The sequence below is a fragment of the Macrococcus carouselicus genome (genome assembly GCF_004359515.1).
Classification (GTDB): Bacteria; Bacillota; Bacilli; order Staphylococcales; family Staphylococcaceae; genus Macrococcus; species Macrococcus carouselicus.
The window spans coordinates 978,656-1,168,712 of sequence record NZ_SCWD01000001.1; the positions used below are offsets into that span (position 1 = coordinate 978,656).

Annotated in this window: 191 protein-coding genes, 32 tRNA genes, 2 rRNA genes, 1 pseudogene and 3 riboswitches (1 of these 229 only partly in view); of the genes and pseudogenes, 51 read left to right on the top strand and 175 right to left on the bottom strand. The window is 44.7% G+C overall.

Annotated elements, in window-relative coordinates:
- The 5 genes from ERX40_RS04935 to ERX40_RS04955 all read right to left on the bottom strand — a co-directional run.
- Window positions 1-305, bottom strand: the start of a protein-coding gene (locus tag ERX40_RS04935) for an acetyl-CoA carboxylase carboxyltransferase subunit alpha (protein ID WP_133417382.1). It extends 622 nt beyond the left edge of the window; the window shows 305 of its 927 coding nt (coding positions 1-305); the start codon lies at window positions 303-305; its stop codon lies off the left edge, out of view.
- On the bottom strand, window positions 305-1,162 hold the full coding sequence (gene accD / locus ERX40_RS04940) for an acetyl-CoA carboxylase, carboxyltransferase subunit beta (RefSeq protein WP_133417383.1): 858 nt from the start codon (window positions 1,160-1,162) through the stop codon (window positions 305-307). Before accD ends, ERX40_RS04935 begins: the two co-directional genes overlap by 1 nt.
- Window positions 1,155-1,577, bottom strand: coding sequence for a FadR/GntR family transcriptional regulator (locus ERX40_RS04945; protein WP_133417384.1), 423 nt, complete (start codon window positions 1,575-1,577; stop codon window positions 1,155-1,157). Before ERX40_RS04945 ends, accD begins: the two co-directional genes overlap by 8 nt.
- Before the next feature lie 86 nt (window positions 1,578-1,663).
- Window positions 1,664-4,753 carry a DNA polymerase III subunit alpha gene (locus tag ERX40_RS04950; protein ID WP_133417385.1) on the bottom strand — a complete coding sequence of 1,030 codons (3,090 nt, stop codon included), beginning with the start codon at window positions 4,751-4,753 and terminating at the stop codon, window positions 1,664-1,666.
- Window positions 4,754-4,766: 13 nt separating this feature from the next.
- Complete coding sequence (locus ERX40_RS04955; protein ID WP_133417386.1) at window positions 4,767-5,708, bottom strand: DHH family phosphoesterase; 942 nt, start codon at window positions 5,706-5,708, stop codon at window positions 4,767-4,769.
- 55 nt (window positions 5,709-5,763) lie between these two features.
- Here ERX40_RS04955 and ERX40_RS04960 point away from each other — a divergent pair, with 55 nt between their 5' ends.
- The gene (locus ERX40_RS04960; protein ID WP_133417387.1) at window positions 5,764-6,114 is read left to right on the top strand and encodes a YtpI family protein; all 351 of its coding nucleotides are present in this window, start codon (window positions 5,764-5,766) and stop codon (window positions 6,112-6,114) included.
- 11 nt (window positions 6,115-6,125) lie between these two features.
- Here ERX40_RS04960 and ERX40_RS04965 read toward each other — a convergent pair whose 3' ends face one another.
- Together ERX40_RS04965 and ERX40_RS04970 are read right to left on the bottom strand one after the other, a co-directional pair.
- Window positions 6,126-7,418 (bottom strand): DRTGG domain-containing protein, encoded by a 1,293-nt coding sequence (locus ERX40_RS04965; RefSeq protein WP_133417388.1) that lies wholly within the window; start codon window positions 7,416-7,418, stop codon window positions 6,126-6,128.
- Between the two features lie 12 nt (window positions 7,419-7,430).
- On the bottom strand, window positions 7,431-8,114 hold the full coding sequence (locus ERX40_RS04970; protein WP_133417389.1) for a metal-dependent hydrolase: 684 nt from the start codon (window positions 8,112-8,114) through the stop codon (window positions 7,431-7,433).
- A gap of 90 nt (window positions 8,115-8,204) precedes the next feature.
- On the opposite strand from ERX40_RS04970, the gene ERX40_RS04975 reads away from it, so the two are divergent.
- The gene (locus ERX40_RS04975) at window positions 8,205-9,266 is read left to right on the top strand and encodes a M24 family metallopeptidase (protein WP_133417390.1); all 1,062 of its coding nucleotides are present in this window, start codon (window positions 8,205-8,207) and stop codon (window positions 9,264-9,266) included.
- A gap of 47 nt (window positions 9,267-9,313) precedes the next feature.
- On the opposite strand, the gene ald is transcribed toward ERX40_RS04975, so the two are convergent.
- Window positions 9,314-10,435, bottom strand: a complete 1,122-nt coding sequence (ald, locus tag ERX40_RS04980) for an alanine dehydrogenase (protein WP_133417391.1) — start codon at window positions 10,433-10,435, stop codon at window positions 9,314-9,316.
- Between the two features lie 119 nt (window positions 10,436-10,554).
- Here ald and ERX40_RS04985 point away from each other — a divergent pair, with 119 nt between their 5' ends.
- Window positions 10,555-11,052, top strand: a complete 498-nt coding sequence (locus ERX40_RS04985) for a universal stress protein (RefSeq protein WP_133417392.1) — start codon at window positions 10,555-10,557, stop codon at window positions 11,050-11,052.
- Between the two features lie 52 nt (window positions 11,053-11,104).
- Here the strand turns inward: ERX40_RS04985 and ERX40_RS04990 are convergent, their stop codons facing one another.
- From ERX40_RS04990 to ERX40_RS05030, 9 genes are all read right to left on the bottom strand, one after another.
- A complete protein-coding gene (locus tag ERX40_RS04990) occupies window positions 11,105-12,307 on the bottom strand; it encodes an acetate kinase (RefSeq protein ID WP_133417393.1) in 1,203 nt (400 codons plus the stop codon).
- 74 nt (window positions 12,308-12,381) lie between these two features.
- Window positions 12,382-13,320, bottom strand: coding sequence for a class I SAM-dependent methyltransferase (locus ERX40_RS04995; RefSeq protein WP_208001651.1), 939 nt, complete (start codon window positions 13,318-13,320; stop codon window positions 12,382-12,384).
- A gap of 48 nt (window positions 13,321-13,368) precedes the next feature.
- Window positions 13,369-13,866, bottom strand: a complete 498-nt coding sequence (gene tpx / locus ERX40_RS05000; protein ID WP_133417395.1) for a thiol peroxidase — start codon at window positions 13,864-13,866, stop codon at window positions 13,369-13,371.
- A 52-nt stretch (window positions 13,867-13,918) separates the two neighbouring features.
- A complete protein-coding gene (locus ERX40_RS05005; protein WP_133417396.1) occupies window positions 13,919-14,455 on the bottom strand; it encodes an RDD family protein in 537 nt (178 codons plus the stop codon).
- A 5-nt stretch (window positions 14,456-14,460) separates the two neighbouring features.
- The gene (gene sppA, locus ERX40_RS05010; RefSeq protein WP_133417397.1) at window positions 14,461-15,465 is read right to left on the bottom strand and encodes a signal peptide peptidase SppA; all 1,005 of its coding nucleotides are present in this window, start codon (window positions 15,463-15,465) and stop codon (window positions 14,461-14,463) included.
- 78 nt (window positions 15,466-15,543) lie between these two features.
- Window positions 15,544-16,311 (bottom strand): TSUP family transporter, encoded by a 768-nt coding sequence (locus ERX40_RS05015; RefSeq protein ID WP_133417398.1) that lies wholly within the window; start codon window positions 16,309-16,311, stop codon window positions 15,544-15,546.
- A gap of 112 nt (window positions 16,312-16,423) precedes the next feature.
- Window positions 16,424-17,632, bottom strand: coding sequence for a tRNA uracil 4-sulfurtransferase ThiI (gene thiI, locus ERX40_RS05020; protein WP_133417399.1), 1,209 nt, complete (start codon window positions 17,630-17,632; stop codon window positions 16,424-16,426).
- Complete coding sequence (locus ERX40_RS05025; RefSeq protein ID WP_133417400.1) at window positions 17,629-18,765, bottom strand: cysteine desulfurase family protein; 1,137 nt, start codon at window positions 18,763-18,765, stop codon at window positions 17,629-17,631. The genes thiI and ERX40_RS05025 overlap by 4 nt, the downstream gene beginning before the upstream one ends.
- A 60-nt stretch (window positions 18,766-18,825) precedes the next feature.
- A complete protein-coding gene (locus tag ERX40_RS05030) occupies window positions 18,826-20,523 on the bottom strand; it encodes a septation ring formation regulator EzrA (RefSeq protein WP_133417401.1) in 1,698 nt (565 codons plus the stop codon).
- A 139-nt stretch (window positions 20,524-20,662) separates the two neighbouring features.
- On the opposite strand from ERX40_RS05030, the gene ERX40_RS05035 reads away from it, so the two are divergent.
- The 3 genes from ERX40_RS05035 (at window position 20,663) to ERX40_RS05045 (ending at window position 22,485) form a co-directional block, all read left to right on the top strand.
- Window positions 20,663-21,139, top strand: coding sequence for a GAF domain-containing protein (locus ERX40_RS05035; protein WP_133417402.1), 477 nt, complete (start codon window positions 20,663-20,665; stop codon window positions 21,137-21,139).
- Window positions 21,140-21,363: 224 nt separating this feature from the next.
- Window positions 21,364-21,966 (top strand): 30S ribosomal protein S4, encoded by a 603-nt coding sequence (gene rpsD, locus ERX40_RS05040; protein ID WP_133417403.1) that lies wholly within the window; start codon window positions 21,364-21,366, stop codon window positions 21,964-21,966.
- 81 nt (window positions 21,967-22,047) lie between these two features.
- A complete protein-coding gene (locus ERX40_RS05045) occupies window positions 22,048-22,485 on the top strand; it encodes an OsmC family protein (RefSeq protein WP_133417404.1) in 438 nt (145 codons plus the stop codon).
- Between the two features lie 34 nt (window positions 22,486-22,519).
- On the opposite strand, the gene hutH is transcribed toward ERX40_RS05045, so the two are convergent.
- On the bottom strand, window positions 22,520-24,019 hold the full coding sequence (gene hutH / locus ERX40_RS05050) for a histidine ammonia-lyase (protein WP_133417405.1): 1,500 nt from the start codon (window positions 24,017-24,019) through the stop codon (window positions 22,520-22,522).
- A gap of 259 nt (window positions 24,020-24,278) precedes the next feature.
- Here hutH and ERX40_RS05055 point away from each other — a divergent pair, with 259 nt between their 5' ends.
- The 3 genes from ERX40_RS05055 (at window position 24,279) to ERX40_RS05065 (ending at window position 26,199) form a co-directional block, all read left to right on the top strand.
- Window positions 24,279-25,562, top strand: coding sequence for a cation:dicarboxylate symporter family transporter (locus ERX40_RS05055; protein WP_424960722.1), 1,284 nt, complete (start codon window positions 24,279-24,281; stop codon window positions 25,560-25,562).
- A gap of 96 nt (window positions 25,563-25,658) precedes the next feature.
- Entirely contained in the window at window positions 25,659-25,865 is a 207-nt protein-coding gene (locus ERX40_RS05060) for a hypothetical protein (protein WP_133417407.1), read from the top strand.
- 115 nt (window positions 25,866-25,980) lie between these two features.
- Entirely contained in the window at window positions 25,981-26,199 is a 219-nt protein-coding gene (locus ERX40_RS05065; protein WP_133417408.1) for a hypothetical protein, read from the top strand.
- A gap of 30 nt (window positions 26,200-26,229) precedes the next feature.
- On the opposite strand, the gene ERX40_RS05070 is transcribed toward ERX40_RS05065, so the two are convergent.
- Complete coding sequence (locus ERX40_RS05070; RefSeq protein WP_133417409.1) at window positions 26,230-26,841, bottom strand: lysophospholipid acyltransferase family protein; 612 nt, start codon at window positions 26,839-26,841, stop codon at window positions 26,230-26,232.
- A 75-nt stretch (window positions 26,842-26,916) separates the two neighbouring features.
- On the opposite strand from ERX40_RS05070, the gene ERX40_RS05075 reads away from it, so the two are divergent.
- The 3 genes from ERX40_RS05075 (at window position 26,917) to sdaAA (ending at window position 29,980) form a co-directional block, all read left to right on the top strand.
- The gene (locus tag ERX40_RS05075) at window positions 26,917-28,092 is read left to right on the top strand and encodes a S1C family serine protease (RefSeq protein WP_133417410.1); all 1,176 of its coding nucleotides are present in this window, start codon (window positions 26,917-26,919) and stop codon (window positions 28,090-28,092) included.
- 298 nt (window positions 28,093-28,390) lie between these two features.
- Window positions 28,391-29,068, top strand: coding sequence for an L-serine ammonia-lyase, iron-sulfur-dependent subunit beta (sdaAB, locus tag ERX40_RS05080; protein ID WP_133417411.1), 678 nt, complete (start codon window positions 28,391-28,393; stop codon window positions 29,066-29,068).
- A gap of 21 nt (window positions 29,069-29,089) precedes the next feature.
- On the top strand, window positions 29,090-29,980 hold the full coding sequence (gene sdaAA / locus ERX40_RS05085; RefSeq protein ID WP_133417412.1) for an L-serine ammonia-lyase, iron-sulfur-dependent, subunit alpha: 891 nt from the start codon (window positions 29,090-29,092) through the stop codon (window positions 29,978-29,980).
- Between the two features lie 82 nt (window positions 29,981-30,062).
- Here sdaAA and ERX40_RS11555 read toward each other — a convergent pair whose 3' ends face one another.
- From ERX40_RS11555 to tyrS, 3 genes are all read right to left on the bottom strand, one after another.
- Window positions 30,063-30,938, bottom strand: coding sequence for a TPM domain-containing protein (locus ERX40_RS11555; RefSeq protein ID WP_133417413.1), 876 nt, complete (start codon window positions 30,936-30,938; stop codon window positions 30,063-30,065).
- Window positions 30,938-31,528, bottom strand: coding sequence for a LemA family protein (locus ERX40_RS05095; RefSeq protein WP_133417414.1), 591 nt, complete (start codon window positions 31,526-31,528; stop codon window positions 30,938-30,940). Before ERX40_RS05095 ends, ERX40_RS11555 begins: the two co-directional genes overlap by 1 nt.
- A gap of 70 nt (window positions 31,529-31,598) precedes the next feature.
- On the bottom strand, window positions 31,599-32,858 hold the full coding sequence (gene tyrS, locus ERX40_RS05100; protein ID WP_133417415.1) for a tyrosine--tRNA ligase: 1,260 nt from the start codon (window positions 32,856-32,858) through the stop codon (window positions 31,599-31,601).
- A gap of 315 nt (window positions 32,859-33,173) precedes the next feature.
- On the opposite strand from tyrS, the gene ERX40_RS05105 reads away from it, so the two are divergent.
- The gene (locus tag ERX40_RS05105; protein ID WP_133417416.1) at window positions 33,174-35,603 is read left to right on the top strand and encodes a transglycosylase domain-containing protein; all 2,430 of its coding nucleotides are present in this window, start codon (window positions 33,174-33,176) and stop codon (window positions 35,601-35,603) included.
- An 85-nt stretch (window positions 35,604-35,688) separates the two neighbouring features.
- On the opposite strand, the gene ERX40_RS05110 is transcribed toward ERX40_RS05105, so the two are convergent.
- The 14 genes and pseudogenes from ERX40_RS05110 to ERX40_RS05175 form a co-directional block, all read right to left on the bottom strand.
- Complete coding sequence (locus ERX40_RS05110; protein WP_133417417.1) at window positions 35,689-37,356, bottom strand: formate--tetrahydrofolate ligase; 1,668 nt, start codon at window positions 37,354-37,356, stop codon at window positions 35,689-35,691.
- 113 nt (window positions 37,357-37,469) lie between these two features.
- Window positions 37,470-38,459, bottom strand: a complete 990-nt coding sequence (ccpA, locus tag ERX40_RS05115; protein WP_133417418.1) for a catabolite control protein A — start codon at window positions 38,457-38,459, stop codon at window positions 37,470-37,472.
- A gap of 58 nt (window positions 38,460-38,517) precedes the next feature.
- Window positions 38,518-39,591, bottom strand: coding sequence for a bifunctional 3-deoxy-7-phosphoheptulonate synthase/chorismate mutase (locus tag ERX40_RS05120; protein ID WP_424960718.1), 1,074 nt, complete (start codon window positions 39,589-39,591; stop codon window positions 38,518-38,520).
- Window positions 39,592-39,680: 89 nt separating this feature from the next.
- Window positions 39,681-40,868, bottom strand: coding sequence for a YtxH domain-containing protein (locus ERX40_RS05125; RefSeq protein ID WP_133417420.1), 1,188 nt, complete (start codon window positions 40,866-40,868; stop codon window positions 39,681-39,683).
- Window positions 40,869-40,951: 83 nt separating this feature from the next.
- Entirely contained in the window at window positions 40,952-41,491 is a 540-nt protein-coding gene (locus ERX40_RS05130) for a DUF948 domain-containing protein (protein ID WP_133417421.1), read from the bottom strand.
- A gap of 84 nt (window positions 41,492-41,575) precedes the next feature.
- Complete coding sequence (gene murC / locus ERX40_RS05135; protein WP_133417422.1) at window positions 41,576-42,871, bottom strand: UDP-N-acetylmuramate--L-alanine ligase; 1,296 nt, start codon at window positions 42,869-42,871, stop codon at window positions 41,576-41,578.
- A 10-nt stretch (window positions 42,872-42,881) separates the two neighbouring features.
- A pseudogene (locus ERX40_RS05140) lies at window positions 42,882-44,273 on the bottom strand (DNA translocase FtsK); the annotation flags it as partial.
- Between the two features lie 1,250 nt (window positions 44,274-45,523).
- Window positions 45,524-46,117, bottom strand: a complete 594-nt coding sequence (ytpR, locus tag ERX40_RS05145) for a YtpR family tRNA-binding protein (protein WP_133417424.1) — start codon at window positions 46,115-46,117, stop codon at window positions 45,524-45,526.
- A gap of 5 nt (window positions 46,118-46,122) precedes the next feature.
- On the bottom strand, window positions 46,123-46,980 hold the full coding sequence (locus tag ERX40_RS05150) for a DUF1444 domain-containing protein (RefSeq protein ID WP_133417425.1): 858 nt from the start codon (window positions 46,978-46,980) through the stop codon (window positions 46,123-46,125).
- 77 nt (window positions 46,981-47,057) lie between these two features.
- Entirely contained in the window at window positions 47,058-47,366 is a 309-nt protein-coding gene (locus ERX40_RS05155) for a thioredoxin family protein (protein ID WP_133417426.1), read from the bottom strand.
- Entirely contained in the window at window positions 47,363-48,367 is a 1,005-nt protein-coding gene (locus ERX40_RS05160; RefSeq protein ID WP_133417427.1) for a PTS sugar transporter subunit IIC, read from the bottom strand. The genes ERX40_RS05155 and ERX40_RS05160 overlap by 4 nt, the downstream gene beginning before the upstream one ends.
- A gap of 75 nt (window positions 48,368-48,442) precedes the next feature.
- The gene (locus tag ERX40_RS05165) at window positions 48,443-49,174 is read right to left on the bottom strand and encodes an amino acid ABC transporter ATP-binding protein (protein ID WP_133417428.1); all 732 of its coding nucleotides are present in this window, start codon (window positions 49,172-49,174) and stop codon (window positions 48,443-48,445) included.
- On the bottom strand, window positions 49,171-49,890 hold the full coding sequence (locus ERX40_RS05170; protein ID WP_133417602.1) for an amino acid ABC transporter permease: 720 nt from the start codon (window positions 49,888-49,890) through the stop codon (window positions 49,171-49,173). The genes ERX40_RS05165 and ERX40_RS05170 overlap by 4 nt, the downstream gene beginning before the upstream one ends.
- The gene (locus ERX40_RS05175) at window positions 49,874-50,650 is read right to left on the bottom strand and encodes an amino acid ABC transporter substrate-binding protein (RefSeq protein ID WP_133417429.1); all 777 of its coding nucleotides are present in this window, start codon (window positions 50,648-50,650) and stop codon (window positions 49,874-49,876) included. The genes ERX40_RS05170 and ERX40_RS05175 overlap by 17 nt, the downstream gene beginning before the upstream one ends.
- Window positions 50,651-50,795: 145 nt before the next feature.
- On the opposite strand from ERX40_RS05175, the gene ERX40_RS05180 reads away from it, so the two are divergent.
- The gene (locus ERX40_RS05180) at window positions 50,796-51,092 is read left to right on the top strand and encodes a hypothetical protein (RefSeq protein ID WP_133417430.1); all 297 of its coding nucleotides are present in this window, start codon (window positions 50,796-50,798) and stop codon (window positions 51,090-51,092) included.
- A gap of 60 nt (window positions 51,093-51,152) precedes the next feature.
- On the opposite strand, the gene ERX40_RS05185 is transcribed toward ERX40_RS05180, so the two are convergent.
- The 8 genes from ERX40_RS05185 to ERX40_RS05220 form a co-directional block, all read right to left on the bottom strand.
- Window positions 51,153-52,337, bottom strand: a complete 1,185-nt coding sequence (locus ERX40_RS05185) for a MalY/PatB family protein (protein WP_165980665.1) — start codon at window positions 52,335-52,337, stop codon at window positions 51,153-51,155.
- Between the two features lie 57 nt (window positions 52,338-52,394).
- A complete protein-coding gene (trmB, locus tag ERX40_RS05190) occupies window positions 52,395-53,036 on the bottom strand; it encodes a tRNA (guanosine(46)-N7)-methyltransferase TrmB (protein WP_133417432.1) in 642 nt (213 codons plus the stop codon).
- A gap of 11 nt (window positions 53,037-53,047) precedes the next feature.
- Window positions 53,048-53,839, bottom strand: a complete 792-nt coding sequence (locus ERX40_RS05195) for a phosphotransferase family protein (protein WP_133417603.1) — start codon at window positions 53,837-53,839, stop codon at window positions 53,048-53,050.
- Between the two features lie 164 nt (window positions 53,840-54,003).
- Window positions 54,004-54,831 carry a D-amino-acid transaminase gene (gene dat, locus ERX40_RS05200; protein WP_133417433.1) on the bottom strand — a complete coding sequence of 276 codons (828 nt, stop codon included), beginning with the start codon at window positions 54,829-54,831 and terminating at the stop codon, window positions 54,004-54,006.
- Window positions 54,832-54,833: 2 nt separating this feature from the next.
- Entirely contained in the window at window positions 54,834-56,237 is a 1,404-nt protein-coding gene (gene pepV / locus ERX40_RS05205) for a dipeptidase PepV (RefSeq protein WP_133417434.1), read from the bottom strand.
- 99 nt (window positions 56,238-56,336) lie between these two features.
- Entirely contained in the window at window positions 56,337-56,780 is a 444-nt protein-coding gene (locus tag ERX40_RS05210) for a YtxH domain-containing protein (RefSeq protein ID WP_133417435.1), read from the bottom strand.
- A gap of 56 nt (window positions 56,781-56,836) precedes the next feature.
- Window positions 56,837-57,535 carry a pseudouridine synthase gene (locus ERX40_RS05215; RefSeq protein ID WP_133417436.1) on the bottom strand — a complete coding sequence of 233 codons (699 nt, stop codon included), beginning with the start codon at window positions 57,533-57,535 and terminating at the stop codon, window positions 56,837-56,839.
- Window positions 57,532-59,163 carry a putative polysaccharide biosynthesis protein gene (locus tag ERX40_RS05220; protein WP_133417437.1) on the bottom strand — a complete coding sequence of 544 codons (1,632 nt, stop codon included), beginning with the start codon at window positions 59,161-59,163 and terminating at the stop codon, window positions 57,532-57,534. The genes ERX40_RS05215 and ERX40_RS05220 overlap by 4 nt, the downstream gene beginning before the upstream one ends.
- A gap of 115 nt (window positions 59,164-59,278) precedes the next feature.
- Here ERX40_RS05220 and ERX40_RS05225 point away from each other — a divergent pair, with 115 nt between their 5' ends.
- Window positions 59,279-60,535: a BaiN/RdsA family NAD(P)/FAD-dependent oxidoreductase gene (locus ERX40_RS05225; RefSeq protein ID WP_133417438.1), complete on the top strand. Its 1,257-nt coding sequence runs from the start codon at window positions 59,279-59,281 to the stop codon at window positions 60,533-60,535.
- 16 nt (window positions 60,536-60,551) lie between these two features.
- On the opposite strand, the gene ERX40_RS05230 is transcribed toward ERX40_RS05225, so the two are convergent.
- From ERX40_RS05230 to ERX40_RS05240, 3 genes are all read right to left on the bottom strand, one after another.
- On the bottom strand, window positions 60,552-60,836 hold the full coding sequence (locus ERX40_RS05230) for a rhodanese-like domain-containing protein (protein WP_208001652.1): 285 nt from the start codon (window positions 60,834-60,836) through the stop codon (window positions 60,552-60,554).
- Window positions 60,837-60,845: 9 nt separating this feature from the next.
- On the bottom strand, window positions 60,846-63,260 hold the full coding sequence (gene leuS / locus ERX40_RS05235) for a leucine--tRNA ligase (RefSeq protein ID WP_133417439.1): 2,415 nt from the start codon (window positions 63,258-63,260) through the stop codon (window positions 60,846-60,848).
- Between the two features lie 548 nt (window positions 63,261-63,808).
- A complete protein-coding gene (locus tag ERX40_RS05240) occupies window positions 63,809-64,972 on the bottom strand; it encodes an MDR family MFS transporter (protein ID WP_133417440.1) in 1,164 nt (387 codons plus the stop codon).
- 90 nt (window positions 64,973-65,062) lie between these two features.
- Here ERX40_RS05240 and mnmL point away from each other — a divergent pair, with 90 nt between their 5' ends.
- Window positions 65,063-66,019: a tRNA modification radical SAM protein MnmL/YtqA gene (gene mnmL / locus ERX40_RS05245; RefSeq protein WP_133417441.1), complete on the top strand. Its 957-nt coding sequence runs from the start codon at window positions 65,063-65,065 to the stop codon at window positions 66,017-66,019.
- Window positions 66,009-66,560: a tRNA 5-(aminomethyl)-2-thiouridylate-methyltransferase MnmM gene (gene mnmM / locus ERX40_RS05250; protein WP_133417442.1), complete on the top strand. Its 552-nt coding sequence runs from the start codon at window positions 66,009-66,011 to the stop codon at window positions 66,558-66,560. The genes mnmL and mnmM overlap by 11 nt, the downstream gene beginning before the upstream one ends.
- A 127-nt stretch (window positions 66,561-66,687) precedes the next feature.
- Here mnmM and ERX40_RS05255 read toward each other — a convergent pair whose 3' ends face one another.
- The gene (locus ERX40_RS05255; RefSeq protein ID WP_133417443.1) at window positions 66,688-67,485 is read right to left on the bottom strand and encodes an alpha/beta fold hydrolase; all 798 of its coding nucleotides are present in this window, start codon (window positions 67,483-67,485) and stop codon (window positions 66,688-66,690) included.
- Between the two features lie 66 nt (window positions 67,486-67,551).
- Here ERX40_RS05255 and ERX40_RS05260 point away from each other — a divergent pair, with 66 nt between their 5' ends.
- Window positions 67,552-68,064 carry a gamma carbonic anhydrase gene (locus ERX40_RS05260; RefSeq protein ID WP_133417444.1) on the top strand — a complete coding sequence of 171 codons (513 nt, stop codon included), beginning with the start codon at window positions 67,552-67,554 and terminating at the stop codon, window positions 68,062-68,064.
- Between the two features lie 14 nt (window positions 68,065-68,078).
- On the opposite strand, the gene ERX40_RS05265 is transcribed toward ERX40_RS05260, so the two are convergent.
- From ERX40_RS05265 to ERX40_RS05275, 3 genes are all read right to left on the bottom strand, one after another.
- Window positions 68,079-68,414 (bottom strand): hypothetical protein, encoded by a 336-nt coding sequence (locus ERX40_RS05265; protein ID WP_133417445.1) that lies wholly within the window; start codon window positions 68,412-68,414, stop codon window positions 68,079-68,081.
- A 108-nt stretch (window positions 68,415-68,522) separates the two neighbouring features.
- A complete protein-coding gene (pnuC, locus tag ERX40_RS05270; protein WP_133417446.1) occupies window positions 68,523-69,272 on the bottom strand; it encodes a nicotinamide riboside transporter PnuC in 750 nt (249 codons plus the stop codon).
- Entirely contained in the window at window positions 69,272-70,351 is a 1,080-nt protein-coding gene (locus ERX40_RS05275; RefSeq protein ID WP_133417447.1) for an AAA family ATPase, read from the bottom strand. Before ERX40_RS05275 ends, pnuC begins: the two co-directional genes overlap by 1 nt.
- A 154-nt stretch (window positions 70,352-70,505) precedes the next feature.
- Between ERX40_RS05275 and ERX40_RS11560 the strand changes: the two genes are divergently transcribed.
- Window positions 70,506-70,634 (top strand): hypothetical protein, encoded by a 129-nt coding sequence (locus ERX40_RS11560; protein WP_279488133.1) that lies wholly within the window; start codon window positions 70,506-70,508, stop codon window positions 70,632-70,634.
- Between the two features lie 137 nt (window positions 70,635-70,771).
- Window positions 70,772-71,770: a proline dehydrogenase family protein gene (locus ERX40_RS05280; RefSeq protein ID WP_133417448.1), complete on the top strand. Its 999-nt coding sequence runs from the start codon at window positions 70,772-70,774 to the stop codon at window positions 71,768-71,770.
- A gap of 40 nt (window positions 71,771-71,810) precedes the next feature.
- Here the strand turns inward: ERX40_RS05280 and ribH are convergent, their stop codons facing one another.
- The 6 genes from ribH to hutU form a co-directional block, all read right to left on the bottom strand.
- The gene (ribH, locus tag ERX40_RS05285) at window positions 71,811-72,272 is read right to left on the bottom strand and encodes a 6,7-dimethyl-8-ribityllumazine synthase (protein ID WP_133417449.1); all 462 of its coding nucleotides are present in this window, start codon (window positions 72,270-72,272) and stop codon (window positions 71,811-71,813) included.
- On the bottom strand, window positions 72,269-73,453 hold the full coding sequence (gene ribA, locus ERX40_RS05290; RefSeq protein WP_133417605.1) for a GTP cyclohydrolase II: 1,185 nt from the start codon (window positions 73,451-73,453) through the stop codon (window positions 72,269-72,271). Before ribA ends, ribH begins: the two co-directional genes overlap by 4 nt.
- Entirely contained in the window at window positions 73,453-74,040 is a 588-nt protein-coding gene (locus ERX40_RS05295) for a riboflavin synthase (RefSeq protein ID WP_133417450.1), read from the bottom strand. Before ERX40_RS05295 ends, ribA begins: the two co-directional genes overlap by 1 nt.
- Window positions 74,021-75,049: a bifunctional diaminohydroxyphosphoribosylaminopyrimidine deaminase/5-amino-6-(5-phosphoribosylamino)uracil reductase RibD gene (ribD, locus tag ERX40_RS05300; protein WP_133417451.1), complete on the bottom strand. Its 1,029-nt coding sequence runs from the start codon at window positions 75,047-75,049 to the stop codon at window positions 74,021-74,023. The genes ERX40_RS05295 and ribD overlap by 20 nt, the downstream gene beginning before the upstream one ends.
- A 120-nt stretch (window positions 75,050-75,169) precedes the next feature.
- A riboswitch (FMN riboswitch) is annotated at window positions 75,170-75,299 on the bottom strand.
- Window positions 75,300-75,421: 122 nt separating this feature from the next.
- Window positions 75,422-76,657 carry an imidazolonepropionase gene (gene hutI, locus ERX40_RS05305; protein WP_133417452.1) on the bottom strand — a complete coding sequence of 412 codons (1,236 nt, stop codon included), beginning with the start codon at window positions 76,655-76,657 and terminating at the stop codon, window positions 75,422-75,424.
- Window positions 76,654-78,315 carry a urocanate hydratase gene (gene hutU, locus ERX40_RS05310; RefSeq protein ID WP_133417453.1) on the bottom strand — a complete coding sequence of 554 codons (1,662 nt, stop codon included), beginning with the start codon at window positions 78,313-78,315 and terminating at the stop codon, window positions 76,654-76,656. Before hutU ends, hutI begins: the two co-directional genes overlap by 4 nt.
- A gap of 141 nt (window positions 78,316-78,456) precedes the next feature.
- Here hutU and ERX40_RS05315 point away from each other — a divergent pair, with 141 nt between their 5' ends.
- Window positions 78,457-79,326 carry a LysR family transcriptional regulator gene (locus tag ERX40_RS05315; protein WP_133417454.1) on the top strand — a complete coding sequence of 290 codons (870 nt, stop codon included), beginning with the start codon at window positions 78,457-78,459 and terminating at the stop codon, window positions 79,324-79,326.
- Here ERX40_RS05315 and hutG read toward each other — a convergent pair.
- Together hutG and ERX40_RS05325 are read right to left on the bottom strand one after the other, a co-directional pair.
- Window positions 79,308-80,204: a formimidoylglutamase gene (gene hutG / locus ERX40_RS05320; RefSeq protein WP_133417455.1), complete on the bottom strand. Its 897-nt coding sequence runs from the start codon at window positions 80,202-80,204 to the stop codon at window positions 79,308-79,310. The two genes, ERX40_RS05315 and hutG, sit on opposite strands and share 19 nt — an antisense overlap.
- Before the next feature lie 12 nt (window positions 80,205-80,216).
- Window positions 80,217-81,674: an FAD/NAD(P)-binding protein gene (locus ERX40_RS05325; RefSeq protein ID WP_165980666.1), complete on the bottom strand. Its 1,458-nt coding sequence runs from the start codon at window positions 81,672-81,674 to the stop codon at window positions 80,217-80,219.
- A gap of 106 nt (window positions 81,675-81,780) precedes the next feature.
- Between ERX40_RS05325 and ERX40_RS05330 the strand changes: the two genes are divergently transcribed.
- The gene (locus ERX40_RS05330; RefSeq protein WP_133417457.1) at window positions 81,781-82,494 is read left to right on the top strand and encodes a hypothetical protein; all 714 of its coding nucleotides are present in this window, start codon (window positions 81,781-81,783) and stop codon (window positions 82,492-82,494) included.
- Window positions 82,495-82,515: 21 nt separating this feature from the next.
- On the opposite strand, the gene ERX40_RS05335 is transcribed toward ERX40_RS05330, so the two are convergent.
- The 3 genes from ERX40_RS05335 to ERX40_RS05345 all read right to left on the bottom strand — a co-directional run bounded on the left by ERX40_RS05335 (window position 82,516) and on the right by ERX40_RS05345 (window position 86,286).
- Complete coding sequence (locus ERX40_RS05335) at window positions 82,516-83,931, bottom strand: MDR family MFS transporter (protein ID WP_243712916.1); 1,416 nt, start codon at window positions 83,929-83,931, stop codon at window positions 82,516-82,518.
- A gap of 308 nt (window positions 83,932-84,239) precedes the next feature.
- Entirely contained in the window at window positions 84,240-84,590 is a 351-nt protein-coding gene (locus ERX40_RS05340; RefSeq protein WP_133417459.1) for a hypothetical protein, read from the bottom strand.
- A 259-nt stretch (window positions 84,591-84,849) separates the two neighbouring features.
- Window positions 84,850-86,286 carry a 6-phospho-beta-glucosidase gene (locus tag ERX40_RS05345; protein WP_133417460.1) on the bottom strand — a complete coding sequence of 479 codons (1,437 nt, stop codon included), beginning with the start codon at window positions 86,284-86,286 and terminating at the stop codon, window positions 84,850-84,852.
- A 124-nt stretch (window positions 86,287-86,410) separates the two neighbouring features.
- Here ERX40_RS05345 and ERX40_RS05350 point away from each other — a divergent pair, with 124 nt between their 5' ends.
- Window positions 86,411-87,115 carry a GntR family transcriptional regulator gene (locus ERX40_RS05350; protein WP_133417461.1) on the top strand — a complete coding sequence of 235 codons (705 nt, stop codon included), beginning with the start codon at window positions 86,411-86,413 and terminating at the stop codon, window positions 87,113-87,115.
- A 64-nt stretch (window positions 87,116-87,179) separates the two neighbouring features.
- On the opposite strand, the gene ERX40_RS05355 is transcribed toward ERX40_RS05350, so the two are convergent.
- The 7 genes from ERX40_RS05355 to ERX40_RS05385 all read right to left on the bottom strand — a co-directional run bounded on the left by ERX40_RS05355 (window position 87,180) and on the right by ERX40_RS05385 (window position 91,734).
- Entirely contained in the window at window positions 87,180-87,584 is a 405-nt protein-coding gene (locus ERX40_RS05355) for a hypothetical protein (RefSeq protein ID WP_165980667.1), read from the bottom strand.
- 429 nt (window positions 87,585-88,013) lie between these two features.
- Window positions 88,014-89,156 (bottom strand): hypothetical protein, encoded by a 1,143-nt coding sequence (locus tag ERX40_RS05360; RefSeq protein WP_133417463.1) that lies wholly within the window; start codon window positions 89,154-89,156, stop codon window positions 88,014-88,016.
- A 19-nt stretch (window positions 89,157-89,175) separates the two neighbouring features.
- The gene (locus tag ERX40_RS05365; protein WP_133417464.1) at window positions 89,176-89,364 is read right to left on the bottom strand and encodes a DUF6366 family protein; all 189 of its coding nucleotides are present in this window, start codon (window positions 89,362-89,364) and stop codon (window positions 89,176-89,178) included.
- Window positions 89,365-89,493: 129 nt separating this feature from the next.
- Window positions 89,494-90,009, bottom strand: coding sequence for a hypothetical protein (locus tag ERX40_RS05370; RefSeq protein ID WP_133417465.1), 516 nt, complete (start codon window positions 90,007-90,009; stop codon window positions 89,494-89,496).
- A 67-nt stretch (window positions 90,010-90,076) separates the two neighbouring features.
- Window positions 90,077-90,451 (bottom strand): PH domain-containing protein, encoded by a 375-nt coding sequence (locus tag ERX40_RS05375; protein WP_133417466.1) that lies wholly within the window; start codon window positions 90,449-90,451, stop codon window positions 90,077-90,079.
- A gap of 86 nt (window positions 90,452-90,537) precedes the next feature.
- The gene (locus ERX40_RS05380; protein WP_133417467.1) at window positions 90,538-91,113 is read right to left on the bottom strand and encodes a stage II sporulation protein M; all 576 of its coding nucleotides are present in this window, start codon (window positions 91,111-91,113) and stop codon (window positions 90,538-90,540) included.
- Between the two features lie 399 nt (window positions 91,114-91,512).
- The gene (locus ERX40_RS05385; RefSeq protein WP_133417468.1) at window positions 91,513-91,734 is read right to left on the bottom strand and encodes a helix-turn-helix transcriptional regulator; all 222 of its coding nucleotides are present in this window, start codon (window positions 91,732-91,734) and stop codon (window positions 91,513-91,515) included.
- A gap of 143 nt (window positions 91,735-91,877) precedes the next feature.
- Here ERX40_RS05385 and ERX40_RS05390 point away from each other — a divergent pair, with 143 nt between their 5' ends.
- On the top strand, window positions 91,878-92,270 hold the full coding sequence (locus ERX40_RS05390; RefSeq protein ID WP_133417469.1) for a (deoxy)nucleoside triphosphate pyrophosphohydrolase: 393 nt from the start codon (window positions 91,878-91,880) through the stop codon (window positions 92,268-92,270).
- A gap of 9 nt (window positions 92,271-92,279) precedes the next feature.
- On the opposite strand, the gene ERX40_RS05395 is transcribed toward ERX40_RS05390, so the two are convergent.
- From ERX40_RS05395 to ERX40_RS05405, 3 genes are all read right to left on the bottom strand, one after another.
- Window positions 92,280-95,420: a DUF3427 domain-containing protein gene (locus ERX40_RS05395; RefSeq protein WP_133417470.1), complete on the bottom strand. Its 3,141-nt coding sequence runs from the start codon at window positions 95,418-95,420 to the stop codon at window positions 92,280-92,282.
- A gap of 95 nt (window positions 95,421-95,515) precedes the next feature.
- Entirely contained in the window at window positions 95,516-95,734 is a 219-nt protein-coding gene (locus tag ERX40_RS05400) for a hypothetical protein (protein WP_133417471.1), read from the bottom strand.
- 137 nt (window positions 95,735-95,871) lie between these two features.
- Entirely contained in the window at window positions 95,872-96,966 is a 1,095-nt protein-coding gene (locus tag ERX40_RS05405) for a thermonuclease family protein (protein WP_243712918.1), read from the bottom strand.
- A 188-nt stretch (window positions 96,967-97,154) separates the two neighbouring features.
- Between ERX40_RS05405 and ERX40_RS05410 the strand changes: the two genes are divergently transcribed.
- Window positions 97,155-97,361 carry a VraH family peptide resistance protein gene (locus ERX40_RS05410; RefSeq protein ID WP_133417472.1) on the top strand — a complete coding sequence of 69 codons (207 nt, stop codon included), beginning with the start codon at window positions 97,155-97,157 and terminating at the stop codon, window positions 97,359-97,361.
- A 262-nt stretch (window positions 97,362-97,623) separates the two neighbouring features.
- Here the strand turns inward: ERX40_RS05410 and ERX40_RS05415 are convergent, their stop codons facing one another.
- The 7 genes from ERX40_RS05415 to ERX40_RS05440 form a co-directional block, all read right to left on the bottom strand.
- The gene (locus ERX40_RS05415) at window positions 97,624-98,178 is read right to left on the bottom strand and encodes a DUF805 domain-containing protein (protein ID WP_165980668.1); all 555 of its coding nucleotides are present in this window, start codon (window positions 98,176-98,178) and stop codon (window positions 97,624-97,626) included.
- A 1-nt stretch (window position 98,179) separates the two neighbouring features.
- Window positions 98,180-98,722 carry a DUF805 domain-containing protein gene (locus ERX40_RS05420; RefSeq protein ID WP_133417474.1) on the bottom strand — a complete coding sequence of 181 codons (543 nt, stop codon included), beginning with the start codon at window positions 98,720-98,722 and terminating at the stop codon, window positions 98,180-98,182.
- Between the two features lie 115 nt (window positions 98,723-98,837).
- Window positions 98,838-99,185, bottom strand: coding sequence for a TIGR04104 family putative zinc finger protein (locus ERX40_RS05425; protein WP_133417475.1), 348 nt, complete (start codon window positions 99,183-99,185; stop codon window positions 98,838-98,840).
- Window positions 99,186-99,345: 160 nt separating this feature from the next.
- On the bottom strand, window positions 99,346-100,203 hold the full coding sequence (locus ERX40_RS05430) for an N-acetylglucosaminidase (protein WP_133417476.1): 858 nt from the start codon (window positions 100,201-100,203) through the stop codon (window positions 99,346-99,348).
- A gap of 99 nt (window positions 100,204-100,302) precedes the next feature.
- Window positions 100,303-100,431: a hypothetical protein gene (locus ERX40_RS11565; protein ID WP_279488145.1), complete on the bottom strand. Its 129-nt coding sequence runs from the start codon at window positions 100,429-100,431 to the stop codon at window positions 100,303-100,305.
- 13 nt (window positions 100,432-100,444) lie between these two features.
- Window positions 100,445-101,296, bottom strand: a complete 852-nt coding sequence (locus ERX40_RS05435) for a helix-turn-helix domain-containing protein (RefSeq protein ID WP_165980669.1) — start codon at window positions 101,294-101,296, stop codon at window positions 100,445-100,447.
- A 140-nt stretch (window positions 101,297-101,436) separates the two neighbouring features.
- Window positions 101,437-102,147 carry a transaldolase gene (locus tag ERX40_RS05440; RefSeq protein WP_133417607.1) on the bottom strand — a complete coding sequence of 237 codons (711 nt, stop codon included), beginning with the start codon at window positions 102,145-102,147 and terminating at the stop codon, window positions 101,437-101,439.
- 116 nt (window positions 102,148-102,263) lie between these two features.
- Here ERX40_RS05440 and ERX40_RS05445 point away from each other — a divergent pair, with 116 nt between their 5' ends.
- Genes ERX40_RS05445 through ERX40_RS05455 form a run of 3 tightly spaced genes read left to right on the top strand, consistent with a single transcriptional unit; the run spans window position 102,264 to window position 103,255 of the window.
- Window positions 102,264-102,557: a hypothetical protein gene (locus ERX40_RS05445; RefSeq protein ID WP_133417478.1), complete on the top strand. Its 294-nt coding sequence runs from the start codon at window positions 102,264-102,266 to the stop codon at window positions 102,555-102,557.
- A 42-nt stretch (window positions 102,558-102,599) separates the two neighbouring features.
- Window positions 102,600-102,947, top strand: coding sequence for a fluoride efflux transporter FluC (locus ERX40_RS05450; protein ID WP_133417479.1), 348 nt, complete (start codon window positions 102,600-102,602; stop codon window positions 102,945-102,947).
- A complete protein-coding gene (locus tag ERX40_RS05455) occupies window positions 102,941-103,255 on the top strand; it encodes a fluoride efflux transporter FluC (RefSeq protein WP_133417480.1) in 315 nt (104 codons plus the stop codon). The genes ERX40_RS05450 and ERX40_RS05455 overlap by 7 nt, the downstream gene beginning before the upstream one ends.
- A 246-nt stretch (window positions 103,256-103,501) precedes the next feature.
- Here the strand turns inward: ERX40_RS05455 and ERX40_RS05460 are convergent, their stop codons facing one another.
- A complete protein-coding gene (locus ERX40_RS05460) occupies window positions 103,502-104,737 on the bottom strand; it encodes an aminoacyltransferase (protein ID WP_133417481.1) in 1,236 nt (411 codons plus the stop codon).
- Window positions 104,738-104,904: 167 nt separating this feature from the next.
- On the opposite strand from ERX40_RS05460, the gene ERX40_RS11230 reads away from it, so the two are divergent.
- Entirely contained in the window at window positions 104,905-105,075 is a 171-nt protein-coding gene (locus tag ERX40_RS11230) for a hypothetical protein (RefSeq protein ID WP_165980670.1), read from the top strand.
- Between the two features lie 140 nt (window positions 105,076-105,215).
- On the opposite strand, the gene ERX40_RS05465 is transcribed toward ERX40_RS11230, so the two are convergent.
- Both ERX40_RS05465 and ERX40_RS05470 read right to left on the bottom strand, forming a co-directional pair.
- Window positions 105,216-106,055 carry an aldo/keto reductase gene (locus ERX40_RS05465; RefSeq protein WP_133417482.1) on the bottom strand — a complete coding sequence of 280 codons (840 nt, stop codon included), beginning with the start codon at window positions 106,053-106,055 and terminating at the stop codon, window positions 105,216-105,218.
- A gap of 107 nt (window positions 106,056-106,162) precedes the next feature.
- Window positions 106,163-107,080: a nuclease-related domain-containing protein gene (locus ERX40_RS05470; RefSeq protein ID WP_133417483.1), complete on the bottom strand. Its 918-nt coding sequence runs from the start codon at window positions 107,078-107,080 to the stop codon at window positions 106,163-106,165.
- Between the two features lie 191 nt (window positions 107,081-107,271).
- On the opposite strand from ERX40_RS05470, the gene ERX40_RS05475 reads away from it, so the two are divergent.
- Entirely contained in the window at window positions 107,272-107,466 is a 195-nt protein-coding gene (locus tag ERX40_RS05475; protein WP_133417484.1) for a hypothetical protein, read from the top strand.
- Between the two features lie 13 nt (window positions 107,467-107,479).
- The gene (locus ERX40_RS05480; RefSeq protein WP_133417485.1) at window positions 107,480-107,674 is read left to right on the top strand and encodes a hypothetical protein; all 195 of its coding nucleotides are present in this window, start codon (window positions 107,480-107,482) and stop codon (window positions 107,672-107,674) included.
- A gap of 119 nt (window positions 107,675-107,793) precedes the next feature.
- Here the strand turns inward: ERX40_RS05480 and metK are convergent, their stop codons facing one another.
- Window positions 107,794-108,987 carry a methionine adenosyltransferase gene (gene metK, locus ERX40_RS05485; RefSeq protein WP_133417486.1) on the bottom strand — a complete coding sequence of 398 codons (1,194 nt, stop codon included), beginning with the start codon at window positions 108,985-108,987 and terminating at the stop codon, window positions 107,794-107,796.
- A gap of 101 nt (window positions 108,988-109,088) precedes the next feature.
- A riboswitch (SAM riboswitch) is annotated at window positions 109,089-109,189 on the bottom strand.
- A gap of 189 nt (window positions 109,190-109,378) precedes the next feature.
- Between metK and pckA the strand changes: the two genes are divergently transcribed.
- On the top strand, window positions 109,379-110,962 hold the full coding sequence (pckA, locus tag ERX40_RS05490) for a phosphoenolpyruvate carboxykinase (ATP) (RefSeq protein ID WP_133417487.1): 1,584 nt from the start codon (window positions 109,379-109,381) through the stop codon (window positions 110,960-110,962).
- 91 nt (window positions 110,963-111,053) lie between these two features.
- Here the strand turns inward: pckA and ERX40_RS05495 are convergent, their stop codons facing one another.
- Both ERX40_RS05495 and ERX40_RS05500 read right to left on the bottom strand, forming a co-directional pair.
- A complete protein-coding gene (locus ERX40_RS05495) occupies window positions 111,054-111,821 on the bottom strand; it encodes an alpha/beta hydrolase family protein (protein WP_133417488.1) in 768 nt (255 codons plus the stop codon).
- Window positions 111,797-112,252 carry an NUDIX domain-containing protein gene (locus ERX40_RS05500; protein ID WP_133417489.1) on the bottom strand — a complete coding sequence of 152 codons (456 nt, stop codon included), beginning with the start codon at window positions 112,250-112,252 and terminating at the stop codon, window positions 111,797-111,799. Before ERX40_RS05500 ends, ERX40_RS05495 begins: the two co-directional genes overlap by 25 nt.
- Before the next feature lie 111 nt (window positions 112,253-112,363).
- Here ERX40_RS05500 and yidD point away from each other — a divergent pair, with 111 nt between their 5' ends.
- Entirely contained in the window at window positions 112,364-112,594 is a 231-nt protein-coding gene (gene yidD, locus ERX40_RS05505) for a membrane protein insertion efficiency factor YidD (protein WP_133417490.1), read from the top strand.
- Window positions 112,595-112,632: 38 nt separating this feature from the next.
- Here yidD and ERX40_RS05510 read toward each other — a convergent pair whose 3' ends face one another.
- Genes ERX40_RS05510 through ERX40_RS05535 form a run of 6 tightly spaced genes read right to left on the bottom strand, consistent with a single transcriptional unit; the run spans window position 112,633 to window position 119,486 of the window.
- A complete protein-coding gene (locus tag ERX40_RS05510) occupies window positions 112,633-113,595 on the bottom strand; it encodes an enolase C-terminal domain-like protein (RefSeq protein WP_165980671.1) in 963 nt (320 codons plus the stop codon).
- Window positions 113,582-114,970, bottom strand: a complete 1,389-nt coding sequence (menE, locus tag ERX40_RS05515) for an o-succinylbenzoate--CoA ligase (RefSeq protein ID WP_165980672.1) — start codon at window positions 114,968-114,970, stop codon at window positions 113,582-113,584. Before menE ends, ERX40_RS05510 begins: the two co-directional genes overlap by 14 nt.
- Window positions 114,971-115,030: 60 nt before the next feature.
- Window positions 115,031-115,852, bottom strand: coding sequence for a 1,4-dihydroxy-2-naphthoyl-CoA synthase (gene menB / locus ERX40_RS05520; RefSeq protein ID WP_208001662.1), 822 nt, complete (start codon window positions 115,850-115,852; stop codon window positions 115,031-115,033).
- Window positions 115,842-116,618, bottom strand: coding sequence for a 2-succinyl-6-hydroxy-2,4-cyclohexadiene-1-carboxylate synthase (menH, locus tag ERX40_RS05525; RefSeq protein WP_133417494.1), 777 nt, complete (start codon window positions 116,616-116,618; stop codon window positions 115,842-115,844). Before menH ends, menB begins: the two co-directional genes overlap by 11 nt.
- Window positions 116,599-118,257 carry a 2-succinyl-5-enolpyruvyl-6-hydroxy-3-cyclohexene-1-carboxylic-acid synthase gene (gene menD, locus ERX40_RS05530; protein ID WP_133417495.1) on the bottom strand — a complete coding sequence of 553 codons (1,659 nt, stop codon included), beginning with the start codon at window positions 118,255-118,257 and terminating at the stop codon, window positions 116,599-116,601. Before menD ends, menH begins: the two co-directional genes overlap by 20 nt.
- Complete coding sequence (locus tag ERX40_RS05535) at window positions 118,254-119,486, bottom strand: isochorismate synthase (protein ID WP_133417496.1); 1,233 nt, start codon at window positions 119,484-119,486, stop codon at window positions 118,254-118,256. The genes menD and ERX40_RS05535 overlap by 4 nt, the downstream gene beginning before the upstream one ends.
- Window positions 119,487-119,627: 141 nt before the next feature.
- On the opposite strand from ERX40_RS05535, the gene ERX40_RS05540 reads away from it, so the two are divergent.
- Window positions 119,628-120,548, top strand: a complete 921-nt coding sequence (locus ERX40_RS05540) for a 1,4-dihydroxy-2-naphthoate polyprenyltransferase (protein ID WP_133417497.1) — start codon at window positions 119,628-119,630, stop codon at window positions 120,546-120,548.
- Between the two features lie 35 nt (window positions 120,549-120,583).
- Here ERX40_RS05540 and ERX40_RS05545 read toward each other — a convergent pair whose 3' ends face one another.
- The 13 genes from ERX40_RS05545 to ERX40_RS05605 form a co-directional block, all read right to left on the bottom strand.
- A complete protein-coding gene (locus ERX40_RS05545; protein ID WP_133417498.1) occupies window positions 120,584-120,859 on the bottom strand; it encodes a hypothetical protein in 276 nt (91 codons plus the stop codon).
- A 16-nt stretch (window positions 120,860-120,875) separates the two neighbouring features.
- Window positions 120,876-121,340, bottom strand: a complete 465-nt coding sequence (locus ERX40_RS05550) for a PH domain-containing protein (RefSeq protein WP_165980673.1) — start codon at window positions 121,338-121,340, stop codon at window positions 120,876-120,878.
- Window positions 121,341-121,464: 124 nt separating this feature from the next.
- A tRNA-Ser gene (locus tag ERX40_RS05555) sits at window positions 121,465-121,553 on the bottom strand.
- Between the two features lie 42 nt (window positions 121,554-121,595).
- A tRNA-Glu gene (locus ERX40_RS05560) sits at window positions 121,596-121,667 on the bottom strand.
- A tRNA-Asn gene (locus ERX40_RS05565) sits at window positions 121,668-121,742 on the bottom strand.
- Between the two features lie 7 nt (window positions 121,743-121,749).
- Window positions 121,750-121,823 (bottom strand) — tRNA-Gly (locus ERX40_RS05570).
- Between the two features lie 8 nt (window positions 121,824-121,831).
- Window positions 121,832-121,904 (bottom strand) — tRNA-His (locus ERX40_RS05575).
- A 7-nt stretch (window positions 121,905-121,911) separates the two neighbouring features.
- A tRNA-Phe gene (locus ERX40_RS05580) sits at window positions 121,912-121,987 on the bottom strand.
- Window positions 121,988-121,992: 5 nt separating this feature from the next.
- Window positions 121,993-122,068, bottom strand: a tRNA-Asp gene (locus ERX40_RS05585).
- A gap of 4 nt (window positions 122,069-122,072) precedes the next feature.
- Window positions 122,073-122,146, bottom strand: a tRNA-Met gene (locus ERX40_RS05590).
- Window positions 122,147-122,358: 212 nt separating this feature from the next.
- Window positions 122,359-122,446 (bottom strand) — tRNA-Ser (locus ERX40_RS05595).
- A 1-nt stretch (window position 122,447) separates the two neighbouring features.
- Window positions 122,448-122,522, bottom strand: a tRNA-Asn gene (locus ERX40_RS05600).
- Between the two features lie 79 nt (window positions 122,523-122,601).
- On the bottom strand, window positions 122,602-123,162 hold the full coding sequence (locus tag ERX40_RS05605; RefSeq protein ID WP_133417500.1) for a competence protein ComK: 561 nt from the start codon (window positions 123,160-123,162) through the stop codon (window positions 122,602-122,604).
- A 195-nt stretch (window positions 123,163-123,357) separates the two neighbouring features.
- Here ERX40_RS05605 and ERX40_RS05610 point away from each other — a divergent pair, with 195 nt between their 5' ends.
- Window positions 123,358-123,558: an IDEAL domain-containing protein gene (locus ERX40_RS05610; protein ID WP_133417501.1), complete on the top strand. Its 201-nt coding sequence runs from the start codon at window positions 123,358-123,360 to the stop codon at window positions 123,556-123,558.
- 66 nt (window positions 123,559-123,624) lie between these two features.
- Here ERX40_RS05610 and lplA read toward each other — a convergent pair whose 3' ends face one another.
- From lplA to hemE, 4 genes are all read right to left on the bottom strand, one after another.
- The gene (gene lplA / locus ERX40_RS05615; protein ID WP_133417502.1) at window positions 123,625-124,605 is read right to left on the bottom strand and encodes a lipoate--protein ligase; all 981 of its coding nucleotides are present in this window, start codon (window positions 124,603-124,605) and stop codon (window positions 123,625-123,627) included.
- 70 nt (window positions 124,606-124,675) lie between these two features.
- Window positions 124,676-126,043, bottom strand: coding sequence for a protoporphyrinogen oxidase (hemY, locus tag ERX40_RS05620; RefSeq protein ID WP_133417503.1), 1,368 nt, complete (start codon window positions 126,041-126,043; stop codon window positions 124,676-124,678).
- A gap of 15 nt (window positions 126,044-126,058) precedes the next feature.
- A complete protein-coding gene (gene hemH, locus ERX40_RS05625; protein ID WP_208001663.1) occupies window positions 126,059-126,982 on the bottom strand; it encodes a ferrochelatase in 924 nt (307 codons plus the stop codon).
- Window positions 126,983-126,991: 9 nt separating this feature from the next.
- A complete protein-coding gene (gene hemE / locus ERX40_RS05630) occupies window positions 126,992-128,029 on the bottom strand; it encodes a uroporphyrinogen decarboxylase (RefSeq protein WP_133417505.1) in 1,038 nt (345 codons plus the stop codon).
- Window positions 128,030-128,168: 139 nt separating this feature from the next.
- Here hemE and ERX40_RS05635 point away from each other — a divergent pair, with 139 nt between their 5' ends.
- Window positions 128,169-128,681, top strand: a complete 513-nt coding sequence (locus ERX40_RS05635) for an antibiotic biosynthesis monooxygenase (protein WP_133417506.1) — start codon at window positions 128,169-128,171, stop codon at window positions 128,679-128,681.
- A 56-nt stretch (window positions 128,682-128,737) separates the two neighbouring features.
- On the opposite strand, the gene ERX40_RS05640 is transcribed toward ERX40_RS05635, so the two are convergent.
- Both ERX40_RS05640 and ERX40_RS05645 read right to left on the bottom strand, forming a co-directional pair.
- Window positions 128,738-129,949 (bottom strand): ABC transporter permease, encoded by a 1,212-nt coding sequence (locus tag ERX40_RS05640; protein WP_133417507.1) that lies wholly within the window; start codon window positions 129,947-129,949, stop codon window positions 128,738-128,740.
- Window positions 129,942-130,679: an ABC transporter ATP-binding protein gene (locus ERX40_RS05645; RefSeq protein ID WP_165980674.1), complete on the bottom strand. Its 738-nt coding sequence runs from the start codon at window positions 130,677-130,679 to the stop codon at window positions 129,942-129,944. Before ERX40_RS05645 ends, ERX40_RS05640 begins: the two co-directional genes overlap by 8 nt.
- Before the next feature lie 106 nt (window positions 130,680-130,785).
- On the opposite strand from ERX40_RS05645, the gene ERX40_RS05650 reads away from it, so the two are divergent.
- The 5 genes from ERX40_RS05650 (at window position 130,786) to ERX40_RS05670 (ending at window position 133,824) form a co-directional block, all read left to right on the top strand.
- Entirely contained in the window at window positions 130,786-131,205 is a 420-nt protein-coding gene (locus ERX40_RS05650) for an HIT family protein (protein ID WP_133417509.1), read from the top strand.
- A gap of 53 nt (window positions 131,206-131,258) precedes the next feature.
- On the top strand, window positions 131,259-131,615 hold the full coding sequence (locus tag ERX40_RS05655; RefSeq protein ID WP_133417510.1) for a YtxH domain-containing protein: 357 nt from the start codon (window positions 131,259-131,261) through the stop codon (window positions 131,613-131,615).
- Window positions 131,616-131,702: 87 nt separating this feature from the next.
- On the top strand, window positions 131,703-132,248 hold the full coding sequence (locus ERX40_RS05660; protein WP_133417511.1) for an HTH-type transcriptional regulator Hpr: 546 nt from the start codon (window positions 131,703-131,705) through the stop codon (window positions 132,246-132,248).
- Window positions 132,249-132,284: 36 nt separating this feature from the next.
- Window positions 132,285-132,830, top strand: a complete 546-nt coding sequence (locus tag ERX40_RS05665) for a DUF3267 domain-containing protein (protein WP_133417512.1) — start codon at window positions 132,285-132,287, stop codon at window positions 132,828-132,830.
- Window positions 132,831-132,891: 61 nt separating this feature from the next.
- Window positions 132,892-133,824, top strand: coding sequence for a peptidylprolyl isomerase (locus tag ERX40_RS05670; protein WP_133417513.1), 933 nt, complete (start codon window positions 132,892-132,894; stop codon window positions 133,822-133,824).
- Between the two features lie 63 nt (window positions 133,825-133,887).
- On the opposite strand, the gene yhaM is transcribed toward ERX40_RS05670, so the two are convergent.
- From yhaM to ERX40_RS05710, 8 genes are all read right to left on the bottom strand, one after another.
- The gene (yhaM, locus tag ERX40_RS05675; RefSeq protein ID WP_133417514.1) at window positions 133,888-134,829 is read right to left on the bottom strand and encodes a 3'-5' exoribonuclease YhaM; all 942 of its coding nucleotides are present in this window, start codon (window positions 134,827-134,829) and stop codon (window positions 133,888-133,890) included.
- A complete protein-coding gene (locus ERX40_RS05680) occupies window positions 134,829-137,735 on the bottom strand; it encodes an AAA family ATPase (protein WP_133417515.1) in 2,907 nt (968 codons plus the stop codon). Before ERX40_RS05680 ends, yhaM begins: the two co-directional genes overlap by 1 nt.
- Window positions 137,725-138,861 (bottom strand): metallophosphoesterase family protein, encoded by a 1,137-nt coding sequence (locus ERX40_RS05685; protein WP_133417516.1) that lies wholly within the window; start codon window positions 138,859-138,861, stop codon window positions 137,725-137,727. Before ERX40_RS05685 ends, ERX40_RS05680 begins: the two co-directional genes overlap by 11 nt.
- 82 nt (window positions 138,862-138,943) lie before the next feature.
- Window positions 138,944-140,410 carry a coproporphyrinogen III oxidase gene (locus ERX40_RS05690; protein ID WP_133417517.1) on the bottom strand — a complete coding sequence of 489 codons (1,467 nt, stop codon included), beginning with the start codon at window positions 140,408-140,410 and terminating at the stop codon, window positions 138,944-138,946.
- Window positions 140,411-140,468: 58 nt separating this feature from the next.
- Complete coding sequence (locus ERX40_RS05695; protein WP_133417518.1) at window positions 140,469-140,822, bottom strand: YlbF/YmcA family competence regulator; 354 nt, start codon at window positions 140,820-140,822, stop codon at window positions 140,469-140,471.
- 70 nt (window positions 140,823-140,892) lie between these two features.
- A complete protein-coding gene (locus ERX40_RS05700) occupies window positions 140,893-142,014 on the bottom strand; it encodes a DUF445 domain-containing protein (protein ID WP_133417519.1) in 1,122 nt (373 codons plus the stop codon).
- 45 nt (window positions 142,015-142,059) lie between these two features.
- On the bottom strand, window positions 142,060-142,524 hold the full coding sequence (xdrA, locus tag ERX40_RS05705; RefSeq protein ID WP_133417520.1) for an XRE family transcriptional regulator XdrA: 465 nt from the start codon (window positions 142,522-142,524) through the stop codon (window positions 142,060-142,062).
- Between the two features lie 171 nt (window positions 142,525-142,695).
- A complete protein-coding gene (locus ERX40_RS05710; RefSeq protein WP_133417521.1) occupies window positions 142,696-143,985 on the bottom strand; it encodes a dicarboxylate/amino acid:cation symporter in 1,290 nt (429 codons plus the stop codon).
- Between the two features lie 141 nt (window positions 143,986-144,126).
- Between ERX40_RS05710 and ERX40_RS05715 the strand changes: the two genes are divergently transcribed.
- Entirely contained in the window at window positions 144,127-145,017 is an 891-nt protein-coding gene (locus ERX40_RS05715) for a cation diffusion facilitator family transporter (RefSeq protein WP_133417522.1), read from the top strand.
- A 42-nt stretch (window positions 145,018-145,059) separates the two neighbouring features.
- On the opposite strand, the gene ERX40_RS05720 is transcribed toward ERX40_RS05715, so the two are convergent.
- Genes ERX40_RS05720 through ERX40_RS05730 form a run of 3 tightly spaced genes read right to left on the bottom strand, consistent with a single transcriptional unit; the run spans window position 145,060 to window position 148,330 of the window.
- Window positions 145,060-145,689: a response regulator transcription factor gene (locus ERX40_RS05720; protein ID WP_133417523.1), complete on the bottom strand. Its 630-nt coding sequence runs from the start codon at window positions 145,687-145,689 to the stop codon at window positions 145,060-145,062.
- 4 nt (window positions 145,690-145,693) lie between these two features.
- Window positions 145,694-146,782 (bottom strand): GAF domain-containing sensor histidine kinase, encoded by a 1,089-nt coding sequence (locus ERX40_RS05725; RefSeq protein WP_243712920.1) that lies wholly within the window; start codon window positions 146,780-146,782, stop codon window positions 145,694-145,696.
- A 9-nt stretch (window positions 146,783-146,791) separates the two neighbouring features.
- Window positions 146,792-148,330 (bottom strand): bifunctional GNAT family N-acetyltransferase/carbon-nitrogen hydrolase family protein, encoded by a 1,539-nt coding sequence (locus tag ERX40_RS05730; protein ID WP_133417524.1) that lies wholly within the window; start codon window positions 148,328-148,330, stop codon window positions 146,792-146,794.
- Window positions 148,331-148,408: 78 nt separating this feature from the next.
- Between ERX40_RS05730 and ERX40_RS05735 the strand changes: the two genes are divergently transcribed.
- Window positions 148,409-149,230, top strand: a complete 822-nt coding sequence (locus ERX40_RS05735; RefSeq protein WP_133417525.1) for an RluA family pseudouridine synthase — start codon at window positions 148,409-148,411, stop codon at window positions 149,228-149,230.
- Between the two features lie 55 nt (window positions 149,231-149,285).
- On the top strand, window positions 149,286-149,891 hold the full coding sequence (locus ERX40_RS05740; protein WP_243712922.1) for a nitroreductase family protein: 606 nt from the start codon (window positions 149,286-149,288) through the stop codon (window positions 149,889-149,891).
- 43 nt (window positions 149,892-149,934) lie between these two features.
- Here the strand turns inward: ERX40_RS05740 and ERX40_RS05745 are convergent, their stop codons facing one another.
- The 12 genes from ERX40_RS05745 to ERX40_RS05795 all read right to left on the bottom strand — a co-directional run bounded on the left by ERX40_RS05745 (window position 149,935) and on the right by ERX40_RS05795 (window position 163,129).
- Complete coding sequence (locus tag ERX40_RS05745; protein ID WP_133417527.1) at window positions 149,935-152,097, bottom strand: RNA degradosome polyphosphate kinase; 2,163 nt, start codon at window positions 152,095-152,097, stop codon at window positions 149,935-149,937.
- A 52-nt stretch (window positions 152,098-152,149) separates the two neighbouring features.
- Window positions 152,150-153,682: a Ppx/GppA family phosphatase gene (locus tag ERX40_RS05750; RefSeq protein WP_133417528.1), complete on the bottom strand. Its 1,533-nt coding sequence runs from the start codon at window positions 153,680-153,682 to the stop codon at window positions 152,150-152,152.
- A 24-nt stretch (window positions 153,683-153,706) separates the two neighbouring features.
- Window positions 153,707-155,092 (bottom strand): class II fumarate hydratase, encoded by a 1,386-nt coding sequence (gene fumC, locus ERX40_RS05755; RefSeq protein WP_133417529.1) that lies wholly within the window; start codon window positions 155,090-155,092, stop codon window positions 153,707-153,709.
- 80 nt (window positions 155,093-155,172) lie between these two features.
- The gene (locus ERX40_RS11235; protein ID WP_165980675.1) at window positions 155,173-155,322 is read right to left on the bottom strand and encodes an SAS053 family DNA gyrase inhibitor; all 150 of its coding nucleotides are present in this window, start codon (window positions 155,320-155,322) and stop codon (window positions 155,173-155,175) included.
- Between the two features lie 298 nt (window positions 155,323-155,620).
- Window positions 155,621-156,238 (bottom strand): 6-phosphogluconolactonase, encoded by a 618-nt coding sequence (locus ERX40_RS05760; protein WP_133417530.1) that lies wholly within the window; start codon window positions 156,236-156,238, stop codon window positions 155,621-155,623.
- Window positions 156,239-156,516: 278 nt separating this feature from the next.
- Window positions 156,517-157,257 (bottom strand): oxygen-insensitive NADPH nitroreductase, encoded by a 741-nt coding sequence (gene nfsA, locus ERX40_RS05765; RefSeq protein ID WP_133417531.1) that lies wholly within the window; start codon window positions 157,255-157,257, stop codon window positions 156,517-156,519.
- A 12-nt stretch (window positions 157,258-157,269) separates the two neighbouring features.
- Window positions 157,270-157,743: a tRNA (uridine(34)/cytosine(34)/5-carboxymethylaminomethyluridine(34)-2'-O)-methyltransferase TrmL gene (gene trmL, locus ERX40_RS05770; RefSeq protein ID WP_133417532.1), complete on the bottom strand. Its 474-nt coding sequence runs from the start codon at window positions 157,741-157,743 to the stop codon at window positions 157,270-157,272.
- On the bottom strand, window positions 157,733-158,866 hold the full coding sequence (gene queG / locus ERX40_RS05775; protein WP_133417533.1) for a tRNA epoxyqueuosine(34) reductase QueG: 1,134 nt from the start codon (window positions 158,864-158,866) through the stop codon (window positions 157,733-157,735). Before queG ends, trmL begins: the two co-directional genes overlap by 11 nt.
- Before the next feature lie 70 nt (window positions 158,867-158,936).
- Window positions 158,937-159,659 carry an amino acid ABC transporter ATP-binding protein gene (locus tag ERX40_RS05780; RefSeq protein ID WP_133417534.1) on the bottom strand — a complete coding sequence of 241 codons (723 nt, stop codon included), beginning with the start codon at window positions 159,657-159,659 and terminating at the stop codon, window positions 158,937-158,939.
- Window positions 159,652-161,127 (bottom strand): ABC transporter substrate-binding protein/permease, encoded by a 1,476-nt coding sequence (locus tag ERX40_RS05785; RefSeq protein ID WP_133417609.1) that lies wholly within the window; start codon window positions 161,125-161,127, stop codon window positions 159,652-159,654. Before ERX40_RS05785 ends, ERX40_RS05780 begins: the two co-directional genes overlap by 8 nt.
- A 90-nt stretch (window positions 161,128-161,217) precedes the next feature.
- The gene (locus ERX40_RS05790) at window positions 161,218-162,252 is read right to left on the bottom strand and encodes a PTS sugar transporter subunit IIC (RefSeq protein WP_279488168.1); all 1,035 of its coding nucleotides are present in this window, start codon (window positions 162,250-162,252) and stop codon (window positions 161,218-161,220) included.
- 67 nt (window positions 162,253-162,319) lie between these two features.
- Window positions 162,320-163,129 carry an alpha/beta fold hydrolase gene (locus ERX40_RS05795; RefSeq protein ID WP_133417535.1) on the bottom strand — a complete coding sequence of 270 codons (810 nt, stop codon included), beginning with the start codon at window positions 163,127-163,129 and terminating at the stop codon, window positions 162,320-162,322.
- Window positions 163,130-163,588: 459 nt separating this feature from the next.
- Here ERX40_RS05795 and ERX40_RS05800 point away from each other — a divergent pair, with 459 nt between their 5' ends.
- From ERX40_RS05800 to ERX40_RS05810, 3 genes are read left to right on the top strand one after another with little or no spacing between them, the layout of a single operon-like run.
- Entirely contained in the window at window positions 163,589-163,921 is a 333-nt protein-coding gene (locus ERX40_RS05800) for a PadR family transcriptional regulator (protein WP_133417536.1), read from the top strand.
- A 9-nt stretch (window positions 163,922-163,930) separates the two neighbouring features.
- Window positions 163,931-164,602, top strand: coding sequence for a DUF1129 family protein (locus ERX40_RS05805; protein ID WP_133417537.1), 672 nt, complete (start codon window positions 163,931-163,933; stop codon window positions 164,600-164,602).
- Window positions 164,603-164,612: 10 nt separating this feature from the next.
- Complete coding sequence (locus ERX40_RS05810) at window positions 164,613-165,290, top strand: DUF1129 family protein (protein WP_133417538.1); 678 nt, start codon at window positions 164,613-164,615, stop codon at window positions 165,288-165,290.
- A 91-nt stretch (window positions 165,291-165,381) separates the two neighbouring features.
- On the opposite strand, the gene ERX40_RS05815 is transcribed toward ERX40_RS05810, so the two are convergent.
- Window positions 165,382-165,936, bottom strand: a complete 555-nt coding sequence (locus ERX40_RS05815) for a hypothetical protein (protein WP_133417539.1) — start codon at window positions 165,934-165,936, stop codon at window positions 165,382-165,384.
- Window positions 165,937-166,112: 176 nt separating this feature from the next.
- On the opposite strand from ERX40_RS05815, the gene ERX40_RS05820 reads away from it, so the two are divergent.
- Window positions 166,113-166,535 (top strand): hypothetical protein, encoded by a 423-nt coding sequence (locus ERX40_RS05820; protein ID WP_133417540.1) that lies wholly within the window; start codon window positions 166,113-166,115, stop codon window positions 166,533-166,535.
- Window positions 166,536-166,728: 193 nt separating this feature from the next.
- A complete protein-coding gene (locus tag ERX40_RS05825) occupies window positions 166,729-167,097 on the top strand; it encodes a hypothetical protein (protein WP_133417541.1) in 369 nt (122 codons plus the stop codon).
- Window positions 167,098-167,315: 218 nt separating this feature from the next.
- Here ERX40_RS05825 and ERX40_RS05830 read toward each other — a convergent pair whose 3' ends face one another.
- Both ERX40_RS05830 and ERX40_RS05835 read right to left on the bottom strand, forming a co-directional pair.
- On the bottom strand, window positions 167,316-168,326 hold the full coding sequence (locus ERX40_RS05830) for a hypothetical protein (protein WP_133417542.1): 1,011 nt from the start codon (window positions 168,324-168,326) through the stop codon (window positions 167,316-167,318).
- Complete coding sequence (locus ERX40_RS05835; RefSeq protein WP_133417543.1) at window positions 168,327-168,527, bottom strand: hypothetical protein; 201 nt, start codon at window positions 168,525-168,527, stop codon at window positions 168,327-168,329.
- Between the two features lie 147 nt (window positions 168,528-168,674).
- Between ERX40_RS05835 and ERX40_RS05840 the strand changes: the two genes are divergently transcribed.
- A complete protein-coding gene (locus tag ERX40_RS05840; protein WP_133417544.1) occupies window positions 168,675-168,869 on the top strand; it encodes a hypothetical protein in 195 nt (64 codons plus the stop codon).
- A 76-nt stretch (window positions 168,870-168,945) separates the two neighbouring features.
- Here the strand turns inward: ERX40_RS05840 and ERX40_RS05845 are convergent, their stop codons facing one another.
- Window positions 168,946-169,530 (bottom strand): SMI1/KNR4 family protein, encoded by a 585-nt coding sequence (locus ERX40_RS05845; RefSeq protein WP_133417545.1) that lies wholly within the window; start codon window positions 169,528-169,530, stop codon window positions 168,946-168,948.
- Window positions 169,531-169,643: 113 nt separating this feature from the next.
- Here ERX40_RS05845 and ERX40_RS05850 point away from each other — a divergent pair, with 113 nt between their 5' ends.
- On the top strand, window positions 169,644-170,084 hold the full coding sequence (locus tag ERX40_RS05850) for a hypothetical protein (RefSeq protein WP_133417546.1): 441 nt from the start codon (window positions 169,644-169,646) through the stop codon (window positions 170,082-170,084).
- 9 nt (window positions 170,085-170,093) lie between these two features.
- On the opposite strand, the gene ERX40_RS11240 is transcribed toward ERX40_RS05850, so the two are convergent.
- The 38 genes from ERX40_RS11240 to ERX40_RS06030 form a co-directional block, all read right to left on the bottom strand.
- On the bottom strand, window positions 170,094-170,237 hold the full coding sequence (locus tag ERX40_RS11240; RefSeq protein ID WP_165980676.1) for a hypothetical protein: 144 nt from the start codon (window positions 170,235-170,237) through the stop codon (window positions 170,094-170,096).
- Between the two features lie 133 nt (window positions 170,238-170,370).
- Entirely contained in the window at window positions 170,371-171,330 is a 960-nt protein-coding gene (locus ERX40_RS05855) for a 5-methylcytosine restriction system specificity protein McrC (protein WP_208001653.1), read from the bottom strand.
- Window positions 171,331-171,334: 4 nt separating this feature from the next.
- Complete coding sequence (locus ERX40_RS11380) at window positions 171,335-171,655, bottom strand: 5-methylcytosine restriction system specificity protein McrC (protein WP_208001654.1); 321 nt, start codon at window positions 171,653-171,655, stop codon at window positions 171,335-171,337.
- Complete coding sequence (locus ERX40_RS05860) at window positions 171,648-173,183, bottom strand: McrB family protein (RefSeq protein WP_133417547.1); 1,536 nt, start codon at window positions 173,181-173,183, stop codon at window positions 171,648-171,650. Before ERX40_RS05860 ends, ERX40_RS11380 begins: the two co-directional genes overlap by 8 nt.
- A gap of 483 nt (window positions 173,184-173,666) precedes the next feature.
- Window positions 173,667-174,008, bottom strand: a complete 342-nt coding sequence (locus ERX40_RS05865; RefSeq protein WP_133417548.1) for a hypothetical protein — start codon at window positions 174,006-174,008, stop codon at window positions 173,667-173,669.
- A gap of 106 nt (window positions 174,009-174,114) precedes the next feature.
- Window positions 174,115-177,387, bottom strand: a complete 3,273-nt coding sequence (locus ERX40_RS05870) for a DEAD/DEAH box helicase family protein (RefSeq protein WP_133417549.1) — start codon at window positions 177,385-177,387, stop codon at window positions 174,115-174,117.
- Window positions 177,387-179,285 (bottom strand): Eco57I restriction-modification methylase domain-containing protein, encoded by a 1,899-nt coding sequence (locus tag ERX40_RS11435; RefSeq protein ID WP_133417550.1) that lies wholly within the window; start codon window positions 179,283-179,285, stop codon window positions 177,387-177,389. Before ERX40_RS11435 ends, ERX40_RS05870 begins: the two co-directional genes overlap by 1 nt.
- Window positions 179,286-179,360: 75 nt before the next feature.
- Complete coding sequence (locus tag ERX40_RS05880; protein WP_133417551.1) at window positions 179,361-180,320, bottom strand: IS30 family transposase; 960 nt, start codon at window positions 180,318-180,320, stop codon at window positions 179,361-179,363.
- A 99-nt stretch (window positions 180,321-180,419) separates the two neighbouring features.
- A complete protein-coding gene (locus ERX40_RS05885; protein ID WP_133417552.1) occupies window positions 180,420-181,619 on the bottom strand; it encodes a hypothetical protein in 1,200 nt (399 codons plus the stop codon).
- Between the two features lie 28 nt (window positions 181,620-181,647).
- Window positions 181,648-182,538, bottom strand: coding sequence for a hypothetical protein (locus ERX40_RS05890; RefSeq protein WP_133417553.1), 891 nt, complete (start codon window positions 182,536-182,538; stop codon window positions 181,648-181,650).
- A complete protein-coding gene (locus ERX40_RS05895; protein WP_133417554.1) occupies window positions 182,519-183,652 on the bottom strand; it encodes a hypothetical protein in 1,134 nt (377 codons plus the stop codon). The genes ERX40_RS05890 and ERX40_RS05895 overlap by 20 nt, the downstream gene beginning before the upstream one ends.
- Before the next feature lie 128 nt (window positions 183,653-183,780).
- Window positions 183,781-184,671, bottom strand: coding sequence for a homocysteine S-methyltransferase (mmuM, locus tag ERX40_RS05900; RefSeq protein ID WP_133417555.1), 891 nt, complete (start codon window positions 184,669-184,671; stop codon window positions 183,781-183,783).
- Window positions 184,655-185,998 (bottom strand): amino acid permease, encoded by a 1,344-nt coding sequence (locus tag ERX40_RS05905; protein WP_133417556.1) that lies wholly within the window; start codon window positions 185,996-185,998, stop codon window positions 184,655-184,657. Before ERX40_RS05905 ends, mmuM begins: the two co-directional genes overlap by 17 nt.
- A gap of 56 nt (window positions 185,999-186,054) precedes the next feature.
- Window positions 186,055-186,153, bottom strand: a riboswitch (SAM riboswitch).
- A 285-nt stretch (window positions 186,154-186,438) separates the two neighbouring features.
- Window positions 186,439-186,520: transfer RNA gene (locus ERX40_RS05910), tRNA-Leu, on the bottom strand.
- Window positions 186,521-186,615: 95 nt separating this feature from the next.
- Complete coding sequence (locus ERX40_RS05915) at window positions 186,616-187,644, bottom strand: hypothetical protein (RefSeq protein WP_133417557.1); 1,029 nt, start codon at window positions 187,642-187,644, stop codon at window positions 186,616-186,618.
- Window positions 187,645-187,827: 183 nt separating this feature from the next.
- Window positions 187,828-187,901 (bottom strand) — tRNA-Cys (locus tag ERX40_RS05920).
- A gap of 10 nt (window positions 187,902-187,911) precedes the next feature.
- Window positions 187,912-187,983 (bottom strand) — tRNA-Gln (locus ERX40_RS05925).
- Window positions 187,984-187,992: 9 nt separating this feature from the next.
- Window positions 187,993-188,065: transfer RNA gene (locus tag ERX40_RS05930), tRNA-His, on the bottom strand.
- Window positions 188,066-188,067: 2 nt separating this feature from the next.
- Window positions 188,068-188,141 (bottom strand) — tRNA-Trp (locus tag ERX40_RS05935).
- Between the two features lie 4 nt (window positions 188,142-188,145).
- A tRNA-Tyr gene (locus ERX40_RS05940) sits at window positions 188,146-188,229 on the bottom strand.
- 5 nt (window positions 188,230-188,234) lie between these two features.
- Window positions 188,235-188,310 (bottom strand) — tRNA-Thr (locus tag ERX40_RS05945).
- A 17-nt stretch (window positions 188,311-188,327) separates the two neighbouring features.
- A tRNA-Phe gene (locus ERX40_RS05950) sits at window positions 188,328-188,400 on the bottom strand.
- A gap of 5 nt (window positions 188,401-188,405) precedes the next feature.
- Window positions 188,406-188,481 (bottom strand) — tRNA-Asp (locus ERX40_RS05955).
- A gap of 4 nt (window positions 188,482-188,485) precedes the next feature.
- Window positions 188,486-188,559, bottom strand: a tRNA-Met gene (locus ERX40_RS05960).
- Window positions 188,560-188,609: 50 nt separating this feature from the next.
- Window positions 188,610-188,702 (bottom strand) — tRNA-Ser (locus ERX40_RS05965).
- A 10-nt stretch (window positions 188,703-188,712) separates the two neighbouring features.
- Window positions 188,713-188,786, bottom strand: a tRNA-Ile gene (locus tag ERX40_RS05970).
- Between the two features lie 33 nt (window positions 188,787-188,819).
- Window positions 188,820-188,893, bottom strand: a tRNA-Met gene (locus ERX40_RS05975).
- Between the two features lie 20 nt (window positions 188,894-188,913).
- A tRNA-Ala gene (locus ERX40_RS05980) sits at window positions 188,914-188,989 on the bottom strand.
- Between the two features lie 23 nt (window positions 188,990-189,012).
- Window positions 189,013-189,086 (bottom strand) — tRNA-Pro (locus ERX40_RS05985).
- Window positions 189,087-189,096: 10 nt separating this feature from the next.
- A tRNA-Arg gene (locus ERX40_RS05990) sits at window positions 189,097-189,173 on the bottom strand.
- Between the two features lie 5 nt (window positions 189,174-189,178).
- Window positions 189,179-189,267 (bottom strand) — tRNA-Leu (locus tag ERX40_RS05995).
- A 38-nt stretch (window positions 189,268-189,305) separates the two neighbouring features.
- Window positions 189,306-189,380, bottom strand: a tRNA-Gly gene (locus ERX40_RS06000).
- Between the two features lie 5 nt (window positions 189,381-189,385).
- A tRNA-Leu gene (locus tag ERX40_RS06005) sits at window positions 189,386-189,469 on the bottom strand.
- A gap of 19 nt (window positions 189,470-189,488) precedes the next feature.
- Window positions 189,489-189,564 (bottom strand) — tRNA-Lys (locus ERX40_RS06010).
- Between the two features lie 4 nt (window positions 189,565-189,568).
- Window positions 189,569-189,644 (bottom strand) — tRNA-Thr (locus tag ERX40_RS06015).
- Between the two features lie 10 nt (window positions 189,645-189,654).
- Window positions 189,655-189,730: transfer RNA gene (locus ERX40_RS06020), tRNA-Val, on the bottom strand.
- A gap of 11 nt (window positions 189,731-189,741) precedes the next feature.
- Window positions 189,742-189,856, bottom strand: a 5S ribosomal RNA gene (rrf, locus tag ERX40_RS06025).
- Window positions 189,857-189,932: 76 nt separating this feature from the next.
- Window positions 189,933-190,057 (bottom strand): 23S ribosomal RNA (locus ERX40_RS06030); the annotation flags it as partial.

Below are 190,057 nucleotides of genomic sequence, written 5' to 3' on the forward strand. Positions count from 1 at the left end.
GTCACCGGCTGACCTTTCAGCATTGCAAGTCCACCGATCATTGCTGCATCATCCCCGTATGTACGGTCACCATGCAGTTCAATGAAGTCATCAAAGATCGCATAGATATAATCAAGTGTCGTCGGACGTTCTCCCATTCTGGCAATCTGGACACGGTCCCACGGCTCAAGTGCACGATAGATCTCTTCATATAAATTCTGACGTTCTTCCTTCAGCTTCAGAAGTTCTTCGTCCTTATGTTTTTTCTCCAGTTCCTTGATTCGTTCGTCAAGCGCTGCAAGTGGTTTCTCAAATTCCAGTTTCATCAGTTTCTACCTCCGTGCATTAAGATCAGATTACTGAGCGTTGAACGCATATCCTTGCGATGAACCACTTTATCAAGCTGACCGTGTTCCAGCAGGAACTCGGCAGTCTGAAAGTCATCCGGCAGTTTCTCATTGATGGTCTGTTCGATAATGCGTCGTCCGGCGAAACCGATCAGACTCTCCGGCTCTGCAAGGTTGATGTCGCCGACAGATGCGAAACTCGCACTGACTCCACCTGTCGTCGGATGCGTCATATAGGCGATATAGAGCTGGCCGGCATCGCTATGGCGTTTAATTGCTACGCTCGTCTTTGCCATCTGCATGAGTGAAATAATGCCTTCCTGCATGCGCGCACCTCCACTGGCTGTAAAGATAACAAATGGCATCTTCTGCTCCGTACAGTGATCGATGACACGGCAGATTTTCTCACCAACAACAGCGCCCATCGAGCCCATGCGGAATCTTGAATCCATGACACAGATACCCAGCGGCATCCCGTCGATCTTGATGGTACCTGTCACCACTGCTTCATTAAGACCGGTTTTCTTTCTGTCTTTTTCTACTTTCGGTATATAGTCAGGAAAGTCGAGTATATTCTCAGAGATCATGTCACTGTCGAACTCGACGAAGCTGTCCTTATCTGCCAGATGATTGATCCGCTCATGCGCAGTCATCGTCAGGTGAAAATTGCACTCCACACAGACGTTCAGATTTTTATTGAGTTCTTTCGTGTACATGATTTTGCCGCATTTCGGACATTTCACCATAATGCCTTCCGGTACATCTGTTGCTTTTATTTTAGGGACTGCCACATATTTCTTATTTTTATTGTTGCGTTTGAAAATATCTTTAAACATCCTTTTTCTCCTTCCCGCTGAACACTCTCTCATAATGAGTGATCAGTCTATAGACACGGAATATAATGCGGTTGCTGTCACCTTTTCGATCGATAAACTGTTCCAGCAGTTCCTTGAATTCCGTTATTTCTTTTTTCTGCTTGTCTGAATAGATCAGAAATCGGCCGATTATCTCAAAAAGCTGATGGTCATCCACGTTCGAGAGGAATGTCCCTTCTCCCCTTTTAGTGGTGATGATGCCGATCAGCTCCATCGCTCTTAACGCCTCACGGATGCTTGAACGGCTGAGATTCATTTTCTCACTCAGATCCCGTTCGGAAGGAAGCTTATCACCTGCTGCTAGATCATGCTCAATCATATAAGTCTCCAGTTCTTTAACGACAGAAATAAAACCTTTTTGCTTTATGCTGTTCATTGAATGACTCCTATTAATAAATTAAAAAACCGAAGTGGTCTGACCACTACGGTTTAATATATCATAATCAATCACCTTTATAAAGATTAAATCAGTCGGATGAGCTCAGGCGGATAATGCTCAAGAAGCGTTGTCATTGTCTGTCTGCTGACTGACCCCTTCTTCACTGAGTCACCCGTTGTATAGTTGAACAGATAAAGCGCAATCGGCCCTGACTCCAGTTCAACTGCCGGTTCCTTCAGAATATAGATCTCCTTGACCCGGTTCATAAACTCATCTTTAAAGGCAGAGAAACTCTGCATCTCGGTCAGGATAATCTTACCACCGGTGTCCTTTTTCCCTTTGATCACCACTTCTTTTCCACCAAGCAGTGACTCCACCTTGCTGAATACATCGGGGAAGATAACCAGCTCTATTTCAGTGGCGCCATCAGTCGCTGTCGCAAACGCCATGGGCTGTCCTTTTTTGGTACGGATTTTTCTGACCGCAGTCAGACCAACGAGCAGCCAGCTGCTCTCAGTCATACCTTTTACCTTAAAGAGCGGCAGGTAAAGGTGTGCATTGAAGAGCTCTTCTACCGGGTGAGGGGACAGATAAAAACCGAGGTACTCAGCTTCATAGGCGGTCAGTTTCTCAGCAGGCATCTCTTCTTTCTCCTGATAACTTTTCTTCAGACTGAGGCCCAGCTCCTCAAGAAAATGATCACCTTCCTGGGCCTTCTCCATATCCATGATGCTGTCCATCGAAGCGAGAAGTGTGGCCCTGTTCCGGCCGAACTCATCAAACACACCGGTGACAATCATGGCTTCCAGTGCGGCCTTGTTCACGGACCGCTTCGGCAGACGCTGCATAAAGTCATAGATATCGTCGAACGGTCTTTTTTTTCGCTCCTCTATAATATCCATGACCGTTCTGTAACCCACACCTTTGATCATGCCGAGTGACAGAATCACTTTGTGTCCGTCCGCTCTGAAGAACCAGTGAGACTGGTTGATTGCAGGCGGTACAAATGGAATCTGCTTCGCCTTCATCTCACTGATCAGTTCAGAGAGTTTCTCTTCGCTGCCAATCACATTACTCATTGTCGCCGCGTAGAAGTAAGTGGGATAGTGAACCTTCAGATAGAGCATCATATAGGCGATCTGTGCATAGGCGACGGCATGTGCTCTAGGAAACCCATAGTCCGCGAACTTCATGATCAGTTCATATATCGCTTCAGCTGTCTGCCCGTCATAGCCCTTCTGCCTGCTGCCTTCAATGAAATGCTGTCGCTCTGCTTCCAGTACATCCCGTTTCTTCTTACTCATCGCACGGCGCAGATTATCAGCTTCACCGAGTGAGAAGCCAGCAAACTGACTGGCGATCTGCATGATCTGTTCCTGATAGATGATAACGCCGTAAGTTGACTTCAGAATCCGCTCGAGGTCCGGATGAAGATATTCAAAAGGCTGGCCATGGCGTCTTTCAATATAGACAGGTATCTGTTCCATGGGACCGGGTCTGTACAGACTGAGAACGGCGACAATATCTTCGAAGTGCTGGGGCTGCAGCTGGCGGAGTACCTGTCTGATTCCAGAGGACTCGAGCTGGAATATTCCCGTTGTATCAGCCCGACTGAACGCCTCAAAGACCGCAGGGTCATGATAGTCAATCGTTTTGGTCGTAAAATTCTGCCTGATCTGATTGAGAACCCGCTGAATGGTCGTCAGATTGCGGAGTCCTAGAAAATCGATCTTGAGCAGACCAAGATGCTCGACTTCTGTCATCGTCCATTGTGTCAGATTAAGGGCATCCCCTTTGATCAGTGGTACATAATCAGTCAGGAGCTGGTCATGAATGATTATTCCTGCGGCATGGGTGGACGTATGGCGTGGTAATCCTTCAAGTCTCGTTGCGATTTCAAACCATTGCCGGTGTCGTGCGTCTTTATCGACAAAGGTCCTGAATTCATCCACCGCATAAGCACTGTTCAGTGTGATGCCTAATTTACGTGGAATCAAGTGAGAGATCAGTTTGAGGTCTGCATCTGAGAACTGCAGTACCCGACCGACATCCCGCATAACAGCCCGTGCCGTCAGATGACCGAATGTCACGATACCGCTGACATTGAACGGCCCGTATTTATCGACACAGTAATCAATCACTTCATGGCGCCTCGTATCCTCAAAATCGATATCGATGTCCGGCATGGTGACGCGTTCCGGATTCAGAAAACGTTCGAACAGCAGATGATGTTCAAGCGGGTCGATCATCGTGATATCGAGCAGATAACTGATCAGAGAACCGCCTGAAGAGCCCCGTCCCGGTCCGACAAGAATTCCTCTACTTTTTGCATAGCGGACAAGATCGCTGACAATCAGGAAATAATCACTGAATTCCATCCGTCTGATGATATCGTATTCCCTTGTCAGCCGTTCCTGATAATCCTCTCCGTAGTCTCGTGCCGCTTCCTCCAGCAGTTGCCATAAATAATCATCACTGGATTCCCCGTTCGGCGTCTCGAACTTCGGCAGATGCTTGAGACGTGGGATCTCAACCTCGCACATAGCTGCCAGTCGCTCAGTCGCTTCAATATATGCAGGCTCAACATGTTCAAATTCTGATTTTCTCCGGAAGTAATCCTCCCCTGTGACGCGCTGCAGAGACAGTCTGGTATTGCTGTCGATGGCCTGCAGCACATTCAGGTCAGTAAGTCCGGATGGCTCCAGATATTTCACACTTGAGAGATAGACCTTTCTCTCCTCAGCAACAGCTGACAGATGACAGCCATAACTGCCCTCAAACTTTGATAAAAGGCTCTCAGAAGCCTGCTTGAATATAAGAATCAGCCCCTTGGAATACTGTGCCAGCATACTTTCAGAAACGACTGTCAGCTCCTTCAGATGAATGCGTGAAGACAGGCGCATCAGATTATGATAGCCCTCAAGATCCTTTGCAAGCAGGACCGTCTCTGTCTTATCAATCCCATTCGTCAGATAGACCGTCATACCGATGATCGGTTTCAGCCCTGCCGCCAGACATTGGGAGTAGAAGGTCTGTACACCGTACATAACGTTCGTGTCTGTGATGGCGAGTGCTGTCTGGCCGTCCTCTTTAGCCCGACTGATCAGTTCATCGATTCTCACGGTAGAAGCCAGCAGGTCATAAGCTGTATGGATATTTAAATGAACAACCATCACACTCACCTCATTATTTTACGATTGATTTCAGTTCCTCTATCAGCTGATCCAGTTCCTCTGGACTATAGACCGTCGCTCCGCTTGCCAGCGGATGACCTCCACCATTGTAACGTGCCGCCAGCTCATTGATTGTGACACGCTTACTTCTGATGCGGACACGGATCTGATCACCTTCATCCACAGCGAATACCCATGCCTCTATTCCCTCCACATCACTCATGCTGTTGACGAAAAGTGAGGCTTCATTGGCACTGATGTCAAACTGCTCCAACAGCTCAGGCGTGATGAAGATAGAGCCGACATGGTCCTCATAGTTGAAGTTCTGCAGCACATAGCCCTGAAAATGTATGCTCTTCAGTGAACGTTGCTGCATCTGATTGATCATCGCCGTATGGTCAAAATCATATTCACGCAGCAGACCCGCAATCTGCATGGTCCTGACCGTTGTATTATTGAAGAGAAAACGCCCCGTATCTCCGACAATGCCGATGTAGAGACATCTGGCGATAGCCTTGTTCAGATAGTCCTTACCGTAACCGAAGTTCATCACCAGTTCAGCGATGATCTCACTCGTTGAGGACGCTTTTATATCCACGAGATTGATATCTCCGTAGTCATCTACAGGGGGATGATGATCGATTTTGACCAGCTTCTCCCCTGATCTGAAGCGTTGATCATCAATACGCGGCGCATTCGCTGTATCAAGCACGATGACCAGTGCACCGTTATAGTCGCTGTCCGAAACATGATCCATCTCTCCTATAAAAGCGAGATTATCAACCGTTTCCCCTGCCGCCAGTATCTTCTTGCTGGGATACATCTTCTTCAGCAGCATCTTCAGTCCGAGCTGTGAGCCGAGCGCATCAGGGTCGGGTCTGACATGACGGTGCAGGATAATAGTCTCATAAGTGTTAAGCCAGTTCAGCAATAATTTGATACTGTTTTTAGTCATAGTTTCTCCTTTTAGCTGTTCACCTCTGCTATAATGCAGTTGGAGGTTGTTCATTATGTGGAATACAATATTACCTTATATCGTGTCACTCACAGTGGCCATCATGATCTTCTCGCTTGTTCTGACGTTATACCAGATTGCGCGCTACTTCAGAACAAACCGTGAAGTGCGTAAAGCCTGGTACCGTGCGCGCGGTAGAATGATGTTCGGCATCTTCCTTATCGCGTTCGCTTTCAATCAGATCCTGCTGTTCACGACACTCGTGGCCTATCTGATCTGCGCCGTACTGATCGTCTTTGCGGTTGCGAATATCAGTTACGGCGTCCGTGCGGGCCGTTATTTTGAGCAGTATTTCGATGAAGAGGACCGTGCGTGGGCTGAACTCGAGAACGACAAGAAAGCTTAGGCTTTCTTTTTTTATGCCTCAATCAGCTGACACATCATCATCGCTTTAGAGACGATCTCCTGCTCCGAATAAATAGTGACTTCCATCTTGGCGAATTTACGACCAAGGTCCAGCATATCGAATGAAATAGTGAGCACTGAATCAATCGGCACGGTCTTCAGGAAGTAGATGTTCATGCTCTCAATCAGTGCTTCTCCCCGACGTTCACGTTTCAGCAGGTGTTTCGTCGCCTCTTCTATCATAGCAATGAACACTGATTTACTCATCGTACCGAGCTGATTGGACATCTGCGGTGTAACCCGGACCGTGACCTTGTCATCAAAACGCATCTGTTTCAGCACCTGGTCGTTCAGCGTATGGCCGATCTGCGGCTGTCTCTCGATTGACTGCATCGCACGAAGGACATCTTCCCTTGTGACAATACCGATCAGGCGATGATGCTTATTGACAACGGGCAGGAGTTCAATCCCTTCCCAGATCATCACATGGGCACACGTCGCTATCGTCGAACTGATATTGACGGTAATCGGATTTTTAGTCATCACTTTCTTGATCTTCGTACTGTTATCAAGATCGATAACATCTTTGTTCGTGACAATCCCGTATGCGCGCCTCTGTTCATCCAGCACCGGGAATCGGGTATGCCCGGAACTGTGCGACAGCTGTTTCCAGTCACCGACCGTATCATTTTCATACAGTACAGAAGTGACATCTGCCGGAATCAGAATCTCAGCAACCGTCAGCACTTCCTGCTTGATAAGCTGGTCATAGAGTGCACGGTTGATGATATTCGCCACTGCAAACGTATCATGGCTCGTCGACAGAATAGGGAGTCCTTTCTGATCCGCCAGCTGTCTGACTGAATCACTGATAGAGAAGCCGCCTGTCACGAGCACCGCACTGCCTTTTTCCAGGGCCAGCTGCTGAATATCCTGTCTGTTACCGACAATCAGCAGCGTGTTATCGCCGAGATATTTGACGACATCCTCTTTCTCCATCGCACCGATTGCAAAACGTGACAGTGATTTATGCAGGCCGGTGCGTCCGCCGAGCATCTGACCGTCAATAATCTTGACGATTTCAGCAAATGTCAGATTTTCAATCGCTTCACGTGTCTTCTTCTCGATACGAATCGTACCGATACGTTCCATCGTTGAGACGATGCCCCGGTTTTCCGCATCCTTGATTGCGCGGTATGCCGTTCCCTCAGAAACAGACAGATCCTTTGCGATCTGTCTGACTGAAATCTTACTGCCTACCTTCAGGCTTTCTATATGGTTGATTATCTGTTCATGTTTCGTCATGCTGCACCTCAATTATAGTGTGATGGATTCTCCCGGCTGAATGATTTCGACCCTGCCGTCCACCTTACTTCTGAACTCTTCTGGATCCTGCTTGATAATGTCGAATGTATTGTAATGAATCGGCACTGCAATCTTCGGCTTGATGAAGGTGTTGACTGCATAGCTCGCATCGTCAATACCCATTGTGAAGTTGTCGCCGATCGGAATGAAACAGAGGTCGACCGGGTGTCTTTCTGCAATCAGCTGCATATCAGAGAACAGGCCCGTGTCGCCGGTATGATAGATGACCTTTCCTTCAATCGTGAAGATGAGACCGCAGGGCATGCCGAGATAAATGATTCTACCCTCTTCTTCCGTGAAGGAACTGCTGTGGAAAGCCTGCACGAATTTCACTTTACCGAAACCGAATTCGACATTGCCGCCGATATTCATCGGATGACCATTTTCCACCCCTTTTGCCGACAGATAATCTATCGTCTCAGGCAGCGCGATCACCATCGCACCTGTCCGTTCTGCGATTGCTACGGTATCACCTAGATGATCGCCGTGTCCATGCGATAAAATGATAAAATCAGCTTCCACCTCATCTGCTGACAGGTCAGTCAGCGGATTACCTGAAATAAAGGGATCAACGATGACCTTTTTGCCGTTCGCTTCAAAAGAAATACAGGATTGTCCGTGAAAAGTTACTTCCATCTGTCTTCACTCCTTATTATTTGTATACTGTTATTATACCTCATCAATCCGTCTTTTGATATGATAGGACATATGAAGGAGTGAAGAGAAATGAACAACCAAAAGCTAGAAACGCTTAAGCAGCTCATCGCCTCAGCAGAGCTGAATGGCATCTGGATTTCTAATCCAGAGAACATCAACTATCTGACAGGTTTCCTGTCCAATCCGCATGAACGTCTGCTTGCTTTACTGGTGACTGAAGATGAATGTACGCTCTTCGTACCTAAAATGGAAGTGGCAGCAGCGAAGGCAGTATTCAAGGGCACGATCATCGGCTATCTGGATACGGACAACCCTTACCTGCTCAGAGAATTCGGACTCAGCCGGCTCGGTATCGAAAGCGGGCACCTGACAGTTGCCCGTCTGGAACAGCTCAAGCAGTATTTCTCAGTCAAGGAAACCATCGCTATCGACCAGTCCATCAAAGATATGCGTAATATCAAGACTGCAGAGGAAATCAGTATACTGAAGGAAGCCGCGCGATATGCCGATGAAGCGGTCAGACTGGGTGCCGCCAACTTGAGAGCAGGCATCAGTGAAATCGAGGTTGTCAGAAGCATCGAGAACAAGATGCTTGCAATCGATGGAATCACTGCGATGAGCTTCGATACGATGGTCCTATTCGGTGATCATGCAGCAAGTCCGCATGGCACCCCCGGCAGCCGTACACTGAAGGAAGGTGACTACGTTCTCTTTGATTTAGGTGTCGTCTACAAAGGCTACTGCTCGGATATCACAAGAACCCTCGCATTCGGCGAGACAAGTGAACTGCATAATCAGGTTCACGCGATTGTGACAGAAGCAAACCGACGGGCAATCGAACTTGTGAAACCGGGCGTCAGAATCGCTGATATCGATGCAGCTGCCCGTGACTATATCAAAGAACAGGGATACGGTGAGGAATTCCCGCATCGCCTCGGTCATGGTCTCGGTATCAGTGTCCATGAGTTTCCCGATATCTCATCAGCGAATGAGGACGTGCTGAAAGAAGGCATGGTTTTCACGATTGAACCAGGTGTCTATGTAGCTGGAGAAGTCGGTGTGCGCGTTGAAGATGATATTTTAGTGACCAAAGAGGGTTATGAAGTACTGACTCACTATCCAAAATCATGACAAAATAAAAAGAAGACATGAAACATTTCATGTCTTCTTTTTGATTCTTACATTTCAGCAAGTAATTCACTTGCATCTTTATATTCCAGTCCTTGATCATCAGCAACAGCTTTGAATGTCACATAACCGTTTAAAGTATTGATACCTTTATGAAGTGCTTTATTATTTTTCACAGCTTCAACATAACCTTTGTTAGCGATTTGTAATGCATAAGGGATCGTCGCATTGTTCAAGGCCATTGTAGAAGTACGCGGAACTGCTCCCGGCATATTCGCTACTGCATAGTGAACGATATCATGTTTAACATAAGTTGGATCATCATGTGTAGTGATGCGGTCAGTCGTTTCGAAGATACCGCCTTGATCGATCGCGATATCGATGACCACTGAACCCGGATTCATGGATTTGATCATTTCCTCAGTCACAAGTTTAGGCGCTTTTGCACCCGGAATGAGGACTGCACCGATAACTAGATCACTGTTTTTAACGCTCTCAGCGATATTGAATGGTGTAGACATCAATGTCTGCACTTTGCTGCCGAACAGATCGTCAAGTTGGGCAAGACGAGCGGGATTTAAATCGAGGATAGTCACGTCAGCGCCAAGTCCTACTGCCATTTTTGCTGCGTTTGTGCCGGCCTGTCCACCACCGATGATTGTTACCTTACCTTTTTCAACCCCTGGTACACCCGCAAGTAAGATACCTTTACCGCCGCCTGTACGTTGTAAGTACTGGGCACCGATCTGAGTAGCCATACGTCCAGCTACTTCACTCATCGGTGACAGAAGCGGTAATGAACCATTGTCAGCCTGCACTGTTTCGTAAGCGATACCGACTACTTTGTTGTCAAGCAATGCTTGAGTCAGTTCTGGTTCAGGAGCTAAATGAAGATAAGTGAAAAGAATCAGATCTTCTCTGAAATACTGATATTCTGCTGCGAGTGGTTCTTTGACTTTCATCACCATCTCAGCCTGCCATGCTTCTGCAGCTGAAGGGACAATTTTACCGCCCGCTTCTGTGTAATCTTCATCCGTGAAGTATGAACCTTCTCCAGCAGTTGTTTCTACAAGAACTTCGTGGCCGAACTGAACCAATGAATAGACGCCCGCTGGTGTCAGAGCGACACGGTTTTCATTGTTTTTAATCTCCTTAGGTACACCGATAATCATTTAAAATTCCTCCCTATAATTGATTGCGTTTTCAGTTTAACACTTTAAAATGAAAACGCAAACATTTCCTGCTCAAAAGTGGTATAATAAGGGTGTAAAAAATAATGGGAGGGATTTGTATGTTGTTCTATCAAAATATTCTGATTGCTGTCGATGGTTCAAGTGAAGCGGAGTGGGCTTTCAATAAAGCGGTCGAAGTTGCGAAACGTAATGACGCAACGCTTTCTATCGTCAATGTCATCGATACCAGAAGCTATGCCAGTGTTGAAGCCTATGATCGTTCGATATCCGAACGCGCTGCACACTATAGCAGCAAGCTGCTTGAAGGTTACAAAGAAGCAGCGATCAACCGCGGTGTAAGCCATGTAGAAGTCTACACTGAATACGGTTCCCCTAAAACAATCATCCCGAGAAAACTTGCCGCTAAGCTGAACGTGGATCTCATCATGTGCGGTTCTACAGGTCTGAACGCAGTGGAACGATTCATCATCGGTTCTGTCTCAGAAGCGATTGTCCGTCATGCAGAATGTGACGTCCTCGTTGTCCGCACTGAAACACTGCCAGAAAGCTTCGAGCCTGAGGTCGCGACTGAACAGTTCAAACAGGATCACCAGTAAAAGAGAAGAAGCCCGAAGTCACAGCTGTGACTTCGGGCTTCTTTTCATTGCATTATGCTTCAATGTGACCAAAGACCATTGTGTCACGAGCAATCATGACTTCTTCTTCAGTAGGGATGACCATTACTTTTACTTTAGAATCTTCTGTATTGATGAATGCTTCTTTACCGCGTAAGCCGTTGTTGAGCTCCGGTGAATATTCAACACCTAAGAATTTGAAGTCTTCCAGGATTCTAGCGCGGATAACGTCAGAGTTCTCACCCACACCTGCTGTGAAGACAATCGCATCTAATCCTTGAAGAACTGTTGTATAGGCACCGATATATTTCTGGATGCGGTCAACATAGATATCCAACGCAAGTTGTGCACGCTCGTTGCCTTCTTCTGCTGCAATTTCAACGTCACGCAGGTCACTTGAAATACCTGTGATCCCTAAAATACCGGACTGTTTATTGAAGACATTCAGAATAATCTCTTCAGCTGATTTGCCTGTTTTCTCCATCGCAAAAGGAACGACTGCAGGATCGATGTCACCTGTACGTGTCCCCATCGTTACACCGGCAAGTGGCGTGAAGCCCATAGAAGTATCGACTGATCTACCACCGTCCACAGCAGTGATAGAAGCACCATTACCGATATGACAAGTGATGATCTTAAGCTCTTCTGCTGGACGATCCATTAATTCAGCTGCACGCTGTGATACATATTTGTGGCTTGTACCGTGTGCGCCGTATTTACGGATACCATATTCTGTATAGTATTCATAAGGAGTACTATATAAGAATGCGGATTCAGGCATCGTTGAATGGAATGACGTATCGAACACGGCAACGTGAGGAATATTCGGTAACATCTTACGGAATGCACGAATACCCATCAGGTTCGGACCGTTATGAAGCGGCGCCAGCTCAATCAGGTCTTCAATCTGTTTTTCTACTTCTTCAGTGACGAGCGCTGAAGTCGGGAACAGGTCGCCCCCTTGAACAACACGGTGGCCAGTGCCATCAAGATCATTGATGTCGTTGATGATACCGTGTTTTTTCATTTCATCCAGCATCATGTTGACCGCTTGTTCATGGCCTTTGATGTCCAGAGTCTGTGTTACTTTTTCGCCGTTCACTGTTATAGTGAAGATAGAATCTTTCATGCCGATTCTTTCCACAAGACCTTTAGTCAGTACTTTTTCTTCCGGCATTTCGAATAACTGGAATTTTAATGAAGAACTACCGGCGTTGATCGCCATAATCTTTTTCATAAATATCCTCCTAGTAAATGATATACATATGCTATTTAACCATTATTACAGCAATTAATCAATGAATATAACAGTTATTTATTTTTTCTGTTTATTTGATACCATTCATTGAATTCATCTAGGAATTTCTTCATGGCTGTGCCATCTTTGAAGTCCGGTATATTTGCGAGTAAAACTTCTACAGGCGCTACTTTCTGTTCAGGTTTTTTCTGCAGAACTAAGATAGATTTCTGAGCACTTTCTGTCTTGAAGAGACTTTTAGGCAGATTAAGAAATGCCTGCATAATCGATTCTGTAGCAATGAAATGCTGCAGCTGTTCCACTCTATCATGCTCGAATAACTGGCTCGGCACGACAAGAAAGCTGAATCCACCAGGCTTAAGTGCCTTGATGCTCTGTTCAATCATCAGATGATGGGAGAAGCTGTGGCCTTCAGTGAAACCTAGCTTCATGTCATGACTGCGTTCATCGACAGGATAATAGCCGACCGGCAGATCACCGACAACAATATCAGCCTCTTCTACAGCAAGCGGCATAATCGCATCCTGCGGGTAAATATCAAACGGCACTTCCAGAAAGTTAGCCAGATGAACACTGACACGTGCGAGCACCGGGTCCACTTCCACTAATGAATGCTGGAACATTTTTTCAGGATTCTGTTCATTGATAGTGGCTGACAGGTGCCCTGTGCCACTGCCGATATCCACTACTGATAGGTTCTGCTGTTCTTCTGTGAACATCTTCACCATATAGCTCACAAAATAACCGATGCTGTCGGGTGTGATCTGGTGGTTCGGCTGTATCATCTCTTCTTTCAGCATGCTTAAATAGGCAAACTGAAAGGCCTTTCTTCTATCTGAGAGTGTACTGCGCTCTAACAGCTCACGGTCATGCATGTAGATAGCTTCAAGACTCAGGCCTAAGTTCTCAATATAACTATGACCATTCTCCTGCTGAAGTTCCTTCGCTTTCCCATCTAGCTTCTTGAATAATGTCTCAATCATCGTTTCCATATTATTTCCTTTCAAATAAAAACTGCCCATTAAGGGCAGTTCAGATTGTTAAAGTGATTTTAAAGCTTCAACTGCTTTGTCGTAGTCCGGATGATCTGTTCCTTCTGGTACGATTTCCATATAAACGACTTTATTATCCGTATCCAGTACGAATACTGAACGTGCGAGTAATCTCAATTCCTCCATTACAACACCGTAGCCTGAACCGAAAGATAATTCTTTATGGTCGCTGAGTGTTACAACATTGTCAAGCCCATTAGCTGCACACCACTTAGACTGGGCAAATGGCAGGTCACATGAAATGGTGATAACAACTGCATTGTCAACGCCAGATGCCTCTTCGTTGAAACGGCGTGTCTGCTGGCTGCACACACCTGTATCGATCGATGGTACCACGCTGATCAGTTTCTTCTTGCCTTCAAAGTCAGCTAAAGTACGAACGCTTAAATCGTTGGCAAGCACTGAGAAGTCAGGTGCTACTGTACCTTCTTTAACTTGTTCGCCAAGTAAAGTAACAGGTGAATTTTTAAATGTAACTTGTGTCATTGATAATTCCTCCTTATGAATAAGTTCCTCTTTAATTTATCACGAATTGAAGTTAAAGCGAATTATTTTGTTTCATACCGGATTCCAGTCTGTCGCGCAGTCGTTCCTGTCTCTCATGAATAACGACCGTGTCGCTGAGCATATCATGTATGCCCTGCTTTTTCGGGTTGAACAGGACAACCAGGTATAGCAGGCTCCACAGAAAGCCGCTGATATAACGTCCGAACCACTCACGTGTCAGCACCTGCAGAAATGTCAGCTTCGCACCAGTAGTCGATACGACTTTAAGTCCCATCAGCATCTTGCCGAGTGTGGCACGGAAGAACCAGGTCATCAGTATGAAATACAGGAAGTAAATCAGTGCGGTCGCCATATTACCGATGCTGAAAATCGGTGCGAGAAAATACTGGCTGAGATCCCAGTTGAATAGGTTTGCCAGCGGATTTAACAGAATGTTCTTCAAGCTGCCGATCACGATGCCATCCACTAAATAAGCGACAAGTCTGGAACCGAAACCTGCATGCGTACTGTTGATGACATCTCGCTCATAACCTTCTAACGACGGGTATATCACTCTTTCATTCATCATCACACCTACTCTCCGTACAGGTACATTGGTGTTGTACCCTGACGTTTAGCTAAAAGCTCCTGAATAGCTGTCAAGTCATCATTCCCCATCATTTTCTGTACGAATGACTGCGCTGCAAATGGATTAGTACTGAAAATAGAATCAGCCGGCGCAAACTCAATGACTTCTGCGTTTTCTGCTTTGATTGCTTTCTTCAGTGCTTTCAGCGCGTCTTCTTCAAGTCCCAGTTCATCAACAAGACCATTTTTCTGTGCCTGTAAGCCTGAATACACACGTCCGTCTGCCAGTTTTCTCACTTTAGCTTCCGGCATATTACGCCCTTCTGAAATCACGTTGACGAACGCATTATAACTCTCATCAACAAGTGACTGCAGAATCCTGCGTTCCTCTGCATCCATCTCTTTTGTCGGACTCATGATATCTTTATGGGCACCACTTTTGATTGTATTGAACTTGACACCGTATTTATCCGCCAGTTCCTTGTAGTTCATGGACTGCATGATGACACCCAGCGAACCTGTCAGCGTTTCTCTTGAGGCGAAGATTTTATCTGCCGGCGCTGAGATATAGTAACCGCCTGACGCCGCAACATTCTTCATATCCACATAGACTTTCTTGCCTGACTTTTTAATCTCTTCTATTTTGTCATGGATCTCTGCACTTTCATAGACGCCACCGCCAGGAGAGTTGACGACCATCAGCATACCTTTGATTGATTGGTCTGCCTTGATCTCTTCAAGTTCCCTCATCATACGTTCATGATTATAAGTCTCGGCCGCGAACATGGTTGGACTGCCAGTATCCTGGATAACCCCATCCACTTCGACACGGGCAATGCGGTTGCTGGCATCGCTGCCTTCAATCGTATTCTGCGAAAGCCTATCCATGTTCATCTGTCCTTCAAGTTCCTTCGTGAAGCTCTCAGTGACATTCGATGTAAATAGAGACGAAGCAACTCCGAGGATCAGCAGTGCAGCTGCAACTAATAAAGCAATAATACGTTTACTCATCTAATCTCCCTTTCCAACATTTAGTATTCTCTTATAATATACCAGAAATGGCGCCCAAGGATAAGCAATAACAGAAGATTATATGAAATGCGTCATGATATAGTCATAGGCATTCTTGCCGATCAGTAGAATCGTCACCGTCATAAAGAGCAGCCTGACATATGATACACCTTTTTTCAGCGCGAACTGACTGCCGGCATAACTCCCTGCTATCATCGATAGTCCCATGACTATACCGACGAAGTAATCCACCTTCCCCATATACATGAAAAGCAGTAAGGCACCGATATTCGAAGCAAAGTTCAGAAACTTCGCATTGCCGGCTGCGCGGAGAAAATCAAAACCGACGAACAATAGGGTAAATAAGAGGAAGCTGCCTGTGCCCCCGCCGATAAAGCCATCATAGAAACCGATCAGCACGAGTATCGTACAGAAGAAGAACATGTGGACGGGTGATAGTTTCTTATATGTCGTCTCTGTTCCCCAGTCTTTTTTTACGAGCGTATAAATCAGCACCACCGATAAGGCAATAATGATGATGGGTTTTAAGAGGGCAGGTGGCAGCACTGTCGCTGTCAGTGCCCCGAATATGGAGGCGATGAAAGACAGTGGAAAGAGCTTGCCCACTATGTTGAAATCAACCTTACCTGAACGGATGAACGAGATTGTTGAGGTGAGCGAGCCGAAGGAGCTTGCGAGCTTATTCGTACCAAGCGCAATCGCCGGATGCATGCCCGTCGCTAGAAGAGCAGGTGTCGAAATCAATCCGCCTCCTCCTACCACTGCATCAATAAAAGCGGCCAGAAAACCGAAGAAGATGATTATCATCAGCATTTGTATATCCATCGCTATCCCCCTTTTCTTCAACTATAGTGGAAGACAAATCAACTGTCTATCATCCTCAGGCATTTAAGTATAACAAAACGAGATGAAATATCATTTCATCCCGCTTAATTTCTTAGAGCAGCTCGCTGAAGCCCTGTACCGCTTCCCGTTCTTTTGTGAGGGTCATAACCTCTGTATTTGCTATCGCTTCCTGGATCATCGTATCGAAATTGTACTTGCTTTCAAATTTCTCCACTTTCTCTAACTTAGGATTGGTCTTCGGATTCTTAGGTGTGAAGATGGTACAGCAATCTTCAAACGGCTTGATCGAGGTCTCAAATGTACCGATGTCTTTCGCCTTCAGGATGATTTCGTCTTTATCCAGTGTCAGGAGGGGTCTGAGGATTGGCATGGATGTCACCGCATTGATGGCATGCATACTGCCGAGCGTCTGACTTGCGACCTGACCGAGGTTCTCGCCGTTGACAATCGCCTGTGCACCGATCTGGTTCGCCACTTGCTCTGCTATTGCCAGCATCATACGCCGTGTTGATGTCATCGTCATATTTTCAGGAATCACTTTGTGGATGGTCTTCTGGATATCAGTGAACGGCACAAGATGAAGTTTGATCTCGCCTGCTGTCTCCGCCATGATACGGGTCAGATCAATCACTTTCTGTTTCGCTTCATCGCTTGTAAAGGGCGGTGAATGAAAATGAATCGCTTCAATCGTCACACCGCGCTTCATCACTTCAATGCCCGCGACCGGTGAATCAATACCCCCTGACAGCATAAGGAGTGTCTTGCCGCCAGTGCCGACAGGAAGCCCCCCTGCCCCTTTAATGACGCGGGAGTAAAGATAGGCGGCATCCCTTCTGATCTCCACCTGGATTCTGTAGTCCGGCTGTCTGACATTGACCTTAAGATGGTCGATGCCGTTCAGTACAGCTCCACCGAGGACCTGCTGCAGTTCAAACGTCTCCATTGGATAGCTCTTATCGGAACGCTTGACATCAATCTTGAATGTCTTTCCTTCTTCGTCTACATCTTGTGCGACGACCACTGCAGCTTCTCTCACTGTCTCGATTTCTTTATCGACACGCATAACCGGGCTGACCGAATGGACACCGAATACCCTGGATACGCGTCTGATCACTTCTTCCACATCAATCTCGTCACTCAGATGGATATACATCCGGTCGCGGTTCGCATGCACCTCATAGCCGATAAGCGGGATGAGCGCATGTTTGATGTTTCCTTTCAGTTTATTCACAAATGTATGACGGTTGCCACTTTTTAACGTCAGTTCACCGTATCTGACTAATAACTGATCATATCTCATTTTTCCAGTAGCTCCTCTACTTCTTCATATATTTCTCTGAATACTTCGTTGAATCTATGAACTTCTTCCGCTGTATTATGTTTTGACAATGAAATTCTGATGCTGCCTGTTATCGCCTTGTCCGGTACATGCAGCGCAGTCAATGTCTCGTTCAATTTCGCACGCTTTGATGAGCAGGCACTCGTTGTAGAGACCATGATATCACGTTTGGAGAATGCGTTGACAATGACTTCACCTTTGACGCCTGTGAATGACAGATTGACGATATGCGGAGCACCGTCATGGTGAGAATTCAGCCGGATGCCCGGAAACTGTTTGACGTAGCGCTCGATCTCTCCTTTCATCTGGTAGAGTCGCGCGCGCTGCATCTCGTAGTCATCAAGCGTCAGACGCATCGCCCGGCTCAAAGCGACGTCTGACGGCACATTGACTGTACCGCTTCTGAAGCCATACTCCTGTCCGCCGCCGAAGACCGTATGCGTAATTGTCTTCAGCTGACTGAAGACGAGAAGGCCCTGTCCTTTCAGGCCGTTGAATTTATGACCGCTTAAACTGAAGCTGTGGACCCCTTCTGTCTGAAGCGGGACTTTACCGAACGACTGCACACAGTCGACATGGAAATGAATCTTCGGATAACCTGCTATTCTCTCTGCCACTTCTGCGACAGGCAGTATCGCGCCCATCACATTATTGACATGCATCATGGCAATAAGAATGACATCAGACGTCAGCAGGCCTTCCAGATGTTCCATATCGAGCTTGCCGTCGTCCTTGAAGCGCATGTACTGTATGATAAAGCCTTCGCCCTCAAGTGCACGCACTGTCTCAAGCACAGAAGGATGTTCAAGTTTTGTCGTGATGATCGTGCGGCCGAACTGTTTTTTGGCACGCGCCATACCTGTCAGAATCAGATTGTTTGATTCTGTCGCACCGCTCGTAAAGACAACGGACTGTTTCTCAAGCTTCAGCAGTTTCCTGATCTGCTCGCGCGCGGATTCCAGCAGTTTGTCTGCTTCAATTCCTTTAGCATGCGGACTCGCTGGGTTGAAGAAATAATTCTCGCTTACTTTATTAAAGGTCTCAAGGACTTCCTTATCAGGCTTTGTTGTTGCGCTGTTATCAAAATAAATCATTATTTCACCTCTCTAAGTCATAAAAAAGAAAAAAGACTTCATAAAGTCTTTTCTCCGGCCTTAATTCATCTGGTTCATTCTTTTTTCAATCTGAGCTGGCGCACCCGGGCTGACCCGTTCAATAGCTGCCTCAGCAATTTCCACGGCACGTTTGTAACGGTTGTTGCTGAAAAGACGTTCTGCTTCGTTCAGATCTTTATTCAGTTCAGCATGATCTTTACGGTAACGGTTGCCGTACTGAATCAGAGCTTCAGCATAAGCCGCCTGGTCAAGCATTGTCAATGCTTCCTGCTCGAAATTATTCATCATTGACAGCACTTTTCTCACTTTATCTCTGACGTGCTCCACATGCATCGGACGCTTATTGAAGAGCTCATGTGCCTCGCGTGTCTCAATATCGATTTCATTCTTCATAATGATGAAGCGTTCAGGGATGCTCGAGAGGTTGGATGCCATCAGCTTACGGAAGACCTCTTCCTTACGGCTCTGAATCTTCAGTGTGTGTGACTGAGCCTCACGCTCATAATCACGCAGCGATGTCAGATGGTGCTGAATCTTCTCCTGATTCATATTGATGACACTGACGTGATCTTTGATATAAGTGAGATTATCCTCAACTTCAGAATATCGTACAGCCGACTTCGACATCTCGCTTAAAATCTCATCATAGACCGCTATCAGACTCTGAATCTCATTGTCATACTGACGGACATTCTGGATGTCCTCTTCATCGATATAATAGTTCTCACGCACATATTCAATCTCAGTACGGAGCGTGTAGTTCATATCCTTCGCATAGAAGAGTTCATCTGTGATCAGTTCCTTCGACTTCTCGACATTGTTCTTCGCTCTGACTTCGATCTCGACCAGTTCAAGCATCTCGTCAAGTGTTCCGTTGATACTGCCGATGATCTCTTCAGCTTCGTCCAGCTGCAGTCTCGCAATCAATGGTTCTACGAGGTTGAGCTTTCCTTTTAGTGTCTGGAGATTGCTGTCGACCTTCACATGGTCCAGATTATAGCCTTCCACTTTTAAATCACGGCAGCCGAAACGGATCTCCTGGAACTGACCTGGCAGCTCCTTCTGGACATCACGAATCAGCAGCGGAATCTCGTCCATATCTGATTTAAGACGCGTCATCTGCTCGTGCACCTCGTTGACTTTATAGTGCGCAGATTCATAGTTTCCCTCACGCGTGAACTGTTCATATTCCTGCAGAGCCGGAAGGAAGCGTTCAATATTCTCTTCAAGCGGACGGGCCGCATCGCCGTACTGATGACGGTTAGCCAGCACATCCCGTTTAGCTTCGCGGTAGATGGTGCGGCATTCCTCGTACTTCACGCGGTCATCCTTCGCCCGTCTGACGTAGTCATCAATCTGAGCCGACAGCTGCTGGTACCTGCTCTCAGCATCATCAAGTACGTGATGACTCTGATCAATATGTTCGCTGCTTTCCTTGAACCTGAAGCGGTCCAGTGCCTCGTCCGCTTCATTGATATGGACCTCACTCGTCTCCAGGTCCTCCTTCAGGATTTTCTGCCAGCTGTATCTCCAGTCCTCAAACTTCATCTTTGCTTCACCTTTAAGCTGGAGATCCTTCACTTTAACAAGTTCATCCTGAAAAGGCAGTGCTTTGATTTCATCTTTCCGTAGTTCCACTTGCTCAACAGCCGTACGTCTTTGATTTCTTAAATAGAACATGACGCCGACAGCTATCAGAATCAATACGATTATTAATACGGTCACATATATTATCAACGTTATTCCCTCCAACTTATTCTTTAATAGTATAACGTAAAAAAGGAGGGTAAAAAACTATTTTATTGTGAAAACTTGAGCGAATGCTTAAAATATAGTACAGTACTTATTTTCAGATAATACGATATGAGGTGATCCTATGTTTCAACCTGGACAGATAAAAGATTACAATGCCCTGAATACAGCGCTTGACCACCTGCTTGCAGGCGAGAACGACCGTATCAGCCACCTGGCTAACGCTTCAAGTCTACTGAACTACTTCCTGGACGACGTCAACTGGGTGGGATTCTATACAATGAAGAACGACCAGTTACAGCTCGGCCCCTTTCAGGGACTGCCGGCATGTGTCACTATACCAGTCGGACGCGGCGTCTGCGGGACTGCGGTCAGCGAGAATAAGACCATGGTTGTTGCTGATGTCCATGCCTTTCCGGGGCATATTGCGTGCGATGCCAACTCAAAATCTGAAATAGTCGTCCCCCTCACGGTGAACGGTGAGATCTACGGTGTACTGGATATCGACGCTCCGATCACAGAACGTTTCAATACCGATGACCAGGCTGGCCTGGAAGCATTTGCTGCGATTCTGGAGAAACATCTGGAGATGGCTGAGTAAGTTGTTCGAAAAACGTTGACATCGTGATTTATTCTCTATATAATGAATGAATGTGAATAAACGAGAGTAGCAGATAAATATTAAGGTGCTCTATGGTATCCCCTTAGTTGGCGTGCTGTGTAACCAAAGCTAACAGGCGAAGGCACGGAAAGATACTATATCTCACTTAAGCATTTATCATATTTTTGTTTTTCGCGAAAAAAACAAAAAGGAGGAGTCAACTTATGGCTCGATTTACAGGTTCAACTTGGAAAAAATCTCGTCGTTTAGGTATCTCATTAAGCGGCACTGGTAAGGAACTCGAAAGACGTCCTTACGCACCAGGACAACACGGTCCTAACCAACGTAAAAAAATGTCTGAATACGGTCTTCAGTTACAGGAGAAACAAAAATTACGTTACATGTACGGTATCAACGAACGTCAGTTCCGTACTACATTTGACCGCGCAGCAAAAATCAAAGGTATCCACGGTGCTAACTTTATGGCACTCCTTGCATCACGTTTAGATGCAGTTGTTTACCAATTAGGTTTAGCTCGTACACGTCGTCAAGCACGTCAGTTAGTTAACCACGGACATATCTTAGTAGACGGTAAACGTGTAGATATCCCTTCATACTCTTTAAAAGCAGGTCAAGTGATTTCAGTGCGTGAAAAATCACAGAAATTAGATATCATCGCTGAATCAGTTGAATTATCTAACCACGTACCAGAATACTTGACATTCGATGCCGACAAATTAGAAGGTACATTCGTACGTACACCAGAACGTTCAGAATTATCTGCTGAAATCAATGAACAGTTAATCGTTGAGTATTACTCAAGATAACAATATTGACAACCTTAAGTGCGCTTAAGGTTGTTTTTTTATGCCACTTTTGTTTTGATTAGAGAATAGGGAGTGATCAATATGAAACATCATTTTACAGGTGAAGCTTCGTTCAAAGGCGGCTACGGAGATTTCGGCACCTTAAGAACCCAAAATATGCAGACAGATATTTCTATCCCTGCTTCCATGGGGGGCGTTGAAATGGGGACGAATCCGGATGAGATGCTACTCGGTGCCGCGACGACCTGTTTTATCATCTCACTGTCAGTGTTATGTGAGCGAAGCGGCATTCCGCTGACTGACCTGAAAGTGAATTCCAGCGCGATTGTCGACAGAACGGACGGCATCCTGACCTACGAGGCGATTGACTATATCGTCCATATTCAGACCGATGCCCCAGATAGTAAGCATAAGCTCATTAACCGTCTTGTCCATAAGGCTGAAGAGAGCTGTATGATCACACGTGCATTAAAAGGCAATGTGACTGTCGTAGTCAAAGAGGTTCATATCAATGAATAGAAAGAAGCCCATATCTCATGATACGGGCTTCTTTCTATTGATACGCCTGCTCTTTTAAGTAGTCAGCGACGTTCTTGATATCGATATGGAACTGTCTGTCCTCGGTGATTGAAGGAACGATCTGTCGCAGTTCGTCATATTTCTCCCTTGTCTTCGGCGATAGTTTGTCTATACCTTTATATTCAGCTGCCTGCAGCGCGATGACCGCTTCTATTGCGATGACGTTACGTACATTCTCGAGTATCTGGTAACCGTGTCTTGATGCGATGGTGCCCATTGAGACATGGTCTTCCTGGTTGGCTGATGACGGGATGGAATCCACACTCGCCGGATGCGCGAGTGTCTTGTTCTCAGATACAAGACTCGCTGCAGCATACTGCATGATCATCGCCCCGCTCTGGAGTCCCGGTTCCGGACTCAGGAAGGGTGGCAGATCACCGTTCAGCTGCGGGTTCACGAGGCGTTCTATGCGTCGTTCCGCAACGTTCGCCAGTTCGCTCATCCCGATCTTCAGGAAATCGAGTGCAAAGGCAATCGGCTGTCCGTGGAAGTTCCCCCCTGAGATGACGAGTGTCTCGTCCCCTTCCTCGAAGATCAGCGGATTATCGGTCGCTGCATTCATCTCGAACTCAAGCTTTTCACGCACATAGTTGAAGACCTGGAAGCTCGCGCCGTGTATCTGCGGGATACAGCGCAGCGAATACGCATCCTGGACACGAATCTCACCCTGTCTCGTCGTCAGCTGCGAGCCATCCAGCCAGTCAAGCATACGTGCTGCGACTTCCACCTGCTCCTTGAAGTTACGCGCTTCGTGCACGTGACGGTCATAAGCATCCGTGATTCCGTTCAGTGACTGATGCGTGAGTGCTGCGACCCATTCCGCGGCGTAGCCGATACTCTCCGCTTCGATATAGCTGATGATCCCCTGTGCTGTCATCGGCTGTGTACCATTGATCAGTGCCAGTCCTTCTTTCGCCTGCAGCTGCACAGCCGGACGGTTCAGTTCCTTAAGGACATCCTGACTGTCCCGTTCCTCGTCCTTATAGTATACACGTCCTTCTCCGATCAATGCGAGTGCCAGATGTGATAACGGTGCGAGGTCTCCTGATGCGCCGAGTGACCCCTGGGACGGTACGACCGGTATAATGCGTTCATTGATGAAGAACTCAAGCTGCCTTACCAGTTCTTCTGTGGCCCCGGAATGGCCTTTCAGCAGTGTATTCAGTCTTAAGATCATCATCACTAAAGCCACATTCTGCTCAAAAGGTCTTCCCATACCACATGCATGCGAACGGATCAGATTGACCTGCAGCTGATTATACTGATTCTTCTCGATCAGCACATCGCTGAAAAGACCGAACCCGGTCGTAATCCCATAGACTGTCTCCTGATTACTGATGATACGCTCGACGATAGCCCGACTTTTCCTCACACGCACCATCGCTTCTTCAGCTATCTCCACTTCCCCTTGCTGCGCTAAGAAATATTTAATATCCTCAATCGTCAGTTGCTGACCCGTCAGTAAAATTTTCATTGATTATTTCCCCTTTTTATTCTTATTCTATAAAAAGTATACGCTTTCATCTTTATTTTAACAATGAATTATCAGAAAATTCTATCCTATTATCAGTGTAATTCATTAACGGATTGCAGTATTCTTTTAATCTGTTTCTTCCTATTTAAAGAGAAGCATATCAGTTATAATGACAGCGTTCTATTATTCCATTGACTTTAAAGCATAAAAGCACTAAAATTTATTAATATTATTGAAATGAGGGATTCACTTGGAACCTATCAAGAAAAAGAGAATAGGCATCAGCCTGCCTACACAGATTCTACTGGCACTAGTGCTGGGTATCATCGTTGGTGTTCTTCTCTATGGTCATGATGATTTAAAGAACTATATACAGCCTTTCGGTGATGTCTTCCTGCACTTGATCAAGATGATCGTTGTGCCCATTGTCTTCTGTTCACTCGCTATCTCTATCGCTGGTGCCGGCGATATGAAGACGGTGGGTCGATATGGCTGGAAAACATTGCTTTACTTCGAAATCATCACAACGATTGCCATCGGACTCGGCATTATTTTTGCCAACGTGTTCAAACCGGGTACAGGTATTGATCCTACTAGACTGCCGAAAGGTGATGTGTCGAAATATACGACAAATGCTGAAGCAGCAACGCATTCTACTTACGGTAACCATATGATCGATACCATCGTCGGCATTATTCCAACGAACATCATTGATTCTATGGCGCAAGGTCAGCTGCTGCCCGTCATCTTCTTCTCCGTCTTCTTCGGACTCGGGATTGCAGCAGTCGGCAAACGTGCAGAACCTGTTAAGCTTGTGCTGGAAGGTGTACTGGATGTCATCTTCTGGATGACGAACCAGATCATGAAATATGCGCCGATCGGTGTATTCGCTTTTATGGCTGTCACTGTCATGACCTTTGGTGTCAGCGCCCTCGTGCCTCTGCTTAAACTGGCGCTGGTCGTCATCGGCTCCATGATCTTCTTTATCCTGGTTGTTTTAGGCGGCGTTGCAGCTATCTGTAAGATCAATATCTTCCATCTGCTACGCATCCTGAAAGATGAATTAGTGCTTGCATTCTCTACTTCAAGTTCAGAGACCGTTCTACCGGTCATCATGGATAAAATGGAGAAATTCGGTGCACCGAAGGAAATCGTCTCATTTGTCGTTCCGACGGGCTATACGTTCAACCTCGATGGTTCAGCACTCTATCAGTCTATCGCTGCCCTGTTCATCGCACAGATGTATGGTGTTCATCTTTCGCTGACCGAGCAGCTGATTCTGCTGGTCACACTGATGCTGACGTCCAAAGGGATGGCAGCAGTACCTGGTACTTCAATCGTCGTACTGATCACGACCCTCTCAGCAATGGGTCTTCATCCTGAAGGTCTCGCACTTATCATTGGTATCGACCGTATCCTTGATATGTCCCGTACAGTCGTCAACGTGGTCGGCAATGCTTTATCCACGCTTGTCATAGCCAGATGGGAAAACCGCCTTGATTACGACAAGGGACGCCGATATTATGAGTCATATGTAAAATAAAAATTGACAAAAACATCGATGTTAACAAATAATAGTATATTTTATCCCTTATATGCTATATAATGAACTTACTATATTAATTAAGGGTGATAAAATTTGAGACACCTTCATAATCTATTCAACGGCAAGTTAACTGCATATCAGATTGCCACTGCCACTGATATCGATATTCATCATATAGAATCAGTTATGGAGGGTTCGATGGCATTGGATGCTATGGCTGAAGAAGACTTCAGAAAACTCGCAGAGCTTGAAGAAGATCTGTTCACATCGATAGCAAATAAAAATGAGACAAGCGCTTAGGCGCTTGTCTTATTTTTTTAACTGTATGTTAATATATTCACGAAAAAGGTTTATTGTTAACTTATAACGGCTATAATAAATTACCATCAAAATTACGGATAAGGAGGTCCTTCTGATGCCAGCCATACTACTGAAAGCATCATTGCCTACTTTGTTGAATCAGAGTATCCAATTTCAACTTTTACAAGATGAATCGGAAAAAGAAACGTTCATCGCTCACTATAGAACACATTCAAAAAAAGCAGCCAAACAGACCAATCGTCCGCACGTGTGTACCTTGGAATTTATTTATCCGGATGAATATACTGAAACGATCGTCATGAAAGCAGAATAAAACGACGGATGAGCGCACTCATTCGCCGTTTTATTTTTCTGTTATTTTCTTTTCCAGCGCTTCACTCATCATTTTCATTCTCGCATCGACATCGCGTGTAATAGCGGCAATCGCCTCTGCTTTTGACATGTCGTAATCGTTCGGGTCAATGGAGGGACTGAACTGAATAACGGCCTTCTCTTTCCCGAAGAGAAGGGAGCTGAAGGACAGAGGACCCTGATAGACTGCCGGTACAATCTGTTTCTTACTCAGTACCGCGATCGTGGCAGCGCCTTTCTTGATCGGTGCGCCTTCGTTGCGGGAACCGGAAGGAAACATTCCTACCGTTTTATTCTCCTTCAGAAGTTTGACTGGCGTTTTTAACGTAGAAGGTCCAGGATTCTCACGATTGACAGGAAAAGCACCGACACTTGAAAAGAACCCGTTCATAAATTTATTCTTGAACAACTCTTTCTTGGCCATATAGTTAACTTCCTGCGGATAAACTGCCAGTGCCAGAATAACGATCTCAACCATACTTCTATGTGTACACGTCAGTATATACCCTGGCTCCTTCGGCAGATATTTTTTATCAATCACTTTCAGCTTTCTTCTGATAACGACGATAATTAAATAGAGCAGTGAAGCAAAAAATTTATACATTGAAATCTCCCTTTTTCATGAAATTTTCATTATTATCTGTTATTAATATATAATAACATAATTCAGGAGGCTACTATGAATCCCCATACAGAAAATCATACCGACAATCATAGAGAAGACAGATACATTGTACATGAGAAACCAAAGTTCCTGCCTCTTCTGCTGGCAGGTGTCCTCGGTTCTGCGCTGACTCTGGGCGCTGACTATTTCATCGATTCAAATAATGATGTGAAACCAGTCCCCGATAATACACAGACTACTAACAGTACACCAGAAGCAGTTGAAACGAATAATCTGCCGGATATGCTGGAGCAGGTCTCCCCTGCTATTGTAGGCGTCGTCAATATGCAGAAGACAAAAGGCATCTTTCCGGATATAACTAACGCTGAAGAAGCTGCAGGTACCGGTTCAGGCGTCATCTATCAGGCTGACGACCAGGCTTCATACATCGTGACGAACAACCATGTCGTTGAAGGCGCAAATGATATCACAGTGCAGCTATCCACAGGCAAGAAAGTGGAGGCTGAACTGCTCGGTACAGATGCCCTGACTGATATTGCCGTGCTAAAAATTAAAGGCGACTTCAATATTGAACCCCTTAAATTCGCTGATTCCAATCAAGTACGAACGGGAGATGCCGTCTATGCAATCGGGAATCCCCTCGGCCTTGATCTGTCGAACAGTGTGACGAAGGGGATTGTCAGCGCCAAAGAACGGACGATGACCGTCTCGACCTCAGCCGGTCAGTCATCTGTCAAAGCAATCCAGACAGATGCTGCCATCAATCCAGGTAATTCCGGTGGCGCGCTCATCAATACGGCCGGTCAGCTGATTGGTATCAACTCGATGAAAATCGCAGCAGCGGAAGTGGAAGGTATCGGCTTTGCGATTCCTGCTAACGATGCTGAGACCGTGATTTCAGAGATTGTCAAGCACGGCAAAGTGATTCGTCCTTATATGGGCCTTGCTATCGTGTCCTATGATTCAATTCCTCCTCAGTACAGAGATGAACTGAACGCTGATCGGCCAGGCGTTGTAGTGGTCCAGACGGATGAATATGCAGGAAAGACTATCAGAAAAGGCGATTTGATCACAGCTGTCGATGGTAAAAAAATCACCTCTGACAGCGAACTGAAAAGTTATCTCTACCGCAATAAAAAAGCAGGAGATACATTGAAATTCACTATTATCCGCGATAAGAAAGAGATGGAAGTCTCACTTATACTGCGCGACGATGAAAATATGAGATAATATGAAATGGCTCTCTGAAGTGCACAGAGAGCTTTTTTATTTGAAAGTTTCAATTGACCGAATAATAAGTTTACATTCATTGTTTATTAACAATTTTTATTTTGACTTAAGTGTTTATTTAAAATATGCTTAGGTCATATTAAATATGTGAATTCGCTTACAAAGTCTTATCATGCATGTTAAAGTTATGTTATCATCATATAGGTCGCATGATAAGCAGACTAGTTAGTATTAATCTATTTACTTAGTATAATTAAAGAATATTCATAGACATTAAAAACTACCGGAGGTTAACATTATGGCAAGAACTGCAGACTATAGAAGTGCATTCGACGTTATCGGACCAATCATGGTGGGTCCATCAAGTTCACATACAGCGGGTGCTGTAAGAATCGGTTCAGCTGCCCGTACAGTACTAGGAGCAGAACCAGAAAAAATTCATATTTCATACTATGAATCATTTGCAGAGACTCATCTCGGTCATGGGACAGACCTTGCGATTATCGCAGGTTTACTCGATTTCGAAACTGAAGATCCACGCATCAAAAATTCTATCGAGATCGCTAAAGAAAAAGGGATTGAGATTGAATTCGTCGAAGAAACGGGTACGAGTATCGGAGATCACCCTAACACAGCACTCGTCAAACTGGACGCTGGCAGCAAACATGTAGAAGTACTCGGCAACTCGATTGGTGGCGGAACCATTAAATTACGCAGTATTCACATCAACGGCGCTTGTGTGGTGATGAACCACACACTTCCTTTACTTGTTCTATATGGTAACAGCGAAATGTCTGAATTCAATGACTGTATTGCCAGAATGTATGATCTGGGTGTTAAAATCAATGAAGAGATCAAATCCAGTCTGAATGATTATCATATTATTGCTATACAGCTTTATAAACCTATCAAGAACGAAGCATACGAGACAATCAGAAACGAATACCCGAATATCGAATTTTCGAATATAGTCTAGAATAATCAGGAGGATATATCAATGTTTAAATCGATTAAAGAAGTAGTCAATCACGCCAGCGAAACCAATCAGTCGTTAGCTGAGATTATGATTACAATGGAAATGGAAACCTCTGACATGACACGTGAAGAGGTCCGTACCAAAATGCTTAAAAACCTCCAGGTCATGAAGGATGCTGTTAAACGCGGTTCTACTGGTGAAGGCGTTAAATCTGTTACAGGCTTAACAGGTCAGGATGCGATCAGAATGCAGAAATACCGTGAAAAAGGTCAGTCATTATCAGGCGATGCCGTTGCACTTGCAGTTCAGGGGGCAATCGCAACGAATGAAGTCAATGCAGCGATGGGTCTGATCTGTGCAACACCGACAGCTGGCTCTTCAGGCACTATTCCCGGCGTACTGACTTCATTGGAAGATAAATTCAATCTGACAGATGACCAGCAGGTTGATTTCCTATTCGCAGCAGCACTGTGCGGTCTTGTTATTGCCAATAATGCCAGCGTATCAGGCGCTATGGGGGGTTGCCAGGCTGAGGTAGGTAGTGCCTCTGCTATCGCTGCTGCTGCTGCTGTATCTGTCTTCGGTGGTAAACCGGAACAATCAGCTCATGCCATCGCATTTGCTCTAGGCAACTTGCTCGGTCTGGTCTGTGATCCTGTTGCCGGGCTTGTGGAGATTCCATGTGTCATGCGTAACACTGTCGGCGCAGGTAATGCACTGATCGCAGCTGACCTCGCGCTTGCAGGAATTGAATGTAAAATCCCTGCGGACGAAGTCATTGAAGCGATGGATAAAGTAGGTCGCAACTTACCGCGTGAACTTCGTGAGACAGGGCTTGGCGGTATTGCCGGTACGCCTACAGGTGAAGCGATCAAAGCAAAAATCTTCGGCTCACAGCACGCTTTCGGCTAGAAAGAGTGATGAACATAAAAAACACGCTCAGCTTCTCTTAATAGAAGCTGAGCGTGTTTTTTATCGTGTGACTGTCTATTTCTTAGAATCCCCGGTCAGCGCCACCGCCGCCGAAGCCGCCGCCACCGAAGCCGCCGCCGAAACCGCCATCACCACCAAAGCCACCGCCTGATGAGAAGCCACCGCCGAAGCCGCCGCCAGTCGGAAAGAAGATGACCGGACCAATACCGCCTCTACGTCGTCGGCCACCAGGACCGCCGCCTCGTCCACCCCCACCAAAGAACATGGAGAAAATGAGGTAGAGGAAAAATAAGGTTAACAGAACATCAAAGACACTGAATCCTCCAGTGCTCTGTTCCTGTGCTACCGGCTGATCACGTGTAAACTTGCTGCCGTCATAGCCATAGGAGTCAGCGATGACATTCCAGACAGCCTTATAGAGCTTTGTCATACCGGAAGCATAGAGCTGTTTGGCCTGAGAATCCTGACCTGTTGGATCAATCGCTACCGCCCTCTGAATATCAGGCATAGCATACTGATCAATCAGTGCCCCTACTTTAGCATCGTTCAGCACCCCTTCCAGTCCATAACCGACCTGAACCGTGATGCCTCTGTTTCTGAACTCGTTGCCATTATCAAGGTTAAGCAGGATGACGATGCCGTTATCCTTATCCTTCTGACCGACACCGTACTCACGTCCTGCACGAAGTGCATAATCCGTTCTCGGCTCCTGACCGATGGAAGGCATGGTCATCATCAGAATTTCGGCTGTCGTACCTTGTTCCAGACGATTACCCAGCTCGTTCAGTTCACTCACTTGGTTCTGGTTAAAGATATCCAGATGATCCTGTGTATAAACCGGCTTTTCGAGCTGAGGTATAGGCTGAGCTGCGTTCGCCACATAGAATGGACAAAGTAAGACAAAAATCGCGAAAAGAAACGCGATTTTTTGGGTCATTATTGATTATCCTCATTGTTGAAGTCTACTTTTGGAGCATCTTTTGCAGCACTCTCTGCTTTAAAATATTCTTTCTCATGTTTGCCGACAAGACCCGCAAATAAATTCATCGGGAAGCTCTTGACCACTTTGTTGTAATCCGTGACTTTCTCGTTATAGTCACGACGTGCAACTGCGATACGATTTTCTGTACCTGCCAGTTCGTCACGTAAACCTGTAAACTGTGCATCAGCCTTCAGTTCCGGATAAGCTTCGCTGATAGCGATTAAGCGACCTAATGCTGAAGTCATCTCAGCATTGGCTTCAGCTTTTTCTCCCGCTGTGCCGTTTTCAGTAGCACCTGCCAGTTTAGAACGGGCATCCGCTACAGATTTAAAGACATCAGATTCATGTTTCGCATAACCTTTGACTGTTTCAACTAAGTTGGGAATTAAATCAAGACGACGTTGAAGCTGTGTATCAATATTTGATTCTTCTCTATTGACATCCTGTTCAAGTGAAACCAGTCTGTTATAGGGACCCATCACCATACTGCCTAATATAGCAAGCACTGCAAGGATCGCAATAATTGGAATTAATAATTTTTTCATGTCATTTCTCCTTTTTCATATGCTATCAGTTTTATACCCTGAAAAGACTGGTATTAATCAGTCTTTCTGACTATTTATAGTTGACCATAAAGTATCTCTTCTTCCCTCTTCTGATGATAGTGAATTCATCATCAATCTTGTCAGAACCCTGAATTTCATAGGCTGTATCCGTCACTTTGAGACCGTTGATGGAGATAGCGCCGTTCGCGATATCTTCACGCGACTGACGCTTACTAGGTGATACACCCGCTTCTACCAGATAATCTACCAGGTTGGTCGCTTCCGTCACTGTACTCTGTGGTACATCCTTGAAGCCTTCTCTGATTTCATCAGCAGACAACGCTGACAGGTCCCCTTTAAAGAGTGCATCAGTGATACGTATCGCATCTTCAAGCGACTCTTCGTCATGGACAAGTTTCGTCACTTCAGCCGCAAGCGCCTTCTGGGCTTTTCTTAAATGAGGTTCCGTTTCCAGAGACTGTTCCAGACTGTCAATCTCTTCCTTGGAGAGGAATGTAAAATATTTCAGGAATTTGATCGCATCGGCATCCGGTGTGTTGATCCAGAACTGATAGAACTCGTAAGGTGAAGTCTTCGTACGGTCAAGCCAGATGGCACCGGATTCTGATTTGCCGAATTTCTTGCCGTCTGCCTTTGTGACAAGCGGTACTGTGATACCGAACGCCTCCACTTCACCGTACATACGACGCATCAGGTCAAGTCCTGACGTGATATTGCCCCACTGGTCTGAACCGCCGAGCTGAATCTTGACGTTATGTTCTCTGTTCAAGTGTCCGAAGTCAATCGCCTGAAGAATCGTGTAGGTAAATTCTGTATATGAGATTCCTGTTTCCAGTCGAGTCTGTATGCTGTCTTTACCGAGCATGTAATTGACACCGACATGCTTACCGTAGTCGCGCAGGAACGTCAGGAGGTCGATCTGACCGAGCCAGTCCTTGTTGTCGACACGAATGGCTCCGTTATCACCACTGAAGTCAAAGAGCTGTTCCATCTGCTTCTTGATGCCGTCGACATTATGCTGCACCATCTCCGGCGTCTGCAGAACGCGCTCGTCTGTACGACCGGACGGGTCGCCGATCATACCTGTCGCACCGCCGATCAGGACGACCGGACGATGACCATGTGCCTGAAAACGTCGAAGCGTCAGAAATGGCAGCAGATGACCGATATGCAGACTGTCCGCTGTCGGGTCTGCGCCGCAGTAGATGCTGACACTTTCCTTATTCAGCAGCGCTTCAATCTCCTCTGGATGCGTCTCCTGGTAGATCAGTCCACGCCATTTTAAATCATTCAATAATTCGTTTGTCATTCTAAACCCTCCTTATTAAAATAAAAAAAGCACCCCTACAGAATGTAAGGGTGCTTGTATACACGGTACCACCATACTTATGATTACTCATCACTTAACCGGTGAAAAGGACACCGGAACCGCCAGATCATTCTTAAGGTGTATTCATAAATATCATTTCACCAGTTCACAGCACCACTGGCTCTCTTCTAGAAATTCATATTTATTACTTGTCCTTCAATCTGTATTATGTAATTATGTTACTAGTTTAATGAATGAATGCTTCTAAGTCAAGTCGTTACTATGCTATACTGAATATAATTCAGGAGGTCAAAAATGTCTAAATCCCATTCAAATTCTTCTCGCCGGAAGAAACAGTCAAACAACTATTTAACACGTCTGAAGTCCGTGCAGTGGACACCGTATGTCATTTTTCATTCTCTTTACAAAGTACTGGCGAATCTCGCAATTATTACGCTCATTTCAGGCTTACTCCTCTTTACATTACTCGGTGGCTTCGGCGTCGGCTACTTCGCAGCTCTCGTCAAAGATGAACCTGTTCCGTCTGAAAAAGAGCTGAAAAGTATCCTCTACTCCATGAACCAGAGTTCAACTGTCTATTTTGCGACGGGCGAATCACTGGGAAGCTTAAATGCCGATACACAGCGGACGGTCGTCAAATTCAATCAGGTGTCACCGCATGTCGTAGACGCACTGGTGTCAACAGAAGATGAAAACTTCTATCAGCATAACGGTATTGTACCGAAAGCCTTTCTGAGAGCCAGTGCGCAGGAATTTCTGGGCAGCGCCTCAAGTTCAGGTGGTAGTACACTGACTCAGCAGCTTGTCAAAAATCAGCTCCTATCAAACGAAACTTCATTTGAACGTAAAGCAAAGGAAATGCTTCTTTCGTTCCGAGTTGAAAAAACACTGACGAAGCAGCAGATTCTCGAAGCTTACCTGAATGTTGTCAGCTTCGGTCGTAATACAAACGGCCAGAATATCGCCGGGATTGAAGCAGCAGCTGAAGGGGTCTTCGGTGTAAAAGCGAAAGACCTTAATATCGCGCAGAGTGCTTATCTAGCCGGTATGCCGCAGAATCCTTATACATACACCCCATTTCTGATTACGGGGCAGGTCAAAGATGACAAGGCACTGCAATATGGTTTTGAACGTCAGAAATATGTACTTCAGCGCATGAAAGATGAAAAGAAGATCACAGATAAAGAATATCAGGAAGCCCTGAAGTTCGATCTGAAAAAATCTTTTGCAGATAGCGTCAATGTGCCTGCTAAAGAATATCCTTTCCTCACTAAGGAAATTGAAAAGCGTGCTATTGATATTCTAAAGTATGAATTAGCGAAGAAAGATAAGCTTTCTAAGCAGCAACTAGATGAAACACCGATTCTGAATGAAAAGTATAACGCGATGGCAGATGAAGAAATCAGAAATAACGGTTATTCCATTCAGACCACTATCAATAAACCGATATACGATAAGATGAATGAAATTAAGTCAAATGACAATTACTACTCATACGCCCGACCTGCTGAAGTGGATGGCAAGACTGTCAATCTGCAGCAGGAAGTCGGTGTTGTCCTGAAGGAAAATCAATCCGGCAAAATCATTGCGTTTGTAGGGGGCCGTGATTACGAGGAATCTCAGAACAACCACGTGACTCAGACCAGACGTTCACCCGGTTCAACCATGAAACCACTGGTTGCATATGCACCTGCCATTGAATACGGCATAACAACACCTGAAACGATGCTCCTCGACAGACGTTTCAAGGTCGGAGAATATTCACCAGAGAACTACGCCCGTGCAGAGTTCGGCAATGTGACGACTCGTATCGCGCTCATGAACTCATTCAACCTGAGTACGCTCCGGCTTTACTCAGATATCCAGGACAGAAGACCTTGGGAGTTCCTTGAGAAGATGCATATCAATATTCCGGAAAGTCAGCAGCCTAACCTGTCACTTCCACTCGGTGCGACAGATATGACTCTCGAGGATAATGTCAACGGCTTCTCTACTTTCGCCAATAAAGGGAAGTATCAGGAAAGCTATATGATTGAAAGCATCAAAAATAACAAAGGGAAAGTCATCTACAAACACAAAGCCGCTGCAGAACCTGTATTCAGCGAAGCAACATCTTATATTATGACTGACATGCTTCGCGGCGTCCTCGATACGGGTAGTGCCTATGAACTGAAAGGCACATTCCAGTTTAATCAGGACTGGGCCGGTAAAACAGGTACTGCTGAAAACGGTACTGACAGTCTCTTTGTGGCTTACAACCCTAAAGTCACACTTGGTATCTGGATGGGCTATGATAAACTGATTCCATTCGACGAAGAGAATCATTACCAGCTGAAACTATGGCGTGATATCAATAACAGTATCACAGCTATCGATCCGGAGCAGATGGGTGTCAATCAGACATTCAGCCAGCCGGCCAGTGTCCAGAAAACGAAGATCTGCCAGATCACGAACAGCCCAAGTGATTCATGCAGTAAAGGTGAACCGACTAAAGACAGTCTTGTCTGGAAAAACACTGACCTCTCCAATAAGACGCTGGATGATCCGAAAGTGCTGGGTCGCCTTGGAATCAAACTCGATGATAAGACGCGTTCCAAGATTAATCCTAAAGAAACAATCGCGGATGAGTACGCTAAACTGAGAGAACAGAATAAAAAGACGAAAGAACAGCTGAAAGCTGAGAAAGAAGCGTTAGAAGCAGCTCAGCAGCCTTTCGCTCAATAAAATAAAGAGCCCTTGCCATTTAAATGGCAAGGGCTCTTTCATCGAAAAAAAAGATGCATCCAGCTGGATGCACCTTTTTGATTGTTTAGAATAAGCCTACAGCATTACCGTTTTCATCGATGTCCATGTTCAGAGCTGCTGGCTGTTTCGGTAAACCAGGCATTGTCATGATATCACCTGTCAAGGCAACAATAAAGCCTGCACCTGTTTTAGGGATTAATTCACGGATTGTGATTTCGAAACCAGCTGGACGGCCTAATTTTTTAGGGTCATCAGTGAATGAATACTGAGTTTTAGCCATACATACCGGATAGTTATCCCAACCGTTGTCTTTGATCGTTTTAAGTTGTTTTTTCGCGCTGTCAGCGAATACAACATCATCACCGCCGTAGATATCCTGTACAATTTTACGGATTTTCTCTTCGACCGGTAACTCAAGTTCGTATAAAGGTTTGAAGTTCTGTTCTGTTTCCATCACTTCTTTAACGAGATTAGCAAGCTCTACGCCGCCTTCTCCGCCTTTTTCCCATACTTCTGTCAGCGCGATTTTGATGTTGCGGTCTGCACACCATTCTTTGACGAAATTCACTTCTTCTTCAGTATCAGTCACGAATGCGTTTAACGCAACAACCGGCTCTACACCAAATTGTTTTAAGTTCTCTAAGTGTTTCTCTAAGTTCACGATCCCTTTTTTAACAGCTTCAACGTTTTCAGCTTTCAGTTCATCCTTCGCTACGCCACCATGCATTTTCATCGCACGGATTGTCGCCACGACTACGATAGCACTTGGCTCAAGTCCTGCACGACGTGCTTTGATATCCATAAATTTCTCTGCACCTAAGTCAGAACCGAAGCCTGATTCAGTGACCACTATATCTGCCAGCTGACGAGCTGTGTTTGTTGCGATGATTGAGTTACAGCCATGCGCGATGTTAGCGAATGGACCACCATGGATTAAAGCAGGTGTCCCTTCGATTGTCTGTACTAAGTTAGGTTTGATAGCATCTTTCAGAATCAGTGCTAATGCACCTTGAACACCTAAATCACCGACCATAACCGGTTTGCGGTCATAAGTGAAACCGATTGTGATCTTAGCAATGTTCTCTTTTAACTCGTGAACGTCACGTGATAAGCAGAACACAGCCATGATTTCACTTGCTACTGTAATATCAAAACCATCTTCACGAGGTACGCCTTTGAAAGGTCCACCAAGTCCCACTACGACTTGCCGTAAAGTTCGGTCGTTCATATCAAGTACACGTTTCCATGAAATACGACGAGGGTCGATATTCAACTGGTTGCCTTGATAGATATGGTTATCGATAAATGCAGCTAATGCATTGTTTGCAGTCGTGATGGCGTGTAAGTCACCATTGAAGTGTAAGTTGATCTCCTCCATCGGTAATACTTGAGCGTAGCCACCACCTGTTGCGCCACCTTTCATACCAAATACAGGTCCAAGAGATGGTTCACGAAGAGCGACCATAACGTTTTCACCGATTTTTTTGAATGCATCACTTAAGCCGACCGTCACAGTAGATTTACCTTCACCAGCTGGTGTCGGACTCATCGCAGTAACCAATACCACTTTACCATTAACAGGTCTGTCGATTAACTGTGTATTGATTTTTGCTTTGTAAAAACCATAAGGTTCTACTGCTTCTGTTGGAATACCCGCTGCTTCAGCGATTTCCTGAATCGGACGAATCTCAGAGCGATTTGCAATTTCTAAATCTGATAAATATTCAGCCATTATAATATGTCTCTCCCTTAATTGATTTTACCGCCTCTTTAATCATAAGATAAAGCGGTTACAATGTCGACCTATTTGACCCAAAAAATAAAGAATCAACTCAAGTTGATTCTTTATCTTGTCGTCCCTCTATAATCGATTTTATAAGGCAGTACCACGTTCTTTTCTTCAATATTTTCATCATTCATATATTTGGTCAATAGACGCATACCGACTGCTCCGATATCATACAGCGGCTGCATGACACTGGAGAGCTTCGGACGAACCATCTGTACAAGACGCGTGTTATTGAAGCTGATGATCTGCAGGTCCTCTGGTACCTGTAACCCGGCATCCTGTGCGGCATGTACAATACCGATCGCCTGCTCATCACTGATGCAGAGAATTGCTTCAGGCTTCTGTTCCTTCAGATGACTGAATGCTTTTTCGCCGTCCCGGTATTGTTCATCACCGATATAGATAGCATGGTCACTGAGAGTAAGGTCGTTCGCTTTAAGTACCGCTTTCATACCTGCCTGTACATCTTTAAGTGCTTTCGCAGAGTAGCCGCCGCCGACAAACGCAAACCTTCTGAGACCTTGCTTGACAAGACGTTCTGTAATCTCAGAACTCGCTTTATAATAGTCGATATTCACTGCAGGCAATGTCTCATTCACATCATTTGTTCCTGAAACTACAACAGGGACAGGTGCTGATTCAATCAGCTTCAAAGTTTCACCTGATAATGTGCCACCGAGAAAAATGATCCCATCGACCTGTTTACTGAGCAGATTATTAAAGATTTCGTGCTCTTTAACCGGATCGTTGTCAGAGTTTGAGATAATCGTCTGATATTTATACATCTTTGCGACATCCTCAAGTCCACGGGCAAGCTCTGAGTAATAAATATTGGAAATGTCCGGAATAATAACACCGACTGTCGTCGTTTTTTTACTGGCAAGTCCTCTTGCTACTGCATTAGGTCGGTAATTGAGACGCTGAATCACTTCATTGACTCTGTCTCTCGTAGCAGACTTTACATTAGGGTTGCCATTAACAACCCTTGACACTGTGGCCATAGACACTTTGGCTTCACGCGCGACATCATAGATAGTAATTGTCATGATGACCTCCTGTAATCGTTTTCTTCTCCATTATATCACGCTTTTTGACAATGTTATATTATAAATATAACTGACGTGCTTTGTCAATTTCATGAAAAAAGGCATCGAATTCGACAAGGTCCATCTGCTGACCAGCATCACTGAGTGCTACAGCAGGATCAGGATGAACTTCAGCCATCACTCCATCCGCACCTACAGCAAGAGCAGCTTTAGCAACAGGCAGCATGATATCTTTACGTCCTGTTGAGTGAGTGACATCGACCAGCACAGGCAGATGTGTACCCTGCTTCAGAATAGGGACTGCAGAGATATCCAGTGTATTGCGCGTTGCTTTTTCGTAAGTTCTTATACCACGTTCACAGAGTATGATCTGACTATTACCATTTGAGTGAATATATTCAGCAGCATAAATAAATTCCTCTATAGTAGCAGATAGACCGCGTTTGAGCAGTATAGGCTTGTTGGATTTTCCTGCTTCTTTCAGCAGCTCAAAGTTCTGCATATTACGTGCACCAATCTGGAAGACATCTACATACTGGTCTGCCATCTCAAAATGATCGGGATGCACAATTTCAGATACGATATTCAAACCATATTTTTTATTCATCTCTTTGAGGATTTTAAGACCTTCCTCACCTAGTCCCTGGAAATCATAGGGAGAAGTACGAGGTTTAAAAGCGCCCCCCCGCATAAACTTCTGACCTTTAGCAGCCAGCTCTTTTGCTATAGCCTCTACCTGGTCATAAGATTCAACAGAGCAAGGACCGAAGACGAAAATCTTCTCCGTAGTCCCAATCTGAGCGCCATTACCAAAGGATACAATTGTATCTTCAGGTTTCAGTTTTCTTGAGACAAGCAGATGCTTCTCATTTTGAGCCTGCTGCAGCTCTGTCGATGCTTTAAAGATTTCCTTGAACAACTGTTTAATCACGTTATCATCATAAGGCCCATTATTACTCTCAAGCAGTTGATTCAGCATTTCTTTTTCGCGCATCGGATCATATATATCAGTGCCGGATTTCACTTTCTCCTGGCCAATTTTTTTAGCGATATGGCCTCGTTCAGAAAGCAGTTCCAATATGGCAAAATTGATTTCCTCAATTCTATTTCTTAAGTTAGCTAGTTCAGACATCAGTAGTACACCTCTTAATTTATAAATTAAAAAAATAGCAGGGCTGGAATCACCCTACTATTCTATCACAGGATTTAAGTAATCTCTTACTATTTGTTCTTACCCTGTCTGTTATTATTATTCTTTTTATTACTCTGATTTTTGTTATTTTTATTAACGTTACCGCTTACATTGTCGTTATTCTTTTTATAGTTCTCGATAGTGCTGTCTGTATTTTTATCAACGACTGCTAATGGTTCTGTTAACGAATCATCGTTTACTTCTTCTTTGATGGCACGACGTTGAGCGGCTAATGCCTCTTCATCTGCTGAATTATCCTTTAACTGAGTATCAGTTTTGACATCTGTATTATTTTTAGCTCTGTCATCCACTTCTACAACTTTGACTGTAGCATGCGGTTGAGTCGTCTGACTTTTATTTTCTTCTTTTTTCTCTTCGGCTTTTTCTTTAACTTCTTCGGCTTTTTGAGCAGCCTGATCTTTAACTTCGCCTGCTTTCTGTGCAAGCTGTTCTTTGACTTCAGGTGCTTTCTCTGCTACTTTGTTCTGAACTTCGCCCGCTTTCTGTGCAAGCTGTTCTTTGACTTCAGGTGCTTTCTCTGCTACTTTGTTCTGAACTTCGCCCGCTTTCTGTGCAAGCTGTTCTTTGACTTCAGGTGCTTTCTCTGCTACTTTTTCCTGCACGACTGCTGCTGTCTGTACAACCTGTTCCTGCACAACGCCCGCTTTCTGGGCGATCTGATCTTTTACTGCCGGCGCTTTTTCTGCAATTTTCTCCTGAACTTCTCCCGCTTTCTGAACAACCTGATCTTTGATTTCTATTGCTTTATCTTTAACTCCGCTCACTTTTTCAGTGACTTTGTTTTTGATTTCATCAGTTTTTGAAGGCTCGTCTGAATGATTATCTGTAGAATTTGCTGCACCCTCTTTTAAAGTAACGACTTTTCTGTTGATATCATTCTTAAGATCGCGTCCAGGTTTCGGAGCAAGAAGTAAACCGGCTAATGTACCAAGCGCGATCCCTGCAGTTAAGCCAAATGTGAAGTCACGGGCTATTGTATTTTTGCATTGTACTTCATATTCCTTAACTGAATGTGTATGTAAATCTCGGTTATAAGTATTGTTATTTCTGTCTTTGTAGCTGACGTTATCTTGTAAGTTTTTTACGCCTTGATAATTTCTACCGTCATTTTGAACTTGACCGCCGTTTGACTTGTATACCGTTACCGTTTCATTGTTTTTACCATTTTTAAGTTCTCTGTTGTAAGTGTTGACCATGTTAATTCTCCTCCTTAAGGTATAAAAAATAGGAATATACTTATTTAGCTAGTATATTCCCATTATTGAGTTGTTTAAACTTATTATTTGTTTAAGCCTGCATTAATTCTGTCTTCATCTACGTTTTCATAGTGCGCAGTATCTTTGCTGAAGACTTCACGGTTTGTGTTGTCTGTTACCACCTGGTTTGAGAAGTCATACGCATTGCGGCGTTCTTTTCTCATTTTCCATTTGTCCGCTACTTCCATAGCGACGTTTGACCACTGAACAACCTGTGCGATCTGATCTTTGTTGTTTGCGATGTTGTGTGTGATAGATGTTGTAACACGGTCTACTGAGCTGTTTAAATTGTTAACAGTTCCGCCGATGCCTTGTACAGCATCAACTACTGTATTTAAACGTGCTGATTTATCCTGAACATCCTCAGCCAGTCTGTTTGTTTTGTGTAATAAGTCAGTTGATTCACGTGTGATACCTTGAATCTGACCTTCAACACCGTCCAGCGTTTTTGCAACGTGGTCTAAGTTTTTCTTAACTGAAAGTAAAACGATAACGATACCGATACACAGAATCAAAAATGCGATTGCAGCGATAATACCGGCAATGGGTAAAATCCATTCCATAGTAAGTCCCTCCTAAGTGTGATTATCCTTAATTTACTCTTTAATAATACCCCTGTTAAAGGGCTTAAAACATGCTAATTATCATTATAACAAATTTTCATAGGCCTGCTGAAACTTTTGAATATCCCCTGCGCCCATAAAAAGAAGTACGGCGTTCTGATGAGCTTTAAGTTCTTGCATGTTGTCCTCTGAGATCACTGCAGCATTCGGAATCAGCTCGGCCAGATCCTGAATCGTCAGATTACCGCTTTTTTCACGTGCTGAACCAAAGATTTCACATAGATAAACCTGGTCCGCTTCTTTCAGACTATCCGCGAACGCCTGCAGGAACTTCTCCGTTCTTGAAAACGTATGAGGCTGGAAGATAGCGACCACTTTTTTATCAGGATATTTCTTGTTCGCTGACTCTATCGTCGCTTTGATTTCAGCAGGATGGTGCGCATAGTCGTCAATCAGAATCTGATCGCCTGCTTTCTTCTCACTGAAGCGACGTTTGACACCTCCGAAAAGCTCCAGAGCCTCTCTGATATTATCCATATCCAGTTTTTCCAGGTGACAGATCGTGATGACTGCAAGCGCATTAAGCACCTGATGATCACCGAACATCGGTGTTCTGAAGGTTCCATAAAATTCATTGTCAATCAGCACATCAAAAGAAGTCCCGTCAGCTGAATGCCTGATATGCTCTGCTCTGACTCTATTATCTGCATTTAATCCATAATAATAGACCGGAATATCCACCTTGAGATCATGCAGGATTCTATCATCTCCGCATGCAATAATGGCTTTCTTCACTTTAACAGCCATTTCCTGAAAGGCATCAAATACGTCGTCTAAACTTTTGAAGTAATCTGGATGGTCGAAGTCAATATTAGTGATGATGGCATAGTCCGGCGTATAGCTGAGGAAGTGTCTTCTGTATTCGCAGGCTTCAAAAGCAAAATATTCGCTCTCAAGCTGCCCCATGCCTGTGCCGTCACCGATCAGATAAGAAGTCTTCTTATCGCCGTTCATCACGTGTGACAGCAGGCCTGTCGTTGAAGTCTTACCATGTGCACCTGTTACAGCGATTGACGTATACTGGCTCATAAACTCTCCGAGGAAGTCATGATAGCGGTAATATTCAACGCCTGCTTCTTTAGCGCGTACAATCTCAGGATGTTCATCGCCGAATGCATTGCCGGCGATCACGGTCATCCCTTCTTTGATGTTCGCTGCGTCAAACGGCAGAATGTTGATTCCCTTATCTCTTAAGGCATCTTCGGTAAAAAAATGTTTGGCGATATCGGATCCCTGCACATCGTTGTCCATATCAAAAAGAATATGAGCCAGCGCACTCATCCCCGAACCTTTAATGCCGATAAAATGATATAAAGTCATAATTCCACTCCTATAATTGATTTTCATTTACTAATACCGTTCTTGGCTTAGAACCATTCGCTCCACTAATATATCCCATCGTTTCCAAACTGTCGATGATTCGAGCCGCACGGTTGTAACCGATCTGGAATCGCCTTTGCAGTTGAGAAGTTGAGATATGTCCTTCTTCCAGCATGAACTGTAACACTTCATCGAACAGTTCATCTTGCGGCACTTCATTCACTTTATCAAGTAATTCTTTCTCCTGGAAGAGATAGTCCGGTTCTGTCTGGTCCTTGATAGAGGCAACGACATCATCGATTTCTTCATCGGAAACGTAGCAGCCCTGAATACGGATCGGTTTATTCATACCGTTACCCTGATAAAGCATATCGCCGTTACCGAGCAGCTTTTCGGCACCTCCATTATCGAGAATCGTTCTTGAATCGATTGATGAAGATACCATGAAGGCGATACGGGTCGGTACATTCGCCTTGATCAGACCTGTAATGACATTGACAGACGGACGCTGCGTCGCAAGAATCATATGAATACCTGCAGCGCGGGCTTTCTGTGCGATACGGGCGATCGAATGTTCGACGTCCTGCGGTGCCATCATCATCAGATCCGCAAGTTCATCAATGACGATGACGATTTTCGGCAGGCGCTTATCATAAGGAGATTTCTGATTATATGCTGTAATATTGCGGACATGTAGATCTGAGAACACTTTGTAACGACGTTCCATCTCCTCAACCACCCATTTCAGACTCTCAGTCGCCGCCTTCACGTCTGTAATAACAGGGGCTATCAGATGAGGCAGATCATTATAGGGTGCAAGCTCAACCATCTTCGGATCAATCAGCAGCAACTTAAGTTCACTCGGATTGTTGCGGTAGAGCAGCGATAGCAATATTGCATTGATGCTCACCGACTTACCGGAGCCGGTCGCACCGGCAATCAGAGCATGCGGCATCTTCGCAATATCCATCAGCATCGGTTCATTGTTGATCTTAGCACCCAGCGCCACCATCAGTTTGGATTCAGCGAACTTGAAACGCTTGCTGAAGATGACCTCACTTAGGTTCACTTTACGGGTGTTGACATTCGGGACTTCCACCCCGACGCGTGATGTACCCGGGATAGGTGCTTCAATACGAATTTCCTTTGCGGCAAGCGCCATCTTGATATCATCCTGCAGGTTAGTGATACGGCTTACTTTAACCCCTTTTTCTACAGAGAGTTCATAACGCGTGACGGACGGACCGATCACAACCTCCTCCACTTTAGCGGGTACATTGAAATGATAGAATGCATCATCCAGCTGCTGTCTCTGTTCTGCCACCCAGTCCACATCTTCATGAGATTTTTCTTCGGGTGACAGAAGGCTGACAGGCGGCAGCAGATACTTCGGTCCTTTACGTTTCACTTTTTCAGATTCGGGTGTTTCTGCTGACTGAACCGGCTCAGTGTGAACTGATGCGGAGGATTCAGCACGGTTCATCAGCCGCTTCTTGTCAGACGGTGTCATGAGTACATTGAAGGGTGATGTTTTTCTCTTTTCCTGAGGAACGGGCTGTTCTGTTACTTCATTCTGCTGTATTTGCTGAACGTCTTCAACGACAGGCTTCGCTTCGACTGTGTCAATAACCCATTCCGGTTCTGCTTCTATTACTTCGGCAGGTTCTATTTTCTTTTGTTCAGGCTCAGTTACTTCAGCCACAGATTCAACCTGTTCAGCTTCAGCACTCTCTTCTGCTGTGCCAGCTGTGAACACCACTTTTTCAACGACTAACTGCTCCGGTTCTGATTCTGGTTCAGTCTCTATCGATCCGCCCAGTTCTTCCTGCTGTACAGTGGCCTCTTCTGTAGCAACCGTTACTTTTTCAATTGTTTCATACGGCTCGGTTGATGTTTCATTGACAATCTCTTCTACTTCGAGCGGCATATAACTTTCTTCACGATGCCCGATCGTCTCCACTTCAAGTTCTGCCGGTCCAGTTTCAGATGTCAGTTTTTTAACCAGGTTTTCCTGTTCCTTCTGCTGACGTCTTGCTTCTTCGAATGCTTTTTTAGCATACAGTTTTTTTTCGCGTTCTTTGCGTATCTCTGCCACTATCTGTGAGGCATAGATATTCTCAACGTTGACTACATTATCTTGCTGACGGTGTGTCGGAACTTCCGGTTTCTTCTGCTCAGACTTCTTACCTGTCAGTGGTGTGATGACAACTTTGGCATCACTTGGCTGCAGATTTCTGCGGCTGCCGAATATCGCTGACGGCACTTCACTTGCAGTGAAATGACTCCTTTTCTCCGGAATTCCTGGCGGCAGGTTCTCCTTATAGGGACGTTCAGGTTCTCTCTTCACTGCCTTCTCAGACTCCACCCGTCCTTTTCGTGCTCGTCGTCTTGCAAAATATTCATCGTTCACAAACTGCTGGCTGAGTCGATGATCTTCAATGTGCGACTCAGGCTCATTGTATATTTTGCTTTCTTTAGGAGCTGTCTGTCTGTCATCTCCAAGATCGATCGGAAAACGGAATTTTCCCCGAGGCCGTCTGTATATATCGATATGCTGACTTTCGGTCAGTTCTGAGACATCTGGCTGTTGTTCTGTCGGTTTACTGTCCTTTCCAAATATTTTATCGAACCAGCTCATTTTCAATCACACCTCTATACTTGTTTAAAGAAATCTGCACCTGGTGTCATCGATTCGTCCAGAACGAGTATCCCTTTTTTCTCCTCAGAGTCAGTCAGACCGAGTTCGCGTTCTGAACAGATCATCCCGCTTGACGGTACGCCGCGGAGTTCTGCATCCTTAATGATCATGCCACCCGGCATAACAGCACCGACTTTAGCGACTACTACATTCTGTCCGGCAGCAACGTTTTTAGCACCGCAGACAATCTGCAGCACTTCATCTCCTACATCAACCTGACAGACATTCAGTTTATCGGCGTCCGGGTGTTTCTCCATCGTGTCAACATGACCGACTACAAACTTAGGCGACAGATCCACCTCAAGGGGTTCAAGTCCTTTTGTTGCAAGGAAAGCATTGATTTCTTTCATGCGCGCATCGTCAAGTTCCACCTGACCGTCAGTCGCAATATTCAGTTCAGTGACGTTGAAGACATTATAGCCGACAATCTCATCGTCCTTCCTGATTGTAACGACATCACCTGATTTCTCATAAGTAAAAGGTTCATCTGCCTGGTTGAGAGTGATAAGAAGTACATCACCGATTTTCTTGTTATAAAAAATATTCATTTTGTCTACTCCTTTTTATCTTGTTCGAATTTCTTACGGTTTGCTTCAATTCTTTTGATGGCTTCAGTATCGCGTTTTGCATTATTCTTACCCAGAATAAAGACGGGTGTCAGTTTGCCGTCATCATACTGGAATGACAGTGAGGTCACAGGTACCAGGCCGTTGCTGAAGAACTGCATCATCATCTGTGCCATAACGTCATACCCGGTCTCATTGCGGATATCAGCGATGATCAGCACATCGGCATGCGGAGTTGCAACGAGCAGCTCTCCTTCTTTGTCAGCATCAAACTGAGCAAGCAGACTTTCGTTCAGCACACGACTCGCATCGTAGCCGTCATTTGAGTTGAAGAAATAGAACACGTTACCGGCCACTGTATCCGTTTTGTAAGGATTATCAAGCTTGCGCACGTTGAACAGCGCCTGTTCTCTGATATGCGCCTGTGACAGCTTCATATCTTCAAGCAGAGCCTCGTCTATTAACCGGTATGTTGTACCAAGGTCAAGCGCGTAATATATGTTGGTCTCTGCGGTATGTTCAGTGATGATGAATGATTTGCCGCCTGATTCTTTCGGGAAACTTGTCGACCGGATGACAGGCATGATCTTGATATCTTCCACTGCTCTGTCACTCTCATCTTTCATCGCTTTGATGGTTTCATCAATATAATACAGAACTTCATCAATGATTTGATCGCCTTGCGCCTTATATTTGGCAACTAAAGGTGCGAGTTTAATCGACAGTCCTTTCTGATTGTCGATGCGTTCCACTCTGAGTGTCTCTTCTTTTCTGTCGAAGTGGACATTCACCTGAGACTGATCCAGCTTTTCTTTTATCGCGTCACGTATTTCAAAGACGTTCATCTCTATACACTCCTAAGTTCATGTACTCTTCATTGTACAATAAAACCACGATGAACGGTAGCCATCGTGGTCTATGATTAAAGTGCGGCTATAAAGTCATTGATCTCTTCTTCTGTCTTGCGGTCCTTAGAGACAAAGCGGCCGATCTCTTTGCCCTCCTTGAAAGCCAAAAAGCTCGGAATGCCCATCACGTCATATTCAACTGCAAGATCCATCAGTTCATCGCGGTCAACAGACACGAACTGATAATCAGGATGTGCCGCTTCAATTTCAGGCAGTGCCGGCTTGATGTAATGACAATCCGGACACCAGCCCGCTGTAAACATTGCGATTGTCGGTGCGTCAATCATTTCCTTGAAATTCTCTATACTTGTTATGATTTTCATATTCTCTCCCCCGTCATGATCTGCTGGTCTCCCGGCTTGATGATATGCGCATTCTTCATCAGCCTATATACAATATAACTGATTACAGCTGGCAGCATAAAATGAAACACTAATATCTGAAGCCATGTCTCTACGGAACCACCCATCGTTCTGAGCGTCATAATCTGGCCGACAAAACCGCTTGTGCCCATCCCGGCACCGGCAGCCACATTCTTCATCGGCCAGAACATCGTCATGATGGGCGCGGTTATGATACTCGCAATAACCGACGGCACCAGTATGAATGGATTACGCAGATAATTCGGAATCTGAATCTTGCTCGTGCCGATACCATTAGCGATGATACCCTGGATTCCGTTATCTCCGTAACTCGTCACGGCAAAACCGATCATATGACAGCAGCAGCCGATTGTCGCAGCAGCGGCGGCCGTTCCTTCGATACCGAGCATCAGTGCAAGCGCCGCACTCGAAATCGGACTGGACAGTGTCATGCCGAATATAAGTGACACTAAAATGCCCATCAAGAGCGGCTGCTGGTCTGTGGAGAATGTAATGAAATCTCCGAGCCCTGTCATCAGCTTCGCGATAAACGGGCCGATCAGTTTAGCGATCACTGCTCCGATAATCAGTGTCAGCAGCGGTGTCAGCAGGATGTCAATCTTCGTCCGGCCGCTATATAGACGTCCGATTTCTGTTGTGACAAGCGCCACTATATAGGTACCCGCAGCACCCCCGAGCTCGTAACCGTACATACCCGTTACTGCACTTGAGAAGATGACAAGCGGTGATGCACCGAGCCCGTATGCGACACTGACACCGACTGCAGCCCCCGCATAAGTCTTCGCCATCTGACCGATTGTTATCAGTAAAGATGTGTCAAAATAAGGTTTTAACTGTGTACCGATTGTTTCGATGATAAGACCGATAATTAACGAACTGAATAATCCGAGTGCCAGATAGCTCATCCCATCTATGAACCATCGCTTCAAATGTGTTTTCATCCCCTCACCTCTTCGTTCAGTATATAATAAAATTTTCAGGATGTGTACGCAAAAAAAGACAGATAAGCATCTGCCTTAGTGTGTTTCAATTACGTTTAAGAAGCGTTTCAACGGTTCAGTCTGCGGCGACCCGAATATCTCATCAGGCGTCCCCATTTCAGCGATCTGTCCCTCATGGATAAATGCAATTCTGTTCGCCACTTTCTTCGCAAAGTTCATCTCATGCGTCACGATGACCATCGTCATGCCTTCTTTTGCCAGCTCATTCATGACGTTCAGCACATCGTTGACAAGCTCAGGGTCAAGTGCTGAAGTCGGTTCATCAAAGAGCATGACCTTAGGATTCATCGCCAGCGCGCGTGCAATACCGACCCGCTGCTGCTGGCCGCCGGATAATCCTGCTGGATACTGGTGCTGCACGTTCTGAAGCCCTACTTTCATCAGGAGGTCCTCTGCAATTCGGCGCGCTTCCTCTTTGGACATCTTTTTGACGATTGTCAGACCTTCCATCACATTCTCAAGCGCCGTCTTGTGCGGGAAGAGCTGATAGTTCTGAAACACCATGCCGGATTTCTGACGGACAGCGATCTGACTTCTCTTATTGCTACTGGAATACGTCAGACCGTCAACCGTGACAGTACCTGACGTCGGCAGCTCAAGTGCATTCATCATGCGCAGAAGTGTTGTCTTACCGGACCCGCTGCGCCCAATAAGCACCACGACTTCTCCGTCCCGCACCTCTAAATCGACACCTTTGATGACTGCCTTGTCACCGAAGCTCTTATGGATATCTCTCATTTCTATCATGCGCTATACTTCCTTTCAATACGGCGTTCGTAAATACCCTGTACAAGAGAGATCAGGAAACAGACGACCCAGTACATCAAAGCGACAAGTGTATAGATAGACAGAAACTCATAGCTGGTCGCTGCCACTTCCTGTGCTTTACGGAACATCTCAGCCACAAGGATAAAGCCAAGAAGAGACGTATCCTTGATGAGACTGAGGAATGTATTGCCGAGAGCTGGAATCGAAATGCGCAGTGCCTGCGGCAGCACAATCCGCCGCATCGTCATCCATTCTGTCATACCAATGGAATAGGCCGCTTCCCGCTGCCCTTTCGGAACCGAGATGATGCCACCGCGGATAATCTCAGAGGCGTAAGCGCCGACGTTCAGGCTGAGGCCGATGATGGCAGCCGTGACCGGCGCCAGTGTCAGCTGCTGATCCGGATTCCCTGACATCAGACGGCCGATTTCAGGAATACCGTAGAAGATAATGAAAAGCTGGACAATCATCGGTGTCCCGCGGATGATTGAGACATAGATTCTGGCAATCGTGCTCAAAAAACGGTTGTCAGAGATTCTGCTGAGAGCGGTCGCAAGCGCGATGATCAGACCTAGAATAAAGGTCACGATAGTAATAGGGATCGACCAAGTGATCAATCCCTGTAGCATAGGTCTAAACGCCTGCGTCGCTGCGTCCAGTGCATGCTGCTGTTCTGCATTAAGGCTGAGTGACATCTTCGCCAAACCATTTTTCACTGATTTTTTTGAGCTCGCCGTCTTTTTGCAGTTCATCCAATGCTTTGTTCACTTTATCAATCATTACTTTATCTGTCTTCTTAGTAAAGACAAATGCTGATTCACTTTTCTCTGCATCGCCTTCAATCACTTTGACATCTGCATTTTTCTTCTGCTTCATATAATCAAGCACTGATAATTTTTCATTGAAAGTCCCTTCAACACGGTTGGAGAGAACAAGCTCCATCGACTGATTAAAACCTTCAACCTGTGTGATGTCGGCCCCTTTATCTTTTGCCAGTTTCCCGTAGTTGGAAGTCAGCGTCTGTGCCAGCTTTTTGCCTTTTACATCATCAAATGAACTGATATCACTGTTTTTGCGCGTTACAAGAACAGCGCTTGTATAAGTGTAAGGTTCAGAGAACTGATATTTTGCTTGACGTTCGTCGTTGATACCTACCTGATTGGCTATAGTATCGAATCGACCGGCGTTCAGACCTGCAAACATTGAATCCCACTGCGTCTCAACGAACTTTGCCTCGTAACCCATTTTTTCAGCGACTGCCCGCGCGATTTCCACGTCAAACCCTGTTAATTTACCAGTCTTGTCATGGAACGTAAAGGGTGCGTAAGTACCCTCCGTACCGATTGTCAGGACTTTATCGGCAGCTTTCTTGCTTTCTGTCTTGCTGTCATCTGACTGCCCGCATGCTGCAAGAAATATGACAACTACCAGCATCATCATTAAAAACTTTCTCATTTTATTCTCTCCTATTCTTATTAAATTACTCGGAATAGCTTCATTGTAGTGGAATGGGTGCATAAGTCAACTAAAAGATTCTGAAGTCAGTGATAAACTTGTAATTTCCTCTTGAATGATGATAATAGACTTAAGGAGGATGAAAATGAAAAATAAATCCATTATCGCCGTTCTGTCTCTTTTACTGCTTGCAGGTTATTTCTTCGCTTTACGCTACCAGCTTAAAAGTCCCAATAAAGTTCTGACAGCCATAAAGGCACATTTCAATCATGTTGAAGCTGCTTTTATTGACTATACCCCGGAAAACTATAAAAAACTCGGTCTTGAGACGATGATCTATAGAGGGGGGATCACGACTGCTGACGGTGAATTTGAATTCATTGCCGACGCTTACTCCGGAGAACTGCTGGATACGACAGAAATCACTACAGCCTGGCTGTAGTGATTTCTGTTTTGTGATGGTTCGTACATATTGTACTCTGAGAACCGTTTTTCTAAAAATCTACCGTTCCTTCAGCCAGTCAAAGGCTGTCCTGATCCGTTTCATTCCTTCTTCCAGCCGTGCGTGGTCACACGCCACGTTCAGCCGGAAATGTGTGCTGTCCTCAACTGTATAGGTGCTGCCGATACCGAGCGCCACTTTGCCGACCTTCTGCAGAGCATGCTGCACATCGTCCTCACTGTAGCCGCTTTTGCTGAAATCTATCCATAATAAGAACGTCGCATCCGGTACATGAACAGTCAGAACGTCATTAAGATATGTTTTCACGTACGCTTCTACAAATCTCATATTCTGCAGTATGAAGTCATTGACTGCATCCACCCAGTCGGCACCGTGCATATAGCCCGCTTCAATAGCACTGAGCGCTAGAACGCTCGGATTACCGACACCTGCCGCCATCATCTGACGGGTCAGCTCCATTTTCATAAAGCGGTTCTTCGTCACATAGAATGCATGCGGAATACCTGAAATATTAAAAGTCTTGCCGAGACAGGTTGTCACCAGAATCTTGCTGTCCGGTTTCATCCAGTTGATAAGTGACTGATGGCCCTGCTCATTTCTGACAAAATCCATATGTATCTCATCCGCAATAATAAAGACATCATGCGCCCGGCATATATCGACCATTTCATCCAGTTCTTCTGCTGTAAAGACTTTGCCTGTCGGATTATGTGGATTACACAGCAGAAAGACTTTCATATCAGCACGCTGGCACAGCGATTCAAAAGCATCGAAGTCCATCTTATAGTCATCGCCGTCAAATACAAAAGGAGATGGAACAACAACACGTCTGTTGGCCTCAATCAGCGTCAGAAAAGCATTGTAGCTCGGAATATTAACAAGAACACCTTCACCTTCCCGGGTCAAAGCGCGTATAGCTTCTGTGATGGTATACAGTACAGTCGGCGAGTACATCAGGTCATTGTTTATGACCCGCGTGTTGAAGCGCGTCTTGTACCAGTGTTTGACCGGTTCATAAAAGGCATCGTTCTTCCATGTCGTATAGCCGAGAATCGGATGTTCCAGACGCTGACGCAGGGCGTCCAGAATCGGCTGCGGCGTCGCGAGATCCATATCTGCAATCCAGAATGGCATCATATCGGTTGTGTCGTACATGAAATCCATACCCTCATATTTGATGCTGTTCGTGTGACGACGGTCAATCGACGCATTGAAGTTATGCATGTAATCATCCCCTTTTTCTATCATTTTAGCATGTTATCACAAAAAAGACTGCTGTAATCAGCAGTCTTGGAAGGTGGCTTCCAGTCGGTTGATGCGAAAGCCTTTATTAGAGAATTTATCCTCATATTCAGTTCTGATATTATCCTGCGGTTCCTCAGTGTGAAGGTCCAGATTGATGTTTTTCAGTTTCATACCGTACTGGCTCATACTCTCAAGCGAGAATTCAAAGAGGTGCTGGTTATCCGTCTTGAAGTGGACTTCGCCGTCCTCTTTCAGGATAATCTCATAAAGTTTCAGGAAATTCTCATGTGTCAGACGTCTCTTCGCATGGCGCGTCTTTGGCCATGGATCAGAGAAGTTGAGGTAGACACGGTCGACTTCGCCTGGTGAGAAATAATCAGCCAGATGTTCTGCGTCCAGTGTCAGCAGCCGTAAGTTGCTGATCTGCTGCTCAACTGCTTTCTCGACGATGCGGATCATCACATTCTTATCACGTTCGATGCCGATATAGTTGATATCGGGATGGGCCTTAGCCATCTCAGTGATGAAGCGGCCCATTCCACTGCCTACTTCTATATGAATAGGACGGTCATTATTGAACCACTCCCGCATCTGTCCTTTTCTTGCTTCGTCAATACTGACGATTTCAGCATGAGCCAGCAGGAAGTCCTCTGCCCATGGTTTGTTTCTCATTCTCATGTCGTTTCTCCTTATATAAAACGATTTCTCGTCAGCACTTCATCCAGAAAGACGAGCCAGTGATTCATATCCTGGTAACGGTTCTTCTCTTCGTACCACTCCACCATCGCAATCGCCTGAATGATGGTATACCATTTCATGCGCTTACGGAGCGCCAGTGAATCATCAATCCCGTATAGACTGAGCCAGTTCTCCCATTCCTCAGGCTTGATATAAGTATAGAGGATCATGCCGATGTCAATGGCCGGGTCAGCAATCATCGCACCTTCCCAGTCAACGAGAAAGAGCTCATCCTGTTCAGACAGCAGCCAGTTGTTATGATTCACATCGCCGTGACAGACGGTATAGAATGCTTTGTCCAGTACCGGCATATGTTCCTCAAGATATATGAGTGCTCTACGCACGACGCTATGAGACAACACCTGCCGTGATAATGAGGAATTGATCTTAGCTAACAGCATGGAAGGGTACATCGGTTTCATCTCAAGCTTCTTCAGCATATTGAGCAGCTGTTTTGAACCGTGTATCTTCCGGAGCAGAAGTGCAACACGCCGGGCTTTCATTTCTTCCTGTTCAAGCGCTCTACCGTTCTTCCAGTGCTGTGCAGTGACCACTTCACCTGTTTCGATACGTTTCGTCCAGACCAGTTTCGGCACGATTCCTTCAGCAGACAATGCCGCGAGAAATGGACTTGAATTTCTTTTGAGGAACAGCTTATGTCCATCCTGCTCAGCCATATAGGCTTCACCTGATGCACCACCAGCAGAGTCGAGCGTCCAGCCCAGTTGATAGAAATGTTCCAACATGTTCACCTCCATTCGGAAAAAAGAAAAGGCTCGAGATAGAATCAAGAGCCTTATCCAAGTAATCAACGTCCAAAAAAGCGACTTGCTTAAATTCTATATCCTTTGAGGTATTAATTCAAGAGGAAAATAATCGTTATGTCGTCAACCGGCTTCATAACGGTCTACAGGCTGCTGATTTTTTCTTCAAAGGCAGCCTGAAGCTGACGTGTGACGGGACCGACATTAAAAGTCCGGTCATCAATCTGGATGACAGGTGTCACTTCAATGGACACGCTGGACATCAAGACTTCATCAGCCGCCAGCAGTTCATCCATGCCGAATGTTTTCTCGACAAAAGGGATGTGGTTTTCTTCTGCGCATTGCTTAATCACCTGCCGCGTAATCCCGTTCAGTATCAGGTTATCTGTCGGATGGGTATAAATCGCCCCATCCTTCACGATATACGCATTGCTTGATGCACCTTCTGTGACGATGCCGTCACGTATCTGGATTGCTTCAGCAGCACCCGCTTCATGTGCTTTCTGTTTATTCAGTACATTGCCGAGCAGATTAAGACTTTTGATATCACAGCGGAGCCAGCGGATATCGTCCGCTGTGATAACTTTGATCCCTTCTCTCATACCCTGTACCGGACGTTCTGAACCATAAGAATAGATGAACGTCACCGGTTCAGATGATTCAGGAAAAATATGATTACGGACTGCATTGCCCCGTGTGACCTGGACGTATATATTCCCAGTCTCCACTTGATTTTCTTTAACCAGCCGCTCACAGATGGCGATATAGTCTGCCACTGTCAATTTAAGTTCAATCTTTATTTCTTCAGCACTTCTCAGTAAGCGTTCAAAATGTTCCTTTGCTGTGAAAAGTTTGCCGTTATAGACGCGAATGACTTCATAAATACCGTCACCAAACTGATAGCCGCGGTCATCCGGACTGATGGTTATCTGATCTTCGACATATTCTCCGTTGAAATAGATCATATTCATTTCTATTCCTCCACGCAGACGGCGTGAATCGCCTCCAGATAGATCGCTGTCGCATCGAACAGCTGCTTCTTCGTGATATATTCATTCTTCTGGTGCATTAAATCGACTGAATCCTTGAACATGGCACCGAATGCGACCCCTTTCTCGAGGTTACGGGCATAAGTACCCCCACCGATTGTGTAAGGCTCAGTCATATCGCCTGTCTGATTGCGGTATGCAGTCAGGAGCTTCTGTACGAAAGGATCATTTTTGTCGACATAGTGAGGAACCTGATGTGTGTTGACGTCGATATCAAAATCCGCTTTGATGCGCTCTGTGAAGTCTGCAATCTGCTGATTGAAATCAAAGCCTGTAGGATAACGCAGGTTAATCCCGTAGTGACCCCCATCAACATCTGTATAGCTGATGACACCGATGTTCGTTGTCAGACGGCCCATCTCTTCAGTTTCGTAAGCCATACCCAGTTTTTCACCGAAGTGAGATTCAAACAGGTAAGTGTCACCCAGTTCAACAAACTTAGCTGCTTTCGCATCCAGATCCAGGGTGTTCAGAAAATGAACGAGGTGAAGACCGGCATTGACACCAATTGAAGGATCCATACCGTGCACAGATTTCCCTTCGACCTGAAGCAGCAGGCTGCCGTTATCCACTGAAGACTGGCCTGTCAGATGATGTTCTGTCAGGAAGTTCTCAAATGACTGGATGATATAGTCCATTTTCTCTCTCACAACGAGTTTCGCTTCTGCAAAGTCAGGGACCATATTATAGCGGGCACCTGCGTTCAGTGCTTTCAGTTCAACTTCCGGTGTCTCGCCTTCTGGTGAGGATGTCTGGATGATATCGAACGTTGTGATGCCTTTTTCGCCGTGAATCAGCGGGAAGTCGGCATCTGGTGCGATACCAAGGTCCGGCATCTCTTCAGTCTGGAAGTAACGGTCTGTGCACATCCAGCCGGACTCCTCGTCCGTCCCGATGATCATATGAATACGTTTCTTGAAGTCAACACCCATATCATTCAGAATTTTAACAGCATAGTAGGCTGCGATTGTCGGCCCCTTATCATCTAATGTGCCGCGTGCAATCACACGGTCCTCAGTGACAACCGGCTCAAACGGTTCAGTGTCCCAGCCGCTGCCTGCAGGCACCACATCAACATGACAGAGGATGCCGAATAAATCGTCGCCCTTACCCATCTCGATACGGCCTGCAACGTGATCGATATCAACTGCTTTAAAGCCGTCACGTTCAGCGATTCTGTACATATATTCAAGCGCTTCTCTTGGACCAGGGCCTACGGGCGTCTCTTTAGACATCAGACTGTCATCACGTACACTCTCGATTGCCAGTAAACCTTTCAAGTCTTCAATCATCTGATCTTCATACTGCGCTACTTTTTCTCTCCACATAGTTCATTCCTCCTCTTCATACTTTTATCTTACATGAAAAAAGTTAAAAACTGAAATAACAAAAAGCCGTCCATGAAAGGACGGCCTGGAAAGCTGCTATTATTTTAAGTTGTTTCTGTCAACAGCAGTCGGGTTGTCAGTCGTTGCATGACTGTAGTCAGTCACGATATGGATATTGCTTGTGCCACCTTCATCATCAAAAGTAGTCACCTGCTCTTTGTAATCAGCCTGATTTTTAGGGAAGTCGCCTTCTTTGCCTTTTGCTTTATCTACAACTGGAGCTGCTTTTTCTTTAACTCTATCAGTTAAGTTTGCTTTGTACGCATTTGGATCTTCTTTCGCTTTTGCTACCTCTTCTTTCGCAACCTGAGTTAAGTTAGTCGCTTTTTCAGTCAGATTCGCTTTGTAAGCGTTTGGATCCTGCTTCGCCTTGTTGATTTCATTCATCAGCATGTCACGGTTCTCTTTTTTAGAAAGAATGGCTGCGACTGCCGTACCGCCAAGCACTAATGCTGTACGTAATAAGCTCGGTTTGTTATTCATATTCATCCACCTCTATGGTCATATTTGTACTGTAAATATACCCGGCGGCTCTACTGCTAAACCTGTTGTACCAAATTAATTTCTTTCTCAGACATTTTGCGGTATTGCCCGGTCTCAAGGTCATCAGGCAGTTCAAGGCTCCCCATTCTGATGCGTTTCAGATAGACGACCGTGCGGCCGACCGCCTGGAACATCCGCTTCACCTGATGGAACTTGCCTTCCTGAATCGTCACTTCGATCTCGCCAGATCCTAAGATGCGTAAATCCGCGGGCTTACACTTGTAATCGTCGTCCAGCGTGATGCCTTCTTTAAACTGCTGGATGGCAGCAGGCGTGACCTCACCATCCAGTCTGGCAAAATAGGTCTTGTTGACATGCTTCTTCGGACTGAGGACATTGTGGCTGAACTGACCGTCTGTCGTCAGAATGAGCAGCCCTTCCGTATCCTTGTCCAGCCTGCCGACCGGATGCAGATCAAAGTGGCTGTATTCCGGCATCAGGTCAACGACAGTCGTATGCATGTTGTCCTCTGTCGCACTGATGACGCCCGCCGGCTTATTGAGAATGATATAGAGTGCCTTTTCATAGCGAATGACGTCGCCGTCAGACGCGATGACGTCACTCTCCTCTGCTATTTGATGCTCAGGTTTTTTGATGATGACATCATTTACCGTGATATTGCCTTTTTTGATCAGCTGCTTGACTTCTGTCCGGGTACCGAGACCGTGATTCGCTAAGAATTTATCCAGCCTCATGACAGATGCAGCTTTCTCGCAAGACCGCCGACACGTTTGCCGAGATAACGTTCTGCATGGCCTGTCTTCAGCGTGATCAATCCATAGACGAGACCACCGACAAGTCCGCAGATGATGACAATAATGAGCGCCTGTGCCTTCACTTCCACGCTCAGAAACTGTGTCAGAATCCAGTAGACAAAGCCGGTAGCCATGAGCATGATGGCTGTAAAAGTGGCAATCTGGACGGTTTCCTTCAGCGTTGAACGCAGCGGAAAATGTGCATATTTACGGATAACGATCATATTGCAGATGATGGCGAAAAGCAGTGCAATGGCCGTCGCGAATACAGCGCCATTGGTCTTGAAGAGAATGATCAGCGGCAGATTGAGTACGGCCTTCAGGACGATGGAGCCGAGTACAATCCATACCGTAAGCGACTGCTTATCGATTCCCTGCAGGATGGCTGCTGTCACTGACATAAGAGATAACAGGATGCCGACAGGTGCATAGAACATCAGGATATGGGTGGCTGTAGTGTCATAGCTGTAGAACACGGTATAAAGCGGCGCGGCGAGCAGCAGAATACCGAGCGAGGCCGGTACTGTCAGATACATCAGCACACCGAGTGCTGTTCGGATCTGCTGATGCATCTCACGTATGCGACCGGAAGCAAATGTTCTGGTGATTGATGGCACCACGCTGATGGCGAACCCCCCCGCCAGTGAAGTCGGAATCATCACCAGTTTATTGGTGGTCAGGTTCAGCATCGTCAGCAGCTGGTCATGCTGTGCTGCCGGTACGCCTGCGATAGCGAGTCCTTTATTATGCGTGAACTGGTCGATCATAATATAGAGCGGAACACAGAGACTGACAATGACGAACGGTATGCTGTAGAGGAGAATCTCCTTATACATCGAACGATAACCGACATCAATACCGGTCGCATCCGAATCAATCATCTGATCGATGAACGGTTTCCGTTTACGCCAGTAGTACCAGAGCGTAAGCAGCGCAAAAACAGCACCGATCGCCGCGGCGAATGTCGCCACTTCATTTGCGAGCAGCAGACCTTTATCAAAGACATGGAGGACGAGATAGGCACCGACCAGCAGAAAGATGATGCGTGCTATCTGTTCGATGACTGTTGACACGGCAGTCGGTCCCATGGAATCATAGCCCTGGAAGATACCGCGCCACGTGGCAAGGAAAGGTATGAAGATGACGGCAAAGGAGATGACGCGCATAATATGCGTGATATCATCGACGCTCCAGGCACCCTGGTGGCCGTCTCCTGCAAGTGTCGCCTCTGCTATCATCGGTGACAGCAGATATAATATAATGAAACCGAGCAGCCCCGACAGACTCATGACGAGCAGACTGGACTTGTAGAGTTTCTCACTGACCCTGTAAGCCCCGAGTGCATTATACTTCGAGACATATTTTGCAACGGCAAGTGGCACGCCCGCCCCTGCAATGGTCAGCATGACGACATACGGCTGATAGGCATACGTATAAGGCGCAAGATTGCTCTCACCCCCGATAATGGCGTAAAATGGTATGACGTAAAGGATGCCGAGTATTTTTGTAATGAAAATACTCGCCGTTAATATAAAGGTACTTCTGACTAATGAACTGCTTTCTGACATATCTTCATCCCTAACTCTCAAGTTTTAAACTATCCATATATTATCATCTTTATTTAAGGTTAACTACTTTTAAATTAATTCTCATCGTAATATCAAACAAAAAAGGAGGATACGTATGTATCAGACAATCGTCATCGGCGGCGGCCCGAGCGGACTCATGGCCGCTATCAGCGCAAGCGAACAAGGCGGCAGAGTACTGCTGATTGATAAGAAGGACCAGCTCGGCCGCAAGCTGCAGATCTCGGGCGGCGGCAGATGCAATGTCACAAACCGCCTGCCGTACGAGGAGATCATCAAACATATCCCTGGTAACGGCAAGTTTTTATATAGTGCATTCAATACGTTCGACAATGAAAGCATCATTTCATACTTCGAAGGAAAAGGTGTGAAACTGAAGGAAGAGGATAACGGACGGATGTTTCCTGTGTCAAACAACGCCAAGGACGTCGTGCAGACACTGCTCAGTCATCTGCGTGACAATCAGGTCGACATCAAGACGAATCTTAAGGTGAATCAGCTTGTGATGGAAGCGGGCAGAATTACAGGCGTTGAAACTGACCGCGGAACATTCGTATGTCGCTCTGTCATCATTGCTACGGGAGGCAAAAGCGTGCCACAGACCGGTTCAACGGGTGACGGTTACGAATTTGCGATGCAGGCAGGCCATACCATCACGGACCTCTTTCCGACGGAAGTGCCGATCACTTCGAATGAACCCTTCATCAGATCGAAAGTGCTCCAGGGCCTAAGTCTGCAGAATGTTGCTTTAAGTGTTCTCAGAAAGAACGGCAAGCCCGCTATCACCCATCAGATGGATATGCTCTTCACCCACTTCGGCATCTCGGGTCCTGCAGCGCTCAGGTGCTCGCAGTTCGTCTACAAGGAACAGCAGCGCCAGAAGAAACAGGCTATCCAAATGACCATAGACTGTTTTCCGGATGAGTCACTGCATGCACTCACTCAGCGCGTGACGAAGATACTGAAGGACAATCCGGATAAAGCTATCAAGAACAGCTTAAGAGGCCTCGTGCATGAACGATTCCTGCTTTTTTTACTGGAGCGGACCGGCATAGACGAGACGACGAACTATCATCATCTGAAGCGTGAGGACCTGACCACTTTTCTGAACAGCCTGAAGCAATTCACGTTGACAGTTAACGGCACACTGCCTATAGACAAGGCATTTGTCACAGGCGGCGGTGTCAGCATCAAGGAGATTCAGCCGGCAACGATGCAGTCGAAGCTGCATGATAATCTATTTTTCTGCGGCGAAGTACTTGATATCCATGGCTATACAGGCGGCTACAATATCACCAGTGCCCTCGTCACAGGTTACGTGGCAGGGCTGAACGCACAGAAGGCGGCTCTCTGAATGAGAACCGCCTTTTTTAGAATGCTGCCATGCCGCCTGTCACGTTATAGGCTTCAAAGTCATGGTCGCGCAGATATCCAGTTACTTTCTCGCTTCTGACGCCGTGTGCACAGATGATGTAATAAGGCTCATTCTGTCTGAACGTATGCATGTGGTCGGGAATCGTCTGCATCGGAATATGTTCAGCACCTTTCAGCATGCCTGTCTGCACTTCGTAGTCCTCGCGTATATCGATGATATGCATCGACTCATCGCTCTCCATCTTCTGCATCAGTGATTGAGGTGTAATGTCGTAAGTCATAATGCCCCCCTAATTCGCCACGATGTTGACGAGTTTATTAGGTACTGCGATGACTTTACGGACCGTCTTACCTTCCAGCGCTGTCTTGATTTCCTCTTCAGCGAGTGCAAAGGCTTCAAGTTCTTCTTTCGGCATGTCTTTAGCGATCAACGCTTTCTTCTTCAGTTTACCATTGACCTGAATAACGACCTCAATCTCGTCGTCAACGAGTTTGGATGCGTCGAATGTCGGCCAGGCTTCGTAAGTGAGGGTATCCGTATGACCGAGTTTCTGCCACAGTTCCTCAGCGATATGCGGTGCGATCGGTGACAGCATCTTCACGAAACCTTCCACGTAGGATTTGCTGATTTTATCCTGTTTATAGCCCTCGTTGATGAAGACCATCATCTGCGAGATCGCTGTATTGAAGCCTAACGCTTCGTAGTCCTCTGTCACTTTCTTCACAGTCTGATTGTAGACTTTATCAAGGGCAGGCGTTGCGTCAGTCGTCACTTTTTCAGTGAGCGTGCCCTGCTCCGTGATGAAGAGGCGGTAGATGCGGTCGAGGAAGCGACGTGCACCGTCAAGACCATTCGTGCTCCAGGCGATCGATGCCTCAAGCGGTCCCATGAACATCTCGTAAAGACGGAGAGTATCAGCCCCGTGGGATTCAACGATATCGTCAGGATTGACGACGTTCCCTTTAGACTTACTCATCTTCTCGTTACCTTCACCGAGAATCATCCCCTGGTTCAGGAGTTTCTGGAATGGTTCCTTCGTCGGCACTACACCGATATCATACAGCACCTTGTGCCAGAACCGCGCATACAGCAGGTGAAGAACAGCATGCTCGGCACCGCCGATATAGAGGTCGACCGGTAACCATTCTTTTAATTTCTCAGGGTCAGCAAGTGCTTCGTCGTTATGTGGATCGATATAGCGCAGGTAATACCAGCAGCTGCCTGCCCATTGCGGCATCGTATTTGTCTCGCGGCGTCCTTTCAAACCAGTGACAGGATCCGTGACATTGACGAAATCCTCGATATTCGCGAGCGGTGATTCACCTGTCCCGGATGGTTTAATGTGTTCAGTCTTCGGCAGCATGAGCGGCAGTTCTTCTTCAGGAACCGTCGTCATCGTCCCGTCCTCCCATGTGATGACTGGGATCGGCTCACCCCAGTAGCGCTGACGGGAGAACAGCCAGTCGCGGAGCTTGTAGCTGACCTTCTTCCGACCGATGTTCTTCGCCTCCAGCATCTCGATGGCTTTTTTGATGCCGTCCTCTTTGTTCAGGCCGTCAAGCTCACCGGAGTTGATGTGAACGCCGTCACCGGTGAAGGCTTCCTGTGTGACATCGCCGCCTTCCAGCACCGGAACAACCGGTAAGTCGAACTGCTTCGCGAACTCATGGTCCCGCTCATCATGTGCAGGCACTGCCATAATCGCACCTGTACCGTAAGATGCGAGCACGTAGTCAGAGAGCCAGATCTGTATCGGCTCATTCGTGAACGGATTGATCGCATAGGCACCCGTGAAGACCCCTGACTTATCCTTCGCAAGATCGGTACGTTCAAGGTCAGACTTACGCGCAGCCTGCGCCTGATAATCTTTGACAGCCTGACGCTGCTCGTCTGTCGTGATCATATCAACGAGCGTATGCTCAGGTGACAGTACGGCATAAGTCGCACCGTAAATCGTATCCGGCCGCGTCGTGAAGACATCAAACGTATGGTCAGTATCCTGAATGGTGAAGGTCACCTCAGCCCCTTCAGAGCGTCCGATCCAGTTCCGCTGCATATCTTTCAGGGATTCCGGCCAGTCGAGTTCATCGAGATCAGTTAACAGCCGGTCTGCATATTCAGTGATTTTGAGGACCCACTGACGCATCGGTTTACGGATAACGGGATGGCCGCCACGCTCTGACTTGCCGTCGATGACCTCTTCATTCGACAGGACGGTTCCAAGTGCAGGGCACCAGTTGACAGCCACTTCATCCACATAGGCCAGTCCCTTGTTGTAGAGCTGAATGAAGATCCACTGCGTCCATTTATAGTAGGCTGGATCTGTCGTATTGACTTCGCGGTCCCAGTCATAGCTGAAGCCGAGTTCCTGAATCTGCCGTTTGAACGTCTGAATGTTTTTCAGCGTGAATTCCGCGGGATCGTTCCCCGTGTCAATCGCATACTGCTCAGCCGGCAGACCGAAGGCATCCCAGCCCATCGGATGAAGGACATTATACCCCTGCATGCGGCGGAAACGTGACATGATATCAGTCGCCGTGTAACCTTCCGGGTGACCGACGTGAAGACCGGCACCTGATGGATAAGGGAACATATCCAGTGCGTAGAATTTCGGTTTCTCTGAATGTTCCTCAGTTTTGAATGTTTTGTTGTCAGCCCAGTACTGCTGCCATTTCTTCTCAATTTCCTGATGATTGAAGTTCATGGTAATTCCTCCTTAAAAAATAAAGACAGCCATCCCTATAAGAGGGACGACTGTCTACTATAGACAACCGCGGTACCACCCGCAATTCACCGTTAAGTGCAGCTTAATGTTTGAAATTATGAACGCCGGCAAGTTCACCTCTACTCATTATCAGTTCGCACCACCACTGACTCTCTACAGAAATGATTGAAGGTTACTACTCCAGTTAATATCTACTATAAAATGATTCAGAAAATTGTGCAAGGAGTTTTTACAGGTTAAATTATTTATCAGTTATGACAGGAAGAAGAGGGGACATAAGGCGCTTCAGATTGACCGCTTAATGAAGCAATTCCGGTTCTGGATGTGCAGAAGGATAGCTCATGTCATCTTTTTTCAATATTTTTAAACGAACAGAAATGAGATAAGGTGTTTTATGTGAATGCGAACCATTTTTTCTCCAGGAAAAAGACAATACAGTTTCTGTTACCTGACTGTGTACTTTCTTAAGACTCATACTCTTCCCCAACAAAAAAGCCCGCCTCTCTCCTCCGGCGGACTTCCCTCAACTATTCTTCTGCTAAATTACGGTCATACACTTTCAGGAAGACGAAACTCAGCAATAACAAAGCGATCATCGCGTAGAACATGGTCTGCATATCATACAGGTCAACGATAATACCGCCCGCTACGGGTCCGATTGCCCGTCCTAAAGTCGCCGTCGAGTTGACGATGCCCTGATACGTCCCGACGCGGCCTTCCGGTGCCAGTATGTTGGCAATGGTCGGTACGGCCGGCCAGACGAACATCTCACCAATCGTCAGAATCACCATGCCGACAACGAACATCATGAAACTCTCGGCAAAGCTTGTCACTACAAATGACACGATGAATATCCCGATGCCGACTGCTATCTGCGTCTTGATCTTATCTTCAATCAGCCGTACAAATGGACGGATGAGCGGCTGGCCGACGACAATCAGCACACCGTTCAGCGCCCACAGCAGACTGTACTGCTGGAGACTGATGCCGATGTTCTGCGTGTAACTGGAAATCGTTGTCTGCCACTGCACATAGCCGACCCAGCAGAGACAATACGCCGCACAGACAAGCAGCAGCGCATGAAAACGGCTTTTATCGACGATTTCCTTGACCTCTTCGACTTTACGGCCCCTGTGAATATTACCCGCTTCACGGTAACCGAATAGCGCGATGAAAAAGAAGACGATGAACAGCACTAAATTCGCTATAAAGATGATATTGAAACTGATATCCGCCATAAATCCCCCTAATGCGGCACCGATCGCCACGCCTAAGTTCTGTGCCAGATAAATGGCATTGAACGTCCGACGTCCGCCTTCCGGCCATGCGACACCTGCCATCGCATAGATGGAAGGAAAGACAATCCCCGACCCGAAACCGATCAGTATCAGCCAGATCGGATACCAGGGCCATGTGTGAATGATCACCATGCCGACCAGACTCACTAAGGCAATCAGTATGCCACTCATCACTGAGATATATCCGCCTAAACGATCAAACATTTTCCCGCCGAGCAGGTTGCCGACAACAGAGGCGCCCGAATTCAGCATAAGCACAAAACCGGCCATGCTCAGACTCTTCCCTAACTCATTATGTATATAAATCGTATTCAGCGGCCATATAAAGCTGGCACCTGTCACATTGACCGCCATACCGATGACCAGCAGCCAGACTAAACGCGGCATCTTCATTTTTTCACCCCTTCCTCAATAGACTAACTTTTTTTACGACACAAGACAACGTTTTGTGTTAAAATCCTACAATAAGAAAGGTGAGTAAAAATGGAACAATTCAAATATGCACTCGATAATAAACGTTATCATACATGGAACTACCATCTGCGCCAGAAATTCGGTCAGAAGATTTTCAAGGTCGCGCTTGAAGGCGGCTTTGACTGCCCGAACCGTGACGGCACGGTGGCACACGGCGGCTGTACATTCTGTTCAGTCGCAGGTTCAGGTGACTTCGCCGGTGAGCGGGTCGACCCGATTCCGGTGCAGTTCGAGAAGATCAAGAACCGGACGCACGAAAAATGGAAGGACGGCCAGTATATCGCCTACTTCCAGGCCTATACCAATACACACGCTCCGCTTCACGTTCTGAAGGAAAAATATGAGGCGGCCCTCGCACAGGAAGGCGTTGTCGGCCTGTCCATTGCGACTCGTCCTGACTGTCTGCCGGATGATGTCGTCGAGTATCTTGCTGAACTGAACGAACGCACCTATCTCTGGGTGGAACTCGGTCTGCAGACCGTCCATCAGGAGACGTCAGACCTCATCAACCGTGCGCACGATATGCAGTGCTATTACGACGGCATTGCGAAACTCCGCAAGCACAACATCAATATCTGTTCGCATATCATCAACGGTCTTCCGGGAGAGGACTACGCAATGATGATGGAGACGGCACAGGCTGTCGCTGATATGGACGTCCAGGGCATCAAGATTCACCTGCTCCACTTACTGAAAGGCACACCGATGATCAAGCAGTACGAAAAAGGAAAGCTTGAATTCATGACGAAAGAGGATTACGTCAGTCTTGTTGCAGACCAGCTCGAAATCCTGCCGCCTGAGATGATCATTCACCGCATCACAGGTGACGGTCCGATCGAACTCATGATCGGACCGATGTGGAGTGTCAACAAATGGGAAGTCCTGAACGCCATCGACCAGGAGCTGATCCGTCGCGACAGCTGGCAGGGTAAACACTACAAGAAGGCTGTCACTGATGAAGCTTAAAGGTATACTGCCGTTCTCAAAACACTTGATTGATGAGTTCGTCGCACCAGGTGACCATGTCGTCGATGCCACCTGCGGCAACGGCAACGATACCCTTTATCTCGCTGAAAAGGTGACAGATGCCGGCCACGTCTTTGCTTTTGATATTCAGGAGACGGCCATACAGCACGCAAAGGTGAAGACGGCTGCTCACTCAAATATCACCTATATCCATGACGGCCATCAGAACGCGGCACAGTATCTCTCAGAAGCCATCAGCTGCGCTATCTTCAACCTCGGCTACCTGCCGCGTGGTGATAAGTCCATCGTGACATTACCTGAAACAACCATTCAGGCCATCAATGAACTTTTCGACCTCCTGAAAGCAGGCGGTGTCATCATTCTCGTCATCTACCCCGGGCACGCTGAAGGTCAGATTGAAAAAGAAGCAGTACTCAAATTTCTGCAGCATTACGATCAGGACAAAGCACATATCCTGAAATATGAATTCATCAACCAGAGAAACAATCCCCCCTTTATCTGTGCAATAGAAAAACGGTAAGCCGTCAGGCTTACCGTTTTTTAATAGTATCAATCTCTTCAGTTCATTTAGTGTGACCCTATCACTTATTTCATGTTGATTACGGGACATGCGGCTACCCCCTCACCATGATGTTTCTTGTACCTTCTTATTCCACTATCAACCCTATACGTCGGATTCTTTCATCCATGAAGTCCACTATTCTCCCTAAAACTTCATCGTTTTCAGGCTCCTGATGGAGTTCATGATAGTAACCCTGCCATTTATGTACTTCACAGGCCATCTCACGCTCAAATAATTTCAGCTGACTCACATCGATCAGATGATCCTCAGTCCCGTAATGCAGCTGAATCGCAACCGGATCAATCCGGTCTAAGTTCTCCATCGTTTCTTTCATCGTCTCGATAATGGAACGGTACCAGTGATAGCTGACCTGTTTCACCATGAGCGGATCGCTTTTCGCTTCATCAACAGCATCCGCGTCTCTTGTAAGCTCTCCGTAGTCAATCTTCATATCAAATTTCGCATCTTTAGACGTACCTCCGAAGCTTGAGGCGAAGAAATTCTTGCGCGTTGCTGTCGTATGCTGGAATCCGAAGAGCGGTGACAATAAAATAACGCCTTCCAGTTTCAGTGTCACATGTTCAAGCAGATTCGTGATGATCAGTCCGCCCAGCCCTGACCCGATGACGAAGACCGGCAGATAATATTCTTCCGCCACATCAATCCAGTCCAGTACTGTTTCATGGTAGTCAGCGAATGAGTTGATATGACCTTTACTGACACGGGATGTCTGCCCCTGCCCCGGCAGGTCTCCCATCACTACATGATAGCCGTGCCGTCTGAGCTGTGTGATAAGCCAGGCATAGCGACCATGATGCTCCAATATACTGTGTACAATCACAACGACGCCTTTTGCTGTTTTATCTGTTTCCCACTTCCACATATGTCTGCCTACTTTCATCATTCATGATATGATTAATTATAGCAAAAAAAGAAAGGGAGATTCATTATGCTTGTGAACTATCAAGGTCAACTGCCAGAGATTCATGATACTGCCTTTATCGCACCAAATGCTGTTGTTACAGGAGATGTCAGAATCGATGCAGGCGCGTCTGTCTGGTACGGCGCCGTCATCCGGGGTGACGTCAGCCCCGTCATCATCGGTAAGGAGAGCAATATACAGGACCTCTGCTGCCTGCATCAGTCGCCGGACAAGCCGCTCGTTATCGAGGACCGCGTCACCATCGGCCACCGTGTGACACTCCATTCCGCCACAATCAGAAATCATGCACTTGTCGGCATGGACTCAACAGTACTGGACGGTGCGGAAATCGGTGAATACGCATTTATAGGTGCAGGCTCACTGGTGACGCCCGGCACTCAAATACCACCCCGCAAGCTTGCATTCGGCCGCCCTGCCCGAGTTGTCCGCGATCTGACTGACGAAGATTACAAGGATATGGAACGCATCGTTCAGGAATACGCAGATAAAGCGCAAAGCTATAAGAAAGAGCACCAGTAAAAAAACGGTATCGCCTAAGCGATACCGAATTTTTTATGCATAACTGGCAGACCCGCAAGTAAGAAGCTGAATACGAATTCATAGAACATGGAGAAGAAGTTCGAGAAGAAGTATGCGATATTCTGAGTGACGATCGTACCGATCCCCTGATCTCCGAATAAGAAATTCACATCGATTGCATTATCGATAATATTAAGCAGAAGGATCACAAGTGCCATTGTCCATGCTTTTTTAGTGATCATTGCCACCAGGACGGCAATAATGGTAATAATAATCGGTTCAAAAATAAAAAGCTGGAAGAATGGGTCAATTTCTTGCCCGAAAATATAGTACGCCATATCTCTAAACATAGATACACCTCTTTAAATTATTCATCAATATAGCTTTATTCTATCATCCTGCTTCCTGAATAATTATTAAGATTATTTAAAGAATAGCCTTCGTACCTTTACATTAACTTAATATTTCCCCTTTGGCTGCACATGCTGCAGTTTCTTCCAGTAATAATAGCCATAGACACTGTTGATGAGGAAGACGACCCACATAGTAATAGATGATACGCCTTCAGCTGTTAGTTCCCCATTAATGATCATCAGCCTGGTCCAGAGAAAGATAGAAACTGCGTTAATCACCATCCAGAAAAACCACTGTTCCTTATATCTCAGCGTCATCAGTGTCTGGCCTACTAAACTTAGACCAACAGCAATAGCATCAACAAATGGCTGCTTAGCATCAGTATATGAATGAAGGTAGTTACCGGCCAAGAAATAAATCATGACAGCTGCCAATAACGTAAAAATCCACCCCGTCATGGTCAGACCACGGGAATCAACCTCTTGTACGGCCTCATCATCAGTCAGTTGGTCGCTATGCATATTTTTAATCCATGTATATGCCCCTATAAACTGAAAGATACCAAAGACAATCTGCAGGCCCACCTCACCATAAAGAAAACTTTTATAGCTGACATATCCATAAGTTATAACTTGTATCAGGCCATATACAAATGTGCTCAATCGCCCTTTAGCAGACATCACAACACAGGCAACACCCGCAATGCTTGAGATGGCAGATATCAAACTAATCACCGTGAAGTTTCCACCTATCGTCCAGAAATAGACGAGAATGGCCAGCTGTGCAATTAAGATAAAGCCGAACATCGCTTTTTCATAGTTCGTGAACCCCTTGAAATCCTTGATCAAGAACATCAGTTATCTTTCCCCTCTGCGAGAAGTTCATCGACCAGTCGATGTGCCTCCTCATATTTTTCCTGGAAGCTTTCACCCTGCAGCACAACCGTACGCTCCATGAGTCCCTTCTGTTCCAGTTCATCCAGGAACATCTGATGCATCTTATTACGTGAGTCCGTGTCGGCCTGTGCCATATCTCGGAAGCCGTCATCCACGTAATTCGTTGTCGGTGGCAGCAGCAGAATCAGCGCCCACGTCTGCTGGGAGATATAGAAGTCGAACACCGGTGCTATTTTTGCGTAATCCTCGTCAGACAGATAGATTCTGGCATACAGCTTTGTTGTCATCACATCTGTATCAGCGAAGAAGACTTTCCGCGTACCTGGTGAGTGAATGTGCTGACGGTTCACTTCGTACTGTCCGATACCGATGGCCTGCAGGTCCTTGATATCAAGTTCGTCATCCTTGACCTGACGCTCCGTCTGATATTCACGTGAATATTCGAGGGAGTAGGAAGTGGAATAACGGCGCGCAAGGTCGCGCGTCAGTGTCGTCTTCCCGGTACTCGCCGTACCGATGATCAGTACATTCTGCACGAAGAACCGACGGAATGGACGTGTGACATAATCCCAGTTATAGATAGGATTCTCCCTGATAGAAGTGCCGCTGATTCCTGTGATTCTGCGGTCTACGCGCACTATTCTGACGTCCTGCTCCGGCCACTTCACATCGAAATAAGTCTGCAGCGGTTCGATATATTCATCCTCTCCGACATAGAAAGTGACAGTGCTGAAGTCCACGATCTCCTCAATATGTGACTGCAGCAGCTCAAGCCAGGGCTGCCAGCCGGCCGGATACTTCGGAATAGAAGTCTCGTCCAGCTTCATCACAGTGACATTATCATCATCACGCAGGAGCTCCCGCATCGCTTTCGTCCGGTTGACCAGACTCATGCCTGCAAGGTCACCCCGGTCACCGTCATACCCAGACACAATGACCAGTGCGCGCTTGTTCTCACGTTTCGCTCTCACAATCTGTTCAAAGTGACCGACATGGCACGGGGCAAAGGTTCCAAAATAAACGCCTAAATCTCTCATCCTGATTCTCCTTATTCGTTTTCATCATTATACATGATAAAAACGCTTACTCTATTACTTACATTGAAAAAGTAAATAATTAATTTACATTCCCTTAAACTTTCCTTCATATTAAATGGTTAAACTATGGCTAAGAGATCTCAAGGGGGATATTATGCGCCTGCTTAAAAAGGTAGTCATCGTTCTATGTCTATTCACTGCTGTACCTCAGCTGATCGAAATCAGTGCTCAACCGTTATCAAGTGAAATCATCGCAGACAGAAGCGTCCAATCAGAAGATTAGGCGCTTTTTTATTGCTCACACTCCGATAATATAATATTACACAAAATTAAACCTCCATCCGGAAAGAAAACGCTTAACTTTTAGCATATTTATAGTAAAATATATTAGGTTATATGAAAACATTAGGAGGTTTCACCATGGGTTTAACAAGAGATTTCTTCATTATGTTAAGTGAGAATCAGACACTGAACGCAGCAGCAAAAAGATATGGTCTGGCACTTGGCGCAAATAAAGTGGTGGCAGGGGTAGATATTCCCTCTACGATTGAAGCCATCAAAGAACTGAACCGTAAGGGCATTTCAGCGACTGTCGATAATCTAGGAGAATTTGTCTTCTCAAAAGAAGAAGCGACAAAGGCTAAGGAAGAGATTATCGCCATGATTGAAGCGATTGACCATTCAGGCGTCAAGGCGCATATGTCAGTTAAATTAACACAGATCGGTCTCGATGTGGACCAAGAGTTCTGCTATGAGAATATCCGCGAAATCTTACTTGCAGCTCATAAGCACGGTAATATGCATATCAACATGGATACAGAGGACTACAACCATACAGTCCAGACATTCGAGATTCTCGACCGCTTAAAAGGAGAGTTCAAAAATGTGGGAACAGTCATCCAGGCTTACCTGTTCCGTGCGACAGATGAAATCGAGAAATATAAAGATGTCCGTCTTCGTCTAGTAAAAGGGGCTTACAAGGAAAGTCCTGAAGTGGCTTATCAGACGAAAGAAGATATCGATGAGAACTACATCAGATTAATCGAACAGCGTCTGCTTTCTGCTAAAGCGATGACTTCAATTGCAACGCATGACCATAACATCATTGACCACGTCAAGAAATTCATCAATCAGCACAACCTGAACAAAGATCTGATTGAATTCCAGATGCTGTACGGCTTCCGTACGGAGCTTCAGGAAGAGATTGCGAAGCAGGGCTATCAGTTCTGTGTTTACGTGCCGTTCGGTCAGGACTGGTACGGTTACTTCGTCCGTCGACTTGCAGAGCGTCCGCAGAATCTGCAGCTCGTCACTAAATCCATCTTCACCCCACAAGTGAACAGAAATATTGCTGTCGGTGCAGGGGCTCTTGCAGCTGTTACAGCAGTCGCAGCGTTTGCATCCAAGCGTCGTAAATAAGCAAAAAATAATCCTTTCTCATATGAGAAAGGATTATTTTTTATGCATCCAGCATTTTATTGAGATTTGCCATTTCAATCGCCGCTACTGCCACTTCGCCGCCCTTATTGCCTGCTTTCGTACCGGCACGTTCAATCGCCTGCTCGATTGATTCAGTTGTCAGTACACCGAAGATAACCGGTATTCCGAACTCATTGGCTTTAGACACGCCTTTTGCGACTTCGTTACAGACATAATCATAATGTGTCGTCGCCCCCCGGATGACGCATCCGAGTGTGATGATGGCATCATACTTGCCTTGCTTGGCGAGCTTCTGCGCGGCAAACGGGATTTCAAATGCCCCGGGCACGAGCAGCTGATCGATATCTGCTTCCTCGACACCATGACGGATCAGTGTGTCTAACGCACCCTCATTCAAACGGTCTGTAATAAAGTGATTAAAACGTGAAGACACAATCGCAATCTTAAGTCCTTGTCCTGTTACTTTCGCATCAAATTTCATATTAAATTCTCCTCCAGTAGATGTCCTAATTTGTCTTTTTTCGTTGATAAGTAATGACTGTTATCCGGGTTGCTCGAAAACTGATGGGGAATGCGCAGTCGTACATCGATGCCGTATTTCTTAAGTCCATCGATCTTACGCGGGTTGTTCGTGATCAGATTCACTGACGGGATATCGAGGTCACGCAGAATAGCTGCTGCGACGCCGTAATCTCTGAGATCTGCATCAAAGCCGAGCGCTTCGTTCGCCTCCACTGTATCCAGCCCCTGTTCAATTTTCTCGTAGGCTTTCAGCTTATTGATCAGCCCGATACCGCGGCCTTCCTGTCTGAGATAGATCAGCAGTCCGCCGTGTTCATCGATATGACGCAGTCCGTTCTCAAGCTGTTCGCCGCAGTCGCAGCGCTTGCTGTGGAAGACGTCACCCGTCAGACACTCTGAATGCAGGCGGATATCAGGGATTCCTTCATAAGGTTTCATATAGACGACATGTTCCTTGTCGCTATATAACTCCTGATAACCGTAGACTGTGAAATGACCGTAAGATGTCGGCATATCGACAACAGCCGCACGTTCAACAAGCGGCTCATGCGCCTTACGGTATTGGATGAGCGCTTCTATTGTGATCAGTTTAAGGTCATGCTGTTCCTTGAACTCAATCAGATCATCACGGCGTGCCATCGTACCGTCCGCCTTGATGATTTCACATATCACACCTGTCGGCTCTGCACCCGTTAACCTGGCTAAATCGATGCAGGCTTCTGTATGGCCTTGTCGCTCCAGAACACCGCCACCGCGTGCAATCAGCGGAAAGATATGGCCCGGTGAATTAAAGCAGGCAGTATCTTCATCTAAGAAGGCCCGAACAGTATCATATCGTTCATTCACGCTGATACCTGTCGTTGAATTCACATGGTCAATACTTGCCGTGAAGGCTGTACCGTGTGGATCATTGTTGCAGACCGTCATCGGTGCAAGACCGAACTTATCTGCAAGTTCCGGAGATACCGGCGCACAGACCAGACCGCGCGCCTCTGTGATCATCATGTTCAGGACCTCAGGCGGCATGAATTCTGTCACAGCGATCAGGTCACCTTCATTCTCTCTGTCTTCTGAATCGACGACGATGATAGGTTTACCGGCCTTCAGGTCAAGCAATGCTTCTTCAATGCTGTCAAACATCATGATAATGCCTCCTGTCTGACGATATATTTACCGAGCATATCGAACTCGAGATGAACGGTATCTCCTGGTTTCAGAGACAGCAGTTTCGTTTTCTCCTGTGTCTCCGGAATCAGCTGTATCTCGAAGTAATTCGCATTCAAGTCAAATATCGTCAGCGATGTCCCGTCGACTGCGATTGAACCTTTTGGGATGACATACTTCAGGTCGCTGCGTTCCAGGCTGATGTGATAGACAACTGCATTCCCTTTTGTCAGTCTGCGCAGCACTTTTCCCGTGTTATCGACATGTCCTGATACGAAGTGACCGCCCATACGCGTCGTAGGCAATAACGCCCGCTCAAGATTGACTTGATAGCCGGCTGAGAGCGATCTGAATTTCGTCCGGTCTGACGTGCCGATAATAATATCGACATCAAATGAATCTGCAGTGAAGGACGTCACCGTCAGGCAGGTGCCATCCACAGCGATGGAATCACCGATTTTCATATCGTCAAGAATCCTGCTGCAGCCGATGGTCATCTTCAATGCCCCCTGCTGCTTGATCTGTTTAATAGTACCAATTTCTTCAATAAGTCCTGTGAACATCTGTCTGCCCCTTTCGGTAGGTCAGCCGCAGATCATCATCAAATCGTCTGACATCAGTCAGTCTGAGGTTGATCATGCGACTTTCCACTGTATGATAAAAGCGATTGTTAAGCGTTCCGCCAAGTAATTTCGGGGCATAATATATGACGATCTCATCAAAACAATCCTGTTCTATAAATTCACTGATGACTGCCGAGCCGCCTTCAATCATCAGCCGGCCGATGCCGGCCTGATGCAGCAGCTCGAGCAGACGCGCCGGCCGGAAGTCATCGGTCAGAATGGTCTCTGCGTATTCAACCGGTGTCGGACTCAGCACGATGATTCTCTGGTCAGTCTCCTGATCCTGGCCATGAATCTTCAGCTGTCCTGTTTTTGTGATGATGACCTTCGCCGGCACTTTATCGCTGACGTGACGCGCATCGAGCTTCGGCTGATCGATGTCATAAGTCGCGCGACCGACAAGCACTGCGTCATAGGTGTGTCTCAGTGCATGAACATCGCGTCGCGACTTGTCATGGGTCAGCCATCTGCTGCTGTTATGGTCATCGGCCAGCTTGCCGTCAAGTGTCGATGCAAGCTTAAGCGTGACGAAAGGCCGCTTCTCTTCTTTTGAGATGAAGAACGCCTGATAGAAGTCACTGACTTCGTCACTTGGCTCATGCACCACTGCGATGCCATGCGACTCCATATAACGGACGCCTGTATCATCAAGACTTCTGTCACGTTCAGCGAAGACGACCTTCTTAACACCGGCCTGAATGATGGCTTCCGTACACGGCGGCGTCTTACCGGTGTGATTACAAGGTTCCAGTGTGCAGTACAGTGTTGCACCACGTGCGTCACCTGCCATGCGGATGGCCTGGACCTCAGCATGGGCAGTTCCTTCTTTTAAGTGCGCACCGAAACCGATGATCGCACCGTCCTTTACAATGATACAGCCGACTGCCGGATTACGTCCGGTCTGGCCCGCTGTCATCTTCACTAATTGAAATGCCTGGTCAATATACATTTGTGCCTCCTCAATATAAAAAGGCGCTCCCTGAGACAGGGGCGCCTTAAATTTAAGTATCACAAATAAGACCTTATATAAAAGGATTCATCGCTAAATAAACCATTTTACAACGGTGTCTTATTCTTTCTCCCATCCAGACTTTAACTGTCGGCTCCAGAGTTTCACTGAATCAGCCTCCATCAAAAACGACAGAGGGTCGCGGGCTATCACCGCCGGTTGGGAATTACACCCTGCCCCGAAAGAATATCATATTGAATTTTGTTAGTTTCCTAACGGTCTTATGGTACAGAACATTCACGAAAAATGCAAATATAAGAAGACGGCTATCAGTCTGAATCTATTCAGCGTCAGTTTCTGGGGCCATTAGCTTTAAACTTCAATCGACAGGTCTCTGTCCACGATGACCTTGCCGTCCTTGATCACTTTCTCAGCGTGATTGATCCCGTAGTGATACGGAATATACTCGTGGTTCGGTGCATGCCAGATAACAAGATTCGCTTTGTCACCGGCGTCAATCGTACCGGCCTCCAGACCGATCGCTTTAGCAGCGTTCACTGTCACCGCATTCCAGATTTCGTTCGGTGTCAGCTTCAGTTTAAGCGCCGCGATGGCCATGACCATCTGCAGATTATTCGTCACACAGCTGCCCGGATTGAAGTCTGTCGCGACAGCGATGGCACCATTATTGTCAAGCATACCCCGCGCATCTGCATAGTCGTTCTTACCGAGATAGAAGGTTGTGCCCGGTAATAATACCGCAACGGTATCGCTGTTCTTCAGCATCTCTTTTCCTCTGTCGCTTGCCGCCACCAAATGGTCCGCAGAAATCGCGTCTTCCTCGATGGCAAGCTCCAGTCCGCCGAGGGGATCAATTTCGTCTGCATGAATCTTGACCCGGAAGCCCGCTTCCTTGGCTTTTTGCATATAATATCTTGATTCATCAATCGTGAAGACACCTGTCTCACAGAAAATATCAGCGAAATCAGCATATTCCTTCACATCAGGCAGAATGGCAATCATTTCCTCCAGAAATGCATGGCCTTCTCGCCCTTTCGGCACCGCATGCGGCCCTAAAAATGTATGCTTCATATCCAGCTTATATTTATCTGCCAGTGCATGTGATACTCTCAGCTGCTTCAGTTCATTCTCTTTGTCGAGGCCGTAGCCGCTCTTGCTTTCAACTGCGAGCACGCCGTGGTGCATCATCGTCAGCAGATGGTACTCCGACTTTCTGAAGAGCTCCTCCTCACTTGCTTCACGCGTCGCTCTGACCGTTGAATGAATGCCGCCGCCCTGCTCCAGGATCTCAAGATAACTCGCTCCCTGGCGCTTCAATGACATCTCGTGCTCACGCGAACCCCCGTGTACAAGGTGGGTATGCGCATCGACTAAGGACGGTGACACGACCTTACCGGTCGCATCAATCGTCTGACGCGCCTCGTAGTCTTCAGTGAACGGGCCGGCATAGATAATTCTGCCGTCTTTCACCACGACAGTGCCGTCCTCAATGATCTTCAGTTCGTCAAGCTCTTTCCCTTTCAGCGGTCTGTCCGTCTTCTTCGGCAGAAGCAGCTGACCGATATGCTGAATCAGTAAATCATTCATACCTTATCACTCCCCGTAATCATCGGAATATGGATGCCGCGTTCCTTGGCAACATCTACAGCAATATCATAACCCGCATCCGCATGACGGACAACACCCATGCCCGGGTCAGTCGTCAGCACGCGCTCCAGTCTGCGGTCCGCACGTTCTGAGCCGTCAGCGACGATCACCATTCCGGCATGCAGCGAGTACCCCATCCCCACACCGCCGCCGTGATGGAATGAGATCCATGAGCCGCCCGCTGCTGTATTGATGAGCGCGTTCAGGACTGCCCAGTCACCCACTGCATCACTGCCGTCCTTCATGGACTCTGTCTCGCGGTTCGGACTTGCGACAGACCCTGAATCGAGATGGTCACGGCCGATGACAATCGGCGCGGAGATCTCACCTTCACGCACGAGACGGTTCAGCGCGAGACCCATCTTGACACGTTCACCGTAACCGAGCCATGCGATACGTGCCGGTAAGCCCTGGTATGCGATTTTTTCCTGTGCCAGATCCAGCCAGCGCAGCAGTTTCCCGTTATCCGGGAAGAGCTTTCTCATCTCTTCATCCGCACGTTCGATATCTTTCGGATCCCCGCTGAGCGCCGCAAAACGGAACGGTCCTTTACCCTCACAGAAGAGTGGTCGGATATAGGCAGGGACGAAGCCCGGAAAATCAAAGGCATTCTCGACTCCATTGTTGAACGCGACCTGACGGATGTTGTTACCGTAGTCAAATGCCACAGCTCCGTTCTGCTGGAACTGGAGCATATATTCAACGTGCCTGGCCATCGATGCTTCAGCTAACTCGACATATTTCTTCGGATCATCTTCACGTAGCTTCGCTGCTTCCTCAAGTGAATAGCCCTGCGGCACATAACCGTTCAGCGGGTCGTGAGCGCTTGTCTGGTCCGTGATGACATCAATCCTGAAGCCTTTGTCCAGTATCGCCTTATGCGTATCAACCGCGTTGCCGACAAGACCGATAGAGAGTGCCTCGCCCTTCTCGCGTGCTGCCTCAGCGAGACGCAGCGCCTCGTCCAGATCACGTGTCTTGACGTCTGTATAGCGCGTTTCAATCCGTTTATCGATACGGCTTTCGTCAACGTCGACACCGATGACGACACCGCCGTTCATCGTCACGGCAAGCGGCTGTGCACCTCCCATACCGCCGAGACCGGCAGTCAGTGTCACAGTCCCTTTCAGGCTGCCACCGAAGTGCTGGTTCGCCAGCTCAGCAAATGTCTCGTAAGTCCCCTGGACAATCCCTTGAGACCCGATATAGATCCAGCTTCCTGCTGTCATCTGGCCGTACATCATCAGGCCTTTCTTATCCAGCTCGTGGAAATGCTCCCAGTTGGCCCATTTAGGCACCAGTACTGAGTTTGACAGCAGTACGCGCGGTGCCTCGTCATGCGTCTTGAAGACCGCGACCGGTTTTCCTGACTGAATCAGCAGGGTCTCATCCGCCTCCAGATTTCTCAGCGTCTCGACAATCGCATCGAAGCTCTCCCAGTTACGCGCCGCCTTGCCGATACCCCCGTAGACCACCAGACTCTCCGGATGCTCTGCCACTTCAGGATCCAGATTGTTATAGAGCATACGGAGAACCGCTTCCTGCTCCCATCCTTTACATTCGATTTCAAGACCTTTTTTCGCCCGGATATTTCTCATCTCAAACGCCCCTTTTATTATCAGAATTTTCTTTGCACCTTTATTATAGATCCTTTATTCATAGATAACTAATATCAAAATTTTATTTATTGATAGTTAAAAGCTATAATTAAAATAAAAAGAATAGTACGGAGGCCCGTCATGAAAATCATACAGCTTGAATATTTCATCAAGGTCGTTGAGCTGAACAGCTTCACAAAAGCGGCCCAGGTGCTCCATATCAGCCAGCCGTCTCTTACGGCCGCCATCAAGAAGCTGGAAAATGAGCTCGACTACCCGCTGCTGAACCGGACGACTAAAGAAATCAAGATCACGGAAAAAGGTATTCTCTTCTATCAGTATGCTGCGGAACTTGTAAGTCACTATCAACAGACGGCAGAGAAGATGTATGACTTAAAGCGGAGCGCTGAACCGAAGATCAAGCTTTCCATTCTCGAATCCACAGCGCAGTGGATTTCATCTGTCACCCAGCAGCATCACCGGGAGTACCCCGATCAGAGCTATCAGATCACCGAAATGATGGATCATTCGCAGATCATACAGCGTCTCATCAGTTATGATGACCAGCTTGCCCTCTCCAACGAAGCCATCCATCATGCGGATATTGAATCAATCCAGCTCTATGAAGAAGACTATCTGCTCCTTGTGCCGCCGGAAGAATTCGAGGACGACGCGATTTCACTGCAAGGTCTGCCGCTCATTCTGCCGAACAAGCAGTATCAGGTCCGCAAACATCTGGATGACTATTTCACACGCCTTAACTATCGTATGAACATCGTCATGGAGGTTGACCGTTTCGAGGCGGCGACCTATTTCGTCAGAAACGGCATGGGTTACGCCGTCATTCCGCGCGTCTACTATCAGTCACTGAATGCTGATTATCTGTCAGTCATTCCGATATCACCCAGTCTCAGCCGTTCCATCTATATCAATTACGCCAAAAAAAGAAAGCACTCAGAACGAGTGCTTTCCCTGGTACGACTCTGCCAGAATTACTGGGCGATCCGGTAGAGCAGGTGGGCAGCGAGTTTCGCTGTCCGGTTATCAGCATCATATGCCGGGTTCACTTCTGCAATGCTGACTGATGGAACTTTACCCGACTGCATCACAATCTGACTCAGACGCGCCACCACCTGCGGCGTCAGACCGAAGACAGCTGAAGCGCTGACACCCGGTGCATAGGCACTGTCAATAACGTCCATACAGATGGTGAAGAGAATGACGTCATGTGCACGGATAAATTCATGCAGCTGACGTTCCACGTCCTCACTGACGTGCTCAAGGTGATCCGCCAGCACATAAGACGTTCTGTTCGCTGCCGCATAATCAAAGAGTGCCTGTGTATTGCCCGCCTCCTGGATGCCGAGCACGAAATAACGGAGCGCATCATCTTCCTCCAGCATATATCTGAAGCTCGTCCCGGATGTAGGTGACACTTCCTCACGGTTATCGAAATGCGCATCGATATTGATGACGCCAATCTTCTGCTTCTTATATACCTGCTTCATCGCCATGTACTGTGCATACGCGATATCATGGCCGCCACCGACAAGAAGGGTCAGCCGGCTGTCCTTCATCAGGCCAGCAGCTATCTCCGCATACTCCCTCTGCGTCTCAATCAAAGTGTCATGGTCATGCACGACATTGCCGTAATCACTTACATCGACACGGGCCGGAAGCCCGGCGAATGCCCGGCGGATGGCATCCGGCCCTGCTGCTGCACCCATGCGGCCTTTGTTCAGCCTGACCCCTTCATCAATAGCGTAGCCGAGCCACGCAACATCTGCCTGCCTGCTGAACTTCACCGTCTGAAACTGTCTGAAATGTGCCGGCACGTCTTCACTATCGAGACGCCCCGTCCATAATGTCTGATCTGCTTCCTGATGCATACTGATTCCCCCTTATTTAATACGCGAATAAAATGCTTTGACGACCCTTCTTGCTTCCAGCAGCAGTTCATGTACACCGTTGTTCTTAAAATTGACGCCGCCCGTCATCTGACCGAGCGCTACAAAGTTATCCAGTACGCCGTATTTCGGACTGATGATCCTGCTGTCCTCGGGCAGCACCTGGATACCACCGTCATGATGCGGTGCAATCAGCCCGTCATTCAGCAGTCCTTCTATCATGGCATCCGGCTCTGTCTGACTGAGATGTCTCGCCGGCCCTGTTGCATTGATGACGTAATGGACGCGGTCTTCCGTGCCATCCTCGTAGTGAAGTCTGAACTTGCGGTATTTATATTCAACAGCTTTCAGTCCTGCCTTGATGACCACTTCGTTATTCTCAAGCTGGTCAGTCAGCTCCTCGGCGCTCGGCTCAGGCATCGGATTGGAATAGTGGTCGATGAACGGTGCATATTCCTGCTGATACCGTTCTTTGTCCTCAAGTGTCATATACGGCCAGATCAGCGGTGCCTCCCACATCATCTGATAGATGGCTGACTGCAGGGCGCCGATTGCCGTGTGATTTTTCAGGTCAAACTGCATAGCGTTCAGCGGATTTCTGCGGGACACGCCGTAGAACCTGCTGATGTCAATCCCCTGATGCTCGCATTCCTGCTTGAACAGCTCAACTATTTTTTCAAGCGGGATGAAGTCATTGTTCTTCTTACGGACCTTACGGAACGCAGCGCCCGTGAAGTACTTGAACTTATAAGTCACCATCTTCCCCCGGACAGACTGCACTTCACCAGAATGCGAGGCAACGATCACCTGACGCGCGCCTTCCTGATGCAGATAGCGGATGCAGTCGAGTCCGCTGAGCCCGGCACCTATGATGGCATAATCCTTATCAGGTTCAACGTCAAGCGTGTAGAGCGGATATGGCCAGGCGATATAGTTCTCTGTCCCCTCAAGTTGATACGGATCTTTCGGGTACAGCTGACCGCTCGTCATAAAGACGTAATCGAACTTGTAGCTATCTTCCTGAGTGTGCAGCGTATAGCCGTCCCCTTCTTTCTTCACCGCTCTGATATGATTCGTCACAACCGTCACTTTACCTTTTCTGACGTGTCCCTCAAACTGATCCTTCATATAATGACCGAACAGCTGCCGCGAGAAGTAGATATTACCTTCCGCATTAGTGTTGTCACCTTCACGGTTCTGAATCTCTTCAAGCGAGCGGTTCTTCTCCACCCATTTGAGGAAATCATCCGGGCTGCTCCGTTTCATGGACAGCTGGTTGGCGGGATAATTCAGCAGCAGCTCCACATCCTCATACTGGAATGCGCGTCCCTTCCCCATATATTTCTGGTCGTCAAAGACCGTGATATCCATCTTCCTGCTGAGTTTGTCGTTCATTAGATATTTGAGGACATGCGTCCCAGCTACGCCGCCACCGATAATTGCGAGTTTCATTTCATTCTTCCTTTCGCATGCATTTAGTTCCATCATACCGCACTTCAGTTGCGGATGAACCGTTATTATCATTATACTAAAGACAGATGAAATTCGGAGGCCGATTATGTACAGAAAATTAACAGCTGGATTACTGGCAACAGCCCTTCTTGCCGGCTGCCAGTCAGATAAGGAAATCAAAGTGACAGACACCCCTTCTCAGATCAAGGCGGCGCAGGAGGCGAAAAAGGATGTGAAATCCTATTCCTCGTCCTATAGGAACAAGGTGCTGGAAAACGGCACAGAATCAAATACTTATCTCAGCCTGAAGAAAGACACAGATGACAACCAGGAAGTGACGGTCAGGAATCAGGAGGAGAACGGCAAGTTCTACGTCTATGACAACAAAGCAATTCTGCAGCAGAACGGTGAATGGATAGATGCGACGAAACTGGGCGGTTCGCAGCTGCTGACGATGACGGCACCGCTCCTCTACAACGAGCAGTTCAAGCTGCTGAATAAGCTGCAGGATGCGAAATATTCTGAAGGCACACTGACGGAGACCCTCTCAAGCTATGAACAGTACCTGAAAGTGTTCGGTCAGGAGAAGAATGACAGGAAGGCCATCCAGGACCTGCAGAAGCAGTTCCCGGAGATCCATAATAAGATCACCGTCAGCTTCAACAAGAACAATCAGATAGAGAAAATCACCAATGAACTGACGCTGAAGAACAGCAAGACAACCATCCAGAATGATGCCGTCACGACGTTCACTGATATCAATAACATCAAACTTGATATCCCGAACGAGGTGAAGCAGGCAGAAACCGTCGGAAAATAAAGAAAAGCTGAAGCGATTGCTTCAGCTCTTCTGCTCTTCCGGCGGAACACTGCGTGTGATGAAGAAAGACATGACCAGACCGGTAACGACCAGGAATGTCGCAAACCAGTACGAATGATGGACACCGGTTGTCAGCGCGTTATTGAGCTGGCCTGTGGTCGGCTGACTGATTCCTTTCAGCGCCTGGTTCTGCCCATGCGTCATGATACTGATGAAGATGGAGACGCCCATCGCACCCGCTAGCGGCTGCATCATATTGCTGATGGCCGTGCCGTGCGGATAGAGATGTTTCGGCAGCTGGTTCAGTGCGTTCGTGCTGCTCGGCATCATGATCATCGAGATGCTCACCATAAGGAAGATATAAGCAATGATAAAGACATACATCGGGATACCTGGATGGATCAATGAATAGAAGAGCATCACCAAGGAAAGCACCGTCAGTCCCGGAATGATCATCTTGCGCGGCCCGGTCCTGTCAAAGATCCGGCCCATGACAGGGGACAGGAGACCGTTCAGCAGAGCACCCGGCAGCAAGATCATGCCGACGACCTTCGCTGAGAATTCCATCGGCCCCTGCAGATAGATGGGCATCACAATGTTCGATGCGAACATAGCCATGACGACGACAGCAAAGATAAACATACCCCGGCTGTAGTTCGCGTACTTGAAGACAGAGAGGTCAAGCATCGGATCGGCGAGCTTCCGCTGACGCAGACCGAACGCAATAAGCGCGGCTGTCCCGAGAATAATCGTCGTAAGGACAACAGGATTCAGAAATCCGCCTGCGCTTGTACTGACAGAGCTGAAATCATAGATGACACTCGCAACACCGAGCGATGACAGGACGCCGGACAGCAGATCGATCTTCGGCTTCGTCACCTCAGTGACATTCTCAAGGTAACGGTAGGCGAGCAGGATCGATCCGATGACGAACGGCGCGACAAAGAAGAAGAGCCAGCGCCAGCCGAAGAAGTCGACGATGATACCGGATAATGTCGGACCGATAGCCGGTGCGAACATCATGACCAGTCCGAAGTTTCCCATCGCCTTCCCCCGCTCATGCGGTTCAAAGAGCAGAAGCATCGCCGTCATGATTGTCGGTATGAGCAGCCCCGTCCCAGCCGCCTGGATCATCCGACCTAAGAGCAGCATCTGGAAGTTGACCGCGAAGCCGGCAATCAGCGTACCCATGAGAAAGACCGTCATCAGACCCATGAACATTCTCCGGGTCGAAAACCACTGCACAAGAGAAGCGGACAGCGGCATCAGCATCCCCATCACCAGCATGAAGCCGGTCGCAAGCCACTGGACTGTCGGTGCATCCACCTTGAAGTAATGCATCAGCTCAGTCAGCGCAATATTGAGGAGCGTTTCGTTCAGAAATGTGAAGAACGCCCCTGTCATAAAGATATACATGATCATATAGGATTTTTTCATTGCGTTTCCTTTCATTTTTAGAGACGTCTCAATCACAGACCGAGTTTTCGTTATTATCCACTTTAACATAGTAACGAATGAATGGACCTTAAAAAAGTTCATCGTACCGTCATAAAAACCAACAGCCGTGACGCAAATATAAGAACACAGCAAAGACAGTCAGCAGGAGCTCTATGTGATCTGTCAGTCAGGCATGCGCAGCATATCAGCGAACAGCCTGATTTAATGAGGAGATCAGACACAGGAATCCCTGCCCATCATCCTGCTGACTAAAAAGAAGCGTGAGACCTCGGTCTTACGCTTCTCTCTTATTCCAGTTCCTCAGTGTAGAAACTGACTAGCTTATACGATTTTCCAGAGCGGTGGAACGTCATAAACCAGACGACCTTTTCTTTCCTGTCGCTCTCTTCAATCTCCCGGCTCACTTCAATGAACGCCAGAATCCTTTCCTGAGCATTTGTCTTATAGACAATATCGAAATCCCAGTTACAGGTCTCCATCACTTTATTCTCAATGACATGGAGCAGCGCTGGACGGTCCAGGTTACGCCGGGTGCCGTCTGATTCCACTACTGAACTGTAAATCTCATCGGCCATGATCTGATCAATAGCTGATATGTCTTTTTTCTTTACTGCAATTAAAAATTCAAAATATGGCATAACTCTCTCCTCTAGTTAATCAATACGTGCGTGACATTTACTACTGAAATATCAAGATAGACCTGCATTCTGACAGCCATTATTGATTTCTATTTTATGGTTTCATATTATTATAGCAGCATTTCAGAGAAGATATCACTTAATTTTTTATGCCATCTCAAATAATTAATTCTGCTTATTGCATACATAACGCATATAAGTGTACATCTTGTTTTCCCCTGAGAAATCATCACTTGATTCCCGGATTTCTCTTTTTGAACTAAAGCGCTTGCCCGTTCGTCTCAATCACCTTTCTGTACCAGTCAAATGAATCTTTCTTCAGCCGTTTCAGCGTCCCGTCACCGTCATTATCACGGTCCACATAAATCATCCCGTAGCGTTTCTTCATCTCACCTGTCGTGAACGATACCACATCAATGATGCCCCAGGGCGTGTAACCTAATAAATCCACCCCATCTTCAAGCACAGCTGACTTGACTGCTTCGATATGACTTCTGAAATAATCGATACGTGCATGATCATGGATGGCCCCGTCCACTACTTCATCCACTGCACCGAAACCATTTTCAACTATAAAGAGCGGCAGCTGATAACGGTTATATAAGGTATTCAGCACATATCTGAGCCCATCAGGATCAATCGTCCATCCCCAGTCCGATGCCTCAAGATAAGGGTTATCCACACCATTATCAAGACCGCCGTTGATAATGCTGTCACTGCCGGCATTCACCGCATCATGTTTGACAGCGGTTGACATGTAGTAGCTGAACGCCAGGTAATCAACTGTTCCTTCAGCGAGAATCTTCTCGTCACCCTCTTCAATCGGCAGACTGACGCCGATTCTCTCCAGCTCCTTCAGTGCGTAAGCGGGGTACTTTCCTCTGACCTGAACATCCGGGAAGAAGAAGCGTTCACGGTTCGCAATCTCTGCTGCCATAATGTCTTCAGGATGACATGAGAATGGATAGACCGGCACATGCGAGACCATCGCGCCGATCTTGAAGTCCGGATTGATTTTGTGACCGAGCTGCACGGCTCTTGCACTTGCCAGCAGCTGATGATGGGCAGACTGATACATGACAGCACGGGCGTCTTCCCCTTCCTCCACCTGAATACCGGCATTCGTCCATAAGAAGAGCGGATTACTGACATCCATCTGATTGTTGATCTCGTTGAATGTCATCCAGTATTCGACTTTATCCTTATAGCGGTTAAACACCACTTCAGCAAAACGCACGAAGAAATCAACGACTTTACGACTGCGGAAACCGCCATACTCCCGCGCCAGATGAAGCGGAATCTCGAAATGACTGAGCGTAATAACCGGCTTGATGCCATGCTTCAAGAGCTCGTCAAAGACATCATCATAGAACTGCAGACCCTCTTCGTTCGGTTCCGCTTCGTCACCCTTCGGAAAGATACGTGTCCAGCCGATTGATGTACGCAGCACTTTAAGTCCCATTTCAGCGAATAATGCAATATCTTCTTTATAATGCGTATAAAAATCAATCGCCTCATGATTCGGATAGAATTCATCCGGTTCAACCTTAGCAGTAATACGACGCGGCACACCATGCGCGCCTGCCGTCAGCACATCCACAACAGACGGCCCTTTTCCCCCTTTATTCCAGCCGCCTTCGAACTGATGAGCAGCCAGTGCGCCGCCCCATAGAAAATCCTGTGGTAATTGAGTCATATTCGTTCCTCCTTCAAAAAAATTATACATTTATATTATAATTATACCGGTATAATTAATCAAATCATGACCTGATATTTCATGTATAATAAAATCATGACAATGAGATGAGGATTTGCTTGCTATGAAGAAATATGAACAGATTGCTGAAGATATAGAACAGCACATACATGAAAATGAACTCGAACAGGGGACACGTCTCTCCAGTGTGGAAGCCTATGCCGCACACTACCAAGTCAGTAAAAGTACCATCATTAAGGCAATGGATATCCTGGAGAAAAAAGGGGCTATCTTTCAGCAGCGCGGCAGCGGTGTCTTTGTCAGACGCCAGAGAAGAAAAGGCTACGTCAGCTTATTGACGAACAGAGGATTCACTGAGGAGCTGAAAGACTTTGCCGTCACGACACAGCTGCTTAAATTAGAACTGATGAAACCGACAGAGGAAGTCATGCTGAACCTGAAACTCAGCGAGGAGGATGAAGTCTATTATGTAGAACGATTGAGAAATATTGATGGTAATCGTTTATGTATAGAAGAATCCTACTTCCCTAAAAAGATCGTCACCTATCTGAACAGTGAAATAGCGGAAGGCTCCATCTTCAAGTATCTAGCAGAAGGACTTAAGCTCAATATCAGTTTTGCCGATATCTATCTCCATGTGGATACATTAAATGAAGAGCAGGGAGAGAAACTGCAGCTACAGGCAGGGGCTCCCGCCCTCTTTGTCGATCAGGTGGTTTATCTCGGAACCGGCGAACCCTTTGACTATTCCAAACTGACCTACCATTATCAGCACTCCAGATTCTTCGTCCAGGCGATCAACTTCTAAGTACGTAAAGACCTGAATCAAAAAACAAGATCTCTGTCTCTGACAGAAATCTTGTTTTTTTTACTTATATCAATTCTTCCGCATACAGCCGTACAAGCTTGTATCCGTCGCCTCGCTTATAAAACGTCATAAACCAGACCACTTTCTCACGTTTCCCGCCTTTGCCGTCCTTCTCACGGTGCACTTCGATAAAGGCAATTATTCGGTCACGTACATTGGTCTTGTAGACGATATCGAAATCCCAGTGATCGGTGATATTGATTTTATTCTCAATTAAATCCAGAACAGCTGCTCTATCCAGATTACGACGTCCACCTTCCACGCTGACAATCGAACTATGAAGTTCTGTATCCAGAATTTCATCAATCATTTTCATATCTTTCTTTTTGAATGCAATTAAAAATTCAAAATACGGCATATCCGTTCCCCTATCATTGTAATGATACTCATCTCTATCTGTACTTCTCATCTGTCCGTATGAGTGAGATTATTATATCAAGAACATGATTCATTCTATATTATATTTGTGTGACAGAAAGGGTAATAGCATATTGTCTTTTGCATTTATATCGCATATAAAAAGGTGCAGGTCTATCGTTACTTGAATCACTAAATCTTTTTTCACAATTTATTATGATAAAATATTATATCAATAAAATTTTAATCAGAAATTCTGATGTCAGCCTTACCACTGTCCTCACGACACTCGTTGCGCGATTCATGGCATTAAAATGATTCAACTACACCTCCTATCATAGATGATTAATTTCATAGTCTTGACCATGAATGATGATAGATTGAACATCATCATTAACTCCAGTGGAAAGAATCTCTACATGATAACCATTCGTTTTATCCATATCATAGACAGTGTAGTCACCATCCTCACTATCAATAATTAGGCAAAATCTTCACTTAAAATAGTTTCCTTACTCAAAATGTCATTATCGGGCTGTCCCACCTCAGGGCCTTGATAATTTTCGCCAATTATGGCTATAGAATCAATGCCACCAACTGGTCCCATGTCAGGATTGACTTCTACATAAAATCCATTGGTCTTATTACCATCGAAACGTGCTAGTTCACTCTGTGTATCCTCAGATGTCACTTGCCAGATAGATTGGAGATCTGGATCAAGCGGTTCTTCTTTAACATTTAATAAATATCGGTAGATTCTGTCGTCTTTAACTGTCACTGCAAAGTTATCATACTGATAAGTAGTACCGAGATCGTCATCAAAAGTTTTATCAGGTTGTCCTAATTTACTGATTAAGTCACCTACAGGGTCTCCAGCATGAAAGCCGTAGATGTTGAATGAATTCGTCAATATTACTTGTCCATACTCATAAGTATCAATCTTAGGATATATGAGATGTGTTTTCCCATTATTAAATCTGACTTCTGCTGATTCGTTTTTTCCATTAGTAATTTTCTGAATATCATGTTTCGTCACCATAATGACTTGGCCGTTAGCGACCATTGCATTGATGCGTTTTCCATCAACATCATAGTAATTAATCGAAGCTACACCACTTGGCGGAAGACTCGCATAATCGCTTTTTTCTCCCCAGACTTCAGAAAATACAGCTAAGTCCTTCTGTTGATCCGGCGTAATGTAAACATATTCAACCTTAGAACGATCAGTGAGTTCATTTTCAGTTGTCACTCCATCAAATATAAGTGCGTAACTACCAAAATTAAAATTCAGACCTCCTGCGAAATCGTTAGTACCGTTATATTGACCGAGTTTATTTTTAACTTCAGCATATGTCAGACCCGGTTCGATACCTTGGTAGCCTTCACCGGATGCCTGAACGAAGCTGTTTTTAAAGGCTGCTGAATTGATATCAATCGTTTTTTCGATACTTTTTAAATCTTCTGTCATCGGTTTTTCAGTCGTTATTTCCGTTGTCAGCCTTTCCTTTTCAGCTTTATCGGATACCTTTACATCACTCTCATTTTTCTTTGACTCAGTGTCATCACTATTGCATGCACTGAGTAATAATCCAGTTGCAATGATAAATCCTAGTTGTCTTTTCATCCCCATTCCCCTTATCACCTTATTTAAAAATAAGCCAACCTGTCAGTATGATAATAAGCAGCAATAAAATAACGATTCCCAGCTGCCCGGTATTCATACCACCCGTCAGCTGATGCAGCTGATTATCCTCCACACCATTCCGCAGACTGTTACCTGCATTGAGCTCTTTCTGCACTAAACGTTCTCTTTCATCCTCAGGTTTAACCATATTCATCCCCCTTATTATCATCATCCCTTTAATTGTAATATAACAATATTGGTTTAGCTATAAAATAATGGAAAAATACAAACCCATACTTCTCGCAAGAAGTGCGGATTGGATAAGCAGCCTGTGTCCTCACTTCAGCCATTCTTCCTCAGATATGACAGGGAGACCATCAAATTCAGTGACTCTCTGAGCAAAGCAATGTTTAAGTTCATCAATAAGATCAATATCATCAGAAATAATATCCAGATAGATAGGACTCAGTCTCATGACAGTCTGATCATTATAAAAGTACATGAGAAGCGGCATAGACCTCTTCCGTCTATATGCCTTGAATAGCTGTATGATGTCCTCTCTATCAATATGCTGCACCTTCACAAAATAAAGCCGGTCAATTGCACAAGGCAGTACCTGCCAGTTAGAGATTTTGATATAACGATGTAAATAAAACGTCTTCATCGGACCATAAGATTCCAGCTTTTTTGTAAAGACGAGCGTCGATAAATCTGAAGATAATTGCTCAAGTAACGCCTTAAAAGCACCTATAGAAAGTGTCTCAATTCTGAATCTGATCCGGTGCCTATCCTCAACTTGAACAAAGGGTGACAGCTTAGTGTTCAGAAAATCAATACCTGCAATATAAGACATCTCATAAACTCCTTTCACTCAACATACTAAAAAACGACAGATGCGAAGATCTGTCGTGAAATAACACTTACAGCACATGTCTAGAAATCAGCTGCTGCAGTGCAGTGATATCTGTCTTACTGTCAAATAATTTAACAAGCGGTGCCGGCATCCCTGCAACGTAGAGCTTGAGCTCGGCATTAATATCGAATCTGCCTGCATTCTCCACGCTGAATGCACGGATGAACTTATAAGGCACCGTGATGAATTCAATCTTCTTACCCGATAATCCTTGCTTATCCACAATCAGAATACGTTTGTTCGTAAAGACAAATAGATCACGGATCAGAACGAAACTTGCCTCCACCACTTCATCAGGCAGCAAATAACCTTCAAACTCGTTCTGTACATCCTGTGGATTCTGTTCGCTGGAATTTCCCATTAACTGATCAAATAAACCCATTGACAACGCCTCCTTATACTTACAATTATTGTATCTAAAATAAATGGATGAGTAAAATGATAACCTGAAAAATACTGATGCTCTTTCTAATGCAACAGTCTATAGATGGAATCAGACACATACTCTTCTGTGAAGGCAGCAGTGATGATTAGAGGCAGTACCAGCAGGAAGTAATTTTTAAACAGATTCATCAGTTCTTCCTTAAAGCAGTACTCGGGCTGACGCTTCAATAACTTCTGCCAGCAGAACTGACAGATACTTGTATTCAGACGATACAGTAAGCTCGCGAATAGACATAAGCCGCTGAGTTCCAGAACAGCATGAGGTAACGAAGAAGCGATGATAGCAAAGGCTTCATGACTATCATATCTGAGGATCAGTCCGAATAGAACACCCGGCAGAGCAGCAGTGGCTGTAATCTGGATTATATAGAGAAATGGAACTGGGATACAGGCGAAGAGCAGCATCTGGAGAGGCACTACGAAACCATTATTGATTACATACTCGCGAACCTTGACGAGACCCGTGACGTCTTCCAGCCGTTCGCTTCTTCTAGCAGAGACCCCGTCCAGTACAGATTTCAAGTCCGGATTAATCAAATAAGTGATGGTCGTCGCAAGAATCAATACTGTCAAAGCATAAAGTACGAACCGTTTCGTCATTATTATTCATCCCCCTCATCGCTCTCATACTATTATTATAGAGTGAACAACTGCACATTTCAGGAAAATGAGGAACTTTTAAGAAAACTTTAAGGTGAAATATCCATCGTAGCGGGTATAACAACATGAATATCTGAGAAAGAACCCATGTTATCTATCATCGAATTCGTATCATTTGCTATAGGAGAAGACCAATGTATAGAGCAGGCATTCAAATCATAAGCTGACGGGGCGTGTCATGAGTGGCACTATGATGATTATCGGACTGAGCGTCATTCCACTCATAATAGTATTCAGCAATACTGACTTCAACAACAAGCATAAGTGATAAGAGCACCCAGGTGGATTGACCTGGGTGCTCTTCACGTCACTGTCACACTTAGAGCAGAGACAACGGACTTATCGATTCTTCTTCGACGGGATACGAATCAGTTCATCAACCTTCATACCGAATAGATGGGCAATCTTTACAGCCTCTACCAGGGTGATATACTGATGCCCATTTTCGAGTCTTGAATATTTAGAAACATCATAACCTATCGCTGTTGCTACTTCAGTTGATGAGAAACCTAAATTCTCCCGATGATATTTAATAGCAGCCATCATTTCCTCATTATTCATTACAATAACCTCGCTTTTTATTTGCGAGATTATCAATTGCTAAAACAAAAAAGAGAATTCCTGCAAAGTCTGCAAGAATTCTCATAAAGTAATAAAATTATATTATAATAAATAGTTAAGAAACTTTATTAAAGGGTGTTATTATGAAAAAGTATATTAAAGTCGTTGGAGCTATTATATTAAAAAATGATAAAATTCTTTGTGCACAGCGTAGCGAATCTATGTCTTTACCTCTGTTATGGGAATTCCCGGGTGGGAAGATAGAGTTAGATGAATCACCTGAAGATGCTCTAGTGCGAGAGTTAAAAGAAGAAATGAATTGTGATATAGAGGTATTAGATAAAGTAGTAACAACAGTTCATGAATACGACTTTGCTACCATTGAACTTACTACCTTTTATTCAAGGCTTATTTCAGACAGTATTAACTTAGCAGAACACAAACAAATTAAATGGTTGTCTGCTCATGAATTACATTTATTAGAATGGGCGCCTGCAGACATCCCTGCTGTCAAAAAAATTATGGAGAATGCTTAGCATTCTCCTTTATTGATCCAAATATTCTTCAAGTACAAATTTTGATACTGGTTCCTTCAGGTTCCATATGACATTTATCGGTTGATCCCCTAATACAGAATCAACTGTTACTTCTCCGTGATATTTATAAGGCTGTGTAAAAAGGTCTTTAGCACTTTTTCTAACTAGTAAATGAAAGTGATCATTCACATTTCCTTTTTGAAGTAACTTTTTAACTTTGTTTGTTTCACTTGCACTACTTGATGACTCCCAGTGAAATTTATGATTATTAATAAAATAATCATGGTAGTCGTGATTAACCTTTTTCTTTGATTCATCTTTATTAATCGTCACTAATATAAAATGATGGTTCCCTTTTGATTCAAATCCTCTCATCCATGGCCCACTTGCTGAATTTTCTCGCATCATATCAGCAAGATCTAATGTTGAATATTCTTTACCTAATTCAAATGGTATGTCTTTTTTAAGATATTCAATATGCATTGTTTTTCGATATTGATTAAGGCCAAATGTTTGATACATGATTAGTTCGTTTCTGACCGCTTCTTCAAATTTATAGATTGATACTAAACTATCATTGTTTATTTTTATTAATTTGTCGTATTTCTTGCCTACTCTTAGTAATGACAATTTAAGTTTGTTTTTAGCCGTTTCATTTAACTTAATATCAAAATGTTTTTCAATAAAGTTAGTTTGATTTTCTAAAGTAGCTACACCTTCAATGAATGTATTGGTTATAACAATAAAATCAAATAGGCGTCTTAATGGTAAGAAATAACTGAGTGCAGTAAAAATATATGATAAATATTCTTTACTATTTATAAGTCGATCAACTTCTCTTTCCATTTTGATCATACGATTGATTTGTGACATATTAGAAAAACCTTTAATTTTAGAAATATAATTCAAGTTAGGCGCATCTTCATTTTCAAAATCAAGTATATTTAGTTTCCTTTCAGCGTCATTTTCTTTAATATCTTGATAATACTCTAATATCTCTCTAATAATATTCTTTTTAGCAAAGGGTTTGAATGATTCTAATGATTTAAGGATTTTTTCTTTTGACTTTCTATCTAGTTCAATATGCATGTGTTTGGATAAATCTTTTAGATTGCGTTTAATATGTGTCTTTATTTCGTTTTTATTCTTAAAGTTCTTTTCTCCTATAAGTGCTATTGGGATCATATAGTTATTAGTATCATTAATGACAAAGTCCAGTACTACTAAAACTTCTTTTTGTGGATGTTTACGTAGTCCTCTTCCTAATTGTTGCGTAAATATAATTGGAGATTTAGTGGGTCGTAGAAATAAGATTAAATTAATGTCTGGTATATCGACACCCTCATTAAACAAATCTACCGTAAAAATAATTTCGAGTTTATCTTCATCATTTTGTAATCTCTTTATAGCTGCTGTACGTTCAGCAGAATTGTTACTGCCTGTTAATACGGTAGTGACAAAACCATTTTGATTAAATTCTTTTGACATCAATTTAGCATGTTCAATACTTTGACAGAAACCAATACACTTTCGTTTACCTTCAACGGCATACTTCATTATATTAGCAATAATAAAATCTACACGTTCATTATTGTGTTTTACGAGTGCTTTTAGAATCTCTTCTTCTGAATAATGTTTATTTTCTAGTTCTACAAAATCATCATTGATTCCGTAGTATTGAAACGGTACAAGTAATTCATGTTCTAAGGCCTCTCTTAATCTTATGTTTATAATGACGTTATTATCTACAAGGTTATAGATATTATTACCATCCGTGCGTTCTGGTGTCGCTGTAAGGCCAAGTAAAAACTTAGGTTGAAAATACTTCGTTATCTTTGTATAAGTGGGTGAAGCAGCATGATGAAATTCATCAATAATCACCAGATCATACTCTTTTTTGTCAAACTGTTGCCAATGATTATTAAGGGTTTGTATTGAAGCAAAGGTAAAGGGTTTATTTTCTTTTATCCTACCTATGAATTTCCCAAAATTATTTTCATTAAGTTCATTAAATACTTTTTTAAAAGTTTTTAATGCACCATTTAGTAATTCCTCTTGATGCGCTATAAACAATACTTTTTCCGGTTGTAATTGTTTTGCACACCATGCTGCAAGAAAAGTTTTTCCTGTTCCTGTTGCAGCTATAGCAAGTGCTTTATTTTCACCTGATTGAACTAATAGCTCTAAGTTTTTTAGCGCTTCTTTTTGCATCGAATTAGGAACTAAAAATTCACCATTTTGATTTGAAGTTTTATTTTGAGAATTAAACGTATAGAAATATGGTCTATAGATATTTTTATCTTTTATGAATTTCTCATATTGTGTGATATAGCTATCAGTAACTTGATGCGTTTGTTCATTATTCCATACTTCTTCAAATCTTTGACAAGTTGCATTAAAAATATTATCACTTTGTCGTTTATACGTTCGTATATTCCATTCTTCAGCAGTCTTAAGGGCTACTGCTGATATATTAGATGATCCAATAATCACTGAACTCAAGTCATCTTGAATACTTCCATTGGTTTGATGACGATGAAAGATATATCCTTTTGTATGGAAGCTGTCTGATTGATTTGAACTTTCATAAATTTTTACTTCTAGATTATCATACTTAATTAGATTACGAAGAGCTGCTGGATCAGTAACACTCATATATGTAGTTGCAATAATACGTCCCTTAATTCCCCGTCTGTTCAACTGTTCTAAAGTACTGACCAAAATGTTTAAACCAGAATTTTTTATAAAGCTTACTATAATATCAAAACTATCACATGTATTAAGTTCTGATATTAGGTGATCTAATAAATTTTCTGATGTATCAAAATTATTGGTTATAAGTTTACTTTCTAACAACTGAAAATCTTGATCTACTTCAATATCTTGATTACCAATTAATTTAATATTAAAAGGAATTTCATTCAAATGTGTTGACTGCTCTTGATTAATATAATTCAATATATCTTCATAATTATTCTTCATGAGTAATTCTTTAGCTATTTTAAATTCATTATTATTAATAAAATATTTGATCGTTTTTTCAATATCTAAAGATTTTTGATTTAACTGAAATTCGCCATTATGAACTTGATATGGACCATAAGTTTCAAAAACATAAGATTCCTTCTCATTATGATTAAAATTATTCATTTAATCCCTCATCACTCATCAACAAAATATTTTATTTACACTTTCAGTATACAAAAAAACTGATGCCCTTTGATACCAGTTTAACTGCAAAATACTTATTCGGCTTTTCCCCTCAGATCATCCTTCCACACTGTCTCACTAATTGACAGCACATTTCCTCGCCACAGATGAAACTGATAATAATACCCCTTATCCACCAGATGCGTGACTTTCATCTTGATCTGCTTATTGAAATACAGCTGGTAATGCTTCTCCAGATAACGTTCTATCTCTCTATGTATCGACATATTCATCTCCGTTTTTAAATCGAACATAGCAGATAAACCCCCTTTTAAATTTTTTATTTCAAAATTAGCAATAATTCACTTTTAACCATTAAAATACACTATAATTAATAATTACGGCATTAACTTACAAAGAAACAGCACCCTCTCAGATGCTGTTCTATAATTTATCTACTTGGTTCACACGCATAGCCATCATGATCACGGTCCATCTTATCCTGATAAGCTGGATGCCCTTGTGATACGCCACCCGGATAGACTGCTTTCAGTTCAGTACAGTTCGCAAATACTTCTGCTGCACCTTGCGCCGGTGGTGTTGTGAAGTTCTGCGGCTCTTGTACTGTGGGCTCTTCTGTGATGACAGGTGATTCTGTTACGACAGGTGCTTCTGTTGTCGCTTCGTCAAATGGTATGGCCAGTGACCAGATACCGATTTGTTCTGCTTTCGCCTGGTTCTCCGCTTCTTTCAGCTGACTCAGGTGACGGGTATTCGGTGGATAGACGTAGTTCACCTGTGCCAGTCCTTCTCTTACCAGAATCTTATTCAGCATCTGTCCATCGACGTAGACATAGACGAGCTGGCGGCCGTAGTGGTCTGCTTTCTCCCCTATATCATATTCCACTTCAATGTTTGATGCATTGGCCAGCAGTTCATGTGTACGCTGCGATGCTTCTGGTCCGAATGGCTGTACGCCTGTTCTTGGATGCTTCGTTTCTGGTGTGTCGATCAGCAGGAATCTGAACTTCTTCTCCTCACCGTCGATATTGAAATAAGCCGTATCTCCGTCAACATGTTTGGCGAAAGTGACCGGGATATGATCAGTTGTCCCTTTTTTGATTGGTGCTTCTGTCGTCGGTTTCTCCGTCGTCAGCTTTTCCGTCGTCGGCTTCTCCGTCGTCGGCTTTTCCGTTGTCGGTTTCTCCGTCGTCGGCTTTTCCGTCGTCGGTTTCTCTGTCGTCGGTTTCTCCGTTGTCGGCTTTTCCGTTGTCGGTTTCTCTGTTGTCGGCTTTTCCGTTGTCGGTTTTTCCTTTACCGGTACCGTTGCGACTTCCGCTTTTTCGTCTTTAGATCCCGCTTCACTGCTTGCACTATCCACAGGCAATGCTGATCCTAATACGAAGAATAACACGATTGAACCGAGCAGACTGAGACTGAGTCTTTTAACCGGTTTCCTTTTTATCAAACTGACCATTATTGCGATGATTAAGCCGAGGCTGACTGGAATCAGTAGAAGTAACAATAAGCTCATCAATATTTCCAAGATATTTCCCCCTTGTGCATAAATATGTTATTTACATGGTTATATACAAGTTTATATTAATTTATAAACGGATTCAATGCTTATAAGGAAAATATTCTCAAATCTTTTCAAAAAAAATTAATTACTTTATTAAGTTCAAGATATCCGGGTATAGTTCTCTATATCATAAATAAAAGGAGATGAATCCATTGAATATCCAGATGATTATTGACTACCTGAAAGAAAAGCATTGGAGAACAAACGATATTGTCTACGTCGGATCGTACATGTTGATCGCCAGTATATTCACGACCCCTGTCCTAGGTATACCGATTGGTCTTGCCGCTTTCCTGTACTTCAATGACAAAGAGAATCTTGATGCCTATAAACGCGAATATAACCGCCATAACAAATAAACCGGCCGCTCATGAAGAGCAGCCGGTTTTATAAGTTATAGTAGATATTTGCGTCCTCTTGCCAAGCATCGAATCCATTCTAATTTCAGTCAGTTCATGGACTTTGATTGTCTCTTTACTTGTTGTGACGCAGGACTTTCACTACCCAGTCCGTCTGGAAAGGATATCGGTTATCATGTTCCAGTCCTTCATATGATCGCCGTATTCAGAGAGTGCAAGTGGTAATTCAAAAGCAGCTGATAGATATAGATCATAATCAGGCTTAGTAAGTATCATGGTAGTAGTAACGCTCATCCCTCTTCGGGTCGTCACCATATTTATTCGGTCTTGGATTGCCATCCAGAACAGTGAAGACAAAGAAAATGATCCAAATCAGTGCAAGAGCTAATAAGCCAAGTATAAGAATCATACCGAGCGTTCCAAAATCCCCTGACGCAAGTGAAAAAACCAGCGCTATAATGATCCCTAAAGCGATAATAGTTCCACCCAGATGCGATACAAGTGCCCACCAGCCATTGATGTTGATGTCCTGCAGTCTTCTCGCCAATACCGTGAAACTTGGAATCAGGATGATGAGTGACCAGATGTAGCTTGCAATGTCTGAAGGTTTCATGAGATCCGGTACTGCTGCAGGGTCTGCTGTGAATACATCTGACTTGTAGCCCATTGCACTGTCTACGAAAGAGAAGACGATGGCAATGGCGAATGCGATCAAGACATTGAACAGTACAGGCGCCCAGTATTCCTTCCTCCTTGCACGTCCTTTCATCACAAATGCTTTCTTCCAGAATCGTTTGTATGCTTCCATAAATGTCATGTTAAATGCCTCCTCTATAATAGTAACGTTCGTCTTGCTTCGGGTCTTCTCCGTACTTGTTCGGTCTTGGATTGCTGTCCAGCACAAATAAAATGAAGAAGACGATAGCATTCAGCACATTGAGAATACTGCCAAATGTAGCAACAATCGTTAGCTCATCCCCGTTGTGATTCTCAAGCAGTCCGGTTTTGTCCGCTAACAGAATAAAGAGTAAAATACCTAAAATAAGGAGCAGCCAGCCAAAGTTCGGCAGGATCGCCCACCAGCCGTTGATGTTGATATCCTGCAGTCTTCTCGCCGCAACGGTAAATGACGGTATCAGTATGATAAACAGCCATACAACTGAAGCCGTGTCTGATAACAGCCATTCTTCCGTATCAGGTAAGTAGCTCTGCTGACCATCAATGATATCAAATATGATTCTGATTATAAGACCGATGGTTGCGTTGATTAAATGTGGAATCCAGTATTCCTTCCGTCTCGCTCGCCCTTTCATCACAAAGGCTTTACGCCAGAAATTGAGATAGGCTTCTTTAATTGTCATCTTCAACCTCCTTATTACTATCTTATCACACTGAAATTTCCATTTACCTTAAAGTTTCCTTAAAAATGGACATATAAAAAGTGACCGAGTGGTAAGTTCCTCAGCCCCTTCATCCTTATTTCTTAGTGTTCTTTTCCATCTCTCTGAACTGCCGGTCGAGGAGACCATCGGGTTCTTCTACCATTTTCATAGTCAGTGGCATTAAAAATACAATTAAGCCAAGTATCAGCAGGAGAACAATAAAAAATTCAGCCATCCCATAATCGAATAGGTTGGCAGTCAACATTAAGAAGAATTCCAGCATCAACAGAAGTCCATATGTGAGGCCCATTCTTTTACTTGAAAAGTAATAAGTCTTACCACAATTTGGACAATAAATCTTATGATTGAAGTTCGGGCGCCAGGTCATTTTGAATTTATCCTGTACTGTGAAATGATGGCCGCAATTATTACAGTTCTTCATCTCATCTCTCCTCTGACTTTTAATATTATTATAACACTTATGGATAAATTAACCACATAATCAAATATTTCACCTTAGTAAAGCTATGGCTTCCGTCGTATAAAGAGGATTTATATGACTTCTTTCAACCAAACAAAAAAAGCACAGAATAACCTGTGCCCTACTTCTTATAATGATGACGGGTATAGAACTTTCCTTCAATCCCCATCTGCTTGTAATACTTTGCCATGGTTCTTGCATTATGATGGGCCCATCTGACATCAGTCGCATACTGATGCTTACCAGGATTCGCCGGATTGAAGCGCATCGTATATAATGTATATTGATTTTTACGCAACAGATACTCCTTCGCTATAAACGCAGCGCCTCCGCGGATCGCTTTCTCAGGGCTATCCCACTTGTGCTGCTGAGCGAACCTGGCCCCCTCACCTAATGCATCCGCATCAAAGGCACCAACACCGAAGAAGTTGTAGTAAGTCTTTCCTTTCGGATCCAGCTGTCCTTTATCATTGACTTTGACGCCTTTAGCAAGCTGACTGCGTCCTTTACCCGTTTCAAGGAACGCATGGCTGATCAGATAGATCTCATTGATATCAGATTCTCCAGCTGCTCTATGGAAAGCGACACCCTGACCTTCCAGTATCCCCTTGCCCTTCAATATCTCGTTCAGTTTCTTCGCACTGATCCCCTGTGATTTCCGCAGATTCAGGAACTGATATTTCTGCTCCGAATGATGATAGAACGGCTCCGGTCTCAGATAACGTTCAATCTCAGCCTGCGAGGCCTCATGCCACTGCCTGCCATCAGACGCAACCGCATCCGCGTTCAACTGACGATTCAACGCTTCTTTATATGTATAGCTGACAGTAACCGACTGATCTTTCAGCTTCTCATCCTTAGCAGCTTCCGACATCTGAAACAGCAGATAAATCGCAAAACCGATGAGCAGAAGAATCCCCGTCAAAATCAGTTTATTACGCATTTCAAGCTTTTGAATCGAAGTTCTTTTAGTCGCCAAAGTAATCCTCCCAAAATTGAGTCCTTCCTATCATACCCAAAAAAGAGAATAAAAAAAACCGGACCCTCGTTAAAGAGTCCGGTTGGGGCAATAAATTAATTAGTGAACGTCTATATCAACCTTAATTGCATGTAATGGTTCTCCACCATTATAAGATACTCCACCAAAACCTAGAAGCATTGCAAGTGTTGAGAAAGTTAAAATAGCTTTAGTAAAATTTTTCTTCATGATTTTCCTCCATTTATGTTAATTGATATTCTTTTAATTCCTGTTCATATAAATCAATTAAAACAGTATTATTTTTCATTTTTGCAAGACCATATCCGACACAACATAATTCATGGTCTTTCTGAGAAATCATATCTAACTCCTGCTTAGAACCACAAGCAAGATAAATTAGATTATCCAGCAAGAATAGAATGTTGTGTTTAATGCAGATATCAATTCCTTCGTTTGAAAGATCTAAACAGTCTTCATACTTTTCTTCTGTCATAAGAAAGGTTGCATACTGATAATAAATCTTCGCTGCAGTTTCGTTAAACAAGTGATTCTCATTAATAATATGTCTTGCTTTACGAATTTGCTGCTCTGCTTTTTCAGATTCTCTTGATTTTCTATAGAAGATAGAAAGTGAACTATGAATACTCGCCTCCAGCTCATAATCCTGATGTTTAATCGGATTTTCAAGTAGGGCTTCCAATGTTTTGATTGCAATTCTGAGGTCTGGTTTCGTGTATCCTGAACAGACTGCCTTGACCCATGTCAGGTAGCGGTGTTCATATTCCGTCAGAACGGTCTGGAGCTGGGCGTCCACAAAGACTTCCAGTGTTTCGAATTCCTTGGATTCCAGATAATCCTCACATATTTTCTTGCCTCGTATCGTATGGTTGACAGGTTCGACGCCAAAGAAATAATCCATGCTGACGTTCAGACGACATGCTATCTGATAGAGTGTGTCCGAGCTGGGCATAATTTCATTTTTCTCGATTCTACTGACCTGACTTTGTGTACAGATATTTTTGGCAAGATCGGCTTGTGTCATTTTAAGTTCTTTTCTTCTGCCGAGAACTTTGTCCCCGATCTTTGATGCCACAAGACTCCCCCTTCCCCTTTTTTCCATTACTGTCATTAATATAACGCACTCATAAACAATATGCAATACTTCATAATCAGAAAATTAAATTTTTTCAAAAAAAATTCCTCATTTCTGAGGAAGTCCAAAATTTTATTGAATTACAGAATAGCAAGTCCACTTGATTGGATATCTTTAGCGAAGCCCTTGACTGTGTTTACTGATAATTCGTTGATGTCGCGTCCGATGTTCGGCAGCTTCTTCACGACGTCGCCCGGGCATGTGATGATATCACAGCCGATTTCGTCTGCCTGAATCACGTTGTAGAGTTCACGGCAGCTGGCCCATAATAACTTCACGCCTTCTTTGCTGTGGCACACGTCCACTGCTTCTCTCATCAGCGGCATCGGGTCAACACCTGTGTCAGCGATACGTCCTGCGAATACGGATACGTAAGTCGGCACGCCTTCTTTCACTGCGTCCACGATTTCTTTCACTTGTTCAATTGTATACACAGCTGTCACGTTCAACTGAACGTTTTCAGCTGATAGTTCCTTGATAAGCGGGATAAGTGATTCGCCTTTAGTATTCACTACCGGAATCTTGACGAAGACATTCTTGCCGTAGTTCATCAGAATTTCTGCTTCTTTACGCATCGTATCCATATCATCTGCGAATACTTCGAATGAGATCGATGCGTCCGGTATCGCTTTAACCGCATCTTCAGCGAACTGCTTGTAGTCCTTGATGCCGGCTTTCGCCATCAGTGAAGGGTTCGTCGTGAAGCCGTCCACTTCTTTATTGTTATAAGCTGATTTCATCTGTTCGATATCTGCACCATCAGCAAATACTTCTACGTTTAAGTCTTTCATCATTTGTTTCCTCCTAAGTGAGTGATATTCAATCTCACTATATCGGTTAGCAAATACAAATACAAGTAAGATGCTGTGTGATAGAATAGCTTTATACTATGACTCTGGAGGATTTCATGAATCAATCACGTCGCTATTTCTTTATCTCAGTTATCCTTGTTGTTCTCAGCATGCTGCTCAGTGTGCGGAATCCGCTGCTCAGTCAGATGTTCGGTTCTGTGACTTCTATTATTCTGTTCTCAGGTCTTGTCAATGCTGTTCTCTTGATCATCAGCGTGCTGATGCTCGACCGCTCGATGAACGATCGGGATGGTGAGTTTTATAGTGCAGCCAGACTGTGGCAGTTCGTCATCCTGGCCGTTATTATCTATCATCTGATTTCAGGTATGCGTTTATTCGGTATTCTTTAGGATTGTACAGCGGTACAGTCTTTTTTATATGGAGGTTCTAGGATGAAGTATTTATCTGTCTGTCTGTTTGCATTTATCGGTGGGATCCTGCGCTATAGCGTCAGTTTGATGACAGGCGATCTGTCATTCATCGGGACATTCGCAGTCAATCTGATCGGTGCTTTCGTGCTGGGTTTCTTATCTACGGTCAGTTTTAAGAATGCTGACCTGAAGGCAGGTCTGACATCGGGTCTTGTCGGCAGCTTCACGACTTTCTCGACGTTCAGCATGGACAGCATCCATCTGCTTGAGACGAGTCCGGTGGTCGGCGTCTCCTATATTGCCGGGACGATGATAGTCGGGCTTATGCTTAGCTACATGGGTATCCAGGCAGGTGAACGCTTATGCTGATGGTGGGATTGGGTGCGATGATCGGTGCCTGCGTGCGGGTCTTCTTAAGTCAGTTCAACGGTAAGTTTCCATGGATGACGCTTCTGATCAACATGGCAGGCTCGTTCTTACTCGGCGTCTTCAGTCATCTTGAATCAGGCCTCCTCTTCTTCGGCACCGGCATGATGGGCGGCTTCACGACTTTTTCGACATTCGCACTTGAGAGTGTGACGTTGTTCAGTCAGGATAAACGGATGTCGCTGCTCTATATCGCGCTGTCCATCGTCCTGCCGATACTCGCTTTTCTGACGGGTATGTTGATTTTGTAAAGTTTATTTGTTTTTTCTCATATGCCTTAATTTCAGAGTGCTTTTGCTTTATGATTAAGTAGTTATTAATCAGGAGGACTTATTTGTGAAAAGACTGAACCAGGCCGTGTCATCGGTACGGGAACGTCATGCAAGATGAGTTTCCTTGACGAAGTCAGCGACTGCTAAACTGAAGAAAGTCAGATGAACACTGAAGAATTTGCACAAGACAAACGCAGATAAACAATTTGTTTATCTGCGTTTTTATTATTTTTTCATTTTATAAAGTCTATAGAACAACGGACGCAGCGGTTTTTCAAAATCTCCTACATATTCCTCAACTACCGCGTTGAAGCCTTTTTTAAATTTAAGGACCCCGTAATCTTCTGCATCTTCCGTGAACACACCACTCACGCCGTAAAAATTATAAGTCTTCAGATTTAAGGATTTCGCATATTTGATCATTTCCCACATCATATTGTAGGGACCCATAAACTGGTTATACTTCGGGTTGGAGCCGCTTGATAAATAGTAAAGCTCATGTTCATTATGGATATAAAGTGCGCTCGCAAGTTCCAGAATTTCGCCGTCTGTCTCTTTCAGCTGCTTAGCGTCGTCAATCTTCTTCTGAACTGAACTTACCGCTTTTTCCAGCTCCTGTGTCTTGTTCTTCAGTTTTCGGTAATCCGGGTTCTCAGCCAGTTTATCCCTGGACGCCTGAAGTTCCGCAGCCTTTACTCGATGCTCTTCTTCCAACCTTCCGATGTAATCGTTCAGGTCAATGTAGCTGAGTACGAGTCTGCACTGATCACCGTAAGTCTTCTGCATTCTCACGAAATAATCGTAATCTCTGAAAGTGAAGCCATGTTTATCTTCAGCCATCTGAAATAATCTGAAGAACTTGTCGGTCTCTTCAATAGAAAGATCTCTCACTTTAACGCCCATCTCTTCTGTCTTCTTGATGTTTCTGCGGGTCTTATACTCCATTTCCTTCAGCAGCTGGTCCTCAGTTTTGCCGTCTATATGCAGTACTGACAGCCATCTCGCCTGTGAAGACATAGAATAACCGACCGTGAAACCTTTATGATGATAGCCCAGACGGTCCATCTGAGCGATCAAAGGCTCGAGATTATTTGATTGAATGACCTCGCCCTCATGATTACGGTAATTGACGATGATATGCGGATCGACTAAGACAAACAGACCTTTTCTTTTTCTCAGATAACGCGACAGCTCTGTGAAGAAGAAATCTACGAGCGCCCGATTATCATAATCCATGACAGGACCACGATGCGAATAGAAGTAATTGAACATTTTGAATGCCCGTGCACTTGTCAGCAAGCAGGAGGCAATGACTCTGCCATTCTCTTTCACCCCTAATAAGTAGACAGGTTCGTGATGACTTCTCTTATAGTTATAGTGAACACGTGATTGCGTATAGTGACTGAAATTTTCATTTACATGTTGCTCGAATTCCTCCGCTGTTAACTCACAGAATAACATTAACCCTACCCCTTATCCCTTTATTTTACTTTCTATTATGCTTTTCCCTTTAATGCTAATACTTAATTGATATGATTGCAAACAGAATATCATTTGTCACGTGATACTGCGTCTAGAAGTCAGCGATAAGGGGTAGAGAATACAAATAAGCTGAAAGGATGAGTAAAATGACTGAAGATCGCAAAGAACAGACATTACGTGAACTTGATGAACATATCAAGACAGAAGGTATTGAGTATCAGGAGGGTTTCAAGCTGACGAAGCAAGCACCTGAAAATGTCGTGCAGGATGGTCAGGACAGCATCAAGCAGGAACCGCCTGTCGACGGCAATAAATAAATCAAAAGCGAGATATCCATCAGGCTATCTCGCTTTTGATTTGTATCGCTGGAATCGAGCGTCACGCTAACCGGGTTTCCTTGACGAAAGTCTTCTCAGAAATCAGTCCGGATTGTCTGCCATGACTTCCCCTTCCAAATTTAGTGTCCGTTATATTCAGCCGGGTCCGGGCCGACGCGGCGGTCTTCGTTCAGCTGGTCGAGTTCGTAGTGGTCCTCTTGTGTGAGTTCGAAGTCATAGACGTCCAGATTTTCTTCAATACGGCTTGGCGTCACTGATTTCGGAATGATCACGACATCATTCTCGATGTTCCAGCGGACGATGATCTGTGCCGGTGACTTGCCATGTTTCTCTGCGATGTTCATCACGACTTCGTTCGTCAGGATTTCACCGTTCATCAGAGGTGACCATGATTCTGCGATAATGAATTTATCTGCCATATAGTCACGCAGTTCTTTCTGATTCAGGTAAGGTGTGAATTCCACCTGGTTGATGACCGGCTTGACCGATGCCACCTGCAGCAGACGCTCGAAGTGCTGGATAGCGAAGTTACTGACCCCGATATTGCGGACTTTGCCGTCATTGTATAACTTCTCTAAAGCCTGCCAGCTATCAAGATATAACTGTTCGTCCTGTCCTGGCCAGTGCAGCAGATATAAATCCACATAGTCAAGTCCAAGTCTGTCAAGCGATGCCTGGTATGCTTCAAGTGCTGAGTCATAGCCGAAATCGTCCAGCCAGAGTTTAGTCGTAATGAATAACTCACTGCGGTCGATGCCTGCCGCTTCTATCCCCTGACGAATCCCTTCACCGACTGACTGCTCGTTGTCATAGATACGCGCTGTATCGATGCTTCTGTATCCTGAGACAATTGCATGTTTGACCGCCTGTACAAGTTCTTCTCCCTCAGGACATCTGAAAGTCCCTAAACCGACTTTCGGCATTGTATTACCATTATGAAATGTGACTTGCTGTTCCATTTCTCATCACTCCTTCTGTTAGATAATTCAATTATACCCTTTCTGACGTTATATATGATTCCAATAAGGTCATTAAAAAAAGGAAGGTCCTCATGACCTTCCTCTTCTTATGGATTTAAATGTTCAATTTCATCCAGCATTGTCGCCAGCTCTTCCACTGAATACTGGAAGCGGCCATGGAACACGTATTTCTCGAAGAATGTTTCAAGTTCTTCTTCTCCGACGATCACTTTGACGTTCTTATCACGTGAGTAGTTATCCATTGTGCCGGCATCATGACCTTCTTTGTTGAAGTACATGATCGGTGTCACTGGATACTGCAGGTGCAGTTTCTCCTGCAGGAGCTCCGCACGACGTTTCAGATCCTCAATATTATGCTTCAGTGATCTGAAGTAGACAATATCGCGTTCTTCATCACGTTCCATTGCAATCGTCTGTTCGATATACTGATCGAGCGCCAGCAGGCTGAAGACATGTTCAAACATCGGGTCAACTGAGAACTGGGTCTGATCCACACCGTGGTAGATATGCCCTTTCCAGTAATGTGATTCAAGCAGATAGACACCTGTCCGTGTCATCACCAAATGCGCGAGACGTTCCGTGCGTTTCAGGTCACGGCCTGGCAGGAAGATGTTCGCTAACACATGCATATCCTCCGGACGGATGCGTTCATTGCGGACTAAGCGGTCTTTCAGCTGAATCAGCGTGAAGTCAGTCAGGTATTCCCCGCCGTCTTTTGACAATAGCTTCAGACTGTCAATCTGTGTGGAACGGTCTGCAATCTCATTATTCAGGGCCTGACGTTCCTTGGAGAACTGTTCAGCCTGTGCGCGCCGTTCCTGCTCCGCCTTCTCTTCCAGCGTTGTCGTCAATGACTGACGGTCCGACTCATGGCGCGCAAGCAGCTCTTCCTGTTCGCGTCTGCGCTTAGAAGCTGACAGCAGCCAGAGAATGAGAAACAGCAGTGCCAGTGCAGTTAAGGCAATCAAGCCGTAATGAAGTGGTGTGAGTTGTGAAAAATCCATATGTATTCTCCTTCTTAAGTGTCTTATCCATATTATAAAGAAGTTTAGACGGAACTTCAGTAAATTTTATAAATTTTGTTCTGTAATACCTTCTTAATAATGATTGACAAGCTTTTAAGTTTACTTTTACACGTCCAGGGAATAAGTATTTTAACCTCATTCCGAGGAATTGAATGAAAGGAGTCAATTATATGACAAACTTCAAGAAATTCTTATTAACAGGTGCATTCGCTTCCGTATTATTACTGGGTGCATGCGATAATGCAGCAGAAGAGAACGCAGAGCAGACTGAAGATTCAGCTGAAGAAGTCGAAGATAACACTGAAAATGATTCAATAGAAGATTCAGCAGAATCAGTAGAAGATGCAGCTGACGAACAGGAATAAAAAGGAGCATAATATGACTCAATATAAAAAGTGTTTATTAACAGGTGCATTCGCTTCTACTTTACTCCTGGGTGCTTGTGATCACTCAGAACATGATGAGCCGAAATCAGCCGAAGAAGTTCAGAATAACACTGAAAGCGAATCAATCGAAGATTCAGCAGAAGAGGCACAGGAAAATACAGAGGATGATTCCACTGAAGAAGAATAAAAAAGAGGCGGGTCCTCCTTTTTGATTTGAGCTATGATCTGTGCCAGGTGTTTTGACCGGGCTTGATTTTTCTGATGAAACAAAATAAGACAGGGAGCAGAAGCTCTCTGTCTTGTTCTTTATTTATTAAGTGCCGCTTTGAGGGCGTCTGCTTTATCAACCTGTTCCCAAGGCAGCTGGACGTCTGTACGACCGAAGTGACCGTATGCCGCTGTCTGTTTGTAGATCGGACGACGCAGGTCAAGCATCTTGATGATACCTGCTGGACGTAAGTCGAATGTGTTACGGACTGCTTCCACAAGTTCTACTTCTGTGTAGTCGCTGGTACCGAACGTATCAACTGAGATGGATACCGGGTGCGCCACACCGATTGCGTAGGCAAGCTGTACTTCTGCTTTATCAGCAAGACCCGCTGCTACGATGTTTTTCGCCACGTAACGTGCTGCATAAGCGCCTGAACGGTCAACTTTTGTCGCATCTTTACCCGAGAACGCACCACCACCGTGGCGTGCGTAGCCGCCGTAAGTGTCAACGATGATCTTACGACCTGTTAAGCCTGCATCACCTTGAGGTCCGCCGATTACGAAGCGGCCTGTCGGGTTGATGAAGTATTTTGTTTCGTCGTCAATCAGAATTTCAGGTACGACCGGTTTAATGACATGTTCTTTGATGTCAGCCTGAATCTGCTCGAGTTCAATTTTCTCGTGGTGCTGAGATGAGATAACAATTGTGTCGACACGTTTAGGAATATTATTCTCATCATACTCAATCGTCACCTGCGTTTTACCATCAGGGCGTAAGTAGTCAAGTGTACCATTTTTACGAACTTCAGTCAGACGACGTGCAAGCTCATGTGCAAGTGAGATCGGCAGCGGCATAAGGCTTTCAGTTTCGTTACAAGCATAACCGAACATCAGTCCCTGGTCCCCTGCACCGATTGATTCGATATCAGAATCTGATAAGTCTTCACGGTCCTCAAGCGCACGGTCAACACCTTGCGCGATATCAGGTGACTGCTCGTCAATTGCTGTTAAGACTGCCATAGTCTGATAGTCATAACCGAATTTCGCACGTGTATAGCCGATTTCCTTAACCGTCTCACGAACTACTTTAGGGATATCCACATAAGTAGAAGTCGTGATCTCCCCGGCGATTAACGCCATCCCTGTTGTGACAGATGTCTCACAGGCAACACGTGCTTTCGGGTCTCCTGTAAGAATTGCGTCTAAAATTGCGTCAGAGATCTGGTCTGCAATCTTATCCGGATGCCCTTCTGTTACTGATTCAGAGGTAAATAATTTACGATCTGCCATTGTTTATTCTCCTTTATTGATATGAAATTACGGTTCAATCCATAGAAAAAAGCCTTTCCCTGCAATTAAGAGAGAAAGGCTCGTTAAACCAAGTCCATTCACTCTTATCGTTCAGAATCACATCTGCAAACGGTTTGGCACCTTACTTAAAAGGTTGCTGGGCTTCAAAGGGTCCATGTCCCTCCACCACTCTGGATAAGAGAATCCGCAAGTAAGATAATACTAAACTTTATGTAAGACGTCAACATGTTGAACTTAAATATGATAAGAAAAATTTTTATGAATTTTCTAACATTATATATGTGTGATGGCATCTTATTTTCATTGTGCTATACTAGTTAGTGAAAATGCTTACACAAGCATCAATCATCATTAAATGGGGGATTATTTCATGAGTGAAAATTACACGGAGCAAGTCGATCAGCTGTTAGAAAAACCTTCGACACTGAAGCAGTTATCTCGTACTCAGCTGATCAGTGAAATTCTTAACAACGGCGAAGGGGAGTTGACTGAATCAGGGGCAGTCCGTACTGAAACAGGCAAATACACAGGTCGTTCACCTCAAGACCGCTTCATCGTCCGTGAGGCAGACACCGCAGACAGAATTGACTGGGGTAAGATCAACCAGCCGATTGAAGAGGAAGTCTTCTTAAAATTAACAGATAAAGTGCTGAACTACTTGAATGATAAAGAGAAAGTCTATGTCTTCAATGGTTATGCCGGTGCCAGCAAAGCATCACAGTTGAAACTACGTGTGATCAATGAACTTGCATGGCATAATATGTTCGCGCATACCATGTTCATTCGTCCAGAAACGAAAGAAGAAGGACTGGCGATTGACCCTGAGTTCACCATCATCTCTGCCCCTCACTTCAAAGCAGACCCTGCTGTGGACGGCACTAAATCAGAAACATTCATCATCACAAGCTTCAAACATAAGATCATCCTGATCGGTGGTACGGAATATGCCGGTGAAATGAAAAAAGGTATCTTCGGTGTGATGAACTACTACTTACCTGTACAAGGCATCATGAGCATGCACTGTTCAGCGAACGTAGGTGAAAATAAGGACGTCGCGTTATTCTTCGGCCTATCAGGCACAGGTAAAACGACATTATCAGCAGACCCGCAGCGTAAACTGATCGGTGACGATGAGCACGGCTGGAACGATGACGGTGTCTTTAATATCGAAGGCGGCTGCTACGCTAAGACGATTGACTTAACACGTGAGAAAGAACCTCAGATCTATGATGCTATCCGTTACGGTGCTATCCTGGAAAACGTCAAGATCGAAGAAGACGGTACACCTGATTACTCTGACAAATCACTCACAGAGAACACACGTGCAGCGTATCCGATTGAAAATATCGACAACATCGTCTTACCGTCATACGCAGGACATGCAAAAACAATCATCTTCTTAACAGCAGATGCATTCGGTGTACTTCCTCCGATCTCTAAACTGACAAAAGACCAGGCGATGTATCACTTCTTAAGCGGCTTCACTTCAAAGCTCGCCGGAACAGAACGCGGCGTCACAAGCCCGCAGCCTGTCTTCTCTACATGCTTCGGCTCACCATTTCTGCCGATGCATGCGACAGTCTATTCGAACATGCTCGGTGAACTGATCGACAAGCACGGCGTCAAAGTATTCTTGGTGAATACTGGCTGGACAGGCGGCGAATACGGCGTCGGCAGCCGTATGAACTTAAAATACACACGCTCAATGGTCCGCCGTGCCATCAGCGGCGCTTTAGAAGAGGTTGAATATGTACAGGACGATGTCTTCGGTCTGAACATCCCGACATCAGTACCGGGCGTACCGGCAGAACTCCTGATGCCACGTAACACATGGGTATCAGACGATGCCTACGACGAAACAGCGCATCAATTAGCCTTGATGTTCCAGGAAAACTTCAAACAGTTCGACGCACCAGAACTAGAAGCAAAAGGCGGCTTCAAATACCGCGGATAATAGAGAGAACGCCCCTGCCACTCAAGTGGCAGGGGCGTTCTGGTATGCGATAAGCACGGATTGCCTCATCTTGACGTGCGACTTGAGGCAATCATCTAAATTCCCTTGCTTCCACCTGATTCATCCACTGCTGAATCTTCTCAAGCACCTCGCGCTCTTTCGGCGGCGTGAAGACATGTCCTTCGCCCTCATATATATGGACTTCATAGGGTACATCTAATTCTTGCAGACGTTTCTCAAGTATCTCAGCATGCCGAAGTCCTACCTGCACATCGTCAGTGCCATGAATGATCATCACAGGCGGACTGTCAGCCGTCACATGCATATAGCCATTTCTTCTATCGTATTCCGAATCGTCCACACCCGGCTTGCCGATCAGCCGCTTCAGCATGCCGCGTAAGTCTGCTCGTTCTTCGTACATATAATAAATATCACTCACGCCGCCCCATATGATAAACGAAGCCGCACCGACATCCTGATAAGTGAGGAGTCCCTGAATACCGCCCCGTGAAAAGCCGACTAGATGAATGGGCAGCTTACCATAATGTCCTCTCAGCTCCCGTACGAGTGCACGGACATCTTCCAGGTCAGCCCCGCCGAATTCATCATGACCATTGCCATTTGTACCGCGGTAATAAGGTCCCACAACTAGCGTATCTGCATTCGCAAACTGCATCAGTCTGACCGGTCTCACCATGCCGACGCCGCCTTTACCGCCGCGTAGATAGATGACCATCCGCTTCGGGTCAGGGGTATCTAAGAGCATCGCCTTCACTTCCAGCTCATCCGACTTGTACGTCACCTCGTAGAACTCATGGTCAAAATAATCCGCTGCTATCCGTGTTTTACTGAGCCACATTCAATCATCTCCCGTACGATATAGCGAATACAGTCATCCTGCAGTAACCTGCTTCGCTTACTCTGTTCCACCTCATCCAGCTCACCGACAATCACCGGCCCAGCTGTCTCATGGTAATGTGACTGCTCTGAGATTTCTGTAATCTCTGCCTTGAATACATCCTTTGTGAAAGGCGTCTCAGTCATCACTGTATAGCTGGTCACGTACTCGAGATCACCTGTCGCACCCGTCTCTTCAAACAGTTCACGAGCGGCCGCTTCAAAAGCCGTCTCCCCTTGTTCACGCTTGCCGCCAGGGAACTCCGTACCTCGGACTTTGTGTTGTGTCAGCAGATACTGCCCGGCAATAAACGGGATGATCAGCACATGATGATGAACCGGTTTGTCTGTCTTCAGTATCACTCTATTACCTTCAACATCTCTGAATTCCATACGCTACCTCACTCTATGTCTTTCTATTAGTTTATCATAACTAGGCATCAGAACTGAAAAGTCTCTTCAACTGCACTATAATAGATGCAATACCATTTGAAGGAGCCTGACATGACAACAATCTTACTCTCAATCATCCGATTCTACCGGAATTATCTATCGCCGATGACACCGCCGACATGCAGATTCCATCCGACATGCTCGCAGTACGGCATGGAAGCCATTGAAACACATGGTGCACTGAAAGGCAGCTACCTGACCACTGTCCGCATCCTAAAATGCCATCCCTTCCATTCAGGCGGCTTCGATCCCGTGCCACCGAAACATGAACATAAACACTAAAAAGCCTCAATCTTTTCATTGATTGAGGCTTTCTCCTTTTAATTCAGCTCTTGCAGTCTGCTTATATCCACTTCCGGGAATGTCATCGTGAGCTTGCCGTCTACGATCTTCTCATCGTAACTCGCATAATCTTCCTCAAAGTACGTCCCGCGCGGCGTTACGTCAGGTATCGTTCCGCATTCACCCGCAAGTGCCGCCGTGAAGTATTTGCTGAGACCATATTCATACATCCCGCCGGCAATGATTCGCAAGTCCGGTATCGCTTCTTTGATGGCCAAGAGAGGATAGCCGCCGCCGAGTCGTGCATACTTAGCGATGACAGTCTTCACCCCTGCTCCGTAATACTTGATGATGTTATCGATGCTCGATGCCGATTCATCGATGGCGAGCGGCAGATGACGATTCTCTGAGTACAGCTTGAAATCACTGAACGGCTCCTCAAAGTAGTCGACTCCATACTCCATGCAGTCTTCAAGGAGAGGTATGTCCTGTGCTGTCAGACTGCCGTTCGCATCGACCGCTATTCTGATAGCCGGATACTGCTCTCTGACTTCCTTTACCCGTGCCACGATATCATCAGACCACTTGAGCTTGACCCTGTTCTGAGGCACGACTTCCTGTCCGGGATGTAGTGTAAATCCGAGCGGCACTGTGACCGGACCCCGCCTGTTCAGACTCTGCCAGCCGATATAATCAAAAAGTGCCATCGCATGCGGCATGCTGCGGTACGGGGCAAGTACGGCGCCTAAAGTGGCATAGTCCTCCCATGCTGCTGACTGAATCTTATCGAATAGCCGCTGCACGGATTCATGCACGGATTCTATCGTCTCGTAGTGATACCAGTCTGTCTCAAAGGCATTGGACTCAGCGAAGAAGGTGCTGCCGTCGACATCCAGTGACACCACAAGGACTTTCCGCTCAATCATCTCTGTCTTCACTGTTCTGACAGGTGTCTTGAAGTCAGCCGTAAATGTATAAAACTTCAGATTACTGAATTTCATCGAGCAGCCATTCCCTGACGCGATGTCGTGAGATCTTACCATTACGAGTCCGCTGCAGTTCAGCTATACGCTTATAAAGTACGGGGCGTTTATACTTCGCCATCACCTTAAGTGTCTCGTCAATTTTATCATCCAGCTCACTGTCACTCTCGTAGACAAGAGCGGGTACTTCGCCCCATTTATCGTCCGGCAGACCGACAACTGAACACGCACTGATGTCCGGGATGCTGAGAATAAGTTGTTCGATCTCACTCGGATAGATATTTTCACCGCCTGAGATGATCAGGTCTTTTCGACGGTCAAGTACGTAGAGGTAGCCGTTCTTAATCATCCCGACGTCTCCTGTCATAAAGAAATCCTCACTGAAAGCACTTCGGTTCGCCTCTTCAGGATAGAGATAACCGCTCATCACATTAGCTCCCCGTACCAGGATTTCACCCGCTCCGTTCAGCGGTGCTGCAACCTTGATATCGTCTGTCACGGGTCCGACTGAGTTCGGATGGTTGACCATATCCAGAGGTGAAGCTGTGATGAACTGGGACGTTGTCTCGGTCATACCGAATGACGTATAGACCGGCAGCTGTCTCTTCTGACATTCCTCAAGTGTACGGGCATCCAGTCTCGCCCCGCCGATCAAGAGACCCTGCAGCTGGTGACGCTTGAGACCCGCATCAAGCAGCCATTCAAGCGTCTGCGGTACAAGTGAGATATGCGTCACGCCTTCTTCTGCAATCGCTCTGACAATAGCTTCTCGATCAAACTTATCGAACAGAATGACGGTGAACCCTACCATCACACTTCTTACCAGGACGCTGAGACCTGAGATATGATAGAGCGGCAGCACCAGCAGCCACTTCGTCTGTTCGTCAAACGGGAAACTCTCTTTGCAGCGTTCGGCACTTGCGACGTGATTTTCGAATGTATGCGGCACTGCTTTTTGCACGCCGGTCGTTCCTGAGGTGAACATAATGGAAAGAATGTCTTCCGGGTTGTAAGTCGTTATTGCCGTTCTGTCAGCTGTTCCGGTGAACAGCGTCTCCGGCATGATGCAGCTGAGAGCTGTATAGTGATTCTCCGTGATGATGAGGGAGACGCCGATCGAGTTCAGCTGACGGCTCACTTCACTCTCAGTCAGATGTGCATTCACCATCACCATCTCGATATGCGCAAGTATCAGGCCATGAATGATAATCACATACTTCAGCTCATTAGCAGGCTGAACTGCGATTCTCGGCGGCAGCTCCATCTCGAGCAGCTGGTCTCTGACGGCACTCGCCCGGTCATATAGTTCGGCAAAGGTCAGCGTGCTGTCTTTATATTTCACGGCAATATCATGTGGACGTTTCTCTGCCTGCACGGCTAAATTATGTTGCACTGACCTCTCTCCTTTGATTTAAAATACGCGTATGCTTATCAAGCAGACGCGTATTTTTTCTTATGGGAATTTAGGGAACTGATCGAAATCCGGCTGGCGTTTTTCTTTGAACGCGTCACGGCCTTCTTTCGCTTCGTCTGATGTGTAGTAAAGTAACGTCGCGTCACCCGCAAACTGCTGCAGACCTGCTAAGCCGTCTGTATCTGCGTTCATCGCAGCTTTCAGGAAGCGCAGTGCAGTCGGTGAGTGCTGAAGAATCTCTTTACACCATTTCACTGTCTCATCTTCAATATCAGCGAGCGGCACCACTGTGTTGACTAAGCCCATATCCAGTGCTTCCTGTGCGTTATACTGACGGCATAAGTACCAGATTTCACGCGCTTTTTTATGGCCGACGATACGTGCCAGGTAACCTGAACCGTAACCTGCATCGAATGAGCCGACTTTAGGACCCGTCTGACCGAAACGCGCGTTGTCAGCAGCAATTGTCAGGTCACAGACAACGTGCAGGACGTGTCCACCGCCGATTGCATAACCGCGGACCATCGCGATGACCGGTTTAGGGATGACACGGATTAAACGTTGTAAATCAAGTACATTTAAACGTGGAATGTTATCATCACCGACATAACCGCCGTGGCCACGGACTTTCTGGTCACCACCTGAACAGAATGCCATATCGCCTTCACCTGTTAAGATGATCACGCCGATACGCTGATCGTCACGTGCACGAGAGAAAGCATCGATCATTTCCATTACAGTGTTCGGTGTGAATGCATTACGAACATGTGGACGGTTGATCGTGATTTTACCGATTCCTTCAAAATATTCGTATTTTATCTCTTTATATTCTTTGACTGTTTCCCAGACTCTAGACATGATATGCCTCCTTAATGAATTCTAATACTATTGTATCAAATATTTCAGGATGTTCCACATGAATTGAATGGCCGGCTGAAACTTCGATATGCCGGCTGTGTCTGATGGACTGAGCCATCCGCTGATTGATCATCTTGAATTTATAGTCCTGTGTACCTGTCAGCAGCAGGACAGGCGCATCCAGTTCTTTTAATCGCGGCCAGAGATTCGGCTGACTGCCCGTCCCGTAATCCCGTAATGCTTTGGCAAGTCGTGACGGCCGCTGACTTGAGCGCATCTGGTGCTGACACTCAGCGGCAGCAGATGATAAAGGTGCTGCCGGTGTGAAGAGCGGCAGACGTTCCCAGCGAGAAACAAATGCTTCATAATCCTGGACGAGTGCGTCACCGCGTTCAGTATCGACCTGCTGCCTCGCCTGACGTTCCTCCGCCGATTCAAGCCCTGGAGAAGCGCTCTCCAGAATCAGTGCGTCGACCGTGTAATGAAGGGCATAATAAAGTGCGACACGGCCGCCCATCGAGTAACCGTACAGTGCGATATGCTGATAAGATCCCTTTAAGCCAGTGATAATGACGGCCAGCTGCTGGATAAGCCAGTCGAAGGACCAGTCGGTGTCCATGTCGCTCTCGTCCTGGCCATGTCCTGGTAGATCGATGCGTAGTATATCCATTTCGTCTGTCAGTCGCGTGAATGCCCGGCTGTCACCCATAAAACCATGGAGCATGACAAGGACATCATCACGACCGTTCTTAGTCCAGTGACAGTGCATCGAGTGCTGCCTGCGCTTTCTGTATAAGGTCCTGATGCGCCCGATAGTTCTCTTCCCGGTCCGTGATCACCTCGTACAGCGCATGTATGCTGGCAGGCAGCGTGATATTCTCATGATCACTGGTCGAATAATCCAGGTCATAGAGGGCCGCCGCATGCCTGAAGTCGAGACCGAGCGGTGTACCATAGAGCCGTTCGAACAATGCCGCCTCTTTTCTCTGCGGCAGATAGCTGAAGATACCGCCGCCGTCGTTGTTCAGGACGATAAAGCGGATATTGAACCGCTCCAGCTTATGCATGATCAGTCCGTTCATATCATGGAACATCGAGATATCACCGATAAAGAGATTGACCGTCTTGTGCGCTGCCATGCCGAGTGCGGTCGACACAACACCATCAATGCCGTTCGCGCCGCGGTTACAGTAAGCGAGTGCACCGCTATGAACCATAAAGGTATCGCCATCACGGATCGGCATACTGTTGCCGAAGAAGATGACTTCGTCCTCCGGAATCTGCTCGAGCAGTTTTGCGACGGCAGTTCCTTCGTCGTTCACTGTCTTCACGTGGTCATCAATCACCTGAACGAGACAGCTGTCGAACTGACGGAAGCGTTCCACCTGACCGGACTCGACTCTGACCGGTAAATTCTGCATAGAACTGAAGAAGGCATCCGGTGTCATATTGAAGTGATAATCCGGTACGGAGGGAAATGTATCGGGCTCACTTTTCTCCTGGACCAGAATCTGTGTGCAGGTCTGTCGGGTCAGCCATTGGTTCAGCTGCTTCGAGACGACCGGCTTACCGACCCGGATGATAAAGTCGGCGGTGATAGCCGTCTGACATTTGAAGAGTGTATCTGCCGTTCTGATGATATGCGGATGGTCATGCTGTCTCAGGTGGCTCAGTACGTCCGCAATAACAGGCAGCTGGTACTGTTCTGCGACGTCCAGTACCGGACCGAGCTGCTCATGCTGGCAGTCTCCGACAACCATCACACCGTTCCCACGCTCAAACAAGGGCTGCAGTGCTGACAGGTCGACCGTTTCAGTGATATTGAACGTCACGACTGGATCAGGTGTCAGCAGTTCCAGTGCCGTCAGGTCCGGTACAAGTGGTTCACGGAACGGCACATTGAAATGAACAGGCCCGCGGTCCGCACCTGTAAAATAATGACTCGCCTGCAGCAGCGTCGCTTCAATCAAGTCATGCGGTGACTCATAAAGGTCCGCCAGCGGAAAGTCTGTCTCATACTTCACAAAGTTCGTAAACATTCTCACCTGGTCGATGGCCTGCGGAGCGCCGACATTTCTCAGTTCATGCGGACGGTCGCCTGTCAGTACGACGAGCGGCAGCTGACTGATGAATGCCTCTGATATAGCAGGCGTAAAGTTGCTGGCCGCCGTCCCTGACGTGCAGATAAGAGCGACCGGGCGACCACCCGCTTTGATCAGACCCAGCGCAAAGAACGCCGCCCCGCGCTCATCGGGATGGACATAGGTCTTCAGTTCAGGATGGACTTCGCAGGCCATGGCAAGCGGCGTGGAGCGTGAGCCTGGTGCAATGACTACTTCCCTCACACCGTAATCGTAGAGTCTTCTGACCAGGTGAAAAACTTGTTTCGTTAATGCCTCATTTTTCATTGTGTCACTCCTAACAGCTGCAGCATCGGCTTGAATTTGATTTCTGTCTCAAAGAGCTCAGACTCCGGCACACTGTCCTTCACAACGCCGCAGCCAGCGAACAGGACAGCTGTCTCCCGGTGAATGAGCATCGAGCGGATTGCGACGATAAATTCACCGTCAAAGTCAGGCGTGATATAACCTATAGGAGCGCCGTAGAATCCCCGGTCGCCTTCAACTTCCTTGATAAACCGAGCCGCTTTCTCTTTAGGAAAACCGCCTAAAGCAGGCGTTGGATGCAGGGCATGACTGACCGCCAGTATATCACCTTCACTGATTCTTGCTTCTATCGGCGTATAGAGATGATAGAAGAAATTATTGACCATGATCTGCGGAGAAGCAGGCATCTTGACCTCAGAGGTGAAGTCATCAATATCCGCTTCTATACTTCTGACTACGATAGCGTGCTCACCGAGATTCTTTGCGTCACCCAGCAGCTTCTCCTCAGCATGCACCACACTCCGTGACATGGTACCTGCAATCGCATTGGTCGATAGAACCTGATTCTCCACCTTCACCAGCTGTTCCGGTGTACGGGAGACGAAGATCTTATCATTCTGCTCTATCAGAACAAGGTAACTGTTCTCATGATTCTTCAGCCCGTTCTGAAGCAGCCAGGCGCTGTCGATCTCATTCTCAGCCGTGACTTTCTTCTGCCGTGACAGCACGACCTTGTCAAACAGATGGTTATTCATTGCTGCCACTGCTGTTCTGACGTTGGACAGAAACTTCTCTTCGTCCAGATTGTCTATAGCCGTGATGTTCGGTGCTGCTGTCTCCGCAGACTGACGCCAGTCGATGATCTCTTCCTCGGTCATATCCGTATAAGTATACGTCAGTTCATGCCCTCTGCAGATGACCTGGATCTTCGGCCAGACGAAATGACTGTGGCCGAAATCACTGAATAATGCACTGTCCCCGTCATCAAACTGAAAACCTCCGAACAAACGGACGCTGTGCGGTCCTTCGACTCGCTCCAGAAGCGCCTGATACTGTTCAGTGATTCGTCCGGGTGAACGTCTCTTTTCTTTAATGACAAAAGCATGTCCAAGGCCCATCAGCCATTCACTTCTATCTTTATTCATATAGAAATAGCGTTCACCTTTATAACGGGCGGCCGCTCCGAACAGTTCAGCGGGAGATTCAGGTAATCCTGCCCGTTCTATTACTTGTATTTTTTCCTTCGACATACGTTCAGCTTCCTTCAATTCTTATAGTCTCCACCATTTTACCATTTTTCATCAGACTACGTCAGATTACCGCTCCTCCATTGACTAAGATTTCAATAAAGCATAGAATTTAAGCAGATAATCAGGAATAGGAGATTAAAAATGTCAGAACATCTTGCCACACAAACAGGCTTTAAAAAATATTATCACCTTATGCGGCCGCATACACTTACTGCCTCATTTGTACCGGTCCTTGTCGGTACGGCAGCAGCTAAAGTGTTCGGCGATATTCGTATCGATCTGCTGATTGTCATGCTGATCGCATGTCTATTGATTCAGGCGGCGACCAATATGTTCAATGAATATTTTGATTATAAGCGCGGGCTGGATGATCATACTTCAGTCGGTATCGGCGGCGCCATTGTCCGTAACGGCATGACACCGAAATCTGTCTTCAATCTGGCAGTGGCCTTCTATATCATCGCAGCTGTTCTCGGTCTTTATATCTGTTCTCAGTCATCGTGGTTGATCTTACTTGTCGGTATCGTCTGTATGGCAGTGGGCTATTTTTATACAGGTGGGCCTATACCGATTTCGTGGACACCATTCGGCGAGATTTTCGCAGGACTCTTTATGGGATTCGTCATCATCATGATCACCTTCTATATCCATACCGGTCATCTAAGTGTCTATCCCGCCATTATGAGCATCCCGGTCTCAATCAATATCGGGATGATCAATATGGCGAACAATATCCGCGACCGCGTGAAGGACAAAGTGAGCGGACGTAAGACATTTGTCATTCTTGTCGGTAAGCACAGCGCTATTATCACGATGGGCATTCTCTATCTCATCAGCTTTCTCGTCATTCTCTATGTGACCTTCACGCAGGATTACGGTTCTCTTTTCCTGCTGATTGTCCTGCTCAGTGCCAATCTACCGGTCAAAGCGGTCAGACGCTTCTTCAGAGGGGATAAGCCGCTCGAGCTGATGCCTGCCATGAAAGTAACGGGACAGTTCAATACAATCTTCGGTTTTCTGCTTGCTATCGGCATCTATCTCTCAGCAATCACCGGCATATAAAAAAAGTACCGAATCAGTGAGGATTCGGTACTTTTTTAGCTGTAACGATAGAATTCGTTCATACGGTCAGCGACAATCTGTGCATCTTCCGCTGTCACTTCACCTGCGAGACCTGACTGAGTCAGATCAATGCGATATGATTTCGTATCATAATCAAGAATAACTGAAGTACCCTGGGCTGAAATATTTCGAGGTGCGACTTCAGCTACGTCGTCTTCCTCATGATGCTCACGGTAATCCACACCAAACTGGCCGGCTTTCAGTTCTGCATACTGCACTAACTTATCGATATTCATTTTATCATTTCTCATTTAAATGCCTCCTCTACTATGATGACATCTTCATTTTAATGAATTCTGTCAGTTCAGGCAAATCCTTCTTGAGAATGCCACGAATATTATAGTTCTTAGCCCCCATATTCTTACGCTCCACTTTCAGGAAGAGAGAGCCATACTCCTCATTATTGAACTCATCATCATCCGCACGCTCAAAATCAATGGCATTGATCATATTGAATTTGATCTGATCAAAATGAATGACTTTCGCACGTTCCTTACTATGAATAAGCAGCAGACGGTTGTCCAGCAGTATAATCAGACCGTGCTGATTCAGATTGAGCTTGCTGGCTGATGCATAATGAACCTTCTCGTGCGTATTGATTTCAGTGCAGTATACTTTCAGCAGCTTGATAAAGAATCGACGCTCGCTTTTCTTGATCTTCTTGAAAGTCTTTGAGAACTTCTTATAGTTGATAGGATATTCAATCTGCTGCAGCGCTTGACGAATTGTCATTTTCTTTTTCTTCATATCAGACACCATTCTCCGTGATATATTTTCATTTATTATAGCTAAATCCTGAATTAATTACTACGCCAAAATAAAAAAAGCTTCCATGACAATGAAAGCTTTCAAATAACGGAGGGCAAGGGATTCGAACCCTCGAAACGCTTGTGACGTTTACACACTTTCCAGGCGTGCTCCTTCGGCCAGCTCGGACAACCCTCCATAATATAAAAAAATCAGAAGCGATATTTCACCTCTGATATATGACCCCTACGGGATTCGAACCCGTGTTACCGCCGTGAAAGGGCGGTGTCTTAACCGCTTGACCAAGGGGCCTGGCTCCACAGGTAGGACTCGAACCTACGACCGATCGGTTAACAGCCGATAGCTCTACCACTGAGCTACTGTGGATCAACATTGGAGCGGGTGATCGGAATCGAACCGACGACATCAGCTTGGAAGGCTGAGGTTTTACCATTAAACTACACCCGCGTCTTAAGGGCGACTGATGGGAATCGAACCCACGAGTGCCGGAACCACAATCCGGTGCGTTAACCACTTCGCCACAATCGCCAAAAAATGGTGGCTCAGGACGGAATCGAACCGCCGACACATGGATTTTCAATCCATTGCTCTACCGACTGAGCTACTGAGCCATACATGGCGGTCCCGACCGGGATCGAACCGGCGATCTCCTGCGTGACAGGCAGGCATGTTAACCGCTACACCACGGGACCTTAGTTGCGGGAGGCGGATTTGAACCACCGACCTTCGGGTTATGAGCCCGACGAGCTACCAGACTGCTCCATCCCGCGTTAATAAAAAATGTTACTCAGCTAATATATCATTTACCCTGCTTGATAGTCAACATCAAAAAAGTGTAAATGGTTATACGCTCTATGTCGTAACTTGCGTTGTTTTTAAAGGACTTATTAAGTATATAAAGAATCTGTAAAGTCGTCAACAGTTAAATTTACGCATTGAAACACAAATAAAAAAACCATCACATACGTGATGGTTTACATAGCGGAGATGGAGAGATTTGAACTCTCGCGCCGGTTACCCGACCTACACCCTTAGCAGGGGCGCCTCTTCAGCCACTTGAGTACATCTCCATGGCTCCACAGGTAGGACTCGAACCTACGACCGATCGGTTAACAGCCGATAGCTCTACCACTGAGCTACTGTGGATTAATTTTTCAGGACAAATACTATTATAACAACTACAGTATTATTTACAAGGCTTTTAGTAAATTTTTTTATGGAAGAATTACACCTGAGATTCCAGGAGCGCATACATCGCAAGCACTTCGTAGATACTCATGGATGATTTCCTGTAATCGACTTCGCTGCTCAGTTTATCGTTCTTAAGCGACTTCGTACGGAGACAGTATTCCAGCTTGAGCGTATGGAGATATTGTGTGTTGATGATATGATGACTGACCGGGAAAATTTCCACGCTGGCATCATCAAACTCAATCCTGCTGTCGTTGAACTTGCCTTTACCATATGTCTTGATCAATGAGAGATTGAACCAGTAACATTCAGCTACTCTGTCGCTATGGCTTGGAAAGAAATAAGTAGACGTCTCGGGTTTGATGACAATCGGCGGCTTATGGCAGATATCAGCGATAATACGGGTCGTCTCCTTGCGTGCAGTGTAAGTGGTGTTGTAGAAATGACAGGACTGTTCGATGATTGTCAGTGGCTTCTGGTCAATCACTATAGGGGCTTTACCGAGTTCCTTTACCTCCGATTTCAGTTTATGACCCACTACCAGCGGACGAATAAACATCGTTGTCTCTCTTATAATATATCGATAAGTCGCCATCCTGTCCTCCTGCAAGCGTTTTATTAATTATACTTACTTTTCCACTAAAAGTGTAAAATTTTTTTCTGTTTTTACAATTTTTACAGTGATTTCAAAGTTGTAAAAAATAAATTTAATTAAATTTTCTGAATATTCTTGTTTTAAGTTTGAATTTCCGCTATACTGGGAACAATTATTTAGAAGGAGGCGTTATCTATGCAACAGTTAAATCAGAATGGACTTGAGATGTTTATCGGGAATCTGAACAACCTCTATATAGAGCTGCTTATCGAGGATGCGCTGCGTGAGAATCAGAAGAGAAAGTATGAACAGCTGATTGAAGAAGCGCTGCTGGACCATAACGAGACGGCCTTCAATGAGTATACGACAGCACTTAAACAGCTGGAGGCTATATAAATGTCAGTCCGATATCATGAATAAAAGATAAGAGATTAACCACCTCAGTGATTAACCTCTTATTTTTTATGCCAGTAAACCGAGAAATTCCTCGCGTTCGACGCGGCCGAAGTAATGGGCGAAGTCGATATCTCTGATCGCTTCAGCTACTGCCTCTGTCGTATGCGGCACACCGCGCAGGTGGTCTTCAATCTCCTTGATCTCCCCGACCCCGAAGAAATCGCCGAAAATCCGCGCCTCTGTGATATGGCCTTTCTCAACATTCAGTTTCAGTTCAACAAGTCCGCCCGGGAACTTCTGCTTTGACTCATAGTTGTAGTCCGGGTTCTTTCCGTAGTTCCAGTCGAATGTCTGGTACTTCTCCCTGCTCAGCTGCTGGATAGCCTGCCAGTCATCTTCAGACAGAACATACTCCTCAACATTGCCTTCAAAGATATGGTCCAGCAGTTTCTGCTTGAAATCCTCCATGGAAATCGGTGCATCAAGAAATTCCGTGATGTTCGCAACGCGGGAACGGATGGAACGGATACCTTTAGTGATCAGTTTCTCCTCACTGACAGACAGGCTCCGGACCACCTCATCGATATTGCTGTCCAGCATTAGCGTGCCATGAGAGAACATACGGTCCTTCGCCTGGAACATCGCGTTGCCTGAGATTTTACGGCTGCCGACCTGCAGATCGTTACGTCCTGACAGCTCTGCTTTGACCCCTATTTCGTTCAGTGCTTCAACAATCGGCATCGTGAACTTCCTGAAATTATGGAAGCTATCTGCGTCCGCATGTGTGACAAAACTGAAATTCAGATTGCCGAGGTCATGATAGACTGCACCACCACCTGATATTCTGCGTACGATATGGATATTGTGTTCGTCCACATACTTCTGGTTGACCTCCGCATATGTGTTCTGGTTCTTGCCGATGATGATAGAGGGTTCGTTGACATAGAACAGGAAATACGAATCATCTGTGAGGTTATTAAGGACATACTCCTCCATCGCCAGGTTGATTCGAGGATCCGTGATCTTATTGTTACTGATAAATTTCATGCGGTCACTCCCCTTTTTAATTTGACAGTATCAGAAAAAAGACAATCACGCAAAGTAATTGTCTTGTGCACTATCCATTAAGTTGTTCGGCTGCTTTTTTCGCTTGCGCGATACAGTCTGGCAGACCCACTGCCTCAAACGAGGAACCTGTCAGCATAAGGCCGGGATAGTTCTCCGTCATATACCGCTGTATCTGATGGACGCGGTCGATGTGACCCACTTCATACTGCGGCATACTGTTCATCAGACGTGTGACAATCGAGAACTCAGGCTCGCCTTTAATATCCATCATCTTGTCAAGGTCGCGCCGCGCAAGCTTGACAAGCGCCTCATCATCATTGTCCTTGACGACTGTATCTCCAGGACGACCGACATACGCACGGAGCAGGACTTTGCCCGCGGGCGTGGAATGTGTCCATTTCTTGCTTGTCCATGTACAGGCGGTGATGACGGTATCTGAATTGCGGGCAATGACGAAGCCCGTGCCATTCTCCTCGTTATTGACCTGTGACTCATCAAAGGCCATGACGACAGTCGCGACACTGGTCGTTTCCATATAATTGAAGTACCTGAGCGGCGCATCATCGAACCACTTACTGAAGACGGTATGTGGCACTGTCACAATGACATTATCGTAGAACGTCCGTTCATCGTTCACAGTGACTTCGTAGCCATTCGTCACCTTCTGAATAGCTGATACCGTGCTATTATAACGGATGTGTGCACCCTGCTCTGTCACTACTTCCGCAAGACGGTCGATGAAGCTCTGCAGCCCGTTCCTGAATAAGCGGAACTGACCTGCTGGTTTCTCGCCCGGCTGTTCTTTAGGCGCTCTTTTCTTCTGGTCACGCATCCCTTTGATCAGGCTGCCGTGTGTCTCTTCCTGTTCCTTGAAGTTAGGGAATGTTGACTTCAGACTCAGTTTATCGATATCAGCCCCGTATATCCCTGACAGCAGAGGCTCAATCAGATTTTCAAGTGCTTCATCACCTAGACGTCTACGGAAAAAAGCGCCGACCGAGACATCCGTTGTCATCGGCTTCGGTTTGATGAAGTAATCAAGACCGGCACGGACCTTGCCCGCTTTAGACAATAGCTTCGTCTCCAGAAACGGCTTGATTTCAGTCGGTATCCCCATAATAGAGCCGCCTGGCATCGGAAAGAGCTTATTCTTCGCGTAGATATAGGCCTGTCCCGTCTGATTGGCAACAATGTCGTCACCGAGTCCTATGGCAGTCGCAAGCTCGGTCATAATCGTCTTACGGGCGATATAGGACTCTGGGCCCAGTTCAATCGTATAGCCGTCCTTCTGGTATGTCTTGATCTTACCGCCTGCACGGTCTGACTGCTCGAGAATGTCAATGTCCGCATCTTTCAGATAGTAGGCAGCTGACAGACCGGTAATACCTGCGCCAATTATTGCGACTTTCTTCATCACTATCCACTTCTTTTCTTAAGAATTTAATACTTTTCTGATCTCATCGACCATTGCACCGATAAAGAGAGGGTGCGTCCCAGGCATGTCAGGGCGGTAATAATTGACGCCAAGTTCATCACAGATGACCTTACACTCCACGTCGTTATCGTACAGCACCTCTAGATGTTCACAGACGAAGCCAACAGGTGTATAGATATAGTTTTTATAGCCTTTCTCTTGGTAAAGTTCGCGTGTTAAGTCCTGCACATCCGGTCCGAGCCAGGGATCCGGTGTATTTCCTTCAGATTGCCAGCCGCGTTCAACGTGGATGATGTTTGAGTTGTCGGCAATCAGCTCTGCTGTTTCTATGAGCTGATCCGGATAAGGATCACCCGCTTCTTTGATTTTCTCAGGCAGACTGTGCGCGCTGACAATCAGCACTGTATCCTGCCAGTCCGGTTCCGTGATACGCTCAAGCGTTGTATTGACCTGCTCAGTCCAGTACTGAATAAATTTATCCTGACGATAGAAGTCAGTGACGTGTTTCAGTTTAATCCCATATTTTTCTGCTTCTTCAGCGGCACGTTTATTATATGAACCGACTGAGAAGTTGGAAAAGTGCGGCGCCAGTACGATCGTCACTGCTTCAGTGATACCTTCTTCCGCCATCTGCTTCACGGCGTCCTCAATGAAAGGTGCGATGTGTTTCAGACCGATATAGAGGGTGTAATCTTCACCTGTCTCTTTATTCAGTGCGTCACGCAGCTCTTCTGCCTGACGTTCTGTCATCCCCGCGAGTGGTGAGATACCGCCGATTGCTTTATACCGGTCTTTCAGATCCTGTAATGCTTCTTCAGATGGTTTCCGACCATGCCGGATATGCGTATAATATGGTTCGATGTCTTCTTCTTTGTACGGCGTGCCATACGCCATAACAAGTAACCCTTTTTTGCCCATTATATGACCCCTTTATTTTTTATATTGTGCTGAATACTCGTGTACAAACTCTGAGACGCGGCGCAGTGTATCCGGCTGTACTTCCGGGAAGACACCGTGTCCTAAATTGAATATATAGCTGTCAGTCTGTAATCCCTGATCTAAAATACGTGTTAACTGTTCTTCAATCACTGTCCAAGGTGCAAGCAGAATCGCCGGATCCAGGTTGCCCTGCAGCGTCTTGGTGATGCCTTTTGCACGGGCTTCGGCAATCTGCAGACGCCAGTCAAGACCGAGCACATCAACCGGCAGTGCATTCCATTCCTCGATCAGATGGCTTGCTCCGACACCGAACGTCGTCACAGGCACATTCTTTTCTTTGATACCGGTGAAGATACGGTGCATATGCGGCGCGATAAACTGATGATAATCTGCTTTATTCAGGGCACCTACCCATGAGTCAAAGACCTGGATCATCTTACAGCCCGCATCAATCTGCGCGTGCGTATAGGTGATGCACATCGTGCTGAGCTTCTCCATCAGCAGATGCCACGCTTCAGGCTGCTCGTACATCATCGCTTTTGTCTTATTGTAGTTTTTAGAAGGGCCACCCTCGATCATATAGCTCGCGAGTGTGAACGGCGCACCTGTGAACCCGATCAACGGCACATTCAGCTGTTCAGTCGTCAGTAGCTTGATCGTATCAAGAATATACGGTACATCCTGTTCCGGATGGATTTCACCAAGTCTTTCAACATCTTTGATTGAACGGACCGGATTACTGATCACCGGACCAATACCAGACTTGATCTCAACATCGACACCAATCGCGCCGAGTGGTGACATAATATCTTTATACAGGATAGCTGCATCTGTATCGTACTGATCAACCGGCAGTTTGGTCACATAAGCACAGAGCTCGGGATCATGTGTAATCTCGAACAGTGAGTGTGTTTCTTTGATCTTTCTGTATTCCGGCTGACTCCTCCCAGCCTGACGCATGAACCATACGGGTGTATGCGTTGTCTTCTCCCCGTATGCCGCCTTTAAAATTGTATCGTTGAATGGCATTTAACCAGTCCTCCTCATGTATGATGAATACTAACTATTTTACCATAATCGAGGTAAGGCCGTATTTAATTAAGTATTTGTCATAAAGATGACATAATCGGGTAAAGAGAATAAAGAAGAAAAAGGAGCTGAAAAGGTTATGAACGTCTATTTTACACATGGGTCAGATTATTATATGGAACGACTGACCGAGAAACATCCAGACAGGCAGCTGCTGAAGTTTGCAGGTCCTGAGGATATCGTGCTTTACGAGTCGACTGACGATAAATCAGTCTTCAGTTCAGGTGAAGCATATGAAGCTGTTGAACACGACGGATCCGTCACGCAGGATGCACCGATACTGCTGCGTTACTTCCAGGTCAGTGACGAAAAACAAAAAATCGCTGAGAGTACGCTCACGGACCATGGTGACTTCAGTCAGTACAGCGGCTATCAAAGCTATCAGCTCTTACGCCCTCATCGCGGTCAGACTTATATCGCGCTGTTCCAGTTCAGTGACCTCCAGTCGCTTGAAGATTTCCAGAAGAGCTCAGCCTATCGCAATCAGTACGACGAATCACTGAAGCAGTACCAATCCGCTGACTTCATCTCAAATGTGCAGTTCACAAAATTACTGCGGCCGTACACAACGGAAAATACAGCAGAACATTAAAAGCCGGCAGCTGCCGGCTTTTGTTGTCTGTATGAAAATGAGGAGATTAAACTCTATCAGTCCTTCAGCAGCACCATTCTTCGTTTCAGTTTCGACATGACCTGCTGGTTTGTCCACCACATAACAGCGAAGAAGAGTAAGGCATAGTAGAAATGCTGCGGATAGATGAAGCAGTAAATCACGGCGACAGTTATGGTCACAGCAAATGACAGCTGCCACAGGAATTTCCGGAAGCCTTCCACCACCTTGTCTTCAGTGACCGGCCATACCTGCGGCCAGAGCTGATAAGCCTGCTGTTTGTAGAACTGTGATGACTGAAGCACAACGATATAGATCATGAAGAGGCCGATAATGGCTGCGATGACCGGCTGATGAACGAACCAGATGATAAGACCGCCGATCACCACAAGACGGATGATGATCCAGAAGGCATCTTTACTGCGCAGAAAATTGCGTTTGAACAGAAAGAGGAACATGCCATCGTGATTGTACTGACGGTCCTGCAGCAGAAGATCAAGATAAGGTCTTCTTCTGACGTTATCCTTCAGTCCTCTGACATCTGTGAACATATTGATGAGCTTATACTGACGCTGCGTCAGTTCCTGCTCGTATTCAATCAGTGACTGCCACGGGTAGACGCGTTTCGCTGCCATGTTCTGTATGAGCAGCAGCAGACCGATCAGCATGATAAGTGTCACACTGCCTGAGAACAGACTGCCGTCAAGCGACATATAGATGCCTGACAGCAGTATGATGAAAAGAATCAGATTGACGCTTAAATTCGATAGGCCAAGCTTCATCATAGGGAACCTGAGGGTCAGTCCGATGACGATTCCAAGTACACCTGTCAAAAAAGCCATGACTGCGCCGTTCACAGAGAAATATTCTCCGGCATGATACAGCGGCAGCAGGACCGCGCATAAGACCGTAAACATCGTGATCCGTCGCACGCTCGAGCGGATGACACTCTGCTTCACATAATCACCGAGCTGGCGTTCATAAGGCAGCAGGAAGACCTGGTCTGCTTGCCTGAAATGGGTTCTTAAAGGGGCAAGTGTGACAAGCGTCAGCAATATTGCGATGATGAGATGATAGTCGATGCCCTGCGGCAGATTTTTCAGCAGCTGACTGTACTGCAGCATGAGCGCGCCGAACGCGATGGTCAGAAATATCACAAAGTGACCGTTGAAAATAAATCTGCTGTAGCGGGCGACTTCCCTGCTGTTCGCCTCCGCTCTTTTATTGTAGAGCGTTCTTGCATTATACATGTCCTTCACCCTGCGTCAGTCTGATATAGATGGCATCCAGTGATTCCCCCGGCATATCGAGCTGCTGCTGCAGGTCCTGAAGGTTGCCCTTTGCCACAAGATGGCCCTGGTGCATGATCAGAAAGTAATCACAGTACTTCTCAGCGGTCGCCAGAATATGCGTGCTCATCAGCACAGTCCGTCCGGCATCTCTCGCCTCCACCATCAGTTCAAGCATCGACTGGATACCAAGCGGGTCGAGTCCCAGGAAGGGTTCGTCAATGATATGGAGCTCCGGCTGACTGATAAAGGCACAGATGATCATCACTTTCTGCTTCATCCCTTTTGAGAAGTTCTGCGGGAACTGCTTCATCTTATCCTCAAGGCGGAAAATGCCAAGAAGCGGCCGTGCACGTGTCATTGCCTCTTCTTTCGTCAGACCATAAGCCATCGCCGTCATATCGATATGTTCTTCGAGTGTCAGCTCATCATAGAGAACGGGCGTCTCCGGGATATAGCTGATCAGCTGCCGGTAGTCATAAGGCGATTCATTTAACGTCATACCGTTGATAGCGATGTCGCCTTTCATCGGCTGAAGCAGTCCGAGCATATTCTTGATGGTCGTACTTTTACCGGCACCGTTCAGACCGATCAGGCCGACAATCTCCCCTTCCTGTAATGTGAAATCAATATCATGAATGACAGGCTGATTACCATAACCGCCCGTTAAGTGTTTTACTTCGACTGCCACATCTGCACCTCCGCTAAAGTTTATTTCATATTGTATCAAATATTCTTTGAATTCACCTATAGATATGGCTAGAATATGAATATATGGACCAATAAGGAGGGGCAACATGACAGACTGTATTTTCTGCAAAATCGTAAAGGGTGACATCCCGTCGTACAAAGTATATGAAGACGACTATACATTCGCTTTCCTTGATATCTCGCAGGTCTCTAAAGGGCATACACTGGTCGTACCGAAGACGCATAGCCGGGACCTGCTCGGGACTGACAGCGAAGTTCTCACGCATGTGATTAAGTCCGTTCAGAAGGTCGCACAGATGATAGATGATACGCTGCAGCCGGACGGGATCAATATCGTTCAGAATAACCGGGCATTCGCCGATCAGAGTGTCTTCCATCTGCATTTCCACATCATGCCCCGCTACGAGAATGAGCTTGATGGCTTCGGCTACAGATGGGAGACACATATGGAGGTATTCAGTCAGGATGAGATGGCTGCACTCGCCGAACAAATTAAGCATGCTTGATTGCAGTCATTAAGGGGTATAACTAAGGAAAACAAATTTGGAGGAATCTTCTTATGAAAATCACACACATCGCCGCTGGTTTCACAGTGGGTATCATCGCTGGTGCAGCTACTGCTCTTATGAATGCCGCAAAACCAGGCACAGAAATGCAGAGAAATTTCGCTGCGAATTCTACTGACGTCAAAGCACAGGCTGAGCAGATTAAATCTGAAGTAGCGGACCTGAAGAACTATGCAGTACAGACTAAAGAAGAGAGCCAGAAACTGGTCAAGGAAATGGGTGCTGAGGTCAAGCAAATGATCGCCAATTATCAATCAGATATTCAGCCTAATGTTCAGCACCTTAAGTCAAATGTAGAAAATGTCAAAAATCGTGCAGACGAAGTAAAAGAAACATTTTCCAAAAAATAATGATATGTTAAAATGAATCAAACTGGAACGGGGAAAGCATGATGTCTCAGCATCATGCTTTCTCTATGAATTTTAGGAGGTTATTCGTTGAAAAGAGACTGTGAAATCATCGAAAAAATGTTGTTTACCCATCATGTGGCTCAGCTGAGCAAAGCCTTATGGAAAACGGCAGAAAAAGACTGGCAGACCTGGATAAAACCCTATGACCTTAATATCAATGAGCATCATATCCTGGTTATCATCCGCAATCTCGAGAGAGCCACTATCTCTCAAGTATCTCAGTACGGGGTGATGCATGTCTCGACCGTCTTTAACTTTGCCAAAAACCTGGAGAAGCGTGGCTACCTCCGGATGCCAAAAAGCGACCTGGACAAACGGAATACATATCTTGAGCTGACGGACATGGGAAAAGAACTGCTTTATGAGACTTACAAGAACTATGAAAATATCGATGACCGGATTCACGATGCAGCTCAGGAATATCAGAGCGTCATGATGGCGATGCCTGTCTTCAGCGATCTGAAATATATTGTCGCACAGATATATGGTAAGGACTTCATAGAACAGCTCGATAAAAGTCATAAGGACCTGCTGGAAATACTGCTTGACGAAAATAAGGGCGATAAGGCATAATGCATAAGATAATATGACCGATAAGGAGCATCTTTTATGTATTCTTGTACAAAGAAACTCAATTTAAAGCACGCATACGGGCGTCAGCGATTGATTTTCACCTCATTTCTTATCACTGTCGTCACATTTCTGATTTCTTTCGAAGTATTCAGCTCATTTGTGAACGACCGTTTCAGCGACCATTATTTCCTTTTATTTCTGCTGAGCTGCTTTGCGGTCTATCCGCTTCATAAGTTATGTCATGTGCTCATGTTTCTGGATGACCTCAGTTCCATCATCATTCAGAAAGTGATGGCGATGGGATTTCTGCCGATCTTGAATATCCGGCTGAATCATCCGATCAGTAAAGGCCGTTTTCTGGTCACTCTGGCCCTGCCTTTTTTAATCATCAGTGGCTTGACGCTGTCAGCTGCCATGATGTATCCCGTTTATGCGCATTATTTTTTATTTATGTTTTCAATGAACATCGGCATTTCATTCATTGATTTCATCTACTTCAGATACTTGATCAATTCACGCGGCTGTTCGTTTGTCGAGGAACGGAAACACGGGCTGGAATTACTGACGAAATTCGATATGTAATTTAATGTTATTTTCATAATTGAATGATATGCTAATAGCAGCACAGAAAAGGAGAATTACAATGAAGAACTTAAAAAAAGCAGTAGTACCCGCTCTGCTATCTGTATCAGTCCTCGGACTTGCAGCATGTGGGAATGGTGAAGAAGGAAAGACACTCATCACTTCTAAAGCAGGCGATGTAACAACAACCAACGTCATGGACCAGATCGGCAAGGAAGAAATCGCTCAGAATGCATTCCAGATTCTGCTGAAAGATATCCTGAAAGATAAATACGGTAAAGCGGTCGATGATAAGAAAATCCAGGAACAGGTCGATGCTGACATCAAAAAATATGGCGGCAAAGAACAGTTCGAAGCATTATTACAGCAGCAGCAGCCGGGTATGACTATCGAAAAATATAAAGAGTCACGCGTGACTGAAGCCTATCAGAAAGAGCTGATGAAGGACACTATCAAGGTGTCTGATAAAGAAGTAAAAGATAGCGCTAAAAAAGCGTCTCATATTCTGATCAAAGTGAAATCTGAAAGTGATCCTTCAGGCTTGTCCGATGCGAAAGCAAAGGTAAAAGCAGAGAAAGTCCTTGCTGAAGTGAAGAAAAATCCTGAGAAATTCGCTGAGATCGCTAAAAAAGAATCAGGCGATACCGGCTCTAAAGCAGAAGGCGGTTCCCTCGGCTATGTCCTGAAAGGTGACACTGTCCCTGAATTTGAAAAAGCGCTCTTCAAATTAAAAGAAGGCGAAATGTCCGACCTTGTGAAAACTGATTTTGGTTACCACATCATTAAGGCTGAGAAACAGGATGATTTCGACAAACAGAAAGAGAGCTTAAAAGAAAAAGTGCGTCAGTCTAAAGTTCAGGAGAACTCTGAAGTCATGATGGATGCTTATAAAAAACTGTTGAAAGATTACGATGTTGAATATAAAGATGAGGCCCTTAAGAAGATCATCGACGAAAAAATTCTGAATGCCAGTGCAGCAGGCCAACAGCAGTAATGCAGTCCGTCTCCAACATAAAAAAGCAGTCGTATCAGAAATACTGATACGACTGCTTTTTATTTATTCAAGTGTCTCCGGTTTATAGAACTGGCGACCCTCTAATGCAAAGATGCGCTCAGAGAACTGGCCTTTCTCTACTTTCTTCAGATGCTTATCAAACATCTGCATACGGGCATCAATATTGTCGATGAAGTGAAGAATCTCTGCTTCTTTCACCATCGGCAGCTTCGGCGATCCATATTCCAGTTTCCCGTGATGCGCGAGAATCAGATGTCTGAGGAGCATGATCTCCTCCCCTTCAATACCATGCTCACGTGCCATCTCAGCGACTTCATCACTCATAATCGAGATATGACCAAGCAGGTTACCCTCAACTGTATAGCTCGTCGCAACAGGTCCTGACAGCTCTTTGACTTTCCCCATGTCGTGAAGGATGATGCCCGCATATAACAGGCTCTTATTCAGCGATGGATAGATAGTACAGAGCGCTTCTGCCTGCTTCAGCATCGTCATGACATGATACAGGAGCCCTGAGACAAAGTTATGATGGTTGGAGCTTGCTGCAGGATAGACCATAAATTCCTGCTGATACTTTTTCAGTAGCAGACGTGTGATGCGCTGCAGGTTTGCATTCTCAATATCCATCACATATGTCATCAGCTGGTCAGTCATCTCAGTGGCAGATACAGGTGCTGCCTCCAGAAAATGGTCAAGTTTGACGCCATCCTCATCAGTCGCAGGACGGAACTGATTGATCTTCATCTGTTTGCGGCCGCGGTAATCGATGACGTCGCCTTTCACTTTAATCAGCTTTTCAGGCTGGAGCATCTTGATATCATTTTCAGTGACAGTCCAGACTTTTGCCTCTATATCTCCACTTTTATCCTTCAGATACAGTGTCAGATAGGGTTTCCCCTGATTGGTCACTCCCTGTACAGCGCGGTGAATCAGAAAGAATGCCTCCACTGCTTCACCGGGTTTCAACGTTTCAATCGTTCTCATTATTTTAACTCCTTCTCATGACGCTCAAGTATTAATGTGTTTTTAGTCGGAATATTCATCGAACGGTTACATGTAAAGTATAGATACTGGTTATCCTGCTGCTTCATCAGATAATCGATGATCATTTCCTTGCGATGCTTATCAAAATGAACGAATGCATCATCTATGATCACGGGGAAAGGATACAGATATCTCAGATGATCAACCAGACTTAATCTCATCGTAATATAAAGGAGCTCTTTCGTCGACTGAGACAGTTCAGTTGGATGGAAAATCTGCCCGTTCTTATGTTTGACAAGTAAAGCATCCTGATAGATGACGTCCACGTAACGGCCTTCTGTCATCTGACCGAAGATTTCAGATGCCTTTCTGATGATACTCGGAATCCGTTCAGCCTTGACCTTCTGACGATGCGCTTCTATCAGCACTTCAATGTAGCGCAATGCGCTGTAGTCGACTGCGAGCTGGTTCACGATATTACGTTCTATCGCATAGCGATGATTCAGTTCCGACAAAGTCGAATCCTCTTCAAGCGTCTTCATATGCTGCTCGATATTGTACAGCTCGAATTCGTGTTCTTTCAGTTCGCTGCGGTAGTCGTTCAGCTGATCGGTAATACGACCTTCTATCAGTCGCAGGTCTTCTGATGTCTGCTCCGCAAGAATTGAACTCATTTCATATGTGAAGTTCTCTTCTTCAAGTTTATGACTCAGATGATGATGTCTGCTCAGGTTTTCATGATATTCAGTATAGGCCTCAAACTGGCTGTAGTAATCAGATTCATTGTCCACACCTGCTTCAGCAAAAAGAGCTGCGAGTTCTGCAGCCATCTCCTGATAAGCGTCCTGCAGCACACTCAGTTCTTTCGTAGCGAGCTCAAGCTGATCGGTCACCCGTTTATATTCCTTACGGTTGCGTTCCTCAGTTCTGACGAGACGCCCGAGTTCAGTGAAGGTGACCGGTAATGGTTCATCATTCGTGACCAGACTGAATGCATTGACCTTTTCCTTGAAATCACTGATATGGCTCTGTTCTTCTGTATAGTCTTTCCTCAGCTGCTGCAACTGCTGATAAGTCTGCTGAATCCGGTAGATGGTACGATATGCATCAGGCAGGAGACTATCTTCATAACTCAGTTTCAGCTTCAGCATGGTCTTTGTTCTGCTGAGAGACTCATTCACTGATCTCAAAGCGGTCTCTTCGGCGTCATAAAGTGCTGTGAGCTGCTCTTTCTTGCGGCTCAGTGCTGCTTTTTCATCTTCAAGACGCAGTTTTTTATCACGTAATGAACGCTGCTGATTCAAATCGAACTGCGCATCAAGCATCGAGGACAGCTCACTGATCGATGTCTCAAGATGATGGATTTCGTCCTGCATAATATGATTCTGATTGTTTTCAACCGGCTTATTCTGCATCGTCAGAACCAGCATGATAATCGGGATGATCAGCAGAAGCGCTGCCGGTATAAAGAGCTGCAGATAGAAGAAATACGCTGCAATCAGTAATCCCACCAGACCACCAGCCAGGTAGATATAGTTCAGTTTCTTTCTCTTCTGCTCCTCGATCTCTGCTGTACGCAGCTGTTCTGATTCCAGCTTGTGATAAAGTTCGGTCTTCTGACTCAGTTCAAGGCGCTGTTCAGCAAGCTGGATACCTGTCGTAAAGAGTTCATCTGTCACGATATAAGGTGTTATATCATTCAGTTTGCTGCTATTCAGCGTATCCTCGCGTTCCAGCTGTTCCATTTCCCGCTTCAGCTGTGCGATCTTCAGGCTATGCTGCTCCTTGTCTGACAATGAATAGATCAGGTGATCCTTCAGCGGCGCGTCCACTTTGATAGCATGATATTCCTGCCAGCCGATATCATGCTGCAGTCGTTCGATTGTCGCTTCTTTATCGGCTATTTCCCGTGCCAGTGCCTCACTTGTTTGCTCATGTAACTTCTGCTGCGGCTCTTCCTGCAGCAGACGCACTGCCTGCTCATAGTCAGCGGCGTCAAGGCGGTCAGTTCCTGCCTTTTCGCGTTGCAGCTGTTCAGCTTTCTCCTCGCGCAGCGCGATATCCCGTCTCGCTGACTGCAGCTGACGCTTCAGTCCCTCGTAACGTTCAATTCCGTGGTCCGGGAAGACAAGGGGTTCGATATTCAGCTTGAGCTCAAGCTGCTTCCACTCCTTCGCATCACTGTGGAACATCATCTCTTTCTGCTTATTCTGCTGGAGTTTCGTCAGCTCTTCGATATGTCCTCTCACCTCAGACAACTGACGCGTCAGCTCATACTGTGCCGCTTCAAGGTCCTGATAACGTTCTATCTTCACTTCTGCATCCCGAATCTGCAACTGCAGATTCAGCATTTCTGTGATATGTTCACTGAGCATACCTTCTGAATGGTCAGGGGTGAGCAGGCGCAGTTTCTCTGTCTCAAGCTTCATCTCCAGACTGGAGAATTCAGTGGACCCGAAGATACCCGCCTGCATCAGATAGTTCTGCAGCTTATCCTCTGTCAGATGGTGGACCTGCTGCAGCCCAAGCACATCAAAGGAAAAGATCTTCTCGTAGCCCGTGTAAGTCATAAAACTGAACTTCTGGTTCAGCCAGTCAGTATCCTTCGGCACATTGTTATAGAGAATCGTCGTTCTCTCCTTGCCCTGTTCATAGACACGCTCAATATAAATATCAGCCGTCCCGTCATTCATGACCATGTTGCCGCCATACGTATTCGTGAAGCGGGGAACATAGAGCGGTTGATCAGAATGATTGAATCCGAACAGCAGGGCATGAATAAAGGTCTGCATCGTCGATTTACCGGTCTCGTTCTCCCCGTATATCTGGGTAAACGTGTCGTTCAGCTTGAACTGCTGCTGCTCAAGTCTGCCGTATCCATATATTTCTAGATGTTTAATTCTCATCAGGCTTCAGCCTCGCTTTCAGCTTGATCTCACCAGTCTCAATCAGTGTTCTGCCGTCCAGATTCTCATAGTCATCCAGGAAACGGTTCATCTCTGCATCATGAAAGAGCGGCTGCATTGCGCGTTCGAACAATGTCCGGTCCTTGAGCATCGACTCATCAAATTCACGGTGCAGAGTAGTCCTATCATTCTGCTGGACGGTCAGCGCATCTATCCAGACGAACTCATTCTCATAAACCTCTTGCTGCTGAACCAGCTTAAGGACATCCGCTAAGAGCCCGGGATTGACCGGATGTTCATTCTCGTTGATCAGCTGCAGCTGATAGATCCCTTTTCCATCAACTCGTTTACGCGCCTTGAACTCACTGATCAGCTGCAGGATGCCATTCTTACTGATATCTGCTACCGGCAGCTGATAGTGCCGGAAGATGATGTGCTGCGTCGGTACAAAGATGACCTTCATCTCTATATGGTCACCTTCAATCATCAAGTAGCCTTTCTGGCCGGTCTGGTGGAGGAGATAACTCTGGATGTTACCTGGATAGTGAATATGCGGCAGCTCGCTGACCCGCTGTCTTTGATGGCTGCCTCCGAGCGCCCAGTAATGATAGAGCTTCTGATTCAAGTCTTCCTGCTGGAATCCAGATTCACCGATTCTGCCATACAGCATGCCGATATGAATGCTCGTATCCACCTGATTGGTCGGAAAGTACTGAAGGTCGTGCCCCAGACTAAGACCATGAAGATAGACGGTATCTCCCTCTTTCGTGATGAACTGATAGCTCTCCACCTGATCACCGAAAATAATGATATTATCCGGCCATCTGACCGTCCGTAAGTGATCATCTGTCTTCCCCAGCACAATATAAACATAAATTCCCGCATCTTTCAGTCGCTGGAATTGTTTTTTCAAGTAAACGGTGGTCTTCAAGGTCTGGTTATCAGACAGCAAATCCCCTGTAATCAGCACAAAATCAACCTGCTGAACAATGGCATCCTTGATGAGTGTATTAAAGCTTTCGAAGCTTGCCCGGTATATATCAGCCATGATGGATTCTGATACATAGCCATTTAACTGAAAAGGCGCATCTAAATGTAGATCTGCACAGTGAATAAATTTTATCATCGCTCTACCTCGTTTAGTGACTTCACTTCATTTTACAATAAATAAGGTGCTAATTGGGAATCAGACGAAAAAAAGCCGAAGATTAGTCTTCGGCTTTAAAAAGATGATTGAGCTTTTTGATTTTTTCTGCTGTATAGTGTTCGTAACTTTTGTTGTAGCTCTTCGGATCCTTTGGATTCAGATAGTTCTCAATCTTACCCGTCTCAGGATGTATGAACTTACTGGACGCGCCGCAGCCGATGCCGAGAATAGTCTGCATTTCTTCCATGATAAGAATATTATAGAGCGAGTATTCCTTGTCGATGGAGTAACCGATATTCTCCAGATTGCCGAGAATATTCTTCTGCCGGTAGAGATAATACGGTTTGTAGCCTTCTTCAGCGGCAAATGCTCGCGTCATCTCCATCATCTGCATGATCTCTTCGCGCGGTGCGACGGGATACTGTTCCTTATTACGCGTCATCTCACTCGCACGTTTGAAGCTGAGCGTATGAACGGTCAGCGATTCAGGTCGCAGTCTTCTCGTCTCTTCCAGTGAATGCCGGACGTTCGTCCGGTCTTCGTTCGGCAGACCGATGATCAGATCCATATTGATATTGTTCATATTGAAATCACGGGCGAGCCTGAACTTATCCACCGTCTCCTTGACAGAATGATGCCGGCCGATCGCCTTTAAGGTCTCATCCGTGAAACTCTGGGGATTGATGCTGATCCGGTCGATATCGAAGTCGTTCAGTACTGTCAGCGTCTCGCCGTCAATCGTATCTGGTCGTCCAGCTTCCACCGTCACTTCTCTGACAGCCGACATATCAAATGAAGCGTAGCACTGGTCGAGCAGTATCTTCAGGTCTTCTGGCGTGATGGATGTCGGTGTCCCCCCGCCGAAATAGATGGAGGTGACCTTGATGTCATTGTCCTTCAGCCATTTACCTGTCACCGCAATCTCGTGCAGCAGACCCACCAGGAATTCCGGCACATCATTCTTATGGACGAGTATACTGTAAGCGGGAAACGTACAGTAAGCACATTTTGTCGGACAGAACGGGATACCGATGTAGATACTGACCTCGCGTCCTAATTCATATAGATCCGGTATCGCCTCGTTCTGTGTATGGACGATCTCCCGCATGAGGTCCAGCTTCTCCTGACTGATGAGATAGTCTTGCTTCAGCTGTCCGCTTATTGCTTCGTGCGACAGACCCTGACGGTAGAGACGGTGATACAGTTTTGTCGGTCTGATACCCGTCAGTGTGCCCCAGCTCTGCGTGATGCCGGTGCAATCAGTCAGCATAGTCACCAGTGTCTCAGCGATCGCCTGTTTGACGTGCTTCTTATCTGTCTCCGTGCGCGTCGCTGTCGCCGTGTATGACTGACCGTCAAGTGTCAGATATCCCGTCACCCTGACCGCTTCTTCATTCTTGATATCAAACGACAGCGTGTTGGCTCCTTCACCAAGGAGTACAAAGGAATCTTCAAAATATAGATTAATGATGTTCTGCAGGAACAGCAGATTGTTCTCCAGCTCCTGATTCTTTAGAAATATTTTCATTGTTTATCCTCTTTAAAAAAAATAAACGAAAACTACGTTTCGTTTATTTTTAACGTTCTTATTGATTGTCCTGGCCATATAAATCCTGAAGTGGTTTCAAAATGATGCGGTTCAAATCTTCGATGACCTGACCCATGCGCTGTTCAGCCTGCATCAGTTTTGAGATATTTTCATCCTGCTCGATCTTCGCCGCAAGTTCGTTCGCCTTTGCGATGTCTTCTTCAGTGATTTCCTGACCGCTCATCTGTTTTTCCTGCAGTGTCATCTGGATCTCACGGAACTGTGAGAAGACTGCTTTTGATTCTTCATTGCTTTCCACTGCTTCTAACTGTGCTTTAACAGCCTGATATTCGTCACTCTGGCGCAAAGCACTTTCTAACCTGTTTGCTTCATCATAAATATTCACTGTCATAAAAATTCTCCTTTAAATATGTGTTTTCTCTAATTTAACATACTTGAACGTGTTTATCACTTGTTTAGGGTCAGATAAACAGAGCGATGACACCCTGTAACAGGCCGATAATGCCTCCCAGCAGAAAGCCAAGCAGTGTGATCAGTTTCAGTTCTTTGTTCGATATCTCGATGATCAGCTTCTCGATGAAAGACAGCTCAAAACGGTCAATCTGTTCCTTGATCAGTTCAGAGAGATGAATTTTCTCCAGTATGACAGGAATATTGTCAGCGAGATGCATAAGCCCTGTATCGAGCAGTCTATCTATCCCCTTCGCCTCCACATAAGCGAACGCTTCCGGCAACAGCCTGATGAGCGGTGTGCGTGTATAATGCTGCACGTTCAGGCGCTTTGTAATAGTCGCAGCCGTCTGACTGATCAGCTGCTGGATCTTACTTTCTTCTATATAATCTATCGGTGCTGTCGTCATCAGCCGGCCATATTCCTTATCCACTTCACTCTGGATGATGTTCTTGATTTTATCCTCATCTGTCAGCTTCAGCATTTCACGTTGCACGCGGTCAGCGATCGCCTCAGCGGTCATAAACATCTGCAGCATGCTGATCAGCTTCCCCTTCTGCATGAAGAAGGTCTCGACCATGTTCAGAATATCCTGATAGCCTTTGTCAGAGCGAACATAGTCCTGAAACTTATCGAGTAATAGTACAGATGCGCCGCCTACTTTTTTAGTCAGGGTATCCTGTGCCGCTGCAGGCAGCAGTTCGTTGAAGGACTGCGTAAGTGCAAGCTGACTGAGCACCGTCCGGACTTTCTCTTCAATCTGAGCACTCACCTGCTCTTCAATGCTGTAGTTCCATTGATCTGCAAAGTATTTGATTGTATAGCGCTCTTCTTTCAGGGTCTCAACCTGCTGTCTCAGCAGCCGCTCCAGAAAGTGTCGTGTGTCAGGGGTCAGAACCTTCTGTTTGAAGACGTCAGGCGTCAGCAGGTGATTTGTCACCATCTCGCCGATTTTGACGGACAGTTCGTCACGACGTTTCGGGATCAGGCCGGGGGTGAACGGCAGCTGTCTGCCGAACAGATAGACCGGATGATAAGGTCTGAACAGCATCTTGATTGCGATATAGTTCGTGAATCCACCGATCAGTGCACCGATCAGCCCCATGAATAATACAAGTAAAACCGGCTGCATACTACTCCTCCTTTATATGAAAAAAGCAAACGTCATGACGTTTGCTTAAGCATTAACAAGTTGTTCCGCTGTCTTTTTTGAGAAGAACATCTCAGCTTCACGTTCTTTATTTGAGCCGTATAATGGCTGGTTTGATTCATCAATTACGCGGTAGAGGTTTGAGATTTTGTTGAACTGTAAAGTGAATCCTGCTTCCTCGCGTTTTGTTTCCCACCACAGTTCGTCCAGATTATCATTCTGCGGATAAGCACATGCGCCGCGTGAGATGACCTGTACCACTTCAAGAGGATCACCGCCGAGTGTCGTCTGTAATACTTCTGAATCTCTGAATAATGCACAAAGAGAGACACATGTTGTCCAGTTGGGAAGTACACGTTCTTTTTCAATCTGAACCAATGTCTTTTTTGAAAGACCGATTGTCTGAGCCATTGTATCCTGCGTATAACCCGCTTCAATTCTGACCATTTTGAATTTCGTCTGCAGTAAGTCTGTAAAAGTTTGTTTATCCATTCTATTCGACCTTTCATTTATCAATTTACTCATCATTAAATGTAGTTAGCATTAAATTGAAATAATACACATCTAAATAAGTCACATTTATCATCTTAATATAATTTACAAAAAATTAAAAGAGAAAAATCCTGAGATTTTTCTCTTTTAAAGAGATGTGTCTATTCTCTGTTAATTAACTGATAATTTGCGCTTTTCTGCTTCCGATATAATCACTGCACATGCTGCATCCCCAGAGATATTGACAGCTGTACGGGACATATCAAGCAGACGATCGATGCCGAGAATGATACCGATTGCAGCTGGATTCAGACCGACGGCCGTCAGCACCATCGCGAGCATGACGAGTCCGACACCCGGTACGCCTGCAGTACCGATTGAAGCGATGACTGCGACAGCCACCACTGTGACCAGCTGTCCGATCGACAGGTCCACCCCCGATATCTGGGCGATGAAGATGGTCGCCACGCCCTGCATGATAGCCGTGCCGTCCATATTGATTGTTGCACCGAGCGGCTGGACAAATGAAGAAATCTCTTTACGGACACCGAGATTGTCCTGCGCACATTCCAGTGAGATCGGTAAGGTCGCATTACTGCTTGAAGAGCTGAAACCGACTGTCATCGCGGGTGCGAATCCTCGGAAGAACCATAGCGGGCTCTTACGTGCCAGCAGTCTGATAGCGCCGCCGTAGACTACAACCATATGGAGCAGGAGCGCCAGCAGGACGACGAAGAAATACATGAAGAGCTGCTGTATGGCACCGAAGCCGGCATTAGTGAACGCTGTCGCGACTAAGCCGAACGTACCGAGCGGTGCGAAATATTTCATGATCATCATGACGATATACATCAGTATTTCGTTCGCCTGCTCAAATAAGTTCCGTATCCCTGCTACTTTGTCACCGAGTGCAATCATACCGATCCCTATGAATAGAGAGAATGTGATGATCTGAAGCATGTTAGTGTCAGCCATTGCCTGCACCGGGTTCTTCGGGAAGAGATTGATGAGCGTCTGATCGAAGGTCTGCTCAGCTGCCATGCCCTGGGCTTCTGCTTCCTCCGCCTTCTGTTTCTGCTGCTGTTCATACTTTTTGACGTCATCACTTGCCAGTAAATTGGTCTTACCTTCCCCTGGTTTGAAGACAAGTGCCAAGGCCATGGCGAGCATGATTGCCAGTGCCGTAGTAGTCAGGAAGAACAGAACGGTCTTGATGCCGATGCTGCCGAGAAGCTTCGGATCTCCGACTCCGACGACTCCCAGGACAATGGAGACGAATACAACCGGTACAACCAGCATAAAGATAAGATTAAGAAAGATCTGTCCGAGGACATTGAATACATACTGATTGATGCCTGTCACCCATGCTTCACCTGTAAAGAGATTCATGATAGAACCTATCGTGATACCCAGGATCAGCGCTATAATAATGCGAGTAGTCATATTATTTTTAATTTTCATTTAATTTCACCTCAGTTATTAATTATACATTTTTCCTCTTAATATACAATTGTATTTTTGAAATATACCATTTCAGTTAGTAGAGTTCAGCTGTCTTTTAAGTCATAATAAACAGGTAAACCATTTAAAAGGCGGGATCTTATGCATATTAAAGATAAACTTGAACAGGCGAAAAAAGGGGCTCGCGTCAGCATACTGATGTATCTCCTGCTGACCGTCGCGAAAGTTGCGTTCGGCTGGATGAATGAATCACATGCCCTGGTCGCTGATGGTCTGAACAACGCGACGGATGTCATCTCTTCATTCGCGCTGCTGATCGGGCTGTCTATCTCGATGAAACCAGCAGACTCCAATCATAATTATGGCCACTACCGCTCAGAATTCATTTCGTCCTTGATCGCTTCGTTCATCATGTTCGCCGTCTCCGTCCAGGTTATCATTCAGGGCGTCACTCACTTCATCAAAGGGGAATACTCTTCTCCGACATCTGAAGCAGCCATTGTTGCGCTTATCTCTGCACTGGTGATGCTCGGTGTCTATTTCTATAACAGCAAGCTCGCCAAGAAAGTCGGTTCAAGTGCACTGAAAGCAGCGGCCTACGATAACTTATCGGACGCACTCGTCAGCTTCGGGACTTTAGCCGGTATTATCGGTGTTATGTCCGGCTTTCATACATTGGATACTATCGCGGCGATTGTCGTCGGTCTGATCATCATGAAGACCTCTATCGATATCTTCCGTGACACGGCTATCACGCTGACAGACGGCTTTGACGTTGAGACCCTCTATACGATGAAACGTCACGTCGCGGCGATTCCGGGTGTCGTTCATGTCGTCGACTTAAAGGGGCGTAACCATGGTGTCATCACTTTCGCTGATGTGACTGTTACTGTCGATTCCTCGCTCACCGTCAAGGAAAGCCATGATATCGCTGAAGAGATTGAAGGCCGTATGAAAGCAGAATTCGGCTCCATAGAGACCATCGTCCATATTGAGCCTGACGACAAGAAGAAAGCTGATGAAAAACAATAAAAAGAAGCTGTCGTATCCATCACGTTGATACGACAGCTTCTTTTATTTGTTCACCAGATTATACGTCATCGCATAGATGGCGGCCTGTGTCCGGTCTGTTACTTCCAGTTTAGCGAAGATATGACTGACATGCGTCTTCACGGTCTTCTCAGAGACAAAGAGTATATCAGCGATCTCCCTGTTCGTCTGACCCTTCGTCATCTCCTCCAGTACTTCAAGCTCACGTTTTGACAGCTTGTTCTTCAGATGAGGCAGTGATTCAGCGCTTTCAGCTGCAATCATCACCGAAGGATGGAAATGACGTTCACCACGGGCGACCTGATGAATGGTCTCAATCAGCTGGCTTGGTTCAGCATCCTTCACCTCATAGCCGTCCGCTCCTGCTTCCATCACGCCGATGACATGCTCCTCATCAACATAACTGGACAGAATCAGCACTTTGATAGCCGGGTAGTGCTGCTTGATGTATTTCGTGGTCTCGATACCGTCCATCTTCGGCATCACGAGGTCCATGAGTATACAGTCAGGTGGCTCGTTCGTCGTTAAGTAATCCAGCAGCTCTGTGCCGTCACTGAAGTCCGCTTTCACTTTGTAATCAGTCATAGAGGCAATCAGAAATTTCAGGCCCTGTCTGACAATATGATGATCATCCACCAGTATTAAAGAAGTCATGCGTTCACCCTTTCAGCTGCAGCGTGATCTTTGTCCCTTGGGTGCTGCTCGTTATCTCCAGTGTACCACCGATTGACTCAGCACGCTGCTGCATATTGCCGAGCCCGTGCGTCGGCAGCTGACTCGCTGAAGTGACGATGAAACCTTTGCCGTTATCTTCAATGATTATACGTTCTGCACTGATGATGATGACCGCTTCAGCTGTCTCCGCATGCTTTTTGATGTTATTCAGCGCTTCCTGAATAATACGGAAGATGGTGATCTCCTCTTCATTGTCAAACTGAATAAGCCCTTCCACATGAACAGTGAGCGCCAGACTGAGCACCTGGGCATACTGTCTGATCGCCTGACTGAGACCTTCTTCAAGGCCGATCGGTTTCAGCTGCCAGATCAGCGCCCGCATTTCGTTGACGGCATTCTGGCTCGTCTTCTCAATAAGGGAGAACGCAAGCCTGGAGCGGTCATCTTCGGTCTGTGCACCTGCAGCGTGGGCGGTCAGTTTAAGTGAGAACAGCATCTGATTGACCGAATCATGCAGGTCACGGGCCAGCCTGTTCCGCTCATTGGTGAGCGCGATCTCCCGTTCCTTCTCCGTGAGCGCGATCCGTTTGATGGCACTGCCGATCTGGAATGCGACTGATTCCAGCAGCTCCAGCTCCTCAGCACTATAAGTCTCCTTATTCGGCGTTGCAACATTGAGCAGGCCGAATTTCTCCTGTCCTGACTGCAGCGGTACTGTCGCATGATGCGTGATGCCTTCTGTTTCCTCAGGAAACTTACGGTTCGCCTTGACAATGCGTGAGCAGGTGATGATGTTCGAAGCTTTCGTCAGCTTCCCCTGATGATATCTCGAGACACACCAGCAAGGACCTTCCGTCATATACTGACAGTCGTTCCTCTCCAGTGCTTTAGGTAATTTGTAGTCAGAGACCAGCTGATGATTTCCCTCTGAATCGATAAAGAAAATCCAGCCGGTTGAAAACTCACTGCCTTCAACCAGCCGTTTCAGAGCGCCGGACATCATTGACTGTCTTTCAGTCTCCTCGTTCAGGAATTCTGCAATTTCTTTGAGCAGTGCGGTCTTCGACTTCACGCTTTCACCTTATCTCTTATATTGAATGTTGTAGAGGTCATGACGACGGTCTCGCAACTGACGCACTGTTCCATCCTCACGGCCACGACGTAGCACTTCCAGATCCACATCACCGATCATGACCATCTCCAGATTCTCACCTGTCTCGCCCATGATGCCATCACGCGCAAAGCCGAAGTCACTTGGTGTGTAGATGCCTGACGCTGAATACTGGATGTCCATATTCTCCGTCTGCGGCAGGTTACCACAGGTCCCGCTTGTCACTGTATAGATCTGATTCTCAATCGCACGTGCCATCGAACAGTATTTCACGCGCAGATAGCTCTGACGGTCTTCAGTGGAGAATGGGGTGAAGATGATCTTCGCCCCTTTTTCAGTCGCAATACGCGCCATCTCAGGAAATTCACTGTCATAACAGATCTGTATCGCGATCTTACCGCAGTCAGTATCGAAGACCTCCACTTTGTTTCCGGGTGAAATCCCCCACCAGCGACGTTCATTCGGCGTCACGTGAATCTTATACTGCTTCTCAATGGAGCCGTCACGACGGAAAAGATACGAGATGTTATAAATCTCATCGTCTTCTTCAACGAAATGAGAACCGCCGATGATGTTGATGTTATAGCGCATCGCAAAGCTGTTGAACATCTCGATATACTGCTCGGTATAAGACGTCAGGTGACGGATAGATTCCGCCGGGTTACGTCTTTCATCGAAGCTCATCAGCTGAGTGGTCAGCAGTTCCGGGAAGACGACAAAGTCACTGCCGGCATCATAAGCAACATCCACGAAGTATTCAATCTGGTTCGCGAATTCTTCGAAGGAATCAATCTTACGCATCATATAATTGACGGTACAGATACGAACCGGGTAGCTCGTCTTGAAATGCAGATTTGATTTCGCGACGAAATCCGGATTGTTCCATTCCATCAGAGTGGCATATTTGTTGCTTTTCACGTCATCCGGCAGGTAGCCCGGATTAATACGCATCAGCGTGAACCCGTTCATGAACTGAAATGTCAGAACAGGGTCCTTGATCTTGCGCTTCATCACGTCATTCACGTACTCACGTGGTGACAGATCATCTTTATACAGATGATAGTTCGGGATACGGCCACCGATGATAATACTCTTCAAATTCAGTTCGTAAGCAATCTCACGACGTGCCTCATACAGACGCTGACCGACACGCATACCGCGGAAATCAGGATGAACCATGACCTCAATACCATATAAGTTATGACCGTTCTCGTTGTGGTTCGTGATATAGCCCTTGTCAGTGATATCATCCCACGTATGGCGGTCATCATATTCGTCAAAGTTAATGATCAGACTGGACGAAGAACCGATCAATGTCCCTTCGTATTCAATCACAACCTGTCCACGAGGGAACAGGTGCAGGTGCGATTCCAGCTGTTCTCTTTTCCAGGGCTCCATACCTGGAAAACAGACTTCCTGCAATTTGATCACATCATCGATATCATCGAAAGTCATCACTCTTGATTCAATGGATTTATTGAAATTCTCTAAGTTTAATTCTTCAGTCATGTTCATACTCCTCTATTTCATCTATAATAAATATTATACACGACTGAGAGAGTCGCTAAACATTAAATGGAGGCTACAATGAATATTACAATTAACGAAGCATTTGACGGTATGACCATCGAACAGCTCCTGAAGCACTGGGTACTGCCGAAGAAAATGATACATGAACTCCGTATGTCGAAAGAACTGACTGTGAACGACGGACCCGCAGTCTTCAGCACCGTGCTGCACACAGATGATATCCTGACATTGCCCCTTTCAGAAGAGAAAAGTCAGTACAAGTCCTCATACCGGCTATGTGAAGTCGTCTACGAAGATGAGTTCCTGGCCATCCTCGTCAAACCGAAGGGCGTCAAGACCCATCCTAACGACATGATGGAGACTAATACACTCCTCAATCACGCCATCTACACACTGAAATCAGATTACGTCGAGCCGGTCCACCGACTGGACCAGGAGACAGTCGGTCTTGTTCTCGTCGCCAAGAACCCACTTGTCAAAAAGATTCTGGACCGCATGCTTGAAGAACGTGACATCACCCGTACTTATAAGGCGAAAGTCCGCAGTCTGCTGCCCATCAAGAATCAGACGATTGAACTGCCCATCGGCAAGGATAAGTTTCATCCGAATAAACGCCGTGTGTCTGACAGCGGGCAGCATGCTGTGACGCATATCATCAGCTCCAAGGTGCTGGGTGACGGTGTCACTGAAGTTGAACTTAAGCTTGATACAGGACGTACACACCAGATCCGTGTGCATCTGGCTGCTATCGGCTACCCGGTGCTCGGGGACCCGCTCTACAGCGACTCCAGACTGCGTCAGCTGCAGTTGACAGGTTATAAGCTCACCTTTACCCACCCTATTACGAATAAGCTCGTGGAAGCGGAACTCAAACAGTAAAATTGCAATATGTGTGACATTCCCTTATCCTTATCTACGTATAAGGAGGATGAACATGTCAGAATTCAATATATTCACCGATAGAAAATCTGTGAAAGAATACGACGCCGCTTTTAAATTAACACAGGACGAACTGTCAGCTTTACTTGAGCAGGCAAACCGTGCGCCTTCAGCATGGAATCTGCAGCACTGGAAATATATCGTAGTCCACAGCGATGCAGCGAAAGAAAGATTATTGCCGCTTGCCTTCAATCAGAAACAGATTGTTGACGCCAGTGCCACATTGATCGTACTTGCAGATAAAGAAGCTGAGAAGAACATCGATGCAGTGTTTGATCCTGACATCGCAGCAGGGCGTATGACCCATGAACTGAAAGAGCGGCTCGCAGGGCAGGTCCACGGCGCCCATTCCAGACCGGAATATGCCTTTGAGGCTGGTGTACTGAACGCCTCTCTCGCAGCGATGCAGTTCATGAACGCAGCAACGCTTGCTGGCCTTGCGACATGTCCGATCGGCGGATTCAACCGTACAAAACTGATTGAGACATTCAATATTGAGGACCGCTACTTACCGATCATGCTTATCCCGGTCGGCAAAGCAGCGCAGGAACCTCGTGCGACGACGCGTTTATCTGTCGATCAGACAGCGACTTTCATCTAACTGAAAAAGGCCGTCCCTGAAAAATTCAGGGACGGCCTTTTTGTTAGTTTCTTCTGATGCGGGCTCTTACACGGTCGAATAATCGGGACCGTTTAGACATCATCGGTCTAGGCGGCTCCACTTCTTTTTTCACGAGGCTGCGTTTGTACTGTTCTGCTTCCTGTACTAATTTCTCCTGTGAATTCGTCGGTTCCTGCCCATTCTTCACGTAATGATAGACGCCTCTGCTATCCTGTTCACGCGCTTTCAGATTATCGTTCAGCTGCAGTGCAATGATATCTTTCAGCCGGGCCACTATAGCCGGATCAAGCACCGGGAAGAGAATCTCCACACGCTTGATCATATTACGCGTCATCATATCTGCTGAAGATAAGTACATTCTTTCTTTACCGTTATGATAAAAGTAATAGATGCGTGAATGTTCGAGAAAACGTCCGACGATACTGATGACACGAATATTCTCGCTGACGCCTGGAATACCTGGCTTCAGACAGCAGATACCTCGGATAATCAGATTGACTTTGACGCCGGCCTGACTTGCTTCAAATAGTTTCTTGATCACTGCTTTATCTGTCAATGAGTTCATCTTCGCGATAATCAGTCCATTACCATTGGCCTGATGAGAGGCGATCTCCTGGTCGATATGATCCAGGAACTCATCACGGATTTCAAAAGGTGCCACGTGCAGCCGTTTATATTCAGGTTTCTCTGAATAACCGCTTAAGTAGTTGAAGAAATTCATCGCATCATGTCCGATATCTTTGTTGGTCGTGATGATGCCCATATCTGTATAAATCTTCGCTGTCTTATCATTGTAGTTACCTGTCCCTAAATGCACATAAGGAACGAGCTCATCATCTTCACGTTTAATGACGAGTGTAATCTTGCTGTGTGTTTTCAGGTGAGTCATGCCGTAAATCACATGACAGCCCGCTTCTTCCAGCATTTTCGCCCAGTGAACGTTGTTCTCTTCATCGAAACGCGCCTTCAGCTCAACAAGCACCGTAACCTGCTTGCCGGATTCCGCCGCATTTTTCAGCGCTTCAATGATCGGTGAATCGCTTGATACGCGGTACAACGTCTGCTTGATAGCCAGTGTATCAGGGTCTTCAGAGGCTTCCTTGATGAAGTCAACGATCGGCTGGAATGATTCATACGGATGATGGAAGAACACGTCACGCTCTTTTGCTGCCGCGTAGATATCCTGTTTGTTCAGACCCATGGGTGGTGCTGCAGTGAATGTCTTGTATGCCAGCTGCGGATATTTCTTTCCGACTTTACCGGCAAGCTGGAATAACATCGTCAAATCAAGCGGACCATCAAGCTTATAGATATCCCGCTCTTCAATATCCAGTTCCTTTGTCAGAAATGAGCCGTTGATTGACGAATCATGACCGGTATCGATTTCGAGACGGACAGCTGCGCCGCTCTTTCTCTTCTTCAGGAACTTCTCGATTTCGATGAGCAGGTCCTCAGCACCCTCCTCATGAATCGTCAGATCGGCATTGCGTGTAATTCTGAATGTGAATGTACGCAGAATTTCAAAGCCGCTGAATAAACGGTCGATGAAATGGGCGATGACATCTTCAAGAAGCACATACACCAGACGCTGTTCATCCCTGATTTCAATCAGACGGTTAAGCAGTGCCGGAATCTGAACGATGGCAGATTTCTTAGCCCCTGATGCATCCTTGACATCGACAAAAATATTCAGTGATTTATTCGACAGTTTCGGAAACGGCCGGTAAGCATCGATGCCGAGCGGTGTTAATGTCGGCAGGATCTCGAACTCGAACTTGCGTCTGATGACCTCATAATTCTCAGGAGACAGCTCTTCAGGAGTCTTAAAGAAGACCTGGAAGCTCTCCAGCTCCTTCAGGAGTTTATGATACTGTTCATACTGAATACGGACGTTTTCACGGTTGTTCTTATCGATTTCAATCAGCTGCTCAGTCGGTGTCATCTGTGTCTTGTTCTCACGTTCGTTGAAATTCAGTTTCACCTGGTCTTTAAGACCTGCGACACGGACCATAAAGAATTCATCCAAGTTAGATGACGCAATCGCGAGAAATTTGAGACGTTCAAGTAATGGATTCTTCAGGTCCATTGATTCTTCTATTACACGATAATTGAAAGCGACCCAGCTGACTTCACGGTTGTTATAGTATGCTTTATTATTCAAATCTATTAAATTGTTCGTCTCCATTATAGTCACCTCAACTAAGTCATAATTACTCTACCTATTCAGTTATAACGAACTAATGTAAATTTTCTCTAAAGATGATGTGAATTTTTGACTTCGTTATCTTTTCCAGGTGCTTCTTCTGACGATCGGCCTGGTACTCCTCAGCAATCGGGTCGCCTGTGTAATTAATGACTAAATCATAATGATCCTTCTGCTGGTCAAAATATAAAGAATTGACAACCTGCGTGTTGCTGACATTCAGCGCATGCGCAAATTTCAGTATACTGCCGAGCATCTGAATCTCTGCTCTTTCCTTATCGGAAAACCACTTTGTCTCATCCATGAAGAACTTGAGCAGTGATTTGCTCTTATAGCTGGCAAGAAGCGCCAGTTTCACACGTTCGCGGTGGCCGACACCGTTCAGGCTGGAGTTGGAGATAATATAATACGTATGCTGACTTGATGCATCTGAGTCGATATAGCTGCCTAAATAAAAGAGATAAGCCGCCTGCAGCATCAGTTTCTTCTGATGCTTGTTACCTTCGATCAGTCCGAGCTTCTCCAGTTCAAAGTAGAGCAGGTCTGCCAGTTTCTGGCGCTGCATCGCATCCTCGTGGTGGATATTATAATTATGAGCCAGATTGCGCAGACTCTCGTTGAATACTTCATTCTTATCAAAGGGATGTTTGTAGTCCTCCTCAAGAATGGACATCGTGATACCTTCACGAAGTCCTTTACGTGAGAAGATGAATTCAGTTGCCATCACTTCTTCGTATAAGGCTGTGAAGACAATACCCGACGGCACGATGATATCCTGACGGTCTTTACTCAGACCATCCAGGTCCTCAAGCTGATCCATCGAAGAATTAATCAGCGTTCTGAAGACATATTCAAGATCGGCTTTCGTCATCGAGTAGCCATGAACACCAGCGATCGGATATTCACTTAAATTCTGATGGATGCGGGCAAAGTTACGGGCTGACCCGCCGATTGCAATAATCGGTACCCTGCGCATGCCCAGCCATTTCAGTGTCTGAAGCTTCTCTCTGACAAATGCACGAGCCGCTTCTATGGCATCAGGATTGTTATGGGCTTTATCATTGAAGAATAGTTTCTGAAGAGTGACGACGCCGAACGGGAAACTGTGAGAGAACTTCAGCTCCTTATCTTCATAGTAGGTGACTTCTGTGCTGCCCCCGCCGATATCGACCGTGACCCCATCTTCATAGTCAAGCGTGTTGACAACGGCGTAGAAGCCGAAATAGGCCTCCTCTTTTTCTGAGATGATACGCATGGTAATACCGGTACGTGACTCTACCTTGTCGATGATGTCCGTAATATTCTGAGACTGACGCACGGCAGCTGTCGCAACCGGATAAAGTGCACTGACTTCGAATTTGTCCGCCACTTTCTGGAAGCTGTCCAATGTCTCACACAGCACCTCGATTCCTTCTTCTGCCATCACTTTATCCGCATCAAGATACTGATAAAGACGAGCAGGCGTTTTGATATTCTGAAGCTCGATCAGCCCTGCCCTTTCAGAGTACTCGAATATCACAAGACGTATCGTGTTTGAGCCGATATCCACTAATCCTATTCTTTTCATAACAAACCTCTTCCTTAATGCGTTTTATTTCGGATGAATCATATCCTCCGGTTTAATCCATTCGTTGAACTGTTCTTCCGTCAGATAGCCACTTTTCAGTGCAGATTCTTTGAGTGTCAGACCTTCTTTATGGGCAGTCTTCGCGATATAGGCCGCTTTTTCGTAACCGATATGCGGGTTCAGGGCTGTCACCAGCATCAGTGACTGACTTAAATAGTCGCTGATATTCTCTTCAATCGGTTCGATACCCACTGCACAGTTATCATTGAATGCGTTCATCCCGTCAGCAAGGAGATAGATAGACTGCAGTGTATTGTACATGATCACCGGTTTGAAGACGTTCAGCTCAAAGTTACCCTGGCTCGCTGCGATGCCGATCACCGTATCGTTACCCATCACCTGAACCGCCACCATCGTCAGCATCTCACTCTGTGTCGGGTTGACTTTACCTGGCATGATGGATGAACCCGGCTCGTTTTCAGGGATAGAGAGTTCACCGAGTCCAGCGCGCGGACCTGAAGCAAGCCAGCGGACATCGTTCGCGATCTTCATCAGATCAGCGGCGAGCGCTTTCAGTGCACCGTGGACGAATGTCACTTCATCATGCGCAGTCAGTGCATGGAACTTGTTTTTGGATGACACGAAGTTGAAGCCCGTCTGCTTCTTGATCTGAGCGGCAACACGGTCACCGAATTCAGGATGAGCGTTGATTCCTGTACCCACTGCAGTTCCGCCGATCGCCAGATTCAGCAGCTCCTTTTTAGAGGTATTGAGGAGCTCCTCGCATTTATCGAGCATGTAGCGCCAGCCGGAGATTTCCTGACCCAATGTCAGCGGCGTTGCATCCTGAAGATGTGTACGGCCGATTTTGATGATATCAGCGAACTTCTCTTCCTTTTCTTTCAGCGTATTGCGGAGCTTATCAAGCGCCGGTAACAACAGCACTTCGATTTCGTTGTATAACGCGACATGCATCGCTGTCGGATAGGTATCGTTTGAACTCTGTGATTGATTGACATCATCATTCGGATGCACCGTTTCGTCTGAACCCGCTTCTTTTAAGTACTGATTCGCAGCAAACGCTACAACTTCATTGACATTCATATTACTCTGCGTACCGCTACCCGTCTGCCAGACAACAAGCGGAAAATGATCGTCGAGTTTTCCGGCCAGGACGTCATCGCATGCTTTGATAATGGCATCTGCTTTCGCATCAGATAATTTACCGAGTCCATTATTGACGACTGCTGCCGCACGTTTCAGATGCGCGAAACCATAGATGACTTCAAGCGGCATCTGTTCCTTACCCACCGGAAAGTTCTGTTTGCTGCGCTGAGTCTGAGCACCCCAGTATTTATCAGCAGGTACTTCAATTTCACCAAATGTATCATGTTCAATTCTTACAGACATTGTTTTCTCCCCTTATACGTATGATACTTCTATTCTACATTAAAAAGGGCTTACATTCATTATAAAAAGACAGCTGCACATCAGCTGTCTTCACGTTCATCTTGTTGTCCGCCGTAATGATGTTCCTCAGCATTCTGTTCTGAAATCTGTTCCATCTCCTTGCCAAGTTCTACGACATCATCAAAATCTTCAACCATTTCGTTGTCAGGATCTGAGTAGTGTTCAGTCATGTTTTTGTTCCTCCTTCAAATGGGTGAGGTCAGCGCTCGTGGTATAGACTGGAATAATCCATTACTTCAAGGGACCTCTCCTGTTCCTCTACTCCTCACGTACCCTCCTTCACCAGCTGTTAAGCGGCCAGATACAAGAAAACCGCCAAGAATTTGATCCTTATATCACAGGCAGGATAGGCCGCGTGTCCATTTAGGGTTTAAGATTCAATATTGACTGACGCGGGTTGACCCATTCTTCTTCACATAAGCCGTAAAAAAGCACCAGCTCTCAAACGAGCTGATGCGTTTTAACTTCTTAAGAGAACACTGTGTAATAATAGTCACGGACATCAGCGGGCAGGCCTTGAGCTGCCTGCCAGTCAAGAATCACTGTTGTCATACGATGTGATTTCAGGTTAGCCGCTTCAAAATTGGTGTTTGTTTCATTCGTACCATACAGACGCGCAATGACGTCTGCTTTATCCGCGCCGGTCACAAGCAGAATGATCTCGCGTGCCGTCAAGAGGCCTTTATCTGAATCTGAATTGACTTCACGGTAACCGACTGAACCGTCCGCATTGATTGTTCCGACAAACATCGTCAGTTTACCTTTGTTTTCCTTTGTTTTAGCTTTATCATCGACTTCACTTTTGATATCAACAGTTTTCTTGACGCTATGCAGCTGCTGTTTGACGATGCCCATGTCAAGGAATTCTGCACCCGCGTTATCATAATCAAAGACGTGGAGCTGACTTGCATCGACCGGATGCGCCATCATTTCCTCATGCAGTTCACGGTAGAAATGCCCCTGTTCGTCGTTCAGTGCAAATACAACGATTGATGTAGGGTTGTTGTTAAATTGCTTTCTTACGATATCCGCTGCATATTGCGCGGCGATACCTTCAGTTTCAAAAATCTTAAAATTCATTGCCATGATGTTTTCCTCCTGAACCCACTATTTTAATAATTTACTTATACCCTTAATAGTATATCATTGAAACATAAGGTTTCACTCTTAATTGTTATGGTATATAATGAGAGTAATTACTATTGAGGAGGGCATTCATTTATGAACACTTTATTGCTCTGTATGGTCGGCTTATCTTTCATCGTAGCGATGTTGACAGCGGGACGTGAATCAGCTTACGGTATCCGTGACGAAGAACTTAATAAATTAAAATAAAAAATGATTGGCGATCAGCCAATCATTTTTTATTGCTTCAGGAAGCCCTGTTTCTTAACGACATCGTCTACATCTAGCCGTGTCTTCTGGCTCAGCATGCCGATGACCTGCTCGCTCCATTTATCCGCTCGTTTCCCGTCCGTACGCTCACGGTAGTAGGCCATGATAGCGGCATCATAAGCTGCAATCTCTTCTTGATAATCACTGCTGTCATAACCATTCTCATGATAAATATGTTCAAAGGGCAGTCTTTCCTTCTGACTCCCCTTATCTGCCGGGTGGCCGACTACCATGCCGTATAACGGATAGACATGTTCCGGCAGTTCCAGAATCTCAATCACCTGCTGCATATCATTCCGCAGGCTGCCGATATAGCAGATCCCAAAGCCCATGCTTTCAGCTGCCACTGCCATGTTCTGCGCAGCGAGACTCGCATCCACTGTCCCGACCAGAAAGCTTTCAGTCGCTCCGAGATAATCATCTATCTTCTCACCGAGCCTCTCACTCATCAGCTGATGACGATAGAAGTCCGCTACAAAGACAAACAGATGACCGTTCTCCTCTACATAGGCCTGCCCGCTGATTTCTCTCAGTGCCTTCTTCTTCTCACCATCTGTCACGCCGATAATCGAATAAGCCTGCAGATAACTCGACGTTGCAGCCATCTGTGCCGCCTCAATAAGCACCTTCACTTCATCAGCTGTCAGTTTCTCATCTGTAAACTTGCGAATGGACCGATGATTCATTAATTGTCTGATGATGTCATTCATTTTATACACCTCTTATTTCAGATTTGGATAATTCTGCTGTCTCAGGGCTTCATACACCAAGATAGCTGCTGTGTTGGACAGATTCAGTGAACGGACATTGTCGTTCATCGGAATTCTGAGCGCTGTATCCATATACTTCTCTTTTACCCAGTCAGGGAGACCTGTTGTCTCACGACCGAAAATAAAGTAGTGTTCAGCTGATGGATCTGAATAATCGAATGTCGTATGCGGTTTCTTGCCGAACTTTGTCAGCAAGTAGTAGTTGCCGCCCGCTGTCTTCTCAAAAAACTCTTCAATACTATCATGATAGATGATATTGACAAATTTCCAGTAATCAAGTCCCGCACGGCGCAGCATCTTGTCATCCGTTGAAAAGCCGAGCGGACGGATCAGATGTAAGGTAGTATCTGTTGCCGCGCAGGTTCTGGCGATATTTCCTGTGTTAGCCGGAATTTCCGGCTGATAAAGTACGACGTTAATTGACATGTGTAATCTCCTCTAATCCTTTTAATATTTCACTCTTCACTTCTGTTTCTTCTTCTAAATGATATCTTTCCTCTAAAAATGGGCGCTCGGCTTCACCGGCAATGTGACCGATTGCCCAGTAAGCTGTGCCTTTGATGACGGGCCGCTCGTCCTTCACAGCCACTTCTTTCAGCGTCGGCACAGCCGTTTCTTCCTTAAAATGTGCTAAAGCGATAATTGCATTACGCTGAATCGGCTTTTTGCCCCGCCAGCTGCCGGCCAGGTGACCGTATTCGTTCTTGAACATCTTATTGCTCATCGTCAGGAGCGGCTCGAGTAACGGCTTCAACTTAAGAGGCTCCAGTATGATGTCGTCATGAGTCGTATTGATGCCGCGGTTCTTCGGACAGACCTGCTGACACGTATCACAGCCGTACAGCCTGTTACCGATCTTCGTTCTGTATTCGTCCGGCAAAAAGCCTTTTGTCTGCGTCAGAAAACTGATACACTTCTGTGAATTGAGCTGACCATTACCTACTAAAGCACCAGTCGGACAGCGGTCGATACAGATGGTACAGTCAAGGCAGCTATCCAGAACAGGCGCATCCGGCGGCAGCTTGATGGAGGTGAGCAGTTCACCGAGATACGTCCATGTGCCAAGTTCCTTGTTCAGGATAAAGCCATTCTTCGCTGCATAACCAAGCCCCGCGCGTTCAGCGACAGCCCGGTCGCTTAGAACGCCTGTATCCACCATGGACAGGCACTCCGCTTCTGGAACACGAGATCTGATGAACGCTTCAAGTCGCTGCAGCCGTTTTCTGAGCAGTGAATGGTAATCCATTCCCCACGACGACCGGGCGAACATGCCGCGTCTCTCCCCCCGTAAACTCTTCGGTGCATCAGGCAGTTTATTAGGATAACCCACCGCTATAGCGATAATTGTTTCAGCAGCGTTCATTGACTTCCTTGGATCGATTCTCAGCTCGATATCTGACTCCTCAAAGCCAGATGCATAACCCTTTGCATAATAAGCTTCAAGCTTCGGTCTCAGCTCTTCGAACGGCTCCGCTGTCGTAAATCCGATGGCGTCTATCCCTATCGTCTTACTGTATGCAATGATTTCTTCTTTCAGTGCCTGAGACATCTTGCCACCTCCAAATCAATGCAACTATTTTACCATAAAAAAACACAACGCCGGAGCGTTGTGCCTGAATTTATAATACTTTGGACAGGAAGCTCTGTGTCCGTTCATTCTGAGGACTGCCGAAAATCTGGGCAGGTGGACCTTCTTCCTGGACAATCCCTTTATCCATGAAGATCACACGGTCGGCCACTTCTCTTGCAAAACCCATCTCATGGGTCACGACGACCATTGTCATCCCTTCCCGTGCAAGGTTCTTCATGACCTGCAGAACATCCCCGACCACCTCAGGGTCGAGCGCTGACGTCGGTTCATCAAACAGCATGACGTCAGGATTCATCGCGAGAGCACGTGCGATAGCGACTCGCTGCTTCTGACCCCCTGACAACTGAGACGGATAGCGGTCCGCTTTGTCTTTCAGACCCACTTTATCCAGCAGCTCGAGACCGACCGCTTCAAGGTCCGTCTTATTGCCTTTTTTCAGCAGCAACGGGGTCATCGTCAGATTGTCGAGTACCGTCTTATGCGGAAATAAGTTGAAGCTCTGAAACACCATCCCCATCTTCTGCCGGTGCAGGTTGATATTTGTTTTCTTGTCATTCAGCACATTGCCCTCGAAAACAATCTCGCCGCTAGTCGGCGTCTCAAGCAGATTAAGGCAGCGGAGCAGCGTTGACTTCCCGCTGCCGGAAGGTCCGATGATTGCGACCACTTCCCCTTCTTTTACTTCCAGATTAATTCCTTTCAGCACTTCCACCTGTCCAAAATTTTTATGAAGATCATTCACATTAATCACTGACGCTCATTCTCCTTTCGACTAAGTTCATCACTCGTGATAAAACAAATGTCAGCACGAAGTAGACAATTGCAGCAATAACGAGGGGTGTAAATGGATCAAACGATGCGCCTTGTACAACCTGCGCATTGAACATCAGTTCACTGACGCCGATGACTGACACGATGGAAGATTCCTTGATGACGGTGATAAATTCATTGCCGAGTGCCGGCAGGATGTTCTTGATCGCTTGCGGCATAATGACTTTATTCATCGCCTGTGCATGACTGAGACCGAGCGAACGGGCTGCTTCCATCTGCCCTTTATCCACTGCCTTGATCCCTGCACGGATAATTTCAGCGATATAGGCACCACAGTTCAGGATAAGCGCAATCGCGCCGCACATAAAGGCAGAGAGGTCGAGTCCGAGCACTGCCGTCGTACCGAAATAGACCAGGAATACTTGAACCAGAAGCGGGGTGCCACGAATAAATTCGATATACACCCAGGCGATAGCTTTAAGGAGCTTATTCGTGCTGAGCTTCATAAAGGCGAAGATACCGCCGAAGAGTGAACCGAATACCACACCAAGAATAGAAATCAGTATAGTTGCACCGATTCCTCTCAGAAAATAAGAACCGTATTTACTTAAAAACGTCCCATCATTGAACATGTCTTCATTCGCCTGTTTCTGATACTCTTCAATTAATCCTTTATCCTGAGCGTCCTTGATAGACTGATTGATGGCTGCAAGTAACTTAGGATTGCCTTTAGGAATAGCGACCGCTGTCTCTTTCTTACTATCTCCGAATTCAAGGTCAGCATAAGCCAGATCCTTATTCTGTGACAGGTAAGCATCACCCACGATACTATCGATGATCGATGCCTCAGCTTTACCCGTTTTAACTGCCATTACAACGTCCGGTGTACGCGTAAGTGAAGTCAGTGATGCATCGGGAATTTCTTTCTTAGCAAGCTCTTCCTGCGTTGTCTGCTTCTGGACCGCGACGGTCTTGTCCTTGAAATCAGCAAATGACTTGTATTTAGCTTGGTCTTTTTTCTTGACGATCACTTTCTGGTCGACATCCATATAGTTGTCCGAGAAATCCACCTGTTTCTCACGTTCAGGTGTCGGCGTCATACCGGATGCAATCATATCGATTTTTCCGGTCTTCATCGCTCCGAGCAGACTGTCAAATGACATATTGACAATCCTTATTTTTAAGCCGTTATCTTTTCCGATTTTGTTGATGAGCGCGATATCAATACCGGCATATTCATTTTTACCGTCAATATTTCGCTCGAATTCAAATGGTGCAAAGTCTGCTGACAGACCGACCCGCAGTTCTCCCCTTTTCTTCGCTGTATCCAGCAGATCCTCCTTTGCACTTACACCTGCAACAGGAATAAGTGTCATCAATAGTACAACAAGCATAAACAAACTGAATAGCTTTTTTCTTCGCAACCTGTTTCCCCTCCCCTTTGTCATTGATTTATTATACATTTTGTAAAATTTATATACAATACTAAATTTTCAGATAATTTAATATCCAGAATAAAAAACCAGCCGCAGCTGGTTTTAAATCTCTGGTGTAAACTTATAAATGTCATTCTTATACTGAGGTATCAGTTTCTTAAGTACATAGTGGAAGAGAATAGCCATCGGAAGCGGCACAATCAAGTACGCAAGCAGCAGCTTGATTAATGCGTTGCCTTCCATCGTCGGCAGTGCATTAAGCGGTCCAACTAAACCGGTATAACCGAAGCCGGCAGACATCGGTGTCCCCTGAATACCCATATAATAGGCCATCAGACCACCGACAATCCCATTAAGAATAAGCGGAATCATAATGACCGGATTTCTGAAATAGACGGGCATCATCATCTTGGCAGCACCGATAACGAGTGTCGTATTGACCCCTTTATTATTGACGAACCAGGAACCGATAATGAACGTGTAACAGCAAGCCACAATACCGAGATTAGCAGCCCCACTGCCCAGTCCCGACAGCCCGATGACTGTCGCAATTGCCACCACTGAAACAGGTGTAGCCATCATCACCGAATAGAAGATACAGATGAGAATACACATCAGGAGCGGGTTCAGCGTTGTAAAGTGGTCGATCAACTGACCAAGTGAACCTGTAATCATTCTGACGTACGGCAGTGTCAATGTACCGATGATGCCAGGAATAATACCCGCAAGTATCGGCAGAAAGACCAGATTAAGTGTGCCAAGACGGCCTCCGATCAACTGGATGACCAGAACAGACAGAGTGATAGTGATCAGAATATTGATCAGGTCACCCATACCGGTCAGTGCTGCACCCTGCTCAGTGAACTTGACAGCGCCAGAACCAATAAATGCAGCTCCGCCGATAATGGCACTCTGCGGTCCGTTCATCTTGAACTGATGACCGACTAATGTACCGATCATGATTGACGCGCAGAACTGAAAAATCAATAGAAACTGCAGCAAGACACTGAAAACATCATGATCATGTGCTAAATACTTAAATAACTCGCCGAGCATGGCATTCGGTATCAGTGCGACAACAATACCTGTCGCCATGCCGTTTAATATTTTAAAGAAAAACGATTTAGTTTCTTTCAATCAGGCCACTCCTTCTCACTTTTAAAGCCCTATCATAGCTTATCAAAATGCAATCCGCAATGACCTTTTACAAACGTTCAATAAAAAGTGCAGCAAGAGACCGGACGGAATCATATTCCTCAATCATCGGGTTATGCCCGGCACCGGCAAGGACTGTGACTGTGGCGTTCGGCAGCGGGCCGAAGAAAGCGAGCTGGTCCTTGTAACCGACGACATTATCCTCCTTGCTGAGGACGACCTGCAGACGCGTCTTATCCCCCACATCGATCACCTCTTCACAGCGGAACTGATAGTAAAGACTCTCAGCGCGGCGCAGCATCTTCATGAACTGCCTGTCCGCCAGTTTAACACCCGGCACAATCAGTTCACGGTAACGCTGCCACGTCTCATGACTGATCACAGCTGTCGTATCTGTATACTCATCATAATAATCAGCATCCGCATCCACCTTCACTGCTTCCAGCATGCGCGGCGACAGCTTCTCGCGTGTCCGCTCCGCAAACTGGCCCTCTACAACCGGACAAGTCAGAAAGGCATCCGTGATCCGGTTCTTCCAGCGGTCCATCAGTCCGAGACACATATAGGCACCGTAGGAGTGACCGACAAGAATTAAATCCTGCTTCGGCGTCAGCGTATTGATGAACGCCATAATAATGTCCAGCATATCATTGGTCGTCGCAACTGAATAATCGACCTCTGATTCACCCATGCCTGGCAGATCGAAGTAGATTCTTCTATAAGCGCTATCATCGAACAGATCATCGTAGAGCTTATAATGACTGTTCAGTTCAAGTGCGTTGCCATGGATGAAATAAACCGGCTGATCACTGCCGACTTCCTTATAGTTGATGGAGACATTCTTAATATTGATTTTCATAATGACACGTCCTTAAATAAGAGAATAGGAAGTTATACCCACGTGAGTCATCCTATAACCTCAGCAAGCTGGTCCTCACAGTCATTTTGTTCATTATACCGGGCTTTATTTACTGTTCAGCGATGCCTGACCATCCCGTCATGGCAATTCCAGCTTCTATTAACACCGATCACTTATGCGGATGAATGTGCCCGGTATTATAAGAACAACTTCAGTCTTGCCCTCGTCTATAAATGGCAGAAGCGCTCAAGTCTATCAGTTTTTGTGCTGTCACTTCACTGGCCAAGGAACAGTAAGACAGAATATAATAATTCGATAAGCTAATAAATTTTAGTTTAAAAAATATTATTTAATTGACATCTACTCCCATAATTTCTATACTATATTTAACTACTTTGCATTACAAAGTAGTTTTTTTACCCACTACTATCTTGTATTACAAACTAGAGAGGTGAAGCGATGAGCATCAGAACTCAGCTCCTTAAAGGACTACTGGACGCCTGTGTCCTTTCAATCATTAAAGAAAAAGAAATTTATGGCTACGAACTGTCACAGAAGCTGCTGGATTCAGGTCTCGGAAATATCAGTGAAGGTACAATCTATCCTGTACTTCTACGCCTGCAGAAAAAAGAACTCATCACCAGCGAAATGCGTGAAAGCGAGATCGGACCTAAACGTAAATATTATTTCATCACTGAGTCAGGTATTCAGGCACTGGAGGAAATGACAGATGAATGGAATGAGATTCAAGGTCCCATTACTAAGCTATTGAACCATATTAAATTTAATTGAGGTGATTTTATGCACACAGCAGAACGACTATTAAACGAACTACATTATAAAGAACAGCAGATGAATCCTGATTTCCAGAGTGGCTTCTCACAGATCAGCCGTTATATCACGACAGATTTCTCTTTATCTCACCATCAATCGTTAGAACTGCTGAATGACTTAGCTGATCATATCTTGGAAAGCCAGGCTAGCAGTACAACAGCGCTACAGTTTTTTGGTGATGACTTAGCGTCATTTGCTGATGAACTTGTCGAAGAGTTACCTAAAGAAAAGAATAAATTCAAACTATCTCTCATTAGTGGTGCTATTCTCAACTCACTCACTCTACTTTCTATCTGTATGATGATCGTTGAATTATTCGTGACGTTTACGAGCAGTGGACATTATGAGTTTTATCTTATGGCAGTTATTATTGCATCTATCACTTTCATGTTTGGAATGTTAGGAAGTCTGTTTACCCTTCTGAAACTTTCACATCTAGAAGAATTCAAAAACAGTCGTTTCACATTCCTGAAAGAACTGCCGATTTACTTAGCAGGAGGCATCACTATCTTCGGTGCTCAGATGATTTATAAAAATATGAAGTTGGGTCCGAAAATACATCTCGACTGGTATGTTTATTTAATACTTGCTGTCATCGCTACAATTATCGCCTATATGTGTTCAAAAAAAGTGGATTAGGAGGCTTACAATGAAAACAAATGAACTGATAGAACTCAATAATGAAAAAAGAGAATTACTAACTGAGGAAAACAAGAGAGAATATGAAAAAGTGCTGCTGTACTTGCGGTTAGAATGGCGTCTAAGTAATCACGCTACTGAGGAACTGCTCAACGACCTGCTTGATCATCTGCTGGAAGCGCAGCAGAATGGAATCACGGCTGAAGAATTCTTCGGTCATGATACAGAAGGATTTGTAAAAGATTTAATAGCAGAACTACCGACAGAAAGCAGACGTAATACAACTGCACTGCTGAGCATACTGACTATCATGCCTTTGGGCTTTATCTTAGTTGTTAATGGTCTAGCAAATTTAATTACTTCATTTTTCATCGAACCAAAACCCGTTGATGTCGGTGCGTTTGTTGTCAGCTATATCTTATTGATCACTTCATTCCTGATTATGCTCAAATACGTCATCCGCTATCTCAAGAAAGATGAAATGGCTGCAACTGGCAAATCTTCTATGAAGAAGCGGGTGTTACAGTTTATTAAGCTCTATTTATTGAGTGCCATTGTCTTTACACTATTCATCTTGCCACTGGTCTTCCTCCATACTCCTTTCGTCTATGACATCCCCTGGTATGTCAGTATGATCACAGGCGGAATCATACTGATTGTTATGTATGTCATCTCAAAAAGAATTTAAATAAAACCCGGTACAGCGATAACCTCCCTATAAAGTAAACACTTAAAAAGTGAAACTTATAGGGAGGTTATCAACTGCTATTCTTTTATTGCTACTTGGTTAAGTGATAGTTCATTTCGAAGACTCTCCAATTACCTTGAGAGTTTTTGTGATAAGTCAGTTCAAAGAGATTGTTATAGTAATGCTTAATTTCATTTTTATTGACTAGCTGGCTAGTTGATGGTTTACCGTAAACCTTTTGTACGGCGGTTGGTGAATATTTGAGAAGGTACCAGAATCTATAGCCGTCTACTTTAGCTGGCTCAAAGTTATAAACAAATTGATCTGTACTACCATATACAGCAGCAGTTGGGTATTTGCCATAACCTGCTTCAAAGCTTGAATTACCCGATATACTATAAGTAGAAAAATATGATGGTCTTCCCCATTGATATTTTACTGTCTTGAACGTATCTCCGATTTTAATCGTTTTTCCTTGTTCACTTTTATAAGTAAACGATTTTGCTTTCAATTGTTTGGCAACAGTAGTGTTTAATAAGTCAGGCGCTTTAAACGTTTGACGAGTAGCGGCAGAAGCATCATTATCACTGATAAGTGGTGTAACAAAAAGAGCAGAAGTCAGCGCAACAGCAGCAAATTTTTTCATTTGATTGCCTCCTTGAATCTATTTTATTACAGTTACATTATACACATAAAACGCCTTTTAAACTTTAAATATTTTAAATTTTTACATAATTTACTTAGGATTTATATTACGGGTAATATATTCATTAAAATAGATCATCGAACTGTTACTTCAAAGTTCGTTGAAGGAGGAAAACTATGTCGAAAAGTGACGCTATCTCTTTTCTTGCTCAAAGTCTGATTGTCATCGTGGCGCTCTGCAGCTTACCTGGTATAGTCAGAGAAGGATTAAACAAAGATAATTACTTTACGCTCATTATGTTATTCGGTGCGCTTTCTCTTGTAGCCAGTTATTTTACCGGCATTTATACTAATACGCTGGACCGGGAAGATCCAGCAAAAGATTATCCGGCGGCTGTCAGTATTAAATGGTCTTGGATCAACACAGCCATCCAATCTGTATGCCTTATCGCTTTCATCGGCTGCCTGATATTTACGCTCACTTACTTCCCCGGGCAAAAGCTATGGCCCCTCTTCTGTGTCTTGTGGATAGGTATGTGTATCACAGTGATTTATAGAGAAGCGAAGCGGCGGAAGTATTTGAAGGAGTCACGCTTCTAGGAAATAGAAAAGTCACTTTCCATACTTATTCAAGCGCAAGTGGACATATTTATTCGTTAAAATTAATAGCTAGGATAACTCGATAATTAGAAAGGACATGTCCATGATACCCTCACTATTAGCAATTAGAGATGAAGACCGAAAGTTTTTGTTAAAATATAGCTATGATCTTGTAGACAGTTTGGAAGAAGAAATGGATTATGTACTAAACATGGTTGATCACGCAGTCGAAGAGACTTTGATTGAACAGTTCGGCTATGACTATGACCTTGAACAAATAATGACGAATACCTGGGTCAAAGATTTATATGAACGTAAAGCATTGATTCAGCAGCATTTATCTGATGATAATGGTTACACTAACTATCAGCCTTATCAGCTATGGATATACGGAGACAGTGAAGTCAGACTGACACTGCATAACAACCAAGTACTGATTGGGCGTATGGAAAGTCTGGATGAAGAAGATATAAACCATGCCTGGCTAGAATTCCGCCTCACTGCAACTGCTGAGTTGAAACTGATAGCATTCAATGACATTAAAAGTGTCCATAAAATATAAAACCCCCGGCTGTTAGACTGGATCCTAACTGTCGGGGTATCTTTAACCCTTCTACGCTTATCTGATTTTATTACGCTTAATGAACTCAGCCTTTTAAAGGCAGTGCCATGTTAGATAGAGTCTCTAATGTTCCGGATTGCTCTGCTTGTGAGTTTGGATTGATGCCAAAAAGAACCTATCGTTTAAGAGTCCGGTTAATTACAATAAAGCCTCCAAAATTATTCGTTGGAGGCTTTGTTGATAACTTCAAAATCTGTTAAATTATTCTCTTGATGCGGTATTCTATATTTTTTTATCACTTTCCATTGCTCTATATCAATGATGTTCATTGTATATTCAAGCTTTTTATCTTCATCAATATCTATGGCATATAATTTATTTCCAACTACTTTGCTATCATAGTATCTAAATGGCATAGAACGATCTAACTTAACGTTTCCTTGCTCACTCACTTTCATAACACCAAGTTGACCTTCTTCTGCATAAGTAATGTACATTTCTTTATTAATATCACTGATATTTAATAATAGTTGATGATTTTTTAAAGGATAATACTTAACATCCTTTGTTGTCGTATTAATCACCGTAAGTTCATTTTCTGTAGTTAAAACTAACTTATCGTTCACTAACTTCATCTCAGATGCATTGATATGATGCAATGTGATCTCTTCAAAATTTTCTTTTTCCCTGTCATAAACGTATACAGCAGCTAAATTATTAATCATATTATCAGAGTACAAGTATATCTTTTTATCAGTAATTAAACTTTTGACAACTAGTGGTGGGAAATTCTTAGTTATCTTTTGGTTACCATCTTTAATTTCTACTGTGGTTTTTGTAGTATCAATATTATAGGCGATTACTTCTATATCTTCTTTCTTATCAAAGAATAGAATATCATCTTTTTTGTTAGTCTTTTCTTTAAGGTTAAGACTAGAATCAATCTCAACTAACTTCTTATTGTGACCACTCCATAAGTAATGTCGATTTCCACGGGACTTCAAAGCATTAAGATTCTCTCTGTAAAGCTTTGATTCTTTCACTACCTTATCATCGTCCATCCTAACGATCTTCCCGGATTTATTAAAGCCATGGCCAAACACATAAAGGATTGTCTCTTTATCTGGGTTAATTTTAACAGTTTCATCTTTATCATTTTGAAAGAAAATAAATAATAGCAGAATTAAAATACTTATCAGCAATGATATATAGGTTATAATTTTAGGCATCTATTTTCTTGAACTAACTACATAAACATCAGAATCTTGAACTAAATCACGTGGTGTTACATGAGTTCCACTCAAGCTTCTGTCAGTAGAGTTTTTCTGTTCTTTATTGCTTGGTTCTAAATGATTTGTATTGGCAAATACTTGGTAACTAAAAAAAGATACAACAATTATTACTACAATTCCTAATTGATATTTCCGCATTTTTTATCCACTTTTCTTTTTTGTTATATTTTAATTTTAATGTATGATTAACATTTTACAACATTTATTTACAATTTATTTTAATTTTTATAATTCAAATATTAATGATATAGACAAATGTTTTAGATCAGCTAAACAGAGAAGCTGATGGAGATTCCATGGATTAAAGAACTGTTTCACCAGAAAGAATTGATACAGCAGCATTTATTAGACGATAACGGCTATACACACTACCAGCCTTATCAGTTATGGATATACGGAGACAGTGAATTCCGCCTCACTGCAACTGCTGAGTTAAAACCGATAGCATTCAATGACATTAAAAGTGTCCATAAGATATAAAACACCCCGGCTGTTAGATTGAATCCTAACTGTCGGGGTGTTCTCTGCTTATCTGATTTTATGACCTCTAATGAACTTAGCCTTTTAAAGGCAGCTCCATGTCCTTCAGTTTATCAAAGAAAAGCACTTCATCCTGGCCATAGTGAAAACGCCCGTCCTCGTCTATATGGTACTGATCGGTGTCAATCGTCTTCTCGATGAAGGCCAGGAAATCATTCAATGACTCGGCGACGACATACATCGTCTCGAGATCGCTGCCATAGGTGATGACCTGTCCCTTTGTTCCCGTCTCACCCGGATCTGTATCAACAGCCAGGAAGTTACCGAAACCGTCAGTCGCAAAAGGCAGCCAGAGCTCATGATAGTACTCTTCCTTAATGGCACCTTCAGGCACAACAGAAACAGCAATCTCTTCCGCTTCATCCTGATTGAACTCGACTTCCCTGATCACTTCCTCCAGCGGCAGCCACTCAAGACCGAAGAACAGACCGACACTGTCATAACTCTCACCATCCGCTTCCCGGTACAGCGCCACGAACTGTTCATCAAGCGGTGCCTTAAATACTTCAACAAGGGCCTCAATCTCCTCATCCGTCGCACCTGGATTCAATGTAGCTGCGAAATAAACCTTGTCATTCTCAAACAATCGTTTAATATCCATACAATACCTCCCCCGTGTAATAGTTGATTATTCCCTTTGCGGTAGATATTTACACATTGTTAGGTCTATAATATAATGGTTAAAATTACTCTTGATTAGTAAAGGAGACGAATATGAACAGATATGACACTATTCTTCTTTTCAGTCAGATCGGCATGCTTATCCTCGGCTTGCTGTATCTACCTGACATCATCAGATCAGGCCTGACACCAGATAATCTATATGCCCTCTTTATGCTACTCGGTGCACTGACACTCGTCGCAGGCTTCGGCACAAACATTTTCACTAATACCCTAAACCGCGAAGATTACAGCAGACACTATCCGCTGATAGTCCGGCTGCGCTGGTCATGGATCAATACAATCATTCAGGGACTCTGCATCATAGCCTTCGCCGCCATCTGTTATTACCTTACCGTTTTTCTGAGTGACGAGTGGTTATGGCGTATACTGAGTCTTCTCTGGATTCTAGTGTGCCTCTATGACATTTACCGGGAATGGCGGCAAAGAAGAATATGGATGGGAGGAGAAAGTAAAACAGGCTTTAGAATTTAAGATGCCTTATTACAAATTCCCCAGATAAAACACCGTTGCAGAAACAAGAGTATGAACCATGAGAAACAGCAGAATAGCATTAATGGACGGCGGCTCATATTCCTCCTCCAGGACGACAAAGTACTCAAACAGCATCTTCTTGAATTTATCCATGTGCAAATGACCTCCTTTTTATAGGAGTATATGACATGGTTGTGACAAGAAATGACGTAGTTGTTAGGGGATTGGGTAAAGTAAAAAAATCTCCTCTGAGAATGTTTCAGAGGAGATTTTGCATTTTTAATATCTATCCTAATATCTTCATCAGCTTGCCTTGCCAATCCGGGTTCAGTAAGTCCACGTAACACACTTCCACGACCGCTTCTTCTGTCATATTATGCCCCCTACTCACATACTGCCGTTCCTTGAATAATGGGCTGTATGGATAAAGGAGCACGACTTTCTTCACATTCTGCTGGTGATGATGATATCTCGTATAGTAGGCATACATCTGATAGAGATCGGCCTGGGAGGGGCCCGTTGAATCGAGGCGTTTCCATTTCGTATCTATGATGATGACTTCATGAGCTTCATTATTCTTTCTCACTACGATATCCGGTCTGAGCCTGTAATTCCCTCTTTCTTTGCCATCCTTAAAGAGATAATAACGGCTTTCCTGTGCTTGCACGGTATCACTGCCCAGCATCTTTTTCAAGTGATGCGCAATATAAGACTCAAACACTTTCTCCATCGGGAACAGAAGGGCAAAGGCAAGCGAGTTTCCTCGGAACGATGTGAATGACTTCTTCAGCAGAAATATCTCTGCCCACTGCAGAGCCTGATCATAATATACATATTGCCGGCTTGTCTTCACCTTGCTGAAGAGCTGCTCTGGGTGACGTGACAGACTCACCTGTTCAAAATAGTTAAGCAGTTCTCTGATGATTCTGTTGTTACGGTGATCTGAAGTTTCCTTCAGTAAATAGAGTAATGTCGCCTTAAGTATCTGATTCTCAGGAATATTGAGATGATATTCATCGAAACGGTTATAGAAACGGGCTTTATTGACTGTATTATATTGAATCTGCTTATTCATGAGGAGCTTCCCCTTCAGGAAAGGCTCATTCCGTTCATGTATCACATAACCTGAATTCATACCATTTTTGACAATTAAGCTGACTTCATGCAGAAACATGGAGATAAAGAGCTCTAACAGATAATGATGACTGACATCCAGATTCGTCATATCAAAGACCTTCCCGTTCACGTCCTTAACAGTCCTTAACAGTCCTTAACATGTCAAAGAAGAGCTGCTTCACCTGATTGATTTGTTCAGTCTTACTAGAAATCTTCGGTAGTACTTCAATAGTGAGGCCTGACTTCGTCTTCAGTACACCGACATAGTTGTTGACCTGCACCCCATTTCTGATGGGCTTCAAGAAATCAGCGATTGAAGCATCTGAGCTGTTGCTGTCATCAATGAACTGCCGCAAGTCCATCATATCCTGCTGTGAGATTACGACATCACCGAAGACATCTCCCGTATGAATACGCCCATACTCAACCACAGTGATATATCTGTTCCTACTCATTCACGACCTCCTGTCTTGAGATGACATTACGGATGAACTGCTCAAAGTCACCGATGGACACATCATGATTCAGTTCAAAGACTTCAGTTGATTCATCGTACCAATCAACAATCAATTGAGGATCAAACAAATCATTTAAGTTCTCCTGACGCTGCTGAATATAGATACCCTCCACATCATTCAACACGGCTTTGATTTTCTGATAGTCATCAAAGAAATATTCCTGCAAGAGCGGGATAATCTTATTCTCAAAACGATGCTTGAGTTCTTCAAGCGATTCTACTTCAAGAAACAAAGCATGGCCTAGTGTGTGCTCCCTGTCATAGAGGAACTGGATGCGCTGATTCATCACTTCCATAATACCTGCGACGTCAACATCACCGATCATACCCTCTTCACCGACCTCACGCCGAACAACCTCACTGTCAGGCATCATCTCGACAAAGTCGAAGCGGCGTCTGAGTGCCGTATCAATCGTTGCAATCGAACGGTCAGCCGTATTCATGGTACCGAGAATATAGACATTGTCAGGCACAACGAACGATTCTCCGGAATAAGGAAGCGTTGCCTGCATGCCGGACCATCTGCCATCCACATAGCTGATGCGTTTATTGCCTTCAATAAGCGTGATCAGCTCGCCGAATATCTTACTGATATTGCCCCGGTTAATTTCATCAATAACGAATAAGAAGTTATTATCATTTCCATTTTCGATATCTTTCATCGCCTTGCGACAGAAGCGGAGAAAGACGCCTTCCTGCACTTCATAGCTGACTTCTTTTTCGTTGACCACAGCTCTGATCCCTTCAATAAAATCCTCATAGCCGAAAGACTGGTGGAACGTGATAAAGTCATAGAAATAATCGATTGAATTACCAGCAACCTTTGGAAGCATCACTTCCTCGGCTTCATTTCTGCCTTGTTCAGTGAGCTGCCATTTGTTGTTCTTTTTAGTGAACAAGTCGGTCCCTTTGCGATTAGCTATTGTCGTACTCTCTGCAGTTAAATGTTCAAGTATAGCGGTCGAAATCGTGCCGTAAGGGGTTTTACTTTTTTTAGTAGCTGCGAATTTCTGGACAACTTCAGTTGCTTCTATTTCCTTTACTGTCATCGGCTTATAGTTATTCTCTTTGAAAGCTAAGTAAATCACATGGCGCCAGCCTAGACCTTCGAAATGATATTCGTCATCATTTGTAGCTTGATCAACAATCAAGTTCTTTTTATAGCTTTCCACCTCGTGTGTCTTACCTGTACCAGGAGGCCCAAAAAGAATCGTATTAAGGTGACGGCGCTCGGTTACTTTCTCTTCCTTAAAAATTTCTTCTACTTCTTTTTCTGTATCCTCAGAGATTTTACGTTCTACTTTATCAGTATAATAAAGGATAATTGAATCTTCTTCATTACCGAATTTGTTGAGTATTCCTTGTATCAAGTAAATCGCATCATTGCCTGCAATAGAACCAAACCATAGACTCGCTTCACCAAAATCAATTTCAGTTGTCTTACAGACAGGATTTGATTTTCTCACTACTTTTTTATTCTCTACTTCTTCGGCTGTCCGATAAAAACCGATAGAGTTAAAAACTATATTCTTTAAAAGAAACTCCTTATCAATAACTGATGCGGGGAATACATCTTCAGGCTTAATCTCAATATCTGATTGCTCAACAAGATTAAAATGGATAGCTATCTTTTTTACAAAGTCTTTCCATGTAAACTTATTTAGGTTGCCAGTAGGCTCGTATCGCTTACCTCTAAATTCATAAGCAATCAAATTTTTAGATTTTAGATCTTCATAAGAAAGTTTTAAAGGTACATTCTTTTGAAGGATGCTCACAAATGGACTACCTTCAGGTAACACAAAATGAGACCAGCCAGGAGTATTGAGAGCCTGAGAATAATCCTGTTCTTTTTGATTTAAAGCGAACTCAATCAACTCTACAGCAAATCTACCTGTTTTTAAATCAGGCTCCCATAGTGCATTACGTTCAGTATAGAAATACCAATCTTTTCAATCATCAGTGTAATCCTTGAACCAATCAACTAGAACAGTATGTCCATCTGCTTCAACTGATTTAATAATTCCAGCTGCTAATATGCGCATGACAGATGCAGATCTGTTATTAACATTTTGAAAGGGAAGGTTATTCTTCTGAGTGAAAGTTGATTTCAGAAAAATAAAATCTCCCGCTCTCATATTCTTAAGATGTTTTAGCGCAGTTTTATAAGCTTTATTATCTTCATCATCAAACCAACCAAGGCGCCATTTACCAGTTGTTAAAAAGTCCTTCGGTTCATCTACCCGGTTTTGAGAGCCGACAAAAAAATAACGCTTAGAGGTGTTAATTGTCATAGGAATACTCCTTTAGAAAAGATATAGTTGTTCGCCTCAAACTAGTACTACCATAAATATATTGATTATCTATTTTAGCCATTTCTAACTACCTATACTAACGTCGCTAATTCTTTTCAAATAAATCAGATAAGACTTCTTCAACATTTCCAGTTTTAGTATGTGGAACAATATCAAAATGCTTAAAGTTTTTTCTACTTATTTCTTTATCAAGATTGCCGAATATAAAATTAGTAGCAATATTATAGATGATTTCACTTGGTGCTAATCCATAGACTTGATTTTCAAGAATATGCTTTAATCTTTCATGGTCATCAGGTATTTTATTTTTAATTATATCACTATTAAAGAGCCTTTTTACAATTTCAGTGATATATAAACCTGACTTCATATATAAATCAGAAAAAGTTTTAGAAGAATCATCGTATATACCAGGATTTTCATTTTCTAAGTCATCGACCATCTTAATGACTACTTTTTTTGGTGTAAAAATCTGGTTTGTTTTTTGAGGAGGTATATAATCAAATATATCTTCTTTATTGTCTTCAAAATAATTAGCAAGTTGAACTTTTTTATTAAGAAACTCTTTTATTGATTCATTAAAAACTACTTCATCAAATAAGCCGCCTTTAAATTGTTTGATTACTCCTTCCTCGGTATAAGTTCCACCATCTCGTAGAAACTTAAATTCCTCTAAAGTAATACCTGTAACTTCTTCGAATACATTCTCAGGTGTATATTGGTCAAAATTATTTAAAGTCAGATTGTCGTCACCATATGCCATGATAAAACTTGGAATCGTACGAGAAAAACCTCTTAATCTACTACGAATCTCATCTTGTATAGTATTTTTTTTCTTCTCTTCAATCTTTCTTTCTTCTTCATAAACGATATCTTTTTTAAGCTCTTCTACTTTAGTATTAACCTGAGTTGCTAAGTCTGATGTATGCTGTTTTAATAATTGTTCAAGATTGTCTGTAAATGAATCTTTAACATCAATTCTTTCTTTAGTTGTTACAGCTTCCTCTAAACTTTTCTTATATTCATTTTCCAAGTGAGCTTTTTTGATATTAGTTTCCGTGTTAAGTCGCTTAACTTCATACTCAATTTCTTGCTGAATTTGATTAACAACTCTATTCGTCGTTTTATTAGACAGTTGATACTCTGCTTGTACTTCAGTTATGTGAGGTTTTAATAATTGACTTACATTCTTTGCAATTAATTTAGTTTCTCTATCAGTCGATAGATCTATCTCTGATTCTTCAAAATGATTGTTAAAATCAAAAACCTTTTCTCCAAAAATAGCATCCGTTTTTGATATCACAAGTTCATTAGAAACCTTAACTTCTCCTTGGTCGTCTACTTCAACTTCATTAGTATCAATTATTGATTCTACTTTCTCACTTTTCCCTTGCTTCTCTTCTGGTAAACGGTTCAGAATATCTAGTGCAGCGCTAGGAGCGGAAAATATATTACTAATATTGGAAAATAGTAAGTTACTCATGAAACCACGTTTTACTACCTCTGTTGCTTTTATTGTTTTGGGAATGCTCATTACTTGCTCGGCACTTAACTCTATCATCTTTCCGTCTTGGTCTTCACCAATCACCGGAAAAAAATTTAAAAGTCTTTTTATATTTACTTTACGCTCTTCTAGCGTCCCTTTGCCATTGTTTGTCTTAGTTGATAAATTATTTGCGAATTCATCAAATATAATAAGGGTTCTTTCAGGGGCAAAATCAAAAACATAAGCATCTTCTTTTTTGTATCTAATTTCGTTTTGTCCATCATTAATTGTCCATTCATATGGGTTTTGTGCTCTAAAAGCTGCTTGCATATAAAGAGCCGGTGATTTCATATTGCTGAGCATTAATACAGCTGTCCATTCAGGAATGGTTATACCTGTTGTCAATTGACCGACAGATAAAGTAATAGTTTTATCATGTTTTTTTATAGCATTTTTCACTTTATTTAGTGAAGTATCAGTAGTTACTACATAATCTCCCTCAGCCTTACCATCACCAGCAGCCAATATAATTTCATAATTTTCAAATGTCGGATGCTGTTTTAATAAACTTTGGAGCGCACGTGCACTAGCGACTCGATCTAGCAACCATAATGTATGTTTGAGTTCATTTCTTTGTTTATGAGTACTAAATGGATATTTCTCACCCTTAGTTAAAGTATCTAGCCATTTTTCAACGTCCGCTTTATGGATAAACTGTCCTTTATCATTTGTCGCAAAGAATTCGTTTAAATCAAACGCATAATCCATGTTTTCTTTGTCTATTTGAGCGCCTTCATTAATACGGTCAGAAATCATTGATGACATTTGATAAGTATACATGTTTAACTTAGGTAGAGTTTCATAAGGGTTATTTTCAAGTCTATTCCAATTTTTTTTAGCAAGCTGTTCATCTTCATATGTCCAGTTGAAAATCTGGTTTTCATTAAATTTCCCACTTGCTAAAGCTTTAAATGGAGTTCCCGAAAGGTGCAAAGTAAATTTCCTTTTAATTTTATCAAAAGCAATATCAGTCTTAAAAGTGTCTATAGCCTCATGAGCTTCATCAATAATTAGCATATCCCATTCTAAATGAGCTATCCATTCTAGCTTATCAAGATTACCACCAAAATATTTAGATCCCTTTAAATCTTGTAAACTAACAAATTCAATACATTTAGCATCAATATCAGCATCTAATTTTTCTTTAAACTCTTGCCTTGTTAATGTTACTCTATCTTTCAGAGAACTTGACTCACTAACAAAATAGAAGCTTGTCTGCCAAGAAATATATTTCTCATAATCATCAAACCAAGAATTTGCAATAGAAGGCCGATTAGTCACTATTAAAACTTTTTGTAAATCCATCTTTCTCACAAGATCATACGTTGTTAAGGTTTTTCCAAATCGTGGTTTTGCATTCCATAAAAATTCATCTTGATAATGAGTGAAATATTCCATGGTTTGCTCAACAGCATTTTTTTGTTCATCACGTAAGATATACTCTGAAGCACTTTTCTTATTGATACCCTTATAATTTTTATGTTTAAAATTATAAAAATAGTTTAGAGCTTCATCTTGTCCACCATTAAACAGAAACCATTCAGTACCTTTCTCTCGTTTGACACCATTTTTGGTCAAGTATGAATGAAAATCATAATCTTTAAAATAACCTCCACCGTCAAATCGAGCTTCATGCTCCCATAAAATTATAGGCTTAATTCCGGCCGTATGGGTCTGTTGTTTGATTCGTGTTTCTGTATCATTTTCGGTATATCCAATTTTAATCCAACCTTGTTTCTTAATATTATCAGGTGTTATATACGCATAAATTTTAGGTTCTATTTGTTGTGAAGTTTGAATGTTAAGTGACATCATTTCATCTCCTTCACATTTTTTTCAATAAAATCAATTTCACGTTGGTTTAAATTATATTTTTTATATAACTGACGATTAATTTCACAGATTGTTCCCTCCCAATTTATATCAGATTTTGAACTGAAATTTTGAATAGGAACTTTTCCCCAAACTGCTTTAGTATTATCCTGTGTAATCTTAAGAATCCCTAACATAGCCCTAGCAAACTTAGTCTTAATGTATTTATTCAAAGCATTTGCTTCATATTCATCAGAAAAATTACCTATAGAAATAAATGTTTCTGTATACCCGATTAGGGGGGCCCCGATTAGGGGTGTAGATAAGACTTCACCAATTGCTCCTGATCCATTTGCTTTAGGTAATATAACTTTATACGAATTAAAATTTTCTGGTTCATTCATATAATCTTTTCTAAACCATAGTGTAATTCTATTATTATTTTCTCTACCAATTATTTGTATATATTCATGGTTATCTTTAGGCTTAGTCTTATAAAATAATTCTGGTAAATTTTTAAAAGCATTCGATGCTATTCTTCTGTCAGAAATTCTATTCATCTTTTCAGGATGATCTTTATAAATTAAATTAGAATATCTATAAATCCCACGGTTATATACTATATTAGACAATGGGGAATAACCATAGTGTTCGACCTTATTCAAAACTGAATTCAATTCTGGGTAAGCAGAAAAAACGCCTATTGGTTCAAAATATTTATTTTTATCATATAATGTTATTGCAATACCACCTTTAATATCAGTATTCTCAAAAATTTTTGAGCTATTTTGTTCATAATCAATAACTTTAAGATGATTATTGTTTAACATTTTTTTATTCCAGTTTTTAGGGGTACCTCCTGCATTAAAGAGAAATCTTGCAGGGGTAATAAGAATACAAATATCAGCCAACTGTATCGCTTCATCATAAAACTTGTGGTAAATAGGCATATCTTTTGAACTACTACCTTTAGCTTCTTCTTGATATGGGGGATTACCAATAATAACATCAAACTTCATAGCTAATTCACCCTTACCTTTATTATTTGTTGTCAATACATTTAATGGACGATTTTCTTTATACACAATTTGGTTTTTGACATTGTTTTCATTAAATAAATCTGCCTCAAAAAAAACAAGTTGCTCAATCTCTTTACTCTTTTCAATAAAAGGTTTTGATAACAATAAACCATCCATTTGAAAAATATTAAAACTTATAATATTAGCTATTTCTTTTTTTAAAACTTTAGAAGGAGCAGCTTTAAATTGAAAAATGTAATAATCAACGAATGTATAGAATAAATTTTCTCTTGCTAATAAAAGAGAATCCCCTTGATATTCATATCCGTAGCTATTTTTATAGGCACACTTAACAGCTTGATACCATTCATCGTGACTTTTGATATTTTGACATATTTTTTGTAACTTCCTATCGAGAAATCCTGCTCTCTCTGATATTTGAATAGTCTTTCCTGTCACAGTGTCATATCTATTTACTATATAGGGGGCCTCACCACATGTAAGCTCCATTATAGTTTTCGATAAATATTTGTCGAGAGGTAAGTGTTTGAATGTTTCCTCAATTAATTCAGTTTGTTTTTTAACTATCGACATAGGGGTAAAGACTTCCGCATTACCCTTTGTTCGCAATTTTTGCTCATATTTCAATTTTTCTACTCTAGGTCTTATAACCCCTTCTCTATTTCCAGTGATAAGAGGAACTTTAATGTGGGAGTTTTCTTCAAATCCTTTCCCTAATAATTCATAGCTTTTTGTGGCCCAGATTATATTTTTTTTAGTTGTACGATCCTTTAATAATATTCTTAGTATTTCTGGATCTTTTTTAAGTAATATATTTTCATTAATATCTACTAACTCTTCAATGATTTCTTTTGTCATGAATAATTCTCCTATATAAAACTTTTCTGTAAAAGAATCTTTTATGCTATTATTATTTTTTCGTTTTTTCGTTTGTCAAAATAAGCTAGACAACTTCTCATCTTCGATGAAACTCATAAATACTTCCAATGGTGTCCTATAACCAAGAGATTTTCTAGGTCGATTATTTAGGGAATGTGCAACTTGAATAATATAGTCGTCTGTAACTGTGTTGAAATCCATATCTTTGTCCAGACCGTTTCTTCTAAGCATTCCATTTGAATGTTCATTAAGACCACGCTGCGAAGGTGTGCCTAGATCAGCAAAAAAGATAGATATATCGTGTTGGTTACTGATTGACTTCCAGCTGGAAAACTCTTTAACGCAGTCGAATGTAATGGATTTAAAGAGACGATAAGGTAAAGCCGAAAACATACTGTTTAATGCTTTTTCAATGTCGGATGCCTTGCGACCTTCCGGTCGTAGGGTGATGATCATCTTAGAAACACGTTCAATAAGGGTGATGACTGCGCTGCCATGACGACGACCGACAATCGTATCTCCTTCAAGATGACCGAACTCTCTATCAAAGTCAGGAAATTCAACTGTTCTTTCTGAAATGTGGCGTTTGAAAGTCTGACGACCTCTTTTCTCATGATAACCGTTAGGTTTTCTTTTCCCTTTCATTGGAAGTGATTGAACAGGAAGAATATATTCCCTAAACATTCTGTACAGAGTTTTAACAGAGCAGCTGATAGATTCTTCATTCCTGCCTATGATAGTGTCAGGTGTCCAGCCGTCGGCTATTCTTTCTCGAATATAACTGGTCTGATGCTTAGGAAGGACGATTCTACGTCTTCCACAACGGGATTTTCTTTTCTTATAGTTCTGATAGAATTCCAGTGCAGATATACCTGCTTTGAATGCATTAATTACATTATAGACGGTCTGTCTTGAACGCTTAATTCTCCGGCAGATCTCACTGACCGAAATTTTCTGGTGGTAATATGATTCTATGAACGCAAGTTCATCCGTGGTAAGATGTGTATAGGCCATTTGTGCTAACTCCTTATGTTTTCTTTGGTCGGAAATACATATTGAGTTTAGCACAGAAGGCTTTTTTAGTTGTCTAGCTTATTTTGACAAACGAAATAATCATTTTTCTGCTTCAAGAAAAGGAGAATTAAATTTCATTTTCACTCCATATGTCCCAGAAACAATATTCTTATTATAAATAAGATCTGCGTTCTTGTTCATTACTATATTATTAATGATTTTATTTATATTTTCTTCTCCAATTTTTTTAATAAGTCTTTCATCTTCCATAAGATATTCAATGAGCTTCTTTTTATTTAAACTTTTATTTTGTGATTTTATATCTGTTTTATTTTCCTCGTATGAAGAATAATTGATACTAAATTTATCGCAAAAATTCTTATTTACTTTATAGTGATTTATGAGGTCAGTGAAATTACTAAAATTCTCTATATTTTCCAAAATTTTTCCATCAAATTCAATTTTTATGTCATTATGTATATCATTTAAATCCGTATGCTTATTATTTTGAAAATATTGTTTGAAAATATTGTAATTGTTGAATCTTTTTTCTGTAAAAATATCTGGATATATAAAACTCAGTTCTTTGAAAAGCTCATATTTCATAACAAATAGTTTTAATTTAGATTTTTCTACTTTAGAAAAATCTAAATTAAATTCCGGATCTACAATTTTAAATATTGATGACTTTGTACTACTTTCATATCTTATAAAACTACTCATTACGAGCTTTTCTTTGATTATACTTTCTGGATCAACTATTCCTTGGATTTGCAACTTGCCATCTTTTATTTGTTTGTTTTGTGATGTAATAGAGTTTTGTGTGCCTTTACATTCTATTAAATAAAATTCATCGTTAGAATCCATTACTAAGAAGTCTGGAGATTTATAGTTCCCTCTATACCCATTATTTACCGGATTCAGAAAAGGATAATATTTTAAAAAGAATTTTGTATCTACCCATCCATTTATTCCTACAGTAGCATCCATAAAGCAATATGCCATGCCCATACCGATATCATCACTAAGAATCGTTTTTTGATGTGCATCAACATCCTTAAAAATATCACTAAGTTTAAAGTCTATATCGCTACTAAAACAATAAAAATATCTTAATAATGCCCAATAATCATTCAATAGCATTTTATTTAGATGCGGATATTTAGTAGAATATACGACACTTTTCATCAATTCTTCCATCTTGAATTTGAACAGATTATTTGAATATATCACAAAGGGCATTGGAGGAAATCCATTTGACCAACTGGTTAAATCAATTGATACTCTTATCTGCTTCAAGGTTATCCATCTCCTAGTTAATTAAACTTTACTCGATAAACTCATCAATACTCATTTGATTGTTTTCTGGATTTGAGAATGGGTTATTAATATATTCTAAATAGTTACGTCTCGCAATTTTTACATCATTTAATTTTATTGTTTTCAAAGGATGCCATTGTCGATTTTCCCATTTCATTAATTTGGTATAACCAACTCTACCCATAAGATCCAACATTTTTTTCACTTTTTTATTCCCGAAGGATCTTACATCTGCACCTATAACTGTAGCCATATCTGGTATTGAACAATATGCTCGGCTAACTATCTCATCTATAGTAAAACTACATTGATTCATTAATAAAGCATCTACTTCACTACAAATTTCATTTGCTATATCTTTATCTTCTGTTTCTTTATCGAAATGAATTATGCGTTGAATATTCTCTATATCAGTAGTCTCCATGGCTTCATTTATCAACTTAAACAACTCAGTTTCACATTCAAATATTATTTTATTATTTCTAAATGTAAAACCACTATATATTAAATTTTCCATATAATTATCTATAGTATTATTTAATTGAATATTAAAAATAATATGTACACTAAAGTTATTTTGATTAATATGACTTAGAGTTTCATTTCTTAAATATTGTGTACGCTCAAAATTATTATATTTCTCAATTTGGCTTATATCATTATCGAATCTTCCACCTTTTAATTCTAATCCATAAAAAGCTGCATTATCTTTCTTAAAACAAATATCAAATTTTATTGTTCCTTGCTCAGTCCTTACATTTTTCTCAATACTAAATAAAGTATAATTGTTTAAACACAAAATATTTATAACACCCACATGGGCATTTTCTTTTAATAAGTTGAGAAAAAAGTTTAATAATTCTAGTTCACTTAACTTTTCAGTATCGGAAATATTCATGTTGTTTATCACCTACTGTCAAATTTGCACTAGCGTCCACAAATAAATTAATATTAGTAATAAGTCTTGCAATAGAATTGCCACATGATTCTGGTAACAACTCAATTATTAAGGTTTTTTTACTGGTGTTTATATTGATGTTCAACCTTTTTGAATAATTTCCCATATGTGTATCAATCGCTTTGATCCTTACAACATTTTCTCTTATTTTATAAGGAGTGGCCCATAATCTAAAAGGCTTAGTGCCATCACACATTTTTTCAATAAATTTATCTATATTCACTTCACTTGCAAGTTTTATCACAAGAAAATTTCCATCAATTTTTTTTCCTTTTAATTGTAAGGGGTAATCATTTTCAAGCACGCTAATTTTTCCCATATAATTATCAAGAATATTATTCACATTGTTAATGTGCATAGAAAAAGAATTTCCCCTGGCAGTAAATTTTCCATTATATTTTAGTGTATCTACAATAAATTCGTCATTTTCATCACTAGTTAATAATCCGATAGTCTTAATTGAAAGTTCTCTCTTAAAGTTTTCATTCAATAAACTTTTGATAATTGGTTTAGCCATTTTTTTTGATAGGTGCAGATTTAAATCATTCGTTTCATTTAAGAAACGTTCAATATTTGAGTTTTTTTCTTCCTTTAAAATATCTTTAAATGAAATACCTAGACTATACAACTCACCCAAACGATTCTCAGTAGAATACATAAATGCACTAGGAAGCCAAATGTTATCCATTTCTCTTTGTTGCAATAAAGTATTTTGTACCCTATCAGTATTTTTAGCATAATCTAAAGAATGCATCTTCCAAAATCGAGAATTACTTATGTCAAAGTAATATTCAACACCAAATATTGTAAGTATAACCATATTTTCATCGATTGTCTCGATTATCTGCGTAGATGTATTTTTTTCGAACTCTATGCCTCTTAATATCTTGGTAATTTCATCCTTTTTGTTAGCTTCATTTTGAACACTATGATTTTCAAATATATATGTTTTAATTAGTGGATTTTCATTTTTTTTATCTTTAACAAAAGTTTTATAGTTTTTGTTTAAGACATCATCTAATGAATCTTGCATCTGTTTAAGATTTTTAAACATATAATCCCTCCTCCTTTCTTAATACTCTTATTAATTTAGAACAACATTATGCTTTGATTTGTGATTTTGAATAACCTATTCTCTTAATTAAAATTATATAGTAATTTATTTGAGTCAACAATTTCTTTTTACACTTTAAAGTTTTTTACAACCTCCCCTATCTCCTCAGGCCCCACCTGACAGCAGCCTCCGATGATCTTCACACCCTGCTCCTTCCATCTGACAGCCGCTTCCACGAGCGAACTATCTTCCTGATCAATCCAGATTTTCTTCTCTGCGTCATATGTTCTGCCGCCGTTCGGATAGAGGATAAGTGGATGCTTACTGTGCTGCAGAAGGCCTTCAACCGCGGCATCGATGACTTTGGCGCTCGTACAGTTGACGCCGAATGCATGAATGTTCTTAATGGTGCTAACGATTTCACAAACGTCTTTCAGGGATGTGCCGTCTGAGAGGTGGTTCTTATCCCTCAAGGTGACGGACAGCCAGCATTCGATATTGTCATAGTTACTGAGCAATGTCTTGATCGCCTTGATTTCTTCCACATTAGGCACTGTCTCAAAGGCAAAGACCGTGATGCCTGCTGCTATCAATATATCCAGCCGTTCTTGATGATAATGAATATAGTCTTCCGCTGTCACTTCGTAATCACCTGTATACTCTGCACCGTTGCCGAGCATGGCGCCGTATGGTCCGAGCGAGCCGGCGACGATTGTCTGGTCTGTCGCGGCACGTCTTGCAAGTGTCACTGCTTGCTGCAGGTAGTACACTGCATCATCTCTTGTCAGTCCGCTGTTCAGAAATGACGGCACGGCTGCCTGGTAAGTATTGGTCAGGATGATGTCTGCGCCGCTGTCGACAAAAGCCTTATGGACTTGATACACCGCTTCCGGCTGATGCTTGATCAAGTTCGATGACCAGAGCGGGTGCTTGACGTCATAGCCGAATTGTTCGACGGTCGTGCCGAAGCCGCCGTCGAGGAGTGTGATGTCCTGCTTCAGTTTATCTTGCAGCTTCATGGATCTCACGTCCTTTCCTGTATTTGACGTAGTAATGAATCAGGCCGACGATGATGCAGAACGGCAGGCCGATGAGTGTTGCGAGGCGCTGGTTCGGATCGAAGAGCACGCCGATGCATGAGACGAGGCATAAAGTGAAGCCTGTCACCGGTAAGATGTATGATGAGCGGTTTGCCACGCCTGTTTTTTTAAGCTGGTTGATGCGCGACAGGCAGATGCTCATCCAGACGACGACCACCGCGAAGCCTGCGACTGAGACGAGGACGAGATAGACAGTTGTCGGCGCGATGACGCTCGATAACAGACTCAACAGCGCGCCTACTAAGCTGATCACTGTGGCGTTGACCGGCATACTGTTCTTGCTCAGTTTCTTCGCGACCGGCAGGATATTGTCCTGTTCTGCCAGACTCCACAGCATTCTGCTCGCAGCATAAAGTCCTGAGTTCGCGGCGGACAGGAGTGCCGTCAGGATGATGAAGTTCATCATATCGCCTGCGTACGGGATGCCGACGCTATCCAGAATCGAGACAAACGGGCTTTCCAGGAGACTTGCTTGATCCGTCGGTAATAACAGCACCATGATGACGATGGTACCGATGAAGAGTAAGGCGAGCCGCCAGACGGTCGCACGAATGGTCTTCGGGATGACATGTTCAGGATTTTTCGTCTCGCCTGCTGCAATCGCAATCAGCTCCGTGCCGCTGAACGCATAGTTGACAGCGAGCATCGTGATGAAGATACCGAACAGACCATTCGGTACATCGAATAACTGCTCGCCTGCTGTTACAGGCTCGAGCGATGACGGCAGCACGTTGAACAGAATAAGCAGGCCGATCAGCATGAAGGCGATGATCGCAAGCACTTTGATGAGCGACAGCCAGAACTCCGCTTCGCCGTAGATCCGGCTCGACGTCATGTTGACCGCGATAATGATGACGATGAATATGAGACTGAACAGCCAGACCGGAAAATCCGGGAACCATTTCTGAAACAGAATACCGCCTGCCGTGACCTCGGAACCGATTGCAATGGTCCAGCACAGCCAGTAGCTCCAGGCGACGACGTGACCGACAGACGGATGGATATAAATGTTCGCATATGTATGAAACCCGCCGACATCCGGGTGCTTGACCGCCAGTGCCCCGAGACACTTCATCACGATATAAACCAGTAAGGCCCCGACGATATAACTGATGACCATGCCGATCGGTCCTGCCTGCTGCAGCGTATAGCCGGTGCTGAGGAACAGTCCCGTGCCGATCACCCCACCGAAACTGAGCATCATGACGTGCCGCTGCTCTAAACCTCTTCTGAACTCATTAGACATTGCAATTTCCTCCCATAAAAAAATACCCCTCTGAAAAAGAGGAGTACTAAAGTATACACTCATATTTCAGGCGAACCTGTTGGAGTTAGCACCGTGCAGCTGCCGGTTGCTGAGACTTCATAGGGCCAATTCCCTCCGTCTGCTCTTTATAAGTTATTTAATTGTAATACAGCATATCATCTATAGATGAAGTGGTCAATGTGATTTTGTCAGTTACTTATCGTGCTCTGCTCCTCAAATAAGCAATTTTTATCTTATAGATAAGAGTCTTAACAGCAGTCAATAAATCACTGCTGTTTTATCTCGTTATTTTATTATGATGTGCGCGATCTACGGCATGTTCAACTTTTTTGATGATAAGGAGCATAGCACATCATGGTGACATACATGGCTGTACAAAACAAAATCCTCTCCATTTAAGATGGAGAGGATTTCTAAGATACCACCGGTCGGGGTCGAACCGACACTCCGTGAGGAACCGGATTTTGAGTCCGGCGCGTCTGCCAATTCCGCCACGGTGGCAGAATATTAAATTAAGACAGTATGCTTATTATATAGTAACTGTCTGGATCAGTCAAGCCATGAAAAAGGGAATCAGCTGACTGATTCCCTCATTGTTATTGATATGTCACAGTCGCAACAAGCCATAAACCGTTATGTTTTTCTGCGGTTACTTTCACATTTTTACCATACTGCCTTGTTGTCGTATAGATTTTCGACTGCTTACCTGTATCTGTCTCCTCCATGTAACTGCCGTTTTTGACTGAAGTGGCTGTGCCTAAATATTTTTCTGCTGTTGTCAGCTTCTGCGGATGGTCATAGAGATCATATGAGAAGGTGATCTGCTTCAATATATTACCTGCCGGCACATTGTAGTTGAACAGGATATTCATTTCGCTGCCATATGTTGCCACTACTTCTTTCACTTGGCCCTTTTTGCGGGTGATGTCATCTGAAGAGGATTCACCGACTTTGGCAACGATCTGAGCATTGGTCATCCCGGGTTTGACTCCGAATAAGGTATAATCCCCTTTTTTCATCGCCTTATATTCACTGCCTTTTAACGCTGTGAAATCAGCATTTTTCAGTTTTGAGGAATCGACTGTCTCCCTGACTTCATTATTGATGTAACCGCCTGTAAGGACCCATTCACCTTGAGGTCGCTCAAAGAACAAGGTTAAGTGCCCGTATTCTCTATCTAGTGTGTCGTCTTTGATATCTTTCGTATCATTATCAAATGTCTCTGAATACTTATATTTACCGAGTACAGCACTGATATCTTTTAGTTTGTAGTTTTTACCGGCGTAATCAAAGTAGATGTTATCTACTTTCATATCAGCGACCTTCGCTTTACGACTATCTGCTTCTGAGCTGATATTTACTTGATTATAGTCAGCTGACAAATAAGTCCAGTCATCACTTCTGCTCTCATACTCTGTACCGGGCACACCCAGCTTTTTATAGATTTGTTCATATGAACTGCCAAGCTGAATGCCTTGCAACGAATAAGTACCCTTCTTTAACTGATCAACTGTCTTTTTGTCTTTAAGATCAGGTACGGCAATCTTGGATGCTGCTTCAGTCACTTGAACAGTACCGGTCGTGAGTACTGATGCAGCAAGTGCAGCTGCTAATAGTTTCTTCATTTTATTGTCCCCTTTTCAATTTATTGTAATATAATTTATTATATAGGAAATCTCTTCAATTGAATATCACTTTTCTTATTTTTAAGAAAACTTTAAGGTAAAAAAAAGACTCACTACATATGTAGTGAGTCTGGAATATAAAAAAACAGGATTACTCCTGCATCAGAATTAATTAAATTAAGATGGAGGCGCCAACCGGATTTGAACCGATGATAGAGGTGTTGCAGACCTCGGCCTTACCACTTGGCTATGGCGCCTAATGAAAAGCTGGGGTAGCTGGATTCGAACCAACGAGTGACGGAGTCAAAGTCCGTTGCCTTACCGCTTGGCTATACCCCAATAATAAAGGGCGACTGATGGGAATCGAACCCACGAATGCCGGAACCACAATCCGGTGCGTTAACCACTTCGCCACAATCGCCATGGCAGGGGCAGTAGGAATCGAACCCACATCAAAGGTTTTGGAGACCTCTATTCTACCGTTAAACTATGCCCCTATTATGGTGGAGGGGGGCAGATTCGAACTGCCGAACCCGAAGGAGCGGATTTACAGTCCGCCGCGTTTAGCCACTTCGCTACCCCTCCATGCATGGTGCCGGAAAAAGGACTTGAACCCTCAACCTACTGATTACAAGTCAGTTGCTCTACCAGTTGAGCTATTCCGGCATAACATAATAAAAAGATGGCTCAGGACGGAATCGAACCGCCGACACATGGATTTTCAATCCATTGCTCTACCGACTGAGCTACTGAGCCATACATGGCGGTCCCGACCGGGATCGAACCGGCGATCTCCTGCGTGACAGGCAGGCATGTTAACCGCTACACCACGGGACCTTAGTTGCGGGAGGCGGATTTGAACCACCGACCTTCGGGTTATGAGCCCGACGAGCTACCAGACTGCTCCATCCCGCGTTAATAATAAATAGGTATTCATTCTTGCTGTTTGCTGAAGTAAAAAATAATGGCGGAGGAAGAGGGATTCGAACCCCCGCGAGCCGTAAAGCCCCTGTCGGTTTTCAAGACCGATCCCTTCAGCCGGACTTGGGTATTCCTCCATTATATAAGTGGACCTTGCAGGACTCGAACCTGCGACCCAACGGTTATGAGCCGTTTGCTCTAACCAACTGAGCTAAAGGTCCTAAATCCAAGGTTTCACTATTAAAAAAGATAAATGGCGGCAGAGGGGATCGAACCCCCGACCTCACGGGTATGAACCGTACGCTCTAGCCAGCTGAGCTACGCCGCCGAAATGATATTAATTTTAAATGGTGGAGACTAGCGGGATCGAACCGCTGACCTCCTGCGTGCAAAGCAGGCGCTCTCCCAGCTGAGCTAAGCCCCCATATATATCACTCAAGAAGTAAGTCGGGAAGACAGGATTCGAACCTGCGACCCCTTGGTCCCAAACCAAGTGCTCTACCAAGCTGAGCTACTTCCCGTAGCATAAAATGGCGCGCCCGAGAGGAGTCGAACCCCTAACCTTTTGATCCGTAGTCAAACGCTCTATCCAATTGAGCTACGGGCGCATAAATGGTGCCGAGGACCGGAATCGAACCGGTACGGTAATCACTTACCGCAGGATTTTAAGTCCTGTGCGTCTGCCAGTTCCGCCACCCCGGCAACTTTATATTATAAGTTGTCAGTTATATTGAAAATAATGGAGCGGAAGACGGGATTCGAACCCGCGACCCCAACCTTGGCAAGGTTGTATTCTACCACTGAACTACTTCCGCATATATGGTGCGAGTGAAGGGAGTCGAACCCCCACGCCGTAGGCGCTAGATCCTAAGTCTAGTGCGTCTGCCAGTTCCGCCACACTCGCAATTAATTTTAAAAAGAAATGGTGAGCCATAGAGGATTCGAACCTCTGACCCTTTGATTAAAAGTCAAATGCTCTACCAACTGAGCTAATGGCTCTACATGGTGCCGGAAAAAGGACTTGAACCCTCAACCTACTGATTACAAGTCAGTTGCTCTACCAGTTGAGCTATTCCGGCATAATAGAAATGGTGGAGGATGACGGGATCGAACCGCCGACCCTCTGCTTGTAAGGCAGATGCTCTCCCAGCTGAGCTAATCCTCCATTTATAAATTGCCCGGCAACGTCCTACTCTCGCGGAACGTAAGTCCAACTACCATCGGCGCTAGAGAGCTTAACTTCTGTGTTCGGTATGGGAACAGGTGTGACCTCTCTGCCATCGTCACCAGACAGATTGAGAATATACTCTCAAAACTAGATAAGTAAGAAGAAGTGATTGACAAGCGAGACCGATAAAAAATCTTTTTTGATTAAGTCTTCGATCGATTAGTATTCGTCAGCTCCACACATTACTGTGCTTCCACCTCGAACCTATTGACCTCATCATCTCTGAGGGATCTTATAACCGAAGTTGGGAAATCTCATCTTGAG

Excerpts from the sequence above, each read along its gene's own strand:
- accD (WP_133417383.1), bottom strand. The coding sequence starts at position 1,162 with ATGTTTAAAGATATTTTCAAACGCAACAATAAAAATAAGAAATATGTG.
- ERX40_RS04945 (WP_133417384.1), bottom strand. The coding sequence starts at position 1,577 with ATGAACAGCATAAAGCAAAAAGGTTTTATTTCTGTCGTTAAAGAACTG.
- ERX40_RS04950 (WP_133417385.1), bottom strand. The coding sequence starts at position 4,753 with ATGGTTGTTCATTTAAATATCCATACAGCTTATGACCTGCTGGCTTCT.
- ERX40_RS04955 (WP_133417386.1), bottom strand. The coding sequence starts at position 5,708 with ATGACTAAAAACAGTATCAAATTATTGCTGAACTGGCTTAACACTTAT.
- ERX40_RS04960 (WP_133417387.1), top strand. The coding sequence starts at position 5,764 with ATGTGGAATACAATATTACCTTATATCGTGTCACTCACAGTGGCCATC.
- ERX40_RS04965 (WP_133417388.1), bottom strand. The coding sequence starts at position 7,418 with ATGACGAAACATGAACAGATAATCAACCATATAGAAAGCCTGAAGGTA.
- ERX40_RS04970 (WP_133417389.1), bottom strand. The coding sequence starts at position 8,114 with ATGGAAGTAACTTTTCACGGACAATCCTGTATTTCTTTTGAAGCGAAC.
- ERX40_RS04975 (WP_133417390.1), top strand. The coding sequence starts at position 8,205 with ATGAACAACCAAAAGCTAGAAACGCTTAAGCAGCTCATCGCCTCAGCA.
- ald (WP_133417391.1), bottom strand. The coding sequence starts at position 10,435 with ATGATTATCGGTGTACCTAAGGAGATTAAAAACAATGAAAACCGTGTC.
- ERX40_RS04985 (WP_133417392.1), top strand. The coding sequence starts at position 10,555 with ATGTTGTTCTATCAAAATATTCTGATTGCTGTCGATGGTTCAAGTGAA.
- ERX40_RS04990 (WP_133417393.1), bottom strand. The coding sequence starts at position 12,307 with ATGAAAAAGATTATGGCGATCAACGCCGGTAGTTCTTCATTAAAATTC.
- ERX40_RS04995 (WP_208001651.1), bottom strand. The coding sequence starts at position 13,320 with ATGGAAACGATGATTGAGACATTATTCAAGAAGCTAGATGGGAAAGCG.
- tpx (WP_133417395.1), bottom strand. The coding sequence starts at position 13,866 with ATGACACAAGTTACATTTAAAAATTCACCTGTTACTTTACTTGGCGAA.
- ERX40_RS05005 (WP_133417396.1), bottom strand. The coding sequence starts at position 14,455 with ATGATGAATGAAAGAGTGATATACCCGTCGTTAGAAGGTTATGAGCGA.
- sppA (WP_133417397.1), bottom strand. The coding sequence starts at position 15,465 with ATGAGTAAACGTATTATTGCTTTATTAGTTGCAGCTGCACTGCTGATC.
- ERX40_RS05015 (WP_133417398.1), bottom strand. The coding sequence starts at position 16,311 with ATGGATATACAAATGCTGATGATAATCATCTTCTTCGGTTTTCTGGCC.
- thiI (WP_133417399.1), bottom strand. The coding sequence starts at position 17,632 with ATGAGATATGATCAGTTATTAGTCAGATACGGTGAACTGACGTTAAAA.
- ERX40_RS05025 (WP_133417400.1), bottom strand. The coding sequence starts at position 18,765 with ATGATTTATTTTGATAACAGCGCAACAACAAAGCCTGATAAGGAAGTC.
- ERX40_RS05035 (WP_133417402.1), top strand. The coding sequence starts at position 20,663 with ATGTTTCAACCTGGACAGATAAAAGATTACAATGCCCTGAATACAGCG.
- rpsD (WP_133417403.1), top strand. The coding sequence starts at position 21,364 with ATGGCTCGATTTACAGGTTCAACTTGGAAAAAATCTCGTCGTTTAGGT.
- ERX40_RS05045 (WP_133417404.1), top strand. The coding sequence starts at position 22,048 with ATGAAACATCATTTTACAGGTGAAGCTTCGTTCAAAGGCGGCTACGGA.
- hutH (WP_133417405.1), bottom strand. The coding sequence starts at position 24,019 with ATGAAAATTTTACTGACGGGTCAGCAACTGACGATTGAGGATATTAAA.
- ERX40_RS05065 (WP_133417408.1), top strand. The coding sequence starts at position 25,981 with ATGCCAGCCATACTACTGAAAGCATCATTGCCTACTTTGTTGAATCAG.
- ERX40_RS05070 (WP_133417409.1), bottom strand. The coding sequence starts at position 26,841 with ATGTATAAATTTTTTGCTTCACTGCTCTATTTAATTATCGTCGTTATC.
- ERX40_RS05075 (WP_133417410.1), top strand. The coding sequence starts at position 26,917 with ATGAATCCCCATACAGAAAATCATACCGACAATCATAGAGAAGACAGA.
- sdaAB (WP_133417411.1), top strand. The coding sequence starts at position 28,391 with ATGGCAAGAACTGCAGACTATAGAAGTGCATTCGACGTTATCGGACCA.
- sdaAA (WP_133417412.1), top strand. The coding sequence starts at position 29,090 with ATGTTTAAATCGATTAAAGAAGTAGTCAATCACGCCAGCGAAACCAAT.
- ERX40_RS11555 (WP_133417413.1), bottom strand. The coding sequence starts at position 30,938 with ATGACCCAAAAAATCGCGTTTCTTTTCGCGATTTTTGTCTTACTTTGT.
- ERX40_RS05095 (WP_133417414.1), bottom strand. The coding sequence starts at position 31,528 with ATGAAAAAATTATTAATTCCAATTATTGCGATCCTTGCAGTGCTTGCT.
- tyrS (WP_133417415.1), bottom strand. The coding sequence starts at position 32,858 with ATGACAAACGAATTATTGAATGATTTAAAATGGCGTGGACTGATCTAC.
- ERX40_RS05105 (WP_133417416.1), top strand. The coding sequence starts at position 33,174 with ATGTCTAAATCCCATTCAAATTCTTCTCGCCGGAAGAAACAGTCAAAC.
- ERX40_RS05110 (WP_133417417.1), bottom strand. The coding sequence starts at position 37,356 with ATGGCTGAATATTTATCAGATTTAGAAATTGCAAATCGCTCTGAGATT.
- ccpA (WP_133417418.1), bottom strand. The coding sequence starts at position 38,459 with ATGACAATTACTATCTATGATGTCGCGCGTGAAGCCAAAGTGTCTATG.
- ERX40_RS05120 (WP_424960718.1), bottom strand. The coding sequence starts at position 39,591 with ATGTCTGAACTAGCTAACTTAAGAAATAGAATTGAGGAAATCAATTTT.
- ERX40_RS05125 (WP_133417420.1), bottom strand. The coding sequence starts at position 40,868 with ATGGTCAACACTTACAACAGAGAACTTAAAAATGGTAAAAACAATGAA.
- ERX40_RS05130 (WP_133417421.1), bottom strand. The coding sequence starts at position 41,491 with ATGGAATGGATTTTACCCATTGCCGGTATTATCGCTGCAATCGCATTT.
- murC (WP_133417422.1), bottom strand. The coding sequence starts at position 42,871 with ATGACTTTATATCATTTTATCGGCATTAAAGGTTCGGGGATGAGTGCG.
- ytpR (WP_133417424.1), bottom strand. The coding sequence starts at position 46,117 with ATGAATATTTTTTATAACAAGAAAATCGGTGATGTACTTCTTATCACT.
- ERX40_RS05150 (WP_133417425.1), bottom strand. The coding sequence starts at position 46,980 with ATGAACGTCTTTGAAATACGTGACGCGATAAAAGAAAAGCTGGATCAG.
- ERX40_RS05155 (WP_133417426.1), bottom strand. The coding sequence starts at position 47,366 with ATGAAAATCATAACAAGTATAGAGAATTTCAAGGAAATGATTGACGCA.
- ERX40_RS05160 (WP_133417427.1), bottom strand. The coding sequence starts at position 48,367 with ATGAAAACACATTTGAAGCGATGGTTCATAGATGGGATGAGCTATCTG.
- ERX40_RS05165 (WP_133417428.1), bottom strand. The coding sequence starts at position 49,174 with ATGATAGAAATGAGAGATATCCATAAGAGCTTCGGTGACAAGGCAGTC.
- ERX40_RS05170 (WP_133417602.1), bottom strand. The coding sequence starts at position 49,890 with ATGTCACTCAGCCTTAATGCAGAACAGCAGCATGCACTGGACGCAGCG.
- ERX40_RS05175 (WP_133417429.1), bottom strand. The coding sequence starts at position 50,650 with ATGAGAAAGTTTTTAATGATGATGCTGGTAGTTGTCATATTTCTTGCA.
- ERX40_RS05180 (WP_133417430.1), top strand. The coding sequence starts at position 50,796 with ATGAAAAATAAATCCATTATCGCCGTTCTGTCTCTTTTACTGCTTGCA.
- ERX40_RS05185 (WP_165980665.1), bottom strand. The coding sequence starts at position 52,337 with ATGCATAACTTCAATGCGTCGATTGACCGTCGTCACACGAACAGCATC.
- trmB (WP_133417432.1), bottom strand. The coding sequence starts at position 53,036 with ATGAGAATGAGAAACAAACCATGGGCAGAGGACTTCCTGCTGGCTCAT.
- dat (WP_133417433.1), bottom strand. The coding sequence starts at position 54,831 with ATGAATATGATCTATTTCAACGGAGAATATGTCGAAGATCAGATAACC.
- pepV (WP_133417434.1), bottom strand. The coding sequence starts at position 56,237 with ATGTGGAGAGAAAAAGTAGCGCAGTATGAAGATCAGATGATTGAAGAC.
- ERX40_RS05210 (WP_133417435.1), bottom strand. The coding sequence starts at position 56,780 with ATGAATAACAAACCGAGCTTATTACGTACAGCATTAGTGCTTGGCGGT.
- ERX40_RS05215 (WP_133417436.1), bottom strand. The coding sequence starts at position 57,535 with ATGAGGCTGGATAAATTCTTAGCGAATCACGGTCTCGGTACCCGGACA.
- ERX40_RS05220 (WP_133417437.1), bottom strand. The coding sequence starts at position 59,163 with ATGTCAGAAAGCAGTTCATTAGTCAGAAGTACCTTTATATTAACGGCG.
- ERX40_RS05225 (WP_133417438.1), top strand. The coding sequence starts at position 59,279 with ATGTATCAGACAATCGTCATCGGCGGCGGCCCGAGCGGACTCATGGCC.
- ERX40_RS05230 (WP_208001652.1), bottom strand. The coding sequence starts at position 60,836 with ATGACTTACGACATTACACCTCAATCACTGATGCAGAAGATGGAGAGC.
- leuS (WP_133417439.1), bottom strand. The coding sequence starts at position 63,260 with ATGAACTTCAATCATCAGGAAATTGAGAAGAAATGGCAGCAGTACTGG.
- ERX40_RS05240 (WP_133417440.1), bottom strand. The coding sequence starts at position 64,972 with ATGAAGATGCCGCGTTTAGTCTGGCTGCTGGTCATCGGTATGGCGGTC.
- mnmL (WP_133417441.1), top strand. The coding sequence starts at position 65,063 with ATGGAACAATTCAAATATGCACTCGATAATAAACGTTATCATACATGG.
- mnmM (WP_133417442.1), top strand. The coding sequence starts at position 66,009 with ATGAAGCTTAAAGGTATACTGCCGTTCTCAAAACACTTGATTGATGAG.
- ERX40_RS05255 (WP_133417443.1), bottom strand. The coding sequence starts at position 67,485 with ATGTGGAAGTGGGAAACAGATAAAACAGCAAAAGGCGTCGTTGTGATT.
- ERX40_RS05260 (WP_133417444.1), top strand. The coding sequence starts at position 67,552 with ATGCTTGTGAACTATCAAGGTCAACTGCCAGAGATTCATGATACTGCC.
- ERX40_RS05265 (WP_133417445.1), bottom strand. The coding sequence starts at position 68,414 with ATGTTTAGAGATATGGCGTACTATATTTTCGGGCAAGAAATTGACCCA.
- pnuC (WP_133417446.1), bottom strand. The coding sequence starts at position 69,272 with ATGTTCTTGATCAAGGATTTCAAGGGGTTCACGAACTATGAAAAAGCG.
- ERX40_RS05275 (WP_133417447.1), bottom strand. The coding sequence starts at position 70,351 with ATGAGAGATTTAGGCGTTTATTTTGGAACCTTTGCCCCGTGCCATGTC.
- ERX40_RS11560 (WP_279488133.1), top strand. The coding sequence starts at position 70,506 with ATGCGCCTGCTTAAAAAGGTAGTCATCGTTCTATGTCTATTCACTGCT.
- ERX40_RS05280 (WP_133417448.1), top strand. The coding sequence starts at position 70,772 with ATGGGTTTAACAAGAGATTTCTTCATTATGTTAAGTGAGAATCAGACA.
- ribH (WP_133417449.1), bottom strand. The coding sequence starts at position 72,272 with ATGAAATTTGATGCGAAAGTAACAGGACAAGGACTTAAGATTGCGATT.
- ribA (WP_133417605.1), bottom strand. The coding sequence starts at position 73,453 with ATGTTTGACAGCATTGAAGAAGCATTGCTTGACCTGAAGGCCGGTAAA.
- ERX40_RS05295 (WP_133417450.1), bottom strand. The coding sequence starts at position 74,040 with ATGTTCACAGGACTTATTGAAGAAATTGGTACTATTAAACAGATCAAG.
- ribD (WP_133417451.1), bottom strand. The coding sequence starts at position 75,049 with ATGTATATTGACCAGGCATTTCAATTAGTGAAGATGACAGCGGGCCAG.
- hutI (WP_133417452.1), bottom strand. The coding sequence starts at position 76,657 with ATGAATGATTTACTGATTCAGCATATCGGTCAGCTGCTTCTGCCGAAG.
- hutU (WP_133417453.1), bottom strand. The coding sequence starts at position 78,315 with ATGAGAAATATCCGGGCGAAAAAAGGTCTTGAAATCGAATGTAAAGGA.
- ERX40_RS05315 (WP_133417454.1), top strand. The coding sequence starts at position 78,457 with ATGAAAATCATACAGCTTGAATATTTCATCAAGGTCGTTGAGCTGAAC.
- hutG (WP_133417455.1), bottom strand. The coding sequence starts at position 80,204 with ATGCATCAGGAAGCAGATCAGACATTATGGACGGGGCGTCTCGATAGT.
- ERX40_RS05325 (WP_165980666.1), bottom strand. The coding sequence starts at position 81,674 with ATGAAACTCGCAATTATCGGTGGCGGCGTAGCTGGGACGCATGTCCTC.
- ERX40_RS05330 (WP_133417457.1), top strand. The coding sequence starts at position 81,781 with ATGTACAGAAAATTAACAGCTGGATTACTGGCAACAGCCCTTCTTGCC.
- ERX40_RS05335 (WP_243712916.1), bottom strand. The coding sequence starts at position 83,931 with ATGAAAAAATCCTATATGATCATGTATATCTTTATGACAGGGGCGTTC.
- ERX40_RS05340 (WP_133417459.1), bottom strand. The coding sequence starts at position 84,590 with ATGCCATATTTTGAATTTTTAATTGCAGTAAAGAAAAAAGACATATCA.
- ERX40_RS05345 (WP_133417460.1), bottom strand. The coding sequence starts at position 86,286 with ATGACTCAATTACCACAGGATTTTCTATGGGGCGGCGCACTGGCTGCT.
- ERX40_RS05350 (WP_133417461.1), top strand. The coding sequence starts at position 86,411 with ATGAAGAAATATGAACAGATTGCTGAAGATATAGAACAGCACATACAT.
- ERX40_RS05355 (WP_165980667.1), bottom strand. The coding sequence starts at position 87,584 with ATGAGAAGTACAGATAGAGATGAGTATCATTACAATGATAGGGGAACG.
- ERX40_RS05360 (WP_133417463.1), bottom strand. The coding sequence starts at position 89,156 with ATGAAAAGACAACTAGGATTTATCATTGCAACTGGATTATTACTCAGT.
- ERX40_RS05365 (WP_133417464.1), bottom strand. The coding sequence starts at position 89,364 with ATGGTTAAACCTGAGGATGAAAGAGAACGTTTAGTGCAGAAAGAGCTC.
- ERX40_RS05370 (WP_133417465.1), bottom strand. The coding sequence starts at position 90,009 with ATGTCTTATATTGCAGGTATTGATTTTCTGAACACTAAGCTGTCACCC.
- ERX40_RS05375 (WP_133417466.1), bottom strand. The coding sequence starts at position 90,451 with ATGGGTTTATTTGATCAGTTAATGGGAAATTCCAGCGAACAGAATCCA.
- ERX40_RS05380 (WP_133417467.1), bottom strand. The coding sequence starts at position 91,113 with ATGACGAAACGGTTCGTACTTTATGCTTTGACAGTATTGATTCTTGCG.
- ERX40_RS05385 (WP_133417468.1), bottom strand. The coding sequence starts at position 91,734 with ATGAATAATGAGGAAATGATGGCTGCTATTAAATATCATCGGGAGAAT.
- ERX40_RS05390 (WP_133417469.1), top strand. The coding sequence starts at position 91,878 with ATGAAAAAGTATATTAAAGTCGTTGGAGCTATTATATTAAAAAATGAT.
- ERX40_RS05395 (WP_133417470.1), bottom strand. The coding sequence starts at position 95,420 with ATGAATAATTTTAATCATAATGAGAAGGAATCTTATGTTTTTGAAACT.
- ERX40_RS05400 (WP_133417471.1), bottom strand. The coding sequence starts at position 95,734 with ATGTTCGATTTAAAAACGGAGATGAATATGTCGATACATAGAGAGATA.
- ERX40_RS05415 (WP_165980668.1), bottom strand. The coding sequence starts at position 98,178 with ATGACATTTATGGAAGCATACAAACGATTCTGGAAGAAAGCATTTGTG.
- ERX40_RS05420 (WP_133417474.1), bottom strand. The coding sequence starts at position 98,722 with ATGACAATTAAAGAAGCCTATCTCAATTTCTGGCGTAAAGCCTTTGTG.
- ERX40_RS05425 (WP_133417475.1), bottom strand. The coding sequence starts at position 99,185 with ATGAAGAACTGTAATAATTGCGGCCATCATTTCACAGTACAGGATAAA.
- ERX40_RS11565 (WP_279488145.1), bottom strand. The coding sequence starts at position 100,431 with ATGAAGAAAAATTTTACTAAAGCTATTTTAACTTTCTCAACACTTGCA.
- ERX40_RS05440 (WP_133417607.1), bottom strand. The coding sequence starts at position 102,147 with ATGAAAGACTTAAACGTAGAAGTATTTGCTGATGGTGCAGATATCGAA.
- ERX40_RS05445 (WP_133417478.1), top strand. The coding sequence starts at position 102,264 with ATGAATCAATCACGTCGCTATTTCTTTATCTCAGTTATCCTTGTTGTT.
- ERX40_RS05450 (WP_133417479.1), top strand. The coding sequence starts at position 102,600 with ATGAAGTATTTATCTGTCTGTCTGTTTGCATTTATCGGTGGGATCCTG.
- ERX40_RS05455 (WP_133417480.1), top strand. The coding sequence starts at position 102,941 with ATGCTGATGGTGGGATTGGGTGCGATGATCGGTGCCTGCGTGCGGGTC.
- ERX40_RS05460 (WP_133417481.1), bottom strand. The coding sequence starts at position 104,737 with ATGTTATTCTGTGAGTTAACAGCGGAGGAATTCGAGCAACATGTAAAT.
- ERX40_RS11230 (WP_165980670.1), top strand. The coding sequence starts at position 104,905 with ATGACTGAAGATCGCAAAGAACAGACATTACGTGAACTTGATGAACAT.
- ERX40_RS05465 (WP_133417482.1), bottom strand. The coding sequence starts at position 106,055 with ATGGAACAGCAAGTCACATTTCATAATGGTAATACAATGCCGAAAGTC.
- ERX40_RS05470 (WP_133417483.1), bottom strand. The coding sequence starts at position 107,080 with ATGGATTTTTCACAACTCACACCACTTCATTACGGCTTGATTGCCTTA.
- ERX40_RS05475 (WP_133417484.1), top strand. The coding sequence starts at position 107,272 with ATGACAAACTTCAAGAAATTCTTATTAACAGGTGCATTCGCTTCCGTA.
- ERX40_RS05480 (WP_133417485.1), top strand. The coding sequence starts at position 107,480 with ATGACTCAATATAAAAAGTGTTTATTAACAGGTGCATTCGCTTCTACT.
- metK (WP_133417486.1), bottom strand. The coding sequence starts at position 108,987 with ATGGCAGATCGTAAATTATTTACCTCTGAATCAGTAACAGAAGGGCAT.
- pckA (WP_133417487.1), top strand. The coding sequence starts at position 109,379 with ATGAGTGAAAATTACACGGAGCAAGTCGATCAGCTGTTAGAAAAACCT.
- ERX40_RS05495 (WP_133417488.1), bottom strand. The coding sequence starts at position 111,821 with ATGTGGCTCAGTAAAACACGGATAGCAGCGGATTATTTTGACCATGAG.
- ERX40_RS05500 (WP_133417489.1), bottom strand. The coding sequence starts at position 112,252 with ATGGAATTCAGAGATGTTGAAGGTAATAGAGTGATACTGAAGACAGAC.
- yidD (WP_133417490.1), top strand. The coding sequence starts at position 112,364 with ATGACAACAATCTTACTCTCAATCATCCGATTCTACCGGAATTATCTA.
- ERX40_RS05510 (WP_165980671.1), bottom strand. The coding sequence starts at position 113,595 with ATGAAATTCAGTAATCTGAAGTTTTATACATTTACGGCTGACTTCAAG.
- menH (WP_133417494.1), bottom strand. The coding sequence starts at position 116,618 with ATGCACTGTCACTGGACTAAGAACGGTCGTGATGATGTCCTTGTCATG.
- menD (WP_133417495.1), bottom strand. The coding sequence starts at position 118,257 with ATGAAAAATGAGGCATTAACGAAACAAGTTTTTCACCTGGTCAGAAGA.
- ERX40_RS05535 (WP_133417496.1), bottom strand. The coding sequence starts at position 119,486 with ATGTCGAAGGAAAAAATACAAGTAATAGAACGGGCAGGATTACCTGAA.
- ERX40_RS05540 (WP_133417497.1), top strand. The coding sequence starts at position 119,628 with ATGTCAGAACATCTTGCCACACAAACAGGCTTTAAAAAATATTATCAC.
- ERX40_RS05545 (WP_133417498.1), bottom strand. The coding sequence starts at position 120,859 with ATGAGAAATGATAAAATGAATATCGATAAGTTAGTGCAGTATGCAGAA.
- ERX40_RS05550 (WP_165980673.1), bottom strand. The coding sequence starts at position 121,340 with ATGACAATTCGTCAAGCGCTGCAGCAGATTGAATATCCTATCAACTAT.
- ERX40_RS05605 (WP_133417500.1), bottom strand. The coding sequence starts at position 123,162 with ATGGCGACTTATCGATATATTATAAGAGAGACAACGATGTTTATTCGT.
- ERX40_RS05610 (WP_133417501.1), top strand. The coding sequence starts at position 123,358 with ATGCAACAGTTAAATCAGAATGGACTTGAGATGTTTATCGGGAATCTG.
- lplA (WP_133417502.1), bottom strand. The coding sequence starts at position 124,605 with ATGAAATTTATCAGTAACAATAAGATCACGGATCCTCGAATCAACCTG.
- hemE (WP_133417505.1), bottom strand. The coding sequence starts at position 128,029 with ATGCCATTCAACGATACAATTTTAAAGGCGGCATACGGGGAGAAGACA.
- ERX40_RS05635 (WP_133417506.1), top strand. The coding sequence starts at position 128,169 with ATGAACGTCTATTTTACACATGGGTCAGATTATTATATGGAACGACTG.
- ERX40_RS05640 (WP_133417507.1), bottom strand. The coding sequence starts at position 129,949 with ATGTATAATGCAAGAACGCTCTACAATAAAAGAGCGGAGGCGAACAGC.
- ERX40_RS05650 (WP_133417509.1), top strand. The coding sequence starts at position 130,786 with ATGACAGACTGTATTTTCTGCAAAATCGTAAAGGGTGACATCCCGTCG.
- ERX40_RS05655 (WP_133417510.1), top strand. The coding sequence starts at position 131,259 with ATGAAAATCACACACATCGCCGCTGGTTTCACAGTGGGTATCATCGCT.
- ERX40_RS05665 (WP_133417512.1), top strand. The coding sequence starts at position 132,285 with ATGTATTCTTGTACAAAGAAACTCAATTTAAAGCACGCATACGGGCGT.
- ERX40_RS05670 (WP_133417513.1), top strand. The coding sequence starts at position 132,892 with ATGAAGAACTTAAAAAAAGCAGTAGTACCCGCTCTGCTATCTGTATCA.
- yhaM (WP_133417514.1), bottom strand. The coding sequence starts at position 134,829 with ATGAGAACGATTGAAACGTTGAAACCCGGTGAAGCAGTGGAGGCATTC.
- ERX40_RS05680 (WP_133417515.1), bottom strand. The coding sequence starts at position 137,735 with ATGAGAATTAAACATCTAGAAATATATGGATACGGCAGACTTGAGCAG.
- ERX40_RS05685 (WP_133417516.1), bottom strand. The coding sequence starts at position 138,861 with ATGATAAAATTTATTCACTGTGCAGATCTACATTTAGATGCGCCTTTT.
- ERX40_RS05690 (WP_133417517.1), bottom strand. The coding sequence starts at position 140,410 with ATGAAAATATTTCTAAAGAATCAGGAGCTGGAGAACAATCTGCTGTTC.
- ERX40_RS05695 (WP_133417518.1), bottom strand. The coding sequence starts at position 140,822 with ATGACAGTGAATATTTATGATGAAGCAAACAGGTTAGAAAGTGCTTTG.
- ERX40_RS05700 (WP_133417519.1), bottom strand. The coding sequence starts at position 142,014 with ATGCAGCCGGTTTTACTTGTATTATTCATGGGGCTGATCGGTGCACTG.
- xdrA (WP_133417520.1), bottom strand. The coding sequence starts at position 142,524 with ATGGATAAACAAACTTTTACAGACTTACTGCAGACGAAATTCAAAATG.
- ERX40_RS05710 (WP_133417521.1), bottom strand. The coding sequence starts at position 143,985 with ATGAAAATTAAAAATAATATGACTACTCGCATTATTATAGCGCTGATC.
- ERX40_RS05715 (WP_133417522.1), top strand. The coding sequence starts at position 144,127 with ATGCATATTAAAGATAAACTTGAACAGGCGAAAAAAGGGGCTCGCGTC.
- ERX40_RS05720 (WP_133417523.1), bottom strand. The coding sequence starts at position 145,689 with ATGACTTCTTTAATACTGGTGGATGATCATCATATTGTCAGACAGGGC.
- ERX40_RS05730 (WP_133417524.1), bottom strand. The coding sequence starts at position 148,330 with ATGACTGAAGAATTAAACTTAGAGAATTTCAATAAATCCATTGAATCA.
- ERX40_RS05735 (WP_133417525.1), top strand. The coding sequence starts at position 148,409 with ATGAATATTACAATTAACGAAGCATTTGACGGTATGACCATCGAACAG.
- ERX40_RS05740 (WP_243712922.1), top strand. The coding sequence starts at position 149,286 with ATGTCAGAATTCAATATATTCACCGATAGAAAATCTGTGAAAGAATAC.
- ERX40_RS05745 (WP_133417527.1), bottom strand. The coding sequence starts at position 152,097 with ATGGAGACGAACAATTTAATAGATTTGAATAATAAAGCATACTATAAC.
- ERX40_RS05750 (WP_133417528.1), bottom strand. The coding sequence starts at position 153,682 with ATGAAAAGAATAGGATTAGTGGATATCGGCTCAAACACGATACGTCTT.
- fumC (WP_133417529.1), bottom strand. The coding sequence starts at position 155,092 with ATGTCTGTAAGAATTGAACATGATACATTTGGTGAAATTGAAGTACCT.
- ERX40_RS11235 (WP_165980675.1), bottom strand. The coding sequence starts at position 155,322 with ATGACTGAACACTACTCAGATCCTGACAACGAAATGGTTGAAGATTTT.
- ERX40_RS05760 (WP_133417530.1), bottom strand. The coding sequence starts at position 156,238 with ATGGCAATGAATTTTAAGATTTTTGAAACTGAAGGTATCGCCGCGCAA.
- nfsA (WP_133417531.1), bottom strand. The coding sequence starts at position 157,257 with ATGAATGACATCATCAGACAATTAATGAATCATCGGTCCATTCGCAAG.
- trmL (WP_133417532.1), bottom strand. The coding sequence starts at position 157,743 with ATGTCAATTAACGTCGTACTTTATCAGCCGGAAATTCCGGCTAACACA.
- queG (WP_133417533.1), bottom strand. The coding sequence starts at position 158,866 with ATGTCTCAGGCACTGAAAGAAGAAATCATTGCATACAGTAAGACGATA.
- ERX40_RS05785 (WP_133417609.1), bottom strand. The coding sequence starts at position 161,127 with ATGACAAAGGGGAGGGGAAACAGGTTGCGAAGAAAAAAGCTATTCAGT.
- ERX40_RS05795 (WP_133417535.1), bottom strand. The coding sequence starts at position 163,129 with ATGAAAATCAATATTAAGAATGTCTCCATCAACTATAAGGAAGTCGGC.
- ERX40_RS05800 (WP_133417536.1), top strand. The coding sequence starts at position 163,589 with ATGAGCATCAGAACTCAGCTCCTTAAAGGACTACTGGACGCCTGTGTC.
- ERX40_RS05805 (WP_133417537.1), top strand. The coding sequence starts at position 163,931 with ATGCACACAGCAGAACGACTATTAAACGAACTACATTATAAAGAACAG.
- ERX40_RS05810 (WP_133417538.1), top strand. The coding sequence starts at position 164,613 with ATGAAAACAAATGAACTGATAGAACTCAATAATGAAAAAAGAGAATTA.
- ERX40_RS05815 (WP_133417539.1), bottom strand. The coding sequence starts at position 165,936 with ATGAAAAAATTTGCTGCTGTTGCGCTGACTTCTGCTCTTTTTGTTACA.
- ERX40_RS05820 (WP_133417540.1), top strand. The coding sequence starts at position 166,113 with ATGTCGAAAAGTGACGCTATCTCTTTTCTTGCTCAAAGTCTGATTGTC.
- ERX40_RS05825 (WP_133417541.1), top strand. The coding sequence starts at position 166,729 with ATGGATTATGTACTAAACATGGTTGATCACGCAGTCGAAGAGACTTTG.
- ERX40_RS05830 (WP_133417542.1), bottom strand. The coding sequence starts at position 168,326 with ATGCCTAAAATTATAACCTATATATCATTGCTGATAAGTATTTTAATT.
- ERX40_RS05835 (WP_133417543.1), bottom strand. The coding sequence starts at position 168,527 with ATGCGGAAATATCAATTAGGAATTGTAGTAATAATTGTTGTATCTTTT.
- ERX40_RS05840 (WP_133417544.1), top strand. The coding sequence starts at position 168,675 with ATGGAGATTCCATGGATTAAAGAACTGTTTCACCAGAAAGAATTGATA.
- ERX40_RS05845 (WP_133417545.1), bottom strand. The coding sequence starts at position 169,530 with ATGGATATTAAACGATTGTTTGAGAATGACAAGGTTTATTTCGCAGCT.
- ERX40_RS05850 (WP_133417546.1), top strand. The coding sequence starts at position 169,644 with ATGAACAGATATGACACTATTCTTCTTTTCAGTCAGATCGGCATGCTT.
- ERX40_RS11240 (WP_165980676.1), bottom strand. The coding sequence starts at position 170,237 with ATGGATAAATTCAAGAAGATGCTGTTTGAGTACTTTGTCGTCCTGGAG.
- ERX40_RS11380 (WP_208001654.1), bottom strand. The coding sequence starts at position 171,655 with ATGAGTAGGAACAGATATATCACTGTGGTTGAGTATGGGCGTATTCAT.
- ERX40_RS05865 (WP_133417548.1), bottom strand. The coding sequence starts at position 174,008 with ATGACAATTAACACCTCTAAGCGTTATTTTTTTGTCGGCTCTCAAAAC.
- ERX40_RS05870 (WP_133417549.1), bottom strand. The coding sequence starts at position 177,387 with ATGTCACTTAACATTCAAACTTCACAACAAATAGAACCTAAAATTTAT.
- ERX40_RS11435 (WP_133417550.1), bottom strand. The coding sequence starts at position 179,285 with ATGACAAAAGAAATCATTGAAGAGTTAGTAGATATTAATGAAAATATA.
- ERX40_RS05880 (WP_133417551.1), bottom strand. The coding sequence starts at position 180,320 with ATGGCCTATACACATCTTACCACGGATGAACTTGCGTTCATAGAATCA.
- ERX40_RS05890 (WP_133417553.1), bottom strand. The coding sequence starts at position 182,538 with ATGAATATTTCCGATACTGAAAAGTTAAGTGAACTAGAATTATTAAAC.
- ERX40_RS05895 (WP_133417554.1), bottom strand. The coding sequence starts at position 183,652 with ATGTTTAAAAATCTTAAACAGATGCAAGATTCATTAGATGATGTCTTA.
- mmuM (WP_133417555.1), bottom strand. The coding sequence starts at position 184,671 with ATGAAGCTGCAAGATAAACTGAAGCAGGACATCACACTCCTCGACGGC.
- ERX40_RS05905 (WP_133417556.1), bottom strand. The coding sequence starts at position 185,998 with ATGTCTAATGAGTTCAGAAGAGGTTTAGAGCAGCGGCACGTCATGATG.
- ERX40_RS05915 (WP_133417557.1), bottom strand. The coding sequence starts at position 187,644 with ATGAAGAAACTATTAGCAGCTGCACTTGCTGCATCAGTACTCACGACC.